The 230426-nt window shown below is 45.4% G+C and carries 189 protein-coding genes and 2 tRNA genes (1 of these 191 running past the window's edge); 104 read left to right on the top strand and 87 right to left on the bottom strand.

What is annotated here, in order from left to right:
• The first annotated feature begins 210 nt into the window (after positions 1–210).
• A complete protein-coding gene (locus ACZIX4_RS08425; protein ID WP_463335179.1) occupies positions 211–1407 on the top strand; it encodes a tRNA wybutosine-synthesizing protein 4 beta-propeller domain-containing protein in 1197 nt (398 codons plus the stop codon).
• A 16-nt stretch (positions 1408–1423) separates the two neighbouring features.
• On the opposite strand, the gene ACZIX4_RS08420 is transcribed toward ACZIX4_RS08425, so the two are convergent.
• Positions 1424–2659, bottom strand: a complete 1236-nt coding sequence (locus ACZIX4_RS08420; protein WP_463335178.1) for an ABC transporter permease — start codon at positions 2657–2659, stop codon at positions 1424–1426.
• Positions 2660–2668: 9 nt separating this feature from the next.
• On the opposite strand from ACZIX4_RS08420, the gene ACZIX4_RS08415 reads away from it, so the two are divergent.
• Positions 2669–3970, top strand: a complete 1302-nt coding sequence (locus ACZIX4_RS08415; protein WP_463335177.1) for an exo-beta-N-acetylmuramidase NamZ family protein — start codon at positions 2669–2671, stop codon at positions 3968–3970.
• Between the two features lie 77 nt (positions 3971–4047).
• Complete coding sequence (locus tag ACZIX4_RS08410) at positions 4048–4263, top strand: hypothetical protein (protein ID WP_463335176.1); 216 nt, start codon at positions 4048–4050, stop codon at positions 4261–4263.
• Between the two features lie 18 nt (positions 4264–4281).
• Here the strand turns inward: ACZIX4_RS08410 and ACZIX4_RS08405 are convergent, their stop codons facing one another.
• The 4 genes from ACZIX4_RS08405 to ACZIX4_RS08390 form a co-directional block, all read right to left on the bottom strand.
• Complete coding sequence (locus ACZIX4_RS08405) at positions 4282–4500, bottom strand: hypothetical protein (RefSeq protein WP_463335175.1); 219 nt, start codon at positions 4498–4500, stop codon at positions 4282–4284.
• A gap of 2 nt (positions 4501–4502) precedes the next feature.
• Positions 4503–4865, bottom strand: a complete 363-nt coding sequence (locus ACZIX4_RS08400; RefSeq protein WP_463335174.1) for a VOC family protein — start codon at positions 4863–4865, stop codon at positions 4503–4505.
• 71 nt (positions 4866–4936) lie between these two features.
• Positions 4937–5401, bottom strand: a complete 465-nt coding sequence (locus ACZIX4_RS08395; protein WP_463335189.1) for a YkgJ family cysteine cluster protein — start codon at positions 5399–5401, stop codon at positions 4937–4939.
• A gap of 34 nt (positions 5402–5435) precedes the next feature.
• Complete coding sequence (locus ACZIX4_RS08390) at positions 5436–6782, bottom strand: FAD-dependent oxidoreductase (RefSeq protein ID WP_463335173.1); 1347 nt, start codon at positions 6780–6782, stop codon at positions 5436–5438.
• A gap of 178 nt (positions 6783–6960) precedes the next feature.
• On the opposite strand from ACZIX4_RS08390, the gene ACZIX4_RS08385 reads away from it, so the two are divergent.
• On the top strand, positions 6961–7119 hold the full coding sequence (locus tag ACZIX4_RS08385; RefSeq protein WP_463335172.1) for a lmo0937 family membrane protein: 159 nt from the start codon (positions 6961–6963) through the stop codon (positions 7117–7119).
• A gap of 103 nt (positions 7120–7222) precedes the next feature.
• Here the strand turns inward: ACZIX4_RS08385 and ACZIX4_RS08380 are convergent, their stop codons facing one another.
• A complete protein-coding gene (locus tag ACZIX4_RS08380; protein ID WP_463335171.1) occupies positions 7223–7897 on the bottom strand; it encodes a Crp/Fnr family transcriptional regulator in 675 nt (224 codons plus the stop codon).
• A 102-nt stretch (positions 7898–7999) separates the two neighbouring features.
• Here ACZIX4_RS08380 and ACZIX4_RS08375 point away from each other — a divergent pair, with 102 nt between their 5' ends.
• The 8 genes from ACZIX4_RS08375 to ACZIX4_RS08340 all read left to right on the top strand — a co-directional run bounded on the left by ACZIX4_RS08375 (position 8000) and on the right by ACZIX4_RS08340 (position 16708).
• Positions 8000–10399, top strand: coding sequence for a heavy metal translocating P-type ATPase (locus tag ACZIX4_RS08375; RefSeq protein ID WP_463335170.1), 2400 nt, complete (start codon positions 8000–8002; stop codon positions 10397–10399).
• 125 nt (positions 10400–10524) lie between these two features.
• Positions 10525–10695 carry a cbb3-type cytochrome oxidase assembly protein CcoS gene (ccoS, locus tag ACZIX4_RS08370; protein ID WP_463335169.1) on the top strand — a complete coding sequence of 57 codons (171 nt, stop codon included), beginning with the start codon at positions 10525–10527 and terminating at the stop codon, positions 10693–10695.
• A 5-nt stretch (positions 10696–10700) separates the two neighbouring features.
• Positions 10701–12890, top strand: a complete 2190-nt coding sequence (gene ccoN / locus ACZIX4_RS08365) for a cytochrome-c oxidase, cbb3-type subunit I (protein ID WP_463335168.1) — start codon at positions 10701–10703, stop codon at positions 12888–12890.
• Between the two features lie 6 nt (positions 12891–12896).
• Complete coding sequence (locus tag ACZIX4_RS08360; RefSeq protein ID WP_463335167.1) at positions 12897–13091, top strand: CcoQ/FixQ family Cbb3-type cytochrome c oxidase assembly chaperone; 195 nt, start codon at positions 12897–12899, stop codon at positions 13089–13091.
• A gap of 18 nt (positions 13092–13109) precedes the next feature.
• The gene (locus ACZIX4_RS08355) at positions 13110–14006 is read left to right on the top strand and encodes a cbb3-type cytochrome c oxidase N-terminal domain-containing protein (RefSeq protein ID WP_463335166.1); all 897 of its coding nucleotides are present in this window, start codon (positions 13110–13112) and stop codon (positions 14004–14006) included.
• A 26-nt stretch (positions 14007–14032) separates the two neighbouring features.
• Positions 14033–15469 (top strand): cytochrome c oxidase accessory protein CcoG, encoded by a 1437-nt coding sequence (gene ccoG / locus ACZIX4_RS08350; RefSeq protein ID WP_463335165.1) that lies wholly within the window; start codon positions 14033–14035, stop codon positions 15467–15469.
• A gap of 12 nt (positions 15470–15481) precedes the next feature.
• Entirely contained in the window at positions 15482–15928 is a 447-nt protein-coding gene (locus ACZIX4_RS08345; RefSeq protein WP_463335164.1) for a FixH family protein, read from the top strand.
• Positions 15929–16006: 78 nt separating this feature from the next.
• Positions 16007–16708, top strand: coding sequence for a sulfite exporter TauE/SafE family protein (locus ACZIX4_RS08340; RefSeq protein WP_463335163.1), 702 nt, complete (start codon positions 16007–16009; stop codon positions 16706–16708).
• A 98-nt stretch (positions 16709–16806) separates the two neighbouring features.
• Here the strand turns inward: ACZIX4_RS08340 and hemN are convergent, their stop codons facing one another.
• The 21 genes from hemN to mraZ all read right to left on the bottom strand — a co-directional run bounded on the left by hemN (position 16807) and on the right by mraZ (position 42690).
• Positions 16807–18174, bottom strand: a complete 1368-nt coding sequence (gene hemN / locus ACZIX4_RS08335) for an oxygen-independent coproporphyrinogen III oxidase (protein ID WP_463335162.1) — start codon at positions 18172–18174, stop codon at positions 16807–16809.
• A 145-nt stretch (positions 18175–18319) separates the two neighbouring features.
• Positions 18320–21421 carry an efflux RND transporter permease subunit gene (locus tag ACZIX4_RS08330; protein WP_463335161.1) on the bottom strand — a complete coding sequence of 1034 codons (3102 nt, stop codon included), beginning with the start codon at positions 21419–21421 and terminating at the stop codon, positions 18320–18322.
• Between the two features lie 11 nt (positions 21422–21432).
• Positions 21433–22533, bottom strand: a complete 1101-nt coding sequence (locus ACZIX4_RS08325) for an efflux RND transporter periplasmic adaptor subunit (protein ID WP_463335160.1) — start codon at positions 22531–22533, stop codon at positions 21433–21435.
• 3 nt (positions 22534–22536) lie between these two features.
• Positions 22537–23799, bottom strand: a complete 1263-nt coding sequence (locus ACZIX4_RS08320) for a TolC family protein (RefSeq protein ID WP_463335159.1) — start codon at positions 23797–23799, stop codon at positions 22537–22539.
• Positions 23800–23934: 135 nt separating this feature from the next.
• The gene (locus ACZIX4_RS08315) at positions 23935–24324 is read right to left on the bottom strand and encodes a hypothetical protein (RefSeq protein ID WP_463335158.1); all 390 of its coding nucleotides are present in this window, start codon (positions 24322–24324) and stop codon (positions 23935–23937) included.
• A gap of 116 nt (positions 24325–24440) precedes the next feature.
• Positions 24441–25742, bottom strand: coding sequence for a flavin monoamine oxidase family protein (locus ACZIX4_RS08310; RefSeq protein WP_463335157.1), 1302 nt, complete (start codon positions 25740–25742; stop codon positions 24441–24443).
• 91 nt (positions 25743–25833) lie between these two features.
• A tRNA-Arg gene (locus ACZIX4_RS08305) sits at positions 25834–25905 on the bottom strand.
• Between the two features lie 83 nt (positions 25906–25988).
• The gene (locus ACZIX4_RS08300) at positions 25989–26438 is read right to left on the bottom strand and encodes a GatB/YqeY domain-containing protein (RefSeq protein ID WP_463335156.1); all 450 of its coding nucleotides are present in this window, start codon (positions 26436–26438) and stop codon (positions 25989–25991) included.
• Positions 26439–26527: 89 nt separating this feature from the next.
• Positions 26528–28651, bottom strand: coding sequence for a cell division protein FtsZ (gene ftsZ / locus ACZIX4_RS08295; protein ID WP_463335155.1), 2124 nt, complete (start codon positions 28649–28651; stop codon positions 26528–26530).
• A 12-nt stretch (positions 28652–28663) separates the two neighbouring features.
• Positions 28664–30103 carry a cell division protein FtsA gene (ftsA, locus tag ACZIX4_RS08290; RefSeq protein ID WP_463335154.1) on the bottom strand — a complete coding sequence of 480 codons (1440 nt, stop codon included), beginning with the start codon at positions 30101–30103 and terminating at the stop codon, positions 28664–28666.
• A gap of 4 nt (positions 30104–30107) precedes the next feature.
• Entirely contained in the window at positions 30108–30830 is a 723-nt protein-coding gene (locus tag ACZIX4_RS08285) for a cell division protein FtsQ/DivIB (protein ID WP_463335153.1), read from the bottom strand.
• Complete coding sequence (gene murC, locus ACZIX4_RS08280) at positions 30817–32166, bottom strand: UDP-N-acetylmuramate--L-alanine ligase (protein ID WP_463335152.1); 1350 nt, start codon at positions 32164–32166, stop codon at positions 30817–30819. Before murC ends, ACZIX4_RS08285 begins: the two co-directional genes overlap by 14 nt.
• 164 nt (positions 32167–32330) lie before the next feature.
• Positions 32331–33425: an undecaprenyldiphospho-muramoylpentapeptide beta-N-acetylglucosaminyltransferase gene (gene murG, locus ACZIX4_RS08275; protein ID WP_463335151.1), complete on the bottom strand. Its 1095-nt coding sequence runs from the start codon at positions 33423–33425 to the stop codon at positions 32331–32333.
• An 87-nt stretch (positions 33426–33512) separates the two neighbouring features.
• Positions 33513–34817, bottom strand: coding sequence for an FtsW/RodA/SpoVE family cell cycle protein (locus tag ACZIX4_RS08270; protein ID WP_463335150.1), 1305 nt, complete (start codon positions 34815–34817; stop codon positions 33513–33515).
• Positions 34818–34954: 137 nt separating this feature from the next.
• Positions 34955–36286 (bottom strand): UDP-N-acetylmuramoyl-L-alanine--D-glutamate ligase, encoded by a 1332-nt coding sequence (murD, locus tag ACZIX4_RS08265; protein WP_463335149.1) that lies wholly within the window; start codon positions 36284–36286, stop codon positions 34955–34957.
• A 1-nt stretch (position 36287) separates the two neighbouring features.
• Complete coding sequence (mraY, locus tag ACZIX4_RS08260) at positions 36288–37514, bottom strand: phospho-N-acetylmuramoyl-pentapeptide-transferase (RefSeq protein ID WP_463335148.1); 1227 nt, start codon at positions 37512–37514, stop codon at positions 36288–36290.
• A gap of 9 nt (positions 37515–37523) precedes the next feature.
• Entirely contained in the window at positions 37524–38984 is a 1461-nt protein-coding gene (locus ACZIX4_RS08255; RefSeq protein ID WP_463335188.1) for a UDP-N-acetylmuramoyl-L-alanyl-D-glutamate--2,6-diaminopimelate ligase, read from the bottom strand.
• Complete coding sequence (locus ACZIX4_RS08250) at positions 38984–40987, bottom strand: penicillin-binding protein (protein ID WP_463335147.1); 2004 nt, start codon at positions 40985–40987, stop codon at positions 38984–38986. The genes ACZIX4_RS08255 and ACZIX4_RS08250 overlap by 1 nt, the downstream gene beginning before the upstream one ends.
• Positions 40978–41325 carry an FtsL-like putative cell division protein gene (locus ACZIX4_RS08245; RefSeq protein WP_463335146.1) on the bottom strand — a complete coding sequence of 116 codons (348 nt, stop codon included), beginning with the start codon at positions 41323–41325 and terminating at the stop codon, positions 40978–40980. Before ACZIX4_RS08245 ends, ACZIX4_RS08250 begins: the two co-directional genes overlap by 10 nt.
• A gap of 8 nt (positions 41326–41333) precedes the next feature.
• On the bottom strand, positions 41334–42230 hold the full coding sequence (rsmH, locus tag ACZIX4_RS08240; RefSeq protein ID WP_463335145.1) for a 16S rRNA (cytosine(1402)-N(4))-methyltransferase RsmH: 897 nt from the start codon (positions 42228–42230) through the stop codon (positions 41334–41336).
• Positions 42217–42690 carry a division/cell wall cluster transcriptional repressor MraZ gene (gene mraZ, locus ACZIX4_RS08235; RefSeq protein WP_463335144.1) on the bottom strand — a complete coding sequence of 158 codons (474 nt, stop codon included), beginning with the start codon at positions 42688–42690 and terminating at the stop codon, positions 42217–42219. The genes rsmH and mraZ overlap by 14 nt, the downstream gene beginning before the upstream one ends.
• A 410-nt stretch (positions 42691–43100) precedes the next feature.
• On the opposite strand from mraZ, the gene ACZIX4_RS08230 reads away from it, so the two are divergent.
• From ACZIX4_RS08230 to yihA, 4 genes are all read left to right on the top strand, one after another.
• Positions 43101–43868: an alpha/beta fold hydrolase gene (locus ACZIX4_RS08230; RefSeq protein WP_463335143.1), complete on the top strand. Its 768-nt coding sequence runs from the start codon at positions 43101–43103 to the stop codon at positions 43866–43868.
• A gap of 144 nt (positions 43869–44012) precedes the next feature.
• On the top strand, positions 44013–44351 hold the full coding sequence (locus tag ACZIX4_RS08225) for a nucleotidyltransferase family protein (RefSeq protein WP_463335142.1): 339 nt from the start codon (positions 44013–44015) through the stop codon (positions 44349–44351).
• Positions 44348–44683, top strand: a complete 336-nt coding sequence (locus ACZIX4_RS08220; protein WP_463335141.1) for a HepT-like ribonuclease domain-containing protein — start codon at positions 44348–44350, stop codon at positions 44681–44683. The genes ACZIX4_RS08225 and ACZIX4_RS08220 overlap by 4 nt, the downstream gene beginning before the upstream one ends.
• Before the next feature lie 4 nt (positions 44684–44687).
• On the top strand, positions 44688–45305 hold the full coding sequence (gene yihA, locus ACZIX4_RS08215; RefSeq protein ID WP_463335140.1) for a ribosome biogenesis GTP-binding protein YihA/YsxC: 618 nt from the start codon (positions 44688–44690) through the stop codon (positions 45303–45305).
• 164 nt (positions 45306–45469) lie between these two features.
• Here yihA and gldC read toward each other — a convergent pair whose 3' ends face one another.
• Positions 45470–45814 (bottom strand): gliding motility protein GldC, encoded by a 345-nt coding sequence (gldC, locus tag ACZIX4_RS08210; RefSeq protein WP_463335139.1) that lies wholly within the window; start codon positions 45812–45814, stop codon positions 45470–45472.
• Positions 45814–46779 (bottom strand): gliding motility lipoprotein GldB, encoded by a 966-nt coding sequence (gldB, locus tag ACZIX4_RS08205; RefSeq protein WP_463335138.1) that lies wholly within the window; start codon positions 46777–46779, stop codon positions 45814–45816. The genes gldC and gldB overlap by 1 nt, the downstream gene beginning before the upstream one ends.
• Positions 46780–46862: 83 nt before the next feature.
• On the opposite strand from gldB, the gene nadE reads away from it, so the two are divergent.
• Positions 46863–47669: an NAD(+) synthase gene (gene nadE / locus ACZIX4_RS08200; protein ID WP_463335137.1), complete on the top strand. Its 807-nt coding sequence runs from the start codon at positions 46863–46865 to the stop codon at positions 47667–47669.
• Between the two features lie 73 nt (positions 47670–47742).
• Complete coding sequence (locus ACZIX4_RS08195) at positions 47743–48372, top strand: LuxR C-terminal-related transcriptional regulator (protein ID WP_463335136.1); 630 nt, start codon at positions 47743–47745, stop codon at positions 48370–48372.
• Between the two features lie 119 nt (positions 48373–48491).
• On the opposite strand, the gene dnaG is transcribed toward ACZIX4_RS08195, so the two are convergent.
• A complete protein-coding gene (gene dnaG / locus ACZIX4_RS08190) occupies positions 48492–50474 on the bottom strand; it encodes a DNA primase (protein ID WP_463335135.1) in 1983 nt (660 codons plus the stop codon).
• 84 nt (positions 50475–50558) lie between these two features.
• On the opposite strand from dnaG, the gene ACZIX4_RS08185 reads away from it, so the two are divergent.
• Positions 50559–51560, top strand: a complete 1002-nt coding sequence (locus tag ACZIX4_RS08185; RefSeq protein ID WP_463335134.1) for a S1 family peptidase — start codon at positions 50559–50561, stop codon at positions 51558–51560.
• A gap of 35 nt (positions 51561–51595) precedes the next feature.
• Here the strand turns inward: ACZIX4_RS08185 and ACZIX4_RS08180 are convergent.
• A tRNA-Gln gene (locus ACZIX4_RS08180) sits at positions 51596–51666 on the bottom strand.
• Between the two features lie 223 nt (positions 51667–51889).
• Between ACZIX4_RS08180 and ACZIX4_RS08175 the strand changes: the two genes are divergently transcribed.
• The 3 genes from ACZIX4_RS08175 (at position 51890) to ACZIX4_RS08165 (ending at position 59350) form a co-directional block, all read left to right on the top strand.
• Positions 51890–55174, top strand: coding sequence for a protein O-mannosyl-transferase family (locus ACZIX4_RS08175; protein ID WP_463335133.1), 3285 nt, complete (start codon positions 51890–51892; stop codon positions 55172–55174).
• Between the two features lie 123 nt (positions 55175–55297).
• Positions 55298–58663, top strand: a complete 3366-nt coding sequence (locus tag ACZIX4_RS08170) for a glycosyltransferase family 117 protein (RefSeq protein WP_463335132.1) — start codon at positions 55298–55300, stop codon at positions 58661–58663.
• 45 nt (positions 58664–58708) lie between these two features.
• Positions 58709–59350: a polysaccharide deacetylase family protein gene (locus tag ACZIX4_RS08165; protein WP_463335131.1), complete on the top strand. Its 642-nt coding sequence runs from the start codon at positions 58709–58711 to the stop codon at positions 59348–59350.
• On the opposite strand, the gene ACZIX4_RS08160 is transcribed toward ACZIX4_RS08165, so the two are convergent.
• Together ACZIX4_RS08160 and ACZIX4_RS08155 are read right to left on the bottom strand one after the other, a co-directional pair.
• A complete protein-coding gene (locus ACZIX4_RS08160) occupies positions 59347–59643 on the bottom strand; it encodes a thioredoxin family protein (protein ID WP_463335130.1) in 297 nt (98 codons plus the stop codon). The two genes, ACZIX4_RS08165 and ACZIX4_RS08160, sit on opposite strands and share 4 nt — an antisense overlap.
• Positions 59644–59731: 88 nt before the next feature.
• Complete coding sequence (locus ACZIX4_RS08155; protein WP_463335129.1) at positions 59732–60955, bottom strand: metallophosphoesterase; 1224 nt, start codon at positions 60953–60955, stop codon at positions 59732–59734.
• Positions 60956–61228: 273 nt separating this feature from the next.
• Between ACZIX4_RS08155 and polA the strand changes: the two genes are divergently transcribed.
• Both polA and ACZIX4_RS08145 read left to right on the top strand, forming a co-directional pair.
• Positions 61229–64072, top strand: a complete 2844-nt coding sequence (gene polA / locus ACZIX4_RS08150) for a DNA polymerase I (protein WP_463335128.1) — start codon at positions 61229–61231, stop codon at positions 64070–64072.
• A 101-nt stretch (positions 64073–64173) separates the two neighbouring features.
• Entirely contained in the window at positions 64174–65490 is a 1317-nt protein-coding gene (locus tag ACZIX4_RS08145) for a serine hydrolase domain-containing protein (protein WP_463335127.1), read from the top strand.
• 85 nt (positions 65491–65575) lie between these two features.
• Here ACZIX4_RS08145 and ACZIX4_RS08140 read toward each other — a convergent pair whose 3' ends face one another.
• Positions 65576–66607, bottom strand: a complete 1032-nt coding sequence (locus ACZIX4_RS08140; protein WP_463335126.1) for a LacI family DNA-binding transcriptional regulator — start codon at positions 66605–66607, stop codon at positions 65576–65578.
• Between the two features lie 450 nt (positions 66608–67057).
• On the opposite strand from ACZIX4_RS08140, the gene ACZIX4_RS08135 reads away from it, so the two are divergent.
• Both ACZIX4_RS08135 and ACZIX4_RS08130 read left to right on the top strand, forming a co-directional pair.
• Positions 67058–67819 (top strand): ferritin-like domain-containing protein, encoded by a 762-nt coding sequence (locus ACZIX4_RS08135; protein WP_463335125.1) that lies wholly within the window; start codon positions 67058–67060, stop codon positions 67817–67819.
• A gap of 25 nt (positions 67820–67844) precedes the next feature.
• Complete coding sequence (locus ACZIX4_RS08130) at positions 67845–68678, top strand: ferritin-like domain-containing protein (RefSeq protein WP_463335124.1); 834 nt, start codon at positions 67845–67847, stop codon at positions 68676–68678.
• Between the two features lie 79 nt (positions 68679–68757).
• Here ACZIX4_RS08130 and ACZIX4_RS08125 read toward each other — a convergent pair whose 3' ends face one another.
• Together ACZIX4_RS08125 and ACZIX4_RS08120 are read right to left on the bottom strand one after the other, a co-directional pair.
• The gene (locus ACZIX4_RS08125; protein WP_463335123.1) at positions 68758–69801 is read right to left on the bottom strand and encodes an L-dopachrome tautomerase-related protein; all 1044 of its coding nucleotides are present in this window, start codon (positions 69799–69801) and stop codon (positions 68758–68760) included.
• Between the two features lie 11 nt (positions 69802–69812).
• Complete coding sequence (locus ACZIX4_RS08120) at positions 69813–70754, bottom strand: NADP-dependent oxidoreductase (protein WP_463335122.1); 942 nt, start codon at positions 70752–70754, stop codon at positions 69813–69815.
• 87 nt (positions 70755–70841) lie between these two features.
• On the opposite strand from ACZIX4_RS08120, the gene ACZIX4_RS08115 reads away from it, so the two are divergent.
• Positions 70842–71693 carry an AraC family transcriptional regulator gene (locus ACZIX4_RS08115; protein WP_463335121.1) on the top strand — a complete coding sequence of 284 codons (852 nt, stop codon included), beginning with the start codon at positions 70842–70844 and terminating at the stop codon, positions 71691–71693.
• A 57-nt stretch (positions 71694–71750) separates the two neighbouring features.
• On the opposite strand, the gene ACZIX4_RS08110 is transcribed toward ACZIX4_RS08115, so the two are convergent.
• Positions 71751–71972 carry a hypothetical protein gene (locus ACZIX4_RS08110; RefSeq protein WP_463335120.1) on the bottom strand — a complete coding sequence of 74 codons (222 nt, stop codon included), beginning with the start codon at positions 71970–71972 and terminating at the stop codon, positions 71751–71753.
• A gap of 223 nt (positions 71973–72195) precedes the next feature.
• A complete protein-coding gene (locus ACZIX4_RS08105; RefSeq protein ID WP_463335119.1) occupies positions 72196–74325 on the bottom strand; it encodes a S46 family peptidase in 2130 nt (709 codons plus the stop codon).
• Positions 74326–74429: 104 nt separating this feature from the next.
• Here ACZIX4_RS08105 and ACZIX4_RS08100 point away from each other — a divergent pair, with 104 nt between their 5' ends.
• Together ACZIX4_RS08100 and ACZIX4_RS08095 are read left to right on the top strand one after the other, a co-directional pair.
• The gene (locus tag ACZIX4_RS08100; protein WP_463335118.1) at positions 74430–75191 is read left to right on the top strand and encodes a DUF6882 domain-containing protein; all 762 of its coding nucleotides are present in this window, start codon (positions 74430–74432) and stop codon (positions 75189–75191) included.
• A gap of 263 nt (positions 75192–75454) precedes the next feature.
• A complete protein-coding gene (locus ACZIX4_RS08095) occupies positions 75455–76633 on the top strand; it encodes a T9SS type A sorting domain-containing protein (RefSeq protein WP_463335117.1) in 1179 nt (392 codons plus the stop codon).
• Between the two features lie 26 nt (positions 76634–76659).
• On the opposite strand, the gene folK is transcribed toward ACZIX4_RS08095, so the two are convergent.
• Positions 76660–77787, bottom strand: coding sequence for a 2-amino-4-hydroxy-6-hydroxymethyldihydropteridine diphosphokinase (gene folK / locus ACZIX4_RS08090; RefSeq protein ID WP_463335116.1), 1128 nt, complete (start codon positions 77785–77787; stop codon positions 76660–76662).
• A gap of 175 nt (positions 77788–77962) precedes the next feature.
• On the opposite strand from folK, the gene sppA reads away from it, so the two are divergent.
• Positions 77963–79738, top strand: a complete 1776-nt coding sequence (gene sppA, locus ACZIX4_RS08085) for a signal peptide peptidase SppA (protein ID WP_463335115.1) — start codon at positions 77963–77965, stop codon at positions 79736–79738.
• A gap of 47 nt (positions 79739–79785) precedes the next feature.
• Positions 79786–82482, top strand: a complete 2697-nt coding sequence (locus ACZIX4_RS08080) for an AsmA family protein (RefSeq protein ID WP_463335114.1) — start codon at positions 79786–79788, stop codon at positions 82480–82482.
• Between the two features lie 285 nt (positions 82483–82767).
• On the opposite strand, the gene ACZIX4_RS08075 is transcribed toward ACZIX4_RS08080, so the two are convergent.
• The gene (locus ACZIX4_RS08075; RefSeq protein ID WP_463335113.1) at positions 82768–84876 is read right to left on the bottom strand and encodes a glycoside hydrolase family 97 protein; all 2109 of its coding nucleotides are present in this window, start codon (positions 84874–84876) and stop codon (positions 82768–82770) included.
• Positions 84877–85164: 288 nt separating this feature from the next.
• A complete protein-coding gene (locus ACZIX4_RS08070; RefSeq protein ID WP_463335112.1) occupies positions 85165–86718 on the bottom strand; it encodes an AsmA family protein in 1554 nt (517 codons plus the stop codon).
• 332 nt (positions 86719–87050) lie between these two features.
• Here ACZIX4_RS08070 and ACZIX4_RS08065 point away from each other — a divergent pair, with 332 nt between their 5' ends.
• Both ACZIX4_RS08065 and ACZIX4_RS08060 read left to right on the top strand, forming a co-directional pair.
• The gene (locus ACZIX4_RS08065; RefSeq protein WP_463335111.1) at positions 87051–88271 is read left to right on the top strand and encodes an OmpP1/FadL family transporter; all 1221 of its coding nucleotides are present in this window, start codon (positions 87051–87053) and stop codon (positions 88269–88271) included.
• A 10-nt stretch (positions 88272–88281) separates the two neighbouring features.
• Complete coding sequence (locus ACZIX4_RS08060; protein ID WP_463335110.1) at positions 88282–89850, top strand: G-D-S-L family lipolytic protein; 1569 nt, start codon at positions 88282–88284, stop codon at positions 89848–89850.
• Between the two features lie 138 nt (positions 89851–89988).
• Here ACZIX4_RS08060 and ACZIX4_RS08055 read toward each other — a convergent pair whose 3' ends face one another.
• Positions 89989–91218, bottom strand: coding sequence for a BaiN/RdsA family NAD(P)/FAD-dependent oxidoreductase (locus ACZIX4_RS08055; protein ID WP_463335109.1), 1230 nt, complete (start codon positions 91216–91218; stop codon positions 89989–89991).
• Positions 91219–91382: 164 nt separating this feature from the next.
• Here ACZIX4_RS08055 and ACZIX4_RS08050 point away from each other — a divergent pair, with 164 nt between their 5' ends.
• Entirely contained in the window at positions 91383–91889 is a 507-nt protein-coding gene (locus ACZIX4_RS08050; RefSeq protein WP_463335108.1) for a hypothetical protein, read from the top strand.
• A gap of 1 nt (position 91890) precedes the next feature.
• Here the strand turns inward: ACZIX4_RS08050 and ACZIX4_RS08045 are convergent, their stop codons facing one another.
• From ACZIX4_RS08045 to ACZIX4_RS08005, 9 genes are all read right to left on the bottom strand, one after another.
• Positions 91891–92586, bottom strand: coding sequence for a glycerophosphodiester phosphodiesterase (locus ACZIX4_RS08045; protein ID WP_463335107.1), 696 nt, complete (start codon positions 92584–92586; stop codon positions 91891–91893).
• A 188-nt stretch (positions 92587–92774) separates the two neighbouring features.
• Positions 92775–94448, bottom strand: a complete 1674-nt coding sequence (locus ACZIX4_RS08040) for a T9SS type A sorting domain-containing protein (protein ID WP_463335106.1) — start codon at positions 94446–94448, stop codon at positions 92775–92777.
• A gap of 103 nt (positions 94449–94551) precedes the next feature.
• Positions 94552–96003, bottom strand: coding sequence for an alpha-amylase family glycosyl hydrolase (locus tag ACZIX4_RS08035; RefSeq protein WP_463335105.1), 1452 nt, complete (start codon positions 96001–96003; stop codon positions 94552–94554).
• A 3-nt stretch (positions 96004–96006) separates the two neighbouring features.
• Positions 96007–96321: a hypothetical protein gene (locus ACZIX4_RS08030; protein WP_463335104.1), complete on the bottom strand. Its 315-nt coding sequence runs from the start codon at positions 96319–96321 to the stop codon at positions 96007–96009.
• A 33-nt stretch (positions 96322–96354) separates the two neighbouring features.
• Positions 96355–98193 (bottom strand): glycoside hydrolase family 13 protein, encoded by a 1839-nt coding sequence (locus tag ACZIX4_RS08025; protein ID WP_463335103.1) that lies wholly within the window; start codon positions 98191–98193, stop codon positions 96355–96357.
• Between the two features lie 121 nt (positions 98194–98314).
• Complete coding sequence (locus ACZIX4_RS08020) at positions 98315–100624, bottom strand: glycoside hydrolase family 65 protein (protein WP_463335102.1); 2310 nt, start codon at positions 100622–100624, stop codon at positions 98315–98317.
• An 11-nt stretch (positions 100625–100635) separates the two neighbouring features.
• A complete protein-coding gene (gene pgmB / locus ACZIX4_RS08015; RefSeq protein WP_463335101.1) occupies positions 100636–101292 on the bottom strand; it encodes a beta-phosphoglucomutase in 657 nt (218 codons plus the stop codon).
• 46 nt (positions 101293–101338) lie between these two features.
• On the bottom strand, positions 101339–102709 hold the full coding sequence (locus ACZIX4_RS08010; RefSeq protein WP_463335100.1) for an MFS transporter: 1371 nt from the start codon (positions 102707–102709) through the stop codon (positions 101339–101341).
• 488 nt (positions 102710–103197) lie between these two features.
• Positions 103198–104232, bottom strand: a complete 1035-nt coding sequence (locus ACZIX4_RS08005) for a LacI family DNA-binding transcriptional regulator (RefSeq protein WP_463335099.1) — start codon at positions 104230–104232, stop codon at positions 103198–103200.
• Between the two features lie 251 nt (positions 104233–104483).
• Between ACZIX4_RS08005 and ACZIX4_RS08000 the strand changes: the two genes are divergently transcribed.
• The 6 genes from ACZIX4_RS08000 to ACZIX4_RS07975 all read left to right on the top strand — a co-directional run bounded on the left by ACZIX4_RS08000 (position 104484) and on the right by ACZIX4_RS07975 (position 116415).
• Positions 104484–107450: a SusC/RagA family TonB-linked outer membrane protein gene (locus ACZIX4_RS08000; protein WP_463335098.1), complete on the top strand. Its 2967-nt coding sequence runs from the start codon at positions 104484–104486 to the stop codon at positions 107448–107450.
• 17 nt (positions 107451–107467) lie between these two features.
• Complete coding sequence (locus ACZIX4_RS07995) at positions 107468–109054, top strand: RagB/SusD family nutrient uptake outer membrane protein (RefSeq protein ID WP_463335097.1); 1587 nt, start codon at positions 107468–107470, stop codon at positions 109052–109054.
• A 30-nt stretch (positions 109055–109084) separates the two neighbouring features.
• Entirely contained in the window at positions 109085–110194 is a 1110-nt protein-coding gene (locus tag ACZIX4_RS07990; protein WP_463335096.1) for a SusE domain-containing protein, read from the top strand.
• Positions 110195–110253: 59 nt separating this feature from the next.
• Positions 110254–113067: an alpha-amylase family glycosyl hydrolase gene (locus ACZIX4_RS07985; protein ID WP_463335095.1), complete on the top strand. Its 2814-nt coding sequence runs from the start codon at positions 110254–110256 to the stop codon at positions 113065–113067.
• Between the two features lie 86 nt (positions 113068–113153).
• Positions 113154–115583, top strand: coding sequence for an alpha-amylase family glycosyl hydrolase (locus ACZIX4_RS07980; RefSeq protein ID WP_463335094.1), 2430 nt, complete (start codon positions 113154–113156; stop codon positions 115581–115583).
• A 370-nt stretch (positions 115584–115953) separates the two neighbouring features.
• Positions 115954–116415, top strand: coding sequence for a hypothetical protein (locus tag ACZIX4_RS07975; RefSeq protein WP_463335093.1), 462 nt, complete (start codon positions 115954–115956; stop codon positions 116413–116415).
• Positions 116416–116426: 11 nt separating this feature from the next.
• Here the strand turns inward: ACZIX4_RS07975 and ACZIX4_RS07970 are convergent, their stop codons facing one another.
• Positions 116427–116849, bottom strand: a complete 423-nt coding sequence (locus tag ACZIX4_RS07970) for a hypothetical protein (protein WP_463335092.1) — start codon at positions 116847–116849, stop codon at positions 116427–116429.
• A 175-nt stretch (positions 116850–117024) separates the two neighbouring features.
• Between ACZIX4_RS07970 and rplM the strand changes: the two genes are divergently transcribed.
• From rplM to tsf, 4 genes are all read left to right on the top strand, one after another.
• On the top strand, positions 117025–117480 hold the full coding sequence (gene rplM / locus ACZIX4_RS07965; RefSeq protein WP_463335091.1) for a 50S ribosomal protein L13: 456 nt from the start codon (positions 117025–117027) through the stop codon (positions 117478–117480).
• A 1-nt stretch (position 117481) separates the two neighbouring features.
• Positions 117482–117868, top strand: a complete 387-nt coding sequence (gene rpsI, locus ACZIX4_RS07960; RefSeq protein ID WP_463335090.1) for a 30S ribosomal protein S9 — start codon at positions 117482–117484, stop codon at positions 117866–117868.
• A 246-nt stretch (positions 117869–118114) separates the two neighbouring features.
• Entirely contained in the window at positions 118115–118900 is a 786-nt protein-coding gene (gene rpsB / locus ACZIX4_RS07955) for a 30S ribosomal protein S2 (RefSeq protein ID WP_411408348.1), read from the top strand.
• A gap of 114 nt (positions 118901–119014) precedes the next feature.
• On the top strand, positions 119015–119839 hold the full coding sequence (tsf, locus tag ACZIX4_RS07950) for a translation elongation factor Ts (protein WP_463335089.1): 825 nt from the start codon (positions 119015–119017) through the stop codon (positions 119837–119839).
• Positions 119840–119918: 79 nt separating this feature from the next.
• Here tsf and ACZIX4_RS07945 read toward each other — a convergent pair whose 3' ends face one another.
• Positions 119919–120479 carry a hypothetical protein gene (locus ACZIX4_RS07945; RefSeq protein ID WP_463335088.1) on the bottom strand — a complete coding sequence of 187 codons (561 nt, stop codon included), beginning with the start codon at positions 120477–120479 and terminating at the stop codon, positions 119919–119921.
• An 11-nt stretch (positions 120480–120490) separates the two neighbouring features.
• On the bottom strand, positions 120491–121072 hold the full coding sequence (locus tag ACZIX4_RS07940) for a hypothetical protein (RefSeq protein WP_463335087.1): 582 nt from the start codon (positions 121070–121072) through the stop codon (positions 120491–120493).
• Between the two features lie 307 nt (positions 121073–121379).
• On the opposite strand from ACZIX4_RS07940, the gene ACZIX4_RS07935 reads away from it, so the two are divergent.
• Together ACZIX4_RS07935 and ACZIX4_RS07930 are read left to right on the top strand one after the other, a co-directional pair.
• On the top strand, positions 121380–122165 hold the full coding sequence (locus ACZIX4_RS07935; RefSeq protein ID WP_463335086.1) for a DUF3050 domain-containing protein: 786 nt from the start codon (positions 121380–121382) through the stop codon (positions 122163–122165).
• Between the two features lie 155 nt (positions 122166–122320).
• Complete coding sequence (locus ACZIX4_RS07930; RefSeq protein WP_463335085.1) at positions 122321–124345, top strand: M43 family zinc metalloprotease; 2025 nt, start codon at positions 122321–122323, stop codon at positions 124343–124345.
• 296 nt (positions 124346–124641) lie between these two features.
• Here ACZIX4_RS07930 and ACZIX4_RS07925 read toward each other — a convergent pair whose 3' ends face one another.
• Positions 124642–127986: a T9SS type B sorting domain-containing protein gene (locus tag ACZIX4_RS07925; RefSeq protein WP_463335084.1), complete on the bottom strand. Its 3345-nt coding sequence runs from the start codon at positions 127984–127986 to the stop codon at positions 124642–124644.
• A 154-nt stretch (positions 127987–128140) separates the two neighbouring features.
• Between ACZIX4_RS07925 and ACZIX4_RS07920 the strand changes: the two genes are divergently transcribed.
• Positions 128141–129235, top strand: coding sequence for a sensor histidine kinase (locus ACZIX4_RS07920; RefSeq protein WP_463335083.1), 1095 nt, complete (start codon positions 128141–128143; stop codon positions 129233–129235).
• Entirely contained in the window at positions 129232–129915 is a 684-nt protein-coding gene (locus tag ACZIX4_RS07915) for a LytR/AlgR family response regulator transcription factor (RefSeq protein ID WP_463335082.1), read from the top strand. The genes ACZIX4_RS07920 and ACZIX4_RS07915 overlap by 4 nt, the downstream gene beginning before the upstream one ends.
• A gap of 330 nt (positions 129916–130245) precedes the next feature.
• On the opposite strand, the gene ACZIX4_RS07910 is transcribed toward ACZIX4_RS07915, so the two are convergent.
• Positions 130246–131040, bottom strand: a complete 795-nt coding sequence (locus ACZIX4_RS07910; protein WP_463335081.1) for a DUF2797 domain-containing protein — start codon at positions 131038–131040, stop codon at positions 130246–130248.
• Positions 131041–131081: 41 nt separating this feature from the next.
• Between ACZIX4_RS07910 and ACZIX4_RS07905 the strand changes: the two genes are divergently transcribed.
• The 3 genes from ACZIX4_RS07905 (at position 131082) to ACZIX4_RS07895 (ending at position 133513) form a co-directional block, all read left to right on the top strand.
• Complete coding sequence (locus tag ACZIX4_RS07905) at positions 131082–132614, top strand: GH3 auxin-responsive promoter family protein (RefSeq protein WP_463335080.1); 1533 nt, start codon at positions 131082–131084, stop codon at positions 132612–132614.
• Positions 132615–132689: 75 nt separating this feature from the next.
• A complete protein-coding gene (locus ACZIX4_RS07900; protein WP_463335079.1) occupies positions 132690–132857 on the top strand; it encodes a hypothetical protein in 168 nt (55 codons plus the stop codon).
• A gap of 50 nt (positions 132858–132907) precedes the next feature.
• Entirely contained in the window at positions 132908–133513 is a 606-nt protein-coding gene (locus ACZIX4_RS07895; RefSeq protein WP_463335078.1) for a GAF domain-containing protein, read from the top strand.
• Between the two features lie 607 nt (positions 133514–134120).
• Here ACZIX4_RS07895 and ACZIX4_RS07890 read toward each other — a convergent pair.
• Positions 134121–134948, bottom strand: a complete 828-nt coding sequence (locus ACZIX4_RS07890) for a universal stress protein (RefSeq protein ID WP_463335077.1) — start codon at positions 134946–134948, stop codon at positions 134121–134123.
• Positions 134949–135123: 175 nt separating this feature from the next.
• Here ACZIX4_RS07890 and rimP point away from each other — a divergent pair, with 175 nt between their 5' ends.
• From rimP to infB, 3 genes are all read left to right on the top strand, one after another.
• Positions 135124–135588: a ribosome assembly cofactor RimP gene (gene rimP / locus ACZIX4_RS07885; protein WP_463335076.1), complete on the top strand. Its 465-nt coding sequence runs from the start codon at positions 135124–135126 to the stop codon at positions 135586–135588.
• A 15-nt stretch (positions 135589–135603) separates the two neighbouring features.
• The gene (gene nusA / locus ACZIX4_RS07880) at positions 135604–136845 is read left to right on the top strand and encodes a transcription termination factor NusA (RefSeq protein ID WP_463335075.1); all 1242 of its coding nucleotides are present in this window, start codon (positions 135604–135606) and stop codon (positions 136843–136845) included.
• 61 nt (positions 136846–136906) lie between these two features.
• The gene (gene infB, locus ACZIX4_RS07875) at positions 136907–139924 is read left to right on the top strand and encodes a translation initiation factor IF-2 (protein ID WP_463335074.1); all 3018 of its coding nucleotides are present in this window, start codon (positions 136907–136909) and stop codon (positions 139922–139924) included.
• A gap of 261 nt (positions 139925–140185) precedes the next feature.
• Here infB and ACZIX4_RS07870 read toward each other — a convergent pair whose 3' ends face one another.
• The 7 genes from ACZIX4_RS07870 to trmB form a co-directional block, all read right to left on the bottom strand.
• A complete protein-coding gene (locus tag ACZIX4_RS07870; protein WP_463335073.1) occupies positions 140186–140515 on the bottom strand; it encodes a 2Fe-2S iron-sulfur cluster-binding family protein in 330 nt (109 codons plus the stop codon).
• Positions 140516–140618: 103 nt separating this feature from the next.
• Positions 140619–141671 (bottom strand): NAD(P)/FAD-dependent oxidoreductase, encoded by a 1053-nt coding sequence (locus tag ACZIX4_RS07865; protein WP_463335072.1) that lies wholly within the window; start codon positions 141669–141671, stop codon positions 140619–140621.
• An 87-nt stretch (positions 141672–141758) separates the two neighbouring features.
• Complete coding sequence (locus ACZIX4_RS07860; RefSeq protein WP_463335071.1) at positions 141759–141998, bottom strand: NifU family protein; 240 nt, start codon at positions 141996–141998, stop codon at positions 141759–141761.
• Position 141999: 1 nt separating this feature from the next.
• Positions 142000–143130: an Mrp/NBP35 family ATP-binding protein gene (locus tag ACZIX4_RS07855; RefSeq protein WP_463335070.1), complete on the bottom strand. Its 1131-nt coding sequence runs from the start codon at positions 143128–143130 to the stop codon at positions 142000–142002.
• Between the two features lie 389 nt (positions 143131–143519).
• The gene (locus ACZIX4_RS07850; protein WP_463335069.1) at positions 143520–143855 is read right to left on the bottom strand and encodes an MGMT family protein; all 336 of its coding nucleotides are present in this window, start codon (positions 143853–143855) and stop codon (positions 143520–143522) included.
• A 12-nt stretch (positions 143856–143867) separates the two neighbouring features.
• Positions 143868–144503 (bottom strand): LysE family transporter, encoded by a 636-nt coding sequence (locus ACZIX4_RS07845; protein ID WP_463335068.1) that lies wholly within the window; start codon positions 144501–144503, stop codon positions 143868–143870.
• Between the two features lie 4 nt (positions 144504–144507).
• Positions 144508–145182, bottom strand: a complete 675-nt coding sequence (gene trmB / locus ACZIX4_RS07840; protein ID WP_463335067.1) for a tRNA (guanosine(46)-N7)-methyltransferase TrmB — start codon at positions 145180–145182, stop codon at positions 144508–144510.
• 96 nt (positions 145183–145278) lie between these two features.
• Between trmB and ACZIX4_RS07835 the strand changes: the two genes are divergently transcribed.
• Positions 145279–146349: a glycosyltransferase gene (locus tag ACZIX4_RS07835; protein WP_463335066.1), complete on the top strand. Its 1071-nt coding sequence runs from the start codon at positions 145279–145281 to the stop codon at positions 146347–146349.
• Here ACZIX4_RS07835 and ACZIX4_RS07830 read toward each other — a convergent pair.
• Together ACZIX4_RS07830 and ACZIX4_RS07825 are read right to left on the bottom strand one after the other, a co-directional pair.
• The gene (locus ACZIX4_RS07830) at positions 146314–147357 is read right to left on the bottom strand and encodes a sensor histidine kinase (protein ID WP_463335065.1); all 1044 of its coding nucleotides are present in this window, start codon (positions 147355–147357) and stop codon (positions 146314–146316) included. The genes ACZIX4_RS07835 and ACZIX4_RS07830 overlap by 36 nt on opposite strands.
• Positions 147357–148040 (bottom strand): response regulator transcription factor, encoded by a 684-nt coding sequence (locus ACZIX4_RS07825; protein WP_463335064.1) that lies wholly within the window; start codon positions 148038–148040, stop codon positions 147357–147359. Before ACZIX4_RS07825 ends, ACZIX4_RS07830 begins: the two co-directional genes overlap by 1 nt.
• A gap of 183 nt (positions 148041–148223) precedes the next feature.
• Here ACZIX4_RS07825 and ACZIX4_RS07820 point away from each other — a divergent pair, with 183 nt between their 5' ends.
• From ACZIX4_RS07820 to ACZIX4_RS07780, 9 genes are all read left to right on the top strand, one after another.
• The gene (locus ACZIX4_RS07820; protein ID WP_463335063.1) at positions 148224–150956 is read left to right on the top strand and encodes a TonB-dependent receptor; all 2733 of its coding nucleotides are present in this window, start codon (positions 148224–148226) and stop codon (positions 150954–150956) included.
• Positions 150957–151047: 91 nt separating this feature from the next.
• The gene (locus tag ACZIX4_RS07815; RefSeq protein ID WP_463335062.1) at positions 151048–152223 is read left to right on the top strand and encodes a hypothetical protein; all 1176 of its coding nucleotides are present in this window, start codon (positions 151048–151050) and stop codon (positions 152221–152223) included.
• A 201-nt stretch (positions 152224–152424) separates the two neighbouring features.
• On the top strand, positions 152425–152760 hold the full coding sequence (locus ACZIX4_RS07810; RefSeq protein ID WP_463335061.1) for a T9SS type A sorting domain-containing protein: 336 nt from the start codon (positions 152425–152427) through the stop codon (positions 152758–152760).
• Between the two features lie 108 nt (positions 152761–152868).
• Entirely contained in the window at positions 152869–154611 is a 1743-nt protein-coding gene (locus ACZIX4_RS07805; protein WP_463335060.1) for a T9SS type A sorting domain-containing protein, read from the top strand.
• Between the two features lie 117 nt (positions 154612–154728).
• Positions 154729–155586, top strand: a complete 858-nt coding sequence (locus tag ACZIX4_RS07800) for a T9SS type A sorting domain-containing protein (RefSeq protein WP_463335059.1) — start codon at positions 154729–154731, stop codon at positions 155584–155586.
• Positions 155587–155666: 80 nt separating this feature from the next.
• Complete coding sequence (locus ACZIX4_RS07795) at positions 155667–156647, top strand: LuxE/PaaK family acyltransferase (RefSeq protein ID WP_463335058.1); 981 nt, start codon at positions 155667–155669, stop codon at positions 156645–156647.
• Between the two features lie 217 nt (positions 156648–156864).
• Positions 156865–157557: a hypothetical protein gene (locus ACZIX4_RS07790; protein ID WP_463335057.1), complete on the top strand. Its 693-nt coding sequence runs from the start codon at positions 156865–156867 to the stop codon at positions 157555–157557.
• 91 nt (positions 157558–157648) lie between these two features.
• Positions 157649–158353, top strand: a complete 705-nt coding sequence (locus tag ACZIX4_RS07785) for a zinc metallopeptidase (protein ID WP_463335056.1) — start codon at positions 157649–157651, stop codon at positions 158351–158353.
• 779 nt (positions 158354–159132) lie between these two features.
• Positions 159133–163572 carry an Ig-like domain-containing protein gene (locus ACZIX4_RS07780; protein ID WP_463335055.1) on the top strand — a complete coding sequence of 1480 codons (4440 nt, stop codon included), beginning with the start codon at positions 159133–159135 and terminating at the stop codon, positions 163570–163572.
• 664 nt (positions 163573–164236) lie between these two features.
• On the opposite strand, the gene ACZIX4_RS07775 is transcribed toward ACZIX4_RS07780, so the two are convergent.
• Both ACZIX4_RS07775 and ACZIX4_RS07770 read right to left on the bottom strand, forming a co-directional pair.
• Positions 164237–164965 carry a hypothetical protein gene (locus ACZIX4_RS07775; RefSeq protein ID WP_463335054.1) on the bottom strand — a complete coding sequence of 243 codons (729 nt, stop codon included), beginning with the start codon at positions 164963–164965 and terminating at the stop codon, positions 164237–164239.
• A 70-nt stretch (positions 164966–165035) separates the two neighbouring features.
• Positions 165036–165515, bottom strand: coding sequence for a hypothetical protein (locus tag ACZIX4_RS07770; protein ID WP_463335053.1), 480 nt, complete (start codon positions 165513–165515; stop codon positions 165036–165038).
• 260 nt (positions 165516–165775) lie between these two features.
• Here ACZIX4_RS07770 and ACZIX4_RS07765 point away from each other — a divergent pair, with 260 nt between their 5' ends.
• On the top strand, positions 165776–169198 hold the full coding sequence (locus ACZIX4_RS07765) for a hypothetical protein (RefSeq protein ID WP_463335052.1): 3423 nt from the start codon (positions 165776–165778) through the stop codon (positions 169196–169198).
• 203 nt (positions 169199–169401) lie between these two features.
• Here ACZIX4_RS07765 and pckA read toward each other — a convergent pair whose 3' ends face one another.
• Both pckA and ACZIX4_RS07755 read right to left on the bottom strand, forming a co-directional pair.
• Positions 169402–171003 (bottom strand): phosphoenolpyruvate carboxykinase (ATP), encoded by a 1602-nt coding sequence (pckA, locus tag ACZIX4_RS07760; RefSeq protein ID WP_463335051.1) that lies wholly within the window; start codon positions 171001–171003, stop codon positions 169402–169404.
• Between the two features lie 79 nt (positions 171004–171082).
• Entirely contained in the window at positions 171083–171469 is a 387-nt protein-coding gene (locus ACZIX4_RS07755; protein WP_463335050.1) for a DUF423 domain-containing protein, read from the bottom strand.
• A gap of 115 nt (positions 171470–171584) precedes the next feature.
• Between ACZIX4_RS07755 and ACZIX4_RS07750 the strand changes: the two genes are divergently transcribed.
• From ACZIX4_RS07750 to ACZIX4_RS07740, 3 genes are all read left to right on the top strand, one after another.
• Positions 171585–172955, top strand: a complete 1371-nt coding sequence (locus tag ACZIX4_RS07750) for a saccharopine dehydrogenase family protein (RefSeq protein ID WP_463335049.1) — start codon at positions 171585–171587, stop codon at positions 172953–172955.
• A gap of 282 nt (positions 172956–173237) precedes the next feature.
• Positions 173238–173519, top strand: coding sequence for a hypothetical protein (locus ACZIX4_RS07745; protein WP_463335048.1), 282 nt, complete (start codon positions 173238–173240; stop codon positions 173517–173519).
• Between the two features lie 135 nt (positions 173520–173654).
• Positions 173655–174125 (top strand): Lrp/AsnC family transcriptional regulator, encoded by a 471-nt coding sequence (locus ACZIX4_RS07740; RefSeq protein ID WP_463335047.1) that lies wholly within the window; start codon positions 173655–173657, stop codon positions 174123–174125.
• A gap of 375 nt (positions 174126–174500) precedes the next feature.
• On the opposite strand, the gene ACZIX4_RS07735 is transcribed toward ACZIX4_RS07740, so the two are convergent.
• The 3 genes from ACZIX4_RS07735 to ACZIX4_RS07725 form a co-directional block, all read right to left on the bottom strand.
• The gene (locus tag ACZIX4_RS07735) at positions 174501–175553 is read right to left on the bottom strand and encodes an Omp28-related outer membrane protein (protein ID WP_463335046.1); all 1053 of its coding nucleotides are present in this window, start codon (positions 175551–175553) and stop codon (positions 174501–174503) included.
• A gap of 34 nt (positions 175554–175587) precedes the next feature.
• On the bottom strand, positions 175588–176331 hold the full coding sequence (locus tag ACZIX4_RS07730; RefSeq protein WP_463335045.1) for a T9SS type A sorting domain-containing protein: 744 nt from the start codon (positions 176329–176331) through the stop codon (positions 175588–175590).
• Between the two features lie 120 nt (positions 176332–176451).
• The gene (locus tag ACZIX4_RS07725) at positions 176452–177951 is read right to left on the bottom strand and encodes a TlpA family protein disulfide reductase (protein WP_463335044.1); all 1500 of its coding nucleotides are present in this window, start codon (positions 177949–177951) and stop codon (positions 176452–176454) included.
• Between the two features lie 281 nt (positions 177952–178232).
• Here ACZIX4_RS07725 and ACZIX4_RS07720 point away from each other — a divergent pair, with 281 nt between their 5' ends.
• From ACZIX4_RS07720 to ACZIX4_RS07705, 4 genes are all read left to right on the top strand, one after another.
• Positions 178233–178709: a TlpA family protein disulfide reductase gene (locus tag ACZIX4_RS07720; protein WP_463335043.1), complete on the top strand. Its 477-nt coding sequence runs from the start codon at positions 178233–178235 to the stop codon at positions 178707–178709.
• A gap of 4 nt (positions 178710–178713) precedes the next feature.
• Positions 178714–180423 (top strand): DUF6029 family protein, encoded by a 1710-nt coding sequence (locus tag ACZIX4_RS07715; RefSeq protein WP_463335042.1) that lies wholly within the window; start codon positions 178714–178716, stop codon positions 180421–180423.
• A 130-nt stretch (positions 180424–180553) separates the two neighbouring features.
• Positions 180554–182545: a choice-of-anchor L domain-containing protein gene (locus ACZIX4_RS07710; protein ID WP_463335041.1), complete on the top strand. Its 1992-nt coding sequence runs from the start codon at positions 180554–180556 to the stop codon at positions 182543–182545.
• Between the two features lie 117 nt (positions 182546–182662).
• Positions 182663–183169: a hypothetical protein gene (locus ACZIX4_RS07705; RefSeq protein ID WP_463335040.1), complete on the top strand. Its 507-nt coding sequence runs from the start codon at positions 182663–182665 to the stop codon at positions 183167–183169.
• Positions 183170–183251: 82 nt separating this feature from the next.
• Here ACZIX4_RS07705 and ACZIX4_RS07700 read toward each other — a convergent pair whose 3' ends face one another.
• Positions 183252–184109 (bottom strand): sugar phosphate isomerase/epimerase family protein, encoded by an 858-nt coding sequence (locus ACZIX4_RS07700; RefSeq protein WP_463335039.1) that lies wholly within the window; start codon positions 184107–184109, stop codon positions 183252–183254.
• A gap of 126 nt (positions 184110–184235) precedes the next feature.
• Here ACZIX4_RS07700 and ACZIX4_RS07695 point away from each other — a divergent pair, with 126 nt between their 5' ends.
• From ACZIX4_RS07695 to ACZIX4_RS07685, 3 genes are all read left to right on the top strand, one after another.
• Entirely contained in the window at positions 184236–184961 is a 726-nt protein-coding gene (locus tag ACZIX4_RS07695; RefSeq protein WP_463335038.1) for a hypothetical protein, read from the top strand.
• A gap of 161 nt (positions 184962–185122) precedes the next feature.
• Complete coding sequence (locus tag ACZIX4_RS07690; RefSeq protein ID WP_463335037.1) at positions 185123–185632, top strand: hypothetical protein; 510 nt, start codon at positions 185123–185125, stop codon at positions 185630–185632.
• Positions 185633–185953: 321 nt separating this feature from the next.
• Entirely contained in the window at positions 185954–186937 is a 984-nt protein-coding gene (locus ACZIX4_RS07685; protein WP_463335036.1) for a Gfo/Idh/MocA family protein, read from the top strand.
• 62 nt (positions 186938–186999) lie between these two features.
• On the opposite strand, the gene ACZIX4_RS07680 is transcribed toward ACZIX4_RS07685, so the two are convergent.
• Positions 187000–187584: a hypothetical protein gene (locus ACZIX4_RS07680; protein WP_463335035.1), complete on the bottom strand. Its 585-nt coding sequence runs from the start codon at positions 187582–187584 to the stop codon at positions 187000–187002.
• 198 nt (positions 187585–187782) lie between these two features.
• Between ACZIX4_RS07680 and ACZIX4_RS07675 the strand changes: the two genes are divergently transcribed.
• Positions 187783–188655: an AraC family transcriptional regulator gene (locus tag ACZIX4_RS07675; RefSeq protein ID WP_463335034.1), complete on the top strand. Its 873-nt coding sequence runs from the start codon at positions 187783–187785 to the stop codon at positions 188653–188655.
• 181 nt (positions 188656–188836) lie between these two features.
• Here the strand turns inward: ACZIX4_RS07675 and ACZIX4_RS07670 are convergent, their stop codons facing one another.
• Positions 188837–189439, bottom strand: a complete 603-nt coding sequence (locus ACZIX4_RS07670; RefSeq protein WP_463335033.1) for a thioredoxin family protein — start codon at positions 189437–189439, stop codon at positions 188837–188839.
• 98 nt (positions 189440–189537) lie between these two features.
• Here ACZIX4_RS07670 and ACZIX4_RS07665 point away from each other — a divergent pair, with 98 nt between their 5' ends.
• From ACZIX4_RS07665 to ACZIX4_RS07630, 8 genes are all read left to right on the top strand, one after another.
• Entirely contained in the window at positions 189538–190320 is a 783-nt protein-coding gene (locus ACZIX4_RS07665; RefSeq protein ID WP_463335032.1) for a patatin-like phospholipase family protein, read from the top strand.
• 71 nt (positions 190321–190391) lie between these two features.
• Positions 190392–191099 carry a UMP kinase gene (gene pyrH / locus ACZIX4_RS07660; protein ID WP_463335031.1) on the top strand — a complete coding sequence of 236 codons (708 nt, stop codon included), beginning with the start codon at positions 190392–190394 and terminating at the stop codon, positions 191097–191099.
• A 36-nt stretch (positions 191100–191135) separates the two neighbouring features.
• The gene (gene frr / locus ACZIX4_RS07655) at positions 191136–191696 is read left to right on the top strand and encodes a ribosome recycling factor (protein WP_463335030.1); all 561 of its coding nucleotides are present in this window, start codon (positions 191136–191138) and stop codon (positions 191694–191696) included.
• A 108-nt stretch (positions 191697–191804) separates the two neighbouring features.
• Positions 191805–192053: a hypothetical protein gene (locus ACZIX4_RS07650; RefSeq protein ID WP_463335029.1), complete on the top strand. Its 249-nt coding sequence runs from the start codon at positions 191805–191807 to the stop codon at positions 192051–192053.
• 1 nt (position 192054) lies between these two features.
• Positions 192055–192336: a type II toxin-antitoxin system RelE/ParE family toxin gene (locus ACZIX4_RS07645; protein ID WP_463335028.1), complete on the top strand. Its 282-nt coding sequence runs from the start codon at positions 192055–192057 to the stop codon at positions 192334–192336.
• Between the two features lie 57 nt (positions 192337–192393).
• Positions 192394–194835, top strand: coding sequence for a DUF5686 family protein (locus ACZIX4_RS07640; protein WP_463335027.1), 2442 nt, complete (start codon positions 192394–192396; stop codon positions 194833–194835).
• Positions 194836–194910: 75 nt separating this feature from the next.
• Positions 194911–195735: a hypothetical protein gene (locus tag ACZIX4_RS07635; protein ID WP_463335026.1), complete on the top strand. Its 825-nt coding sequence runs from the start codon at positions 194911–194913 to the stop codon at positions 195733–195735.
• 90 nt (positions 195736–195825) lie between these two features.
• Positions 195826–196254, top strand: a complete 429-nt coding sequence (locus tag ACZIX4_RS07630) for a hypothetical protein (protein WP_463335025.1) — start codon at positions 195826–195828, stop codon at positions 196252–196254.
• A gap of 17 nt (positions 196255–196271) precedes the next feature.
• On the opposite strand, the gene ACZIX4_RS07625 is transcribed toward ACZIX4_RS07630, so the two are convergent.
• Positions 196272–196598 carry a DMT family transporter gene (locus tag ACZIX4_RS07625; protein ID WP_463335024.1) on the bottom strand — a complete coding sequence of 109 codons (327 nt, stop codon included), beginning with the start codon at positions 196596–196598 and terminating at the stop codon, positions 196272–196274.
• Between the two features lie 158 nt (positions 196599–196756).
• Between ACZIX4_RS07625 and asnS the strand changes: the two genes are divergently transcribed.
• From asnS to ACZIX4_RS07600, 5 genes are all read left to right on the top strand, one after another.
• Entirely contained in the window at positions 196757–198202 is a 1446-nt protein-coding gene (gene asnS / locus ACZIX4_RS07620; RefSeq protein ID WP_463335023.1) for an asparagine--tRNA ligase, read from the top strand.
• Between the two features lie 81 nt (positions 198203–198283).
• Positions 198284–198505, top strand: a complete 222-nt coding sequence (locus tag ACZIX4_RS07615; protein ID WP_463335022.1) for a hypothetical protein — start codon at positions 198284–198286, stop codon at positions 198503–198505.
• Positions 198506–198508: 3 nt separating this feature from the next.
• Positions 198509–198823: a type II toxin-antitoxin system RelE/ParE family toxin gene (locus ACZIX4_RS07610; protein WP_463335021.1), complete on the top strand. Its 315-nt coding sequence runs from the start codon at positions 198509–198511 to the stop codon at positions 198821–198823.
• A gap of 166 nt (positions 198824–198989) precedes the next feature.
• Complete coding sequence (gene rpoN / locus ACZIX4_RS07605; protein WP_463335020.1) at positions 198990–200462, top strand: RNA polymerase factor sigma-54; 1473 nt, start codon at positions 198990–198992, stop codon at positions 200460–200462.
• 3 nt (positions 200463–200465) lie between these two features.
• A complete protein-coding gene (locus tag ACZIX4_RS07600; protein WP_463335019.1) occupies positions 200466–201077 on the top strand; it encodes a hypothetical protein in 612 nt (203 codons plus the stop codon).
• 10 nt (positions 201078–201087) lie between these two features.
• On the opposite strand, the gene ACZIX4_RS07595 is transcribed toward ACZIX4_RS07600, so the two are convergent.
• Positions 201088–201726, bottom strand: a complete 639-nt coding sequence (locus ACZIX4_RS07595) for a YceI family protein (RefSeq protein WP_463335018.1) — start codon at positions 201724–201726, stop codon at positions 201088–201090.
• 174 nt (positions 201727–201900) lie between these two features.
• On the opposite strand from ACZIX4_RS07595, the gene ACZIX4_RS07590 reads away from it, so the two are divergent.
• Positions 201901–202791, top strand: coding sequence for a winged helix-turn-helix domain-containing protein (locus tag ACZIX4_RS07590; protein WP_463335017.1), 891 nt, complete (start codon positions 201901–201903; stop codon positions 202789–202791).
• A gap of 67 nt (positions 202792–202858) precedes the next feature.
• Here ACZIX4_RS07590 and ACZIX4_RS07585 read toward each other — a convergent pair whose 3' ends face one another.
• The 5 genes from ACZIX4_RS07585 to ACZIX4_RS07565 form a co-directional block, all read right to left on the bottom strand.
• A complete protein-coding gene (locus tag ACZIX4_RS07585; protein ID WP_463335016.1) occupies positions 202859–203527 on the bottom strand; it encodes a type 1 glutamine amidotransferase domain-containing protein in 669 nt (222 codons plus the stop codon).
• Between the two features lie 530 nt (positions 203528–204057).
• Complete coding sequence (locus tag ACZIX4_RS07580) at positions 204058–204762, bottom strand: porin family protein (protein ID WP_463335015.1); 705 nt, start codon at positions 204760–204762, stop codon at positions 204058–204060.
• A gap of 196 nt (positions 204763–204958) precedes the next feature.
• A complete protein-coding gene (gene fabF, locus ACZIX4_RS07575; protein ID WP_463335014.1) occupies positions 204959–206221 on the bottom strand; it encodes a beta-ketoacyl-ACP synthase II in 1263 nt (420 codons plus the stop codon).
• Entirely contained in the window at positions 206218–206652 is a 435-nt protein-coding gene (locus tag ACZIX4_RS07570; protein WP_463335013.1) for a PaaI family thioesterase, read from the bottom strand. Before ACZIX4_RS07570 ends, fabF begins: the two co-directional genes overlap by 4 nt.
• Before the next feature lie 71 nt (positions 206653–206723).
• Positions 206724–207317 carry a TetR/AcrR family transcriptional regulator gene (locus tag ACZIX4_RS07565; RefSeq protein WP_463335012.1) on the bottom strand — a complete coding sequence of 198 codons (594 nt, stop codon included), beginning with the start codon at positions 207315–207317 and terminating at the stop codon, positions 206724–206726.
• Between the two features lie 160 nt (positions 207318–207477).
• Here ACZIX4_RS07565 and ACZIX4_RS07560 point away from each other — a divergent pair, with 160 nt between their 5' ends.
• The gene (locus ACZIX4_RS07560) at positions 207478–207795 is read left to right on the top strand and encodes an HPF/RaiA family ribosome-associated protein (RefSeq protein WP_463335011.1); all 318 of its coding nucleotides are present in this window, start codon (positions 207478–207480) and stop codon (positions 207793–207795) included.
• A gap of 66 nt (positions 207796–207861) precedes the next feature.
• Here the strand turns inward: ACZIX4_RS07560 and ACZIX4_RS07555 are convergent, their stop codons facing one another.
• Both ACZIX4_RS07555 and ACZIX4_RS07550 read right to left on the bottom strand, forming a co-directional pair.
• Complete coding sequence (locus ACZIX4_RS07555) at positions 207862–208425, bottom strand: hypothetical protein (protein ID WP_463335010.1); 564 nt, start codon at positions 208423–208425, stop codon at positions 207862–207864.
• Between the two features lie 316 nt (positions 208426–208741).
• Positions 208742–209095, bottom strand: a complete 354-nt coding sequence (locus ACZIX4_RS07550; RefSeq protein ID WP_463335009.1) for a hypothetical protein — start codon at positions 209093–209095, stop codon at positions 208742–208744.
• 118 nt (positions 209096–209213) lie between these two features.
• Between ACZIX4_RS07550 and ACZIX4_RS07545 the strand changes: the two genes are divergently transcribed.
• The 6 genes from ACZIX4_RS07545 (at position 209214) to ACZIX4_RS07520 (ending at position 219154) form a co-directional block, all read left to right on the top strand.
• Positions 209214–210629, top strand: coding sequence for a T9SS type A sorting domain-containing protein (locus ACZIX4_RS07545; protein ID WP_463335008.1), 1416 nt, complete (start codon positions 209214–209216; stop codon positions 210627–210629).
• A gap of 5 nt (positions 210630–210634) precedes the next feature.
• Positions 210635–211075, top strand: coding sequence for a nucleoside deaminase (locus ACZIX4_RS07540; protein ID WP_463335007.1), 441 nt, complete (start codon positions 210635–210637; stop codon positions 211073–211075).
• Positions 211076–211650: 575 nt separating this feature from the next.
• A complete protein-coding gene (locus tag ACZIX4_RS07535) occupies positions 211651–217164 on the top strand; it encodes an alpha-2-macroglobulin family protein (protein ID WP_463335006.1) in 5514 nt (1837 codons plus the stop codon).
• Positions 217165–217418: 254 nt separating this feature from the next.
• Positions 217419–217664 carry a hypothetical protein gene (locus ACZIX4_RS07530; RefSeq protein WP_463335005.1) on the top strand — a complete coding sequence of 82 codons (246 nt, stop codon included), beginning with the start codon at positions 217419–217421 and terminating at the stop codon, positions 217662–217664.
• Complete coding sequence (locus ACZIX4_RS07525; RefSeq protein ID WP_463335004.1) at positions 217649–217951, top strand: type II toxin-antitoxin system RelE/ParE family toxin; 303 nt, start codon at positions 217649–217651, stop codon at positions 217949–217951. Before ACZIX4_RS07530 ends, ACZIX4_RS07525 begins: the two co-directional genes overlap by 16 nt.
• A gap of 6 nt (positions 217952–217957) precedes the next feature.
• Complete coding sequence (locus ACZIX4_RS07520; RefSeq protein ID WP_463335003.1) at positions 217958–219154, top strand: glycoside hydrolase family 88 protein; 1197 nt, start codon at positions 217958–217960, stop codon at positions 219152–219154.
• Positions 219155–219162: 8 nt separating this feature from the next.
• Here the strand turns inward: ACZIX4_RS07520 and ACZIX4_RS07515 are convergent, their stop codons facing one another.
• Positions 219163–220488, bottom strand: coding sequence for a hypothetical protein (locus ACZIX4_RS07515; protein ID WP_463335002.1), 1326 nt, complete (start codon positions 220486–220488; stop codon positions 219163–219165).
• 159 nt (positions 220489–220647) lie between these two features.
• Here ACZIX4_RS07515 and pbpC point away from each other — a divergent pair, with 159 nt between their 5' ends.
• On the top strand, positions 220648–223044 hold the full coding sequence (gene pbpC / locus ACZIX4_RS07510; protein ID WP_463335187.1) for a penicillin-binding protein 1C: 2397 nt from the start codon (positions 220648–220650) through the stop codon (positions 223042–223044).
• A gap of 209 nt (positions 223045–223253) precedes the next feature.
• Positions 223254–223661: a tetratricopeptide repeat protein gene (locus ACZIX4_RS07505; protein ID WP_463335001.1), complete on the top strand. Its 408-nt coding sequence runs from the start codon at positions 223254–223256 to the stop codon at positions 223659–223661.
• On the opposite strand, the gene ACZIX4_RS07500 is transcribed toward ACZIX4_RS07505, so the two are convergent.
• A complete protein-coding gene (locus tag ACZIX4_RS07500) occupies positions 223662–224660 on the bottom strand; it encodes a substrate-binding domain-containing protein (protein WP_463335000.1) in 999 nt (332 codons plus the stop codon). It abuts the gene before it with no gap.
• A 105-nt stretch (positions 224661–224765) separates the two neighbouring features.
• On the opposite strand from ACZIX4_RS07500, the gene ACZIX4_RS07495 reads away from it, so the two are divergent.
• The 5 genes from ACZIX4_RS07495 to ACZIX4_RS07475 all read left to right on the top strand — a co-directional run.
• Positions 224766–225821, top strand: coding sequence for an aldose epimerase family protein (locus tag ACZIX4_RS07495; RefSeq protein ID WP_463334999.1), 1056 nt, complete (start codon positions 224766–224768; stop codon positions 225819–225821).
• A gap of 1 nt (position 225822) precedes the next feature.
• Positions 225823–226911, top strand: a complete 1089-nt coding sequence (locus tag ACZIX4_RS07490; protein WP_463334998.1) for a glycoside hydrolase family 53 protein — start codon at positions 225823–225825, stop codon at positions 226909–226911.
• Between the two features lie 460 nt (positions 226912–227371).
• Positions 227372–228556, top strand: a complete 1185-nt coding sequence (gene galK, locus ACZIX4_RS07485; RefSeq protein WP_463334997.1) for a galactokinase — start codon at positions 227372–227374, stop codon at positions 228554–228556.
• On the top strand, positions 228543–229586 hold the full coding sequence (locus ACZIX4_RS07480; RefSeq protein WP_463334996.1) for a UDP-glucose--hexose-1-phosphate uridylyltransferase: 1044 nt from the start codon (positions 228543–228545) through the stop codon (positions 229584–229586). The genes galK and ACZIX4_RS07480 overlap by 14 nt, the downstream gene beginning before the upstream one ends.
• 57 nt (positions 229587–229643) lie before the next feature.
• Positions 229644–230426, top strand: the 5' end (the start) of a protein-coding gene (locus tag ACZIX4_RS07475) for a sodium/sugar symporter (RefSeq protein ID WP_463334995.1). 891 nt of this gene lie beyond the right edge of the window; the window shows 783 of its 1674 coding nt (coding positions 1–783); it begins with the start codon at positions 229644–229646; its stop codon lies off the right edge, out of view.

Genomic DNA, 230426 nt, shown 5'->3' with positions numbered 1-230426 from the left:
GTGACTGATATGACAAGCATTGGGAATGAAAGTTTTTTTGATGGCAGCATATATCGTATTAAGAGGGTAAAATCCGGGTAATTCTACTTCAAAAAACCCATAAAACCATCGTAATTCCAAAAACCATCAACATTAACGTAGGGTTTTAACAAATGAAACTGTTTATTCTTATTAAATTGTATCAAATCACTTCAGCTAAACTAATCATACATGAAAAAACTACTACTTTTAGCCCTGTTTACAGCCTCCTTTACTTCTTTCGCACAGGACACCTGGACACAAAAAGCAAATTATCCCGAAAATATAAGTAATGTTGCTGCTTTTGCAGTGGGCGATTACGGTTATATAGGTATGGGATCTAATCCTTATCAGTCTTTTGCATTCAGGAAATACGATCCTTCTACTAATACCTGGACATCAATAGCCAGTTTCCCCGGAACATTTATGGAACATAGTGTAAGTTTCACCATCGACGGTAATGGCTACATAGGCACCGGGCTTGGTGGTTGGGGACCTAATTTATTTAACACCGAATTTTGGCAATACGAGCCGGAAACCAACTTTTGGAAACAAATGGCAGATTTTGCAGGGGCAGCACGTAGTGAGGCCACCGGTTTTTCTGTAGACGGAAAAGGCTATATAGGTTTAGGCTGGAACCAAACCAACAGCTATATGGCCGATTTATGGAAATTTACTCCCGAAACAAATTCCTGGATACAGTTAACCAACTTTCCGGGTGGTGCGCGGGCAGGTGCTTTGGCATTTTCATTGAATGGAAAAGGATATATAGGACTGGGGTATGATGCTAACGGACCAAAGAGTGACATTTGGGAATACGACCCGGTGACAGATGAATGGACACAGAAAAATGATTTCCCTACGGCAAGGTTCCGTGCTACATCATTTATTATTAATAACGAGTGCTATGCCGGCACCGGAAACTCCGGAGCGGGTATGTTAAATGACTTTTATAAATATGATGTTGTTACCGACACTTGGACAGCTATAGCAGATGCAGGCACTAACGTAAGGCAAGGCGGCATAGGACTGGCCATAAACGGAAAAGGTTACATAGGAACAGGAGCAAATCTCGGTGCTCCTTATTATAATGATTTTTGGGAATACACCCCGCTAAGTACCGCCGGTATAAAATCAGGAACAAATAATATAGTAACATTATATCCTAATCCATTTGCAGAGCAGTTAACGATACAAACAAATCGTGATTTAACCAATGCCACACTATTATTATATAATGTAACCGGACAACAAGTGAAACAGGTAGAAAATATTTCGGGGAAAAAATTCACTTTGCAGCGCGATAATCTTTCCACAGGATTATACCTGCTAACCATTAATGAAGGCGGGACCACAGTAACAAACCAAAAAGTTATAATTACAGATTAACCTCCTTTAACAACAACTATTCAAAACGGATGGCCTTGACCGGTGAAATGCGGGTTATAATATAAGAAGGTATAAGCAGCAACGCCAGGCATACTATTATTGTACCAAGGTTAACCAGTAATATAGCAGTAATATCAAGCGAAACCGGGGCTACATTTACATAGTAGTTTTCCGGGCGCAGTTTTACTATGCCAAAGTATTTCTGTATAAGCAGTACACCTATCCCAATGCCATTGCCCCAAAGCAAGCCGCGGATAATAAGATGGGCAGCATTATACAGAAATATTTTTCGCACACTCCAGTTGTTAGCACCAAGCGCTTTCAGCATGCCTACCATTTGCGTACGTTCCAGTATAAGTACCAGCAGTGCCACCACCATATTTATAGTAGCCACAATTACCATAATAATTATAATGACTAATATGTTTACATCAAACAGCTGAAGCCACTCGAATATATTAGCATACTTCTCCTTTATAGTAACACTGTTTAGTGTGCTGGGTATAGCATCGTACACTTCTTTACCTTTTTCGTCAAGCTTATCGAAATCATCAAGGAATACTTCAAACGAACCCACCTGGTCTGCACGCCATTTATTAATACGCTGCACATGGCGGATATCTCCTATTATATAGGTAGCATCAAATTCCTGGAAACCGCTGTTGTAAATCCCTACCAGTACAAACCGGCGCAGGTTTGGCAGACCGTTACCACCTTCCTTCATAAAATAAGTGGTAAACTTATCCCCTACTTTTAGCTCCAGCCTGTCCGCAAGGTATTTTGATAGTATAACTTCTTCATTAAGGCCTCCTTTAAGATTCGGAACCCTCCCGCTTACAAGATACTCGCTAAGGGAACCCCATTGATAATCTTTGCCTACTCCTTTAAATATAACCCCTTCAAATGCTTTTTCGGTACGGATGATACCCGCCTTACTGGCCACTGCCTGTATGTGGCTGATACCATCTACCTCTTTAAACACAGGATAGAACGATTGTTTGATAGAGAGCGGCTCTACACTTACCTCGCTTTGGTTACCGTCAAAATTTGAAATGATGATATTGCCGTTAAATGCAGAAATTTTTTCGCGTATTTTATCCTGAAGGCCCACACCCGTGGCTATGGCACCTATCATCATGACAATACTTATTGCAATAGCTGTTACTGCAATTTTTATAATTGGCGCAGACACACTACTTTTGTGGTTTTTAGCAGAAACCAGCCTGCGGGCTATAAAATATTCTAAATTCAAAGTTTGTATATGGTATATTATCCGTCTGTTTTTCGCAAAGCATTGCTTACTGCAGTCAAAAATACAGTTTTATTCTCATTTATACTGATTACCGCCTGCGGAAATTCGGCCGCCGTTACCTCTGCAAACACTAAGCCTGTTGTGGTTGAAACCCCTGACCCCGGCAAAAAAGGTATTAACACAGGTGCCGACCGTTCCTGGCTGTACCTTCCGCTATTGCGCGATAAAAAAGTAGGCGTGGTAACCAACCAAACCGGTATTGTTACCCAGTACGACACCATACACATGCCGGACTCAGACGAAATAACCCTTGAGGCACGTTCTATACACCTTGTTGATTTTTTGGTAGACAAAAAAATCAACATTCAAAAGATATACGCCCCCGAACATGGTTTCCGTGGAACCGTTGAAGCAGGTGAACTGATAAAAGACGGTAAAGACACTAAAACCGGCGTGCCTATTATATCTATTTATGGGAACAACAAAAAACCATCGGCAGAACAACTGGCCGGTATAGACATATTGATATTTGACATACAGGACATCGGTGCGCGTTTTTACACCTATATATCGTCTCTCCATTATGTAATGGAAGCCTGTGCCGAACAGCACATCCCACTTATAGTACTCGACAGGCCAAACCCTAATGGCAGTATTGTGGACGGGCCAACACTGGAAAAGGAGAACAGCAGCTTTATAGGCATGCACACCATACCGGTACTACACGGCATGACTATAGGCGAGTATGCCCAGATGATTAATGGCGAAAAATGGTTAAAAGACGGCGTGCAGTGCGATCTTACTATAATATCGTGTTCGTATTATAAGCGCGACATGTTTTATTCACTACCGGTGAAGCCTTCGCCAAACATACCAAACGACCAGGCGGTAAACCTGTATGCCAGCCTGTGTTTTTTTGAAGGCACAAATGTAAGCCTTGGGCGTGGCACTGATAAGCAGTTCCAGATATACGGATCGCCCGACCTGCCGAATGACGGATTCAGTTTTACCCCTGTACCAAACGAGGGTTCTAAAGAGCCACCCCAAAACGGCAAGCTGTGTTACGGTAAAGACCTTACTGATGTACGCCGCGTGAAAAGACTGGAACTGAAATGGCTGATAAAAGCTTATGAGGAAACTGCCGATAAAAGCAAATTCTTTATCCCTTTCTTTACCAAACTGGCGGGTACCAAAAAACTACAGGAACAGATAGAGGCAGGAATGAGCGAATCGGAAATCAGGGAAAGCTGGCAGGAAGGCCTTAACGCTTTTAAAGAAATGAGGAAGCCATACCTTATTTACGGTAATTAAATTCTTAAGTTTTACACAAAGTGCTTTTATGTGCCATGGCAACACACTATCTTTAGGTAAACAAAATACCTGAAGCCATGAACATAAAAGAAACCGTAGACAGCGTAATACAGTTTATACTTAAACTTGTAGAAAAAGCCAAGGGCTATATTGACGGAATTATCGACTTTTTTACCGAACTGCGCGACCGCATAGAGTCGTTCCTTTCGTACATAGAAGAAAAGCTTGAAGCAATCAATGAATTTATTGAGCAACTGAAAGAGCACAGCTCAGAACATATAATGGCCGTGTAAAGAAAAAGCCTTCCCTGATTAAACGGAAGGCTTTTTCTTTTTCACTGCTTTGCCCAGCAGGCGTGCCACCATGTACAGGAACAGCAGCAGTATAAATACCGGAACGGCTATTACCCCAATTTCGCCCACCATATCTGCTGTAGATGATTTTATGGTTTCGGCATTAAAGGAATACACCCCATACCCTACCGCCAGCGAGAGGAGGAGCATTATAAAAATATCCCTGAGTTTTTTCATGGTTACTGATTTATAGGTTGGCCAAACTGTAATATGTAATTGTTATTATCGTAAATGGCAAACTCGCGCATGCCGTATTCAAAATCATCCAGATCATAGCAAATACTGCACTTGTCTTTCCATGCTTCCCAAAGTTCCTCTACTCCTGTTACATTAAAGTAGAATGAGCCTGTAAACATTGGCCCGTTATACGGTACATGGGCATTAGGGTATGCCAGCATTATCTCTATACCATCACGCTCCAGCACTGCCCAGCCTTCTTCGAACAACGTACATTCAAACCCGAGTACTTCCGAATAAAAATCTACGGTTTGGGGAATTTCTGCTGTCCAAAGCATTGGGGTAAGGTAATTGAATTTTGCCATGATTATCCGGTTTTAAAACGAAGATACAGCAAAAATATTTTCCCGAAAATACAGGGCATAAAAAAGGCGCCTTACAGCGCCAGTTTCTTTTTCATTTCTTCTACTATATTGTATGCAGCAGGGCAAATAGCTACATTCTTCAGGGTAATATTTGTTATCTGCTGGAATTTCTTTCTGTCGGTATGCGGGTATTCACGGCAGGCTTTTGGCCTTACATCGTAAATCATGCAGTAGTTTTCGGCATCAAGGAAAGTACAGGGTACGCTTTGAAGTACGTAATCCTTATCCTCATCTACACGCAGGTACTTATCTGTAAACTGCTGCGGTTTCATACGCAGATGCTTGGCTATACGCTCTATGTCGGCAATAGTGAATAACGGGCCGGTAGTTTTGCAACAGTTAGCACATTTAAGGCAGTCGGTACGCTCAAATTCCCGGTCGTGCAAATCCTGCATAATGTAGTCGAGGTTTTTTGGCGGCTTTTTCTTCAGCTTATCAAAAAACTTCTTATTCTCTGCATGCTTATCGCGGGCCATGCGCCCCAGGTTTTTCAGTACCTCTTCCACTGTATTATTCTGCTTTCAGCAATTCCTTTATCTTCTCCTCCACCTCAGGGCTATCCCATTTATCGGCTATCCCTTTAATATTCATCACCTCATCCATAATTGCCTTTTGCCTGTCGCCAAGGGCAAGCGCCTCGCTGTACGGGCGGTGGCTAAAAGTAACCATACTGTACAACGGCTGCCACAGCTCAGGATATTTGTCTGAGAAGTGCTTCTCAATCTTTTTCCTAAGCAAAAAGTTAGTGTCGGCCGTGCTGCTGCTCATCTCCATAAAGTTACGGTAGGATAGCTCGGCAATGGCATCTGCATCGGGCTTACGGCTTTTTTCATATTCACTGAAAATCGTAGCCCAGTCGTCGCCATACTGCTGCATTTTCTGGTTTAGCACGGTAATATCTTCAAAACCGGCATTCATACCATGTCCGTAGAATGGCACCAGTGCGTGGCAGGCATCGCCTATAAGCGCTACTTTATCGGAAAACGTCCACGGGAAACACTTCATAGTAACCAGTGAACTCGTAGGGTTTTTAAAGAAATCCTCTACCAGCTTCGGTATCACTTCCTGCGTAGACGGGAAATATTTTTCAAAAAATGCTTCAAGCGTTTCTTTATCTTTCAGGCTGTCGAAAGAATTTTCGCCTTCAAACGGCATGAACAATGTGCTGGTAAAACTGCCGTCAAGGTTTGGCAGGGCTGTAAGCATAAAATCATGCCTTGGCCATATATGCAGTGAGTTTTTGTCGAGTTTATGGGTAGCATCTGCATTTGCAGGGATGTTCAGCTCTTTGTAGCCTAATGGTAAAAACTCCTGGCTGTAGTTAAAGCGGTTTTGGCGTTGCATACGGTGGCGTATACGGCTAAAAGCACCATCTGACCCGAATACCATGTCGTATTTCAGTTCGGTCCAGGCACCACGTTCGGTTTCTCCGGTATATAATGTGGCGGTAGCCAGGTCTACATCCCAAATACGGGTTTCAAAGAAAAACTCAGCGCCTTCGTTTTCAGCAAGCGATACCATTTTTCGGTTGAGTTCGCCACGGCTTATAGAGTAGATACTTTCACCGTCTTTACCATAGTATTGGTAGATGAGTTCGTTGTTTTGCAGGTGGATGCCCCTTTTTTCCATAGGCACGGCCATTTTGCGGATTTCATCGCCCAGGCCCACCTCATCAAGCGCACGCCAGCCGCGGTGCGAAACTGCAAGGTTTATAGAACGCCCGGTAAACTGTATGGCCCTTATATCGGGGCTGCGGTCGTACACATGTACGGTATGCCCTGCCCTTTTTAAATATATTGCCAAAAGCGAACCAACCAACCCTGAGCCCACTACGGCAATCTTCAACGGAGTTTGCATGAAATGTATTTTCTGTAAAGTACAAAAGTACTAATTAATTATACGTACTACTTTTTTTGTTGAATTATTTGCAACCATTTAATTAAGAAAACTTTGGCTGCTAAAGGATTCTTAACGAATTAACAGTTTTCAACGGTTAGCAGTAATTTTAATATATCAAATTTTAAAATCCACTATTATGAGAGATTTAATCTGGCTAATCGTTGTTATCCTTCTTATAGGATGGGCAGTAGGGTATTTCGGCTTTGGCCAGGCCGTAGGCTCACTTATCCACATACTGCTTGTACTTGCTATTATAGGTATATTGTACAGACTTGCTACCGGCAGGAGGCCTTAGCCACCCTTCCCCTACCGGATAACCTACTTAACACTACAAAACAAAGAGGGCTGTCAGTTGCTTTTGCAAATCAGACAGCCCTTTTTTTATATTCAGGATCTAATTACAATTTCTTCAGGGCGTTACTGTTCAGTATCGTTATTTTTTTACCCGAAAGTGAAATATAACCTGCCTTGTTAAATTCAGACAGCAGCCTGATACAGCTTTCGGTAGCGGTACCCACCATACCGGCAAGCTCCTCACGGGATAGTTTCAGGTTAAGGCTGTTATCTTCACTTACTCCAAAGTTTTCCTGCAGGTAAATAAGGGTTTCTGCCAGGCGCTGTTTTACCGATTTTTGCGCCATGTTTACCAGGTGGTCGTCAGCCTCCTTAAGGTCGCCGCAAATGGTTTTCATCACCTGGAACGAGAATTTATTGTTTTCGTTAAAAAAGCCCATCACCTCCTGTTTGGGTATAAAGCACACCGTCATATCCTCAAGTGCCACAGCACTCAGGTTTACAGGCTCTTCGCTTATCATGCTGCGTTGCCCCAGCAGTTCGCCTTTAGATACCAGCTTCACAATCTGGTCGTTGCCGTTCGAGCTCAGCTTCGTAAGCTTGCACACGCCGTCCTTCACGCAAAAAATGCCGTTGACATTTTCGCCTTCGCTAAAAACAGTCTCCCCTTTTTTAATGGTGTAGGTAGACTTGCAGTCGGCTATCTTTAAAAGTTCCTCTTTATTAAGAGCCTTTAAAGAGCTAAGCTCCCGCACTATACATTGTTCACATTTACTCATACCTCTGCAAATGTAAAACAAAGCTTTATACAAAAGCATGATAAAAATCATGTTTTAAAGTTTCGGCTCCCCGCAACTTTGCTACAGGTAAAATGAGCATTTATGGAAACCCAAAATTGTTATCACTGCGGGTTAGGAATTGTAAAAAAAGACGAGATTGTTTATGACAGTAAATCGTTCTGTTGCGCAGGTTGTAAAACCGTGTACGAACTGTTTACCCAAAACGGCCTTGCCGATTATTACGATTTTGAGAAATCACCCGGCGCCACTCCCCAGGATATTGGCGGCAAATATGATTTCCTGGACAACGAAGCCATAACCGGCCGTCTGCTGGAATTTAACGAACAGCATACACACATTGTGTCCCTGTACATCCCCCACATACATTGCAGTTCGTGCATCTGGATACTGGAAAACCTGAACAGGCTGAACAAAGGCATCAGCAGTTCGCAGGTAAACTTCCACGAAAAGAAGGCCCGTATTGTCTTTAACCCTGAAGTTACCACGCTTAAAGAGATTGTGCTGATGCTTAACGCTATAGGTTACGAGCCGTATATAAGCCTGGAAAACTACGAGGAGAAAAAGAAAAAAGTAAATAGGGAGCTTATTTATAAGTTGGGTGTCGCCTTCTTTTGTTTTGGCAATGTAATGCTGTTATCGTTCCCGGAATATTTTGAGGTGGAAGAATACTGGCTGGATAACTACCGTGGTTTCTTCCGTTGGCTGATATTCGCGCTTGCCATGCCGTCGTTCCTGTATTCGGCAAGTGGTTATTATGTATCGGCATGGAAAAGCATTAAGGCAGGTATGCTGAACATAGAAATCCCTATAGCGCTTGGCCTGGTGGTAATGTTCATCCGGAGTAGTGTGGACATTATTTTTGACCTGGGTTCTGGGTTTTTCGATAGTCTTTGCGGGCTGGTGTTCTTTATGCTGCTGGGCAGGCTGTTTCAGCAAAAGACCTACAACTTCCTTTCGTTTGAGCGTGATTTTAAATCGTATTTCCCCATAGCGGTGACCAAACTTACCGGTAGCCGTGAGGAAGTATCGGTACCGGTATACGATGTAACGCTCGGCGACAGGCTCATTATCCGCAATAAAGAACTGATACCTGTAGATGGCATACTGATGAGTGCCCAAACCGAAATTGACTACAGCTTTGTTACCGGTGAGGCCGAACCGATTACCAAAAAATCAGGTGACAAGATTTTTGCCGGGGGACGCCAGGTTGGCCCGGTGATAGAAATGGAGGTGCTGAGTTCGGTATCGCAAAGCTACCTTACCCAACTGTGGAGCAATGAGGTTTTTGAAAAGAAAAGCACTGAGAATTATAAAACCCTTACCGATACCATAAGCCGCTACTTTACCCCGGCATTGCTGCTCATTGCTGTAGTATCGCTTACGGTATGGCTGTTAATGGGCGAATACAACACGGCGTTTAATGTATTTACAGCAGTGCTTATAGTGGCCTGCCCGTGTGCCCTGGCACTGAGTGCGCCGTTTACGGTGGGTAATGTACTGCGTATTATGGGCAACCGCAAGCTGTATCTTAAAAATGCCACGGTTATAGAGCAAATGGCAAAGGTAGATACCATTGTATTTGACAAAACAGGTACCATTACCACCAATAAAAAATCGGAAATACTATACGAGGGCGAAGAGATAGATGCTAAGGAACTGGCCTTCATTCGCAGTGTGTTGCGTGGCAGTAACCACCCTTTAAGCCGCAGGTTGTACGAACACCTGCCGGCAAGCCAGCTGCTGCCGGTAGATGATTTTGAAGAAGTAACCGGCAAAGGCATACACGGCTACGTGAACGGTTTCCATATAAAAATAGGTTCGGCGGCATTCACGGGCGCACCACAAATAGAATCACTGCAAACGCACGTGTACATTGCGCTGAACAATAATTATATGGGCAGGTTTACCTTCCAAAATCAATACCGCGGAGGCCTGGCAGAATTATTTGCAGCACTTTCGCCACACTACAAGCTGAAAATTTTAAGCGGTGATAATGAGGGCGAGCGCCATGCCCTGGAGAAATTGTTACCCGCAGGAACCGAACTGGTTTTTAACCAAAAGCCCGACCAGAAACTCGCCTTTATAGAAAACCTGCAAAAACATGGGCATAATGTAATGATGGTGGGCGATGGCCTTAACGATGCAGGGGCCTTGGCACAAAGCAACGTGGGTATTTCGGTATCAGAGAATGTGAATGTGTTTTCGCCTGCGTGCGATGGTATACTCGATGCTTCACAGTTTGGGCGCATAGCCTATTTTATGAAGCTTAGTAAAAACACGGTGAAAACCATAAAAATGAGCTTTACGCTATCGCTGTTGTACAATGTTGTAGGGCTCACTTTCGCGGTGATGGGCAGGATGCAGCCTCTGTTTGCAGCCATCATTATGCCGCTGAGTACGGTGACCATAGTATCGTTTGTTACGGTAATGAGTAATTACTATGCGGCCTCACCCCAGCCCTCTCCTAAGGAGAGGGAGTAGCTTCACTCGAAAAAAAACAATTAAAAAACATTAAGAAATATCCCGGAAAGAAGCCTGCCCATGACAAATATCATGTTTTAGCCCGGAGCCTGAAACTACCTTTGTTTAACACAAATTTAAGAAGTATGAGCGTAATCTATTTATTAATCAGCATTAGTGTAATTGTGGCGCTGCTGTTCCTTTATGCCTTTATAAAGGCGGTACGCAACGGCCAGTTTGACGACGACTATACCCCATCGGTGAGGATGCTTTTTGACGACGAAACAAAGAAAAGTGAAAACAAAACTAATATCTAATTATTATGGAAATGCAGCAATTTTATTACGATAATAAAATCGTCAAAAAGTTCCTCTACGCTACCATAGTATTTGGGGTTGTGGGCTTCCTGGCGGGTTTAATCATAGCATTCTTTTACCTGTTTCCGAATCTTACCGAAGGCATTTCATGGCTTAGCTACGGCAGGCTGAGGCCGCTGCATACAAATGCCGTTATCTTTGCGTTTGTGGGTAATGCCATGTTTGCAGGCACCTACTACGCCCTGCAAAGGCTGCTGAAAACCCGTATGTTTAGCGATACGCTGAGCAACATTAACTTCTGGGGCTGGCAGCTTATTATAGTAGCCGCAGCCATATCGCTCCCACTGGGTTATACCACCGCAAAAGAATACGCCGAACTGGAATGGCCTATCGACTTAGGTATTGCCGTTATTTGGGTGGTATTTGGTATCAATATGATAGGCACCATCCTTAAAAGAAGGGAACGCCACCTGTATGTAGCCGTATGGTTCTTCCTGGCTACGTTTGTTACAGTAGCACTACTGCATATATTCAATAGCCTTGAGCTGCCTGTAAACTGGCACAAAAGCTACTCGGTATACGCCGGTGTGCAGGACGCGCTGGTACAGTGGTGGTACGGGCACAATGCGGTAGCCTTCTTCCTTACCACACCGTTTTTGGGCCTTATGTACTACTATGTGCCAAAGGCTGCCAACAGGCCGGTATACTCATACAGGCTTTCAATAATCCACTTTTGGTCACTAATTTTCATCTATATATGGGCAGGCCCGCACCACTTGTTGTATTCTGCCCTGCCGGACTGGGCACAGAACCTGGGTGTGGTATTCTCTATAATGCTGATAGCCCCGTCTTGGGGTGGTATGATAAACGGCCTGCTTACACTACGTGGCGCATGGGATAAAGTCCGCGAAAGTGCCGTACTTAAATTCTTTGTGGTAGCCATTACCGGTTATGGTATGGCTACGTTTGAAGGGCCAATGCTGTCGCTTAAAAACTTTAATGCCGTAGCCCACTTTACCGACTGGATTATAGCCCACGTACACGTAGGTGCCCTGGCATGGAACGGTTTTATGAGCTTTGGCCTTCTGTACTGGCTGATACCGCGTATGACGAAAAGCAAGCTGTATTCTGAAAAACTGGCCAACGTCCATTTCTGGATTGGTACGCTGGGTATTGTAATGTATACGCTGCCTATGTACGTTGCCGGTTTTGTACAGGCGAGTATGTGGAAGGAATTCAACCCGGACGGTACCCTTAAGTACGGTAACTTCCTGGAAACCGTAAAACAGATTATGCCGATGTACTGGCTTAGGGCCATAGGCGGTACGCTGTACGTAATAGGTATGTTTATACTGGTATACAACATTGTACAAACCATCCGTAAAGGAAATAAAATTGAAGACGAGCTTGCCGAAGCCCCTGCCCTTGAAAAAATAAGCAAGAAAAGGCTTAAAGGCGAAAAATGGCACGGCTGGCTTGAGCGCAGACCGGTACAGCTTACCCTGCTGGCTACCGTAGCCGTAACCATAGGCGGCGCCATACAGATTGTGCCTACCATAATGGTAAAGAGCAACATCCCTACCATAAGCGCGGTAAAACCATATACACCACTGGAACTTGAAGGGCGCGACCTGTACATCCGCGAAGGCTGTGTAAACTGCCACTCGCAAATGATACGCCCGTTCCGTAGTGAGGTGGAGCGCTATGGCGAATACTCTAAATCGGGAGAATATGTGTACGACCACCCATTCTTGTGGGGTAGTAAACGTACCGGGCCCGACCTGAAACGCGTGGGCGGTAAGTACAGTGATAACTGGCACTTCAACCACATGTGGGATCCGCAGAGTGTATCTGAAGGCAGTATAATGCCATCATACAAATGGATGTTCGACAATAAAAAAGCCGACTACACCGAAATACAGAAAAAAATGGAAGTGATGGCTACATTGGGCGTACCGTACTCTAAAGAGGAGATAGCCAATGCACAGAAAGCCATTGCCGAACAGGCTGCCAAAATAGAAGGTAACCTGCACACCGACCCTGACTTTGTGAAAAGCTATGAGGCCAGTAAAAAGGCTGCTGCTGTAAAAGGTGAAACATTTGTGCCAATGCGCGAAAGGGAAATTGTAGCCCTGATAGCTTACCTGCAACGCCTGGGTACCGACCTGAAACCTGTAGCCACTAACTCTAAATAATATACCATGCTGAAGTTTGTAAAACACAACCTGGAAACGATAGCGGGAGTGGAAATTTTCCCGATACTTTCGCTGCTTATCTTCTTCATCTTCTTTGTGGTGCTGTATGCCTGGACGTATACGTACAAAAAAGATAAGATAACCGAAATGAGCAATATCCCTTTTTCGGGAGATGAAAGCGAAACCGAGCTTAACCATTAATATTAAACCGAACGCATCATGAAAAAATTCATCCCGGTATACGTAAGGGTTCCTGTAATATTTGCCTTGGTGTTTATGGCGCTGGAGTATTTTATAGACTCAGGAGACAGGCCCGCTTTTCTAAAATATCCGTTGGTGTCGCTGTTCCTTGCCGTATTCCTGTTCATACAGATAGCTATAGAAATAGTAATACTGGCTATAGACAGAGTTACCTACAACCTGCTTACCGATGAGCAAAAGGCTAAGCTGGATGCTGCCGATGCCATCGACTTTACCCAAAGCGCGTGGTACCTGAAGCTGAAGAAGTTCTTTAATAAATCCAAGCCGATAGAGCAGGAAGGTGAGATTACCCTGCACCATAATTACGACGGTATACAGGAGCTTGACAATGTACTGCCGCCGTGGTGGGTAAACCTATTCTATGCCACAATAATCTTCGGGCTTATATACCTGGTGCGTTACCATGTAATGGGCGATAAAAACCAGGCGCAGGAATTTGAACAGGAAATGGCCGATGCTAAGCTGGCTGTGGAAGAATATAAAAAGACGGCCAAAGACCTGATTGACGAAAACAGCGTAACCCTGCTTACTGACCCTGCAGAGCTGGCTAAAGGCAAGGAGGTATTTACAGCCAACTGCACACCATGCCACAGGGCCGATGCCGGTGGTGCCATAGGCCCTAACCTTACTGATGAGTACTGGCTGCTGGGCGGGGGTATTAAAAATGTATTCCACACCATTACAAACGGTGGACGCGACGGCAAGGGTATGGTGGCCTGGAAAGGCACCCTGAAACCATCGGAAATACAGGCAGTGGCCAGTTATGTGCTGTCGCTTCAGGGCAGCAAGCCGGCCGATCCGAAAGAACCGCAGGGCGACATCTGGAAAGAAGAAGCCGCGCCTGCCGCAAAATAGATTGTTTTTTTAAATAAAGGAGCATTATGTCAGCAGATAGGTATGAGCACGAACATAATGATGATGAATTCCGTAACCGGATTGCAACCATAAATGAGGAAGGCAAGCGGGCCTGGGTATATCCTAAAAAGCCTGCCGGCAAGTTGTACAACTACCGCAAGACTGTGAGTTGGCTCCTGCTTGCCTTCTTATTTGCAGCGCCGTTCATTACAATTAACGGCGAACAGTTCCTGATGTTTAATGTGGTAGAACGCCGCTTTAACATCTTTGGGTTCCCGTTCTGGCCGCAGGATTTTTACCTCGTAGTGGTTTGCATGATCATCGGGGTACTATTCGTGTCGTTGTTTACGGTAGCTTTTGGCCGTATTTTTTGCGGCTGGATTTGCCCGCAAACCATTTTTATGGAAATGGTATTCCGCCGCATAGAGTATGCCATAGAGGGCGACCGAAATGCACAGGTAAAACTGGATAAGCAGCCCTGGGATGCAGAAAAAATCCGTAAGAAGGGGCTTAAATGGGCAGCGTTCTTTGTAGTATCGTTTTTTATTGCCAATGTATTCCTGGCTTACATCAGCGGAAGCGACAAACTGATACAGATGGTGGTGCAGAGGCCCGCGCAAAACATGGGTACGCTTGTAGCGCTGCTGATTTTTACGGCGGTATTCTATTTCATTTACATCTGGTTCAGGGAGCAGGTATGTATTATTGCCTGCCCGTACGGAAGGCTACAGGGGGCGTTGCTGGACAACAAAAGCGTTATCGTGGCCTATGACCATGTACGCGGCGAAGGCGAAAAAGGCCGTGGCCGCATGGTGAAGAATGAAGACCGTAAAGTAATTGGCAAAGGCGATTGTATCGATTGTAAGCTATGCGTGGCTGTATGCCCTACGGGAATTGACATCCGGAATGGTACACAGTTGGAATGCATTAACTGCACCGCTTGTATAGACGAGTGCAATACAGTGATGGATAAAGTTGGCATGCCGAAGGGGCTTATCCGCTATGCGAGTGAAGACGAAATTACCAAAAAGGAGAAGTTCGTTTTTACTACACGTATGAAAGCGTATACTGCGGTGCTGGCAATACTCACAGCTGTGTTTGTAGGTATGTTGTTTTTGAGGAACGATGTAGAGGCTACGGTACTCCGTTTACCGGGCCAGCTCTACGAACACAAAGGCGACAACATAAGCAATGTGTATACCTTTAAAGTGATAAACAAGACTGCCAATGACTTTAACAATGTACACTTTAAGCTGGAAAATATAAACGGTACTGTAAAACTGGTAGGCAGGCAAGAGTTTAAAATTACCAAAGCCGGCCTAGCACAGGGTACGTTGTTTATAGAAATAAACCCCGCATTCCTGGAAAAGGATAAAACCAAAATAGTGCTGGGGGTATATGAAGGCGATAAGCGCATAGACACCGAAACGTCGAGTTTTCTTGCGCCAAGAAGTTTTAACTAAAAATAAAGAGCAATGAAAATTAACTGGGGAACCGGAATAGTAGCGGCCTTTGCACTGTTTATGAGTTTTATACTCTTTTTTATATTCCGTGTGCAAAGCGATAAAAAATACGATAACGAACTGGTCGTAAACGATTATTACAAGCAGGAGCGCAGCCTGGAGGCAACACTTGCCAAAGAAGACAACGCTGCCGCCCTGAACCAAAAAGTACTGATAGAAAACACGGCTGATGCCATTAAAATAACATTTCCGCAGGGATTTGACCCAACAAAAATAAAAGGAAAAGTGTCCCTTTACAGGCCGTCTGACCAGAAGCTGGATTTTGATACTCCTATTTCACTGTCCGCTCCATACATGCTCATACCTAAAAACGACCTGGCAGGCGGCCGCTGGGACATTACTGTAGACTGGCAGTACGAAGGTAAAGGGTATATGAATAAGGAAATGTTCAACCTTTAGGTTATTGGTTGGTGGTTGTTAGTTGTTGGCCTTTGCTAAAACTAACAACCATCAACTGACAACTAACAACCTTAAAAAATGCTTTACTCAGCAATCATATTAGGCATTGTGTCCAGTCTGCACTGCATAGGCATGTGCGGCCCTATAGCCATAATGCTGCCTGTAGACCATAAGAACCCCGCCCGGAAAACCATACAGGTATTGTTGTACCATCTTGGCAGGCTTACGGCTTACAGTGCGTTAGGGCTTGCCTTCGGGGTGCTGGGGCGTGGGTTTTACCTTGCAGGCCTGCAACAACAGCTTTCCATACTTGCCGGCATCATCATGATAACCATAGCGCTGGTACCGGAACGCATCTTCGCAAAGTATAATTTTTCAAAACCCATATACAAACTCATCTCGGGGTTAAAAACGGGCCTGGGCAACCAGTTCCGGAAAAAAGGCTATAAGGCACTTTTTATAACCGGATTATTTAACGGCTTCCTGCCGTGTGGGCTGGTATATGCGGCATTATTTGGGGCATTGGCTATGCAAAGCGCATTGTACAGTACAGCTTTTATGTTCTTGTACGGCGCAGGAACCATACCACTTATGACTATGGTAGTATTTACCGCTACATTCTTTAAAAACCCAATACGAAATACACTGGCCAAAGCCGTACCTTATTTAGCCGTTTGCATCGGTATGCTGTTCATAGTACGGGGGCTGGGGCTGAGCATCCCATACCTGTCTCCCGGCACTATGAACCTTTTTGTAGGTGCTATGGCTGATTGCAAATAAAAAAACTACCAACCGTTCTTACTACTCTTCTAAATACTGCAGAAAGGGCGCAACAGTAAAATGTTGCGCCCTTTCACTTATTAAGTAAACGACTGATATTACACAACCATACTAAACAACCTTGTTTCCGGTGCCTTACGGATAAGCCTCAGGTCAAACGCCATGCATACATTGCGTACGTAGGGCTTGCCTTTTTCGGTAACGGTGATGCTGTTATCACCAAAGGTAATCAGCCCATCATCTTCCATTTCAGTAAGGCTTTCCAGTACTTCGGGCAGTTCGGCAAAATACCCGTTGCCCATTGGCTCCCAGGTTGTTTTAAAGCGGCACATAAGGTTTAGTATGTGCCTGCGAATGATTAAATCCTCGGCAGTAAGCAAATGCCCCCTGAAAACAGGTAGCTCACCGGCATCTATCCGGGTATAATAGTCCTCCAGTGTTTTTTCGTTTTGGGCAAAGCTGTACCAGCTGTCACTTATAGACGATACGCCTAAGCCTATCATCAGTTGGGTTTTTCCCGCATTGTAGCCCATAAAATTGCGGTGCAGGCTGCCGTCTTTAAAAGCGGTGTACATACTGTCGCTCTCCAGGGCAAAGTGGTCCATGCCGATTTCATGGAAACCTTTTTCAGAAAGCAATTCCTTGCCCACTTCATACAGCTTTCGCTTTTCTTCGTCTTTAGGCAGGTTGCTTTCATCAAAACCGCGTTGGCCGCTGCCTTTAACCCATGGTACGTGCGCATAGCTGTAGTAGGCCAACCTGTCCGGGTTAAGCGATTTTGTTTTTTCTATGGTATCAATGCAGCTGTCCAGCGTTTGGAACGGCAGACCGAAAACCAAATCATGGCTTATGGAGGTATAACCTATTTCCCGTGCCCAGAAAGTAACCTTGGCCACATTATGGAACGGCTGTATACGGTGTATGGCCCTTTGTACGGTTTCATTGTAATCTTGCACCCCGAAGCTCACCCTTCTAAAATCCAAATCGTACAGTGTTTGCAGATGTGCACGGGTGGTATTGTTCGGGTGGCCTTCAAAACCAAACTCATGCCCCGGCATACGGTCGGCCTTTCGGAATATGCCTTTTATGAGTGTCTGCAAATTCTCCGGGCTGAAGAATGTAGGTGTACCACCACCCAGGTGCAGTTCTTTTATCTTAGGGCGTTTTGCAAACATAGTACAATACATATCCCATTCTTTCAGCAGGGCTTTTATGTAAGGTGTTTCTACATCGTGGCGTTTGGTAATACGTTTATTGCATCCGCAAAACGTACACATACTTTCGCAAAATGGCAGGTGTATATACAGGCTTATCCCTTCTTTGGCATTGCTTTCATTAAATGCCTTACTACAGGTTTGTTTCCACTGTGTTGTGGTAAAACCGGCTTCGTCCCAGTAGGGTACGGTAGGGTAGCTGGTGTAGCGTGGCCCCGGTACGTTGTACTTTTGCACTAATGAATTTTTCATGGCGACATTTTTTCCTAAAGCAAAGCTACTTAGCTATACCACGGTAAAAAATGATAATTGTCATCCTGCAAAATAAAAGCCGCCCCGCATAACGCTGCGCAGGACGGCCTACATAAAAAAGAAACTAAAGCTTTATTCGGTTATGTTACATCTCCATTTTCTGGTGCTTGTTTCGCATGGCCCAGTAGAAGAAGTTAGGGAATACAAGTAACGTGAACAGCGTAGCGGTAACCAATCCACCAATAATAGATATGGCCAGCGGCTTCTGACTTTCTGAACCGATACCTGTAGAAATTGCCGCAGGCATAAGCCCTATGGCTGCCATAAGTGCAGTCATCACCACCGGGCGTGTACGTGACTTAACGCCTTCTATGATGGAATCGGCGAGCGACATCTTCAGCTTGAGGTTCGAGTGGAATTCCGATACCAGGATTACCCCGTTTTGTATACAGATACCCAGCAGCGCTATAAAGCCCACACCTGCTGATATACCGAAGTTAACCCCCGTAATTTGCAGCGCCAGGATACCGCCTATTATGGCAAACGGCACGTTAACCAGTACCAGCAGCGAGTCTTTTATATTACCGAACATGATGAACAGCAACACAAATATCAGCACTAAGGAAATTGGCACTACCTGGGTAAGTTTGGCACTGGCACGTATCTGGTTTTCATACTCTCCGGTCCAGCCTATGGTATAGCCAGCAGGCAGTTTTATTTGTTTCACCTTAGCCTGTGCTTCGGCTATGGTACTGCCAAGGTCGCGGTCGCGTACAGAGAATTTCACCCCGATGAAACGTTTTGCGTTATCACGGTACACAAAGGACGGACCTGTTTCGGTAGTAAGGGTTGCAATTTCCTTAAGTGGCACTTTACCACCACGTAGGGTAGGCACCATAAGGTTCATTATATCTTCCTCATCTTTACGGTACTCTTTAAGGTAACGAATACGGATGTCAAACTTGCGTTCGCCCTCATATTTCTCGGTAGCGGTTTTACCGCCTACGGCCATTTCTATAATACTTTGCGCATCGCTTTTCTGCACGCCGTATAGCGCCATCTTCTGCTCATCAAACTTCACGCTCATTGCAGGCTGTCCCAGGTTGCGTAGTACGCCCACATCCTTAACGCCGCCTACAGGTTTTATTTTGTCCATCACCTCATTGGCAAGCCTGTCCAGTACCTGAAGGTCGTCACCGTAAATTTTCACGGCGTTGCTGGCCTTAAAGCCTGCTACAGCCTCGGCTACGTTGTCTATTACCGGCTGCGAATAGTTCCATGTAATACCCTGGTATACGCTAAGCTTTTTGTTCATCTGCTCTACCAGTTCGTCCATGGTTATCTTGTGCTTCCATTCCTCTTTAGGCTTCAGGTCTACCTGGAATTGCAGGAACCCGAAACCGTTAGGGTCGGTACCGTCGTTACTACGGCCGGTTTGCGACATCACGTCGTCTACTTCCTCAAAAGATTTCAGCTCTTTACGGATGATGGTCGCCATTTTCACACTTTCGCTGAGCGAGTTGCTTATCGGTAGCTCAGCGGTTACCCAAAGCGCACCCTCATTTAGTGGTGGCAGGAACTCGGTACCCAAAAAGCGGGTAGAGAACAATGTAAGGCCAAGGATAACAAGTGATACTATGATGGAAATCTTTTTGTGCCTGAAACTTACGGCAAAACCTTTGGCAACCGACTTGTTGAAAAATTCCACAAATGGGTTGTGTTTTTCGCGTACGTTTTTGTTCAGCAAAATAGAGCACAGTACCGGTACCAGGGTAAGGGTAAATATTAGCGCACCAAGCAGGGCAAAACCAAGTGTCCAGGCCAGTGGCGAGAACATTTTTCCTTCAACTTTTTCAAATGAGAATATAGGGAGCAGTGCGGAAATGATGATAAGTTTACTGAAGAAAATAGCCACACCCAGCTTAGAACCTGTCCTGCGGATAAGGCCCATTTTGGCCAGCTTGTTAAAACGTTCGTCGCCTTCCTTTGCCCGCAGGTGATCGAGTGCCACAAAGAGCCCTTCCACCATCACTACAGCGCCGTCTATGATGATACCGAAGTCTACCGCACCCAGCGAAAGCAAGTTGGCGCTCATGCCTTTCAGCCTTAAACAAAGGAATGCAAACAGCAGTGCCAGCGGAATAATTATCGAAACGATAACCGTAGTACGCCAATCTGCCATAAAAAGGAATACGATAACCGTAACGAGTATAATACCCTCTATAAGGTTGTGGGTAACTGTTTTGGTACAAAACTCCATAAGGTTGTCACGGTCGTAGAAGGTAACCATTTTTACATCTTTAGGCAGTACGTTATCCTGCACGTAGGCTATTTTCTCTTTTAGCGCCTTAAGCACTATCGACGGGTTTTCACCTTTACGCATAATTACTATGCCTTCTACCACGTCGTCTTTATCATTTAGGCCCACCTGGCCCACACGCGGAACGTTGCTTTCCTCTACTTTGGCAATGTCCTTAATCAGTATCGGGTTGCCGTTGTACTGGGCCACTATGGTGTTTTCTATATCGGCAATATTGTCTAAAAGACCCACACCACGTACCACGTACGCCTGTCCGTTTTTCTCTATAACGTCGCCGCCCACGTTTAGGTTGGCTTTGCTCACAGCCTCATACACCTGTGGTGATGTAAGCTCATATTTTTGTAGCAGCGTAGGATCTACCTCTACTTCATAAGTCTTTTCGCGTCCGCCAAAAACGGCAACGTCGGCTACGCCGGGTACAGCACGCAGCTGGCGGTCTATCACCCAGTTTTGAAGGGTAAGCAGCTCGCGGGTGTCTTTATTTGGGCTTTCCAGCGTATAACGGAAAATTTCGCCTGTAGGGCCGTATGGGGGCTGCACTTCGGGGTCTATGCCTTCGGGAAGTTCCACGTTACGCAGCAGGTTGTTTACCTGCTGGCGTGCAAAGAAATCATCTACATCATCATCAAAGATTATCTTGATAACCGATAAACCGAACATGGTAATACTGCGTACGTTCGTCTTTTTTTGGAGCGAGTTCATGGAAATTTCTATAGGCGAGGTTACAAAACGCTCTACCTCTTCGGCACTACGGCCGGGCCACTGGGTTACAATAACAATCTGGGTATTGGTAACGTCGGGGAATGCTTCTACAGGGATATTTTTATAACTGATAACACCGGCTATAACTACTAATCCTACCCAGAAAAATGTAAACAGCTTATTGCGTAGGGAAAACCCTATTATGTTTTTTATAAACTTTATCATGGCTGTAAGGATTAATCGTTAATAGCATCGTATATAAGCAGGTTGCTTTTCACAATCACCTTTTCGCCCGCTTTAAGCCCTGCCAAAATATAGGTCTTATCATCAAGCGCGCGGTATATGGTTATCTCCCTGGTTTCTATATTGTCCTTGTCTTTAAATACCATTACAAAGTTTTTGTTGTTGTCAAAAACCACAGATGCACTTGGTACAGCCACATACTTTTTGTCGTCGGCATAGTGTACTTTTACAGTAGCATTCATTTCCGGTTTCAGGGCTACATCGGTATTAGGTACCTTAATCAGTGCTTTGGCAGCACGAGTATCGGGGTCTATCACGTTAAAAATCTTATCGATTTTCCCTTTTATGTCCTTATCAGGATAGGCTATGGTATGGATGCTTGCTTCCTGGCCAACTTTAATCCTGCCAAGGTCGCTTTCGTTTACGTTTGCCAATACCCAAACATTGTCAAGCTTTGCCACGGTAAACACCGCCTCATCGCGGTTTGCGCTCAGCATTTCATTCGGGCTGATGTCCTTGCTTACAATATAGCCGCTTATAGGGGCATACATGTTATACACCGATCCGCTTTTCAGCTTGTAAATCTGGTTTACTTCGCGCATCCTAGATCGTTCAGCCTTGGCTTTATCAAGCTCTTTCTGGGCCATAACAAGCTCTTTTTCGCTGGCAAGTTTGCCTTCGTACATATCTTTAACGCTTTGAAGGTTACGCTCGGCTATGCTTACATCGGCATCGGCATCGCTGGTCTGGCTCTGGAAACCGGCGATCTCTGTACTGCGAATGCTGGCCAAAAGCTGGCCCTGCTTTACGTAGTCGCCCAGTTCAGCTTTGATTTCTATAACGCTACCGCCAACGGCAGGGAATACCTGGCTGATGTTGTTGTTTTCGGCACTTACCTTACCAAAAAGGCGTATTTCGTTTTGGGCAAATTCTTCGGTAGCAGTGGCAAATGTACTTTCCCTGTACATCTGGTCGCTCATTACAAATTGTGGCTTTTGCTCCTCTTTAGGTGCATCAGCTTCTTTTTTGCTGCAGGCAGTAAGCAGGGTTAGTACGCTTACTGATATATATGATATGTTTTTAAATGTTTTCATCGCTTAAAAGTTATTAGTGCCGGTTACGTAATTAATTTGGGTGGCTGCCAGTGCCAACTGTTGTTTTACCCTTTCCACTTCGGTTTGGGCTTCATTGTAAGCCTCAAAGAAGTCGGCAAACTCTATCATCGATACGTTGCCTTTCTGGAAGTTGGTATTGATACCGTTAAACACAGCATCAAAATCCTGGTTAATAAGCGAGTTGATACGTTTGTATTCCTCTACACTTCGGGTAAAATTCTGGTAAGCGGCCAGCACCTCGTTTTGCACTTCAAGCTGCTTGTAATCAATATTCTTTTCGCTTGCCATCTGCTGTACCTTGGCCGATTGTATATTGCCACGGTTACGGTCAAACACCGGTAACGGTATGCCCAGGCCTACGTTATACTGGTTGTTAAAGGCATCGCCACGCTGGTTGTAGCCGCCGCGTATGGTAACATCAGGTATAGCCAGTTTACGTTGCAGCGAAAGGTTCAGCTTGGCAGATTCTGTAGCCAACTTGGCCTCGTTAAGGTCGGGCCTGTTCTCTAACGACTTGTTTAAAATATCATCATACAGGAATGATTTGGCAGCATAACCGTTTGCATCGCCTGCCTCATATACTGTATTAATAGTTGCGGTAGTGCCCAGCAGTATGTTCAGCTTTTGCTGTTCTTCAATCAGCGTCTGGCTTTCTTCAGACTTATCATTGTTTATCTTTACATAAACCGACTTAAGGCGTACCAGGTCCTTTAGCGCAATGTTGTTTTTCGCTACCTGCAACTCATAACTGCTTATAAGGAACTGAAGTTTATCAAGCAGCTTATTATATTTCTCTATGATTTTCTGTTGGTTGTGCACCGTGTAAAACGATTGCCATATTTGCTGTTGCAGGTTGCGTGTAAGGTCGGCCAACTCAGCCTCTGCCATTTTTTTGTCGAGTTTTGCCAACTCAATCTGTGCTTTGCGTTTGCCCCCTATAAGTATTAACTGTTCGAGCCCGGCCTGGAAGTTACCTTTATTCCCGGTTGGGAAATACAGGTTATTTTGCCCCTGGTAGGCAATCATATCAGCTGTAATTTCAGGGTTGGGGTATACCTTGCTCTGAATCAGGGCGGCATCAGCCTTGTCAATATCATATTGGCTGGCCAATAAAAGAAAGTTGTTCTTAAAGAATAGTTCTTCTGCCTGTTTTATGGTAAGGGTAAGGCTTTGGGGTGCCTGTGCAACCATACCACCCCAGCACAGCAGCATGGCCATGCAGGGTAAGAAGTTTTTTGGTTTCATCTTATGTATGTTTAAAAGCGTACTTTTTTGTAAAAAACAAATCCATAGACGGAAACAGCTTATTAAAGTCAATTAATAAACAGAAGCATGTTGCTGAAAACCAGCAACAATCCGACGAATGGAATTAAAAGGCTTTTAAACCTCCGGTGGCGGAGAAAATAAGGTAAGCTTAGGGGAATTGTATAATGGATCTTTGTAGAAAGTATCGGGCTCTACAACTTTAAAATTAGTTTCTCCTTCAGAAGCTAATTTTAAACCCTGTATTGCCTGGAAAGTCCATACGGTTTTCTTTACATTTAGTTTAAGGTGCTGGGTACTTTTGGTATGGTGTTCGGGTATGGCGTTTTCTATCAATAGTACGTCTTCCAGTACAAGCTCGGCCATACTGTCTACCTCTTCAAAGTCTTCATCTACCTTACTGTGTTCAAAAAAGGTGTGCGGGTTATCGATACTAAAGTTGAGTATGTGTAGCGCCATAAGCACCCACAACACACGCTGACCGATATACCTGCTTTGCCTTTTCATGAAATAGTAATACTATTTGGTTTGCCAAAAGTAATAATCACATCCTAAACCAGCACAAACCTTGCCAAAGTATTTGACATTCTAAGAAAATTTTAAGAAATATAACCTGTAACAACTTAGCCTTTCAAAATCTTCTGTGCCGTATCCCTGCCACTCGTTAACGCAGCTTCTACCGTACCCATAGCGGAACCGTTATATAAATACTCTCCGGCAAAGTATACTCTATTGTCAACGGGTTGCTGCAATATGGCTCGTGCTTCAACACTTTCAACTTTATCATACGCATATGAGCCACGGGTAAAGGGTTCGGTAATCCAGTTGGCAACTTTCCATGCGGTTAGTTTTTCTTTTAATATTTCGATTTCTATATTAAAAACAGCACTAAGGGATGTCAATGCCAGACCCAATATATCATCATCAACCATATCTTTTTTGTCAAAAGCAGGCGGGCCTCCCAGCCAACCGGTAAATAAAGGCCTGTTTGATGGGGTTTGAGTCCAATACGTAGGCACTGCTTCATCGGTAAACAGGAACCCCATGGTTGAAAGGTCGGTCCCTCGCCCGCTTATAATATGGTTTTCCCAAAACAGTGCATCAAACTCAAGCAGCACTTTTATAACCGAACCAAACCCGATATTGTGTAATGCCTGCATTTGTCTTGGTAAAGGAGGATTGAACATAATTGTTCCTTCTTCACCTTCCGGAGCCTGTAACACACCCAAAGGCAATGCGATTATTGCTTTGTCTGCACTATATACAGCCCCGGTTGTTGTTATGACTTCTACACCTGTGTTACCGTGGTTAATAGTTTTAGCTATACTATTGGGCAAAATATTATTGCCTGTGTTGGTACACACCGATGCCAGATAATCTATCAACTTACCATATCCCCCAATAATACGGTGTTGGGCATCTTCATTTTCGTGGTTCCACTCATTTCGCAGCGCAAATGCACCGGCATCGTTTACATCGGCAGTATCATAACCTGTCACATAGTTTTCTATCTGCCCGCGCATTTTCGCATATTGCTCCGCAGAGAAATACTGCTGCATAAAGTGGGCAATAGGCATGTCCTGCTCCAATTTATCGAGGTTATCCAGGAAACCCTCAAAGCCTTCTATAAATTCATTGCTCTGCTCAAATGTACCATTATGGTATTGCCACATTTCAAAATCGACACCCGTAGTGCCTATACTCGCTTCCTCAAGTAATTGAAGTGTAACAGGCAGATTGCCATGCACAAACTCAGCCCCTAACTCAGTAGCCTCAGAAAAATTACCTTGAATGGTATGTATACGCCCGCCTAAACGGCTTCGTGCTTCCAGGACTGTTACGGTTTTACCTGCTTTAGATAATATATATGCAGCCATAAGCCCGGCTACCCCTGCGCCTATGATAATAACATCAGTCTTTTTCATTGAAAAAATGTGTATGGGAAAGGTAATGATTTATGGAAGAAATAGCCTTGTAAATAAAAAGCCATCGCTTTTAAAATACGATGGCTTTTAGTGACCTTATCGGGATTCGAACCCAAATCATCAGAACCGGAATCTGACATTCTATCCATTGAACTATAAGGCCAAAGTATTTTGTTTCAGGCTTAAAGTTTCAGGTTCTATACAGAACGGAAATTAACTTGAAACTTTAAACCTTAAACAAAACTCTTATGATAAAACCTTCTTTACCAGTGTAGAGATGGTTTTACCGTCAGCAGTACCGGCAAGCTCTTTATTGGCTATGCCCATCACTTTGCCCATATCGGCCATACCGCTAAAGCCGTTTTCAGCCACAATGCGGCGGATAACAACTTCCACTTCCTCCTCGCTTAACTGAGCCGGCAGGAATTTCTCTATAACGGCAGCCTGAGCCAGTTCAGGGTCGGCAAGGTCCTGGCGGCCTTGCTGTATGTATATAGCAGCGCTATCTTTGCGTTGTTTAACCAGTTTTTGCAGCAGCTTTATCTCTTCTTCGGCAGATACTTCCTCTTTGGCACCACTTTCGGTTTGTGCCAAAAGAAGGCCTGATTTTATTGCCCTAAGCGACTCTAATGCTACTGTATCTTTTTCTTTCATGGCCGCTTTCATAGCGTCCATAATCTGTGATTGCAAACTCATAAACCTTGATTTTAATGTGCCCGCGAAGATAAAAAAATAACCCGAAAATATTGTTATATTTCCGGGTTAAGGTTCACATTTGGGTTAGTTTAATCTACGTTGTCATGGAGGAACGAATTGTTCGACCTTAGTTGCAGGTCGTTGTTGCTGTCTAATCCCAGCGACAGGCGCGACCTGTTATTATCGTTACGCGTTTCGTTAAGGTCTACCCCCATACGCTTGTAAGCAGGCTCCTTTTCAAACTCGTCTATCCTCGAATTATGGAACTTATAGTTAAATTCCTTCATCTTTTTCCTGCGCTCCTCAGCCCTTAGCCTAAGGGTTTCTTCTATAGTCATTTCCACAGGTGAAACTTCTTCGGCCATAGTAGGTACAAACCTCGGTGCTACCGGCTCAACCGGTATTACAGGTTGCTGTGCCACAGGCTGGGCCTGTACAGGTTGTTGCTGTACCGGCTCTGCTTTAGGCTCTTCAGCGATAGGTTCAAATATATTCCTAAGCGTAAACTGCAATTCTTCTGCCACAGGTTCCTGTACGGCTTTAGCAGCAGGTTTAGAGTTTAGCAGTTCGCTTTCTTTTTCAAGGTAATCCTCCAGCGAATAACGGATAACACCGCCTTCATTCACTTCCGTTACCGGAACCACATTTACAGGCTCAGTTACCGCTATATTGCGTACTTCATCTGTAAGGCTGAACAGTAGTTTTTCCTCGCTTTTGGCATTGTTTGCAGAAAGGTCGAAAGAGAAGGTAAACTGGTCTTCTTTCTTTTCTACGATAACAAACTCAGGGTCTATTACTTCTATATCCCTTACATCCTTAATTATCGGCTGCGAAAAAGCCGTAAATACCGGGGCAGCAGGCTGAATCGGTTGCGCAGGCTGTACCGCTACAGGTTGTTCCTGTACCGGGGCTACCGCTACCGGAGCCGCAGTAATTTCGTGTGAAGGCGCCACTATTTCAAAGAAAACGTCAAGGTTATTGATGTGCTCTGAAGCGGGCTCTGCCATCACTTCAGAAACCGGCTTTTTTTCCTCAACTTCCTCCTCAAGCGTAAACACGATTTTTTCTTCAACAACCGGCTCAGGGGTTACTTCCGCTTTTGGGTGCTCTATGGCAGTAGAAAAGTCGAATGCCTGTACCGTTCTTTTGGTAAGGTCGTGCACCATTTTTTGCTCTTCTTCAAGGGCGTGCACTATCTTTTTAGGCTCAGTATTTACAATTTCGTTTTGCTGCTCCAGGTTAAAGCCGGTGGCAATTACCGTTACGGCAATAGCATCTCCCAGGCTCTCGTCTTCGCCCACACCCATAATAATGTTAGCATTAAACCCGGCCTCGCTTTGTATGTGGTCGTTTATTTCACCTATTTCGTCAATAGTAATCTCGGTAGTGCCCGAAACGATAAGCAGCAGCACGTTTTTGGCACCATTAATCTTGTTATCGTTAAGTAGCGGGCTGTCCAGTGCGGCGACAATAGCATCTTTGGCACGGCAATCTCCTGAAGACAGTGACGAACCCATTATAGCTGTACCACTGTTGCTAAGTACCGTTTTGGCATCTTTAAGGTCGATGTTTTGCGTGTAGTGGTGGGTAATTACCTCCGCTATACCGCGTGATGCCGTTGCCAACACCTCGTCTGCCTTAGAGAAACCGGCCTTAAAGCCCAGGTTACCGTATACTTCCCTCAGCTTGTTGTTGTTTATAACAATAAGCGAGTCTACCTGCTTGCGCAGGCGCTCTACACCCTTCATGGCCTGTTCGGTACGCACCCTTCCTTCAAACTGGAACGGTATGGTAACGATACCCACGGTAAGGATGTCGCGCTCCTTAGCCAGCTGGGCTATAACAGGGGCAGCACCGGTACCGGTACCACCACCCATACCTGCTGTTATAAAGAGCATCTTGGTATTGGTATCGAGCATTTGCTCTATTTCTTCTATACTTTCCAGAGCCGACTGCTGGCCTACCTCTGGGTTAGCGCCGGCACCAAGGCCTTCGGTAAGGTTAAGGCCCAACTGTATTTTATTGGGCACCGGGCTGTTTTGCAGCGCCTGGCTGTCTGTATTACAAACAACGAAATCCACGCCTTTAATGCCCTGCCTAAACATGTGGTTGATAGCGTTACTACCGCCTCCGCCAACTCCTATTACCTTGATTACGTTCGACTGGTTTTTAGGTAAGTCAAACGAAATACTTCCAAATTCTGTATTCATCATAATCAACGGGTTTTATTCTGCGTTATCTAAAAAATCTTTAATCTTGTCTATATACTTGTCAAAGAATGACCTCTTCACTTTCTTCTCAGTCGATTCATTAACAATATTCATGTCTTCTTTTACGGCTGCCACGGTTTCCAGTACCGGCTCCTGTACCTGGGCTACTGCCTGTGCAACCGGGGCAGGTGTTTCCACCACATTTACCACAGGGGCTGCTACCGGCTGGTGCCTTACTACAGGCTGCTGGTATACCGGTTTCTGCAGTTCTACAAGCGGCGTAGCGCTTTGTGTGTTGTTTCGCAGGCTGTTCATTACAAGGCCTACCGCTGTAGCATAAAGCGGGCTTGAAATTTCCTCTCCTGATTTTCCGGCCAAATGCTCGTTAGGGTAACCTATGCGAGTATCCATACCGGTTATGTATTCTACCAGCTGCTTTATATGTTTCAGTTCCGATCCGCCACCGGTAAGTACTATACCGGCAATAAGTTTTTTGCGGGGGTCTTCATGGCCATACGCTTTGATCTCAGCAAATACCTGCTCTATGATTTCCACCACGCGGGCATGTATAATCTTAGAAAGGTTTTTAAGCGAAATCTCCTTTGGCTCACGTCCGCGAAGGCCCGGGATAGATACAATTTCGTTATCCTTGTTTTCGCCCGGCCATGCAGAACCGAATTTTACTTTAAGCAATTCGGCCTGTTTTTCTATGATAGAGCAGCCTTCCTTAATATCCTCGGTTATTACATTACCGCCAAACGGTATTACTGCCGTATGGCGAATGATGCCATCTTTAAATATGGCAAGGTCGGTAGTACCGCCACCTATATCGATAAGCGCTACACCGGCTTCTTTTTCTTCTTGGCTAAGTACCGCGTCTGAAGATGCAAGCGGCTCAAGCGTCAGGCCCGAAAGGTCTAAGCCAGCACTCTTAATGCATCGGCCTACGTTACGGATGCTCGATGCCTGCCCCACTACTACGTGGAAGCTTGCCTCAAGCCTGCCGCCGTACATGCCTATAGGTTCTTTTATTTCGTTTTGCCCGTCGATTTTAAATTCCTGTGGCAATACATGTATTATTTCTTCGCCCGGCAACATGGCCAGTTTGTGCACCTGGTTAATAAGCAGGTCAATATCAGCATCGCCTATTACTTCTTCAGGATTGCTCCTGCTTATGTAATCGCTGTGCTGTATACTGCGTATGTGCTGGCCGGCTATGCCCACCACCACATCGTTTATACGGTAGCCGCTGTTTGCTTCGGCTTCCTGTACTGCCTGCTGGATAGATTGTATGGTCTGGGTAATGTTATTCACCACGCCGCGGGCTACCCCAAGGCTTTTCGATTTTCCGATGCCCAGGATTTCCAGCTTGCCATACTCATTCTTCTTGCCGATCATCGCTACAATCTTTGTAGTACCGATGTCTAAACCTACTGCAATGCTCTCTCTTTCCATATCTCTACTTTTTGGTGCACACCACCTGCTCTGTAAACTTCAGGTTGATGGTTTTGTAATTTTCTATCAATGTATCCTTTGTAGCGTCCTGCAAAAACGCTTTGTAATTTTTAAACTTCCTGTCTATGTTTACCGGGCCGCCAAACAAAATATCGTAGCTGTACCCCCGTGTATTCATAGTAATATAGCCTGTAGGCTTTACCGAAATACCCGTGATGTTTTTCTTTAAGAAATCATCATCATAGATATAGTCCAGTAATTCTTTAAGCTTCTTACGGTCAAGTCTGTTAAAATCCCCTGTTAACAATGGCACCCTCGCTGTTTCACTTTCGCTAAGCGGCATGGCCTTGCCACCATAGTCTATGTAATACGATTTATCCCCCTGAAATGCCCTGGCTACCGGCTTCTTTTGGGTTATCTCCGCTACCAGTTTCCCATCTACTGTAGCGTAAACCTTTGCCTGGCCTACCATCGGATTTGCATTGATAGTTTTTTCCACCTTATTCAAATCTAACTGAACTTTCTTTATGGTGTTAACAGGACCGAAATTTTGTATTAACAACTTATTAACCGCCTCTTTGGTTAAGAATTTATCACTTTCCGCAAAAAATATCTCCGCTTTTTCAAGATTCCTCTGTTCGTTGCGTTTCCCGGTAAATGCATACAGGAACACCACCACGCACAGTATCACTATCAGCCTTATATTTCCCCAATCAATATTTTTCATCTAACACTGCCTTAATATCGCCTACCATTTCTCCTATATCACCTGCCCCTATGGTAATGATTACCGGGGCATCCGTTTGCTTAAGCAGTGGTAGCAATTCTTCTTTGCTTACCAACCTCTTATTGGGGTTCTCTATTTTGTCCAGCAGCCACTGGCTGGTTATACCTTCTATGGGCAGTTCCCTGGCCGGGTAAATGTCCAGCAATACAATGTTTTCAAACTGCCCCAGGCTCTTTGCAAAACCGTCGGCAAAATCCCTCGTGCGGCTGAACAGGTGCGGCTGGAATACCGCAAGTACCTTTTTATCAGGGTACAGCTCGCTTACCGCCTGGTACACCGCATTTATTTCTGTTGGGTGGTGTGCATAATCGTCTATATACACCAGCCCTTTTTCTTTTATCTGGTAACTGAACCTGCGCCTTACACCTTTAAAGCTTGCCAACGCCGACTTTATATCCTCCCCCGAAACACCGTATGTCCTTGCCATGGCTAAAGCCAATGTAGCATTGGTAAGGTTGTGGTGGCCCGGCAAACCGAAACGTATATCAGTTATGGTTTCCTCAGGTGTTACTACATCAAATACATACCAACTTTCTTCTATCCGGATGTTCTGTGCCGAAAACTGCCCGTTATTTACACCTACGGTTACCCCGCCTAACGGAAGCCCCGCAACTACAAACATTTTGCTTTTGTCTTCTACCTTATCAGCAAACTCACAGAATGATGCTTCAATCGAAGCCGTATCGCCGTAAATATCCAGGTGGTCGGCATCCATGCTCGTCACACAGGCAATATCCGGATGCAGGTGCAAAAATGAACGGTCAAACTCATCGGCTTCTGCCACGGTAACCGTTTTGCCGCTGCCTATAAGGTTAGAGTTGTAGTTTTCTACCACCCCGCCTATAAAGGCTGTAACGTCTACCCCACTCTGGTACAGTATATGCCCCAGTATGCTGCTGGTAGTGGTTTTGCCATGCGTACCGGCCACCGCAAAAGAGTACGTACCCTTAGTGATGATGCCCAGTACTTCGGCTCGTTTTTTAACCACAAAACCGTTATCCAGGAAGTAGTTCCACTCGGTGTGGTGCTTAGGCACCGCCGGGGTTACTACTACCAGTGTATGTTCTTTATCAAGGAACGTTTCACTTATTAAACCGATGCTGTCTTCAAAGTGGATGCTTATCCCTTCGGCAACAAGCTCATCAGTAAGATGGGTTGGGGTCTTATCATAGCCCGCTACATTTTTGCCTATGAATTTAAAATAGCGTGCAAGGGCACTCATACCGATGCCGCCTATACCAATAAAATAGACATTTTTAATGTTTGCTAACTCCATCTTTTTTTAAAGCTGCTGAGCGACTGAGTTCCTTAGCTTCTTAGCCAATCCCCGAACATCAGCGTTCAGCATGTATTTATTCTTTAACCGGATACATTTTAGCGCTTTGGCCAATCCCCAGCATCCGGCTTTGTTTATGTTTTTCTGCTCAGTGGCTAAGTAGCTTAGCGGCTCAGCAGCTTGACAATCTCCTCAACAATATCGTTGGTAGCGTTTACTTTCGCCAGTGTCTTAATGTTTTCAGCCAATGACTTTTGCTTTTCAGTATTGCTTACCAAATCAGCAAAAACCGGCTGGAACTGCGTATCAAGCTGTGGTTCCTTCAGCAGCAGTGCACCGCCTTTATCTACAATGGCCTGTGCATTCTTGGTCTGGTGGTCTTCCGCTACGTTAGGCGACGGAATGAACAACACCGGCTTACCCACGATACAAAGCTCTGATACCGACGATGCCCCTGCACGCGATATCACAAAATCTGCCGCAGCGTAAACCAAATCCATCCTGTCTATGAACGAAAGCACCTGTACCCCGTCTTTATCGCCATGGTGGCGGTATTCTTCGTAGTACAGCTTCCCGCATTGCCATATCACCTGCACATCATGCGCCTGTATATAGGCCAGTTCCTTATCTATAAGCTGGTTGATGCGGCGTGCCCCAAGGCTGCCTCCCAACACCAACAGTGTTTTTTTATTTGGGTCGAGCCCAAAACGTGTTACCGCTTCTTCCTTCTTATCTGCTGTACCTATCAGGTCCTGCCTTACCGGATTTCCCGTAAAGACAATTTTACCCGCCGGGAAAAACCGTTCAAGGTTATCGTAGGCTACACATATTTTGCTTGCCCATTTAGACAGCCATTTGTTTGTAATACCCGGAAATGAATTTTGCTCCTGTATTACTACCGGTATACGCATACCTGCCGCAGCCCTTAACAGTGGCCCGCTGGCAAAGCCCCCGGTACCTATAACCACATCGGGTTTAAAATCCTTAATGATGCTGCGCGAGCGGATAAGGCTGCTGGCCAGTTTCAGCGGGAACATGGCGTTATCAAGCGTCAGCCTGCGCTGTATGCCTGCTATCCATAACCCTACAATCTTGTACCCGGCCTGTGGCACCTTTTGCATTTCCATTTTATCGCTCGCTCCTACAAACAGGATTTCGCTCTCCGGGAAACGCACCTTTAATTCATTAGCAATAGCCACCGCAGGGTAAATATGTCCCCCGGTACCACCACCACTTAATATGAATTTAGGCTCTTTCATGTTTATTGTTCATGGTTTGTGGTTCATTGTTCCACTCACCGTCTATTATCTATTATCTTACGTCTAAAAATCTTTTGGCTAAGCAGCTTACTTCATCACCGCCCTCATCGGGTTTGCAGCATCTTCAACTGAGTATGCTGCCGGTTCTATACCCTGTGCTTCGGCTTCTTCTCGCTGTTTTTCTTTCAGTATGTGTTCGTCTATCAGTTGCTGAATAATGGCTTCACGCTCCAGCTTATCGGCTTCTTCCTGTGCCACCTCTTCTTCTTTTTTGGTTACGCTAAGAATGATGCCTATAGAGATACACGTCATCCAGATGCTACTACCACCACTACTGATTAGCGGCAGCGGTTGCCCCGTTACCGGGAGCAATTCGGTTGCCACACCCATATTGATGAACGCCTGGAAGATGATGGGGAAACCCAACCCTACTATAAGCAATTTACCAAAGAGCGATTTCGACTTATGCGCCTGTACCAAAAATCGGAACATCAGCATCAGGTAGAGGAACATTACCAGCAATCCGCCCAGCATACCGTATTCTTCCACTATAATAGCGAAGATAAAATCGGAAGACGACTGCGGCAGGAAGTTCTTCTGTACACTCTTGCCCGGCCCTAATCCGTACACCTGCCCGGTAGCGATGGCTATCTTGGCATTTTCTATCTGGTAGCGGTCTTCGTTTTCATCATCGCTGGTAAAGCGTTCTATACGGCTCATCCAGGTGTCTACCCTGTTTGGCATGGCGTTAGGGAAGGCTTTGGCAAGGCCAATGAACAATGCCAACATTACAATCCCCATTCCGATGATAGTTCCTAAGAAACGTATCGGGTAACCACCTACGAATACCAGCATGGCCACCATACTGAATATGAGTGCTGCCGTACTGAAGTTGGCCGGTAATATAAGCGCCAGTATTACAAATACCGGAAGCCATAATTCAATGAGCGATGCCTTAAACGTATACGCTTTATCCTGTACTTTAGCCAGGTAGCGGGCAACATACACCATAAGCACTATCATTGCCAGCGACGACGTTTGGAACGTAACCCCCACAAAAGGGATTTTTATCCAGCGGCTGGCATTGGCACCGTCTATAACCGTACCCTGCAAAAAGGTGTATACCAACAGCACTGCTATTAGTGGCATAAACAGTATAGACAAGCCTTTATAGTAATGATACGGCACTTTGTGTACCATGTAAATAAGCCCGAAACCTATGAATATATGCACCAGGTGCTTAACCAGATAACCTATAACAGTGCCCTTGCCTATTACATACACAAGGTTGCTGCTTGCGCTGAAAACAGGCATGAACGATACAAGGGCAAGCAATATGGCGAACGACCAGATGCCCTTATCTCCTTTCAGGTTATTGATTAATTCTTTCATTTTCTATTTTGTTCTGTAGAGACGCATTGCATGCGTCTCCGGTATTTTTTTTGACCCCACATGAGGAGACGCATGCAATGCGTCTCTACGGGAAAATCTGTGTCAATCTGTCAAATCTGTGTTATCAGTGTTTCCTATTACAAATTCTGCACGGCTATTTTAAACTGCCTGCCGCGGTCTTCATAGCTTTCAAACAGGTCGAAACTCGCGCATGCCGGTGAAAGCAGTACTGTATCACCCTTTTCAGCCAGTTTAGATGCTGTTATTACAGCGTCGGCCATGCTGGTTGTTTCAACCATAATGTCCACTACATTACCAAAAGCGTTTACCAGCTTCTGGTTGTCTACACCCAGGCATACTATGGCTTTTACTTTTTCGCGCACTAATGCCATTAGTTCGTTATAATCGTTACCCTTATCTACACCACCCACAATCCATACGGCAGGAGTGCTCATGCTTTCCAGCGCATAGTAGGTAGAGTTGGTATTGGTAGCCTTACTGTCGTTAATGTACTCCACACCCTGTATTTTAAGCACCTTCTCAAGCCTGTGCTCCACACCCTGAAAATTAGAAAGGCTTTCCCTTATGGTTTTCTTCCTTATGTTTTTCAGTTGTGCAACAGCAGTAGCGGCCATGGCATTCTTTACATTGTGTTTTCCTTCAAGCGAGAGTTCGTTTATCGACATTGTAAATTCTTTATCAGTTATGTTGCTTATAATGGTGTCACCTTTTACATAGACCCCTTTCTTGTTTTTACCCGAAAGCGAAAAAGGGATCAGTTTCGCTTTGGTTTTGTTTTTCGCCAGCCAGTTGTTTATCGTTTCGTCATCGGCATCATACACCAGGTAATCATTCTTAGTCTGGTTCATGGTAATACGGAACTTGGCGGCTATGTACAGCTCGTAATTGTACTCGTAGCGGTCCAAGTGGTCCGGGCTTATATTGGTTATCACCGCTATATGCGGGCGGTATTCCTCTATCCCGTCGAGCTGGAAACTGCTAAGCTCAAGAACGTATCCTTCTACCTTGTCTTCGGCTACCTGCCAGGCAAAGCTTTTGCCTATGTTACCGGCCAGCCCCACATTAAGCCCACCCTGCTTCAGCAAATGGTGCGTAAGCATTGTGGTAGTGGTTTTTCCGTTACTGCCGGTAATGCCTATCGTTTCCTTTTTGTTGAACTGATTGGCAAATTCAATTTCCGATATCACCGGTATGCCTTTTTCCTTCAGCTTTTTTACGATGGGTGACTTATCGGGTATTCCCGGGCTTTTCATCACCACATCGGCATTCAGTATCAGTTCTTCAGTATGTTTTTCCTCTTCCCAGGCAAGCCTGTTCAGGGCAAGTACTTCTTTATAATTGTTCTTTATCTTCCCGAAGTCCGACAAAAAAACGTCGTAGCCTTTTTTCTTTCCGAGGATTGCGGTACCTACACCGCTTTCTCCTCCTCCCAGCACTACCAGCCTCATATTACCTCAGTTTTAGTGAAACCAGTGAGAATATTGCCAAAAGGATGCTTACAATCCAGAAGCGGGCTACGATTTTACTTTCGTGATAGCCTTTTTTCTGGTAATGGTGGTGCAGCGGCGACATCAGGAATATCCTTCGTCCTTCGCCATATTTTTTCTTGGTGTACTTAAAGTAGCTTACCTGTAGTACTACCGAAAAGTTCTCTGCCAGGAAAATACCGCACAGTACCGGTATCAGCAGCTCCTTACGCACAGCCAGCGCCAGTACGGCAATGATACCGCCTATGGTAAGGCTGCCCGTATCGCCCATAAACACTGTGGCCGGATAGGTGTTGTACCAGAGGAAGCCTATGAGCGCCCCGCTGAAGGCCGCTATATACACCGTCATTTCACCGGAGTTAGGGATATACATTATATTCAGGTAATTACTGAAGATGATGTTACCCGACACAAAGGCAAAGATGCCCAGCGTGAGGACGACTATGGCACTGGTACCCGCAGCGAGGCCGTCTATACCATCGGTAAGGTTAGCGCCGTTACTCACCGCCGTAATGATGAATATCACTATCGGTATAAAGATGAGCCATGCCCATTTGGCATAATCGCCACCCATAAACGACAGCGCCTCGGCATAGTCAAATTCATTATTTTTAAAGAACGGTATGGTAGTAGCCGTAGATTTCTCCTCTACCGGCGATTGTACTATTACATTGCGGCCCTGCTCGTATTGCACTATTGGGGCGTTATCGGTACGTACAGTAACCCCCGGATGGAAGTACAGCACGTAGCCCACGATTAACCCAAGGCCTACCTGCCCTACCACCTTAAATTTGCCTTTTAGGCCTTCCTTATCTTTTTTGTGTACCTTAAGGTAATCGTCCAGGAAACCTATGGTACCCATCCACAGCGTGGTAACGATAAGCAGTACAACATAAATATTGTCAAGCTTGGCAAGCAGCAACACCGGCACCAGCGTAGAGAATATAATAATAAGCCCGCCCATGGTAGGTGTACCCGCCTTTTGGGTTTGCCCTTCAAGGCCAAGGTCGCGCACGGTTTCGCCTATTTGCTGGCGGCGCAGGAAATTGATTATCCTTTTACCGAAAATGGTAGAAAGGAGCAGCGACAGTATTACTGCCAGTCCCGAACGAAACGTAATGTACTGGAACACCCCGGTACCCGGAACATCCCACTGTTTGTCTAAAAACTGAAATAGATAATAAAGCATACTATCGCGCTATTTATTTAATTGGCTTAATAATTCTTTTACCACCTGCATGTCATCAAAATCGTACTTCACTCCTTTTATTTCCTGGTACGTCTCATGGCCTTTACCGGCTATGAGTATAATGTCGTTTGGCTTAGCCAGCTGGCATGCCAGCTTTATGGCCTGCTTGCGGTCGATGATCGCAACTGTTTTTTTATAGTTTTGGGGCTCTACACCCTTCTCCATGTCTTCAATAATATCTTCGGGCACCTCGCTGCGCGGGTTATCGCTGGTAAAAATGGCCTGGTCACTCATACCGCTGGCTATCTTAGCCATTTCCGGGCGCTTTGTCTTATCCCTGTCGCCGCCGCAGCCTACTACGGTAATCAGCTTTTCATTGCGTGTACGGATGTTCTCAATAGTATTCAGTACATTTTCCAGCGCATCGGGCGTATGGGCATAATCCACAATTGCCGTAATATTTGTTGGCGTTACTATAAACTGGAACCTACCGCTTACGCTTTCCAGTTCGCTCATCAGCCTTAGCACCTCGCGCTCTTCCAGCCCAAGGTTTACCGCTGCAGCATAAATGGCAAGCAGGTTGTACGCGTTGAACGTACCGATGAGCTTTACCCAGACTTCCTGACCGTTTATTTTTATCAGCAGCCCCGAAAGCTGGTTTTCCAGTATTTGGGCTTTGTAATCAGCATAAGTTTTAAGGCCGTAGGTAAGCTTTTTTGCAAGTGTATTTTGCAGCATTACCAAGCCGTTTTTATCATCTACATTCGATACTGCGAACGCTGTTTTTGGCAAATTGTCGAAGAATGATTTCTTTACATCCCTGTACTCGGCAAACGTGGCGTGGTAGTCCAGGTGGTCGTGCGACAGGTTAGTGAATATACCTCCTGCAAACAGCAGCCCGCTGGTACGGTGCTGGTGTATGCCGTGGCTGCTCACTTCCATAAAGCAGTAATCGCAACCCGCATCTACCATTTCACGCAGGTATTTGTTGATGCTCAGCGAATCAGGCGTGGTATGCGTAGCAGGATATGCTGTTTCGTCTACCATTACCTTTACCGTACTCAGTAAACCGGTTTTAAAACCGGCATTTTTAAACAACTGGTACAGCAGCGTGGCTATGGTGGTTTTACCGTTAGTACCGGTTACCCCTACCAGCTTCAGGCTCTCTGACGGATTGCCGTAATAGTTGGCCGCCATAAAAGCCAGTGCGGCGTGGGTGTTGGCCACCACTACATACGTAATACCTTCTGCCACCACCTCCGGAAGTTCCTCGCAGATAACTGCGGTAGCCCCCAGGCTTATGGCTTTTTCTATAAAGCCGTGCCCGTCGCTTACAGTACCCCTTATGGCTACAAAAGCATCGCCTTCACCCAGCTTGCGGGAGTCGAACTCTATTTTAGCCACAGGTATATCGGTAGCACCTTTTACCTGCTCTAAGGATACTTTGTATAATATGTCGCGCAACAGCATCACGATAATTCCAGTATTACGGTTTGTTTCTTACGAATGGTTTGCCCCGGCGAAAGCGATTGCTTTTTTACCTTACCGGAACCTTTTATCTCAACTTTCAGCCCCATATTGCCCAGCATAGCTACGGCATCCATGCCTGCCATGCCCACCATATTTGGCATTATATCTTTCTTAAACTTATTCTCCTTATCATAGTAAGCAGCGTATAACTGTTCCTGTTTATTAATATGCTTATCCAGTTGCTGCACCTTGTTTGTTGAAGGCACATCGGTATAAATCTTTTGCGCTATGCGGCGGAACACCGGCCCGGCCACGTCGGCACCGTAATAGCCCTTTGCCACATGCGGCTTGTGTACCACTATAATGCACGAGTACTGCGGATCTTCGGCTGGGAAATACCCCACAAACGACGACGAATAATACATTTCACCATTGGTCTTACCTTTACCATAGTTTACCTGTGCAGTACCGGTTTTACCCGCCATACTGAAGTTGGGCGAATACAGTTTTGATGCCGTACCCTTCTTCACTACATTCTGCATAATGGCTTTAACCTGCTTAATGGTTTCCGGCGAACATATCTTAGGGTTTATCACCTCCTTATCAAACTTCTTGATGCTTTTGTCCCAACCCTTGATTTCTTCTACAAAAAGCGGGCGTACCATTTCACCATCATTTGCAATGCCGTTATAGAAAGCCAGCGTTTGCAGCGGTGTAAGCTTAAGCCCGTAACCAAAGCCCATCCACGGCAGTGTAACTCGTGACCATGCTTTATCATCAGGCCTTAAGAAGTAAGGGACACCTTCACCTTTAAGTGAGACACCCAACCTGTGGGTAATGCCGAAACCATCGATTCTCCTGTAAAAAGCCTTAGGGTCGTCTTTATAACTTTCGTTCAAAGCCTGTGTAAGCACCGTGTTGCTCGAAAGCTCAAAGCCCCTCGCCAGCGACACCTTACCATAACCACCATCATGCGAATCAGATACCGTCCTCCCATAGAACTTTACCTTACCGCCATGGGTATCATATACCTGCGCAGTGTCTACTTTGCCATCCTCAAGCATGGCAACAAGCGCAGCCAGCTTAAAGGTAGAACCCGGCTCCTGGCTTTCGCCCACCGCGTAGTTCACCGTTTCGTAGTACGAACCGTCAGTAGCACGGCCCAGGTTACTTATTGCCCTTACATAGCCGGTTTTGGTTTCCATAACCACCACACAGCCATGGTCGGCCTCATAATATTCCAGTTGTTTTAAAAGAGCGTGGTGTGCTATATCCTGTATGTATACATTAATAGAGCTTATAACATCATAACCGTCTATAGGGTCTACCTCATTAACATCGCTTATGGGTTTCCACTGGTTTTTGGCTATTTTCTGCATCATGTGTCGGCCGTCTTTGCCTTTCAGGTATTCAGCATACGCGCCTTCTATACCCACATACAACACCTCACCATCTTCATCTACACGCTCATAACCCACAGTTCGTTCGGCTATTTTACCGATAGGGTGTTCACGCACTATTTTCTGCTTCACAATAAGCCCGCCTTTGTATGGCCCCAGCCTGAACAGCGGAAAACTCTTCAGACGCATCAGCTCAGGATAGCTAAGCCCTTTTGCCAGCAGCAGGAAACGCTTGTTACCCCTGCGCGCGTTGCGCAGCTTATGCTCATAATCTTCAGAAGCGCCGCCAAGCATTATCTCAAGCGAATCGGCCAGCGGAGCTACAAACTGTTCAAAATCCTTAGCCTTAGGCGCTACGGCATCAAACCTCACAGTGTAGTTAGGCACCGAAGTTGCCAAAAGGCTGCCGTCGCTGCTGTACAGGTTACCTCTGTTAGCCGGGATTACAGAATCGTTTACCGTACGGGCTTTGGCCAGCTTACGGTAACTATCTCCCTCTACCCACTGTATATTAAAGAGCTTTACAGAAACAAGGATAGCCATTACCACAAGGGCAAAGGCTACTACATATATCCGTAATGACTTTTTATCTTCTACTGCCATAACCGTTCAAAAAAGCCTTTTTCTTCTTTCTTGGCTACTACTATTTTCTTAGGAGGCGTTGTGGCCGGGTATATTTGCCTCGGTTCCATTTTTGTCGCCACCGTACTTTCCATTTTCAGTTCCATCAGTTCGCTGCGGCGGGCTACAAACTCAGCACGCAGTTTCTGTATCTCATCTTTCAGTTCGCTTATGCGGTACACCTTCTTTTCATAGTTATGAGAGTTGGCCACCATAAGCATTGCCACAAAAACCAGGAACAGTATAAAGCGCCAGTTTTTCATGGAGCCCTGGTCTACCAGGTATTTTGCTTTCAGCAAACTGTACACACCGCCTTTCATATCCTGATTTATATTTTTTCAGCAACCCTCAGCTTAGCACTGCGAGCCCTGTTGTTTTCTGCAATCTCTTCCTCTGTAGGCACTATCAGTTTTTCAATGCTTTTAAACGGCACCTCAAACCTGCCAAACATATCACGCTCCGGCTCACCCTCAAACATGCCGTTTCGCATGTAGCGTTTTACCAGCCTGTCCTCAAGCGAATGGTAACTTATTACACTAAGCCTGCCGCCGGGTTTAAGCACTTCCAGCGATTGTAACAAAAACTCCTTCAGCACTTCCACCTCCTGGTTCACCTCTATACGGATGGCCTGGTATATCTGCGCCAGTATCTTATTGCTCTTGTGCGCCGGAAGGAATTTAGACAACACCTGCTTCAGTTCGTTGGTGTTTTTTATCGGCTTTTCTTTCCTTGCAACACCTATAGTATACGCAAGCGCACCTGCATTTTTTAATTCACCATAATCAAAGAACACCCTTTTAAGCTCCTTCTCATCGTATTCATTTACGACTTTATAAGCATCAAGGTCGTTTTTCTTGCTCATCCGCATATCCAGCTCCGCATCAAAACGGGTACTGAACCCGCGCTCTGCCACATCAAACTGGTGCGATGAAACACCCAAATCCCCCAGTATACCATCTACCTCCCTTACACCGTAAAACCTGAGGTATCTTTTTATAAACCTGAAGTTTTCAGGTATCAGGGTAAAGCGTTCGTCATCTATCACATTCGCCTGGGCATCTTCATCCTGGTCAAAAGCAAACAGCTTTCCGTTCGGTCCCAGCCTTTTCATTATCTCCCGCGAGTGCCCTCCACCACCAAAGGTTACATCCACATACACACCATCAGGCTTTATATTGAGTCCGTCTACCGTTTCTTTTAGCAATACGGGGTTATGATATTCCATCTTCGTCATCCATTATATTACCCATCACATCTTCCGCAAGGCTCGCAAAGTCTTCATCAGAAATTGCTATAGAAGCCTCGTAGCGGTTTTTATCCCAAACTTCCACTATGTTTACCGCCGAGCTAAGCACCACATCACCTTCTATCCCGGCAAACACCGCAAGGTCTTTCGGTATCAGCAACCTGCCGGCAGCATCCATTTCCAAAACCCTTACCCCTGCCGTGAACGCCCTGATGAAGTCGTTGTTCTTTTTTACAAAGCGGTTCAGCTTGTTCAGTTTTTTCATTTCCTTATCCCACTCCGCCATCGGGTAAAGCTCAAGGCATTTCTGGAAAACCGACCTTTTCAGCACGAATCCCTGGCCCAAACCTTCGTGCAATTGCTTCTTCAAAGGAGCAGGCAGCATTAGCCTTCCTTTGTTATCAGCTTTACATTCATATGTCCCGACTATGGTATTCAAGCAGTTAGATATTAGGTCTTCTCAAAGCAAAAATAGAAAAATATTACCACAAATTCCCACCAGCCTACACATTGTTGATAAGTTTTACCACCAAGGCTAAATTTCAGCACATTACAACAAAAAAGAATAATTCAATTTCAAATGAAAAATCTTCACCAAAAACCACCAATTAAAGACAATACACCATTAAAAACTAAATTGAAAATCATTAAATTAAACATCATTCAAAATTTAAAATAAAACTCCAAGCAGGTGCTTTGTGATATATTTAACAGAAATACGGTGGTAAAAAGTGGAGAGACTAAGCCAAAAATTAAGTTTCGGTGCATTCCCTATTATATTTGTGGGGTAAAGCCTTATTAATTTAGAAAGTCATATATTTGTGCAGTTTTTGAACTGATAAAAACCACATGCAAAGCAATAATAACGAAGGGAAATACCATTACTACGAAAACGGCGAAGGTACCCCTATCATAGTACTACACGGATTAATGGGTGCCCTGAGCAATTTTGACGGCGTGGCAAACTATTTTCCGCAACACGGCTTTAAGGTTGTAATACCCGAACTGCCACTATACACACAAAGCATTTTAAAGACCAATGTAAAGGCTTTCGCCAAATGGGTAAAGGACTTTATTACGTATAAGGGATTTGACCGCGTAATACTGCTGGGCAACTCTCTGGGTGGGCATATAGCACTGTACTTCTCTAAAATGTACCCGGAAAAAATGCTGGGCCTTATCATTACCGGAAGCAGCGGCCTTTATGAAAGCGCCATGGGCGACAGCTACCCACGCAGGGGCGACCGTGAATACATTAAGAAAAAAGCAGGCGAGGTATTCTACGACCCGTCTATAGCTACTGAAGAACTTGTAGATGATGTATACGCTGTAGCAAACGACCGTATAAAACTGATAAAAACCCTTACCATAGCCAAGAGTGCCATTCGCCATAATATGGCTAAGGATTTACCAAAAATGCACGTGCACACAGGTATCATCTGGGGCAGGCAGGATGGCGTAACCCCACCCGATGTAGCCGAGGAATTCCACAAGCTGCTACCAAACAGCACACTGTACTGGATAGACAAATGCGGACACGCAGCGATGATGGAGCACCCGGACGAGTTTAACCGGCTGATGCACGAGTGGCTGAAGACACAGGGATTGCCACAGTAATTATTTCAGATTGTAGATTTTAGATTTCAGAATGAGCTTCACTCATCATCTGAAGAAACAAATATAAAAAGGCGTAAAATCAATTGGTTTTGCGCCTTATTTTTTTCCGTTGTCCCGAAAAACCTGAAACCTGAATTCTAAAATTTGAAATCGCTATCTTTGCACAAATCATCTGTAAGCATGGTGCCTTTAATTAAAAACAACCTCCATTCAATAACCACCCTGTTCAGGAAGTATAATACCGAACGGGCATTTTTGTTTGGCAGTGCGGCTAAAGGTAATTTTAATGATGAAAGCGATGTTGATTTCCTCTTCAGCTTCCCACAATCAATGGATTATGAAGTATATGCCAATAATTATTTTGGCCTTTTGTATGAACTTCAGGATTTATTAAAAAGGGATGTAGAGCTTGTAGCCGAAAAAACCCTGAAAAACCCTTTCCTCATAGAAAGTATTGAAGAAAGCAAAATACAACTAATATGATAAGCCGGGAAGTAAAGAAACTGCTTTCGGATATAGCAGAATCAATTTCATCAATAGATGAGCATCTTGAAGGCAGAAGGGTATTTGACGAATACACAGCTAATAAAACAAAACGCAGGGCTGTAGAACGCGAACTCGAAATTATAGGCGAGGCCATGTCCAGGCTTTTAAAATTAGAACCTGAGATTTCAATATCTTATTCACGCATTATTGTTGATTTAAGAAATAAGGTCATCCACGCCTACGACACCGTAGATGATGTACTGATATGGAAAATTATTATGAAAGACCTTCCGGTATTAGAGCAGGAGGTAAAGAATCTTTTAGCATAAAACTATGAAAATAACTTCTGCCGAATTTGTAGTAAGCAACTCCGATGCTGCCAAATGCCCCAAGGAACCCATACCGGAATATGCATTTATAGGCCGCAGTAATGTAGGTAAGTCGTCGCTTATTAATATGCTGACTAACCGCACATCGCTTGCTAAAACATCGGGAAGGCCCGGAAAAACGCAGCTGATAAACCACTTTAAGATAAACAACAACTGGCACCTGGTAGATTTACCGGGTTACGGCTACGCTCGCGTATCTAAAAGCACCAAGGAAACCTTCCAAAAGTTCATAACCGATTATTTTGAGAAGCGAGAACAACTGGTATGCGGTTTTGTACTGGTAGACATCCGCCATGAGGCACAGAAGATAGACCTGGAGTTCATAAACTACCTGGGCGAGGCCGAAGTACCGTTTTGCATCATTTTTACCAAAGCCGATAAAATAAGCAAAGGCAAAGTACAACAGCACATAGCCGCCTACCGCAAAAAGGTCATAGAAAACGGCTGGGAAGAAATGCCACAGCATTTCGTTACCTCATCTGAAGATGCTACCGGCCGCGAAGAACTTTTAGCATATATAGATTCTGTGAATACCGAGATTTTCAAAAACGAAGGTTTTTAATTATCTTAGCCTAAACATTAAAACCACAACTATGAAAGAGATCATGAAAAACTGGAGCGAAAATACCTGGAATGGTTTTTTCTGCACAATTATAGCCATCGCGTTTTTTATATTCCTGGCAATAGCATAAAAACAAAAGCGACCCTATGAGGTCGCTTTTGTTTTTATTTACCGGTTTTCAGTTCCAGCTTCTCTGCAAAATAATCACAGAAATCACGCATGGTATCCGCCATTTTTTCATCGTCGGTAGCACGCTGAAAGGTATCGGCCATGCTCACCAGCGTCTGATGAAAGAACACTTTCATTTCGTCTACCGGCATATCCTTTGTCCATAGGTCAATACGCATGCTTTCCTGAGGCTTGCTATCCCATACGCTCAGCATAAATGCTTTGGTAGGCTCAGCAACAACACCGCCGTCGCGGGCAGTCCAGCTCAGTTTTTCCGGCACGCGGTTATCATCCAGTTCTATGGTAATCTTTATTTCAGATTTTACTAATTGTTTAGCCATTACTTCTCGGGTTTGTATTTAGAGTTGTCAAAAATCGTTTGGGCATCCATTGCCAGCATTGCTTCAGGCTTTACCCCTTTGTTGTGTTCCATGTATGAGCGCACTATCTGCCAGCCCAGCCACTGCCCCAGCCTTCCCGGGGTTTCATTGTCAAAGCCCAGGTAGAATTTACTGAACGGCGCCGGGTGAATAAAACGCGTAAGCAGCTTAGGGTCGTTATCATAAAACAGCTTATTTTCCACAAAATAGCGCCAAATTTCTATTTCGTTGGCCTTGGTCCATTTCATCTGTTGGGCTGAGTAGCCTATTTTATCATTGTCTTTCACCTCAGGAATCAGCATGTCTTTCAGGTACAATTCCTTTCCGTAATAAATAACATACGACAGGAAGTTGTTATCCTTAATAGGTGCTATTTTATTCCTGCTGAAGGCCGTAACAATATCCGGCAATATCTGCGATGGGTTGTGTTCCTGCAGGTGGTAGTTGTCCATACTGCCCACATACAGGTTGTTTTTTTCACCCAGGTACAGGCTCAGCGGTATCAGTATCAGGTTGTTTGTGTATACGCTTTTCATATCCAGGTCGTCATACACCAGCGTTACCACCCTTGGCTTTGCCGTAGTAGGGTAATAGTATTTCATGTGGCGGTACAGGTCGGCGATATTCTCCTGTAGCGTATCTACATCAGGATATTTCTTCTGCACCTCAGTATACAGTTGCCTCTGGAACGGGTCTTTCTGCTTTTCCAGCCATACATTATCGGGCACTTCCTTCGGGAAAAGGAAATCAAATTTCTTTTTCAGTTCCGGCAGCTGATCCGGCTTGCTTTCAAAGAAAAGCTTATCAAAACGCTCTATCTTAATATCTTCGGCAGGCAGTTCGGCTATCTTTTCCTCCACCTTGTTCTCGTCCTTACAAGAAAACAGCAGCAATGCCGCCAGCGGAAGTAACAGGTATTTTCTCATTTTACGTTTTATTGCTGCTTTGTTTAAACAGGATTCTCTAATTTTATGGCAAATATAGCACAACCATTATAATTTATACTGCCATGCAAGTACATTCAAAATTTGAATCACAGGCTATTAATGACCATATAGTAGGCTGGCTGCGCGATTATGCAGCTAACGCAAAAGCAAAAGGATTTGTTGTAGGGATATCAGGAGGAATTGATTCTGCCTTAACCTCAACGCTTTGCGCACAAACCGGCCTGCCTACCCTGTGTGTGGAAATGCCCATACACCAGGCCGAAAGCCACGTAACACGCGCCAAGGAGCACATAAGCTGGCTGAAGGAAAATTACAGCAATGCATCATCTGCCGAAGTAGACCTTACCAGCACCTTTACCCATTTTAAAGAACAGGTTCCCGCTGCCCCTACACAAGGGCTTACCGACCATACCGAGGCCAACACCCGTTCGCGCCTGCGTATGATAACGCTGTACTACTTTGCAGGGATTAACGGTTTTATAGTAGCCGGAACAGGCAATAAAGTGGAAGATTTTGGGGTGGGTTTTTATACCAAATACGGCGATGGCGGCGTAGACGTAAGCCCTATTGCTGACCTTACCAAAACTGAAGTACGCATACTGGCAAGGCATCTTGGTGTAACCAACAGCATACTGGTAGCCAAGCCTACCGACGGGCTTTTTGGCGACGACCGCAGCGATGAGGATCAGATAGGCGCCTCTTATGAGGAGCTGGAATGGGCTATGGAGCAGGATGGTTTTGGCAAGGAAAGCCATGAGTTTACAGGCCGTGAAAAAGAAGTATTCGATATATACAAACGCCTGAATACGATAAACCAGCACAAGATGAACCCAATACCGGTGTGCGAGATTCCTAAAAATTTGAAATAAAATTCTTGCATTCACAAATCTTTAAGAAACTAATGGTTAATTTTACTGTACGTTGAACCCAAAACATGCAGTTATGATTAAGTTATGCCTTGCGGATAATCACCCGGTGGTACACTATGGGATGAAATCGTACTTTAACGAAAATCCGCAGATTAGCTTTGTGGGTGTGGTAAATAACCTGGATGCACTTGTTGAGGTTTTGAGTAAAAAAACGGTTGATATAGCCGTAGTAGACCTGGAATTAGAGGGGCTTACAAGCATAAGCAATGTAAAGAACCTCGTAAGGGATTTTCCGGAAACTAAAATTGTTGTCTTTACAAACCTGGCCGAACAGATCTACGCGCCAAATGCGCTTAAGGCAGGCATATCGGCCTATGTGCATAAAAGTGCGCGCCTTGAAGACCTGGAAAACGCCATTAAAAAGGTAGACGAAGGCGATGTTGTATTTAGCGACACGGTAAAGAAAAACCTTGCACTGCTGAACAAAGGCAAGAAAAGCGAACGCCTGTACCGCAAGCTTTCGTCGAGGGAAATTGAAGTACTGCGCTACCTTAGCGAAGGAAAAAAGAACAAAGAGATTGCGCACCTGCTGGACCTGAATGAAAAAACAATCAGCACGTACAAACTCAGGCTGCTTACCAAACTACACGTTACAAACCTTGTAGACCTGGTAAACAAAGCCAAGACTCTGGATATAGTATAACAAAACCTTTCAGTCCCAGGAAACACCACTACTCACAAAAAACGCTTTTAGGACAAAAAAGTACCCCCTTAGGTATTAAAAAATTAAGCGCCCTTATCCCGGGGCGCTATTTTTTTGGCTTAATAAAAGCTACTCCTTAGCCTGCTTAGCTTTCTTGAAAGGTAATTCACAAGCGTGTTGTAGTCGTTTACTGCCATCAATATCTCCATATTATCGGCTTCGGGGCTTACCTGCATTTTCAAATCCTGAATCAGGCGGCCCAGCAGCAGCCAGCGCAGGTCGGTTATATGCTCTGTAGTATAAGCCGCTATAGACTGCTCCTTGTGTTTTACCGGAATCTGTTGGCGCTCTTCCCACTGGTGTACATGGTAACGCTCTTCCTGCATAAAAATATCGGCCGCCTCATATTGCAGTTCCGGCGGCAATGCATTCAGGAATTCCTCAGGCACCAAAGTTTGATGCGCCATATAATGGTCTGCTATAGCCTTGTACAAATCCCTGAATAATGGGTGCGTAAATTCTATTTCATCTTCCTGAAGGTTCAGGTACACACGTTCGTATACCTTATACACCTTACGCTCGGTATCTTCGTATTCTTTACCGAACTCGTCAAACTTTATAAACACATCGTCAAACTCCTCTTCATTCCCCCCGTAGAGCAATAATATTTCTATCATTTTCCGCTCTACTCTTTCAAGTATGTTTACGCGTTCACGCTGTTCAGGCATTTCATCTGCCACAGGTTTCATAGCCTGTGCCTTACGGTCTTCCTTCAGCTTTTTATCGGCTTCGGCTATATCCTTGGTGGTAATCTGCGCCAATGTACTTACCAGCACCTGCTCGCTGATGTCCATAATACGCGACGTCTCCTGCACATATACTTCGCGCTGTATACGGTCGGGTATTTTAGAGATACTGGTTACCATATCGCGGATAAGCCCGGCCTTTTTTACAGGATCCTGCCTGGCCTCATCCATAAGCAGGGAAGCTTTAAACTGTATAAAGTCCTTTGCGTTGTTTTCAAGGTAATTTACCAGCTCATCATGCGGGGTACGTTTGGCAAAGCTATCAGGGTCGTCCCCTTCAGGGAAGGTACAAACCTTTACATTCATACCCTCCTCCAGTATCAGGTCGATACCCCGAACCGAAGCCCGCAAGCCCGCAGCGTCACCGTCAAAAAGCACGGTAATGTTCTTGGTAAGGCGGCTCACCAACCGAATCTGGTCGGGTGTCAGTGCCGTTCCGCTTGATGCCACCACGTTTTCTATACCGGCCTGGTGCATCTGTATCACGTCGGTATAACCTTCAACAAGGTAGCAGTTATCTTTTTTGGCAATGGCCTGCTTGGCATGGAAAATACCGTATAGCACCTTGCTCTTGTGGTAAATATCACTCTCAGGCGAGTTAAGGTATTTGGCTACTTTTTTATCGTTACCCAAAATACGCCCACCAAAGCCCAGCACGCGCCCGCTCATACTAAGTATCGGGAACATTACCCTCCCCCTGAAACGGTCGGCCATACGGCCATCTTCGCGCACTATGGTAAAACCGGTTTTTTCAAGGTATTCTAACTTATAGCCTTTGCCCAATGCTTCTTTACTAAAGGCTTCGTAAGCTTCAGGCGAATAACCCAGGCCAAACTTTTTAATGGTTTCACCGGTAAAACCACGCTCCTTAAAGTACGAATAGCCTATGGCCTGCCCCTCATCGGTATTAAGCATTATATTCTGGAAATAGGTCTGGGCAAATTCCGACACCAGGAACATACTTTCCTTTTCGTTGGCCTGCTCCTTATCGGCATCGCTCTGCTCGGTTTCCTCTATTTCAATGTTGTATTTTTTGGCAAGGTAACGGATAGCTTCGGGGTAACTGAAATGCTCGTGCTCCATAAGGAATGCCACGGCATTACCGCCTTTGCCCGAACTGAAATCCTTCCATATCTGCTTTACCGGAGACACCATAAACGAAGGCGACTTTTCATTACTGAACGGGCTAAGTCCCTTAAGGTTGGTCCCTGCGCGTTTCAGCACTACAAAATCGCCGATTACCTCCTCTACACGGGCGGTTTCAAAAACGGTGTCTATGGTATTTTTAGATATCAAAACTTGTTGTAATTGTAAAGTGGCAAAGAGACAAAGTTACATATAAATCACAAAATAGATAACTTTACAAAAAGAACTGACCTAATGAAAAATTTACTTTTAAAAACAGAGCTGAACATCAATATAACAAAAGAAGCTTTTAGTTTTTTCACTTCAAGTGTTTTGAATCCCGCCTTACACACAGATATAGTAAAGTTCTGCAAATCAAACCCTTTATTGCGCGACAATAAAAATAGTATCCAAGCACTTGAAACAATGGGCTACTATTCTAAAAACCAATTTAGATCATTTATTGTCGAAAAAGGAATTATTGGTTTTACATTCGACATTCCAGAAATAATTTTGGAAATATTTGTTGATCTAATGATTTTACAAAAAATACCATCTTACACAATCAATAACAATGAAGCTTGGTATAAAGTCGCTAACATTGAAATTGCTCGCTTTTATCTTGACATTGAAATATTATTAAATAGAATTTTTGGTTTCAATTATATTATCGAACAATATATTCAATCTGTTGTGAAAATCGAAAATACATTAGATGGAAACCCTTCTATCGGAAACGGATTTATTGTAAAATCATACGATGAGCATATTATAATTACGAATAAACATGTTGTCGAAAAATATGAAAAATTAATAATCAAAGATTTTGAAGACAACAATATTTCCTTTAAAAACATTATTGCATCAGAGAGTTCAGACTTAGCAATCATCTACCCCTCAACTGATTTGTCAGAAAAAAAGAATTTCATCCTAAATCCATATTTTGAAATTTTAGACGAGATTATTACAATTGGTTACCCACCTATTCCAACTACTAAAGCCGCCTACCCATTGTGCCATAAGGGAGAAATTAATTCATCCATTCAAACATATTGGGGAGATGAGTTATTTATTTTTAGCGCAAAAACTAATCCTGGTAATAGCGGCAGCCCAATAATTGACAAAAATGGCACAATCGTAGGTATTGTGTCAGAATTATTGGAGGAACAAGAAGGATATAAATACAGCAAACTACCCTATTACGCTGGAATTCCTGCCAAACCAATAATAGATTTTATAAATGTACAAAACCCTTAAAAAGCAAAAAGCCTCCCGTTTGGGAGGCTTACCAGTTGGTCTACTAGGACTCGAACCTAGAATGACTGAACCAAAATCAGTAGTGTTACCATTACACCATAGACCATCATGGTTGCTTATTGCGAGTGCAAATGTACTACATATTTTGTTTTTTCCAAATGCAGCACATAAAAAAAATTAAAAATCCTGAACAAAACTCCTCAGCAACCTCCCAACAAAAACAGTATCAATTACTTGAAAAACCATAGAAATTTTGTACTTTCAGCATTGCTTCCCATACTTTGGCAGGCATTTTAACGTTTATTGTAACAACCACATAAAAGCTGTTTATGACAAACTTTACTTTTAAACAACAGAACAACATTGCAGGCTGGCTGCTATTTTTCACAGCATTAACGGTTTACTACACCACCGCTGAGCCTACCATGAGCTATTGGGACTGCGGCGAGTACATTTCAACTTCTGCAAAGTTACAGATAGGCCACCCGCCGGGGGCACCACTCTTCCAGATGTTGGGGGCCGTGTTTGCATCCTTTGCGCTAAGCCCTAAAAACATTGCCTTTGCCGTAAACATGGTTTCGGTACTGGCCAGCGCCTTTACCATACTGTTCATGTTCTGGTCGCTTACATTACTACTTAAAGACCTGCTACCAAAGCAAACCGAAGACTCAAAACGCCAAAACCGCATGATACTGGGTGCAGCTGCCGTAGGTGCATTGGCTTTTTTGTTTTCAGACAGCTTTTGGTTCAGCGCCGCGGAAGCCGAGGTATATGCACTCGCTTCCCTGTTCATAGCACTTATTTTGTGGTGCGGCCTGCGCTGGGGTAACGAAATGCACACCCCTAAAGGCAACCGATGGTTATTGCTTATAGCCATGCTTACCGGGCTTTCGTTTGGGGTGCACTTCATGGCGTTGCTTACATTGCCGTCTATCGGACTTATCTACTACTTCAAGAATTACGAAAAAATAACCCTGAAGAACTTCATCATTGCCAACATAGGCATCGTGGCATTGCTGTTCTTCGTATTTGCATTCCTTATGCCGTATACCATGGCATTCTTCGGCAAAACAGAAATATTCGTGGTAAACACTTTCGGGTTGCCGTTTAACTCAGGCACCATCCTTGCTTTCGGGTTGCTTATAGGCGGGTTTTATTTTGGCCTGCGTTACTCGGCACGAAAAGGTTGGGCCGCAGCAAACACAGGGTTGCTGTGCATACTGTTTATACTGATAGGCGCTTCGTGTTGGATAATGCTGCCCATACGTGCCAATGCCAATGTGGTCATTAACGAAAACAACCCGAATAATGCTGCTGAGCTATTGGCTTACTACAACCGCGAACAGTACCCGGAGCAGAAAACATTCTATGGCCCTATGTATACCGAAGCCTACGCAGGCCTGGATGCAGAGCAACCGTATGTAGATGAAAAACCCAACTACGAGCGCAACTACAAAACGGGCAAATACGAAATTGTAAACCAATACAAAAACGCCCGCCAGAATAGCGACAACGCCCAAAAAGGCTTTTTGCCCCGCATGAACAACCCTGAAATGGCGGTGAACTATATGGCGCTTTCAGGGCCGCCGGCATTCCACATTAACCCGCAGTATGATTTTACAGACGACCTGGCACATGCCGGTGTAGATGTAAACAACCTAAGCGAGGAGGAAGCCGCACAGGCCATAGACAGCGCACGTGCCCAGCTTGAAGGTGTTATAGCCCAATTCAGGGCGGCGTATGCTAAAGGTGATATGGGTAATGAAGAGTACGATTCTTTCCTTAAAAGTTACGGGCGTTACCTTGTAGTAGAAAAACCTACACTCCAGCAGAACCTGTCATATATGTTCAGCTACCAGTTTGGTTATATGTACATGCGTTACCTGATGTGGAATTTCTCAGGCCGTCAAAGCGATGAACAAGGCAAGCTGGATGCTGTAAACGGCAACTGGATGAGCGGCATTACTGCTATAGACGAAGCCCGCCTTGGCCCGCAAGACAGCCTTACCCCCGACATGCAAAACAACAAAGGGCGCAACCTGTACTACATGCTGCCGTTTGCACTGGGCATTATCGGGCTTGTGTACCACGCCAGGAAAGACATGAAGAGCTTTTACACCCTGCTGGTATTGTTCCTGTTTACAGGCATTGCCCTGAAAATATTCCTGAACGAAAAACCTTTTGAAGTCCGCGAGCGCGATTATGCACTGGTAGGTTCGTTCTATGTTTTTGCCATCTGGATAGCACTGGGCGCATTTGCCGTACAACAGTTCACCCAAAAATACCTGAAGGCTCCCGTGCTGGCACCCGTTGCCCTTGGACTTATACTTTTGGCAGTCCCTGCGCGTATGGCTACCCAAAACTGGGACGACCACGACCGCAGCGACCGCTATACCGCAGTAGCCATGGCCAAGGCGTTCCTGGACAGTTGCGATAAAAACGCCATATTATTTACCGTAGCCGATAACGACACCTTCCCACTGTGGTATGCGCAGGAAATAGAAGGCTACCGCACCGACGTGCGCGTGGTGTGTACCGAACTGTTGCATGCCGACTGGTACATCGATATGATGAAGCAAAAAGCGTATGATTCTGATGCATTGCCGATAACCTTTAGCCATGAGCAGTACCGCGCCGGTACCCGCGACTACCTGTTGTATGACCCGCGTACCGACAAGCGTGTAGACATGGCCGATTTCATGAAGTTTATCCATACCGATGATGAGCGTGCCACCGTGGCACTGGAAAGCGGACGCAAGGCATACACCTACCCTGCCAACAAGCTACGCTTACAGGTAGACCATGACAAGATTAAGAAAAACCATTTAGTCCCGGCGCGTAAATACGATTCCATAGTTCCTTATATAGATATTGACCTGCCGCAAAGCGCCATTTACAAAGGCAATATGGCCATGCTGGATATTATAATGAACAACAACTGGGACCGCCCTATCTGCTTTACAGGCCGAACCACTGATGCTGCCGATTATGGCTGGATGAGGAATTATTTACAGGCACAAGGACTGGTGCTAAAGCTTGTACCCGTACGTACAGAAGCACCCGAAGATGCCTCGCCGTTTGAGTTGGGCTACGTTGACAGCGAAAAATCGTATGACACCGTGAAACATTGGGACTGGGGCAACAGCGGCAACGCTAAAGTATACCACGACCCTGAAACCCGCCACAACGGCATTACCTTCAGGGCGAATATGGTGCGCCTTAGTGATACCCTAATCGCGGAAGGCCAATACGACAAAGCTCGCGAAGTGATAGACCTCGCCATGGAAAAAATGCCGGTAGAATTGTTTGGGTACTACACCATGGTGACGCCTTTTGCCGAAGGGTATTATAAAGTAGGCGAGAAAGAAAAGGCACAACAACTGTTGGCACAACTCACCCGCAAGTACCAGGACAGCCTGGGGTATTACCACTCATTATCAGCAGTGCAGCAAAACCATCTGGCAAATGATATTATAATGCAGATAGAGCGTTACCGCACCTTACTACAGGTAATGCAGGAAAACGGCGACACTGCACTGTACGAAAAACATAAGGGGACATTTAACACCTGCAACGGCTGGTTTATGCGCTTTGGCAGGAAAAACGAAATATAAAACAAAAGCTGGGGCCGCCCGTTGCGGCCTCTTTTTCATTCAAAAAAACACAATATCCTTTCTCATTGGCAAAAAAATAGTTTCTTTGCATTTAGAATTTATATCCAGGATAATTCACCATACATGACAACATTCAATTTCAGGAAATGGGACACCATAGTGGGGTGGTCCGTATTTGCGGTTGCCCTCATCACGTATTCATTAACTGTAGAACCTTCATTGAGCTTTTGGGATTGCGGGGAGTACATATCTACTTCAGCCAAACTTGAAATAGGCCACCCTCCGGGAGCGCCGCTTTTCCAGATGATGGGCGCTTTTATGTCCATGTTCGCCATAGACAAAGAGCATGTTGCACTAATGGTAAATATGGTTTCGGTACTTTCCAGCGCTTTTACCATACTCTTTATGTTCTGGTCGGGTACCATGGTACTGAAATCGGTAGTAAGCAAATATTCTGAATTAAGCGAAAGCAACCTTAAGGCCATACTGGCTTCTTGTGCTATAGGCGCACTTGCTTTCACCTTTACTGACAGTTTCTGGTTTAACGCTACTGAAGCCGAGGTTTACGCCATGGCATCGCTGTTTATAGCCCTGCTGCTTTGGCTGGGCCTTAAGTGGGAACAGGACATGCATACACCACGCGGCAGCAAATGGTTGCTAATCATATCGCTGATTATAGGCCTTTCGTTCGGGGTACACTTTATGGCGCTACTTGCCTTCCCGAGCATCGGTTTCATCTACTTCTTTAAAAATTACAAAACCGTAACTGTAAAGAATTTTATCATAGCAAACGTGGTTATCATAGCCATACTGCTGTTCATCTTTAAGTTACTGCTACCATACACCATGGCACTTTTCAGGATTACTGAAATCTTCATGGTAAATACCCTTGGCCTGCCGTTTAACTCAGGTACCATATTTATGTTCCTGGCTATTATAGCAGTGTTTTACTTTGGCCTTGGCTATACCAAAAAGAAAGGCCTGGCGCTATACAACAGTATACTGCTGAGCATACTATTTATACTTATCGGTTTCAGCACCTGGATGATGCTTCCGATACGTGCCAATGCCAATGTGGTTATCAACGAAAACAACCCAAGCGATGCCACCGAAGTACTGGCCTACTACAACCGTGAGCAGTATGGTGAGCAGAAATTGTTCTACGGCCCTATGTATACCGATACGTACAGCGGCCTGGACCAAGAGCATCCGTACGAAGACGAAAAACCTAACTACCAGCGCGATTACAACAGTGGTAAATATGTGGTGGTAAACGAATTTAAAAATGCCAAACAAAACACGGACAACAACCACAAAGGCTTTATGCCGCGTATGTGGAACCCGGAAAGTGCGGCAAACTATATGAACTTTACTGCACCGCCTGCCTTCAGGCTGGATCCTGCGTATGACTTTACCGAAGACCTGTACCGCATGGGCCTTCCGGTAGACCAACTAAGCGATGAAGAAATGGGCCAGGCTATTGCCGAAGCGCGTGGCAATATAGAGCAGGTTATTGCCGAGTTTAAGGCTTCGTACCACTCTGGCCAGCTTGATTTTGACGATTACCATAAGTTCCTGAACCACTACGGCTCTTACCTTATTGTAGAGAAACCGAGCTTTGCAGAGAACATGAAGTTTATGTTCGAATACCAGTTTGGCTATATGTACGGCCGTTACCTTATGTGGAACTTCGCCGGAAGGCAAAACGACATACAAGGGCGTTATGACGACCTTGATGGCAACTGGATTTCGGGCATTAAATTCCTTGACGAAATAAGGCTGGGCAGCCAGGCAAACCTGCCAAGCGACCAGGCCGATAACAAAGGCCGCAACGTGTACTACCTGCTGCCATTCCTGTTGGCGTGTATCGGCCTTGCCTACCATGCTACTAAAGACATGAAGAGTTTCTACGTGCTGCTTACCCTGTTCCTGTTTACAGGGCTTGCACTGAAAATATACCTTAACGAAAGGCCGTTTGAGCCACGCGAAAGGGATTATGCCCTTGTAGGTTCGTTCTACGTATTTGCCATGTGGCTGGGCTTCGGCGTATATGCTATTTACGAATGGATAAAGCAATATGTAACACCAAAAATAGCATTGCCTGCCGTTACTGCAGTCTGCTTACTGGCAGCCCCGGTACTTATGGCCAGCCAAAACTGGGACGACCACAACCGCGCTGATCGTTACACTGCACTGGCTATGGCCAAGGCTTACCTGTCGTCTTGTGATAAAAATGCGATACTGTTTACCATAGGTGATAACGACACCTTCCCGCTGTGGTATGCACAGGAGGTGGAAGGCTACCGTACCGACGTGCGTATCGTAAACACCAGCTTGTTTATGACGGACTGGTACATTGACCAGATGAAACGCAAGGCGTACGAAAGCGACCCTATGCCGGTAACCTTTACGCACGACCAGTACAAGCAGGGTACACGCGATTATATGCTGTACATTCCGGGTACTGAGGAGCGCATCGACCTGAGCTACTTCCTAAAGCTGATGGGCAGCGATGACAACAGGCTGAAACGCCAGCTGAACAACGGCCACTGGGTGAACTACTACCCTACGAACAAAATACGTTTCAACGTAGACAAGGCCTCAGTTCTTAAAAACAAAATTGTAAGCCCTGAGTTGGCTGACAGCATAGTGCCTTACATCGACTTTACTATAAAAGGTGATGCACTGTACAAGAACCGTCTTATGATGCTGGACATTGTATACAACAACAACTGGAAAAGGCCGATATACTTTACAGGTGGTAGCTTTGGCGACGACGATTACCTGTGGATGAAGGATTACCTGCAGCTTGACGGTATGGTGTATAAGCTTGTACCACTAAAAACAGCGATACCGGAAGACGGCAGCCCACTTGATATGGGTCGTATAGACACCAACAAAATGTATGACATAGTTATGCACTGGGAGTGGGGCAACAGCGAAAGCCCAAGCATTTACCATGACCCTGAAACACGTAAAAACAGCATTACCTACCGTACTAATATGGCTAGGCTGATGCAGGCGCTACTGGATGAAGGTGACAAGGTAAGGGCACGCAAGGTAATAGACCTGGCCATGACCAAGCTACCTGTAGAACAATATGGTTTCTACACCCTGCTGGAGCCGTTTATTACAGGTTACTATGAGTTGGGCGACAAACAAAGTGCACATAAAGTACTGGATATACTGATTAAGAAATACCAGGAAAGCCTGGTATTCTACGCAGGCGTAAGCCCAAGCGACCAGACATATATACGCAACGATATTGCTACCGATATAGAGCGTTACCGCAGCCTGCTGTGGCTTGCACAGGAGAATGGCGATGATGAATACTACCAAAAGGAATTCCCTAAATTCAACCAGCTGAACCAAAAAGTAGGTAAATACAAAAGGGAAAATGAAGGAGAAGCACAACCTGAGGATTCTTTAGATATTGAAACTTTAGACACTAACAAAGCAAAAGCTGCTGATACAGCAAAAGAAAAATAATAACACAAATACAGGATGCAGCTTCGGCTGCATCTTTTTTTAGCTATGGGATTTTACTGGGTAAAGACACGCTGGTTTATAAAGAAGTTCTTTGGGGGATTCATCTGGAATGTGGCCCGTAAGGAGAAAACCGTGTACCTTACCTTTGACGACGGCCCCATACCACAGGTAACACCCTGGGTACTGGACGTACTGAAACGCCACGATATTAAGGCTACGTTTTTTTGCATTGGCGATAATATTGAGAAAAACCCTGAAGTGTTTAAACAGGTAGTAGCGGCAGGGCATGCCATAGGCAACCACACCTTTAATCACCTTAACGGCTGGATAGAGGACGATGAAATCTATGTGAAAAATGCTGAACTGTGCCAGAAATCCATACTGAAACACAAACCTGAAGGCACGCGCTTATTCCGTCCTCCGTATGGCAAAATGAGCCGCAGGCAGGCATCGGCCATGAGGCACAGGGGATTTAAACTGATAATGTGGGATGTACTCAGTGCAGACTTCGACCAGGGCATTACTCCTGAGAAATGCCTGAAGAATGTAATGAAAAATGTGGAAAACGGCAGTATTATTATATTCCACGACAGCGAAAAGGCACGCCGCAACCTGCAGTATGCACTGCCCCGTGCAATAGAACAATTAAAGAGGGAACGGTACCGCTTCGGGTTATTGCCGTATTAGTACTGTTCTTTTACCAGGCCAATGATTGTATTGGCATCAAGTTCGCCGCTTTGCCTCCATACCATTTCGCCACCCCTATAAATCATAAGTGTAGGCAAACCTTTAATACGAAGCGCATCGGCCAGTTCCTGGTTTTTATCCACGTCAATTTTAATAACCTTAGCCTTATCGCCCAGTGCAGCGGCAACATCCCTTATTACAGGGTGCATGGCTACAGATGGCTCGTTCCATTCCGTATAAAAATCTATCAGCACAGGAACCGGCGAGTTAATAAGTTCTCCGAATTTTGACATAAATTGGCTGTGTTAAAATACTCTAAAAACCTTTGTTATTAGGAAATTTTCATACAAATATAGCATTTTTACAATACTAAGGCAGTAATTAACCTTTTTTTAGTGTCAGTACCGTAATTTCAGGCCAAATACCCACCCTGCCCGGGTATGCATGGAAGCCAAAACCACGGTTTACGTAGATATAGCGGCCCAGGTTCTCATAAAGGCCCGCCCACTGTTTGTACACGTATTGTACCGGGCTCCATTTGATAAAACCCGGGATTTCTATACCAAACTGAAAGCCGTGTGTATGACCGCTAAGGGTAAGCTGGTAGTGCCTGTCGTCATTCTGCACCTCAATATCCCAGTGGCTTGGATCATGGCTCATCAGTATCTTGAAATCATTTTTACCCAGGCCTTCCGATGCTTTGTTAAGGTCGCCCGCCTGCTTAAAGCCTTTACCCCAGTTCTCCACCCCAACAAGGACTATCTGCTGCCCGTCCTTTTGGAATTTTACATGCTCATTAAGCAACAGCTTAAAATCGATTTGCCTGTGCAGGTCTTTAATCTCCCTGAAGTTTTCATCTTTAGCCTGTTGCGAAGGCCAGGTAACATATTCACCATAATCGTGGTTCCCTAAAACCGAATACTTACCCAAAGGCGCATTATCTATACGCTTAAAGGTTTCTATCCACGGGTGCATTTCGGTGGCGTGGGTATTTACAATATCACCGGTAAAAAGGATAATATCACTTTTCTGCTCATTGATAAGGTCAATAGCGTATTCTATTTTTTCCTTATCATCAAAACTACCGCTGTGCACATCGGATATTTGTGTGATGGTCATTCCGTCAAATGCTTCGGGAAGGTCAGGAAAAGTAAGCGTTGTTTTACGCACCTTAAAGTTGTACTTGCCTTTGGTCATACCATACAGCAACGAGAGGAACGGCACCGCCGCTACCCCAAGCGCGGCAAGGCTTACAAAACGGCGGCGTTCGGCAAAGAACGGCTGCCCTGTTTGTCCCGCAAAAGCGCGGATACATCCGGCAAAGAGCCTGAAGATATCCTCGCCAAGCATTACTATGGCAATAAGCAGCTTTGGCACTACGGTTATAAGCATCAGCCCTATGGTAAACAGCGTTTGGCGGGTTTGGCCTTTGCTTCGGTCAAACTGTGTAAACGAATAGATAATGTAAGCTATGATAAGCACTGATATGGCAAGGTATACCCAGTGAACCCAACGGTTTTTCACCGCTTCCTTTACCGCTATAAAGGTGTAAATTTCGCTGACTACAATAAAAATCAACAAAAGCGGTAGTATTATTTGGCGCATGTGTGTAGTAAAAAATATATTGCAAAAGATGCATCATAAAATGTGCCATAACACGTTATGTCAGTATACGTGTCAGGTGTTTTTTTAGCAAAACTGTATCAGTCCGTTAGGTTTTTGTTCACTAAACACAGCATAACTTTGCTTTAGAAACGACACGGAAAAACTATCACTCTATATATACAGCGCCCCATTGGCTTTTTACAGCAACGGGGCGCTGCACTTTTTTATTAAGGCAGGTTTCAGTATTTTTACATCCAAACAAAAAACGGACACATGTCACAGCAAAAACGACTTTTCCTGCTTGATGCCTACGCACTTATATTCCGCGGCTATTATGCTTTTATAAAAAACCCGAGGATAAACAGCAAGGGCATGGACACCAGCGCCATACTGGGCTTTATGAATTCGCTGATTGATGTAATAAAGCGCGAACGCCCGGACCACCTTGCCGTAGCCTTTGATAAGGAAGGCAGTGCTGTACGTACAGAGATGTACACTGCATACAAGGCAAACCGCGATGAAACACCCGAAGCCATCCGCATAGCGGTGCCGTACATACAGGAAATCCTTCGTGCCATGCACATACCCGTAATAGAACTGGCAGGCTGCGAGGCCGACGACCTTATAGGTACCGTGGCACAACAGGCCGAAAAGCAGGGTTACCAGGTATATATGGTAACGCCCGATAAGGATTTTGCACAGCTGGTTACCGAAAACATTTTTATGTACCGCCCGTCTCGACTGGGAAATGACATAGAAATATGGGGCGTGCAGCAGGTACTGGACCGCTTTGAAATAGAACGTACCGAACAGGTTATAGACTACCTGGGCATGATGGGCGATGCTGTAGACAACATACCGGGATTACCGGGCGTAGGTGAAAAAACCGCAAAAAAACTACTGAAAGAATACGGCAGCATGGAAAACCTTTTGGCTAACACCCACGAGTTGAAAGGTAAAATGCGCGAAAACATAGAAAACAACAAGGAGCTGGGCATTATGTCTAAAAAGCTCGCGACGATAATTACTGATTGCGACGTAATGTTTGACGAGCACGACTACGAGCTGACAAAACCGGACACCGAAAAAGTAGAGGCGCTGTTTAACGAACTGGAATTCCGCCGCCTGGCCGACCAGTTCCATAAGCTGTTTGCCCACGGTGAAGAATACGACCAGATAAACCCTGACAGTGCCGATGCATCGGCAGCACCGGCCAAAAGAAGCAGCAAAAAAGACGAAAACCAAACCAACCTGTTTGGTTTTGATGATGCCGATGCTCCCGCTACAGGACACAGCTCATTCTACAATACGCTTGAAAGTACCGACCACCACTACCAGGTGGCAGAAGGTATGGGTGTCAACTTTTTAGTAAACAACCTGCTGAAGCAAGCCAGCGTATGTTTTGATACCGAGACTACCGGTGTAAATGCGCTTACCGCTGAACTGGTGGGTATGTCATTCTCATGGGAGAGAGGCAAGGGCTTTTACGTAGCGGTCCCTGCCGACAGAAATGAGGCACAAGCGCTTGTAGATAAATTCCGTCCGTTTTTTGAGGCTGAAGGCATTGAAAAAGTAGGCCAGAACCTAAAGTACGACCTTGAGATACTTTCAAACTATGGCATCACGGTAAAAGGTAAATTCTTCGACACCATGATAGCGCATTACCTGATTAACCCGGATATGCGCCACGGCATGGATGTTTTGGCAGAAACCTACCTGAAATACAGCCCGATGCCTATTGAAACGCTCATTGGCAAAAAAGGAAAAGGCCAGAAAAGCATGCGCGACGTAGCATTGGAACAGATCAAGGAGTACGCCGTAGAAGATGCTGATATTACCCTGCAACTAAAAGAGGTATTTGCCCCGATGCTGGATGAAACCGGCACACGCAAGCTTTTTGACGAGATAGAAATTCCGCTAATGCCGGTACTGGCCGCGATGGAAACCGAGGGCATCAACCTGAATGTACCTTACTTAAAGGAGCTTTCAGCAGAGTTGAGCGCTGACACCAAGGCACTGGAACAGAAAATATACGAAGCTGCCGGGGAAACGTTCAACCTGGGTTCGCCGAAGCAACTTGGTGAAATCCTGTTCGACAAAATGAAGATTGGCGGCAGCAAGCAAAAGAAAACCAAGACCGGGCAGTACGCCACCGGCGAAGAGGTGCTGTCGTACCTTACTAACGAGCACCATATTATTCAGGATATACTGGACTGGCGCCAGGTAGTAAAACTGCAAAACACCTATGTAGATGCGCTTCCGGGGCAGGTAGAAACCAAAACCGGCCGCGTACACACCGATTATATGCAAACGGTAGCTGCCACAGGCCGACTGAGCAGCAACAACCCGAACCTGCAAAACATTCCTATCCGCACCGAGCGCGGCAGGCAGATACGCAAGGCATTTGTGGCACGTGATGAAAACTACATATTGGTCAGTGCCGACTACTCGCAAATAGAATTGCGCATTATTGCTGCGCTTAGCGAAGACCCTGAGATGATACGTTCGTTCCAGAACAGGGAGGATATCCACGCCAGCACGGCCGCCAAGGTATTTAACACCTCACTGGCCGAGGTTACCCGCGAGCAGCGTAGCCATGCCAAAACGGTGAACTTCGGTATTATATACGGCGTGTCGGCATTCGGGCTTAGTAACCAGACTTCACTGAGCCGCAGCGAAAGCAAAGACCTGATTGAAGCTTACTACAAAACCTATCCGCGACTGAAGCAATACATGAGCGAGCAGATAGAATCGGCACGCGAAAACGGCTTTGTTACCACCGTACTGGGCCGCAGGCGTTACCTTAAGGATATAAACTCGGCTAATGCCGTGGTGCGTGGCGCAGCAGAACGAAATGCCGTAAACGCACCTATACAGGGTAGTGCCGCCGACATCATTAAAATTGCCATGATTAACATACAGAAACGACTGGTAGATGAAGGCTGGAAAAGCAAAATGTTGCTACAGGTACACGACGAACTTGTTTTTGACGTTTATAAAGAAGAGCTGGAACGCATAAAGCCGATGATAAAGCACGAAATGGAAAATGCTTTTACCCTTGCAGTACCATTAGATGTGGAAGTAGGCGAAGGCGTAAACTGGCTGGAAGCACATTAGGAGTTAATTTGGTTATAGGGTTATGCGGTTATTCGAAGAAGTGGCTAAAGCAGCAATGAACGAATAACCGGATAACCAGATAACCGCATAACCTTTGGCAAATGAAAAAAGCATTTTTATTATTCACCTTACTCCTCACCACTACCCTATTTGCCCAGGGCGGGGAAGGAAAGTTCAGGAAGATCGACAGCCTGATGACCTACCTGTACCAAAACGGCAAGTTTATGGGCAGTCTTACCCTGCGCGAAAAAGATAAGGTGGTATTCAGCAAGGCTTATGGTTTTGCCGATGTAGGTACCAAAGTAAAGGCAACCCCGCAAACCAAATACAAGATAGGAAGCATTACCAAGATGTTTACCGCCAGTGTGGTTTTCCAGCTTATTGAGGAAAAAAAGCTGAAGCTTGACACCAAGCTCAGTACGTTTTTCCCGAAGATAAAAAATGCTGATAAAATTACCATTGCAAACATGCTGAACCACAGCAGCGGTATTTACAACTATACGAACGACAGTACGTTTACACCAAAACTTACCACGCAACAGCTGCGCCGCGACATGCTGGAACGGCTGTATAAATACGATGCGGTTTTTGAACCCGGTACCAAAGCCGAATACAGTAACAGCAACTACCTGCTGTTGGGTTTCATAATTCAGGATATTACCCACAAGAGCTTTAAGGACAACGTTACCAGCCGTATTATAAACAAACACGGACTGAAAAACACCAAGTACTTCGGTAAGATAAATTCAAAGAAAAGCGAGGCGTATTCCTATAAAAATGAAGACGGCACCTGGGTAAAACAAAACGAGTGGCATGAAACCGTGGCCGGTGCTGCCGGTGCACTACAAAGTACCCCTGAAGACCTTACCAAATTCATTACCGCACTGTGGGCAGGAAAAATCATCAACCCTGAATCGCTGGCACACATGACCACCATGGATTTTGGATATGGCAAGGGTGTGTTCAACTTTCCGTTTGGGGAGCGTAAGTTTTACGGGCATAACGGCGGTATAGAGGCATTTGAATCGGCTGTGGGATATTACCCGAAAGAAGACCTTGCAGTAGCGTTGATTTCAAACGGGCTGGACATGAGTTTTAATGATGTAATGCTGGGTATACTGAGCTGCTACTACAGGCTGCCATACCGCTTCCCTACGTTTGACAGTGTTGTACTGGGAGACGATGCCCTGAAAAAATTTGAAGGCAACTATAGCAATGCGAGCCTGCCGTTTGTAATCAACGTGGCTTTGATAAAAGGACAGTTGCGCATACATGCCGATGAGCAGGGTACGTTTTATATTACCCCGCTAAGCGAAACTGAGTTTATACACGAAGGCTCAGGGGTAAAGATGATTTTCGACCCAAAAGGCTTTACACTGGAACAAAACGGTTCGTCTACCTACTTCAATAAAAAATAAGAAGCAATTGTTTCAAAAAATAAAACAAAGGGCTGTCCGGAAACGGAGCAGCCCTTTATGCATTTATGTAAGGATCATAACAAAATTACAATTTCCTGGTAGAGTCCCTTTGGCGTAGCTCGGTTTTAATCACCGTAGTTTCGTATTCAGGAGCTTCACCTTCTTTACTTTCCAGCCTGTTAATTAATATACTGGCAGCGGCCTCACCTATCTCAGGGCCGTGCTGGCTCACCGTACTAAGGCTTGGCGTAAGCCTGCGCGACCATACACCATCGGCAAAACCTATAAGCTGTACGTCTTCAGGTATTTTAAAACCACCCTTAAGCACTGCTTTGTGTGCTATTACCGAAGCCGATTCTTCAAGCGCAAATACGCCGTCAATTTCTTTACCTTTTACATCAAAAAAAGCAGGGAATTGCTCTTCAAATTCCTCAGTACTTTCACAACGCAGGATAAGTGTTTCATCTATAGCTATATTGTTTGCCTGCAGCGCCTCTAAATATCCCTCAGCCCTAAGTTTACCTACGCTGGTATTGTCTATGTTAGAAAGAAGCGCTATCCTTTTGCTGCCGGTAGCCACAAGATGGTTTACCGCATTTACAGCAGAATCGAAGTCATCTACAATAACTTTATCGCAGTTAACCTCCTCAGATATCCTGTCAAACATTACAATTGGGATATCATCGGCCATAGCTTCCTTAAAATGTTTAAACTCATGCTCTTTCTGGGTTTCATCGGCTACCGAAAGGATAAACCCGTCTATGGTGCCGTTACTCAGCATGTCCATGGTGGCGATTTCCTTTTTAAGCGATTCGTTACTTATACAGGTAATCACGTTATACCCACGCTCGTTAGCCTCTTTTTCTATACCGCTAAATACTTTGGCAAAGAACGGGTTAAGGATGTTAGGGATAATAACGCCGATGGTTTTAGAACGCTTGCTTTTCAGGTTTACAGCAATATTGTTCGGCTTATAGTTTTTAAGCTTGGCAAATTCCTGAACCTTGATTTTCGTTGGCTCGCTGATTTCCGGGCTGTTGCTCAGCGCTTTCGATACGGTAGATACCGATACGCCGAGTTCTTTTGCAATTTGTTTTAAGGTCGCTTTTGGTCTCATATTCCGGGATGTGTTTTACATTGGTAAAAATAACGAAAATTTTACGAAAATCTTGCAGCCTACTTTACGAAAACGTAATCATTTCTTCTTAACCCTATAATAAGAAATTTAATTAACCTTTCTTTTACAGGAATATTCCGTAAAGATAAAACGTTTTCATATTTCAAAACGTTAAATATTTATAAAAAATACATCACTATTTATATAAAATTTACAATTTAGAAAACACCGCATAATTTTGCAAAATATTGCAACACAAGCCCACGAATATTGGGTATAAATCCATAATTGCGCTCAAAAAATTATAACAGAAAGTGATAATTTTTTGTTAAAACCACTATTTAAGCCCGAAACCTTAAAAACCATTAACATTTACTTGGCGTATATAAAAACAACCTTTGGCAAAATGCCATCAGTTGCATTTGATATTAACCACTTAAATTATTCATTATGAACAGTAAAAAAGTTACGGTAACCGAGGTAGTTACTTCCCCGTCGGCAACAATGGCCAGCCGCAGGAGTTTTTTAAAAATAAGCGGCCTGGCATTAGCAGGCACAGGCCTGTTGCTGGCAGGATGTAGTGATGACGACGATAATAACAACGACAGCAGCCAGCTTCCCGGTGTACGCAACGGCGTATTTGACCTGGGTGGTGGCGATGCAGGTATACTTACCTACGCCTATGCACTGGAACAGCTTGAAGCCGATTTCTACACCCGTGTGGTGAACAGCAACACGTTTGGCTCCACATTCAACAGTGAAGAACAGCAAGTGCTTGCCGACCTGTATGCACATGAGGTATTGCACAGGCAATTCTTTAAAACCGCCATTACCGCAGCACTGCAAGGCACATCGGGAGAATTGCTACCGGACCTTGAATTTGCATACAGCGGTGTTAACTTCAACAGCCGAAGCAGCGTACTGGCTACCGCCCAGGCGCTTGAGGATACCGGCGTGAAAGCTTACAATGGTGCAGGCCGATATATTACCAATGCAGATTACCTTGTTATTGCCGGAAAAATAGTATCGGTAGAGGCACGCCACGCCAGTGCCATACGCAGCCTTATAAGCCCGGGCACGGCAAGTTTTGCAGGCAATGATGTAGTAGACGAAAACGGCCTTGACCTTGCTGCAAACCCAAGCGCAGTAATACCGGTTGTTGCCTCACTAAACTTTATACAAACCGCTTTTTCTGCCAACTATTTACCATAATTACTAACCTCTAACTTGAAAAGACATGAACATTTTAAAATTCATAGAATCGTTTACAAACGAAGGGCTTATAAAAAGCCTTAGCGAAAAAAGCAACCGCCGCGACAGCTTTAACCAGTTTGGCAAATTAGGCGCTACCGCCGCTATGGCAGCAGTGCCGTTTGGTATGGCTACGTTGTTCAGCCAAAAGGCAAATGCCACAAACAGTGCTTATGCATCAATAGCAGCAGACAGCGCCACAAGTGCACTGCAACTGGCCCTGATACTGGAATACCTGGAAGACGAGTTTTATGCCACAGCCTTGGAGACTGACGGGCTTATACCAAGTGCTGACCAAGCCATTATAGCGCAGATAAGCCAGCACGAAGCTGCCCACGTAGATTTCCTGATGAGTGCACTGGGTAATAACGCACCTGCAAAACCTACGTTTGACTTTACCGTAGGCGGTGCTTTTGATACTTTCGATAATTACGAAACCTTCCTGGCATTAGCCCAGGCATTTGAAGATACCGGCGTACGCGCTTATAAAGGGCAGGCAGGCAACCTTATGGGCAATGGCGACCTGCTTACCGCCGCACTGCAAATACACAGTGTAGAAGCACGCCATGCATCGCAAATACGCAGGCTGCGCGGCCTTAAAGGCTGGATTACCGGCAATGTACGCGGCGCAGGTATGCCCGAGCAGACACAAGGCGTATATGACGGCGAGGAAAACACTACGCACGGCGGGGTAAACATCAGTTCGTTTACAGCCACCCCGGGTAACCCGGCATTTGGTTCCGGTTCTTACACCGAATCGTATGACGAACCGATGAGCGGTGAAACTGCTACAAGCATAGCAAGCTTATTTATTGTATAAGTTATAGGTTGGTTCTGGTTATGCAAAATCCTGCCTGCTGTACAGCAGGCAGGATTTGTTATGTATAAAGCAAGCTAAATTATTCAGCTAATTTAAAGCGGTAAATATAATACGGTGCCTGTCCGCTGTCTGCCACACCAGTAAAAGCAGGGGTAGTATTCAACTGGTTTACGCTTATGTATGCGTAACCGTTTCGCACTGCTACATTATCAGGCCACAGCAGGCGTGGGTCAGCAAAAATATCAGTAAGCTTACCGTTAGTAAGGCGGCTTATTGCATGGCCGGGCAGGTTGGTAAAATAGTGTACACCTTTGGCATCGGTAGCAGCGCCATCACTTATTGGTTTGGCACCCACAACTTTTATGCTCTTGCCTATCACGGCATCGGTAGCTTTGTTGCGAAACAGCCTCGCATCGGCACTATACCATTTGGTACCGTTCATGGCACCAAAGTAAATCGTATTACGGTCGGCCGAAATGGTAATTGGGTTAACTGCCACACGCGCAGGCTTGCCGCCAAAGTAGGTTACTTTACCATCTATCACCATATCAATATTTTCCGACTGCAATGTCGCATGATTACCAAACCTCCTGAAGGTATTTGTTTTAATGTTTACCGCTATAATACCCGGATTGGCAATATCTGCAAGGTATACCCAGCCATTCACCTCATCTACCGCAATATCCTGTATAAAGCTGCCTTTTGGCGCCACATCGGCAGGAAGGTCGATTTTCTGTACTACTTTATTTTGTTTGATGTCGAATTTCCAGATGCGGGTTGTACCGAGGTTTTGCCCCATGTCTATCACCCAAAGGAAGCCATTTTTATCGAACGCGATACCTAATGGGGTATCAAGAAATGCATCGGAAGCAGGACGGCCATTCTTCTGAAGGTTTTCAGAAGGGAAAGGCACATAATTTTCAGGGCTTTTTACCTCAATAAGCTGAAGCTCGCTACTGCCAAGCGGATGGATGGTAGCAAACACACGTCCGTCTTCAGACACCGCCACATTACCGGGGCGTACGGGCAGCTTGGCAACTATTTCAAGGGTTGGTTTCCCGGTTTGCGCCATTAACGGCAATGTGAGCAATAAAACTATTACAGATATAAAATATGTTTTCATAATGGGGATTATTAAAGGGTTACTACAATTTTACCTACGGTACGGCCACTTTCTATCTGCCTGTGGGCTTCGGCCATTTCATTAAAAATGAAGGTTTGCGAAACATGCGATTCCACCACACCGCTTTCAAGCAGGGCAGCTATTGCCGCCATATCACTACCATCTGCCCACACAAGGTAAGTGAAACCTTTTTTACCGGCAGCTTCGGCACGGGCTACGGTATCGGCGCCGTGGGCACCCGGATAGCTCAGTAGCCTGCCACCGGGTTTCAACACCTTAAGCGAACGTTCTATATAATCGCCCCCGAAGTTATCCAGCACCACATCTACACCTGAAATTTGTTCTTCAAATGGGGCAGCTTTATAGTCGATATGGGCATCGGCACCAAGGCCCAGTACAAAATCTTTATTGGCCACAGAAGACGTACCGATAACATAAGCACCAATATTCTTAAGGAATTGTACAGCATAATGCCCTACCCCGCTCGAAGCAGCATGCACCAATACCTTTTCGCCGGGTTGTACCTTAAGGGTATGCACAATCGATTGGTAAGCCGTAAGTGCAGCAAGGGTAGCTGCGGCAGCTTCTTCAAACGAAATATTGGCGGGTTTCAGGGCGAGGTGTTTGGCCTCAGCCACCACATATTCGGCATAGGCTTTAGCATGCGAAGGAAATTCCAGCATACCGAAAACAGCATCGCCCACGGCAAATTGGGTTACGCCCTCGCCTACCTGTGTTACCACACCGGCTATATCCCAACCGAGGATGAGTGGCATCTGGTCTTTCAGCCTGCCTGCCATACCGAAGCCTGCACGGGTCTTTGCATCTACCGGGTTAATACCTATGGCTTTTACATGTACCAATACCTGGCCTGATGCCGGGGTTGGGGTTGCTACATTTGTATATTCAAGGTTTTCAACGCCTCCGAACTGGTTTAAAACTATTGCTTTCATATCATTGTTTATTTTTGTACTACAAATTTATACCAGTAAAAAATAGTTTACTGGTACATTTTTTCTATTAATTTGTACATTTGTACCATGCAAAAACAACAATTATACAGCCCGTTTGAAATAAGCTATGGCAGGCATGACCAATGCCCGCACCTGGAGCACAAGCACCTGTTCTTTGAACTTGTATATATTATATCGGGTACGGGGCAGCAGTGCATCAACAAGAATGTATTTGACTACCATGCAGGTCACATGTTCCTGCTTACGCCCGAGGATTGCCACTCGTTTAACATAACAAGCACTACAGAGTTTTTCTTTTTACGCTTCAGTGATATTTATATTAAGTCGGGAGCGTTCGGGCGGGAAGATATACAGCGCCTGGAATACATACTGCGCAATGCCAACCATAAGCCGGGCTGCATACTGAAGAATTTTACAGATAAGCCGTTTGTAGGCCATATAGTGGACGCACTGCGCCGCGAAGAAACCGGGCACGACCTGTATAATAAAGAACTTATACAGCAGCTGGTAAATACGCTGATAGTGGTTGTGGCGCGAAATATAGCTAAGTACCTGCCCGAACAGGTAGACGAAAAAACCGAAGAGAAAGCGCTGGAACTCATTAGCTATGTACAACAGCACATTTACAGCCCCGAGCTGCTGCGTGCCGATGCCATAAGCAATACTTTTAATATAAGCGAGGCGTACTTAGGCCGTTATTTTAAGAAACATACCGGTGAAACGCTGCAAAGCTATATAAGCCAGCACCGCCTTACCCTTATAAAGGCACGGCTGAAGCACAGCGATATGCGCATTAATGAAATAGCAGATGAATTTGGCTTTACAGACGAAAGCCATTTTAATAAGTTTTTCAGGAAGCATGGCGGGGTTAGCCCGAGGGCATACCGCACAGAAGTGCTGCAAGCCGCAACAGTATAAAACAAGAAAAGCCACGCAATGCGTGGCTTTCTAATGCTTTCTGTTATCTGTCTCTTCTTAGTGAGCAGCAGGAGCTTCAGCAGCAGGAGCAGCAGCAGTAGTATCAGCAGCTGTAGTGTCAGCAGCTGTAGTATCAGCTGGAGCAACTTCTGGAGCAGCAGTAGTATCTACTGCAGTAGTATCAGCACCTTCTGTAGCTTCACCTTCTGATTTCTTGCATGAAGTGAAAGAAAGACCTAGTACAGCAACTAGGGCTAGGCTTAAAACAACTTTTTTCATCTTACTAAATTATAAAGGTTAATTATTAATTCGGAGCAAAGATATAAATTTTTTAATACTGCAAAATAATTCTTTCACAATTTTTTTTTAGGCTTTTCGCTCTTGAAATTCAATATATTATTGACTTCGAACTCAATTTTAACATTATCATTAAAGGATTGTCCGTAGCAGCCCGTATAATATTGTGCAAAACAGGCCTGTGCAGCATCTTGTTTTCTTACAATTACTTTACCAGCTTCATTTCTTTTACCAGGTGGCCTGCACCGGCATATTTATCTATGATAAAAAGCACATAGCGCATGTCTACCATGATGTTACGGCAAATTTCAGGGTCGTAGTGAATGTCGCTCATAGTGCCTTCCCACACACGGTCGAAGTTAAGCCCTATCAGGTTACCTTTGGCATCTATAGCCGGGCTGCCGCTGTTACCGCCGGTGGTGTGGTTTGTAGCGATAAAACAAACCGGCATTTTACCGTTTTCGCCATACTGACCGTAATCTTTTTTATTGTACAGGTCGATAAGCTTTTGCGGTACGTCAAACTCATAATCACCCGGAACGTATTTTTCAATCACGCCGTCAAGGTACGTGGCAGGCTCGTAGTACACCGCATCGCGGGGTTCGTAGCCTTTCACTTTGCCGTACGTAACACGCAGGGTACTGTTAGCATCCGGGAAAATGCGTGCATCTTTCGGGCTAAGCTCCAGTATGGCTTTCATATAGGTACGTTGCAGGGCAGTAATCTTCAGGTTGATTTCCTCGTACTTTGGCATTACCTTTTCGTAGTAGGCCAATGACATCGCCTTAATCACCTGATAGCCCTTATCGGCATTCAGTTTTTCTATAACAGCGGCTGGGTCGCCTTCAAGCAATTGCTTTACGCCATCGTAGCTTGTCAGTTTGCTTTTACCATACACCTCAGCGGTAAGTTGGGTTACATTGGCATTCGCCAAAGACTGTGGCAAAAACTGCTTGGGCGACTTGGTAAGGTATAGCGCCATAAGCTGCTCAAATACTTTTTCATCGACAAGCTTGCTGTAATCTTTAAACGTGGCTTCAAGCGCGGCAACGGTATTCGCCTTACGGTCGTTAAACGCCTGTGCGCCTTTGGCAGTATACGCCTGCTCCAGTTGGTACAGACGGTAGCCAATGGTAAGCAGTTCGGTGTTACGCAGGGCAACTTCCACAAAATAATCACGGGCCAGCGAATACTGTTCTATGTCTTTATAGTTCTTTTCAAATTCAGGAAGCAGGTTGCCATATTCGGCCTGTTTACCTGCGGCGTTTACCCACTGGGTAAATTTCTTCTCATAGTCGCGCTTAATACCTACAGCGTTGCTCTTTTTAAGCCCCTGCACCTCGCCTATCCATTTTTTCCAGTAGTTGGCAATACCGGCATATTTGGCGGCATACTGAATTTTTATCTGCGGGTCTTTTCGCATAAAGCTGTCCTCAACTTTAAGGGCAGCATCGCGCACTTCAATTTTTGCAGGGTCAAGCACGTTTACTATTTGCTCTACCGCTACAGAAGGCAGGTACTCGGTAGTACGGCCCGGGTAACCAAACACCATGGTGAAGTCGTTCTCCTTAACGCCCCCTATGTTAACCGGGAAGAAATGCTTCGGCTTGTATGGCACGTTGTCTTTGCTGTATTCGGCAGGGCGGTTGTTTTTATCGGCGTAGATACGAAACATACTAAAGTCGCCCGTATGACGCGGCCACACCCAGTTGTCTGTATCACTGCCAAATTTACCAATACTCGACGGCGGCGCACCCACCAGGCGGATGTCCTTAAACGTCTCCGTTACAAAACGGATGTACTGGTTGCCTTCATAAAACGTACGTATGCTGTTTTCCTGCCAACTTTCTTTAGGCAATGATTTAGTGAGGCTTGTTATGTTTTCCTGTATTTTTTGCTGGCGTGCTTTCTCGTCAAGGCCGTTAGTACCTTCCAGCACTTTTGTGGTAACGTCGTCTATGCTTACAATGAACATCACCGTAACGCCGGGGTTCGGCAACTCCTCGGCAAGGCTCATGGCCCAGAAACCGTTGGTCAGGTAATCGTGTTCCAGGGTGCTGTGGCTTTGTATGTTGTCAAAACCGCAGTGGTGGTTGGTAAGCAATAGTCCCTTATCGGAAATAACCTCGGCGGTACAGCCACCGTCAAACTGGGGTACGGCATCTTTAAGGCTGCTGTGGTTAACATCGTAAATATCCTTAACCGACATTTTCATGCCCAGGTGTTTCATTTCCTTTTCATTAAGGCCGCTAAGCAGTGAGGGTATCCACATACCGCCCTGCTGCGCCAGTGCAGGCACCGTAATAAACAGCACCAGTAAGCGTAGTAGTTTCATTGTTTTGTTTTTAACGGTTGCAAGATAGGGAATTTTGAGGAGGGTGGGAAATTGATCAAAACTTCAGGGGTTTTCATTACTTTTGAAAACAAACCAATACCATTATGTCACAAACATTTGAATCTTTTTCCAAAGAAGGCTATGAGATCCTTCGTAAAAATCAGGATTTCTTTTTAAACAATTACGAAATCAACAGTTACGCACGTTGGGATTTCGACCAGCCATCTGGGGTATTTATATTCTCTGACAAGAGTAATAGTAGCGAAAAGAAATATTTTGCATTTCAAAGCATTGGTACCTATTCACCGGCAGGAGGCACCTGGATGTGGAGCTGGGCAAATAAGACCACATACCAGAATGTAAAGACTGCATCCGAGCAAATGAAGAAATTTGGAATAGCATTGGGATACGAAAAGCTGATTACCGGAGCTTGGGAAGCTGACGAAGCCGATGGTTGGGAAATGCTTGCTTTTGCACAAAAAATACTAAACCCGATTGGTTCTTACAGGGTAAAATCAGGCGATTTATTACATTATTTAATATTTACCGAAGAACTTTCAGAAAAACAAGTTGCTCAGAAAAAAGAAAATGCCGTAGAGCTTATTGAATGCAAGGACCATGGCTTGGGAAGAATAGGTTTTATATGCCAACACTTAAACAAAACTAAAAAAGCAGGCTTTCATGAAGCCTTTGAAACGGAACCCGGAATGGAACTTGACGAAGACGATGATTTACAAGCCTGGTGTAATGACTGCGAAACTGTACGTATTGCAGATGACGGATGGAATGAGAAAGCCATGGAATTTGCAAAGATTAAACTCGTTTGTAAGGAGTGTTATTTTGAGATAAAAGATTTCAACACTTAATAAAGATTGCCGCGCTTCGTGCCTCCGCTCGCAAGGACAGAGCGTGAAAAACACACCCCATAAACAACCCACCGACCCTGAAGGGGTGGCGCATATTAGCCCCGGGCAACACCCGGGGAATCCGGGGATGTTAACCCCCACCGTAGAGACGTTGCACTGCAACGTCTCTACCTCATCCAACCGAACAAATCTCCCTATGAACGGCACAACATTATAACAGGTTTTGGTTATATTTACCACAAACCGTGGCTAAAACCTGTTTTATGAAGCGTATCATTACACTGCTTGCCCTTATGTGGCTGTTGCTTCCGGCAGCGGCACAAACCGAGCATATCATTGCCCCTAATACTGCCGACCCGCTTAGTGGCACGCCAAACAACTACCATTTTATCTATACCAACCCTGATGTGGCGCAGAAAGATAAACTGTTTTTGTTTTTCCCTGGTACCGGTGGGGTGCCTATCGGCTACAGGCAGCTACTAAAACGTGCGGCCAACCTGGGCTACCATGCCATTGGCCTTACCTACCCTAACGATATTGCCATTAACGACCTGTGCGCATCGAGCAGCGATACCACCTGCCACAGCCGTGCCCGCCTTGAGGTTTTTGACGGTACAGACCGCCACCCCGATATTGCGGTAGACCAAAACAACTGCATAAAACGCCGTACCCAAAAGCTGTTGCAATACCTCGCTGCAAATTACCCTGATGAAAGTTGGGAGCAGTACATGGACGGCGATAGTATACAATGGAATAAAATTATAGTCAGCGGACATTCACAGGGAGGCGGGCATGCAGGAATTATATCGAAACTGTATGAAGTGGACCGTGTGGTAATGTTTGCGGCAACCGACTGGATTATTCCGCTGGTGCGTAATGCCGACTGGATTACCTGGGATGGCCCTACTGCCGCCAACAAGTATTACGGCTTTATCCACGAGGAGGATGAAATGGTAAACTTCGCTGTAGAACAGGTTACCTGGAACAACTATGGTATGGATGCTTTTGGTTCACTTACCCTGGCGGATGATACGAGCCCACCTTATGGAAATACACATATGCTGTATACACAGGCCACTCCCGATAATGACCCTACGAAGTTTCACGGATGCATAGCCGTAGACCTGTATACACCCATGGACGGGGAAGTACCCATATTTACCAATGTGTGGACGTATCTTATAGATTCGGACAGTAGCCTGGGCGTAAATGAAAACATCCCGGAAAAACTAAGTGTGTACCCTAACCCTTTTTCGGGTAGTTTTAGCATTGCTAATGCGCCGGAAGGCTACACTATCGCGGTTTTTGACATGCTGGGATGCGAAGTGAACTATACCCGAAATGGCAACACCTTCACCATTAACAGTAAAACATCGGGTATGTATATTGTAAAAATAAACGCTAACGGAAACAGCGTTACGAGAAAACTGCTACAAAACTGATTGCTTTAGACTTACGACTCTTGACCTTATGACTTATTGATTTGCTCCAAAACCCACAGGTAATCTTCCTGTTTGTTTACAAAATCACGGTCGGTAACGTCGATAACCAACACGTTAAGCCCGGTAACCGATTTTATATAATCCAGGTAGCCCCGGTTGATGTTCTCTAAATATTCGGCACTTATGTCCTGCTCGTAGTCGCGCCCACGCTTGCGGATGTGTTCCAAAAGGCGTGGGGTATTCTGGTACAGGTATACGTACAGGCCGGGCTTGGGGAGTTCCTTATACATAATATCAAACAGGCGGCGGTACAGGCGGTATTCGTCCTCACTCAACGTGACTTTAGAGAATATGAGCGACTTAAAAATATGGTAGTCGGCCACCACAAAATCGCTGAACAGGTTGAACTGCGAAAGGTCGTCAGTTATCTGCTGGTAGCGGTCGGCCAGGAACGACATTTCAAGCGAAAATGCATAGCGTGCCTGGTCTTCGTAAAACTTGGGTAAAAACGGGTTATCTGCAAAGCGTTCCAGCACCGGCTTACCGTTAAAATCCTCCGACATTTTACAGGTCAGTGACGTTTTCCCGGCACCTATATTACCCTCTATGGCTATGTAATTAAACTTTTCAGGATTGTAACCTGCCAGCGGCGCAGGCAGCTTCATTATCCATTCGCAGTCGCTATTATCAGTAGACGATGCGATAAGTTTATTGATATCTTTCTTTAAAACCGGGTGTACCCAGTGTGGTGCCACATCACGCAGGGGAAACAGCACAAAGTTACGGTCCTGCAGGCGCGGGTGCGGTACATGCAGGTGGGGTTCGTTTATTACTTCATCATTAAAGGCAATGATGTCAACATCTATAGTACGCGAAATATACCCGCCTTCGGCAGCGCGTACACGGCCTCCCTCCTGCTCTGCGGCAAGCAGCCCTTCCAGTAGTTGGGTAGCGGTTTTGGTGGTATGCACCACAATGGCACAGTTGTAAAAAGCATCGCCCTCAAAGCCCATAGCAGGGGTTTCGTATATGCCGGAAACCTTTGCCACAGTGGCAATGTTAGTATGTATATAATCTATGGCCTGTTGCAGGTTTTGCAGGCGGTGGCCCATATTGCTGCCCAGGGATAGTATGGCGCTGTTTTGAAACTTCATCAGGATGTGTATTCCGTAAACCGCAAAGTAACTAAACATTTTACTGGCAACTACTGCCTGTTAATAAGTTTAAACGAAAAAGGGTTTTCTTCCACGAAAAAAATTTCGCATATAGCTGTAACACAAAAGGCATTACTGCTACTTATTTATAAAATTAAAAATCCAATTTTTAGCTATGCAGTTTTTAAAGAATGTATTGTCTACCGTAGTGGGTATCTTCATGTTTATCATGGTTTTCTTTTTCCTTATCATAATTATCGGTGTTATAGCCGGTAGCAGCAGTGAAGATGTTGTAGAAGTAAAGGACAATTCGGTAATAGAGCTCGACCTTTCCAAAGTATCGCTGGATTACGGCGGTAAGTTTGGCGGCGGTAAATTTGCCATGTTTAACGATGTGCCGAACAACGGCCTTATAGATGTACTGAAAGCCATAGATGCGGCCAAAGAAGACGACCGCATTAAGGGCATCACCATAACCAATAACACACACAGCCTGGGCATGGCGCAACTGAAAAGCCTACGCAGGAAACTGGACGAGTTTAAAAAGTCGGGCAAGTTTGTAGTGTCGTATGCCGACAGCTACTCACAGGGCGATTACTACCTGAACTCGGTAGCCGACACCCTGTACCTTAACCCTGTGGGCGACTTCGAGTTTAAGGGCCTTAGCAGCGAAATCATGTTCTTTAAGGATTTCCAGGAGAAAACCGGCATCACTATGGAGGTTATCCGCCACGGTAAGTACAAGAGCGCTGTAGAGCCGTTCCTTGCCAATGAAATGAGCCCTGAAAACCGTGAGCAGATGAGCACACTGCTTAACGCCATGTGGACATCGGTAGTTGATGATATTTCTAAAAGCAGGAAAATACCGGTAGACAGCCTTAACGGCATTGCTGAAAGGCTAAGCGCCCGTACACCTGAAATGGCTAAGTCACGTGGACTGATAGATAAAATAGGTTACGAAGACGAGTACCGCAACGGTATCAAAAAAGCACTTAAAGTGGAAAAAGGCGAAGACTACAACGAGGTGGATATTCTTGACTATGTACAGCAAAACTCGCTTAACGAGCTCATAAATACTGCCGATAGCCAGATAGCAGTTATCTACGCCCAAGGAGAAATTTCGGGTGGTAAAGGCGGTGTTACACAGGTAAGCGAACAGCCTATCCGCGAGGCGTTTAAGGATGCCCTTGAAAACGACGATGTAAAAGCGATAGTACTCCGTGTAGATTCACCGGGTGGAAGCGCCCTTACTTCAGAACTGATCTGGAGGGAAGTGGAACTTGCCAAAAAGAAAAAACCGGTAGTGGTAAGCATGGGTAACTATGCTGCTTCGGGTGGTTACTACATTTCATGTGGCGCCGACCGTATTTTTGCCGAGCCAAACACCATTACAGGATCTATAGGGGTATTTGGCGTACTGCCAAACCTTACCAAACTAAGCAACAATATGGGCATCCATACCGAATCGGTAAGCACGCACAACAACCATGCAGAATACAGTCTGTTCCAGCCACTGGAAGCTGATACGCGTGAGGTGATTCAGCAAGGCGTAGAGCAGGTATATGCTACCTTTGTAAGCCGCGTAGCCAAAGGCCGTAAAATGAGTGCCGAGGCTGTAGATGCTATAGGCCAGGGCCGTGTATGGAGCGGTACCGATGCCAAGCGCATAGGCCTTGTAGACGAACTGGGCGGGCTTGAAGATGCCGTAAAATACGCTGCAAAACTTGCCAAAGTTAAAGACTATTCCACAGTGGATTACCCTGAATATGAAGCCGACTTCAACACCTTTATTTCTAAGCTTGGCAATGGCGCATCGGTATTTACAAACCGCGAAACGCTTATAAAAGAAGAGGTGGGCGAAGAAAACTATCAGGTTATAGAGCGCCTGCGCAGGGTAAGCAAAACAAGGGGTGTACAGGCCATGATGCCTTTTGAAATAAACGTAAGGTAATTCCGTTATTAAGCCTTATATTTAAGGCAAATTATAACACATCATCTATGACTAAGAAAATTTTAAAGTGGACGGGTATTTCCCTGCTGGTTATCATTATTTTACTGATAGCGGCACCGTTCCTTTTTAAGGACAAAATTAAGAGCATGGTCGTTAAGGCCATTAACGACCAGGTAGATGCTACCGTGTCGTTTGAAGACGTAAGCCTGAGCTTTATCAGCAACTTTCCGCAGGCAAGCGTTACGGTAGACAAGCTGAGCGTAATAAACAAAGCGCCTTTTGCCGGCGATACGCTGGTATATGTAGGCGAGCTTAACCTGAAAATGAGCATCAACGAGCTTTTTAAAGGTGACGGCGAACCTATGGACCTGAAATCGTTCAGCATCAAGAACAGTGTGATAAACATATTGTTCAATAAGGACGGCATAGGCAACTTTGACATTGCACGCAAAAAAGCTGAGGAAGAGCAGCCTGCTACCCAGGAGCCAAGCAAGCCTTTTGCCCTTAACATAGATGAATATGCTGTAGAAAACCTAAGGTTCCGATACTTTGACGAACGCTCTAAAATGAGCGTGGTTATAGACAGTCTTAACCATAACGGTACGGGTAACTTTGCCGCTAACAAGCTGGATCTTGATACCCATACCGACCTTAACCTTACGGTGGATATGGACAAGACCAACTTTATGCGCAATACCAAGCTGAAGCTGGACGCCGTACTGGGAATGGATATGGATAAAAGTATCTATACCTTTAAGGAAAACAAGCTAATGGTTAACCAGATGGGCCTTGAGTTTGACGGTAGCGTAGCGCTGCTGGAAAATGGACAGGACATCAACCTAACCTTTAAAACCCCGGAATCGTCGTTTAAGAACTTCCTGGCGCTAATACCGGAAGCCTACAGCGGCAGCCTCGCCAATGTGAAAACCGATGGTAACTTTACCGTAAACGGCAAGGTAAACGGTGTGATGGACGACACCCATATACCGAAATTCAATGTGGCATTCCTTAGTAAGAACGCTTCGTTTAAATATCCTGACCTGCCTAAGAGCATCACCAACATAAACATTGATACCAAGGTTGTTAATGAAACGGGTACAATGAACGACACCTATGTAAACATAGATGAGTTCTCGTTCCGTATTGACCAGGATGTGTTTAGCGCCAAGGCAAACATCCGCAATATTGTGGAAAATGCACTGGTAGATGCCAAGCTGAAAGGTACTGTAAACCTGGGTAACGTTACCAAAGCCTACCCTGTAAAACTGGATACACCGCTATCAGGTATACTGAAAGCCGATGTGGAAACGAAGTTTGACATGGCTTCGGTAGAAAAAGGCGCTTACGAAAAGATAGACAACCGTGGCAACATCAGCCTGAGTGGGTTTAACTATACTATGGAAGGCTTTAAGAACCCGTTCATCATCAGCCTTGCCGATATGTCGTTTAACCCAAGCCGCGTAAGCCTGAACCGTTTTGATGCCAAAACCGGCAGCAGCGACCTTGCCGTAAGCGGTACGCTGGATAACTTCTACGGTTTTGCCTTTAAAAACCAGACACTAAAAGGTAATTTCGCCCTGAAGTCGAACAAGCTGGTTATTAACGATTTCATGAGCAGCAGTACGGCTGCCCCTGCCCCGGCAAAAACCGAAGGCGAGGGTGAAAAGAAAGAGCCTGCTAAAACTGCACCGGCCGGTGATGCGGTTAAGATACCTGCATTTTTGGACTGTACCATTACAGCTAATGCAAACAGTGTAGTGTACGACAACCTTACCCTGAAAGACTTCGGTGGTAAAATGGTTATTAAAGATGAAGCTGTTGCCATACAGAATGCCAAGACTTCGATATTTGGAGGTACTATTGGCTTTGCGGGAGATGTTTCTACCAAGCAGGCCACACCTACCTTTAACATGGACCTTGGCCTGAACAGCCTTGACATAACTGAGGCGTTTACCCAGCTTGATATGCTGAAAAAAATAGCCCCGATAGCCGAAGTTATTACCGGTAAACTTACCGCAGGCGTAAAAGTGGGCGGTAACCTGGACAGCAAGGAAATGACCCCTGATACCAAAACACTAACCGGTAACCTGGGCGGTAACCTTGCCAATGCAGTAATCCACACTGATAAGTCGAAAGTACTGCAGGCACTTACCAGCAATGTGAAGTTCCTTGACCCAAGCAAGCTGAACCTGAACCAGAAGATAAACCTGTCTTTCAGTAACGGTAAGGTTATACTCCAGCCGTTTGTAGTGAAGTACCAGAACATAGACATCAATGTAAGCGGCGAGCACGGCTTTGACCAGAACATGAGCTACAAGGCATCGTTTGACCTGCCTGCTAAATACCTGGGTGATGATGTAGTAAACAAAGCTGCTACGCTTAAAGTGGACATCAGTAAAATTACTGTGCCTGTAAACGTAAATATTACCGGTACATTCCAGAAGCCTAAGGTGGGCACCGACCTTGGTACGGCTACTAAATCGGTACTGACACAACTTGTTAACCAACAAAAAGACAAGTATGTAAACGAAGCCAAGGAAAAAGCTACTGAAAAAGGCAAGGAAATACTGGGCAACCTGATAAACGGTAATAAAGGCGGTACCACAACCACAAAAGATACTGCTAAAACTACTACCCCTACTAACCAGGACGTGAAACAGAAAGCCGAGGAAGCAGCAAAAACCAAAGGTAAAGACCTGATAAACGGCCTGTTTAAGAAGAAAGACAAGAAAGAAAGCAACTAATGGTTATTGGTTGTCAGTTGTTGGTTGTTAGGCCACTCTGAAAATTAATATCATAATTATAGAACAACCCCGGCAGCATAATGTTGCCGGGGTTGTTTTTTTATAGCGCTTTCGGACTGAACCTGCAAGGTCTTTGAGACCTTGTAAGTTTACATGAACCTCCTTTGTATTTCTCTTATATATTACATTCCAAATCCTACAAGGTCTCAAAGACCTTGAACGATAAAAAAACAAACCCCACTGAAAACTCAGCGGGGCTTATTGGGAAATAGGTTATATAAGTGGTTACTTCACTTCTTCTTTAACGCTTATGGCACAGCCACCACTGGTAGCCAGTTTCTGCTTCAGCTTGGTTTTGCTGGTCACTTTCACTTTTTTAATTACATAAGCCTGTGGGTTCTTGTCGTAGCTGGCATCGGGTGCATCAGCATATACAGTAGCCCAGTAAGTTTTGCCTTTTGGAAGGAACTCAAATGTAAAGGTAGCTTCGCGTGCATTCTCATCGGTAATGGCACCAAGGAACCATTCGTTTTTGCCTTTCGCCTTACGCGCCATAGTAATATAATCACCCGGCTCGGCTTCCAGTACCCAGCTTTGGTCCCAATCTACCGCTACATCTTTTATAAACTGGAAGGCATCCAGATGCTTGTTGTAGGTTTCAGGTAAATCGGCAGCCATTTGCAGCGGGCTATAGAAGGTTACATACAGCGCAAGCTGTTTCACCAGCGTAGTGTGTACAAACGAATTGTTATCCGGGTTATACGCGCTTATTTTGGTCTGGAAGATACCCGGCGTATAGTCCATAGGGCCACCTACAAGGCGTGTAAACGGTAGTATTGTAGTATGGTCAGGGTTATTACCGCCAAATGATTCATACTCCGTACCACGGGCGGCTTCGTTACCTATAAGGTTCGGGTAGGTACGGGCAAGGCCTGTAGGGCGAATCGCTTCGTGGGCATTCACCATAATCTTATATTCGGCAGCTTTTTCTATGGCAAACTGGTAGTGGTTTACCATCCATTGCCCGTAGTGGAACTCACCTCGCGGCAGTATGTTACCCACATAACCACTCTTAACAGCGTTGTAACCATTATCCACCATAAACTGGTAGGCTTTGTCCATCCAACGCTCGTAGTTACGCACCGAACCTGAGGTTTCGTGGTGCATGATGATTTTTACGTTTTTAGAAGCTGCATAGCGGTGCAGCTCTTTTACATCGAAATCAGGGTAAGGAGTTACAAAGTCGAAAACAAATTCTTTCGACTTACCAAACCAGTCTTCCCAGCCTTCGTTCCAGCCTTCAACCAGTACGGCATCAAAGCCGTGCTTTGCAGCAAAGTCGATATATTCTTTTACATGGGCAGTGTTAGCAGCATGCTTGCCGTTTGGCTTGGTTTTGCTGTAATCCAATTCGCCAAGGTGTACGTTGGTAAGGTCGTTATAGGCCCAGGTACTTTTTCCGGTAATCATTTCCCACCACACGCCAACGTATTTTACTGGCTTAATCCACGATACGTCCTTGTATTGCGTAGGCTCGTTAAGGTTATACACAAGGCGCGACATCAGGATATCACCCGCCTTATCGCTCACGATAACGGTACGCCATGGTGAAGTAGACGACGTTTGTATGTTGCCTTTGTTGCCAATAGCATCCGGCGTAAGCCATGATTCCAGCACCATGTTTTTGTCGTCAAGGTTAAGCGACATGCACGAATAGTCTTTCAGTGCAGCCTCGTGTATGTTGATGTACAGGCCATCTGCACTTTTCATCATCAGCGGGGTTTGAAGCCCGGTTGGTGAGAATGTAGTCTGCGATGCATTTGGTGTAACGGCAGCTTTCATTTTACCGCGCACTTCGCTTAGTTTGCTGGTTACGGTACTGTATTCCTGCGTATCATAATCGCCCGGAAGCCAGAATGCTTTGTGGTCTCCCGCAAGGGCAAACTGTGTGCGCTCTTCTTTAATAATAAAGTAGTTCAGCTCAGGTTGTTCCGGGAATTCATAGCGGAAGCCAAGCCCGTCGTTAAACACACGGAAACGTATGCGGATATAACGGCCTTTCTGGTCTTTTTGCGAAAGCGTAACCAACAGCTCGTTATAATTGTTGCGGATGTTTTTCTCCTCGCCCCATACCGGTGTCCAGGTTTCATTAAAGGTAGCGGTTTCGGTTTTGTCGATGGTAAAGCCGTCTAAAAGCGGGGCCACATCTTTAGTATCAATACCCAGCTTACTGGTTTTAATAACCGGTTTCTTTTTGTACGTAAGCGCGTAGGTAGGCTCCCCTTTGGCAGAAAGGGCGAAAGTAAGCTGCAGGTTGTTATCAGGCGAAGCGATCTGCTGGGCAGAAACACTCAGGCCAAACAACAGCATACAGGCCAGTAGCAGTTTGTTCATTGTATCAGGTTTGAGTATTAACGGATTAAAATTATCCAAATTCCTGATATAAATTTACCAATTCGTTATTTACAAGCAGCGAAAACCTTTGCGTGTTGAAAACTTTTTGATTTTGGTATGCCAAAATTAAGGGAAACGTAGATTAAAGGTGATACAAGACTGTGCAAGTTATTCCCAAAGTCTCTCAAAGGAAGCGCAAAGTTCCTCAAAGTTTTATTAATGTTATTTCGAGTGCACAAAGCATTCCTATGGAATGTTGGAGGACACAGAGCATAACCTTTTCCGAGTTTAATCACCCTGCACTATTTCGGGCAAAACCGTCTCTTTTAATCCCTGTTGTACAAACCTCCACAAAAAATTGAAAACCGATTTATCCTTTTTACGGGTAACCTTAGGGGTGGTTTCCTTCAGGTCGCCGTCGCTGTCGTTTTTCACCAGCATATTGCCTACAGTGCTTAAAAGCTTGTTTTTCTTTTTACCGTCTTTTTTGTAAAGGTCCACTTTCAGGTGGTCGTACTTTATAGCAAACTTCCCGCCGCCGGTTTCGCGGTTGCCGTTAAATGTAAACCGTATATCGCGCAGGTTGCCCTTGGTGGTAACATTCATCAGCGGTTTAGACACCGGGTTGATGTCCTCGCTTCGGATGTTTTGCAGGTGGCCTATAATGGTAAACGAATCTGAAGTGTCCAGTGTATTAAACGACCAGTTTACCGTCATGGGTGATTTCCGCATAAAAAGGCATTGCACATCTATGGTGGTATTAGGCAATTTGCCTTTCCGCACCGGGCTGTACAAGTGGCCTACCGTAGCATAAAATTTAGAGAACGATACCTTAGCAGGTGGCCTTTTGTAAGTCAGTTGTTCCTCATATTGCAGGTCGGCATTTTTTAGCAAAAGCTTTTCCACTTTCAGGTCGAAATCAAGGTTACGAAGCAACTCACTGTACAGCTTTTTGCGCGTAGGGTCGTCCTTAACTTCCTTGCTGCGGTAAATGTTCGCAGCCACCTTATCCAGCACCACTTCGGGCGTATGTACATAAAGCGTATCGTTTACAAAACCCCAGTCGATATTATGCACGCTGATGGCACCGGCCTTTATATTAAACTGGTCTTTTTCCACGGGTACCATACCGTTAAACTGCTGCCGGGTATACTTCGGCACCAAGCGGAACTGTTTTGCCGTTACAGAGGTATCGGTTGCAGAAATATTATCGGCAGTGATGTTATAGTGCAGGCCTGCATTATAGTACAGGCTATCGGCACTAAAGGTATAATCACGGTAACGCAGCGGTATGTTTTTTTCTACTGTGGCGCTGTCTACTTTTATATTGGTCAGGGTAAAATCAATATTGCTCAGGCGGAATTTAGGGTGTTCCAAAGAATCCAGCATACGGAAACGTCCTTGCTCTATATGAAGCTGGCCAGTTTGCACCACCTGCCTGAAAGGTTTCTCCACATCGTCCTTTACGTTGTATTTGCGCTTGGTATAGTACAGTGTGGCATCGGGGTGTACCACCTCTACCCTGTTGGCCTGTATACGGTTATGCTTCAGCAGTTGCCAGATGCTCAACCCGCGTACAGAAACCTCCTCTACATTAGCAACTAATGTATTCTTAAGGGTATCCTTTGCGGATGTCTTCGGCTTTAGCTGCAATCCCTGCACGGTGAAGTTACCCGCCCATACGTTTACATCCAGGCCTTTATATTCCACGATATACGGAAAGTCTTTTTGTTCCTTAAGCAATGCAGGCAGTTTCTTTTCGGCATAATAGGCAATCCCGAAATTGGCCGCTATTGCCAAAATAACCAGCACTATAACAACTATCATTATCTTTTTCAGCATGACAAAATGTATTTTCTTACTGAAAATTACTACTAAACCACGGTAAAGCCATAGCCATTATATTTTTATTAATATTTTGATATTTAAGCCCAAACCACCCCGTAAATCCCTTCATTTATATGCGCGCATACATTATCTTTAAAATTTTGCAATTCTTTGTGATTTTTTTATAAAATATGTAGCGTAATTTTGACGAAATAATTATTATGAATGCATAATAATTTACGCGGTTATCTTGCGTAATCGATAATTTATTATAAATTTGATATAGAAATTAATAATTTGATAACCTAACCTAATTTCAACCCATGAAAAAATTATTATCCTTAACTATGGCAGCTTTAACCGCTTCCACGGCTTTTGCGGGCGGGTACCGTATAAGCCTGCAGGGGCAAAAGCAACTTGCCATGGGACATACCGGGGTGGCTGTGGTAAACAGCGCCGAAACCCTGTTTTTTAACCCGGCCGGGGCAGCATTCCTTAAAGACCGCTTTAACTTCTCGGTGGGTGGTAACCTGCTGTTTGCACGTACCAAATTCCAGAACGACACCTACAACTGGAAAGCCTCTACCGACAACATGGGTACCCCGCTTGAATTCTACGCATCATACCGCGTTACCGACTGGCTTACTGCCGGTGTGGCCGTGTACACGCCTTACGGTAGTGCTGTAGAATGGGACAGGGACTGGCAGGGGGCTAACCTTGTAAACAATATCGACCTTCAGGCAGTGTATGTACAGCCAATAATTTCTGTTAAAGTAAACGATTATTTCAGTGTGGGCGGTGGCCCAATATATGTAAACGGCGGGGTAACCTTTGACCGTAACCTTTCGCGCAGCCTTACTGACGAGCAGGGCAACCCAAGCGACGTAAACCTTGAAGCTAAAGGTGTTACTGCATGGGGCTGGAGCGCAGGTTTTATGTTTAACCCGCACAAAAGCGTAAGGCTTGGGGTTAACTACCGTTCGCACATTACTATGGAAGCCCGTAACGGTAATGCTGATTTCAACCAGGTGCCTGTATTTGCACAGGGTACTTACTCTGATACTAAATTTAATGCCGACCTGCCACTACCTGCCGAACTTACCGCAGGTTTATCAGTACAGGCTACAGATAAATTACTGCTTGCCTTTGACTACAACCGTGCTTACTGGAATGTATACAAAGCACTTACCGTAGATTTTGCAAACGGCATACCTACATCGGTAAACCCGCGTAATTATAAAGACGCCAGCACTTTCCGCGTAGGAGCGCAATACAAAGCGATACAACAGCTTACCGTACGTGCCGGATGGTATTATGACGAAAGCCCTGTACAAAAAGGCTACTTTGCGCCTGAAACCCCAAGGAACGACTCTATGGGCTTTACCGGAGGTTTTACCTACATGGTAACTTCGCACCTTGGTATAGATGCTTCATTCCTGTACCTGCACTTTAAGGAAGTTAACGCTTCTTACGACCATGCTACTGAAGACAACGGTACGTACTCATTTGGCGGAACCTACAAAAACGTAGTATTCTCTCCGGGACTTGGTTTATCTTACAGCTTTTAATTGACGCAACATGAAAAATAAAAATATACTATTGTTAGGGCTGCTTGTCATGGGTATTACCGCTTGTGAGCCTGAATTTGAACATGAACTGAGCGATGCCGATTACAGTGCCGGTGATGCCGACTTCAGCAGCTACGTGGCTATAGGCAACTCACTTACCGCAGGTTACATGGACGGCAGTGTTTCGCGTGTGGGGCAAAGCTATTCTTACCCTAACCTACTGGCACAGCAGTTTGCCGTAGTGGGTGGCGGTGCCTTTACACAACCTTCTTATGAAGACGACGTAAACAACCTGGGCGGCCTTACACTTATGGGTACACAACTTACCAGCACCAGGCTGATACTTAATGCCTCCACCCAATCGCCGGAACCTATTGCAGGTACACCTACCATTGATATAAACAACCTTCAGCAGAAAGCATACCACAACATGGGGGTGCCGGGTGCCAAATCGTTCCACCTGCTTGCAGCGGGCTATGGAAACATTCAGGGTGTGATGCTGGGCACGGCTAACCCGTACTATGTACGTACGGCTACTTCGCCAACCGCTACCGTACTGGGCGATGCAATGTCCCTTAACCCTACCTTTTTTACCAACTGGATAGGCAGCAACGACGTACTGGCGTATGCGCTTTCGGGTGGCACAGGTGTAAACCAAAATGGTAACACCAATCCTGCCACGTACGGGCCAAATGACATTACCGACCCTAATGTATTTGCCAATGTATATAATACCATCATCACTACACTTACCAACGATGGCGCAAAAGGTGTGGTAATGACCATACCAAATGTAACGTCTATACCGTACTTCACTACTGTACCGTACAATCCGTTTACGGCAGCAGCATTAGGTAATGGTGATGAAGCAGCGGGACAGGCTACCATAACACAGCTAAATACTTTATATGGAGGCTTGAAACAGGCACTTACAGCTTTCGGGCAGGGTAACAGGATAAACCTGCTTAGCACTACAGAAGCTAACCCAATACTGATTAAAGACGAAACACTAACTAACCTGCAGGCACAGCTTACGGTAGCCTTTACACCGGTGTACGGGCCACAAACGGCTGCCTTTATAGGCGCTACTTACGGGCAGGCAAGGCAGGCCACTGATGCCGACCTTGTGGTGCTTACTGCAAGTTCGTTACTGGGTACTGAGGCCGCAGGTGTACCGGCTCCGTTTAATGTACATGGCGTTACTTATCCGCTAACCGACCAGTACGTACTGATTCCAAGCGAAATCACAGCAATAAACGACGCTACAGAAAGCTTTAATGCAACTATTACCACTATAGCAAACGACAGGGACCTTGCTATAGCCGATATGAATGCCATACTGGGCCAGCTTGTAGATGGTTTAAGGCTTGAAGACGGGCAGATTTACACGGCCAACTATTTTAGCCTGGACAGGGTAAATACCACACTGTTCTCGCTGGATGGTGTGCACCCTAACGCAAGGGGATATGCGCTTGTAGCCAATGAAATACTGAAGGTGATTAACCAGCATTATAATGCCAAATTGCCTTTACTGAACCCTGCATATTATCCTGGTTCCACAATACTGACATCAAACTAGTAACCTCAATTTATTTTTTAAAGGGGCTATCTCAAAGGTTCCATTTCGAGCGAAACGTAGTGTAGCCGAGAAATCTCAAAATTTGTAATCGAGATTTCTCCCTACCGGTCGAAATGGAACAAAATAGGGATAGCCCTTTTATTTTTCAGGGAGGGTTATAATAGATTCGGCGGCAATAAAGCCTCCTGTCCATGCATTCTGAAAATTGAACCCCCCGGTAATAGCATCGATGTTTAAGATTTCACCGGCAAAGTAAAGCCCTTCGTGCAGCTTGCTTTGCATCGTTTTAAAGTTCACTTCGCGCAGGTCGATGCCCCCGGCAGTAACGAATTCTTCTTTAAATGTACTTTTACCGTTAACCGTATATTCACCCTGTACCAGTTCCGTGGCGAGCTTTTGTAACTGCTGTTTGCTAAGGTCGGCCCAGCGGGTTTCAGCGTTTATACCGGCTGTCCTGGTAAGGCTTTCCCATAAACGGTTCGGGAAATCAAACGGGCTTTTTTTGGACACAGTCTTCTTGGCATGTTCCAGTTTCAGTTCGCGCAGGGTTTCCTCACATTCCTCAAAAGTTACAGTGTGTAGCCAGTTCACCGAAATGGTAAACTTATACCCCTTATCAGCCAGCTCCCTTGCCCCCCATGCCGAAAGCCTGAGTATACCCGGCCCGCTCATACCCCAATGGGTTATAAGTAATGGCCCTGAAGCTTCAAGCTTACTGCCTTTCACCTTAACCTCAGCCAGCGCCGAAACACCCATAAGGTCTTTTATACGGGCATCTTTTATGTTAAAGGTAAACAGCGACGGCACCGGTGGCACTATGCTGTGCCCCAGCTCTTGCAGCATCTCCCACATTTTAGGGTTGCTGCCCGTAGCCATAACCAGGTTTAGCGCTATGTAGGTTTCATCCTGGGTTTGTATTTTCCAGTGGCCTGCATCAGCATGGTACAGCGATTGTATGCTCTGTACCGTAAGGATGTGTATGTTGTATTTTTTGGCTGCGGCCAAAAAACAATCGATTATGGTTTGTGATGAATCGGTAACGGGGAACATCCTGCCGTCTTCCTCTATCTTCAGTTCCACCCCGTGCCTTTCGAACCACTCTATGGTATCACCGCTGCAAAAACGGTTAAACGGGCCTTTCAGCTCGCGCTCGCCACGTGGGTAAAACTTCACCAACTCGTTCGGGATGAAACATGCATGCGTAACATTACACCTGCCCCCACCCGATACGCGCACCTTGCTGAGCACCTCCTTGCCACGTTCTATAATGGCTATTTTAAGGCGCGGGTTGCGCTCGGCTATGTTTATGGCGGTAAAAAACCCGGCGGCACCGCCCCCGGCTATTACTACGTCGTATTGCTTGCTCATATTCGGTCAGGGAAATCGTTGTTTGTGGCAAAGATAGATATTAATCCAGTTATGGAAATTGCAACCTGAATTACACGCCCACAAAGACCTTAATTATTGAAAATACCCATTTATAGGTATCTAATCAAAACAAAATCTATTTACATTTACACAAACAACCTATTATGAAACATTTACACTTACTTTTCTTAATTTTAATAACCACAAATATATCCTTTGCTCAAAAAGGAAGTACTCAAACCACACAACCTTACAGTATATCAAATATTAAATTAGGCATGTCTACAGATGAATTCTTTTCATTATATCCAAATAATCGCACATCAGATGAAACTCATAACTCCACACAGACAATTACTTATGATTCCTTAACAATAAATAATATAGAAGTGTTCATGGTGCTAGCCAAGTTTTATAAAAAAAATTTGATCCAAATTTCATTTAAAACTTTAGACCTTAAAATGCATGCAGGTCTTTCTGCAAAATATGGATACGATTATAATGGAGAAACACAAACCTTTATAGAAAATGAGAGTGTAACTATTGGAAATTTTGGAAAAAAGAATAATCGTTATGAACTATTTGAAGCTAAGTATAGTGATTCCGGGATAATGCAATTTATTATGCAAGATTTAAAAAATATGAAGTTATCAGAATCGGAAGGTTTTTAACTCATACCCTTTCAGGGAAATCAGTTATAATACTGTCTACACCCAGCGCTTTCATGCGGGCTATATCGGCAGGTTCGTTAACGGTCCAGGTATATATTTTGTAACCGGCTTCGCGGGCTTTGGTTACATTGCTTTCGGTAAGCAGGGTAAAGTTCGGGTGGAGTGCCACAGCATTAAACTCCTCTGCCCATTCCCATGCCTGGTGTACGCTGGCTTCGGTGAGCACCCCCAGCGGGACATTCGGGTTTAGCCTGCTCATAGCCTGTAACTCTTCATACTGGAAACTCGACACTATAAAATCGGTATACTTCCAGCTCTTTTCAGCAATATATTTTTCTATAGTATCACTTACCGGTAGCGCCGTGTGGCGGCCTTTCATTTCAATATTAAGCAGGCATTTTTTATTGATAACACCCATAACCTCATCAAGCGTAGGGATGCTATACCCGCCTTTAAGCTCCAGAGCCTTGAGTTCGGTCAGGGTCAGTTTCGCAACTTCGCCGGTACCGTTAGTAAGGCGGTCTACGGTAAAATCGTGGAATACCACAAGCTCCCCCGAAGCACACAAATGCACATCGAGCTCTATGCCGTGTACACCAAGCTCCAGCGCTTTAGCAAACGAAGCAAGGGTATTTTCGGTAACGTGGCCTTTGGCACCGCGATGGCCTATATTCAGCATAGGGTTACTTTTTGGCAAAGATAGTCTTTTCAGGTTTAGCCGCGAATTACACAAATTTGACTAATTCTTTTGTCGAAATTTTCAATTCTGTTGATTGGCTATTTGTGAAAATTCGGGCAATTCGTGGCTAAGCTATATAGCAAAAAGCCCCGCCAATGGCGGGGCTCAGAAAAAAACTATCACTAAAAAAACGCTAATAAAGATTCTTAGTTTTTCACTACCCTGATTACGGTAGCGCCTGTAGCAGTGCTTACTTTGGCAAAGTATACACCTGTAGCCAGGCCGTTTGCATTTACAGCTGCCTGTGCTGCGTTAACCGTTTGGTTAGCCACAATTTTACCTGTAACATCAGTAATGGTTATGCTGTTTATAGCACCGTTAGCACCAGCAAAATTCCATGCAGTGTTACTTGGGTTAGGATATACCACTATGTTGTTTTTAACCACTGTGGTTACACCGGCTGTGGTAGTAAAGGTATACTGGCCTGCAATACGGTCGAACATTACATCGTAAGTACCGGCCATTGTATTAATGTTAGAGCCATCCTGTACAGCAGTATCCCCTGCAAACACAGTACCTCCCCAGCTTACACCCCAGGCGTGGTTCTGGCGGAATTTCACTTCATTGGCAGTCATCACCACACCGCTTTTGCTGTAGTAGTTACCATCTTCGGTATCAAGGTCGATATCCACAGTCCAGTCGGCAGCTACGGCAGTACCCACAAGGCTTACAATTGTTGGGCTAAAGGCATAATCGCCTGTATCGCCGTTCAGGGTAATATTGTAGTTTCCTGTAGGGATAGCTATAGTAGTACCCTCTGTAGCGGTACCTGAAGGGAAATCACCACCCCACTGGCCTACGCTGTTAATAGAAAGCGCATAAGAGCCTTCGTTTATGGCAACAGCTTCCGCCGTATAGGTAACCCCATCAGTGGTAGAGAAGGTTGCGTTAAACCCTTCACCTTCCAGGGTAAGTGCGGGGTAAGAACCGGCCGTAGTGAAACTGTATTCCCCTGTAAGGCGGTTAAACATAATATCGTATTCACCGGCTACTACCGGTATATTATCACCGTTTAATGTACCGTTACCCGTAGGAAAATCAGCACCGCCCCAGTTGATATCCCAGTTATGGTTCTGGCGGAATTTAGCCTCACCTGTAACCAGCGTAACTTCAAAAGCAAAGTAGTATATACCATCACCTGTAAACAGGTCGATGTCTATAGCCCAGTCCGGGTCTACTGCCGAACCTACGAGGCTTATCGTAGGGAAGCCAAAACTATATTCCCAGGTATCGTGTTCAAAAGACACATTATACACCCCGGCTGGAACTGTAATGGTTCCGGCTTCTACACCAACACCCGAAGGGAAATCAGTATTACCTACCCATACCGAATTGTTAACATTAAAGTAATAGGTGCCTTCAGCAAGCGTTAGGTTTTCAGCCGTGTATGATTCTCCATCACCGGTAGAAAGCGTATAAATGGCTCCCCCACCTACAAGAGTTATCGTATCATACGTTACACCCGCCGGAGTAAATGCATAAGCGCCCGTGGTACGGTTAAAGGTTACATCCCAGGTACCGTTTGTAGCAGGGATATTAGCCCCGTTTTGAGTCGCTGTACCTGTAGGGAAGCCGGCCGTACCCCAGTTTACTGTCCATGCATGGTCCTGGCGGAATTTTATACCCGGGTCAGCATCAGGAACTGTTACTTCAAGCCCGCTGTAGGTGTAGTTAACACCATCGGCTGTAGCCATATCATAATCACCGTTCCAGCCCAGTGCGGTAGAGCCGCCGGTGATACTTACAAGCGGATATTCATCCGCAAACATTGTGGCAGTAGCCATGAAAGCCACTACCAGCATTAGTAATTTTCTCATCATAAAATTCGTGTATTAAAAAGAGGTTAAATGGTTAAAGAAAACGTTATAGTAAATATAGTCAAAAAAAGCCCCATCCACTTCGGTTTGGGGCTAATTCTTTATGCTATTTGGTTAATATCCAGTACTCCCACGGCTTTGCAGACCATTTTTGGCCTTCGCCAAATTTTACCTGCTCACCGGTTAAATAGTTGGTATACACACCCACTACCGGAACTGTAAAATCCACCGGCTGGTTTGTAAGGTTTGCTATGTAATATACCACACCATCGTTGCTTTTACGGGCAAATGCAAGTACCTTAGTATCATCGCTTGTGGTAAGCCTTGCATAAGGCGCTGCCTCTTTAGCTCCGGCAAGCGCAGTATTGGTATTTTTCAGTTTGCCCAGCTTCTCATAAAAGGCAAACATCTTATCGTTATCATGCGAAATAAGGTCTTTCTCGAAGAATTTAAGGCGTGGCTTGCTGCCGTATTCCTGGCCTGTGTAGATAAGCGGCATACCCGGCATTACATACGTTAGCGCGGCAAAGGTTTGTGCGGCTTCGCTCATACGCTCGTACTCGCTGCCGTGCCATGCGTTTTCGTCATGGTTGCTGGTGAAGTTCATAAAGTAGTCGTCCCTATTATACTTTGCAGCAAACTCCTCTATAAACTTATCCCAGTCGGCTACGGTTTTCTTGCCCTGTGCAATGTCGTTCATCAGGTGGTGTGCCACCCAGCCGTACCCCATATCAAACGAGTTTTTCAGCAGGTAGTCCTTGTCGCTTTCCATCAGCATGAAAATCGGCTTTTCCTTACGGAGCTGCGGCACTGCCCAGTCCCAAAAGTCCTGTGGCACGTTATCGGCTACATCACAACGGAAACCGTCGATGTTTTGCTTTTTAATCCAGTACATCATTTCGTTCTTCATCGGCTCGTATACCTTTTTATTGGTATACTCCAGCTTGGCCACATCGGTCCAGCCCCAAGGCTTACCTGTAGTAGGATCTATAGGGTCGGTAACCTCGCCTTTGGCATTGTGCTGGTAATATTCCGGATGTTCTTTTATCCACTTGTGGTCCCAGCCCGTGTGGTTTGCCACCCAGTCCAGTATCACATACATGCCATTGGCATGCGCGGTATTCACCAGCTTTTTAAAATCGGCCTCGGTACCCAAATCCGGGTTGATGGCCGTATAATCTGTAATGGCGTACCAGCTGCCCAGGTATTTTTTCTTCTCTTTCGGGTCTTTAATATCCTCAATAGATAAATCGCCTGTAGCTTTACGGCGCTTCATGGAAATCGGGTATACCGGCATCAGCCAAAGCACCTTTACACCGAGCTGTTTCAGTTTCGGGATGTCTTTAGTAAAGGCATTAAACGTACCCTCAGGCGAGTAGTTCCTTATGTTGGCCTCGTAGATTACCGACTGTTCCAAAACAGCATCACTTATGGGTGCTATTTGTGGCGCTGTGGTTGTGGCAACCGGCTTTTTACCTTTCGCAGCCGCTTTTTTCACCTGGGCTGTACCAATGGTAAAGGCACTAAGTGCAAGGGCGGTTATGATTATTTTTTTCATCTTTTATTTTTTTTGAATCCACAAACAAAAGTCCTTATCCAGGTTGATTTTAAACCTCCCTGTTTTCAGCAAATCCTTTATCGTATCATCATTACTTAATATCCTGTCTAAATCTCTTGCTACGGCATAGCCTCCAAGGTTGTTAATGACACTGCCATTTTCATACTGAAGGTTAAAAGAATATTTCTTCCGGCTTCCGGCTGAATCAAAATCTACAGGATTTAACTGGATAAACGGCCTCGCATCAGGGTCAAGCAACTTATCCATTATCATTTTCTTTTTAGCATCCCATAAATCAAGATATCTTCCTGCTCTCATATACTACTATCTGAAATTTACGCCAAAAAACACCTACTTCAATTCCAGCACCAACACTGATTTCGGTTCTATAGTAATGTCTTTGGTCACATCAACCGACTTGCCTGTAATTACATCGGTACCGTTTTTAAAGTTCTTGATGCCTTCGGCAAAGCGTGCTGTCTTAAACGTACGGCTTTCGGCAGCGTTGTTTACCACTACCATAACCGTTTCCTTGTCGTTATAGCGGAAGTACACATACACATTGTTATCGGGCAGGTAGTGCATGGTTTTACCATTATGGATAACATCCTTGCCTTTCCTCCAGCTAAATAGTTTTGATGTAAAATCAAAATACTGCTGCTGCTCTGCCGTACGGCCTGCCTTGGTAAAGGCATTGTTGCTGTCGCCTTTCCAGCCACCCGGGAAATCATGGCGTATGTCGCCATCGCCTTTACCCTTGTCGCCTGCCATACCTATTTCAGACCCGTAGTACAACTGCGGAATACCCCTTACGGTAGCCACTATAGCCATAGCCATCTGGTACTTTTTAAAGTCGCCCTTATAGTTCTGGTTGATGCGGTTGGTATCGTGGTTTTCGGCAAATACCAATATACTGTTGATGTTAGGGTACAGGAAGTCGTTTGTAAAGTTGTTGTACACCTTCTGTACGCCGTTATCCCAACCCGAATTATCTTCGTTAAACGTCCATTGCAGCGCATCGTACAATGAAAAGTCCATTACACTTGGCAGGTACGAGTTGAAGCTCTCAATAGCCCCAATCTTACTGTCCTTTTGCCAATAGGCCATGTGGGCAGGGTTCTGCATCCATACCTCACCTACTATGTTAAAGTATGGGTACTCATCGGTAATGGCCTTCGTCCATTTAGAGATGCCTTCCTTATCATTATAACTATACGTATCCACACGGAAACCATCCAGGTCGGCATATTCTATCCACCAAATGGCATTTTGCGTAAGGTATTTCAACACCAACGGATTGCTCTGGTTCAGGTCGGGCATAGAAGGAACAAACCAACCATCCACACACTGCCTTTTATCCGTTTTAGAGGCGTTAACATCAAACTGCGTAGTCATACGATAGTTGCTCTGCGAGTACCCCGGGAACTGGTGCACCCATTCGTACGTAGGTAAATCCTTGTACATCCAGTGCTCTGCGCCCCAGTGATTGGTAACGTAGTCCAGTACCAGCTTCATCTTGCGTTTTTTCAGCTCCTTACCCAGGCGAAGGTAGTCCTCATTAGTACCATAGCGCGGGTCTATCTTGTACACATCGCTTTGTCCGTAGCCGTGGTAGCTGCCACGCGGGTCGTTATCTTCGCACAGTGGCGTTGCCCAAACTGCCGTAGCACCAAGTTCCTGAATGTAATCCAAGTGGTCTATAATACCCTGAATGTCGCCACCGTGACGCCCGTTCAGGTTTTCGCGGTTGGCTTTTTCGTTGGTATCCTTGGTTGAATCGTTATTCGCATTACCATTGGCAAAACGGTCGGGCATCAGCAGGTACATCATATCTGCCGAGGTATAACTCTCACGTGTAGCCGAGCCTTCCCTGCGTTGTTTCAGGTCGTACTTTTGGGTAAAAGCCACTTTATTTTTATCGTTTTTAAACGAAAAGGTAAGCTGCTTCGCCGGAACGTTCTTAGTGTCTATGGTTACAAACACATAGTTAGGGTTCTCGGTTTTTACCACATTGGTAACCACCACCCCGTCTGACACCTCGGGTTTGTACTGGGCAATGTTTTTGCCATAGAACATCACCTGTAGTTCCGGGTTGTGCATGCCGCTCCACCAAAACGGCGGTTCGGTTTTTTCTACCTGTGCGAAGGCTGCGCTTCCGCTTAAAAGTAATATGTACAGTAATTTTTTCATTGTTGTTGTTTGTTCTGCTGCAAGGTTTTAAAAACCTTGTAGCTATTACTTACTTTGAAGTTGAAACTTCAGGTATTATTAAAACCTACAAGGTTTTAGAAACCTTGCAGGTTATAGGAAACTATACAGTAACCAACTCATTAGGCTTCACGGCAACCGTAGTACCGTTTACCACCACGTTCAGTTCGTTGTTGCCCTCAAGGGTAAAGTGCGTAGCATCGGCCTGAACCGAAACCTTAAGCACCTGCCCGCGGAAGTTTATCTTAAACGAATAGCCGTTCCATTGCGCAGGGATCTTCGGTTCAAAGTGCAGGGTATCGTTTTTAACACGCATACCACCGAAGCCTTCTACAATACTCATCCACGTACCCGCCATACTGGTTATGTGCAGGCCTTCCTCTACCTCTTTGTTATAGTCGTCAAGATCCAGGCGCGACGTCCTTAAATAGAACGTATATGCCTGCTCCATCCTGCCCAGTACCGCAGCCTGTATGCTGTGTACACATGGTGAAAGGCTACTTTCGTGTACCGTTAGCGGCTCGTAAAAGTCGAAATGCCTTTCAAGGGCTTCCTTGCTAAAGTGGTCTTCAAAGAAATAGAAGCCCTGTAGCACATCGGCCTGCTTAATGTATGGCGAACGCAGTATCCTGTCCCAACTCCACTTCTGGTTGATAGGGCGTTGGCTGCGGTCCAGCTGGCTAACCGGTACAAGCTCCTTATCAAGGAAACCGTCCTGTTGCAGGTACACGCCGTGCTCTTCGCTGTAAGGGAAGTACATGCCGCCGGCAACCTCTTTCCAAGAGGCAAGTTCTTCGGCATCCAGTTTTACTATGTCCATAATACGGGCATAGTCTGCCGGGTAATCTGCCTTAACCACATTCAGTTGTTCCGCCGCGTAGCGTATACACCACTGGGCAATGTAGTTAGTATAGAAGTTATTGTTAATGTTGTTTTCGTATTCGTTCGGGCCGGTAACACCAAGTATCATGTACTTGTTTTTGTGCGACGAGAACGTAGCCCTCTGGTGCCAGAAACGCGCGATACCGATAAGCACTTCAAGTCCTTTTTCAGGGATGTAGCTGTAATCGCCGGTAAAGCGGTAGTAGTTGTAAATGGCAAAGGCTATGGCGCCATTACGGTGGATTTCCTCAAAGGTGATTTCCCACTCGTTGTGGCATTCTTCACCGTTCATGGTAACCATAGGGTACAGTGCCGCCCCGTTTTTAAAGCCAAGCTTTTCGGCGTTCTCTATAGCCTTGCCCAGCTGCACGTGCCTGTAGGTAAGCAGGTTTCGTGCTACCTGCTGGTCTTTGGTAGCCATATAGAACGGTATGCAGTACGCTTCGGTATCCCAATAAGTCGACCCTCCGTATTTTTCTCCGGTAAAGCCTTTCGGGCCAATGTTCAGACGGGCATCTTTACCAAGATACGTTTGGTTCAGCTGGAAGATGTTGAAACGGATACCCTGCTGCGCCTTAACGTCGCCATCTATGGTAATATCTGCCATTTCCCAAATGCCTGCCCAAGCCTGTTTCTGCTCTTCAAGAAGCGCGTCATACCCTTTGGCTTTCGCCGAAGTAATTACGGCTTTTGCAGCGTTTACAAGTTGGTCTTCGGCATGGTTAAGCGTTACGGTATACCCACCGAATTTCACGATACTTACGGTATCGTTTTGGTTGGCTTCCACAGTATAGGTAAACTGCACTTTGCTGTCGGTTGCTTCCGCAGATACAGGCAGTATTTGCAGGTCGTTACCATTCAGGAATATGCTGTTGTGCATATAGGTAGCCGCACCAAACTTGGTTTTGAACGTACGTGCAGTCACAAACGCCTCATTAGCCTCATGGTGCACACCGGTAGGTTCCCAGAAGGTTTCCTCCCAGTTGGCATCCATGTTTTTTACACCCGCATCTACGTACGGTTTGTAGGTGATTACCGCGGCGCGGTTTAGTGGGGTAACCTCATATTTTATAACGCCCAGTTCGTCTTCCGTTACCGAAAGGAAGCGTTTTACATTCACTTTTATCTCCGTGCCGTTTTGCAGCACTGCTTCAAACGAGCGGCTGTACCAACCCTCTTTCATGTTTAGCTCACGGCGGAAGTTGTTTACCACGCTGCATTTTGCCAAATCAAGAGCTTCGCCGTTAACTTCCACGTCTATACCTATCCAGTTTGGTGCGTTAAGCACTTTGGCAAAATACTCCGGGTAGCCGTTTTTCCACCAGCCCACCTTGGTTTTGTCTGGGTAGTATACGCCTGCTATGTAGCTTCCCTGAAAGGTATGCCCACTGTAATGTTCTTCAAAATTGGCACGCTGACCCATGGCGCCGTTACCGATGCTGAAAAGGCTCTCGGACGAACGTACCCTCTCTGCATCAAATCCTTCTTCAATTACCGACCAATTGTCCGGCAGTATATAATCCTGGTTCATTGTGTATTGTCTTAATCGTTTGTAAGGTTTTCTAAGAAATGTGTGTTGATTTCGGCAAAAGCGCCAAAGTTGTAATCTGCACCCTGTAATATGGCAGGGTCGCCTATGCTTACGCTGGTCATGCCGCCTATATTGGCCGCCTCTACCCCAGCCATGGAATCTTCAAAAACAATGCTGTCGGCAGGTGTTTTGCCCAGCAGTTCAGCCGCACGCAGGAATACCTCCGGGTCGGGCTTGGCATTGGTCACGTCGTTACCGTCTACAATCGCATCGAAATAATGCAGTATTCCTACCTTTTCCAGTATCGGGCGGGCATTTTTACTTGCCGAACCTAATGATATTAACTGGTTATTGGCTTTAAGCCAATCCAGTACAGGTAGTACACCGTCAAGGATTTCATCGGCCTGCATGGCGTTTATATAGTTCAGGTAATCGGTATTTTTTTCGGCAAGCCAACTTTCTTTATCGGCATCGGTAGCCTGGATGTCACCCAGGCCAAGGATGATTTCAAGCGAGCGTACACGGCTTACGCCTTTCAGTAGTTCGTTATGTTCGTGAGTAAAATCGATGCCCAGGCGGTTGGCAATTTTTTTCCACGCCAGGTAGTGGTACTTGGCTGTATCTACAATTACGCCGTCCAGGTCGAATATGAATGCTTTCTGTTTCATTTGGGTTTTAGAAATATTCAGGGGAAAATATCCCTTTAATGGTTGTTTAGATTTTTACAGGGGTTTCCTCGGTGTCTTTAACACGGGTTACGAAGAAAGCCGCAATGATGAATGAGATACCACTGGCTACAAGAGCATACACAGCATTGCCGCCGTACAGGTACTTAACCATAGGGCCGCCGATAATAGCATTTACAATTTGGGGGATTACTACAAAGAAGTTGAATATCCCCATGTAAACACCCATTTTTTTAGGAGGTATGGCACCCGAAAGAATGGCATACGGTGTTGCAAGTATACTGGCCCATGCCACACCTACACCTACCATGGAAAGAATAAGCCAGTCAGGATTTGGGACAAAGTATACCGAAACCAACCCAATGCCGCCAATGATAAGTGCATAGAAATGGGTTTTCTTACGGCCTATTTTATGCGCTATGGCCGGAATGAACAACGCGATAATAGCTGAAACAGCATTGTACACGCCAAAGATGATGCCTACCCAGTCGCCTGCCTTATTATACAGGGCAGTTTCCGCAGGGGTAAATTCGCTAAGTTCTTTTAGCGGTGTACCGTACAGGTGGTGTGCTATGGCCGGGGTGGTAAACACCCACATACCAAACAACCCAAACCATGAAAAGAACTGCACCCAGCTGAGCTGGCGCATGGTTTGTGGCATTTTGGCAAAATCAGTGAAGATATCTTTAATGGAATGACTTTCATCCATTGGCTCAACCCCTTCGCCGGTTGCCGCTTCAAAAGCTGCCATTTGTTCCGGTGAATATTCTTTAGTAGTAAGAATGGTAAGCAGTACGGCGCCTACAAGGCACACGGCACCAATGATAAACGAAAGGATAAGGTGGTACGGTACCCCGCCTTCGGTAGCCGCATCTGACACGCCAAACCAGTTAGTTAGCGCATACGGCAGCCACGAGCCTATAACGGCGCCAAAGCCTATAAGGGCGGTTTGTACGCTGAAGCCCAGTGTACGCTGGTCAGCAGGAAGTATATCGGCCACCAGTGCACGGAAGGGTTCCATGGCCACGTTAAACGAGGCATCCATGATCATAAGGAAACCTGCCCCTACCCACAGCGCGGGCATAATGGCAGTAAGCGCACCCGCCTGCGGCATACATACCAAACCAAGGGCAGCTAATAACGAACCTGCAAGGAAATACGGTTTCCTGCGCCCGAAACGTGTCCAGGTGCGGTCGCTGTAATGCCCTATAATAGGCTGTACTATAAGCCCCATTAATGGCGGGATAATCCAAAACCAGGAAAGGGTGTGCACATCTGCACCAAAAATCTGGAGGATACGGCTGGCATTTGCATTTTGTAATGCAAACCCCATTTGGATTCCCAGGTAACCGAAGCTTAAGCCCCAGATTTCCCAGAAACCTAATTTACGCTTTTCCATTATCGTAATTTAATGATTATTAATACGATAAGCGCGTAGCTTATCAAAACTTATTTTTGTGAAGTGATATTATAAGCTTTGATAATCAGTACAAATATAGAAGTTTTTTAATTGGTTGGTTCACAGGGGGTAAAAAAAAATCCGGCGCATGGGCCGGAATCGTATTTTTTAACCTGTTGTTTTAAAGCATTTTATACTAAACTACAAGGTTGTCGTAGTTTTTTTGGTTATGCGGTGATTTGTTTATTCGGTTATTCGAAAGAAGTGGATTTGTGGATGCGTTAATATGTTAATTTGAAAAACCCACTTCTGATAGCATTTACTTCGTCTCTGCGTGTTCTTCCATGTTGACCGGAGCGCAGCGGAGTGGAAACATCTCTTCTTATTCCGACATAAAGCATCTTAGTTAGAGATTCCTCAACTCCGCTGCGCTGCGTTCGGAATGGAAAACCGTACGGGTAAGCAGCTACAAACTATAAACCACAAACCTAATTCGTGCTTTCGCGGACTACAAGGTGGGTTTCTATGAGTTCGGTGCGGTAGTGTTCCGGTTCGGCTTCTTCCTCTTCTGTCTCCTCAGCTTCCAGCCTGTCAATGAGCAGCTTAGCGGCACGACCTCCCATAACTTCACCATTCTGGCTTACGGTAGTAATGCTCGGGCTGCTGAACTGTGATATAATACCATCGGTAAACCCTATTACCGATAAATCTTCGGGTATACGGATGCCCATTTTTGTAGCCAGTTTTATGGCAGTAACAGCAAAGAGTTCATTTACGGCAAATATGGCATCGGGGCGGTTATCGCGTAGCAGGGCCTCTATTTTGCTGGCACAACCTTCTATGTCTTCAATCTTTACAATCAGGTTTTCATCTATGGCTATATCGTGGTCACTCAGCGCATTAACATAACCATCGGTACGCAGGCGGCCAACACTTACATAATCTACCGTGGTGATGAGCCCTACCCTTTTAAACTCTTTATTGATAAAGAAATCTACTGCTTCGTAGGCAGCCAACTGGTCGTCTATGATTACCTTATCACACAGCACATCATTGGTTACACGGTCAAACATTACCACGGGCATCCCCTGGTTTATTACCTCCTGTATATGGTGGAAGTCGCGCTTTTGCTGGGTTTCCTTACTAAGTGCCATGATAAAGCCGTCGGTACTGCCGGTAGCCAGCATTTCCATGTTGATTACCTCCTTATCAAACGATTCGTTGCTAAGGCACACAATTACGTTATACCCGTTGTCATTTGCCACCTGTTCTATACCGCTGATTACCGTAGCGAAAAAGTGGTGCACAATTTCGGGAATGATGATACCTATGGTCTTGGTTTTCTTATTCTTAAGGCTCAGGGCAATGTTATTGGGCTTATAATTATAAAGTTTTGCAAAAGCCTGCACCTTTAAGCGGGTATCTTCACTAATTTCAGGGCTGTTTCTCAGCGATTTAGAAACAGTACTTATAGACACATCCAGCTCTTTGGCAATCTGTTTCAGGGTAACCTGTCTTTTCATCGGTTTTATGGTGTTGTTAATCGATTAGCAACTTATTTATTATTTTAAAAATAAAGATAGTCATTAATTTTAATAATGGCAAAATCAGGCTGTTTTACGCCCCCATTTATCGAAAGTTTTCAACACGACAACGTTGTAGTAGGGGGTATTCAGCGAAAACGTTTTTTTGATAACCACCTTTTAGATAATTTTAACCTTCGAAGTGATTTTATAAGCTATTTAAAAACGCAAATTTAACCTAAACAACTTGTATGAAAACTATGTATCAGAAGTTTTTATTATTATTGCTGATGGTGCCTTTCGGGCTTTTGGCGCAGACCAAAACCCTTACAGGAACCGTACGCGATAATGCCTCCGGACAGCCTTTACCCGGAGTAAATATTATAGTAGAGGGAACACAAAACGGCACTTCGACAGACATGGACGGTAAGTATACACTACCTAACGTGGCAAACGGCAGCAAAATTGTGTTCAGCTTTATAGGATATGCGTCGCAGACGGTAGCCTACACAGGCCAGGCTAATGTAGACATAACCCTTAGCGAAGATGCTACCCAGCTAAAAGAGGTAGTAGTTATAGGTTATGGTACTACAACTAAAAAGAACAACTCTGCAGCGGTAACTACCGTAAAAGCAGAACAATTCCAGAAAGGACCTATTGTAGGTGCAGAGCAGCTTATACAGGGCCGCGTATCGGGTGTGCAGGTAACCACCGGTGGTGGTGAGCCGGGCAGCGGATCTTTGGTACGTATAAGGAGTGGTGCATCACTTAACGCTAACAGCGACCCTCTATATGTGATAGACGGTGTTGCTGTAGAAATAGGTGGCGGTGGTGCTATAGGCGGCAGGAACCCTCTTGCAGCCATTAACCAAAATGACATAGAGAGCATTACCGTGCTTAAAGATGCTGCTGCAACGGCCATTTACGGTTCGCGTGCCAGTAACGGTGTGGTAATAGTTACTACCAAAAAAGGTAAGGCCGGCGATATGAAAATCAACTACACCGGTAACTTCCAAACCTACCAGGTAGGTAAAACTGTAGATGTGCTTAGCGCCAACCAGTACAGGGAATTTGTAACCCAAAACGGAACCAACTCCAGTGGTGTAAACCCTTATGTAGATTGGCTTGGCAACGCTAATACCGACTGGCAGAAAAAAATTTACCGCACGGCCTTCGGTACAGACCATAACGTATCGGCACAGGGCGGTAACGAAAATATTGTATACAGGGCTTCTATGGGCTATACCAATATGAACGGCCTCCTGAAAACCGATAACTTCCAGAGGACTACTGTAGGCGCTAACGTTACAGGTAACTTCTTTGACAGGCACCTTAAAGTGGAGCTGAACAACAAAACATCGGTAATGTATAACGTATATGCCGATAAAGGCGCTATAGGTAACGCAGTGTCGTTTGACCCTACACAGGCTGTACGTAATGCAGATGGCAGCTTCTATCAGTGGACACAGGCAAACGGCGAGTTTCAAACCAATGCTAGCCGCAACCCGGTAGCCATGCTGGAGCAAAAACACAACTACGGTAATTCATTCCGCAGCATCGGCAATGCACAGGTAGATTATAAAATTCACGGTTGGGAAGACATGAAGCTGATAGCTAACTTAGGTTATGACTACTCTTCGGGCCGTACCTATGGTAACAATGATACAAACTACGGTGTTACAACTGAAGCTGGCGATACCTACGAAAACGACCAGGACAACAACATACAGGTAATGGACCTTTACTTTAACTATGTTAAATATTTAGAGTCTATTAAAACCAACATAGATGTTACCGGCGGTTATAACTACCAGAACTTTAAATATGTAGGTGGCAGCAGCAGCTTCGACTACCAGAACCAGCTCGTTACCAACACAAACCCGTACACTGAAGTGCTTAACCTGCAATCGTTCTTCGGAAGGGCGCAGTTTACCATAGCAGACAAGTATATCCTTTACGGATCATTCAGGACAGACGGCTCATCACGCTTTACCAAAGAAAACCGTTGGGGTTATTTCCCTGCCGCTTCTGCTGCATGGAAAATTAAGGAAGAAAGCTTCCTGAAAGACAGCAAAATCGTGAGCGACCTTAAACTACGCGCCAGCTGGGGTATTACCGGCCAGCAAGATACCGGCGACCGATACCCATCGGTACCGCTATATACTGTTGCTACATTTACAGCAGGATACCAAATGGGCTATGATGTTGCCGGCAACCCTACCTACATAATCCCTACTTCTCCAAGAGCATACAACAGCAACCTGAAGTGGGAAGAAACTACTACAGTAAACTTTGGTGCTGATTTCGGTTTCTTTAACGATCGTGTAACCGGTAGCGTAGAATATTACCAGCGCGATACCAAAGACCTTATTGTAAATGCACCAAACCCACAGGGTGTAAACTTTTCTAACGAAGCCAAATACAACATTGGTAACATGAAAAACAAAGGTTTTGAGCTTATGGTAGATTTTTACCCTGTTAAAACCGACAATATTACCTGGAGGGTAGGCGGAAACTTTACATGGCAAAACTCTGAAATCACCCAGCTTACAAACCAAAGTGTACCTAATTTCCAAGGGTACAACTTAGGAGGTATAAGCGGTGGTGTAGGTACTAACATACAAAACAACCAAACAGGTTACTGGCCAAACTCTTTCTATGTATACGAGCAGGCTTATGATGCCGATGGCAATGCACTGGAAGGCGTTTATGTAGACCGTAACAACGACGGGCTTATAAACGACCAGGACAGGTACCGTTTCCACAAGCCGCAAGCTGACATTTTCTACGGCTTCAACACAGACTTTAGCATAGGCAACTGGTGGTTTTCCAGCAGCTTCCGTGGCACACTGGGTAACTACAACTACAACAACGTATTCTCTAATACCGGTAACTATGCCACAGGTTTACCTACAAACGGTAGCTACCTGAACAACATGCACAGCAATGCGCTTACTACAAACTTTGCAGGGCCACAATACCTTAGCGACTACTACGTACAAAACGCTTCGTTCCTGAGGTGGGATAACGTAACGCTGGGTTATACCTTTAAAAATGTGTTTAAAGAAGGCAGCACTATGCAGGTAACAGGCGCCGTACAAAACGTACTTGTTATTACAGGCTACAACGGTATAGACCCTGAAATTTCGGGAGGTATAGACAACAACTTTTACCCAAGGCCACGTGTATATACCCTGGGCCTTAACGTGAACTTCTAAAAAAATTGAAAAAGAATATGAAAAATTTAAACATAAAACTTTTAACAGGGCTTTTTATAGCGTCTTTATCGCTTACTTCCTGCTTAAATGACCTGGACCAGTCTAACCCGGCCAGTGTGGGCCTGCCTACGGTAGACGAGTTGTACAGCGACCCGGCTGCCTACAAGCAGTCACTGGCTAAGCTATACGCCGGTTTTGCTACCACAGGCCAGCAAGGCCCTGCGGGTTCGCCTGATATTTCGGGTATAGATGAGGGTTTCAGCCAGTACATAAGGGGACTTTGGTACATGCAGGAACTTACTACAGATGAGGCTGTAATAGGCTGGAACGACCAGACTATTAAGGATTTCCATTACCAGACATGGTCGTCTAACGACAACTTTATCAACGCTACCTGGAGCCGCCTTGACTTTGAGATTAAAAACTGTAACGAATTCCTTAGGCAGACTACCGATGCGAAGCTTGACTCTCGCGGTGTAGATGCTGCTACAAGGGCTGACATACAGGTATACCGTGCCGAGGCACGTTTCCTAAGAGCGCTGAGCTACTGGCATTTCCTCGACTTCTTCGGCGGACGTGTAGGTTTGGTTACTGAAGATGACCCTACTACGTACTTCCTTCCGGAGCAGGCTACAGCACAGGAACTGTATGACTTTATAGATGCAGAACTTACTGCAATAGATGCCGACCTTAAAGCTCCGCGTACTAACGAGTACCCAAGGGCAGACAAAGCAGCTGCATGGATGCTTAAAGCAAAATTGTACATGAACGCACAAGTGTATACCGGTACTGCCAAATACACTGAGGCTTTAACGGTGCTTGAAAGCATCATAGGTGCAGGCTACCAGCTTCATACTGATTATGATGAGCTGTTTTTAGCAGACAACGATACAAACGGTGCACAAAACGAAGTAATCTTCGCTGTGGCTTTTGACGGTATTAATACCCAAACCTATGGTGGTACCACGTTCTTAACCCATGCCCCTGTAGGCGGCAGCATGAACGTAGCCGAATTTGGCATCAGCGGTGGCTGGGGCGGTGTGCGCACTACGGCTGCATTTGTAGGCAAGTTTGAAACCGGAACACCAGATGACCGTTCTAACTTCCACACTGCGGGCCAGTCGCTTGCCATTTCAGACATCAGCAACTTTGCCGATGGTTATGCCATTAAAAAATGGAAAAACACCAATGCAGACGGCACCCCGGGTTCTGATGCTTCAGGAAGCTTTGCCGATACTGATTTTCCTATGTTCAGGCTTGCCGATGCGTACCTTATGTATGCTGAGTGTGCCGTAAGGACAGGCCAGCACATTACCGAAGGTGTAGGCTATGTAAACCAGGTAAGGACACGTTCATTTGCCGGTACAGTAACCGCTATAGACCTTAACTTCCTGCTGGATGAAAGGGCACGCGAACTATACTGGGAAGGCCACCGCAGGACCGACCTTATACGCTTCGGCAAATTTACAGGCGGCTCGTACCTATGGCCTTGGAAGGGTAATACACCTAACGGTAGCCCTACCCCAAGCTTCAGGAACGTTTTCCCGATACCTGCCAATGCTATGTCGGCAAACCCACTGCTAACCCAAAACCCTGGCTATTAATAACTCAAAAAAATTGTAACGTAAAAACACATGAAAACTCTAAGAAACTCTATAATAGCGATATGCGCAATATTTGCGGTATCTTGTGACCTTGACGATGTAGAAAACAGGCCGGTAGTTGCTGCTGACGGCGAAATTACACTTTCGGCACCGGAAGACGGTAACACCTATGTACTAAGCCCTGACCAGATGGACATGCTTGCCGAAAGGTTTGTATGGAGCGAAGGTAACTTTGGCGAAGGCATAATACCTCACTACGATATTGAGATAGACTATGCAGGCCAAAGCTTTGATACTCCTGTAGTAGTAGCCAGTACTAACGGTACTACCCAGGTAGCTATATCTCAAAACGTACTGAATACTGCGCTACTTGCACTTGGTGCAACACCATTTGAAAACGGCACTTTTGATGTAAGGATTAAAGGTTATGTAGACACTATAATGATGTATAGTAACACTGTAGAAATAAACGTAACCCCTTACACTACCGAAACCCCTCGCCTTTGGGTACCGGGTGGCTATCAGTCTACCAGCGGCTACGGCAACAACTGGACTCAGGCTACTGCACCGCAGCTTAAAGCTACAGGCTATGGCGACACACACTTTGAAGGCTATATGTACATAGCTAACGACCAGCTTGAAAGCAACACAGATACAGACAACGGCCTTAAATTTACCAGCCAGGCTAACTGGGACGGTACTAACTACGGCCTTGGCACTACAGCAGGTACTATAAGCACTGCTGGCGGAAACTTCTTCCCTATTGCGGGTTACTACCTTGTAAAAGTAAACACAGACCCAGAGGTACTTTCTTACGAAATGACCAGCACCCAGTGGGGTGTGGTAGGTAACGCTACACCGGGCGGATGGGATAACAGCACCCCGATGACCTATGACCCTGCAACTAAAAAATGGACTGTAACTGTAGCCCTTACTGCACAAACTGCTCCTGATAACGGATGGAAATTCCGCGCTAACAATGCATGGACACTAAACCTGGGCGATGTTGTTGCCAATGCAGGTGACGGTACACTTAAATATGATGGTTCTAACATTGGCGTAGCTACTGCCGGTACTTACAAGATTACTCTTGACCTAAGCAACCCAAGGGCGTACACCTACACTGTAGAGCTTCAGTAAATATAACCTAAGGAAAAGGGGCTGGCATTGCCGGCCCTTTTTTTCATAAAACTGTGATGATGAAAAAAATTACGCTTCTATTTCTTTTACTGTTAAGCACGGCGGGTTTTGCACAGGTATCTACCACTCCTAACCCGGGCATCCCTACAGAAGCCATGACGCTTAACTTTAATAAGGCAGGCACAGGCCTTGCCGGCTACAGCGGCACCATATATGCCCACATAGGCCTTACCGTAGATGGTACGCAATGGGAAAATGTTATAGGCTCGTGGGGTAACAACACTACCCAACCGGCACTTACATCTGCCGGGGGTACTAACTACACCCTGAACCTTGGCCCTGATTTGTATACATATTTTGGCGTGCCTGCTACAAGCACCATTACACAGATATGTGTAGTGTTCAGGGCAGCAACAGGCTCACCACAAACCGATGACTATTTTGTAAATGTAGGCGCATTCCAGGTAACGTTGAACAGCCCTGCGGCTAACTCGGTAACGATTATCAATTCAGGCTCAAGCCTTAGCATCGGCGCTACAAACAGTGGTGGCAATGCTAGCTACAACCTTTTGGCAAACGGCACCGGCATTAACACTAACGCATCTACATCAAGCTACAGCTATACGCATACTAACATTACGGCTAACACCCACTATGAGCTTGTGGCAACTTTGGGCAGTAATGTTATTACCAAAGAATTTGACGTCATGGTAAACCCGGGCGTTATCAGTGAGGCTATGCCTGCCGGTAACCGCGACGGTATTAACTACGACACTACAGATAATACCAAAGCCATACTGGTGCTTAACGCGCCGGGCAAAGACTTTGTATACGTAGCCGGTAGCTTTAATAGCTACAATCCCGGTACGGCCCACGCCATGAAGAAAGACCCTGTATCGGGCAAATTCTGGCTGCAGCTTACCGGCCTTACGGCAAACCAGGTGTACACCTACCAGTACTGGGTAGTAGACCAAACACCTATAGCAAATACACAATCACTTGTAAAAGTGGCCGACCCGTTCTCTACACTGGTGCTGTCGCCTAACGATGACCAGTACATTACAGCTGAAGTATACCCTAACCTTCCGGCATACCCGGACGGGCAGGCATATGATGTATCGGTACTGCAAACAGGGCAACAGCCTTACAACTGGCAGGTAACTGATTTCGTTCGCCCTGCAAAGGAAAACCTTATTGTATACGAAGCCCTGATCAGGGATTTTGGCAGCGATAAAACATGGAACGGCCTTGCCGAGCAGATCAACTACTTTAAAGGATTAGCCGTTAACGCCATAGAGCTTATGCCGGTTATGGAATTTGAAGGCAACATATCTTGGGGTTACAACACTGCATTCCACATGGCGCCCGATAAGGCCTACGGAACCCCCGAAAGCATGAAGGCATTTATAGACCTGTGTCACCAGAACGGCATAGCTGTAATACTGGATGTGGCGCTAAACCACGTGTATGGCCGTTCGCCTCTTGCACGCATGTGGTGTACCGATGCCGATGCCGATGGTTTTGGCGATGCTTCAACCGAAAACCCATACTGCAACGTTTCGGCTAAGCATGCCTACAGCGTGGGTACCGACCTTAACCACAGCAACCTGCTTACACAGTACTATGTGCAGCGCACCGTAGAACACTGGATGACCGAGTATAACATAGACGGTTTCCGCTGGGACCTTACCAAAGGCTTTACGCAAAACTGTACTTCGGGTGACGAAACCTGTACCAACAACTACCAGGCCGACCGCGTAGCCATACTGAAACAGTATGCCGACTACCAGTGGGATATAGACCCTGATTTTTATGTAATATTTGAACACCTGGGCGTAGGCGGAAGCGCTAACGAAGAGGTAGAATGGGCTAACTATAAGGTGAGCGAAGGCAAAGGCATAATGCCCTGGGCCAAGTTTACCGGGCAGTACAACCAGCTGAGCATGGGCTACGGCGAAGGCAGTAACTTTAACGCTATGGACTTTGAAGTACGCGGCTACACCGCACCAAGGGTTATGGGCTATGCCGAAAGCCATGATGAGGAAAGGCTTATGTACAAAAACCTGCTTTACGGTGCTTCATTAGGCAGTTACGACGTAAAAAACCTTGCCACGGCACTGGAAAGGCAAAAAGCCATAGGTGCAGTATTGTTTACCATACCGGGTCCTAAAATGCTATGGCAGTTTGGCGAGCTTGGCTACGACTACGGCATCAACTATTGCGAAAACGGCACCTACAGCGATGGCTGCCGTACTAATCCTAAGCCGATACCGTCTGAGATTAATTATACAACAAATGCTTCGCGCACGGCGATATACGATGTGTGGTCGCAGATTATAGACATGAGACTGCACAACGAGGTGTTTAACACCACTACGTTTACCATAGCATCGGGTACGCTTACACCAAGGATAGACATCTGGAACAACAACCTTACCGAAAACGACCTTAAAGCGGTGATAGTACTGGCTAACTTTACTACAGGGAACCAGACTGTAAACACATCGTTTTCTATAAGTGGCGACTGGTACAATCTGATGGACGACACCACCATAAGCAGCACGGTAGCTACCGTTACCCTGCAGCCGGGTGAGTTCAGGATATACGGCAACAAGCCTGCTAACCTGGGCACCGGAGTGGTAAAAACCCCATTGGCAGTACTGTACCCTAACCCGGCTACAAACAGCTTCTACCTAAGCACACCGGTAAACCATGCCGAAGTGTATGCCCTTACCGGCCAGCTGGTAAAAAGCTACGGCGCTAATACTAACGGCAGCGGCTTTGATATAAGCAGCCTTAGTAAAGGGATTTACCTTGTTAAGGTAACCGATACCACCAACCGCACCAGTACTATGAAACTCGTAAAAGAATAATAGTTTTTGTGTTAGTTAAATAAGTTTAAGTTAGGCAAAGGGCTTCCTTTTTTACAAGGGAGCCTTTTGTTATAAATCCACAATTAATGAAGAAGAAGGCATTTCCCCAAAACATTTTTATTGCCCTGATGCTGTTGCTTACCGGCTTTGGCTACAGCCAAACCACCAGTGTGCAGTTTCAGGTAAACATGAATTACCAGGTAACCCTGGGCAACTTTAACCCTGCCACACAAACCGTAGATATTGCAGGTACGTTTAACAGCTGGGGCAGCCCGGTAAGCGTACTTAGCGATACCGACGGCGACGGTATATACACCACAACCCTAACCCTTACCGTAGGTACCAACTACCAGTTTAAAACCCGCATAAACGCACAGTGGAACGGCACCGAGGAATTTTCAGGTGGCGGGCCAAACCGTAGCTATACCGCTGTGGCAAACGGCGTGGTAAGCTATTGGTACAACGACCAGCTTCCTCCGGATATGGTAGATGTAAACTTCAGTTCGTCGGTGCTTATAGCACAGCCTGGGCAAAGCGTACAGTTTACCGATGCTTCTGCCGGTGAGCCTGTATCATGGCAATGGTCGTTCCCCGGAGGAACACCTGCTACCTCTACCGAGCAAAACCCGCAGGTAGGCTATGCTGCTGAGGGCAACTACAGCGTAACCCTTACCATAACCAATGCAGATGGCGAATCGGCTACGGAAACTTTTGCCGATTTTATCCGCGTTGATGCCATGCAGACACACTGGTGGAACGATCGCGTGTTTTACGAAATATTTGTACGCAGCTTTAAAGACAGCAACAACGACGGTAAAGGTGACATACAGGGGCTCATCAGCAAGCTGGACTACCTGAACGACGGCGACCCGAATACGACTACCGACCTTGGTGTAACCGGTATATGGCTGATGCCGATAATGCCTTCTCCAAGCTACCACGGTTATGATATTACAAACTATCTTGGCATAGAAGAAGATTACGGCACCGCTGCCGATTTTACCGAACTGATTAATGCCTGCCACGCACGCGGCATTAAGGTAATTATAGATATGGTGATAAATCATACCAGCAGCCAGCACCCGTGGTTTGTGGCCTCGGCTTCGAGCACTACAAACGATAAGCGCGACTGGTACATTTGGAACGACACCAATCCCGGCACCGAAGGGCCGTTTGACGTTTACCCATGGAACCTGCTGAACGGCGATTACTACTACGGTGCGTTTTACAGCGGCATGCCCGACCTTAACTACTATAACCCAGAGGTGCATACCGAAATGGAAAACATAGCATCATACTGGCTTACCGATATGAATGTAGACGGTTTCAGGCTGGATGCCGTACGCTATCTGTACGAAAGCCCTGGTGTGGTAGAAGACGACCCGCAAACCATAACCTACTGGCAGCAATACCGCCAGTACTATAAATCAATAAAGCCCGATGCTTTTGCCGTAGGTGAGGCCTGGGATATTACAGCTACAGCAAAACAATACACAAACAACAACGGACTGGATTATTGTTTTGAATTTGAGTTGGCCGACAGCATCATCAATGGGCTTAACGGTACCAGCGCTGCCGACCTTTACAGCCAAATGAATGAGGTAATGACCAGCTATCCGTTCCAGCAATGGGGTACGTTCCTTACCAACCATGACGGAGACCGTACCATGAGCCGCCTGGGCAGCATCCCCGAAAAAGGAAGGGCTGCCGCTACCCTGCTGCTTACCCTGCCGGGTATACCTTATATATATTATGGAGAGGAAATAGGTATGACGGGTGCAAAACCCGACGAAAACATACGTACCCCTATGCAGTGGAGCAACACATCGGGTGCAGGCTTTACCGGCGCTAACCCTTGGTACGCCATTAACATAGACTACCCTTCAAGAAATGTGGCTACACAACAGTCCAACAGTACTTCGCTTTGGAACCACTACCGTAACCTTATAGCACTTCGTAACAGTGAGGTAGCGCTAAGGCAGGGTACTTACCTGCCGGTGACCAGCAACAACGAGGGTATTTATGCCTTTATCCGCCAGTACCAAAACCAGAACATACTGGTTGTAGTAAACCTGAACAGCAGCACCGTAACCGATGCCACGCTTACACTGGCTAACGGCAACATTACAGCAGGCAACTATACCATGACCGAATTGCTGGGTGGCAGCAGCCTTGATGTAACTGTTACTGCTAACGGTGGTTTTGCCGGACTGAACCCGGGCAGCCTTACTACAAAAGGCTTCAAGATTTACAAGTTGACCGGTACCCTGGGTACTGACACAGTAAACAAAAACAGTGTAGTGCTGTACCCTAACCCTGCCGTAACAAGCTTCAGGGTTAATGTGGCAGCCGCTACCATAGAAATATACAATACCGCAGGCCAGAAGGTGAAAACCAAAAACAATGTAGCCGAAGGTGAAGCTGTAGACATTGCTTCACTTGCCAAAGGCATGTACGTTGTAAAAGTAACCGGCACAAACGGCCGCAAACAGACGATAAAACTTCTGAAACAATAGTTTGGGTTAAATAATTGTTTCAACCACGAGGGGCTTCCGATAACGGGAGCCCCTTATTTTTTGTTCAGCATAAATTAGTAACACAGAGACACGCAGAGCGAGCGCAGAGATTCACTGAGATTAATGGTTAAGCTACATTGAGGCTGCGCTTTCAGCGCGAGAACTCAAAGTCGGGTGAAGGTTAACCTATATCTTCAGCGGCCTCACACCGAAGGTGCAATCTTTTTTCTTTGAGTATCTCTGCGCTCGCTCTGCGTGTCTCTGTGTTACAAAACCTCCACAACCACAAAACTTATTTTTGTTAGGGTAATGCTAAACCATTGGCACGAAAAATCCTACCACGCTATCTTTACAAAAATGACGGTTGAATATGAAAAAGCTACTGATACTACTCCCCTTGGCATTGTTGTTTGTAACGTGCAAAAGCAAAACTGCCGCTAAGGCCGACCCGAAGGACTACATTATATATAGTGACAACTTTAAAGGCGCTACCGATGCACAAAAGAACACCTTCCTGAAAGGGCTGGATGCTACGGATGAAAACTACTCGGTGCTGATGCTTACCAAAAACTTTATAGGTGCAGAGATTACGGTGACAACGGGCGGCAAACAGATGTATAAGGGTTACCCTATTTCAGATAAAAAAGGGGGACTGGCAGAAACCATACGCATCAGCAATACTGCCGACACTGAAGTGTACGACTCCTATACCAAACAAAAAATGGTACTGGAACAAAAGGACACCAAAAAGCACAAGTTTATATACATGGCGCGCAGTGGCGCTAAACAGGTACCTTTTAAGGTGATGTACAGCAATAAGCTGAGGAAGTAAATCGCTTACATTTAATCATTAGCATAGAGGCTATCAAGATATTTTTTCACTTCCTCAGCATATATAATAATTACAGTATCTTTTTTTATGATGTGAAAATCATTCCTGTTTTTTACTTTATAAATAGAATCCCCCACACTTATTTTATCCCACATAGGCTGAATTGGATAATATTTACGGCGGTAAACTCGAAAAAAAGGATCATTCCTGTTTGCAGAGTCCAATGCTTTTTCATTTACCACGCCAATTATTTCTTCTTTTTTAAAATTGTCAACGAATTGCTCAATCATTTTTGGCTCACTGCTCATGTACATCACATAAAAGAAGAATGGAACGATAAACACAACAAAACAGATGGCTTTCACTTCAGCACGCTCAAAAAACGGCTCCTTTTCTGTATTATCTAAAAAATTGATTGGCATCGGTTTTTTCACAAAGTTAGAAAACAAAACAATTCTAATTGCAGCAAATACATATCTCCTTACCTGTCATTCCGTTAAAAACATCTTGTCAGCAAATCTTTTTGCCACATATTTGTATTTCACATAAATAATTGTACTTTTGCACTCCCTTTATTGGGGATGGAATGTTTAATTAAAATAATTTACTGTGAACACATTAAGCTACAAAACAGTTTCTGCAAACAAAGCCACTGCACAAAAAGAGTGGATAGTTGTTGATGCTGAAGGGCATAATCTGGGACGTTTTGCTTCAAAAGTTGCGATGCTTTTAAGGGGCAAATACAAGACCAATTATACTCCGCACGTGGACTGTGGTGATAACGTAATTGTTATCAACGCAGACAAAATCAACCTTACAGGTAACAAACTGGAAGATAAGACGTACATCCGTCATACCGGTTACCCAGGAGGACAAAGGACGCTTACTGCAAAGAATGTAATGGCTAAGAACCCTGCTATCCTTGTAGAAAAAGCTGTTAAAGGAATGCTGCCTAAGAACAAACTTGGTGCCCAGCTTTTCCGCAACCTGAATGTATATGTAGGACCTGACCACAAACATGCGGCCCAGACTCCTAAAACCGTTAACTTAAACGACCTAAAGTAAGATGGCGACAATCCACAAAATTGGCAGGAGGAAAACTGCTGTTGCCCGTGTTTACCTAACCGCAGGTTCAGGAAAAATCACGGTTAACAAAAAAGAGCTTGAGGTATATTTCCCTACCGCTACACTACAGTACAAAGTGCGTCAGCCACTTTCTATGACTAACAACGTAGAAAACTTTGACGTAAAAGTAAACGTATACGGTGGTGGTGTTACAGGACAAGCTGAAGCTGTACGTATGGCTATTGCCCGCGCTATGTGCGAGGTAGATGCTGAAAACAGGCTTGTACTTAAACCGGAAGGACTACTTACAAGGGATCCTCGTATGGTAGAACGTAAGAAATTCGGCCAGAAGAAAGCCCGTAAGAGATTCCAGTTCTCTAAACGTTAATATTATCCGCATCCTGATTGCGTCAGTCATCCTGAGCTTATCGAAGGGACTGAAAGCACTGAAGGGAAAGATTATTGATTTTAAAAAAGAAACCATGTTGTTGTTGCCCCGCTGAGGCGAGGGGTTAGTTTAGCATCTAAATGGGTTGACGATATTGAGGAATGAATGTTTAAATCTTTAAATTTTCAATCTTTAAATCCAGAAAACACATTGCGCTTACTCAACAGAACGTAAACTATTACAAAAATGGCAAACAAAGTAGATGTAAAAGAATTACTGGAAGCAGGTGTTCACTTTGGGCACATGACCAGGAAATGGGACCCTAACATGGCCCCTTATATATACATGGAGCGTAATGGCATACACATTATCAACCTGTATAAAACTGCAGCTAAAATAGATGAGGCTAACGAAGCCCTTAAAAAAATCGCTGCATCTGGCCGAAAAATCCTTTTCGTAGCCACAAAAAAACAAGCTAAAGACATTGTAGCTGAAAAAGCTACAACGGCTAACATGCCATTCATCACCGAAAGGTGGCCAGGTGGTATGCTTACTAACTTCGTTACTATCCGTAAAGCTGTTAAGAAAATGGCTTCTATCGATAAAATGAAGAAAGACGGTACATTCAACACGCTTTCTAAGAAAGAGCGCCTACAAGTTGACCGTCTGCGTGCTAAGCTTGAGAAAAACCTTGGTTCTATTGCAGACATGACAAGGCTTCCTGCCGCCCTGTTTGTTGTAGATATTAAGGCTGAACACATCGCAGTAAAAGAAGCTCAAAAATTAAACATTCCGGTTTTCGCAATGGTTGATACCAACTCTGACCCACGTCAGGTTGATTATGTAATCCCTGCAAATGATGATGCTTCTAAATCAATAGAAAAAGTACTTTCTCTGGTAACTGGTGCTATCGTTGAAGGCCTTGCTGACCGCAAGTCTGACAAAGAAGACCTACAGGACCTTCCTGCAGCTGAAACTGCAAACGAAGAAACTGTAGTAGCTGAGGCTCCTGCAACTACTTCAGAAGAGTAAAAATTAACATTACAGTAAAGCCGTTGTGCGGGGTAGTGTTTACTTTTGTGGCATTATCTGTATAACGGCTTTAATTTTTTTTAACAAAACATCAAATAAAAAACAACATACAAAATGGCAAATATTACTGCTGCAGACGTAAATAAACTACGCCAGACTACCGGTGCCGGTATGATGGACTGCAAAAAAGCACTTGTAGAAGCTGAAGGCGATTTTGAAAAAGCAATTGAAATCCTTCGTAAAAAAGGACAAAAAGTTGCTGCTAACAGGGCTGACCGCGAATCTACAGAAGGTGCTGTTATAGCTGTTGTAAACGCTGACAAAACTGCCGGTGTGGTTGTTTCACTAAACTGTGAAACTGACTTCGTAGGTAAAAACGAATCTTTCCTTAAACTGGCTAACGATTTTGCTGCCCTTGCTCTTGAAAGCGCTTCTCTTGAGGAGCTTCTTGCCAAGCCTTATGAAGGCATCACTGTAGGTGAAAAACTTACTGAGCAAACAGGTGTTATCGGTGAAAAGATTGAAATCGGTTCATTCGAAAAACTTGAAGGTGCTTTTGTAGGTTCTTACATCCACGCCGGTAACCGTATCGCTACACTTGTAAGCCTTTCTGCTAACGTAGAAGGCGCTGAAGAAGCTGCACGTAACGTAGCTATGCAGGCTGCTGCTATGGCTCCGCTTGCACTTAACGAAGAAGGTGTAGACGCTGCTGTTGTAGAAAAAGAAATAGAAATCGCTAAAGACCAACTTCGTCAGGAAGGTAAGCCGGAAGCTATGCTTGAAAACATTGCTAAAGGTAAACTTGGCCGTTTCTTTAAAGATAACACTCTTGTAAACCAGGATTTCATTAAAGACAGCAAACTGAGCGTAAGCCAGTATGTTAAGTCTGTAGATGCTGCTCTTGTAGTTACAGGTTTCAAAAGGGTTGCGCTTGCTTAATTAGCACACTCTTTTTATAAAACAACAATCCCGCTCAGTGAGCGGGATTCGTTATTTATGGCATTAGGCAAAATGCTAACTATTTCGCCTGATTTATAGTTTTAACGCTTACAAGCCTGGTATAAATACGCATAGAATAGTTAAGGCTCAGCATTAAATCATGTTTACTTTTTTCATCAGTGCTGTTATCTATAACCGCTTTACTTTTGTTGTATACTGCATCTGCCATAGCATTAAGTTCGTCCGCAGCAACAAAATCTTTACAGGTAGACAACAGGTGGTAGTAGGCCCCAAACCCCGGCACCAATCCATCCCTATTAGCTTCCTGCTGTAAAAAGGCCAGCTTCCGTTTGTTGTTATACGTTTCGCCTATTCGGGCACAAATAACATCATACCACATACCAGTAAGCACAACGGAATATGCACTTTCAGCGGCAACCATATCCTGCTTGTACATCCTTTGCAACTGCGCCACATTATAACTCTTATAGTCACTATAAACGGTGCAAATGTGTTTATCCTGCGGAATTTTCAGGGCATCCCACTGTTCTGTTTCAGCAGAAGAAACAGCGGCCTGGTCAGCAGTGCAGCCTGTAATCGTTATGCAAAGCACTGCCAGCATTACAACAAAATTCTTCATAAGCGTATATTTTAAATTTTACTTTCGGCACTCATCAGCACGGTAAAATTACGCTTAGCCAACTCCAGGCTGCGGGTATAACGCTCGGCACGAGGTGCATCGGTAAGCTTCAGCGCGGCAATCTGCTTTTCATTTTTCCCGGCAATGCTGTCGGCTAATGCCGTAAGTTCGTCTTTAGCAGTAAAATCACTGCACTGGTAGAGCAGATGGTATACGCTGTCATAATCGGCTAACAGCGGCTGGGCATCATCGGCCTGGTGTTGCAGGAAAGCCAGCTTGTCGGCATCGGAACCACTAAAATACAACCGCCCGAAAATATGCTGTATCCACACATGGCGTAGCGGTTCATCATAAGCAGGCTCAGCAGTAGCTATATCCTCACGGTACATTTGCTCCATTTCGGCAAGCGAATAATCAGCCCTGCCTTTTTCGGTCATCTTATACACCAGTTTGCCCTTAGGTATGGGCTGGCCTACTACATGCCAGGAAACTTTTGCCTGTGTATCGCTTTGAGAAATGTTTTCCCGCTCGGGTGAGCAGGCTGTGGCGAGCAGCACTATGGGTAATGCTGCGCCGGTAAAATAATGTTTCATAATTGGCTATAAATTGGTAAGTCTGTAATACCCATAAACTTATAAAAACCAAATGAACAATAAAAGTTAAAATTTGTGTTAAGCAACTATTGCCGTTATCTTAAAATACTTATCAACAAAAACCTTATAGTTAACGATTTCGTAAATAGATTAGGATAATATGACAAATAATTTGTGAATTTTGGCGTTCATTTAATATAATGATACCATAATCAGGCATTATCTTTGTATTAATAAATACAATGGCAAAGCTAAACAGCATAAAATTGCCTGAAGTAAATTTGTTTGTATTTTAAAAACAGGTGCTATGAACATTACTACGATAAACAGCGCCCTGGCCCCCCAAAGGGAAAAGCTGTTAAACCATCCGCTGTACGAAAGGGTAAAAACGGTGGAAGACCTGCGTTATTTCCTTGAAGGGCATGTGTATGCCGTATGGGATTTTATGTCGCTGCTAAAGGCATTACAGGCCAAACTTACCTGCACTACCGTGCCGTGGCTGCCGGTGGGTAACCCCGAAATACGTTACCTGATTAACGAAATAGTACTTGCCGAAGAAACCGACATTAATATTGACGGTAAAAGGCAAAGCCACTTTGAAATGTACCGTGATGCCATGCTGGCCAGCGGTGCCGATGTTACTGCCATTGACAGTTTTTTGGCCGATGTGGAAGCAACACAAAACATATTTGTATCGATAAAGAAAAGCCCGCTGCACAGCAATATAAAGCAGTTCCTTGATTTTACCTTCAGGGTAATAGACGAGGGCAAACCGCACGAAATTGCCGCCGCATTTACCTTTGGCCGCGAAGACCTTATACCGGGCATGTTTACCGAGATACTGCGTAACTTTGAGGCAAACTTCCCTGAGGCCGACCTCAGCAAGCTTATCTATTACTTCGAAAGGCATATAGAGCTTGACGGCGATGAGCATGGCCCAATGGCGATGCAAATGGTTACCGAACTGTGTGCTAACGACCCTGAAAAGTGGCGTGAAGTGGAGGAAATTTCGGTTAAGGCGCTGGAAAAACGCATAGCCCTTTGGGATGCCATAGAGGAAACTATGATGCAAAACCACCTTGCCTCTATTTAAAAAATAAATAATTACTACATAATATACTGAAGCTGCACATTTTAGTGGGGCTTTTTTTATTTTTTTTTCTTACAAAATTTGGCATTTACAAATAATGGCAGATATTTGCAGCGGGGACCTGATAAAACTTTTATAATCAATAATTACCAATCACCATGAAGAACATTACCTTACGTTCATGGATGGTTATGGCTTCCGGTTTTTTAACTCTGGGCGCTGCTGCGCAACAAAAAGAAACCAAGGTAAAGCACAGAACCATACCTAACTATGCTAACCATTGTGGTACTACGGTACACACTGACCGCATTAATGCCGAAACAAACGGAAAGCATAACGACCAGCAATTTGAAAACTGGATTGCCGGCAAAGTAGCCAATATTAAAGCACACAATGCTTCGGCTAAATCTGCACTGAACACTAACACTGTGGTTACTATCCCTGTCGTGGTACACGTTATACACGACGGCGACGCTGTAGGAACGGGCGAAAACCTAAGCGTAGAACAAATAGAATCGCAAATTACGGTACTTAACCAGGATTACAGCCGCCAGGAAGGCACTAACGGCTGGAACGACAACCCGGTTGGCGCTGATGCCGAAATTCAGTTTTGCCTTGCAAAGCGCGACCCGAACGGCCTTGCCACAAGCGGTATAGTACGCTACAACATGGGCGACACTAACGGCTTTGAAATGAACGAAATGGACACCCAGATAAAACCGGCTACCATTTGGGATCCTGAGCAATACCTGAACATATGGGTGGTAAAGGATGTTTACCTTGAGGTATTTGGTTTCCAATTGCCGCTTGCAGGGTATGCTACTTTCCCTACTATGTCGGGACTGGACGGGCTTGACGGCCTTGACCCTGACGAAGATGCCGACGGCGTAGTAATAGGCAGCATGTACTTTGGTTCGCACCAAATATACCCTGAAGGCACCTATGACCCTACCAAAGACCTGGGCCGTACTACCACACACGAAATAGGCCACTTCCTTGGCCTTAGGCATATTTGGGGCGATGGCGACTGTACCGTAGACGACTATTGTGCAGACACTCCGGAAGCTGCTGACGCCAATAGTGGCTGTGCAGCCGGTACCGACAGCTGCCCTGACAGCGATGGCCTGGACATGATAGAAAACTACATGGACTACACCGACGATATGTGCCAGAACATTTTTACCCAGGACCAAAAGCTGCGTATGCAGGCAGTACTTCAAAACTCGCCACGCAGGTCTTCACTGGGCACATCACTTGGCTGCCAACCGGGTATTACTTACGATAATGACGGTTCGTTAAACATTAACGGGGTAGATATTGCAGGGTGCAGTACTAACTATACCATACGCCTCGGCCTGGCTAACGCAGGTAACAACACGCTTACCGCTGCCGCTATAAATTATGTGGTAGACGGTACCCCGCTAACGTATAACTGGACAGGCACACTGGCACCGGGCGAAGAAACCCAGATAGAAATACCTATGGAGGGTGCAGCCGGAGACCACACGCTTAACGTAAACATTATTACCGTTAACGGTGGCGAAGACCAGACAGCACTAAACGATACAAGGTCAAGGTCATTCAGCATTGTGGAGCCACAAACTGTGACTACCGAAACAATTACCCTTACCATACAGGCGGATGACTGGGGCGATGAAATAACCTGGACATTTACCGGCAGCAACGGTTACTCGCTAACAGGCGGGCCTTATGAGGACAACTACCTTGACGTACACACCATTACCGTGGAGCCAAACGTATGCTACACCTTTACTATAGTTGACGAATACAGCGACGGTATTTGCTGCGAAGAAGGTGAAGGCTACTACCTGATAAAAACTGCCGAAGATGTGGAAATAGCCACCGGTGGTAACTACGGTGCAGGCGAAACTGTGAGCTTTGGTATACTGGAGCCTATAACCGGTATAGACGACCACAAGCTGAGCAGCATAAGGCTGTTCCCTAACCCGGCTAACACCAGCATTAACCTTGAGGTACCTGCTAATATGGCTAATATACCGGATAGCTATACCATATACAACAGCCTTGGCCAGGTAATGGGCAGCGGCGCGGTTACAGCAGGCAGGCAGGCAGTAAACATTGCAGCCTATGCAAACGGTGTTTACTTTGTGAAACTTAGCGGAAGCAACAACAGCCAAACACTACAGTTTATCAAGTACTAATCAGAGAAATATTTCAGATATATGAAGGGCGCCCTGACCGGGGCGCCCTTTTTTATTTGTCTCAATTGTTATAACATACCCCTAACCTTTTCAAGTATCATCTGGACACAAGTTACTTCACGTACTTTTCAGCTTTCCAAAGGAAAGCCTTTGTGTCCGTGTTGTGTATAATTTATGTGCTTTGTGTACTTTGTGAAGGCCTTTGTGAACCTTGTGGTAAAATCTCTCGCAAAGCCGCCAAGTCGCCAAGATGCGTCCATACGATGTATTGAGAGGGATGTTTAAACCGCAGAAAACTACCTCAGCAGGCTAAAATGCCCGCGTATGGTACGCCCGTCAGGAAGGTTCAGCAGGTACCAGTAATCGGAAGACAGCATTGGGGTACCGTTGTATGTACCGTCCCACTTATCCTTTGGTGTAAGCGAAACCAGCAATTTGCCATACCTGTCGAAAATATACACCATGCTTCCCGAATAATTTTCCCCAACAAGTCCCGGTATATACCATTCATCGTGGGTACCGTCTGCATTGGGAGTAAAGTAGTTGGGAATATTGAGCACCCCTACCCTTTTGTCGGTAATGCCGCAGCCCTGTGTATCGTAAACATACACCGTATGCACCCCGCCGGACACATGCTCAAAATAAGGGGTTTCCTGCCACGGGCCGTTCGGGTTATCCAGGCTATACAAATATGTGGTTTGTATACCTCCCAATGGCGAAGCAACAATGGTTACCGTGTTATTATCATTCAGGTCCTGCACCTCAACAGCATCTATTGCCGCCACATTGCTGGCGGTTACGGTAAACGTGCGCACCTTTTGGCATCCCGTGGCCACATCAGTCACCGCAACAGTGTAGGTCCCCGGCGTGTTCACCTGGATGAAATGCGTGGTTTGGCCTGTGCTCCACAAAAAACTGTAGGCAGTACCCACCAGACCGGCTTCGAGGGTAATAAGGTCTTTGGTATTAAGGCATACCAATCCATCACCTGTGGCTTCTATCGGCGGAAGCGGATGCAGCACCAGCTGAATCGGCGCTATGGCAAGGCAGGCATTGTTATTTTCAATACGTGCAAATATGGGCTGCCCACCCTGCACCGTATTGGTAAACGCAGAAGCTACGCGGTTTTGTTCCAACAGGGCATCGGCCTCGGTAAGGTAATACGACACCGTGTTTACACCGTCTTCATACCCTGCAGCGGCAAGGTTAAATTCGGCAAAACCATCTTCTGTACCATCATCATCACATTCGTTAAGGGTAACAAGCGGATATTGGGTAGTATTTACATTTAGCGTAAGCTGCGATATACGGTAGCAGTTTGTAAGCGTGTTTTCGGCACGCACAGCTACCTGCTGGGTATAAGCAGTAGTATTTGTATAGGTAACAGGCAATGCATTAACAGCACCGGCAGCATCAGTGGCGTTAGCGTAATAACTTACGGTTACATTATTGTTGTTCGGGTTCATAAACAACGCATCGGCCTGTGCAAGGTTAAACTGCGTAATGCCGTCAGGGTTAATCTGTGGGTCGCATTGCTCCAACGCGGCGTTAAACGCTATAGGTGGCAGCGGCTGCACCAACAGGGTTATTGGCTCCACATAAAAGCAGCTTGGGTTGGCTATGCTTTGCATACGCAGGTATACCACGGTATCGGCAGTATAATAGCTTGCAGGCAATGGGCTTAGCTGGGCATTGGCATTGGCAGCATTAGCATACCAGTTTACAGAAAAACCACTTCCTACCCCTAATCCTGTTGTTACTTCGGCCAAAGTAAAACTGTACATACCGTTTGTATTGCTGCCGTCGGCATCGGTATCGCATACGGCATAGGTGTCAGAGGTTAGGCTTGGCCCATCGGAAACCATTAATTCAAACGAACTCGTAGCAAAACAGCCCGTATTGTTATTATTCACCACACGCACATAAACAGTTTGCGGATTGGTGGTATTAGTATACGCGTTTGGATTAAGCGGGTTGTGGTTGTTATTGGCATCATCCTGAGATGCGTAATAATACACCGTGTAGTTGGCAGCACTCTGGCTCCCCCTTACAGCAGCGGTATTATTACTTAGGGTAAAACTCATCTGGCCGGAATCATCTATGCCACACAATACCATATCTGGCGCAGCATAGGCTACAGGCGGCGAGGTAACCGTAACGTTAGATAAAACTACGTCGGTTCCGTCTGTATGGGTTATGGTGGCCGTTACATTATACGTTCCGGTGGCGGCATACTGGTGCTCGGGCGCGTCTTCTATTGAGGAAGTGCCATCGCCAAAGTTCCACACCACCGAATTGAACACCTTGTTTACATACAGGCTAAATTCTGTAGGCTGCCCCAGGCAGGTAGCCGTAGAGACAATACGCGCCGAAAAAATAGATGCTATAAACGGCGGCAACCCAAACACCGCTGTAGAACCCGTTGTAAGGGTAACACCGGCATTAATATAATTACAGTCGGCACCGTCATTTTCAGGATTGTTTATTACATCCAGGCTATTTTGACCGTTTATGGCTTTATAAATTTTTCCGTTTGGCCCCAGTTGCAGTGTGGTGCCTGTATTGCCGCTTCCTACCATTATTGCAGAAGATGCTATATCTATACTTTCAAGGTTGTACTGCCAAACCTGTCCGTCACCCTGCACATCCTGTGATGATACATACAACTTCTTTTCCTGTGCAGAAAACTCTATACCATATGGGCGCGTATCCTGCAATATAAGGTTTGCATTAGACAACTGGCCTGTAGCATCATCAAAATCATACAGGTACACCGCACCGTTATTTTCAGCACCGCCGGTTACAAAACCACGTTGCTGGTGCGCTATGGCGATGTATTTGCCCGAAGGTGAAGCTTTTATACAGCCAATAGCATTGCGGCGGTACCCGGCAGTAGATACAGACGGTACTATGGTAGTAACCACCGGGGTGGTATTTACGCCATTTTCATCTACTGCAAAAGCATAAAACTGGCTCATAAAGTGGGTTATTACCCAGTAACCCGAATCAGTACTGTTTTTTACTGCGGTAACTTTTTCAGAGCATTTATACTTTATCTGTTCTGTGTCTGCAGGGTCGTAGGTAACCAATGGCACATTACGGCTGGTAATATCCCCCAGGCTGCCGTTTGCACCAACTATTGACAAGTCTACCACCGAATAATTAAATCCGTTGTTAAACCCGTCATCGGCAGCGGGTATGGATTGCTGCCCGTTTGGTTCGTCGTAAGTCCCGGTAAACTGGTCCGGGTATACCGCAGCATTCTGGTGGTGCGGTTCGTCTACGGTAAAAATATAGTAAATGTTCGGGTTGTTCTTTTTCGGGATGATGATAGCCGACTGCGTACTCGACGGGTCGCCAAACAGCCCTGTACCGCCAAAGTAGTTACCATTCGGCATTATTATGTGGTTACGGTCCCACACGGTGCGGCCATCGGTATAAAAGAGCAGGTTACCATCGGAATCGCTTATGGAGCTACATCCCTCGTTAGTAGTCATCTGCCCGCCGGCCAGCGCCGATACCGTTCCGTTGTCGTTAAAGTGTATACCTGCATTCCAGCCGAAATACCAGTTGTTTGCCTCCTTTTGTGCAAAAAGGGGCATTACAGACAACAGCACCGCTATACAGATAATTTTCTTCAACTATTGCAAAAAATTTAACCATCAAAAATAACATATTTATAGCTGAAATGCATTTAGTATCACAAAAATATTAACCTATAAAAACACGTACTTCACCGCATATCAGGTTATTTTTCATGGTTAAGTACTACCTTTACACAAGCAGAGGAATAAAATGGCTAAGAAATATCAAAATTACATACTGCACCTTTTGGGCTGCCTGCTCTTCCTGAGTATCCCGGTGCTGCTTTCACCCGACCTGCGCAACAATGGCGGGCTGATAAACATTGCCCCTTTTAGAAGGAGTTTCCTTACACAGTTTTTGCTGCTCGGCTTTTTTTATGCCAATTACGCCTACCTTATACCACGGCTGTATTTTACCCGCCGGTATGTATTATTCTTCGGCATACTCATCGCAGCGTTTGTAATTATCTCATGGCTGCCCGATGCCCTGGTACCCGAAGCCCGCGAGCAAATGCACAACATGTTCCGCCCGCGACCGGAAATGATGCCACGCACTATGCCACAGGACATGCCGCCTCCACCCGGCGGCAACGGTTTCTACAATCCCGGCCCAAACCGGATGTTCTTCAGGCCGTTTTTCTTTGGCGGGTCGTTGCAGTTCCTTTTGGCACTTTCACTATCATTCCTGCTACGTATAAACAAACGCCTGGCCGACATAGAAAGCGAAAAGCTGAAAACCGAGGTTAGCTACCTGCGTGCCCAGATAAACCCGCATTTCTTGTTCAATACGCTAAACAGCCTGTATGCGCTGGCCCTTGAAAAAAGTGACAGTGCAGCCGAAGCCATACTGAAACTGTCGGGCATGATGCGCTATGTGGTTACCGAAAGCAGCCGCGAGCATGTGGCGCTGCAAAGCGAAATCAACTACATAAAAAACTACATCAGCCTGCAACAGCTCCGCATGGACGAAAACACTGCCTTCAGCCTGAAGGTACGCGGTGATGCCACCGGCAAACAGATATCGCCATTGCTGCTGATACCGTTTATAGAAAACGCTTTTAAGTACGGGCTGAACCCTGAGAAAGAAGCGGTGATAGAAATTGCGGTGGATATAGACGAGAACCAACTGTCGCTCTACGTAAAGAACAATAAGGTTAACCTGAAAATACCTGAAGAGGAAAGCAGCGGGCACGGGCTGGAAAACACCCGAAAAAGGCTGCAGTTCCTGTACCCTGATAAGCACAGCCTTACAATACACGACAACCCCGATACATTTGAAGTAAAACTTATACTGTTACTGGTATGATAAAAGCCATAGCTATAGACGACGAGCCGCTGGCACTAAAGGTAGTAAGCCATTTTTGCAGCAATGTAGATTACATAGAGCTTTGCAAAACCTTTACCAAGACCGATGAGGCACTGGCCTACCTGGAAAAGAACCCGGTAGACCTGCTGTTCCTGGACATACAGATGCCGGGCAAAAACGGGCTGGAGTTTTACAAAATGCTGAAGCCCGAAACCATGGTTATCTTCACCACGGCGTATAGCGAATATGCGGTAGAGGGTTTTAATGTAAATGCCATCGACTACCTGCTGAAGCCTTTTTCGCAGGAGCGTTTTATAACCGCAGCCGATAAAGCCAGTAAGGAATACCGCAACCGCAGGGAAAGCAAAGGGGCCGACAACCACCTGCTGCTTCGTGCCGATTATAAGCTGCACCGCATAGGCTACGAAGACATACTGCTAATTGAAGGCCTGGACGATTACATCCGCGTACACATAAAGGGCAAAACGCCTATAACCGCCCGTATGTCTATGAAAGCGATTATGGAGAAGCTGCCGCAACCTGACTTTCTGAGGGTACACCGCTCGTATATTATACCGATGAATAAGGTAAAAAGCCTGTACAACAAAACCATACAAATTGAGGACTTTGTAATACCTGTGGGCGATACTTATAAAGAAACGGTATCTAAATATTTTTAGGCAACACAGCTTTAACGATACGGTTTTTGCCGGTTAACCCCGAAATGCAAAAGCCTGTAAACACTTTTGTTTTTTACAACTGAAGGTTTAAATTTTGAGTAACACGTAGGGCTGCTTTTAAGGCAGCCCTTTTTTTATTTCGACGTCTTTAACGCGATGGTTTTTTACCACAAGGGGCACAAAGTTTTTTCACCAAGTTAACAAGGCCTTACGTACCTGCTTTGTGAACTTCCGCCTACGGCGGCCAGGTTCACCTTCGTGTACCCCGTGAAAAAACTTTGTGCCCCTTGTGGTAAAAAACACGGAAGAAACACAGTGGTAAAACCCCTCCTAAACCGCAATACGCACGGTAAAACCTTCGTAGCTGCGTACATTCAGCACGGTGCCGTCTTCAAATATAAGGTACTGCCCTTTTATGCCTGTAAGCGTACCACTATAGTTTGGCGTGGTACTCAGGTTAAGGCTGCTAATTTTTTTAGGGTATTGCAATACCGGGTAATCCAGTGTATACAGTTGTTCGGGTGTGCTGTCGAAAAACTCCGCTGTTTCGGCAGGTAGCAGGCTTTTGGCACTGTTACGCATTGCTACCAGGTCAAACGGCGTTACCTCATTCGTCAGCATCTTCTTCCAGTTTATCTTATCGGAATAATGGCCTTTCAGGGCTACTTCCGTTACGCCAGCCAGGTAGCGGTTCGGCACCTCTACCAGTGGGATTGCAAAACTGGCTCCCTGGTCTATCCAGCGGGTAGGCACCTGTGTTTTGCGCGTCACGCCCACTTTCATATCACTGCTACAGGCCAGGTACACCACATGGGGTTGCAGCTGCACTCGGCTTTCGTACTCCAGGTCGCGGTCGGCTACGCCAAGGTGGGCGGTGCTCAGCTCAGGGCGCATAATCCAGTCGCCCACAGCCGGGCTGCTGTAAAAACAATCGTAGCAGAAACCCTGGCGCCATATTTTCTTCTTCTTGCCGCAATTAAGGCACTGATACCCTGTAAAATTGATTTCAAAAGACTGGCCCAGCAGCTGGTTAACATGTATAAAACCGTCGTCAAAAACCAGGTAATATTGTATGGGGCTGCCCGGCTCGGTTTGCATTTTTGTAAGAACGCCTTCGTATTGCATGGAAAAATTTACTATTTTTAATGCAATAAAGATATAAAAATATGGCATTGCCAATTGTAAACTCTATTGCTTCGTGGATACTTAAAAAGCGTATACACGACATGGAACTGTTCCTTAAGTACCCTAACGAAGTACAGGAAGAACTGCTCCACAACCTTTTAGACACCGCAAAAGATACCCTCCTCGGTATAAAATACGACTTTGCATCCATAAACAGTTACCGTGCTTTTGCCGAAAGAATTCCCGTAAGCACCTACGAAGACCTGGAGCCGCTTATAGAGCAAACCCGCCGTGGCGAACAAAATGTGTTTTGGCCCACCTATATAAAATGGTTTGCCAAAAGCAGCGGAACCACCAATGCCAAGAGCAAATTTATACCCGTAAGCCCCGAGGCGCTTGAGGACTGCCACTATAAGGCCGGGAAGGACATGCTGTGCCTGTACCTGAACAACAATGAGGAGTCGCAACTGTTTACCGGGAAAAGCCTGCGCCTGGGCGGCAGCAAGCAGCTGTATGAAGACAACAACAGTATTTTTGGAGACCTCTCGGCCATACTGATAGACAACATGCCATTTTGGGCGGAGTTTAGCAGTACACCGAGCAATAAAACTTCGCTTATGGGCGAATGGGAAACCAAGCTTACCGCGATAGTAAACGAAACGATAAATGAAAATGTGACCAGCTTTGCGGGCGTACCCAGCTGGATGATGGTGCTGCTGAACCGCATTATGGAAACCACAGGCAAGGAAAACCTGCTGGAAGTCTGGCCCAACCTTGAAGTATATTTCCACGGCGGGGTGAGCTTTGAGCCGTACCGTATGCAGTACCACAACATCATCCCGAAAGGTGATTTTAAATACTACGAAATATACAACGCGTCTGAAGGGTTCTTTGCCATACAGGACAGCAACTACAGCAACGACCTGCTGCTGATGCTGGACTATGGCATCTTCTATGAGTTTATCCCGATGGATACCTTTGGTACCGACAGGCAACGCGTTATCCCGCTGAGCGAGGTAGAATTGAATAAAAACTACGCCGTGGTAATAACCACCAATGCAGGACTATGGCGCTATATGGTGGGCGATACCGTACGCTTTACCAGCCTTAGCCCTTACCGCATACGCATTACGGGGCGTACCAAGCACCATATTAACGTATTTGGCGAGGAGCTTATGGTAGAAAACACCGATAAAGCGCTTGCCAAAGCCTGCGAACTAACCGGAGCCGAAGTACTGGACTATACCGTAGCCCCTATTTTTATGGAAGGCAAGGAAAAAGGCGCACACGAATGGATTATAGAATTTAAGGCGCAACCTCAGGATGCCGAACATTTCCGTGAGGCGCTGGATGTAGCATTACAGGGTGTAAACAGCGACTATGAGGCCAAGCGTTATAACAACATGACGCTGAACAAGCTGGTACTTAATGTGGCACGGCCTAAGTTATTTTACGACTGGCTAAAGGAACAGGACAAGCTGGGCGGCCAGCACAAGATACCCCGCCTGAGTAACGAACGCACCTATTTAGAACAGCTGAAATCACTTCAGGTGGAAGACAGCAGTATCGCATAGAAAAACTTTAACACAGTGTTAAACAATAATTTGGCATTCCGTTTGCATAATATTGTGCAATTATAAACATCTGATATGAAAAAGATACTGAAGAGGAACCGTGTTTTAGTTGTTGTTACCCTGCTTACTGTAATGGCTTCGTGCAGCCCCGTACACCGCTACGGATGCAACAGGCGATGCCGCATACCGCTTTCGCTGAATGAGGTGGTAAAGCCGCTTCAGCAAAAAGCGATGCATGCATAAAATTGACAAAAAATTTATTTTTTTCGCATATTTTTTACTACGTTTGAAATATGAGTACAAAATATCACGGGCTTTCGGGAGAATATGATGAAAAACGCATTAAAGAGTTGCGTAAGTATGGCATACTTGATACCCTCCCGGAGCAGGCCTATGATGATATTACCCGCCTTGCAGCAATAATATGCAATGTACCCATGGCACTTATAAGCCTTGTAGATAAAGACCGCCAATGGTTTAAATCGGCACAGGGCCTTGATGCTGAGGAAACGCACAGGCAGCACTCGTTCTGTTCGCATGCTATTGTAACCCCTGATAAGCCTTTTATTGTAGAAGATTCGCGCCTGGATGACCGTTTTAAGGACAATCCACTGGTTACCGGCGCACCTAATGTAATTTTCTATGCGGGAATACCGCTAAAAACCGAAAACGGTTATGGCCTGGGTTCGTTTTGCGTGATTGACGTAGTACCCCGCAAACTTACCGACGAGCAGCTGGAAGCACTGCAAATACTATCGCGCCAGGTAATGCAGCTGCTGGAAATGCGCCGCAGGTCTAACGAACTGGACATAAAAACCGAAATCCTGGAAATGAAAACCAAAAAACTCAACGAAACCGTAGCCCAGAAAGTAACGGAGGCGTTGAAGAAACATAAGTAGTTTTCAGTCGCAGTTTTCAGGGCTTACTCGTATGTTAAGTAACACAGAGTTTCACGGAGAAATCACAGAGCTACACAGAGAAAGCTATTTCGTAAAGTTTCCCAATTTTTACACAACACCCTTTTAAGTACACAGAGCATTCCTGCGGAATGTGGAGAAGAACGCAGAGAGATTCGGGTTCGAGTAAAGCTGTTCTACTCCCGGAGCTGTTGTGCGGACACGTCTTTGCGGCTTGGCGCCTTTGCGAGGAATTGTAACACAGAGATTCTCAGAGCAGGCACAGAGATACACAGAGAAGTTATTAACCAAAGTTGCCAAAGGAAGCGCAAAGTTTTTAATCAACATTCTTTGAAGAACACGGAGCATTCCTGCGGAATGTAAAGAAGAACGCAGAGAGATTCGGGTTCGAGTGAAGCTGTTCCCCCTCCCGGAGCTGTTGTGCGGACACGTCTTTGCGGCTTGGCGAGGATTTTTCTACCCAAAGATGTCTCCGCTGCGCTGCGGTCGTCCCGAGGGCATACCCGAACTGGCGAAGCACATGGAAGAAGAAAAAAACACAAAACCCCGCCAATGGCGGGGTTTTCAATATAAAATATAGCTATTAATATTATATCTTAAAGGTAACCACCGGGCGTACTGCGTGGTTTACAAGGTCTTCGCTTATGCTTCCGTTAAAGAAGTGGGCAAGCCCCTGGCGGCCGTGTGTACACATACCTACAAGGTCGGCATTAATACTGTTGCTAAAGTGCAGTATGCCTTTTTCTACATTAACATCATTGTAAATGTTTACGGTAAAGCCGTTTTCTATAGTAAAGCCGGCAGCAAAATCGTTGATGATTTTTTCGGCAGCGTGGGTCGATTTAAAATCACTCGGTGTATTTACATACAGCAGGTGCAGTTTCGCCTTAAAGCTGTTTGCAAAATCTACTACCTGTGCAAATGGTTTTTTAATTTCGGCAGAGAAGTTAGACGCAAACACAAAGTTTGTAGGGTTAAAGTCTGCCTCTTCTTTTTTAATAACCAGCACCGGAATATCTGAAGTCCTTACCACCTTTTCGGTGTTAGAACCTATAAACATTTCCTTAAAGCCGCTGGCACCGTGAGATCCCATAACTATAAGGTCTATATCGTGTTTTTTAGCAGTTTTTATAATACCTTCAAAAGCCTTATCAAACAATATAGCATCGGTTACTGTAAGGTCGTCAAGGTATTCGGCAGATTTTACATCGTCAAACCTTTCGTGGGCTTTTTTAAGGAAGAAAGCAATTTCTGGCACTTCAGCACCGGCCACCACGGCATCGTTTTCCTGGCTTGGCAAATCCAGCAGGTGTAACAGGAATATTTCGCCGTCATTTTCGCGGGCTACTTTAGCAGCTACTTTAAGCGCGTACTCGGCATGGTCAGAAAAATCTGTCGGTACTAAAATTTTTTTCATAATGAATGCAGTTAAAAAAATGTTTTGGTTGCTAATATAAACAGGTGAAAGGTAAGAATTAATTTTACATTAACCAATGATTTTCAAGATATAAAAATTATTCGTATATTTGCACCGTTATTTACTAAATCATAAGTAATGAGGGGACAATCAGTCCCCTCTTTTTATACAAGTTATGGCATTAAAAGACAAAGTGGCCGCCCTTGTGCAAACCGCGTTAGAGGAACGCCCCCACCTTTTTTTGATAGACCTTACAGTGGGTGCAGACAATAAGATAAACCTTACTATAGACGGCGATAACGGTGTTACCCTGCAAGACTGCATAGACATGAGCCGCGCTGTAGAGCACAACCTGAACAGGGAAGAAGAAGATTTTGCCCTTGAGGTGGCATCAGCCGGTGCTGCAAGCCCGCTAAAGCTGCCAAGGCAATACAAAAAGAATGTGGGCCGCACTATTAAAGTAACCACACAGGACGGCGAAATTGAAGCTGAATTAACAGACGCTACAGATGAAGCCGCCATACTGGAATGGACTGCCCGCGAACCTAAAAAAATAGGTAAAGGAAAAGAAAATGTAGCCAAAAAGGCAGAGATACCTTATGGCGATATAAAACAAGCTGTTGTTGTAATTAAATTTTAAAAAATAGATGTTGGCATGGAAAATCTGGCACTAATAGATTCGTTTTCAGAGTTTAAAGATGATAAGCTGATCGATCGCGTTACCCTAATGTCGATCCTTGAGGATGTATTCAGGAACGCCCTGAAAAAGAAATACGGATCTGACGATAACTTTGACATCATTATAAATCCCGACAAGGGAGATATGGAGATATGGAGGAACCGTGTGGTTGTAGCCGACGGTGAGGTAGAAGACCCGAACTCTGAAATTTCGCTGTCTGAAGCCCGTAAAATAGAGCCTGATTTTGAGGTGGGTGAAGAAGTGTCTGAAGAAGTAAAGCTGATACAACTGGGCCGCAGGGCTATCCTGGCACTACGCCAAAACCTTATCAGTAAGATACACGAACACGACAATACCAACCTTTATAAACAATTTAAAGATATAATTGGTGATATTTATACCGCAGAAGTGCACCACGTAAGGCCAAAAGCTGTAATTTTGGTGGATGATGAAGGTAACGAAATAGTACTGCCTAAAGAAAAACAGATTCCGTCTGACTTTTTCCGTAAAGGCGACAACGTACGCGGTATCATCGAAAACGTGGAATTGAAAGGAAATAAGCCGCAGATTATTATGTCGCGTACTTCTGAGAAATTCCTTGAAAAACTGTTCGAACAGGAAATCCCTGAAGTGTTTGACGGGCTTATCACTATAAAGAAAGTGGTACGCATACCGGGCGAAAAAGCGAAGGTAGCCGTAGACTCTTACGACGACAGGATAGACCCTGTAGGTGCATGTGTGGGTATGAAGGGAAGCCGCATACACGGCATAGTGCGCGAACTGGGTAATGAAAACATAGACGTTATAAACTACACTACAAATACACAGCTGTTTATATCAAGGGCACTGAGCCCGGCTAAAGTATCGTCTATAAAAATAGATGAGGCAAGCCACAGGGCCGATGTATTCCTTAAACTGGAAGAAGTATCTAAGGCTATAGGCCGCGGCGGGCATAACATAAAGCTTGCCGGCCAGCTTACCGGATACGAACTTGATGTAATACGCGAAGGAAACCTTGCTGAAGAGGAAGATGTGGAACTGACCGAATTCTCAGATGAAATCGATCAGTGGATCATAGACGAGTTTGCCAAAATAGGCCTCGACACTGCCCGAAGCATACTGAAACAGGACGTGCAGGACCTTGTAAGGAGGACTGACCTGGAAGAAGAAACCATCCTTGAAGTGGTAAGGATTATTAAAGAAGAATTTGAAGATTAATATCTGAGACTAAACCTATATTACGGCAACACAACACCGACGATAATAGTAAACATAATTTATGTCTGAAGAAAGAGCAATAAGATTAAACAAAGTTTTAAGGGAACTGAATATTTCACTGGACAGGGCTGTGGACTTTTTAAAGGACAAAGGCCACATCATTGAGGCGAGCCCTAATGCCAAGATATCCGGTACGGAATACAATGCCCTTTTCAGCCAATTTTCTGCCGACCAAAGTAAGAAAGCCGCTTCGCTTGAAGTAAGCGAGGAAAAACGCAAAGAGAAGGAGGCCCTGCGCCTGGAGCGTGAGCGTGAGCTTGATGAAAAGAAAAAGCAGGATGAGGAAAAGCAAAGGCAACAGCAGGAAGTGATTCGCGCACGCGCATCGCTTAGCGGACCTGTGGCCATAGGCAAAATAGACCTCAACCCTAAAAAACAGGAATCTGCGCCTGCCCCTTCAGACACTACAGCTGCGCCGAAACCTGAAGCTGCACCGCAGCAGCCGCAAGCCGAAAAACCGGTTGTAGCCGAACCTGTAAAAGCAGAGCAACCTGCCGAACCGGCACCAAAACCGCAAGCTGAACAACCTGCCGCACCAAAACCGGCAGAAACACAGGCTCCGGCACCTACACCTGCACCGGCTATACAGCCGAAAGCGCAACAGCCACAAGCCGAAAAGCCTGCCGCACCAAAACCGGCAGAGCAACCTGTGCAACAACAACAGCCTGAAGCCAAGCCTGCTGAAGAAGCGGCTCCGGTACAGGAAAAAATTGAAACACAGTACCAAAAACTTTCGGGCACTACCTTCACCGGGCAGAAAATAGACCTTTCGCAGTTTGATAAGCCTAAAAAGAAGAAGGAAGATTTCCGTAAGGATAACAACAACCAGCGTCCGGGTGGCGGACAGCAAGGCGGCGGCCAGGGTGGAAACAACCAGAATGCTGACAAGAAGAAGCGTAACCGCATTACCCCGAACACAAACAATAACAATAACGCCAACAACAATAATAACAACAGGCCTCAGGGCCAAGGTGGCGGACAGGGTGGAAACCAGCAAGGCGGAAACCGTAACCACCAGGGTGGCGTAAACAACAATAACAGGCCTCAGGGCCAGGGTGGCAACAACAATAAATTTGGCAACAAGCGTCCTGCTATTGTAGCTAAAGTAGAGCCTACCGAAGAAGAAGTTAAAAACCAAATCCGCGAAACGCTTGAAAAACTACAGGGTAAAGGCTCTAAATCTAAAGCCTCTAAATACCGTAGGGATAAGCGTGAAACGCACCGCCAGCGTAGTGACGAAGAACAAAGGTTAGCTGAAGAAGGAAGCAAAATACTTAATGTAACCGAGTTTGTTACCGTAGGTGAAATTGCTACCATGATGGATGTGCCTATTACTAAGGTTATAGGTACGTGTATGTCGCTGGGTATCATGGTTACCATGAACCAGAGGCTTGATGCGGAGACACTTACCATAGTAGCAGACGAGTTTGGCTACGAAGTGAAATTTGTTACCACTGATATTGAAGAAGCTATTGAGGAAGTACAGGACCGCGAGGAAGACCTTGTAACACGCGCCCCTATCGTTACGGTAATGGGTCACGTAGACCACGGTAAAACATCGCTACTTGACTACATCCGTAAGGCGAACGTTATTGCGGGCGAATCGGGTGGTATTACCCAGCACATTGGTGCATATGGTGTTACCCTTGAAAACGGCCAGAAGATAACCTTCCTGGATACACCGGGTCACGAGGCGTTTACCGCAATGCGTGCACGTGGTGCCCAGATAACGGATATCGCTATTATTGTTATTGCTGCAGACGACGACATCATGCCACAAACCAAGGAAGCCATTGCCCACGCTCAGGCTGCCGGTGTGCCTATGATATTCGCCATTAACAAAGTGGATAAGCCTACGGCTAACCCTGAAAAGATTAAAGAAAAACTTGCCGGCATGAACCTCCTTGTAGAAGACTGGGGTGGTAAATACCAATCGCATGATATATCGGCCAAACAAGGTATGGGCGTAAAAGAACTACTTGAAAAAGTATTGCTTGAAGCCGAACTCCTTGACCTGAAGGCTAACCCTGATAAGCCTGCTGTAGGTACGGTAGTAGAAGCCCAGCTTGATAAAGGCCGCGGTTATGTAGCTACTATACTGGTACAGGGCGGTACACTTCGCGTAGGCGACTATGTACTTGCCGGTAAAAACCACGGCAAGGTAAGGGCTATGCACGATGAGCGTGGCCACAACATTAAGGAAGCAGGCCCGTCTACCCCTATCTCTATATTAGGTCTTGACGGCGCACCAACTGCCGGTGATAAGTTTAACGTATTTGAAGACGAGCGCGAGGCTAAGCAGATTGCTGCCAAACGTACACAGCTTATACGTGAGCAATCGGCTCGTACCAAAAAGCACACTACGCTTGCCGAACTTGGAAGGCGTATTGCGCTGGGGCAGTTTAAGGAACTTAACATCATCATCAAAGGTGACGTGGACGGTTCGGTTGAAGCGCTTGCCGACTCATTCTCTAAACTTAGTACCGAGGAAATCGAAATCAAGATTATCCACAAAGGTGTAGGTGCTATTACCGAGAGTGACGTTATGCTTGCCTCTGCATCTGATGCTATTATCATAGGCTTTAACGTGCGCCCTGCGGGTGGTGCCAAGCAGCTGGCTGAGAAAGAGGAAATCGACATCCGCCACTACTCTATCATTTACGATGCCATTGACGACCTTAAAGACGCTATGGAAGGTATGCTTTCGCCTGAACTTAAGGAAGAAGTTACCGGTAGCGCCGAAATACGTGAGGTATTCAAGATATCTAAAGTAGGTAGTATTGCAGGATGTATGGTAACTGACGGTAAGATATTCCGTAACTCAAGGATAAGGCTTATCCGCGAGGGTGTGGTTATCTACAACGGCGAACTTGCTACGCTGAAACGCTTTAAAGACGACGTTAAAGAAGTTTCTAAAGGGTACGACTGCGGTATGCAGATTAAGAACTACAACGACATACAACAGTACGACGTTATAGAAGCTTACCACGAAGTAGAAGTGAAAAAGAAACTGAAGTAATTCAGTGTTATAAATGAAAGTCCCGCCATAGTGCGGGACTTTTTTTATTTGGTGAATTATGGTCGGGGGTTCCATGTCGACCGAAGCGCAGCGACACGAGGGCTTTGCCCGAACTGGCGAAGCAAGTGGAGACATCTCAAAACATACATGGTTAGGGATTAACTTCGTTGAACCTTCGGTGTCTCGGCTCCACTGCGTTTCGCTCGAAATGGAAGAAGTCCGGAAAAGCCACAAAAAATCCCGCTCAGTGGCGGGACTTTTCTATTCTTCCGGGGCAAGCTGTATGGCAAGCCCGTCTATATCTTCCGTTATGGGAATCTGGCACCCCAGGCGGCTGTTCGGCTTTACGTTAAACGCCTCAGACAGCATCGCATCTTCATCAGGACCCATTTCGGGTAGCGCCACATCATTCAGCACATAGCACTGGCATGATGCGCACATGGCCATACCGCCACAAATACCTATAGTACCTTCAGGAGCCAGCTCATACGCACGTACCACTTCCATGATGTTCATGGCCATATCGGTAGGTGCGTCAACTTCGTGGGTAATCCCTTCCCTGTCGGTTATAATTAGTTTTATTTCACTCATTTGTTTAGTTTGAAGTTTAAGGTTTAAAGTTTAAGGTTGCGTACTCAGCCGTTCAATAAGCAAGAGTGAGCAACCTTAAACTTTAAACCTTAAACAAATTAAACTATTCGATTGCTTTCACCACCTGCTTTTCGGCCTCTTTACGGGTACCGTCAAAGCCGTCTACACCGCTTACAGTAGTGTATTTAAGCACGTACTTTTTGCCTGGGTTTAACTTGTTGAATACACTCTGGCACATCAGTGTAGCTTCGTGGAAACCACACAATATCAGCTTCAGCTTACCAGGGTAGGTATTGATGTCGCCTATGGCGTAAATGCCTTCTATATTGGTCTGGTAATCCAGCGCGTTATTTACCTTAATGGCGTTCTTTTCTATTTCAAGCCCCCAGTCGGCTATAGGCCCCAGCTTTGGCGTAAGCCCGAACAATGGGATGAAATAGTCCGTTTCTATACGTTGGTGTGCCCCGTCTATTTCAAGGTCGAGTGCCTCCACCTTTTCGGCACCGTGTATACCAGTAACCTCAGCAGGGGTAATAAGGCGTACTTTGCCCTGGTGCTTTAGTTCCTGCACCTTCTCTACGCTATCAAGCGCCCCACGGAATTCGTTACGGCGGTGTACCAGTGTAACCTCAGCCGCTACATCGGCAAGGAAAATAGTCCAGTCCAGTGCAGAGTCGCCACCACCGGCAATTACAATTTTCTTATCACGGAAAAGCTCGGGGTCTTTTACAAAATATTCCACGCCTTTATCTTCATAAAAGGCAATGTCTTCTATAATCGGCTTGCGTGGCTCGAAGCTGCCAAGGCCACCTGCTATAGCTATGGCTTTGGCATGGTGTTCCGTCCCCTTGTTTGTGGTAACGATAAACGTACCGTCTTCAAGCTTGTCTATGGTTTCGGCACGTTCGTTAAGCGTAAAGCCCGGCTGGAACTGCTTAATCTGCTCCATAAGGTTGGTAACCAAATCGCCTGCCAACACTGACGGAAAGCCCGGAATATCAAAGATTGGTTTCTTAGGATAAAGCTCTGTAAGCTGGCCGCCCTGCTGCGGAAGTGCATCTATAATATGGCATTTCAGTTTCAGCAGGCCTGCCTCAAATACGGCAAAGAGCCCCGTGGGCCCTGCACCTATAATTAGTATATCTGTACTGATCATTTAGAATAAAAAAGATAAAACGATTCTGGGGCAAAATTGCCGAAAAACGCTTTAAGTAAACATGATATAAATCATTTCAGGAGTGGCTTAGGCCACATTCTCCACAGTTTCTATCTGCGGGGCATATTTTTTTATGGTGGTTTCCACGCCTGCCTTCAGGGTCATCTGGTTTACGCTGCAGCTTATGCAGGCACCCTCAAGGCGTACCTTTACGTGCTTATCGTCTTCAATATCAATAAGGCTGATATTGCCACCGTCTGACTCCAGGAACGGGCGTATTTCATCCAGCGCCTTTTCTACATTGTTTTTAATTTCTTCTGTAGTCATATTATTTCTTTTTTACAGCCGAACATCCGGCCATGGTAGTGATTTTAATAGCTTCGGTTGGCGGCAGGTTATCGTTCCTGTCCACGGTTTCCTGAACCACGTTGCGCGCAAGTTCCTCAAAAACAACCTCCAGCGGTGTAGCGGTTTGCAGCGCAGCAGGGCGGCCGTAGTCGCCTGCCTCACGGATACCCTGTACAATAGGTACCTCACCCAGGAACGGTACATCAAGGTCTTCGGCAAGGTTTTTAGCACCTTCTTTACCAAAGATATAGTATTTGTTTTCAGGAAGTTCTTCAGGGGTAAAATACGCCATGTTTTCTATAATGCCCAGTACCGGTACATTGATAGATTCCTGGCGGAACATAGCCACACCTTTCTTGGCATCGGCCAGGGCCACAGCCTGAGGCGTACTTACAATAACGGCGCCGGTTATAGGCAATGCCTGCATGATGCTCAGGTGGATGTCACCGGTTCCCGGAGGTAAGTCCAGAAGAAGGAAATCCAGTTCGCCCCAGTCAGCATCAAATATCATCTGGTTCAGCGCTTTACCGGCCATAGGGCCACGCCAAATCACAGCCTGCTCAGGCGATGTGAAAAAGCCTATTGAAAGGATTTCTACGCCGTAGCTGCTTATCGGTTTCATTTTGCTTTTGCCGTCTATGGTAACCGATATAGGGCGCGAACGCTCTACATCAAACATTATAGGCATAGAAGGCCCGTAGATGTCGGCATCAAGCACGCCTACCTTAAAGCCCATCTTGGCAAGGGTAACGGCAAGGTTAGCCGTGATGGTAGATTTACCCACACCGCCTTTGCCCGACGATACGGCAATGATATTGCTGATACCCGGTATCTGTTTGCCTTTAATTTCAGGCTTTTCAGGCGATTCCACCTTTACGTTTACCTTAACCTTGGCTTCAGGCGATACCAGCTCGTGTATGGTTTTTATGATGTCTGCTTCGGCGCGTTTGCGGATGTGCATGGCGGGGGTGGTCATTACCAACTCTACCACGGCTTCGTCGCCAAAGGTAAGTACATTACGTACAGCGCCGCTTTCCACCATATTCTGTCCTTCGCCGGCCAGGGTTATGGTTTCAAGGGCTTTCAGTATTTCTTTTCTATCGAGTTTCATAAATATATTAGCTAACCGTCTTATTAAGACTGATTTCAAATTGCAAAGATACTGTGAAAAGTTGATTTTTAGCAACTGACTTGCCGAGTTTATTAGCCGTTTGCCCATTTTTTTTACGGCAGGAAAATATTGAAAAAAATAAACCCCTAAATATTTTTCACCACAAAGCTCTCCACGATTTTTCACCAAGAAACACGGGGCTAAGCCTGTCCGCCGTAGGCGGAAGGTCACAAGACTGTACGCAAAACTTCGTGGACTTCAATCCCAATAATTGGGATTGCTAACTTGTTGTAAAAAAACAGGACCTGCTTTGTGTGCTTCGTGAAAAATCGTGGACTGCTTTGTGGTAAAAATGACAGAAGATTCTAAAAATCTAAACTTCCAATAATCTAATAATCCAGTTCCTTCGCCGGATCCCAAAAGTATTTTTCAAAATCTACAATCTTATTGTCTTTAACCACTACCCCTTCGCTTTCCAGAAGCTGCTGCATAAGGTTAGTCCCTTCAAAGTGGTGCTTGCCGGTAAGCAGGCCCACACGGTTCACCACGCGGTGTGCAGGTACATCACGCTCGCCCACGGCATTCATGGCCCAACCCACCATACGTGCCGAACGCGCCGCACCCAGGTATTTGGCTATGGCGCCATAGCTGGTAACGCGACCGTAAGGTATCAGCCGGGCAACATCGTATACTTTGTCGAAAAAATTCTCTTCCTGCTCTGCCATAAGGTATTGGGATTAATTACGGAGCATTTTTATAAGGGTGATGATGGCTACGATACCGGTTATGGAACCGATGAAGTAGTTTACATTCCGCATGAAGAAATCGGTTTTGTGCTGGAACTTTTTAAAGAAGGCAATGTACAGGTAAAAAACCGCGTAGGCACCCAGCACTATTCCGATTACAAACAATAATGTGTTTATTGCCGAAAAATCTATAACCTTGCCGCGTGAAAAGGAAACGGTTACAAATACGTAAAATGGTATCGGGAAAAAATTGAGCGCCGAAAGCATAGCCCCCATAAGGAAGCTGCCCGCCTTGCTGCGCACCTTGATTTCCATATCCTTCTTTTTCTTTTTTTCCTTGCGTTTGGCAAAAAAGAAAAAGTACAGGGTAAGCAGCGCAAAGATGCACACGCCTATTTGCTGCAGTTCCAGTATCAGCTCATGGTTGCGGCTTATAATACGCGCAAAGGTTACCGCTACATACGCCTGTATAAACACCACGGTAGCAGCGCCTATGGCAAATATACCCGCGCTCTTACGGCCTTCCTTAAGGCTTACCTTGGCGGCGGTCATGTTCAGCAGCCCCGGCAGTAGTGTCGCCAGAAACGATATAAGGAACCCCAGTACTACCGGAACTACGTGCTGCATATAGTTATTTTATTTTAAACCTTATGTAGGTTATAGGCTTGCCCTGCTCCAGGTACTGCTGCTCGTAGAAGGTTTGTATGCCGGTAACAATTTCCGGGGCACCCTCATTACGGTACACGTTATGGTTAGCATAAATAACCTCATGCCCCTGCCCGTGCAGCAGGCCCAGGGTATATCCGTGCATAAACTCGCTGTCGGTTTTAAGGTTAACCACCCCGTCGGCTTTCAGTATTTTTTTGTAGCGTTGCAAAAACTCGCTGTTGGTCAGCCTGTGCTTGGTGCGCTTGTATTTTATTTGTGGGTCGGGGAAGGTAATCCATATTTCGCTTACTTCGCCTTCGGCAAAAAAGTGCTCTATAAGCTCTATCTGTGTACGCAGGAAGGCAACGTTATTCAGCTCGCCCTCGGCAGCCGTTTTGGCACCACGCCAAAAACGTGCACCCTTAATGTCTACGCCTATATAGTTGGCCTCAGGGTAGCGGGTAGCCAGACCTACCGAGTATTCGCCTTTACCACAGCCAAGCTCCAGTACTATGGGTTTATCGTTTTTAAAGAACTCCTCATTCCATTTGCCCTTAAGCGGAAAATTACCGGCTACGGCCTCTTCCCTTGACGGTTGCAGCACATTGCCAAATGTTTCATTTTCCCTAAAGCGCTTCAGTTTATTCTTACTTCCCACTGTTTAAATTTAAATTTTTGGTAAAATTAGGGAAATATATGAGAATAGAAATAATTTTAGATTGCGCTGGTAACTACTTTTTTAAAACACAACATTTTGGAACCGCGCAAAAAAATTTTAGTAGCCCCACTGGGAAAGGGCTTCGGGTATGCCACACGCTGCATCCCCATAATTGAGGCGCTGGAAAACCATGGCTATGAACCTGTAATTGCTTCAAACGGAGGGGCGCTATTGCTGCTGCAAAAAGAATTCCCCCATCTTACCACGGCCGAGCTGCCTGCCTACCATTTGGAATACGCCAAAACGGACGGCCTTTTCAGCCTGAGGAAAATGACGCAGATAGTACAGATGTTCAGGGCCATACACAAAGAACAAAAAGCCGTGGCGCAACTGGTACGCGACATGGATATTAAGGGCATAATAGCCGACAACCGCCCCGGCGCTTTCAGCAAGAGGGTGCCATCGGTATTTGTAACCCACCAGGTAAATGTATTGCAGGGTAACCTTACCGGTATAGCCAGCCACATGCACCGCAGCTTTTTCAGGAAGTTTACCCAATGCTGGGTGCCCGATGTAAAGACAGGGCAAAACCTTTCGGGTAAGCTGGGGCATACCGAAGAGGATATACCTAACCTGCGTTACATAGGCACGCTGAGCCGCCTGCACAAAACAAATTCAGATAAGAAGTACGACCTTGCCGTGATAATCAGCGGTGCAGAACCCTACCGCAGCCAGCTGGAAGAAAAGCTGAAACCGGCACTAAACAACTTTGACGGTAATGTGGTGCTGATACGGGGTATTGTGGAAAGCGAGCAAACGGTATACTACACCGGGCATGTTACCGAATACAACTTTATGAACAGCGCCATGCTGGAAGATGTGCTGAACCGCAGCGAAATGGTGCTGTGCCGCCCCAGCTACAGTAATATTATGGACCTTGCCAAACTGTGCAAGCGCGCCTTTTTTATACCCGTGCCGGGCAATGAGGAACAGGAGTACCTTGCCAAGAAAATGAAAAAGGCCATGCTGGCACCGTATAGCAAACAGGACAGTTTCAGGGCGGAGAGCCTTGAAAAAGCCAAACTGTATAAGGGCCTTAGGGATATAAACGGATTGGGTAAATGGAAAGACCTATTTAGCCTTTTCGAGGGTGAAGGAAAACTCTGAGCCCTGCCCGAACGTACTTTCTACATACATTTTTTCGTCGTGGGCTTCTATAATGTGTTTTACTATAGCAAGCCCCAGGCCTGAGCCGCCTTCGCTGCGGGCACCGCTTTTATCTACACGGTAAAAACGCTCAAACAGGCGCGGTATGTGCTTTTGCTCTATACCCTCGCCATTGTCCTTAACGCGGATGATTACTTTATTATTCACCAGGTCTTCAATGCTTACCTCGGTGGTACCGTCTTCGCGGCCATACTTAATAGAGTTCATCACCAGGTTGGTTACCACCTGCTGCACCTTATCCTGGTCGGCATATACCATTATAGGCTTTATGTATTTCATGTCGAACATCAGGATGATGTTCTTGCTGTCAGCCTTCATTTCCAGCAGGTCAAATACATTCTGCACCAGCTCTATAATATTAAAGCGTGTGTATTGCAGGTTAAGGTCGCCCACCTCCATTTTGGTGATCATGTCCAGGTCCTGCACTATATATATAAGGCGTTCTACACCTTTTTCGGCGCGCTGCAGGTATTTTTTGCGGAGGGTTTTGTCGTTCATGGCGCCGTCCAGCAGCGTAAGCAGGTAGCCCTGCACGGTAAACAGCGGCGTCTTCAGTTCGTGCGATACGTTACCCAGGAACTCACGGCGGTATTCTTCCTTGATTTTCAGGGTTTCGATTTCCATTTTTTTATCGCGCGCAAACTTTTCCAGCTCGCGGGTAAGCGTAGCCATATCGGTCATTATGGGCTTACTGCGCAGCGGGCTGGATTCGAGCAGGGCAATATCGTCGTAGATTTTCTTTACCCTGCGGTAAATAAAATGCTCTACGCGGTATTGCAGCACAAAAAAGCAGAATATAAATAAGGAAAGGGTAAACATGAGGATAAAAAACCAGTTTACCGTATAAATAAAATACAGCAGCCCTGTAAGCATGGCTGCTGAAAATAATGAGATATATGATGCCGATTTTACGGCAAACCTGTATGACTTCTTAAACTTTATGTTCACTAAATTTCGAGCTTATAGCCCACGCCTTTGATGGTTTTAAAAATTTCGTCGCCTATTTTTTCGCGAAGCTTGCGTATGTGTACGTCTATGGTACGCCCGCCTACAACCACCTCATTGCCCCATACCTTGTCAAGGATTTCTTCCCTTTTAAATACCTTGCCCGGCTTGGAGGCCAGCAGGTAAAACAGTTCAAATTCCTTACGTGGCAGTACAATTTCGCGGTCGTCTATTACAATTTTGTACTCTTCGCGGTTAATTTCAATATTACCTACCCTTAAAACGTCTTCTTTGCTTTCGTCTTCTTTCAGCCTCCTTAATAGTGCCTTTACCTTGCTTACCAGCAATTTCGGCTTAATCGGTTTGGCTATGTAGTCGTCTGCACCGGCATCAAAGCCTGCCACCTGCGAATAATCTTCGCTTCGGGCTGTAAGGAAGGTAATGATAACATTAGAAAGCTCTGGTATCTTCCTTATGTTTTCCACGGCCTCCATACCGTCCATTTCGGGCATCATTACGTCTATTATAATAAGGTGTGGCAATTCTTTCTTTGCCTTGGCTACTGCCTCCTTACCATTAACTGCCGTAACGATCTGGTATCCTTCCTGAGAAAGGTTATACCCCACAATTTCAAGGATATCTGCCTCGTCGTCGACTAACAAAATCTTAATGTCTTTCTTCTTCATTTTTGACGCTATGTGATTGTTTAGCGGGGTAAAGGTAAAGATAATAAAAAACCGTCAAAGTGTGTTAACGGTAATTTAATCTGTTAACAATTTAATAATAAAATGCAAATCTAAACCTAACGATTCTCTAACATTAGGTTCATTACCCCAAAGCATCTTTGCAGCGAATTCAAACAACACGAAATGAAACTTAAATTTTTAGTTATTACGCTACTAACACTTGTAATGGGTTATGCCCAGGAGAAGGCCACCGTTACCGGTAAAATTACCGATAAAGACATGGCCGGAGAACCGCTTCCCTTTGCCAGCATATCGGTTAAAGGCACCTCAATTTCTACAAACACAGACGAAAACGGCGCGTACACACTACAGGTACCTGTCGGTACACAAACCATAGTATTTGCCTTTATAGGTTACGAAAACAAAGAAGAAACCGTAACCCTTGCCGCAGGCGAAACCAAAACCATAAGCCTGGAACTGAGCAGCACCAGCGTACAGCTGCAGGACGTGGTGATAGAGCAGCAGGTAAGCCGCGATAAGGAAAGCGCACTGCTACTGCAACAAAAAAATGCCGTGGAAATGAAGCAGAACATAGGCGCACAGGAACTTAGCCGTAAAGGTATAGGAGACGTGGCAGCCGCTGTGGCTAAAACTTCGGGTATTTCTAAGCAGGAAGGCAGCAATAACGTATATGTACGCGGCCTTGGCGACCGTTACAACTCTACTTCTATGAACGGCCTGCCGATACCGAGTAACGACCCTGAAAAGAAAAACATTTTCCTTGACATATTTACAACCGATATTGTAGACTTTATATCTATAGATAAGGTGTATTCTACAAAACTGTTTGGTGACTTTGCCGGTGGTAACGTAGACATCGTTTCTAAAGAGTACCGTGGCAACGGCATGTTTGAAGTATCTGTAGGCAGCAAAATAAACACTAACGCCATAAACAAAAGCGGCGAGTTTTACCTGCAGGACGGCCCGGGGAAATTTGGTTTTACCAACTACGGGTATTCAAACAACGCGCTAACACAATACACTTTTAAAAACAGCCTTACACCACAAAAGGAAAGCCCGTATGCAGGCACCCTTGGCTTTAAGGCCGGCCAAAACTATAACATAGGCAACGAAGGTAAACTTTCGCTTTTTGCCACGGCTAACTTCAGCAATGGCTATGAGTACCGTAAAGGGCTTAACGAACAAAGGAACGCACAAGGCATTGAAATAAATGCTTTTGACCAGGAGCGTTTCCAGTACAGCACAAACACTACAGGTATGTTTAATGCCGGTTACCGCATAAACAGCAACAACAAAATATCATACAACTTCCTGTTTGTTAATACATCTTCACAAACCCGTGATATTTTCAGCGGTTCTATCCGCGATATTGCTGAAGATGACAACGGCCGCATACAAAGGGGCACTTATACAAAGAATGCCCTGATGATTAACCAGCTTATAGGCAGCCACAAAATAGACAGCCTTACTACTTTTGACTGGGGCGCATCATACAACACTATTAAAGGTGATATGCCGGACAGGTCTCAGAACACCCTTAAATACGAAAACAACAACTGGCTTATAGCACAGGTAAACACTACAGATAACCACCGCTACTACCAGAAACTTACCGAAGATGAACTTGCAGCAAGAGCATCTATAACACGCAAGTTTGGTAAAGATGCAAACGGCGAAGCAAGGGGTAATGTTACCGTAGGCTACAATGGCCGTTTTAAAAAACGTGACTTCCAGGCCATACAGTTCAACTTCAGGCTAACCGGTGAGGCCATGACCATCCCTGTGGACCCTAACAACCTTGACGCATTTTTTAATGCCGAAAATTATGCAAACGGCACGTTTACCATAGGTGCTTATGCTAACATGATACCACAAACTTATAGTGGTGAGCAGAATATACATGCAGCATTTGCCAATGCAGATTATAAGATTACCGAAAAACTAACTGCAAGCGTAGGCCTTAGGTATGAAAGGGTAGAGCAAACTGTAACCTGGAGGACCCAGTTTGATACCGGCGGAAACTCAGACACCTTTAACAAGAACGAGTTTATGCCAAACCTTATATTTAAGTATGAGCTTAACGAAAAGCAGAACCTTCGTTTTGCTGCCAGCAAAACCTATACACTGCCACAGTTTAAAGAAAGGTCTCCATTTATCTACGAAGATGTTAACGAGATTAAATACGGTAACCCGGCGCTATACCCTTCTACCGACTACAATGCCGACTTTAAATGGGAATATTTCCCTGAAAAGGACGAGCTGCTATCGGCCACCGTATTTGGTAAGTTAATCATGGATCCTATTGCAGAAATTAACCTTGCATCGTCTACAAACGACATCTCCTGGCTAAACATCAGCGACCAGGGTACTGTATACGGTATAGAAGTAGAAGCCAGGAAAAACATCCTGAACTTTGACGGTGAATTTGCAAACAAGCTTTCATTTGGCTTCAACGCTGCTTATATGCAAACAAACCAGGATATTGATGCCGACAAAGTACGCAGGGAAACTAACGGTGTGCTTAACATTAACCCTACAAACACAAAATCGAGCTTTACCGGTGCATCTGACCTGTTAGCTAACGTAGACCTATCTTACACAAGGGACTGGAGCGCCGACAGCGGCCTTACTGCTACAGTAATGTATTCACACTATTCAGACAGGCTGTATGCACTGGGTATAGAAAACAAAGGTAACCTTGTAGACAAAGGAATGGGGTCGCTAGATTTTGTAGTAAAATCACGCCTTGGCAAACATTTCGGTGTAGACCTTGTAACGCGTAACCTGCTAAACCCTGAATTTGAAAGGATTCAGGAGAATGCTACAGGCCACATCCCGGTAGTAACTTTTAAAAGGGGTGCATATGTTGGCCTTGGCGTAACATACAAGCTGTAAAAACACCTTTAAAAACAACAATTTGCTCACATTGAGTTAACACACGATGGGCGCTATTTATAGAAATTTGCAATCAAAATAACATAACAAAATGAAAAAAACAGTCGTAAAAATTATTGCTTTTGCTTCCCTTACTTTTGCTCTTGTAACAGTTGCCTGTTCTGATGACGACAAAAAAGGACCAACTTCAACTTTCGTACTTAACCGCGATGCCCTACAAGGCAGCATCAACGATGGCGAAGTTGTTCTTGAGTCTGGTACTTATAAACTTACAGGTGAACTTTTTGTAAGGAATGGTGCTAAACTAACTATCAAGCCAGGTGTAATTGTTGAGGCTACTACAAACGACAACGGTGTTGTACGTTACATAGCTGTTGCACAAGGTGGTAAAATAGACGTTCAGGGTACATCTTCTAACCCGGTTGTAATGACTGCTACAACTCACACTCCGGGTGCATGGGGCGGTCTTGTAATTTGTGGTAAAGCTCCTATAAACAAAGGCGCTACTGCTACTGCAGAGGTAGGATACCAACTTACTTACGGTGGTACTGATGCTGCTGACAACTCTGGTTCTCTAAAATACCTAAGGATAGAATATCCTGGTTACCAATATAGCGCTGACAAAGAATTTAACGGTGTTTCTTTCTTTGGCGTAGGTAACGGAACTACAGTAGAAAACGTTCAGGTTGTAGAAAGCTCTGACGACGGTTTCGAATGGTTTGGTGGTACTGTAAACACTAAAAACCTTGTAGTACTTAACACAGCTACTGCAGTAGGTGACGATATGTTTGACTGGACTGAAGGCTGGTCTGGTACTAACGAAAACTGGTACGGTAAAAGGACTAACAACGGTAACAGGGGTATAGAGGCTGACAACAACTCTAACGACAACGATGCTAACCCAATATCTAACCCTACAATTAAAAACCTTACCCTAATAGGTGCAGGCGAAGCTGATTCAAGCACTGAATCTCAGGCTTTCAAACTAAGGGTAGGTACTAAAGGACAGTTTGACAACGTAGTAATCAGCGGCTGGAAAACAGGTTTTGACGTACAACACAATGACGGTAAAACTTATGTTGAAAACGGACAGCTTAAAGCTACTAAAGTTAAGTTCCAAAACGTAACTACTAAAGCTAAAGGTGCAGACAACGATGGTGTTGCTTTTGATGCAACTCCTATCTTTACTGAAGACAGCTCTGCTACAGGTGCCGGTAACGGTATCACTGCTCCAACTTGGGCTTCAGGATGGACTACAGGTCTATAATCCGGTAATAACATACCACAATATAAAAGGCTGCCATTGGCAGCCTTTTCTTATTACAAACAGCAATATATTATCTTAAAACAAATAATTATTTACATTATAATTGTTAAAACAACTACATAAAATTTAATAATTTTTCATAACAAAATTTGGTATGATATTTGGAAATATTTTTATACATTTGAAACGTAGATTAAGCATATGAAGAAATATTACTTTTATATCACCATTTTGTTGTTCACTTTGTTTTCGCTTGGCGCAGCAGCCCAGGAAAGCAAGGCAACACCTGCCGGAGGTAAAGAACCTATCGAGGGGCTGAACATCTACCCTAACCCTGCCAGTGGCGGCCGTCTTTACATTACTTCTAAAACGGGCCAAAACAAGGAAATAGAAATTTTTGACGTGCTGGGCAAGCGCGTACTTACCGCAAACCTTACAGGGAAAGAAGTAAACATTTCAGACCTTACACCGGGTGTATACATCATCAAGGTAAAAGAAGGCGAAGCTACCGAAACCAGAAAACTTATCGTTAAGTAAGTAATTTCACGCAGGCCACTAAAAATTAATCATAATTTCACACAGCATAGTGCTGAGTTATTTTTTATGTCCTTAAATTCGTTGTTGGATTAATAACAAATTTTTGACATGAAAAAACTTTATTCACTAACACTAATCCTGTTAGGATTTGTTGCCGCTACAGCACAAACATTTTATCAGGAAAACTTCGGAACACCACCAAGCGGTAACCCTACAGCATCTGCTTACACAGGCTACCAAAACACTTCAGTAACGTACACAGGTACTGCAACCGTAAGGACTACCTCTGCATCTTCGGGCTACACCGGGGCTTCAGGCAGCGGTAACATTTATTTCGGTGCAGACCACACTTTTATGGTAGAAGGCATAAACACTTCAGCCTATAGTTCTGCAAACCTTACCCTTACTTTTGGCGAATATTTCCAGGACCCAATCACTGAACCGTCAACCAACCTTAAAGTTGAAGTAAGTACTAACGGTACTGATTTTACCCAACTTAGCTACACACGTACAAACACAAGCGGATGGGAACTTATTACTATAGCTAACAGCGCTATACCTTCTACAACAAACCTTAGGGTTCGTTTTACAAGGGCAAGCACTATCCAGATAAGGATAGACGACCTTAAGCTAAGCAATGTATCTGCTAACTGTACTTTCCAGTTTGGCACTGATGTTACCACATCTTGCGACAATGCTACACTAAGCACTACAGATACTTACACCGCCACAATACCATTTAGCGGTGCTGGTAACGGCACTTATAACATTACTACTTCAGGCGGTACTATAGGTGGCGACAACCCTACAACTACTGCTGCAGGTAACATAGTAATCAGCGGCATTACAGAAAACACTAACATTACTGTAAGTGTTGTAGGTGCAGACTGTAACACTTCATTAGACGTTGTAGGTGTTTACTGCAAACCTATAAACGATATACCATACTACGAAGGCTTTAACTACACTGCAGGCACAGGCCTTTCTGTTCCTCAAAGGTGGGCCGGTGTAAACTCTGGCGACGATGTAACCGTAGTAGACGGTAACCTTACCTATACAGGCCTGCCTGCATCTACAGGTAAAATGGTTTCATTCTCTGGTTCAGGTAAAGAAGCTTACACTCCGTTTACAGCAGTAACAGGAGGTAAATTCTACGCTTCATTCCTTTTCAATGTAACAGATATGTCAAACGTTACTGTTGACGGTTCTGCTACTTACTTTGCAGGCCTGCTGTTTGGCACAAGTACTACAGGTTACAACGGAAGGCTGTTCATCAAAAAAGTAGGCGAACAATACCAGTTAGGCCTTGATGCTGCTTCAACCACAGACAACTACACTTCATCTTCATACGACGTAAACAACACTATGTTTGTTGTTGTGGGTTATGATTTTGATACTGATATGCTAAGCCTTTGGGTAAACCCTACTGTAGCTACTTTAACAGCTTCTACACCTGCTACCATAACAAGCCAGGTAACAAGCAACGTTTCTAGCATGGGTGGTTTCGTTATCCGTCAGGACGATGCACTATTAACTCCTACTTTTAACTTTGACGAACTAAGGATAGGTACTACCCTTGCCGATGTAACCACTACAACAGCAGGTGTTGGCCAACATGATATCGCCGGCCTAAAAGTATTCCCTAACCCACTTAGCGGAAACGAGCTTAACATTACTTCAAACACTAATGGTGTTAAAGAAGTAGCCATCTATGATATGATAGGCAAGCAGGTATTTGCAGGTAAAACAGTAAACAACACTGTAACTGTAAACAGCCTTACAGCCGGTATTTATATGGTAAATGTTACCGAAGAAGGTAAAACTGCCACAAGGAAACTTGTTGTAAAATAATACTTGGCAGGCATTGCTGGCAATGCCTGCCAAAATATTCTTAATTTTATCTTTACAGTAGCGTAAAGTTTTTTCAACATTTCTATATTTGTTGTTGGATTAATAACAAATTTGAACATGAAAAAACTTTACGCTTCTTTATTTATTACAGCTTTGGTTTCAACAGCTGTAAACGCACAGACAAATATTGCAAAGTGGGATTTCAACACTGAATCTACTGCTGCAACAACAGGCACTGGTACACTTACACTTATAGGTGGTGTAGTAGAAGGCTGGGCTACCGGTAACGACCCCGTAACAGGCACTACAGACAGGGCACTAAACGTTAATACTTTCCCGGCAGACGGTACAGCATCCGGCACAGCAGGTGTATCGGCTGCAGTTAGCACAAACGGCTACCAGGACATTATAGTTACTTACGACCGTAAAGGCTCTAACACAGCTTCACGTTGGGAGCAGTTCGAATATACAATTGACGGTTCTAACTGGATTTCACTTGGAAACAACAACGGAAGTACCACAAACGTAGCTGCTACAGAAACATGGCCTACAACCAGCTATACACTTCCTGCCACTGCAAACGACAACGAAAACTTTGCCGTAAGGATGGTTTCTATATTCCAGCCGTCTACATCTGCATACCAGCCTATAGGCACAGGTACTTACGGTACTGCGGGCACTTGGAGGTTTGACAACCTTACTGTAAAAGGCACTGAAATTAACGCAGGTGTTAACCAAAACGACATTGCAGGCCTTAAAGTATTCCCTAACCCACTTAGCGGAAACGTACTAAACATTACTTCTAACACTAACGGTGTTAAAGAAGTAGCTATTTATGACGTTATAGGCAAGCAGGTATTTGCAGGTAAAACAGTAAACAACACTGTAAATGTAAACAACCTTACTGCCGGTGTATATATTGTAAACGTTACAGAAGAAGGCAAAACTGCTACAAGGAAACTTGTTGTAAAATAATCCTTTCTTACACCATACTAAAAGCACCGCCCTACAGCGGTGCTTTTTTATTTCATACCTTTGCATAAATACTCATCACCTTGGTCACTGCAGCCGATATATTTACCATAGCCTCTAAAAAGGAATTTGAAAAAATAACGCTTAAAGTTTTCCGCCACCAGTATGATAATAATACGGTGTACCGCGATTTTTGTACCCTACTGAAACGCGACAAGCAAAACGTAAAACGCGTACACGATATACCGTTTTTGCCCATACAGTTTTTTAAGTCGCACGAGGTACTGAGCACAACCGACCCCGTTGTGGAAACCTTTACCAGCAGCGGCACCACCGGCGCCATAACCAGCCGTCACCTGGTTACCGACCTCAGTTACTACGAGCAGAGTTTCCGTATGGCGTTTTCGCAGTTTTATGGTAATATAGAGGACTATGCCGTGCTGGCGCTCCTTCCCTCCTACCTGGACCGCGAGGGTTCGTCACTCATATATATGGTGTGCGACCTGATTGAGGGTTCTAACAACCGGGACAGCGGCTTTTACCTGCGCAATTATGACGAGTTGGTTACCAAGCTTACCCAACTGGACAGCGAAGGCCAAAACATACTGCTTATAGGTGTTACCTATGCCCTGCTTGATTTGGTAGAGAAACAGCACTTCAGCCTGAAGAATACCATAATAATGGAAACCGGCGGCATGAAAGGCAAACGCCGCGAAATGATACGCGAGGAACTGCACGAAATTTTATGCAATGGTTTTGGCGTTACCAAAATCCATTCGGAGTACGGCATGACGGAGCTGCTGTCGCAGGCTTATTCGCTGGGCGATGGTATTTTTGAATGCCCGCCGTGGATGGACGTCTACATCCGCGATACCGAAGATGCACTTACCTATATAGATTACGGTAAAACCGGTGGTGTAAACGTGATAGACCTGGCCAACTACAATTCCTGCTCTTTTATAGCCACACAGGATTTGGGCAAAAAATACCCAAACCAAAGCTTTGAAATCCTGGGGCGTTTTGATAACAGCGACATTAGGGGATGTAACCTGATGGTTCTTTAGATTGTTGGATTTTTAAACCTGTTAGACAATTGGACTGTTTAGATTTTTAGAAGGTTAGATTTTTTAGAAAAGACATAAAGAGCTGTATTTCAGACACAAATACAGTGCTTTTGTTTTTAACAAATTTAATCAGAAAATTTTGGCACGGCGTTTGGTTAGCCAAAAGCAATCATCAAAAAAATCGAAATAGTTAAAAATCATTATTCAACAAATCATCATGAAAAAAGCTTTATTATTTGCTGCCTTATGTATTGCCGGTGCATCGTCGGTATTTGCACAACAAACCGATTCGCTAACCGTACACCCGGGTTTTAAAACCGGCTGGGGCCAGTTTTACATTGCAGCAGGTGTGGTATCTAACTCCGGGCTGAAACTAAATGACAAATTAGCAGCCTCTAACCTGCCCGAGGTAAACAATTCGGTATTTGAACTGAGCATCGGTACTACTAAAATTACCGGAAGCTGGCTCAGGGACCTGGAATGGAATGCCGACTACTATGCCGACCAAAAGACCACCGGCGAAAGGGTACGCACCGTAGCTACCGGTATTAAATACAGGCCGCAATATATTTTCTTAAAACGCGGGGGCATGTTTGCCGCTGCCGGTTTAGACATATCATACATGTACAATAAGGTAGATATTTATACCCGTGGAAACACTATAGACCTTGACGACCTGGACCCGGCCACGCACAGCGGGCACATAAGCCTGTACAACAACAGCTGGTACCTGGGGCCATCGGCATCGTTTGGGGTGTTGCAAAATAAGGAAAACGCACTGCGCCTGGCCACAGGTTATGAGTGGAATGTGGCACGCGCCAGTTGGCATTCAGAATTTGCCGAAGTAGCCAATACGGTAAAAGAAGGCGGCCAGGGCCGTTTTTACGCCAAGGTAATCTGGAACTTTTAAAGTTCTGCCAAAATAACAGTAAGAAAGCCAATTTGTAAAGATTGGCTTTCTTTTTGCAGTATGGTTACCAAACGATTAAAGAACAGATACAATGTTTATAGGATATTATGTACTACTTATAATTATAGGTATTGCAAGTTTTGCCGTAAGTGCAAAGCTAAAGAGCAAGTTTGAATATTATTCGCGTGTGCACCTGCGCAATGGCATGAGCGGTGCCGAAATAGCCACCAAAATGCTGCACGATAACGGCATTTATGATGTAAAGGTTATTTCTACATCGGGGCGCCTTACAGACCACTATAACCCGGCAGATAAAACTGTAAACCTTAGCGAAGCGGTATATAACGAACGTAATGCAGCAGCAGCAGCGGTAGCCGCACACGAGGTAGGCCACGCCGTGCAGCACGCACAGGCTTACAGCATGCTGCAACTGCGCAGTAAAATGGTACCGGTAACTAATATAGCATCGCAGTTGTCTATGCCGCTGTTGTTTATAGGTTTCCTTATGGGAGCCGCAGTAAAACTGGACATGGGCTGGTATATAGCAGTAGCAGGCCTTGTCCTTATGGCAATAGCCACACTGTTTAGCCTTATAACACTACCGGTAGAATACGATGCCAGTAACCGTGCCCTGGCCTGGCTGAAAAATAAAAACATGGTAAGCCCGCAGGAATATGCCGGTGCCGAAGACTCACTGAAGTGGGCGGCGCGTACTTACCTGGTTGCAGCCATAGGCGCAGTAGCCACACTGCTGTATTATGCCCTGATGCTTTTTGGAGGGCGATCAAGGGATTAATTCCCTTTCTATATATTTTTTGTTAGTAGTTTATGAGGTAAGCCCCGCCACTTGGCGGGGCTTACTTTTTGGCATAAGTCAAACCCGTTGGGTTGTCAATTACTATCGACGAATGGTAACGGTAAATTAATATGATATTTATCGGTTTTGGCACATTCAGGCAGGCATCGGATGTATAGACAATTTTAGTAATTTTTTAACAATTTGTTTGTCAGTGTTTTAACAAAACATATACAGCGTTTTGTCTATAGTTTATCTATTGGTAAAATGCCTTCTACCGTATTACATTTGCCTCGACGAAATGCAGATAAATACGCTCATCGGCACATTTTACCATTCATCGACACTTAAGGCGCTTTAATCGGGGAACAAGCCCTTATCGACGAAAACAGGAAAAATACGACGAAACGCAGCATACATTTGTACTGTAAATAATACGAAACGGGTTTCATCCTCCCGAAAGCATAAGCATCCAAAAAAGAACTAAAAAATAATTACTAAAATGAACACTTTTAAAATGAAAACTACAGCCTTAGTAACTTAATCACAGAGTAATTGGTTTAAAAAGGAGGATTATCACCTGCCTTACGCACTGAAAAAAGATGTTGTTCGTCGTAAAAAAAAGCACTTCATCTGAAACTTATTGATAATCAATGGCAAAAAATCAGAAAAAAGTTGGTTAAAAATTTTGAAAGCCAAAATTTCTTTTTACATTTGCCCCCGCATCCAAAAATTAGTTAAGCCCCCCTTAACTACCTAAATTTTAAATAATTACTAAAATGAAAAAAGCATTAATTTTACTATTGCTATTGCCTTTTATTGCCCTTTCGCAAACAACATTGGTAACATGGAATACCACCAGCCCTACAAACGCATCTGTAGTAACCGGAGGTACCATGGCAGGCGCAGGTGGCGTTTCAATAGAAAACAACGGTTGGTCTGGCTTCAGGATCAACGGATTCCAAACAGGTAACGGAAGCAACATGGACAACTCTAAGTATGTTGTATTCCCTATCACTGCGCCATCTGGCAGCAGCGTAGCCCTTTCGGCTTTTACACTAACGTATATGTCTCCAAGCGGAGATAACGGCCCGAAAAAAGCGGCACTATACTATTCTACAAGTACTTCAACTTTAGGCACACAGGTAGGTAACCACATCAACCTGAACCAGAACGATACAAACCAAACATACAGCTTTGACCTAAGCGGTGTTAGTGTAGCTGCCGGTACAACCCTGTACCTTAAACTTTATGTTTACAAGCAAAACAATACAGGGTACGGTGACTTTTACATCAGGAACACTACGTACAACAGCTCTATCAACGGCCCTATAGTTACCGGTTCGGTTATAGGTGTTGTAGCTAACAACGACAGCGTATCTACCATAAGCGGCTATGCTACTACAATAAACGCTACATCTAACGATACGGCTAACGGTACAACCATAAACGGTGTTACTAAACTTACAAACCCTACTAACGGTACTGTAACCGTATCTGGCAGCAACTTTATATATACTGCTAACGCCGGTTATTCAGGCCCTGATTCTTTTACTTACAAAGCTAACGGCGCTAACGGCGGATCTAGCAATACTGCTACTGTAAGCATTACTGTAGCTGCACAGGTAAACCCTACTGCTGCAACTGATACTGCTTCTACAGCTATAGGCACAGCTGTTACCATTCCGGTAACTGCAAACGATACTGCCGGTAACGGTACTATAGCTTCTATCGCAGTAGTATCTGCCCCTGCACACGGCGCCACTACTATAAGCGGTACATCAGTAATCTACACTCCTGTTTCAGGATATGCAGGTACAGACACTTTCTCTTACAAGCTTACTAACTCTTACGGTTATACTGCTACAGGAACTGTAAACATAGGCGTTAACCAGCCTACACCAAGCGGCCCACTAAACGGTACTTACGTAATCAGTGGCACTACACAATATGAGTACCAGCAGTTCAGCACTATTACTGCTGCTGTAAACTACCTTAACACGTACGGCATCTCTGGCGCAGTGAAGTTCTTACTAAAAGATACTTCTTATACTAATACTACAGAGACATTCCCTTTCACTATAAACCCTATAGCTAACAGTTCTGCTACAAAAACAGTAACCTTTAAGCCATACAGCGGAAAAACAGTAAACATTACTGCTACAAACGTAAACGACTACACAGGTATACCTGCAATCTTTATCCTTAAAGGTGCTGACTATGTTATCTTTGACGGTAGCAACACTGAAGGCGGTACTTCAAGGAACCTTAAGTTTGCTAACAACGATAATATAGACTACATACAGCGCTCTGTAATATGGGTAGCAAGTAATGGTACTGACGGTGCTACACACAACACCATTAAGTACTGCTACATGAGGATGGGTACTAAAAACGGCGGCTATAGCTACTGTGCCGGTATCTACTCAGGTAAATACCAGATAGGTGACAACAACACCATAACCCCGGGTGAAGCCGAAGCTGACAACAGCTACCTTACCATACTTAAAAACGACCTTGACAACGTAAAACACGGTGTATATATTAACGGTGGTAGTACCCCTACAAGCTTTACTGTAGTACAAGGTAATGACCTTGGTGCTACTGTAGACGAAACTATTATTTGCCCTGCAACATTCTATAATGCAAAAGATTTTACCTACACAGAAAACTATGTGTACAACCTATACAGGAATACTGCTGCGGGTAACCTTATCTCATCTGGTGTACTGGTAACAGGTAACAGCTACAACGGTACTATAACCCGTAACCAAATGAAAACCATGGTTAAAACGCTTGACAACGGTGATTACTTTGGTGGTGTAGTACTTAAATCTACAAACAATGCCTCTAACATCCTTGTGGCTAACAACTTTATAGCTGATGTTTCTGGATACTGCAGCGGTAACAACTACCACCCAGGCGGATACGGTATAGTAGTAGCTACAGGTGGTGGCTACAAAATATACCACAACAGCGTAAACCTTACACTGTCTCAAACAGGTTCTGGTACCGGCTTCTCTGCTGCACTGCTTGTAGAAACTGCTACAAACCTTGACGTAAGGAACAACATATTTGTAAACAACCAGCCTACAGCTGACTCTACACGTAGCTTTGGTGTAATCATAAACCTTGCTAACACATCTGGTTTTACTTACCTAAACTACAACAACATATATGGTGAATACCTTGGTTACCTTGGTACTAACATTACAGGCGAAAACTCTACCATATGGGATGGCAGCAACAACCCTAACTACGGCCTTACACTAAGCGGCTGGAAAGTAACAACAGGTAAAGAAGCTAACTCTGTAAGTGTAAGCCCTGCTTTTTCAAGCGCTACAGACCTGCACTTAGACATAAACAATGCTAACAACAGCAGCCTTAACGATGCAGCTACACCAATAGCTTCTGTAACAAAAGATATAGACAACCAAACCAGGAATACATCAACCCCTGATATAGGTGCAGATGAGTTTGGTGCCATAAGCTTCCCTACAGGTACAGGTACAGCAGGTATCTACTGCGACAGCTCTACAGTATGGAACGGTACTTCATGGAACAACGGTGTTCCTACAGCCGATAAGGATGCCATATTTACAGGTAACTTTACACAAACAGGCGGTACGTTCTATGCATGTTCACTGTATGTACTAAACGGTGCCAGCGTAAACTTTATAAGCAACAGTACTGCTGTAATAACACACAGCGTAAACGTACAGACTACAGGTGCCCTTACCTTTGAAAGCGGCAGCAACCTGATACAGATTGAAGCTGATACTAACGCCGGTACTGCTACTATAAAACGCAACGGTGGTTTCCTTAAAAGGCTTGATTACACTATGTGGTGTGCACCGGTATATGATGCAAGGACTACAGGTTTCCAAACCCTTAAAACCTTCTCTCCTGCTACTGCAACAGGCCGTTTTTACAGGTATGCTACTGCAACAGGCTACTATACCCCTGAAAGCGAAACTACAACAAGGTTTGCAAAAGGTGCAGGTTACCTTATCCGTATGCCAAACGTAGATGCTACAGCAGGTTACAACACAGGTGCTACAAGGATTACTTTTAACGGTGTATTTGAAGGAACCCCTAACAACGGTAACATACGCCTGCCACTTTCTTATACTGACAGCGCACACTCTTACAACGCCATAGGTAACCCTTACCCATCGCCAATAAGTGTAGTAGATTTCATCAACGCTAACATAAACAGCATTACAGGCACTATCTGGATCTGGAGGAAGACAAACGATGATACAAAAACCAGCTACAGCACAATAAACCTTTCGGGTTACGTAGCTAACGCTGCCCTGGGCGGAGACAGCACAGACGGTAACTATAACATAGCTAACCCATTTGTAATAGCCCCTAACAAAGGTTTCCTTAACACTGGCCAGGGCTTTATAGTAAAAGCTACAGGTGCTAACAAAGAAATCCTTTTCAGGAACGACATGCGCATCACTACACAGTCTACAAGCTTCTTTAAATCAGCTTCAGAAGTTGAAGAGCAGGAAGAAATAAACTTTGGCGACCGTGTATGGCTAAACGCTACCAGCGAAGCGGGCGACTTCAGCCAAACGCTTATAGCTTACAACACTGCTGCTACAACAGGTGTAGATGCCGGTTATGACTCTGAGGCACTTGCCCCTGGTAACATAAGCCTTTATACTGTACTTGCACAAGATGACGCTAGTACTACCCTGTCTATACAAACACGTGGTGGTTTTGAAAACACAGACTCAGTAGCATTAGGATTTAAAGCTACAGCTGCCGGTACTTACACCATAAACATAGACAGTATGGATGGCCTGTTTGCCGACGGACAAAAAGTATACCTTAAAGATGAGCAGGAAGGTGTAGTACGTGAGCTTACACAAAACAGCTACAGCTTTACTTCTGAAGCAGGTACTTTTGACAACAGGTTTACAGTGTTCTACACTACAGAAGCTGCCCTTGGTACAGATAACCCTGTACAAACTGCACCATCTGAAGTTATAGTGTACAACAGCAACAATGAAATAAAAGCTACTGCGCCACAGGCTATAAAATCAGTAGTAGTGTACGATATCCTTGGAAAGATGCTGTACCAAAACGCTAAAGTAAACAACACTGAGTTTGCTTCAGGTGCGGTAAACGCTTCTAAACAAGTTGTTATAGTTAACCTAACCCTTGAAAATGGCCAGGTTATTGCTAAGAAAATAATGATGAACTAATAAAAATACCACCCCGGGGTGTCCAGCTCCCGGGGATGGTTTTAAAATATATTGCGGGAAAAAATTTAAAACATATTGTGGAAATATTTTACTTCTACCCCCTCATTTCCACAATGTTTTAGTAATTTTTTAGTTGGATGCTGGCTCCGGGGGGACCCGGAGCCGTTTTTTAAAATCCGGCACTGCATAAAGATCTTGTTATAATGACCGCGAAATCATTATAGCATGTTTTAGTAATTTTTTAGTTGGATGCACGATAAAGGATACCTCACGGTATCCTTTATCTATTTATAGCCGTACCAAATATGTATGTGGAAGATGTAGATATCCTGTGGAAACCCGCAGTAGTCAACCGTTTCCGTGGATTTTCAAAATGCTAAAGTTTTGAGAAAATTTGGGTGATAGTTTTCTTAATCAATTTCTCGCAAAGCCGCCAAGGCGCTGCACCCCACACTGAAAACTGAGACTGAAAACTTTGAGAAACTTCGCGCCTCCTTTGAGGGACTTTGTGCAATAACAACCCACGAAAAATAAATAAAAAATCCCTACATATAGGTATTTTTTGGTATTGAAATGTAGCCTAATTTAGCCACTGTTAATCGACCAAGTATTCTAAGAACAGCTGGATAGCCAGGTTTAGTCAAATCCCCTTCAAGGGGATTTTCTATTTGTTATAATACGGGCTGTCCCAAATGTTTACGTTAAAGTTTTTTCCTTTCCAAAAGCAGTAATACAGCGCTATTCCGCAAAATGATTTAAACGCAAACAGGAAGGCTATCAGCACAAACTGCCCGGTTTGTGTGCCATAAAAGAAAAGGCGTGTAATACCCAATGTAAATACCAGGCTTACCATAAGCAAAAATACCAGCAGGCTGCCAAAATCGCGCATGGGGCGCACTATGGCCTTACGCAGCGGGTTCAGGTCGTTTCCCCATTTATGGATTAGGTAATAATAGCCGTTGCCAATAGGTGCAAACAGCAGCGGGTCGTCATAATTTTTCAGGTGGAATTGCCGCGAAGGCGCCATAATCTTAAAACCGCCGAGTACGGTGCCGTGTTCTTTTTCCAGGTGTTTTATTTTGGTAACGGCTTCTTCGGGTATGGTGCTTTTATACAATTCGCTACCCAAAAAGCGCAGGCGGTAGTCTATGCACACGGCACGTATTTGCCGTATATGGAAAATGCGGCCGCTTTCCAGTAAATCGAAAACAAAGTCGTTAGCATCCTGCCCGTTACCGCTTTCACCCAGGCGCTGTTTTATGGCCTGCCGTGCGGACTCGTCACGGTTCAGTATGGCGCGTACTTCGGTAAGCAAAGCCTGTTCGCTTACGGCAGTATTGCGTTTGCTCAGCAGTACATCGGTAAGGCTACGGTTATCCCACAACATATTCATACCCGTAAAATTTAATTCCGTTAAAATTAACGAATTAACAGGCAGGGTAGGAGCGTGGTGCTGTTAAAATTTATCCCCTTAGGCCTTCGCCATAGCCTGCAAAGCTCAGTACAGCCATTACTAATGCCGGTATTCCTACAATCGCCAGGCGAAGAAGTACACTCAGGTAAAACGGGCGTGCGGGGCCTTTTACCTTTGCAAGGCAAATGATGGCAATAATAACCAACGCCGGTATACCTGCAATAAGCATCGACATAGCGCCCGGCCAGTGCATTACTTTAAAGGTGATGCCTACAACCGTTACCGCCAGGTTAAAACCGGTGAGTATACTGCCCACAATACGGCCTCCGTTGGTATGGGCATAAGCGCCTTTGGAGAACATTTTGGCAAACGGCACCCCGTTTAAAAGCGCAAAAGAGAATACAAGGTAAAAATTTGCCAGCAGGGTAAAACCCAAAATCGATATACCGGCTGCTCCCGGCAGGTGGAAAAGTTTTGCAGATAAGCCGATAAGTATAATAATGCCCAGTATTTTTTCGGTAAGTTTCATAATGCGGTTAATTGATTTGAGGGTGCAAGATAATGAAGTTTGACGAATAGCTGTCAGTGGTCAGCAGTTAGCTTTCAGCGATTAGCCGCAGTAGAAAATTTCTCGTAAAGGCACTACGCCGCAAAGATATGCCTGTCGAGTGAAGCTGCTCCCCTCTCTTTTGGAGAGGGGCTGGGGGGTGAGGCAAACTAACAACCAACAACTAACAACCATTCCCTAAAACACACTATTTTTGTACTTTTTGGGTTTATAGGGTTAAGATGCTAAAAAACGCGGTTTTATGGTTACTGCTTCTCTGTGCTGCCGCTGTGCATGCCCAGCAGGTAAACGCGCCCTACAAAACCCGACGTGTGCTCCCCGTACGCGATACTATCCGTATCGACAGCGTGTCGGTGAACCCCGGGCAATTCTCGCTTAAGGATGCCGCCGGTAAAGAAATAGACAGTACCTTATACAGCGTGGATTTTGCCAAAGCTATCGTAGTCTTTAAAAACGGCTACACACCCGCCGACAGCCTGCAAATGGGCTACCTGGCCTATCCTGATTTCCTTACACGTAAATATTCCCTCTACGAACGCAGCCGTGTAGTGCCAAACGATGCCGTTACGGGCCAGCGCTTCAGCTTTGGGCAGGGAACAAACAACATACTGAAACCGCTGAGCGGGCTTAACACCTCGGGTAGTATTACACGCGGTATTACCGTGGGCAACAACCAGAATGCCGTGGTAAACTCGAATCTCGACCTGCAAATTACGGGCAAACTGTCAGACAAGGTGAGCCTGCGCGCCAGCATACAGGACACCAACATCCCCATACAGGATGGCGGCTATTCTCAAAAGCTTGATGAGTTTGACCAGATATTCATAGAGATGTTCAGCGACAAATGGGCCGTACGTGCAGGCGACCTCTTTTTGGAAAACCGGCAGTCGCGCTTCCTCAATTTCAGCAAAAAAGTACAGGGGCTTAATACCACCGTGGTACTCGGCACCCCCGAACACAAGACTACCATAAGCGCTGCTGCTGCATTGGTACGGGGTCAGTACGCACGCAGCACTTTTACCGGTACCGAGGGCAACCAGGGTCCGTACAAGCTTACCGGTAACAACGGCGAACTCTATGTGCTGGTAATATCGGGTTCGGAGCGTGTGTATGTAAACGGTGTGCTTTTGGAACGCGGCGAAAGCAACGACTATGTTATAGACTACAACGCAGGCGAAGTGACGTTTACCTCCCTGTTTCCCATTACCAGCGAAATGCGTATTAATGTGGAGTACCAGTACAGCAACCAGAATTTTTCGCGCTTTGTTACTTATGGCGGCGTTACCCACGATGAGGAAGACTGGAGCATTGGCACCTATGTGTACAGCGAAAGCGACATGAAAAACCAGCCCCTGCAACAAAGCCTTACTACCGAACAGGTTGCCGTACTACAAGGCGCAGGCGATAACAGTAACCTTATGGTAGCGCCATCGGGTTATGTGGATACCTATAGTGAAAATAAGGTGCTGTACCGCAAGGAAACCATAAACGGCACCGAAGTGTACGTATACAGCAACAACCCCGACGACGAACTGTACAGCGTTACCTTTACTAATGTAGGTGCGGGACTGGGCAACTACGTGCTCTCGGCTACGGCATCGGTGAGCAGGATATATGAATATGTGGCGCCTGTAGGCGGTGTGCCGCAGGGCAGCTTTGAGCCGGTAATAAAGCTCACTGCCCCGGCTAAAATACAGATTGCTACCGTAATGGGTAAGTACAGCCCCAGCGAGAAAACGCTTATCGATTTTGAAGCGGGCATCAGTAATAACGACCTTAACCTGTATTCGCCCGTAGACGATAACAACAACAAGGGTACTGCCCTTAGGCTGGATGCCAAGCAGCGTATTTTCACGCAGGAAAAATGGATGCTCGATGCCTTTGCCAATTACCAGTTTGTGCAAAAGGATTTCCGTACCATAGAGCGCTTGTTCAATATAGAATTTAGCCGCGACTGGAACCTTGCCAATGTAGTGACCACCAATTTTGACCAGAGTTACCTCGTGGCCGGTACCACGCTGCGTTTGCCCAAAAGCGGACAGGTTACCTACCAGGCCGAAAAGCTCGATTTTGGCAGTGGGTTCAGCGGTACACGCCATGTACTGAACGGGCAGGTAACCATCAATAAGCTGTATGTGCAAAACACGGGCAGCGTGTTGAAAAGCGATGGTAATTACAGTACGTCGTCGTTTGTGCGCAATGAGGCTTTGGCCAAATACCATTTCGGGAAGAACTGGGCGGGGAGTAGCTTCCGCACCGAAAATAACGAGGAAAAGCTGAAAGAGACCAATGCATACAGCACCCTTAGCCAGCGCTTTACCGAATACGGTGCCTTTGTGGGCCGTGGCGACAGTACTAAAGTATATGTGGAACTCGGCTACCTGCAACGTGCCAATGACAGCCTTGTGGGAGGCCTGCTGCAACGGGTGAATACCTCGCGGTCGTACTACCTGAAATCGCGACTGCTGAAAACCGATAAAAGCGACCTTACCGTGTTTGTAAACTACCGCAAGCTGAAGTTTACCGACCCGGCGTATGAAGACCAGCCGTCGCTTAACTCGCGCCTGTTGTATAATGACCGCTACTGGGGGCAGCTGCTGCAGGTTACCACGGCTTACGAAACGGCTTCGGGTACCATAGCCCAGCAGGAATTTACTTATGTGGAAGTGGCTGCCGGGCAGGGGGTATACATGTGGAACGACTATAACGGCGATGGCATACAGCAGCTCCAGGAGTTTGAAGTGGCCCCGTACCCCGACCTTGCCATATACGTGCGGGTGTACCTGCCCAGCCAGGTATATATAGGTACCCACCAGAACAAGTTTTCACAGTCAGTTACCTTTAACCCCGTGCAGTGGCAAAACGAAACGGGCTTTAAAAAGTTGCTGTCGTATTTTTACGACCAGGCGTCGTATATCATTGACCGTAAGATAGAACGCTCGGGCAACGGTTTCGACCTTAACCCGTTTTCGTCTTCCGATGAAAACCTGCTGGGGCTGAGCAGTTCGCTGCGCAACAGTATTTTTTATAACCGTGGCAAACAAAACCACTCGGTTACCTACACCTACCTGAACAGCCGCAGCCGCAGCCTGCTGTCGGTTGGCTCGCAGGACGGCAAGCTGCAAACCCACCAGCTGCAATATGCCCACCTGATACAGAAAACGTGGCTGGCATCGTTGTCGGCGCAGGGCAGCAACAATACCGCTACCGCCGAAAATTACGAAAGCAAAAATTACGACATTGACAGTTATCAGTTGGCCCCGAAGCTGTCGTACATCTTCTCTAAAAATGCCAGCCTTGATGTTTTTTACGAATACCAGAACCGTAAAAACACCATTACCGGTATGGAAAAGCTGGACCAGCAGCGTATAGGTACCTCATTCAGCTATGCAGCTACTACGGGGAGCTTTACCACCAGTGGCGAGTTTTCATTATACAAAAATGATTTTACGGGTGAGCAAACCACTGCCGCTGCCTACCAGATGTTACAGGGGCTTACAGCGGGACAAAACCTTACCTGGCGCCTGATGCTGCAAAAGAACCTTACCCGTTTCCTGGATATGAACATAAGCTACCAGGGACGTAAAAGCGAAACCAGCCAGGCCATACATACTGGTAGTGTGCAGCTGAGGGCGTATTTTTAGTGGTAAGTCCCACCCAGCCCTCCCCAAAAGGAAGGGGGCAGCTTCCCTCAGATTTGAAACACTGAAATGTTTATAGATAACTTAGGTAATAGTTAGAGTGAAGTTACTCCCTCCCCTTTGGGGAGGGTTGGGGAGGGGCTAAAAAAATAGCTGCCCGTCCCCGGGCAGCCCTTTCCAAAAACATCTATTCTAAAAATCCACAATTATGCCAGCGGACCGCCGGCTATAATCTCGTCATTTGAGAATTCCTCAAATTTAGCAAAATTTTTCCTGAAGTTGGCAGCAAGCTCGTGCGCTTTTTCATCGTACGCCTGCTTGTCCTGCCAGGTGTTGCGTGGGTTAAGCACTTCGGCAGGTACGCCTGTGCAGTTTTGCGGTACCGCCAGCCCGAAATAAGGCTCGGTAACAAAGTTCGCCTCGTCCAGCTCGCCATTCAGTGCGGCGGCTATCATGGCACGGGTGTAGCCAAGCTTCATGCGGTGGCCGGTGCCGTAAGGCCCGCCCGTCCAGCCGGTATTTATAAGCCAGACATTTACGCCGGTTTCCTGCATTTTGGTTATCAGCATTTCAGCATAGGTAGCAGGGTGCAGCGGCATAAACGGCGCACCGAAGCAGGCCGAAAAGTTAGGCTGTGGCTCCTTGACACCTTCCTCGGTACCGGCTACTTTGGCGGTATAGCCACTGATGAACCAGTACGCCGCCTGGCCCGGGGTAAGCTTGCTTACCGGAGGCAGTATACCAAATGAATCGGCGCTGAGGAAGAAAATATTTTTCGGGTTATGCCCTACAGATCCGGGCTGTATATGGTCAATAAAATCAATGGGGTAGCTTACGCGGGTGTTTGGGGTAATGCTTACATTTTCATAATCCACCTCATTAGTACCCGGTTTAAACACCACATTTTCCAGCAGTGCGCCGCGTTTTACAGCACGATAAATATCCGGTTCGTGCTCTTCGGTAAGGTTGATTACCTTGGCATAACAGCCGCCTTCAAAGTTAAACACGCTGTTTTCATGCGTCCAGCCGTGCTCGTCGTCGCCTATAAGCCTGCGCGAAGGATCGGCCGAAAGCGTGGTCTTGCCCGTGCCCGAAAGCCCGAAGAAGATAGCCGTATCACCGTTCTTGCCCACATTGGCACTGCAATGCATCGGGAAGGTGTCCTTAAATACGGGTAGTATAAAGTTCAGTGCCGAGAAAACACCCTTCTTCATTTCACCGGTATAGCCGGTACCACCTATAAGTACTATTTTTTTGGTGAAGTTCAGTATGGCAAAGTTGGCCGAACGCGTACCGTCTGTTTCAGGGTTCGCCTTAAAGCCCGGTGCAGAAATCACGTGCCACTGTGCATCAAAATCATCCAGCTCCTCGGCAGATGGCCTCAGGAACATGTTGTAGCAAAACAAATTACCCGAAGGCAGCTCGTTTACAGCCCTTACACTAAGCCTGTAGGCCGGATCGGCACATACATACGCATCGCGCACATACAGCTCCTTACTTGACAGATAATCCATCACCTTGTTGTACAATGCATCAAACTTATTGGCATCAAAAGGGATGTTCACCTTGCCCCACCACACTTTGTCTTCGGTAATGGCATCTTTTACAATAAAACGGTCTTCGGGAGAGCGCCCGGTAAAGGCACCCGTGTTAATGGCCAGCGCACCGGTATCGGTTTCTGCGCCAAGGCCATTTTGCAGCGTAAGGTCATGTAGTTCGTCCGGAGGCAACTGGTACTTTACTGTAGCCCCAGTGATTCCGAGGGATTCAAGCGAAATCGTTTTCGTAAATAGGCTGTAGTTATCCATACTTTGGGTCAGTGTTTGGGTTATTCACTGCGCCAAAGATACGGATTAATTCGTTCGAAAATAAAAAATTACAACCAAACTATGGTTTTCGTTTAATTATGTGTAAAAATAACACTCCCCAAGCGGCTATTAGTAACAATCCTCCAATAGGTGTGATGATGCCGAATTTCTTAATTTCGAACGGAATGTACTGTTTCAGGGACAAAAGATAGATGGAAACGGAAAAAAGTACTACCCCGGCTATAACTAACCTGAAGATGGTTTTTTTAGCTGTTTCAGTAAGCAAAGTGGTTGTTGCCACAAACAGTAAAAACAGGGCGTGGAATATATGGTAACGCACACCGGTTTCAAACGAGGCTACCGACTCCGGCGATACTATCTGTTTAAGGCCGTGCGCACCGAATGCACCCAGCAAAATACCTGTCATTCCTAAAAAAGCCGCAGTAGCAGCGATATTTCTTTCCATTTTGTTTAAATTTTGCAGCGTAAAGTTACCCACAAATTAAGATTTAACAATACTGAGGTATGTTTTAATATGTAACATTTTATTACTTTCGTGTTATAAAACATACAAACACAACATGCGCAATATATTTATAATCGGTGCCGGGCGCTCGGCCACATCGCTGATAGATTACCTGCTTGAAAAATCAGGCCCTGAAAACCTGCACATTACCATAGGCGACCTTTCTGCCGAGCTGGCCGAAAAGAAGACCAAGGGCCACCCAAACGCCACGGCCATAGCTTTTGATATATTTAATGAGGCACAGCGCCACGAACAAATACAAAAAGCCGATATCGTAATAAGCATGCTGCCTGCCCACCTGCACTATGAGGTGGCCAAGGATTGCATTGCCTACAAAAAGCATATGGTTACCGCCAGCTATATAAGCCCTGCAATGGCCGAGCTGGACGAACGTGTACGCGAAGCCAGGCTGGTGTTTATGAATGAATGTGGCTTAGACCCGGGTATAGACCACATGAGCGCCATGAAGGTGATTGACGAAATACGCGATAAAGGTGGCAAGATTATGCTGTTTGAATCGTTTTGCGGCGGCCTTGTAGCCCCCGAAAGCGACAACAACTTGTGGAACTACAAATTTACCTGGAACCCACGCAATGTTGTATTGGCAGGGCAGGGCGGTGCAGCCAAATTCATACAGGAGGGTACGTACAAGTACATCCCTTACAACAAGCTTTTCCGTCGAACGGAGTTTATGGATGTGGAAGGCTACGGACGCTTTGAGGGGTATGCCAACCGCGATTCTTTAAAATACCGCAGCGTATATGGCCTTGATGATGTACTTACATTATACCGTGGCACCCTGCGCCGTGTGGGCTTTTCGCGTGCGTGGAATATGTTTGTTACCCTGGGCATGACCGATGATACTTATATTATGGAAAACAGTGCTACCATGAGCTACCGCGAGTTTACCAACTCATTCCTGCCGTACCACCCTACCGATTCTGTGGAGCTGAAACTGCGCCATATACTGAAGATAGACCAGGACGATATCCTTTGGGAAAAGTTGATGGAGCTCGACCTGTTTAATGCCAATAAAAAGATAGGCCTGCACAACGCTACTCCTGCCCAGATACTGGAAAAGATACTATCGGATAAGTGGACACTTTCACCTGACGATAAGGACATGATAGTGATGTACCATAAATTCGGCTACGAAATCAACGGCAAGAAAGAGCAGATAGATAGTACTATGGTATGCATTGGCCAGGACCAGACGTATACCGCTATGGCAAAGACCGTTGGGCTACCTGTTGCCATAGCTGCACTTAAAATACTGAACGGCATCATCAGTACGCCGGGGGTACAATTACCCATTAGCCGCGAGGTGTACGGCCCCATACTTAAGGAGTTGGAGACCTACGGCATAGTGTTCCATGAGAGGGTAACACCGTATCAGGGGTACAACCCACTTAATGTAGCCAGTTAAACGCCGACTACTCATAATATAATTATATAAGAAATCCCTTGCTAATGCAGGGGATTCCTGTTTGTGCTAATTACATTGTAATTAACTGAATTTTAACTCACTACACGTAAATACGCACTGATTAAAATCAGGTGTTTACACGCTTACGCAAACGTTTCATTTACAGTAGCTTGCACCTGTCAATATTGATCAAAACCAGGTGGAGCCAGAAACCACTGTAATAAACGGGGCGGAATCTGAAAAGCCATACGAGTAGGAACTAAAATCCAACAAATTACTATTATGTCAACTCAAAACACTCTTACTGCAACCGTAGGCGGCTGGACTGCTTACCACACACCATCTTCGCAAGAGCTTGAAATTTTTAACGAAGCCATGAAAGGTATTATCGGGGTAAACTATAAGCCACAGGAAGTATCATCCCAGGTGGTAGCCGGCATGAACTACCGCTTTAAGTGCCATGCTTCACTGCCACAGGCGCCTATAGGCGGCTGGGAAGCACTTGTGGAAATATTTGTGCCACTGGATGGTGCGCCGTTTGTAACCGGCATTTTAAGGCTTTAATGCTTTAAGCATAATTTCCGGTTATAAGGCCGTCCATTTATGGGCGGCTTTTTTATTTTAAAATTTAACACTTTTGTGTTGCTTTAACTGTTAAATTGTAAGCACAAACCATTTATAAGTAATAAACCATAAGCTATGAAAATCAACCAGGCACAGATAGAGATAGACGGGATAGACAAGGAAATACTACGCTACCTTATGGAAGATGCCCGTAAACCCATACTGCAAATAGCGGGTAAGATAGGCATATCGGGTGCGGCGATACACCAGCGCCTGCGCAAGCTGGAACAATCGGGCGTAATATCGGGTTCCAAGTTTACCGTGAATACAAAGGTTTTGGGCTACAGCACTATGGCGTTTGTGGGCATTTACCTGGATAAGGCTTCAAGCAATCCTGAGGCGGTAAAGGAACTGAAAAAAATCCCCGAAGTTTTGGAGTGCCACTATACCACGGGTAACTGGAGTATACTTATCAAAATTATTTGCCGCGATAACGAACACCTTATGCAGCTGCTTAACCACCGTATACAGCCCATTCCGGGTGTAAGCCGTACAGAAACGTTTATATCGCTACAACAACAGATAGAACGGCAGATACAGCTTTAATAGTGCGCAGTCGCAGTCTCAGTTTTCAGTGTGCGGGGTGCACTTTGCGCCTTGGCGGCTTTGCGAGAGATTGTTACACAGAGTAACACGGAGGTTTCACAGAGATTCACAGAGTAGCTATTAAGCAAATTTTCTCAAAGTCTTAACCTGATTATTCACTATCATTTTTAAAATAGTTGAAGATATACAATCGGCTCCGACATGCTCAGCCCGATTGCACATTTTCAACTATTTATAGCTATCGAGCTTTTTATATTACATAAAAAAAACCGCCCTTTTTGAGGGCGGTTTTGCTATATATAGAATAATTAATTATTCTATATATAGCAAAACCGCCCTTTTTGAGGGCGGTTTTGCTATATATAGAATAATTAATTATTCCAGTATTTCAAAATCCTGCACGTCGCCTGCTTTAGCGCTGCGTACGTTAAGGGCATTACCATCGGCATCGGTTACAAAAGCCACAAACTCCATGTTAGCAGCGTTGCTTACATTGGCCGGTACCGGTACGCTAAAGGTACGGGTAAAGGTGTTGTAAGTTGTGGTCTGTGCGTTGTCTATAGCATCGCCTAAAATGTTTGTAAGCGTAGCACGCAGTACGTGGTTGTGTACCCAGTCTTCTATAACATCTACACCATCATAATAGTTGGTGTAATTGTGCTGCTCGTATACCAGGCCGTTTTCCACCACGTATACCACCAGCTTCAGGTTTGTAAAATCCTTACTGAACTTAACGTTAACATCAAGGCTTACAGTGCCGTTTTGTACTGTAGGTGTAAGTGCAAGGCCCAGGCGCGGGTTTTCGCCCTGCGTTAGTGCTATTACCTTGTTAATGTTGTTTGGCTCAGGGGCAGTCCAGCGTGTTTTACGGTTCAGGAAGCCTTTAGGATAGCCATTGGCATTAAGTGTACTTTCCAGGGCGGTACTGTCGTAGTTAAACGGGTCGTAGTCGGCACTGGTAGTTACACTGCTGGCACGGTGTATAGCCACCACGGTAACATCTTCGGTTTGTGCATGCGCCAGCTCTATGGCATAGGCCACGCGCGTACACCAGCCGCACCATGTACCGGTATAGTCTTCTATAAGTACCCTTTTGCGGAAATTCATATCGGTACCGTCGCCAAAGCTTACGGTAAGCTCCTGCGATGTAAGGCCGCCATAGCGTGCCGTAACAATATGGCTGCCTATAGCATCTGACGTAAACGTGTTACCGTTTATTTCATTACCGTCTATATAAAAAGCAGTTTCTGCAGTATGGTCTGTACCGTTATTGTCCTTAGCCGTAAAGGTAATGGTTTGGCCAACCAGCCTGTTAGAGTTGTCTGCCGTAAGTATTACCGAGTCATATGACTGCAGTATTTCGTAATCCGACCCGCATCCGGCAAGGGTAAGCAGGGTGGCACACAGCAGGGCAAAAATCTTTTTCATTTGTAATTATAGTTCAGTACCGGGTTACCGCTACTTAGTTTTTAACGATTTTGATGTCGGCTTTTTTAGCGCCTGCGGTAAACCTCGCAAAGTACATACCGTTTGTAAAACCGGCTACGTCTATGCTTTGGTGGCCTGTAGTAATGTTAGCCGATTTAAGCAGTTTTCCGTTTATATCAAACAACTGTACGGCACCTGTTACAGTAGCATCTAATTCAAGTGTGTTTTTAACCACGGTATTGCTTAGGTTAAGCCCCATGTTTTTAAGCCCTTTAATATCAGTCACAGACGCTGTAGGGCTGTAGATATAGGTAAAGGTTATAGGGGTAGATGTAATGGTATTGTTTTCATCTGTAAGTACAAAAGACAGGTTGTATACTACATCCTCTCCTACTACAGTACCCGGGTTGTAGTTATAGAAGTGGTTATCTCCTGTAGAAGCTTCTCCGGCCAAAAGCTCAAATCCGGCAGGAGTATCGGGTACAAGGATACCTTCAGATATTTCGGTAATGCATACGTTATAACACAGTTGCAGCAGGTCGCCTGAAGCGTTATTGGTTATAGAGTTTACACGCACCGCCGGGTAAAGTGTATCATCAGTATTGTTTACAATAACAAAGTTCAGTTTATTGCCTTCGTAAAGGCTTTCGTTGGCAATACTGCTTGTAGTATAGGTATCACCGTCATTAATATGTCCGCCGCCCTGCGTGTTTATGGTAATCTGGGCACTCATCATCGCCCCGTAAGAAAGGGCCGCCATCAGCATAATTTTTTTCATGGTAATTTTAATTTTCAGTAGTTTGTGGTATTCTTTATTTAAGTAAAAAGGCTACCGGATGCATTGCAACGCATCCGATAGCTTACTTGTAAGTTTTTATGTTGTAAAAAAGGACAAACCTTATTTTATTATAATTTTTTGTACCTGGCTGGTAGTAGCGCCTTTCACCTGTGCTACGTACATACCTGTTTGCAGGTTGCTAAGGTTAATGCTGCCTCCGTTTTGTATGCCCTGTGCAGTAAATACTGTTTTACCGGTAAGGTCTGTAACGGTTACGTTTACAGCTTCCTGTGTAAGGAAGTTAACTACACCTGTAGTAGGGTTAGGGTACATGGCAAACTTGTTCAGTTCGTTTTCAGATACTGCTGCAGTAGTGCCAACAGTTTTAAATGCCGCAGCTACGTTTTGGTTAGCAAAAGACAGTTTACCGTCTGCTGTTACCAGGATGTTGCCGTTAGCATCTATAATTTCCACACCTGCAAACTCTTCGCTGGTAAGCGACCATCCATCACCATACCCGTCAGACATTACAAGGCTGAAACAGTCTGTAACATCTTCTGTAAGGGTAAAGGTAGATGTAATCATGGTATTAGCATCTACACCGCCTGCACCTGCTGCGCCCGGGCCTACTGTGTAAGGGCCGCCTGAAGCCACTACATCTCCACCGCTGTTTTTTATCTGCCAAGATATTTCACCCGGATAGGTATCTGTATACGTGTTTACGGTAACTTGCCCAAGTGGTGCCTGTTGTGCCATGATAACATCAAAAGGTACAACTGCTGCCTCTGCATCTGCCGGAGAAGCACTGTTTACGTTTGCCACTACAACCTCGTACGTTTTTGAAGGGTCGAAGTTATACGATGCAAAAGTTTGTTGTGTGCTGCCAAACTGTGCCAGGTTACCGGTATAGTTTTTTGTAAGCACGGTATTGCCGTCCTCTTTAAGCTCCAGTGTAGCTGAAGTAATATTGTTTTTACCGTAGTTTTTTACCCTGGCCCTAACTGTAGATGCGCCTGCGCACATCCTTAGGTCAGCAACGGTAGTAATAGGGAAGTTCTCTATACCTGCAAGTGTGATACCACATCCGGTACCTGTGTTAGACTGTATTTCAGTTTTTAATACGGCTGCAGTAGGCTGTGTAAGCAAAGTAAGCTCGCCTGTGTAAGCACATATTTTATATACCGTAGGGAAATAAGTAATATTAAGTACATCACCTATAGATCCGTCTGTATCGTCTATAATAGGATAGTTAGTACCTTCTACCCAGTTACCCTGAGTAGTACCGTTGTCGCCGGCTATGTTAGTACCGTAAAGGCTTTCTACCGATGTACCGGTGTCACCTTCTATCCACAGTACTATAACTTCGTCTGAAGCACCAGGGCCAAAAGCGGTAGTAATGTCTTCCAGTGCATGGCCGTTGTGGTAACCCCAGCACGGGCTGCACCATGTAGCAGATACGTCTATGATAACCGTTTTACCTGCATTAATATACTCATACAGGTTATGTTCCACACCGTAAATATCGGTAGCGGTAAAGTCAGGGGCTGTAGTGCCCGATGCCAGCTGTGCGTTTGCACCAAATCCGGCAAGTAGTAATCCCAGGAGTAAAGTTTTTTTCATGTAGTACAGATAGTTTTATTGTTTTTCCATTTAAAGCGAGCCGAAAATTATGTAAAAAAATTGTTACGCAAAAAAAAATAATAAAAAATGTTAGCCCCCTAAGGTATTATTAAGAATTTAAAGCAAAAAGTGTTTTAAAATTAAGTTTTTTGTGTTAAATATGTGATTTCTATAATTCTATATAGCCGATAGGATTTAATTTTTCTGCAAACAATAGCGCGTTCTTTTAAATTTTTTTTAATATTGCCGCTCAACTTGGTTTACATTAATATTTTACCCTTATGAAAAAGTTCCTGATGCTGTTGCTGTTTGTATCGGCCGCTGCCTTTGCCCAAAAAGAAATGCCTAATGTTTCTTTGAAATCAGTTAATAACAAGACCTTTAACGTTAAAGACGGTTTTAACGAAAAAGATAAAATATATGTGTTTTCATTCTGGGCCACCTGGTGCGTGCCGTGCATTAACGAGCTTGATGCCATAAACGAGCACTATGCCGAATGGAGCAAGGAACTTAACATGGAAGTGGTAGCCATATCTATAGACGATGCCCGTACCCAAAAAAGGGTAAAACCCCTGCTCAATGGTAAAAAATGGCCTTATGAAGTACTGCTGGACAGTAACCAGGACCTTAAAAGGGCGCTGGGCATAGCTAACGTGCCGTATACTATAGTAGTGAAAAACAACAAAGTGGTGTATGTGCACAACGGCTACAGCCAGGGTGCCGAAAACGAACTTTACGAAAAACTGAAGACACTTTAATTTAATGAAAAAGATACTCTGGCTGTTGCCACTGTTTTCTATAGCGCCGCTTTTTGCCCAGGAAAACGATACCATTACCAAGAAAGACTACGGCCGTGTATACGGTGGTTTTGAAAGCAACTCACAATGGTACCTTAACGATAAAGGCACCGGCGTAAACCAAAATACCACGCCTATAGACGGCAAGCCCATACGCAGCAACAACTACCTGCTGCTAAACTACCAGTACAAAGGCTTTACCGCAGGCGTACAGGCCGAAGCATACGAACCGAATGCCCTGCTTAACTATAACCCCGGCTTTAAAGGCACTAACGTGGGCATATGGTATGCATCTTATAAAACCGATAAAATAGAGCTTACCGGCGGTTACTTCTACGAGCAGTTTGGCAGCGGCATGCTGTTTCGCGCGTGGGAAGACCGTGCACTGGGCATTAACACGGCCCTGCGTGGCGGCCGCATAGTATACCGCCCCAGCGATAACGTAAGGCTTACGGCTTTATACGGGCGCCAGCGTACCGGGTTTGACGTGGCTAAAGGCGATATCTACGGTTTTGATGCCGACATCAACCTTAGTTCGCTGTTTAAGTTTGAAGTATCAGACCTTTCTGTAGGCACCAGCTATATAGGCCGCTATGAGGAACTGCCCGTGGGCATTACCGGCTTTGATGCGCTTACCAATGCAGCAGGCGGGCGTTTTAACTTCATCCACAACTCATTTTACCTTAGTGGTGAGTACGACTACAAGCAGAAAGACGGCGTACTGAACCTGCAAAACGAACTGGATTCAAACTTTATAAAACCGGGCAATGCTGTGCTGGTTAACCTTGGCTATTCTAAAGAAGGCCTTGGTATAGATGCTACCCTGCGCCGTACCGAGAACTTTAAGTTCCTTAGTGAGCGCCAGCCTACCGTGTATGACATAAGCTCATCGACCCTTAACTACAACGACCGCGTGCTGAACTTTACCCCGGCACTTACCAAGCAGCACCACAGCAACCTGGCTAACATTTACGTGTTCCAGGCGCAAAGCAAGGTAGACTTTGCCAGTACCACCATAATGAAGGCTGGCGAAACCGGCGGGCAGCTGGATGTGTTTTATGATTTTGCCAAAGGCTCAGCCCTTGGTGGCAAATACGGCACCAAGCTGGCCGTAAACCTTAGCAGCTGGTACAACCTGCCAGGCAGCTACAGGCTAAGCCCCGCCGAGTACGATACCAAGTTTTTTGGCGTAGGCGAAAAATACTTCAGCGACTATAATATGGAAATACGCAAGCAGTTTAGCGAAAGCTGGCATACTGCCCTGTATTACATAAAACAATACTACAACAAGGAATGGCTGGAAGGCGGCGAATCGGTAAACACTAACATTGTTACCGGCGAGGCTACCTACAACTTTACGCCAAACCGTTCTATACGCCTGGAAGGCGAGCACATGTGGGCCGATGCCGATAAGAAGAACTGGGCAGGCGCCACACTGGAGCTTAACCTTGACGATAAATACTCGTTTTACGTATGGGATATTTACAACTACGGTAACGACGACCCCGATAAGCGCATACACTACTACAACGTAGGTGGTGCTTACCGTATAGGGGCTACGCGTATAGCTGCCAACTACGGCCGCCAGCGCGGGGGCCTTGTATGTGTGGGTGGTGTGTGCCGCTACGTACCCGAAAGTACCGGTATATCGTTACAGATAAGTACCGCTTTCTAAAAAACAGGAATTTACTAACCCAAATACTGCGAAAATCCCGTGGGCAATTTGCCTGCGGGATTTTTTTATGGATTCTTGTTAAAGTATTGAAAATAAATACTAAATTGGGTTAAAATTAATCAATCCTGCTATGAAAAAACTTTACTCTTTAGCCTTAGGGCTGCTGGGCTGTGGCCTTATTGCCGCACAACCTGCTAATGACGGATGCTCCGGTGCCATATCTATTCCTGTAAATACAGGTAATGATTGTGCATTAACGTACCAGGGCGTTTTTGACGGCTCTGAAACACCTAACCCGGGAAACAGCCTGTGTTCTAACACTTACAACGACATATGGTTTGAATTTACAGCCGTTAACGAGTCTTGTATAGTTAGCGTATCTCCTTATTTTAATGTAATAGGCATGGCCGTTTACAGCGGCGAATGCAGTGACCTTAACTTGCTGGTTTGCGGCAGTGGTAACATCCCCCTGTCGGGCCTTACAGCAGGCGAAACATATAAAATAATGCTGTATTATATTTCAGGAAGCGCCACTACAGATGTGCCCCTGCCGGTAGACTTTACCCTGTGTGTACGCGAAAACAGCAGTATTGTTGTAGACGACTCACCTTTTACCGATACCGAGCTTGTAAATACCTTGCTGATGAACTCAGAATGCATTGGTGTAAGTAATATTGTGATACAAGGCAATACCAATCAATCGCAAAGTGTAGGGGTATTTTACAACAACCTGGAAACCTTTCCGTTTGAAGCTGGGCTTGTTATGAGCACCGGGCTGCTGGAAAACATTCCGGGGCCAACCAACGGCTTGGTAAGTTCAGAATTATCTACAGGGGGTGATACCGACCTCGCGGCGCTTAATGCCTTGCAAGGCAACACCGGTACACTGTATGACACCAGTAGTATAGAATTTGACTTTGTGCCGCTTATACCGCAACTGTCCTTCGATTTCTTGTTTGCATCTAACGAATATGGCATTTTTCAATGCTACTATGCCGATATTTTTGCCTTCCTGCTTACCGATCTCGAAACCGGTGAGGTAACCAACCTTGCCGTGGTGCCGGGTACTACCACCCCCATATCGGTAACCACCATAAGGGATGATGCTTACAATACAGCATGTACATCTGCCAACGAAGAATATTTTGGTGAATTTTACCAAAACAACCTTACCGCACCTATAAACATGCGTGGTGGCACTGTACCCATTACGGCACTGGCTACCGTAATACCCGGGCATGCATACCATATTAAAATGGCTATTGCCGATTATAGTGACCAGCTTTATGATTCGGCTATATTTTTAGGTTCGGCCAGTTTTGATATTGGTACGTTGCAATCAGAATTTTACAATATCATATCCTCTGAAGGCAACCAATTGTGTAACGGCAGTACCACCACGCTTAGCATCCCTTATGTAGAAGGCTTTACCTATCAGTGGAACTACAACGGCCAGCCTGTAGATGGCGCTACCGGAAATACGCTGAGCGCAGACCAGGCCGGGAGCTATTCGGTAGACATATCGTCCCCGTACTCGCCATGCGTGGGTGCACAACTGTTCTCACTTGAATTTGCCATAACCGAAGATAACATACAGGCCATAACCCTGCCACCGCTTACGGCCCCGGTAACCACCGGACAGGCAGATTTTGACCTTGCTGCCTTACAGGCACAGGCGCTTGCGGCGCTGCCATTGGGTTTCAGCATATCGTTTTTTGCTACTGCCACCGATGCTGAGGCAGGTATGAACCCACTGCCTGCTACGTATACCGTACCCGGCCCTGCCGAGTACACCATATATACCCGCCTGCAAAATGATGCTACAGAGTGTTACGTAATTGGCCAAATTGCACTGCATGCAACCATAACCAGCGGGCTAAACAATAATGTGTTTGCTACATTTACCTGCTCCCCTAACCCTGCGACTGATGCGGTAACGCTTACTAACGGCAGCGCGATTACACAGGTAGAACTGCTTAACCTGCTTGGGCAGAAACAACTGGACCTACAAACCAATGCTACGAGGCTAACACTGCCGGTAACTGCCCTTGCCAAAGGTGTATACCTGCTTAAAGTATACAGCGGCAGCGATAGCCAGGTGGTGCGTTTTATAAAAGAATAACACTTGTTGTAATATTTTATTTACAATCCCGTACGTGTACACGTACGGGATTTTTTTATTAACTTGCTGTATAATGTAAGCGGCTGTTTGCCGTTAAAACATTAAACCACACACCTTATGAAAACGTTATACCTTATTATATTGCTGCTGGTACTGCCACTAAGCACCTTTGCTCAAAAAAGCGGCGAGGAGCTGGCACGCCAGGCATTTAAAGCCTGCCTTAAGAACGATGAAAAAGCCTTTAAGCGCCTGTACCCGTCTGATGCCATACTTACGGCCTACTTTAAGATAAGCGATAAAAAAAAGGCTTTCCCTAAAGACGTTATGAAAAAATGCTACCCTAAGGGGCTTGGTGGTGCCATGTTCGGGTTTAAGCTATTCCCGAGGGGGCTGAAGGAATTTGGTGTAAACCCGGCAGATATTACCATAACCGGCAGCGACATTAACGAGAATGACATAGAAATTATGGTCAATAAAAAGAAAGTGGGTGCCGTATACAACAATTTCATTTCGCTCTACTTCACCTCAGGCGGAAAAAAGTTTGCCTTTGTGGTACCCAAGGCCATAGAGTTTAAAGGCCGCTGGTTTATAGGCGACCAGGTGGTTAGTTTACATGAGTTATGAGGGTTATACGGTAATTTGGTTATTTAATTGTAGCTGATACGTAGATTTTGCATTCGAATACACAAATACACAAATTAACGCATTAACGAATTAACAACGCCCGGGTAGCCTTAATACCCTCCTCTTCGCTAAGCCTTTGCCCTTCATATTCTATCCCTATATAGCCATCGTACCCTAAGCGTTTTACAATCTCCAGCATGCGTGGGTAGTCTATAGTAGTTTCATTCCCGTTTTGGTCAAAATCATAACTCTTGGCGCTAACGCCCTTTGCCCAGGGCATCATCTCGGCAACGCCTTTATAGCGGTCATATTCTTCTGTGCAGGGGCTGGGCCATTTCATATCACCCCCGCGCCGAATGCAGAAGTTGCCAAAATCGGGCAGCGTACCGCAGTGTGGCAGGTTTACGCCCTGCACTACCTGTGCCAGCAGTGCACCGTTACTACTCAGCCCGCCGTGGTTTTCTACGATGATATTTATGCCGGTACTTTGGGCATAGGTACATAGCTTTTCCAATCCTTTTACCGAACACTCAACCCACGCGTGTGCATCATGCTCCGGGCCGCCAGTAAGGTTCACCCGCAGGCTGTGGCAACCCAGCAGCGCCGCAGCATCCACCCATTTTTTATGGTTATCTACCGCCTGGTTTTGTAACGCACCATCTGCCGATGCCAGTGCGCCTTCACCGTCCACCATTATCAGGAGGTTGGCTATACCCTCGCCCTCGCTACGGGTTTTGAGTTCGCCGAGCAACGTAGCGAATGCAGCCGGATTTTGGGCTTCTTCCGTATAAAAGCGCGACACATACTCTACCGAATCGAAACCCAGCTGGCGTGCCTTTTGGGCAAAATCGAGCTTGTGCAGCCGGCCTGCCTGTATGGTTTTGTGCAGCGACCATTGCGCTAAGGATAGTTTATATGGGTGCATGATGTTTTTTGCCACAAATTACGGTTTTTACTTTTGCCACGAATTTCACCAATTTTCACTAATTTAGGCTCTTTACATCAGGCAAATGCGTCATTTTGTTTTGTAAACATTAAAAGACAAATAGTGTTAAACCAAATTATAATGGATTTAAAATCAAAAAAAGAGTTTGTCGGTTTATTAGAAGAACGTTTAAGAGGCTATCAGTTTTTCAAAAATGATACAGACTTGTCCGGTAGGGTTAACTATGTGAATTTTCTTTTTAGTTCAAATGATATCAACTATAACTTATTTTGGCGGTTACTCCCAAAGCATTCCGAACTGGAGGTCTATTTAAAAGTGGAATACACTGCATTATCTGAAATAGTGAAACAAATAGACAGCCTGCCTCAGTTCCAATATACATTTACGGGAAATTTGGCAGATTTTTCAGAACCTGAAAATGCCGATTGGTTCAATAATACTACCAGCTTAGATGCCGAAAAAATGCATTTCAAAACAACGCAGGAAATGGTTGGTTTTGTGGATTATCTGGAAGCAAAATATATAAAAGTGGTGACGGAAAAAATTGTCCCCGCAATAAATTCTTTAGAAAAGTTAAACACCCTTTTAAATGATTATGAACTGGTTTATGACAAAGAAAATGATGAGCCAAAAATGTATGTCCTTTCGGGAGGTATGATTTTCCAGAGTATTTCGGCACTTTTGCTGAATACAATTTTTGAAAACCCTAAACGGGATGAGTTAATAGAAATGTATGCATGGCTTTTCCGCGCTATAAAAGACGAGGAAGACATTCATAAAACAATGATGGGAAAAGTTTTGAGGTATATGGGGTTAAACCTGACAAACAATAGGTTAAAAGCTTGATGGATAATGATTATCCTGAAAATTTTATCAAGTTACGATGCGTTTGCCCTGTACTTTACATGGAAGTTTACCACGAATTACACGAATTTTACTAATTTAGGCACTTTACAAATAAACAACAATCGAATAACCATATAACCGAATTACCGCATAACCATAATATGAAAAAGACACTACTACTCCTTATATGCTGCCTATCAGCATTTAGCGCCCTTGCCCAGGTAGAAGAAGCCGCTTTTGGCACGCAATTACTAAAAGCCTGCATGTCCGAAAAACGCGATGAGTTCCTGTCGTGCCGCCCTACCAAGGAACAGCTGGGCCGCTACATGGCAGAATCGGTGCCGGGAGAGAAGATTACCCCCGAAATGCTAAATAAGGCATACGAATACCAGTTTGACAAGGCGCTGCTGGGTTACAGCACCTTACAGGAGGCCATAGCGTTTTATGGCATCAACCCTAAGAAGTTTGAAGTAACCACAACCACTAACGAGATAGGCGATGCCGAACTGAAACAGGGCGATAAAGTGGTGGGGGTCGCCAAATCAAAACACATTGCCATTTACTTTACATCGGGTGGAAAAAATTATGCGTTCCTGGTAAGTGGTGCCATAAAAATTGACGGGAAATGGTACCTGGGTTCGCAACCGGTAGGACTGAGCAAAATGGACTGACAGCCATACTAAAAATAATCATACAGAGTACTGAAGCGGCGGCTTCAGTATTTTTTTGTGGAATATTCAGCCGTTTTTGATGGTACAATTGTGGAACAGCATGTGTTATATCTCTGGTTTACAACAACATAACCTTCCACACGATTTTATACTAATTGTGGAAAATTAAAATACTATACCATTGATTATCAATGATGTAAAAATATCACAAAATAACCGGTTTTCTGCTTTTTGGGTATTTTTTAATAAATGGTCAAAAATACCATAAGGTGGTTTTGGCAAAATCCATATCTTAGCCTTTTAACCAGACAAACTCTATTCATGGAAAACCCTACCCAAACCATCCGCTGGGGCATTATAGGCTGCGGCGATGTTACCGAACGCAAGAGCGGCCCGGCCTACCAGAAGACCGAAGGCTTTGAGCTTAAAGCCGTTATGCGCCGCGATGCCGAAAAGGCTGCCGACTATGCCCGCAGGCACAACGTGGAGAAGCATTATGCTGATGCTGATGCACTTATAAACGACCCGGACATTGATGCCGTATACATAGCTACCCCACCCGATACCCATAAATACTATGCCCTTAAGGTAGCCGAAGCAGGCAAGCCATGCTGCATAGAAAAGCCCATGGCGCCTACCTGGCAGGAGTGCGCTGACATTACCGAAGCCTTTGATAATAAAGGCATTCCGTTGTTTGTGGCGTATTACCGCAGGTCGCTGCCGCGCTTTTTAAAGGTAAAGGAATGGATAGAAGAAGGCAAAATAGGCGATGTGCGCCACATTCACTGGCACCTTACCAAGGTACCGTCTGAAGTGGACCTGTCAGGCGAGTACAACTGGCGCACTGATTCGGCTGTAGCTACGGGTGGTTATTTTGATGACCTGGCCAGTCACGGACTGGATTTGTTTATCTACTTCTTTGGTGATATACAGCAGGTTAACGGCATCAGCCTGAACCAGCAAGGGCTATACAGCGCTAAGGATGCGGCTGCGGCCAGCTGGCTGCACAGCAATGGTGTTACCGGTACGGGTTCGTGGAACTTCGGCACCTACAAGCGTGAAGACGAAGTGAGCATTTACGGCAGCAAGGGCACTATTAAGTTCGCTGTGTTTGAGGAAGTTCCGCTTACGCTAACTACCGAAGCAGGTACTGAAGAACTGGTTATCCCCCATCCGGAAAACATACAGCTGTATCATGTGCACAACATGCGCGACCATCTTTTGGGTAAAACCGTACACCCGTCTTCCGGGCATACCGGCGCCCATACTAACTGGGTGATGGATAAGATAATAGGTAATTTATAGTAACCTATATAAAATAAAAAAGCTCCGCAAGCGGAGCTTTTTTGCTATAACCAAACCTCATTTTATCGCGCTGCAACGGTTTCAACAAACGTTTTGTTGCTGTAACCAATAACCAACGTGAACTTTTTAGCTGCTGACTTAGTGATGTCAAAACGTTTTGCAACTTTCTCGCCTTCAAACTTTTCGCTGTAAAGTTCGTTGTTGCTTTCGTCATAAACTTTTATGTCAACAGGTGTAGTGTCATTTTTAGAAACCTGTACGGTAACAATACCGTCTTTATTAAAGACTACAGGCTTAGTGATTTCTGTAACTGCTTTTTCGTTTACAGTAGCTACTTTTCCACTGATTGTAATTTCGTGGCGGGCTACTTTTTCAGCAGTTTCAGTTTCAAGGAAATAAGTACCGTCCGGCAGTGCATTCAGGTCATACGTCCTGTTTATTTTGCCATCTTTGCTCTTCACGGTTTCGTCGAAAATCTCCGCTCCGTCCTGGGCATATAGTGCTACGTGTACGTTATTGGTTTCAGTAACGGTGAAGCTGATTGCTTTACCTGCGCCTTCTTTAGCCCTTACAAGGAAATCATTGTCGTTAGCATAAGTACCAACCGAGGCTAACATTGCAACAAGGGCGATTCCGAATTTCATCATAGTTTTCATAATCTACAGCATTAAGGGTTGTACATCTTCTTATTTGATACTGCTAAATTACAACCGTACTATTGAAAATGTTACAACAATATTCTCCTCTTTGTATACAATTTTAACCTTACGAAAACGTTTTTTAGTTAAATTGAGCCAATTTTGGCATATATTGATTACCTTCGTAATGAAAAATGCAACATTTTTATGAAAAACGTCCGCGCATCTTTTGAGGTAATTGAACCCTCTTTCGGGAGCAGTTTTACCTATATTAATTTCGAACAAAACAGCAACGTACGGTCACACGTTTGGCACTACCACCCCGAAGTGGAGTTGGTGTATGTAAACGGCGGTTCGGGCAAGCGGCAGATAGGCAGCCATATTTCGTATTATACTGAGGGCGACCTTATATTAATAGGAAGCAATCTGCCCCATTGCGGATTTACCGATGTTACTACCGGGAATAAGCGCGAAACCGTAATACAGATGAAAGCCGATTTTCTGGGTGATACTTTTATGGCATTGCCTGAAACAAAGAGTATTAAAGCCTTGTTTGAAAAGGCACGTGGTGGCATAGCCTTCGGGAGTGATGTGCGCTACCTGGTGGGCGAACGTATGGAGGAAATGGCAACCATGCATCCCTTTGAGCGGTTGATGACACTTATAAGCGTGCTGCACGACCTGGAACAGACCGAAGACTATAAGGTGCTGAATGCCGATACCTTTGCGCTGGAAACCCATGTACAGGATAACGACCGTATAAATATGGTATTCAACTTTGTAAAGGATAATTTCCGGGAAACCATAGCGCTTGATGAAGTGGCCGGGATAGCCAGCATGACGGTGCCGTCGTTTTGCCGTTACTTTAAAAAGATGACCCGTAAAACTTTTGTACAGTTTGTAAACGAGTACCGCGTGGTACACGCCTGTAAGCTACTGGCCGAAAACCCCATACCTATAAGTGAGGTGTGCTACGAAAGCGGGTTTAACAACTTCAGCCACTTTAATAAGTCGTTTAAGGAAGTTACAGGCAAGAGCGCTTCGCAATACCGTATGGAACTGAGGGCGCATTTGGTTTGACACCTTTCAAATGCGCATAAAAAAACCTCAAAACCAGTGATTATCCTTCATTTGCGGTAGCTTTATTTTTTTTTACGGCTGTAAACCACCCCGCCCTTCGGGCACCCCTCCGAAGGAGGGGAATGCTTACTCATATATATAACAGTGACAATCTATTAAATCAGTGTCACCTGTGTTCCAATTACTTCAGTAATGCCAGTACTTCTTTCATAGTACTGACACCCTTATCTTTAGTGTACCACTTTTGCAGGTCGGTTTTGGCTTCATCGGTCACTACACCAAATTTCTCTTTATTCTCCCTGATGATGGCTGCACCGTCTTCCGGCCTTGGCCCCCAGCTTGCTATAGGCTCCTGCGTATCGGTGCTTACCACAATAAGCTTGGGTATAGAACGGGCACCATTGGTAAGGTAGGCATCCATTAGCTCGGGATTATCGTCGCGAAGTACCAGCTTCAGGTCTATTTTGTCTGTGGCAAGTGCCATTTTGTTCAGCACCGGCACTATCTGGGCGGCATCGCCACACCAGCCTTCGCTTATTACTACAAACTGGTACTTATTTTCAAGGTTTTGAAGCCCGGTAGCAATGTCTTCAGGCAATGCCAGTGTTTTATCTAGGCGGTTCATGCGTGTGTCGTTCAGCGAGCTGTAATGCGTAAGGGCTTCGCTCTGGGTGTGGCCGGTACTCATGCCCTGTGCCAGGAGGTCAGCAGCATGTTTACGGTAATCAGTATAGGTAAATGCCTGTTTAAGGCTGTCCTGTATTAAATTTTGAGAAGTTGTCATTTCTAAAGGTATGCTTAAATTAACTCAATATTCTAATAGCAAAAAAAAGCCCATTTGCTAAAAAACTGTAATTTAGTCAGGCAAATCAAAAACCGTGTATGAAATTTGAAGGAAAGAACATTGGCCTTACCCTTTCCGGCGGGGGTACAAAAGGCATAGCCCACGCCGGGGTGCTTAAATTCCTTGACGAAACCGGCATAAAGCCGCACAGTATAGCAGGTACCAGCAGTGGTGCCATAGTGTCATCTTTATACGCCTGGGGCAAAAAACCCGAGGAGATACTGGAGTTTTTTAAGTCGATTTACTTTTTCCACTGGCGGCATTTTACTTTCCGTAAGCCCGGTTTTATAGATTCGGGTGCGTTCCGCGATTATTTCCACGATATTTTTGGCGAGGCTACACTGGGCGAACTGCCTTATGATATGCACCTTACCGCAACCGACCTGGTATCGGGCAAGCTGCGTATTTTTGGTGACGAAATAAAAATAGCCGATGCCGTACTGGCCTCTGCTGCTTTCCCGGGGATTATTTCGCCATACGAGATAGACGGGCGGCTGTACAGCGACGGCGGCATAGTAAACCACTTCCCTACCGATATACTGCAGGGGCGCTGCGACGTAAACATAGGCATCTACGTAAGTGCCATACAGAAAATAGAGAAAGACCACCTTACCAGTATAAAGGCGGTAACGGCACGGGCATACGAACTGCTTTCGGCAAACAGTAATATGCAGAAATTTATGCTGTGCGACTGGATCATCAACCCCGAAGACCTGGCGTTTTATAACACCTTTGAAACCAATAAGGCCAAGATGGACGAGATATTTAACATAGGGTATGAAGCTGCCAAAAAGTCGTATAAAGACGTTATTATTTTATAACCGGGCAACTTCAAAATTTGTTTCTTTGGAAACAATAATTGCTATATTTGCACCATCAAAAACAAATCCCTATGAAGTACAACCGAATCCTGTTAAAACTTAGCGGAGAAGCGCTAATGGGCGAAAAGCAGTATGGTATAGACCCTGTAAGGCTTGCCGAATATGCCGCTGAAATTAAACAAATCCACGACCAAGGCGTACAGATAGCCATAGTAATAGGCGGAGGAAACATCTTTAGGGGTGTATCGGGTGCGGCAAACGGTATGGACAGGGTTCAGGGAGATTATATGGGTATGCTGGCCACCGTAATAAACGGTATGGCACTGCAAGGCGCACTGGAAGATGCCGGTATGCAAACCCGCCTGCAAACAGCCCTGGAAATTAAAGCCATTGCCGAGCCTTATATAAAGCGCAGGGCAGTACGCCACCTTGAAAAAGGCCGTATAGTAATATTTGGCGCCGGTACCGGTAACCCGTACTTTACTACAGATACCGCAGCCGTACTAAGGGGCGTGGAAGTAGATGCCGACGTAATACTGAAAGGTACCCGCGTAGACGGTATATACACTGCCGACCCTGAAAAAGACCCTTCCGCCACAAAATACGACACACTTACATTTAACGAAGTGCTGGCAAAAGGCCTTAACGTAATGGATACTACTGCCTTTACACTAAGCCAGGAAAACGAACTGCCTATTATAGTATTTGACATGAACAAGCCGGGCAACCTGCAAAAGGTATGTGTGGGCGAACTTGTAGGTACTACGGTAAACGTTTAATACTTATCAGAATACAAAACACGAAACGTAAAAGCTATGGAAGAAATAGATTTTATACTGGACAGCACTAAAGAGAGCATGGAAAACACCCTTGCCCACCTTGACAAGGAATTCCTGAACATACGTGCCGGTAAGGCAAGCCCTGCCATGCTGGGTGGTGTACGCGTAGACTACTACGGCGCCTCTACACCGCTGAGCCAGGTGGCTAACATCAATACGCCCGATGCGCGTACACTAACCGTAACGCCATGGGAGCGCAACCTTATAAAGGACATTGAAAAAGCAATCCTTATAGCCAACATTGGTTTTAACCCGATGAACAACGGCGAAAGCATCATCATCAGCGTACCGCCGCTTACTGAGGAGCGCCGCCGCGACCTGGTAAAACAAGCCAAATCTGAAGCTGAAGATGCTAAAATTGGTATCCGTAACTCACGTAAAGATGCCAATACCGAAATCAAGAAGCTTGAAAAAGATGGTATGAGCGAAGATGTATGTAAAAGTGCCGAAGAAGACGTTCAGGACCTTACAAACAGCTTCATCAAAAAAATAGATGAGCTTCTTGTGCTTAAAGAAGCCGAGATTATGAAGGTGTAATGTACCCTGCACAGCAACATACAGAATCCGCCCCTGCCGGGGCGGATTTTTATTTATCATAAATGTGCCGAAATCTCGTTATCTTTACATATCAAAAAACGAATTGCCATGGATGCCGCCAAAAAACTCGAAGTACTGGACTGGGTGATGCACCTTACCGATGAAGCCGTGTTTAACAAACTGTTGGCCATAAAGGACGATGCCCCTAATGAAAATGAAATTGTAGCGTATACCGTACTGGGCGAGCCATTGACGCGCGACCAGTATTATGCTAAGATTGAACGCGGAGAGAAAGATATTGAAGAAGGGCGATTTACCACGCAGGAAGATTTACGTAAAGAAATGGAATCCTGGTAAGATGCCGCAGCTTCCCATCATAATTTGGTCAGATGCAGCCAAAGCAGATTTAAGGAGTGTCTACAACAGCCTTCTGTTTAAAAATTCTAAAGAAACTGCCCAAAAGATACGTGAAGAAATTATTTCGGCACCTGAAGCTATTGTGTTCCCTGAACAATATCAGTTTGATGAAATCCATTACAGATACAGGAGAATTATAGTCCGAAACTACAAACTTTTATATCGCGTAGAAGACAAAACCATAAGGATAACATCTGTAGTTGACTCACGTTACGATTATTAGCCCGTGCGATATATAATAAAATTCCTTTCGTTTTTGCTTTTCTTTATTACGCTCTCCATGGGGGCGCAAAACGCCATTACCATAACGGTAAAGGATGCCGCTACCCAGCAGCCGCTGCCCTTTGCCACCATAAACAGCATGGGTAAAAACAGCGTAGCCGATGTAGACGGCAGGATTGTGCTTACCGAGTTTGACAATGAGTTTACCACCAGCTATACCGGGTATTCGCCTAAAAAGACAAAACTGAAAGAAGGCATACTTTTTTATACGGTACTGCTTACTTCTAAAGCTACCACACTAAACGAAGTGGTAATAACCGCCCAAAACCCCGCACACGATATTATAGGCAAGGCCATAAGGCGCAAGCCCGTAAACGACCCGCAACGTAAACTGGACAGCTACCGCTACAAAACCTACGACCGACTTATAGTAACCGCCAACCCCGACTCCATACAAAGCCGTATAGATACGGTATTCCAGTACGAGAAGGCAGGCAGGCTGGTAGAAAAGATAGATTCGGCTACCTATAAATTTAAGAAGATTATAGACCGGCAGCACCTGTACCAAACCGAGAAGGTATCGGAGTTCAGCTATGGCAAAGGCCAGGGGCTCAAGGAAATCGTACTGGCTACCCGCATGGCCGGTTTTAAAAAGCCGTTATATGAGTTCATCGGCCTTACGCTGCAATCGTACTCCATTTATACCGATGATATCGAGATATTTGAAACCAAATACGCAGGGCCGCTCTCTGCCGATGCCTTTAACGAATACAACTACAAAATACTGGACACCGTAAGCGTTAACGGCCGCCCCACTTACATGATTTATTTTGACGCAAAACGCAGCGTAAAGAAGAAGCTGAAGGGTGTGCTGTATATAGACCGCCATACTTTTGGCGTTGCCAAAGCCATACTCCGCGTAAAGGACGTGCTGGACATTACCTCCATCCACTACTTTGAATTTGAAAAAGACCAGGAACTTTGGTTCCCTGAGCGTAAAACACTGAAGATAACCAAGGGTAACAACAAGCAGGATATAAAAATACTGGGCGAAACCATAAAGTTTGACGCCGTAGACACACAGGACCCTAACCGCAAGAAAGAACCTTCGGACTACGTATACCTGTATTCGGAAGCGCATAATTTTGACAAGGAGTTTAACATCCCCGTTACCATACGTCGTAAGGCCGTGCAGACCGAAATACGGGAAGAAGCCATAAGCCGCCCCGATGAATACTGGAACCGTTTCCGCAACGATACGCTCGACAGCCGCAGCCTTACTACCTATATGGCGCTGGACAGCCTTGTGGCCAAGGAAAACTGGGAACAACGCATTATTTTGGGCAAACGCATCATTAACGGCTACCTACCGCTGGGCGCTGTTGATGCCGACCTGAGGCAGATTATAAAATACAACAACTACGAGGGCTTCCGCGTGGGGCTGGGTGGTATTACCAATAACCGCTTTGCCGAAACCTTCCGCATTAGCGGGTACGGCGCCTATGGTACTAAAGACGGTAAGTTTAAATACAGCCTGGGCAGTGCACTGCGCCTGGGTAAATTCTCCAACTCGTGGATAGGCGCTTCGTTTACCGATGACATCCGTGAGATAGGCAGCACCTCCTTTGCTACAGACAAGCGCGTATTTAAAATATACGACCCGCGCCCCATAAACATTTCCACGTTTTACAACCACCAAACCTGGCAGGGCTATATAGAAACCAAGATAATACCGTATACCGAAAGCATGTGGCAGCTTACCCACAGCCGCATCGACCCGAAATTTGGCTATGTGTACATACCGGACAGACACCCCTACACACTGTTTAACCTTACCATGACATCGGTATCGCTGCAATGGAACCCGTTTAGCGATTTTATGCAAACCCCCGAGGGCCGCATAGAGACCGACAAGCGTTACCCGAAATTTGCCTTCCAGTACACCAAGGCGTTTGAGGGGATTTGGGACGGCGACCTCAGCTTTGATAAAATCGACCTGAGGATGGAGGTGCAGAAGAAATTCCTGAATGGGCAGATTACCAATGCGCTGATACAAACCGGTATGGCCAGTGGCAACACACCGCTTACACACCTGTACAGCACATCGCCAAACAGCCTGCTGAAAGACGGCATACTGGAACGTATAACCCTGGCCGGTAAAAACAGTTTTGAAACCATGTACTTTAACGAGTTCTTCAGCAACCGTTATGTTACGGTGCAGCTGAAGCACGGCTTTACGCGCTTTACCATATACCGCAGCCTGAAGCTTTCGCCCATGTTGGTTACACGTTTTGCGTGGGGTAACCTGGACAATAAAGAAGAGCACCTTGGCCTGCCTTTTAACACCCTGGAAAAAGGCTACTACGAAAGCGGCATGGAACTAAACGAAATTTTTAAAGGGCTTGGATTCACCGCCTTTTACCGCTATGGTCCCTACCAGCTACCACAGTTTGACAAGAATATTTCGATTAAGGTATCATATGTACTGAATTTGTTTTAGGGGTTTTCCTGATGTTTTTGTTGAGGATTTTTAATAATATTACTCTAATTAAATTAACCTTCCAAACTAAATAAAATGAACGAGAAGTACCTAACTGCATTTATTAATATCACTCTGTTAATTTTTGGAGCGATTCAAATTATTTTTTTAAAATCTCAAAAGAAACATACTCGTATTGCTTTAACGGAACAATATAGAAACTTATGGAGCACACTGAAAAAAGATTGGGGTATATTAGTTTTCATTGGTCGAGATAAAGATGAGTATTACCAAGTTCTTGATAAAAAATCAATTGAAAAACTTAAACTCAAATTAAATAAAAATGATTTCCCTACAATTTGGTCTTTAGAAAGTGCCCACAAAGTATTTGGCACATTGGGCGAAATATCAACCAGGATATTACAGGGACATCTGACTGTATCGGATATCTATCCAATCTTCGGAACCGAATTCTTACGCCAAAGCAGACCCCTGAGACAGATTTTAGACCCAAAGTATAGTCTTATTTTTTTTACCCATCCATGTGATTCTGATAAAAAACATTTTCAAAAAAGAAAAGAAATACAAAATTGGCTAATCTATCACGATGGGTTAAGAAGACGCTGTTTAATTTTGATTGATTTACTTTGGGCTGAAGCTGCACGGCTTGAAGACTTACCTCCCGAGGATATGAAAAGTGCAGCAGAATCGAAATTAAAAACTGGAAATATAAATAAAAAAAGAGTATTCCGAGAAACCATCAGTCTAAATAATCTCACATCGATTTTTCTCGCTTATCGCCTATCAACATCATTAAACCACTCGGAATTCTCCTCTTTACTAAACCCAACTGGAATAAAGAGGAGCAGGCTTGCCGAAATAAATGAAGAATGGTCCAAAAGATTATTGAGAGAGAATTAAATAATAATTTAATCTCAAGAGAAATACTCCTAATGCAACATAAACCTCAACCCGCTATTGTAGCAATAAAATTTTTAAAAAAACACACCCATGAAATACACATTCCTCCTACTATTCACCGCATTAATTAATGCCCCGAAAACAGAAATAGCTGAGGGAATTTGGGTAAGCAATTCCAATTCTTTTATGGCAAATTATTACCTGAAGATTACTAAAGATGAAGCAACGTTGCTGGGTTGGGACACCACAATGGCTAAAGACACTCTGTACTTTAAGTCGGCCTGCAAAAGGGATAAGGAAAATCGTTTAACCTTTAAGGATTTCAGTTTTTCGAAATCAAAAAACAGCAGGGAAAGTTTTAAGACATTCAGGAGCGACCCGAATGTAAAAATCGAAAACTTTTTATTAAACCGATATTTTTTTGATTTTAAAACAGAGGGTAATGTGATGACCGCTTCATCTGCAAAAGACATGTATGACAGCAGGGCAGACAGATTTGAATTTGTTAAGATTAAATAACAGCCCGGATTTTTTTCCTAATGGGACACAAACTTCAGCCCTACAATTGAAGCAATCAGCGTAGTAAGGAAAAACAGACGCCAGAAATCTGAAGGTTCTTTAAACACAAAGATGCCCACCAACACCGTACCAACTGCGCCAACGCCCGTCCATACCGCATAGGCTGTACCTATTGGTACGGTTTGCGTGGCTTTGTACAGCAGCACCATACTTATCGTCAGGCACAGGAAAAACCCGCCCATCCAGTATTTGGCTACCATGCCCGTGCTTTCGTTGGCCTTGCCCAGGCACGATGCAAAACCTACTTCAAACAAGCCTGCAATAACCAGTAATATCCAGTTCATATCATTTTGTTTACCGCACAAAGGTACCGTTTTTAGCCGCAGGGATATTCATTGGTGAAAATTCGTGAAATTCGTGGCAGCAAAAAAAACGCTTTTTACTACATTTGCAGGCATTTGCAACACATAATTCTAAACAAGAGGATTAATTTACAACAAAAATGAAACTGACAAAGATTAAAGACCTGCTGAACAGCGCCAAGCCGATTGATGATGTACTTGTAAAAGGATGGGTAAGAACCTTTAGGAATAACCAGTTCTTGGCCATAAACGACGGGTCTGTAATTCATAATATACAGGCGGTGGTTGATTTTGAAAACACCGCACCTGAAACCCTGAAACGCCTTACCACCGGTGCTGCCGTAGCGGTAAAAGGTGCGCTTGTACCCAGCCAGGGTGCCGGCCAGAAGTATGAAATCCAGGTAAAAGAACTTGAAATACTAGGCGACAGCGACGCGGAAAAATTCCCGATGCAGCCTAAAAAACACTCACTGGAGTTCCTTCGCGAAAATGCCCACCTTCGTGTGCGCACTAACGTGTTTGGCGCTATTATGAGGGTGCGTTCGGTACTGTCGTTTGCCATTCACCAGTACTTCCAGGAAAGGGGCTTTGTGTATGTAAACACACCAATCATTACCGGTAGTGATGCCGAGGGCGCAGGCGAAATGTTCCAGGTAACATCGCTTCCTGTGGGCAACCCGCCGCTAAACGAAGAAGGCAAGGTAGACTACAAGCAGGATTTCTTCGGCAAGGAGACCAACCTTACCGTAAGTGGCCAGCTTGAGGGTGAAACCTTTGCTATGGCATTGGGCCAGATATATACCTTCGGGCCTACATTCCGTGCAGAGAACAGTAACACCAGCCGCCACCTTGCCGAGTTCTGGATGGTAGAGCCTGAAGTTGCGTTTAACAACCTGGACGACAACATGGATCTTGCTGAAGATTTCATTCAGTACGTTATAAAATATGCACTTGACAAATGCGCCGATGACCTTGCATTCCTTAACCAGCGCCTTGCCGATGAGGAGAAAACCAAGCCTACTGCTGAGCGCAGCGAACTTGGCCTGCTTGAGAAACTGAACTTTGTGCTTGAAAATAAATTCAAGCGCGTGAGCTACACTGAGGCCATTGACATCCTGAAAGCGAGCAAGCCGAACAAGAACAAAAAATTCAGCTATATCATAGAAGAATGGGGCGCCGACCTGCAGAGCGAGCACGAGCGTTTCCTTGTGGAGAAGCACTTTAAGTGCCCTGTAATCCTGTACGATTACCCGGCTAAAATCAAGGCTTTCTACATGAGGCTGAACGACAACACTGCCGAAGACAGGCAAACCGTACGTGCTATGGACATCCTGTTCCCAGGTATTGGTGAAATTGTGGGTGGCTCTGAAAGGGAAGAGCGCCTTGAGGTGCTGCAACAAAAAATTGCCGACCTGGGCATCGACGAAAAAGAACTATGGTGGTACCTGGATACCCGCCGTTTCGGTACGGCTACGCACGCCGGTTTCGGGCTTGGCTTTGAGCGCCTGGTGCTGTTTGTAACCGGTATGGGTAACATCCGCGACGTGATTCCGTTCCCAAGGACGCCGCAGAACGCTGAGTTTTAAAAGACAACCGCAATATAGTGAAGGCATTACAGTTTACATTGTAATGCCTTTTTTATTATCTTTGATACAAATGAAAATGCTATGGACTTACAAGCAAGAAAATTAAATCTTATAGAATACCTCCTTCATGTTACCGATGAAAAGGTATTTGACAAAATTGAATCATTGATAAAAAGCAATGAACCACAAGACCCTTTTACACAAGAGGAGATGATTGCCCGTGCCCAAAAAGCTAATGAAGACTATGAAGCCGGACGAGTAATGAGTTTGGAAGAGCTTGAAGAAGAGGTAAAAAACTGGTAATGAATGAAGGTTACCTGGACTAAATTTGCAATAGATAATTTAAAGTCAATCTTCGATTATTACAATGAAGTTGCCAACAAGAAGATTGCATCAAAAATTCGTGATGGTTTAATTTTGGAAAGCCGCAGGCTTCTTAAAAATTATGAAGCCTATCAAAAAGAATTATTGTTGAGTCCAAAAAATGAAGACCACCGTTATCTTGTAAAAAACCACTACAAATTAGTTTACAAAATTGTTGACCAAGAAATCATTATCACAGATGTATTTGACACTAGACAAAGTCCTTCAAAAATAAACGACCCAAATCGCAATTTATAGTACTCCGCGTTCTGCAGAGTATTAAGATAAATGAATATCCGACCAATAAAGGCCCTCTCCTCAAAAATTATACCCAATTTTTATTCGTATTAATTTTTTCTAAAAAAACGCCGCTGGCAAAAACCGTTTTTTGTACCTTTATACTGTACAAAAGTCAACGTTTACCATGCTCAAGCAAAACCTACAGTTAAAATTATCGCAAAAACTTTCACCACAGCAAATTCAGCTCATGAAGCTGATTCAGCTGCCTACGCAGGCTTTTGAACAGCGCCTTAAGGAAGAAATGGTGGAAAACCCTGCGCTGGAAGGCGGTAAGGAAGACGAGTATGACTACGACCAGGACGAATACGGCAGCAACGACGAGTATGACGACTACGATGATTATGACAACGACCGTATTGATGCCGACGAAATAAACATTGACGAATACCTTAGCGACGACGAAATTCCCGGGTACAAGCTTCAGGCAAACAACTACAGCGACGACGATGACGACCGTTCGCTGCCGTTTGCCGCTACAGTAAGCTTCCACCAAAGCCTGCTGGACCAGCTGAACACCTTTATAATGGACGACGACGAGCGCGAAATCGCCGAGTTCCTCGTGGGCAGTATAGACGACACCGGCTACATTCGCCGCAGTATTGCCGATATTGTAGACGACATGGCGTTTACCCAGGGTATTTACACCGATGAGGCTACTGTAGAACATGTGCTACACTTTATCCACCAGATGGACCCGGCGGGTGTGGGCGCACGCGACCTGCAGGAATGCCTGCTACTGCAACTAAAAAGCAAAACCCCTACCCCATCCATAGAACTTGCCATAAAAATTATTGAAGACCAGTTTGAAGCCTTTACTAAAAAGCATTACGACAAACTGCTTCAAAAATTTGACATCAAGCAGGACGAGTTGCGCCGTGCCATAGATGAAATAGAACGCCTTAACCCGAAACCGGGCGGGGCTTACGAAAGCAATGCCAAACCCATAGAACACGTAGTACCTGATTTTGGCATCAAGATAGTAGACGGCGAACTGGAGCTTTCGCTAAACGGGCGTAATGCACCGGAGCTCCACGTAAGCAAGGACTACCAGGAAATGCTGCAAAGCTATAAGGACAGCCGCCAGAAAAGCAGCCAGCAGAAAGATGCCGTGCAGTTCATAAAGCAAAAGCTGGACAGCGCAAAATGGTTTATCGACGCGATACGCCAAAGGCAGGAAACACTTTTTGTGACCATGAATGCCATTATGGAATACCAAAAAGAGTATTTTTTGGATGGTGACGAGGCCCGACTGAAACCCATGATCCTTAAAGATATTGCCGATATGGTGGGACTGGACATCAGTACTGTGAGCCGTGTAGCAAACAGCAAGTATGTAGAAACACCTTATGGCACCAAGCTGATTAAGGAGTTTTTTAGCGAAGCCATGAAAAACGACCAGGGCGAGGACGTAAGTACCATTGAGATTAAAAAAATCCTGCAAACCGTTATAGGCGAAGAAGACAAACGCAAACCCCTGCCAGACGACAAGCTGGCTGACATACTGAAAGAACGCGGTTACCCCATAGCACGTCGTACCATAGCCAAATACCGCGAGCAACTGGACATCCCTGTTGCCCGCATGCGCAAGAAAATATAAGGCATGGAAAAATTCATCCGCCTCTTTTCTTATCTGTTTTACCCGTTGTTTATACCGGTATATGCCACGCTGTTTTACTTTTTACTGGCAGGCAAATACCTGTACAACCACGAACTGTACCTGATTTTTATACAGGTGCTTATACTTACCGTGTTGCTGCCGGTATCGGTATTTTACCTGTTGCGCTCTATGGGCTACATAAAAAGTAAGATGCTGGCCGATAAAAAAGAGCGCCGCCTGCCACTGGCCATAAACTGCCTGCTGCTGTTTATGCTTATAGAATACAACTTCAGCGAATTTAGCATACAGGAACTATACTACTACTTCATGGGGCTGCTCATCAGTTATATGGGGGCACTGGTATTAGTCCTCCGCCATGTAAAGGCAAGCCTGCACATGCTGGCCGTATCGTCACTTACGCTGTTTATCATCAGCCTTTCGGTATACTACCACATACGGCTGGTAGCAGTCATTGCCATTATGGTTATCTGCTGCGGGTATGTGGCTACATCGCGCCTACAGGAAAAAGCCCATACAGGCACCGAACTGCTTATCGGCACACTGCTGGGCATGGTTCCGCAGGTGGGGCTGTGGTTTATATGGCTTTATAATTAGCGCAAAGCGCTTATTTCTTCGCTACAACATTAATCTGAAATTCAATAGAATCAGACATCGTCTTTTCAGCCAAAAGATCATAAAACTTCCCCGACTGGTAAATAACACCCCACTTTGTCCGGTCTATAACCAGCGTTCCACTTGCCGTAATTACACCACCCTTTACTTCTACTTTAGCAGGAAAAGCAACCGGATGCGTAATCCCTTTAATGGTAAGGTTCCCTGTAATTTGCTTGCCGCCGCCATTTGTTGATACACCTTTAGTAAAAGCGAATGTAGCAATGGGGAATTTTTCAACATCAAAAAAGTCCTGTGATTTTAAGTGATCTACAAGTCCATTATCCCTGCTATGGGCTTCATCTTCCATCGTATTCATGTCCACTTCGGCTATGCCGCCTACAATTTGCCCGTTTTCAATCACGAGGTTCCCTCCTGATATATAAACATAGCCCGTGTGGGAGTTAGGGCCAATTGACATGGAGCCTTTCCACATAACACTGCTCGCCTTGGTATCTATATTATATTTTTGCCCCACAGATACAGAACTTGCCAATGCATTATTTTTATTCTCTTCTTTCGGCCCTCCACAACCAAAGATAAAAGGGGCAATAATTAAAACTAAGCGTGTAATTAATAACTTCTTGTTCATACTCTAAAAATTATATTGATTAATAATATGTGACAAACAGCTGCGGAAACAGGCAATACAAAATATGTATATGGATTTCCGGATTGGCTCAGCGAAGCTACTTTGATATTTTCCGGGCTTAAGTATCAGGATTGTAAATAAAAATGTAAACTTTGTAAATAAACAGTAAACAGCATGTTTAACCGCCGAAACCTATTTACCGCGAACCGCAGGTACCTGTCCGTACTGACAGCACTCACGCTTATTGTCATAATCTGCGCGGCTTTCGGTATGGGTGGCAATGACGATTTTGACATTGCCAAAAGGGAAGTTTTACTGCGTAAAGTGGGACATGAAATACTCTTGCAATCGGGCGACAGTACATCGCGGGTGCTACCTGTAGAAAAGATTGCAGAAAATGAATACCGTATACGGTTTGAGAATGAATTTACTTTTCAAACCGATTCACTGGTGAATACTACGAGGCGTTTGCTGGAAAACAATCCCATTGCCGGTGACTATATAGTTAACGTACTGAACTGCTCTGATTACAGTATAGCCTACGGATATAGCATATCGAAAAGCACAAAAGATGATATTATAGGCTGTACAGAAAGGGAGCAACCCAAGGGATGTTACATGATTAACATCACATTTAAACCCGCAACCGTAATTACTACACCTAACAAGTACCTGCTGGGCAGCCTGCCGATAGTAGCAATTGTTGGTTTTATTTTTTCGAGGGCTGTAAAACCACGCAAGACTACACCCGACAGTAAGGACACCAAAACATTTACGTTCGGGACGGTTGTATTTAATGCCGGTGAACGTCAACTTATAATAAACGAAAAAACCACAGACCTTACCGCAACCGAAACGCGCCTGTTGCTCATTTTCGCAGCATCCCCTAACCAGGTTATAGAGCGGAGCAGGCTGCAAAAAGAAATATGGGAAGATGAAGGCGTTATTGTAGGGCGCAGCCTGGATATGTTTATATCAAAACTCAGGAAAAAACTGGAACCCGACCCAAACATAAATATCGTTGTTGTGCGTGGCAAAGGATATAAACTCGAAGTCAGCTCTTGATAAAAAACTAAAATCCGGTTAGTGTGTTACTAACCGGATTTTAGTTTTTAAAGGACTCCCTGAAGAATTAAGCCTCCAGTATGGCAATCATTTTTTCGGCAACGCCTTTGGCTGAAGCCGGGTTTTGGCCGGTTACTATGTTACCGTCGGCTATGCTGTTAGCACTCCACGGTTCAGCAGCATGGAATATAGCTCCCTGTTCTACAAGGGCGGTTTCCAGCCTGAACGGCACATCGTCAGCGGCGTAGTGATCTTCTTCTTCATTAGTAAACGAAGCTATGTTTTTGCCGTTTACAATATAGCTGCCATCACTAAGTTTCACATTAAGCAACGATACCGGGCCGTGACACACAGCACCCACTACAGCCTGGCGTTCGTAAGTTTCGGCAATTACCTGTTTAAGCAGCGGTGCTTCGGGCATATCTACCATCGGGGCAAGGCCGCCGGGTACAAATATGGCATCATAACCTTTTACATCTACATCGCCCAGCTTACGGGCTCTTTGCATATCGGCCCAACCTTGTCCTGTAAGGAAGCTAAGGTTGTCAGGGTCGGCAGCAAGGTTCAGCGCATCAAGGTAAGGGGTATCGCCGCTAAGGCTTGCAAAATCAATCTGGTAATGGGCACGGTCAAATTCGGCATAAGGGTGTGCCACTTCAGGTAAAAAGGTACCTGTCCTCCTGTTGTTTGGGCCAATAACATTGGCATTCGAAACAATAATCAAAACTTTTTTCATGACTCTAATTTTTTAAATGAATTGGTGACTTATTTTTTATTTAATACAATTGCTTTATGGTTATTAATCAGACCCTTTAGTCTCTGAGATTCTTAGAATCTAAGCATCTTAGTAACTCAGCACCTTCTCAATCACAAGACAAATTTCCGTCGCCTACTGTTCTTAAAAATTGATGTGTGGTAAGAAAAGCTTCTGAGCCGCTGAGTTACTTAGCCTTAATCACAGGACAAAGTTCCGGCTATACAGATTGCTAAAAATTGATGTAGGGTAAGAAAGGAATTTAGATTTTTGGATGGTTGGATTTTTGGAATCTTAGATAGTTAGGTACTTTAAAAACCGAGTGAAGCTGCTCCCTCCCCATTGGGGAGGGCTGGGGAGGGGAAAAAGTGAAGTTCTCCAAAAAAATCTAAGAACCTAAAAATCCAATAATCTGAAGATTAAAAGCAAGTGAAGCCCACCCTTCCCGTTAGAAAAGGTTTTAAAGAGAACAAGTGAAGTTTTCTAAAAATCCAATAATCTAAGCGATAGCATCAGAGTATGTAAAACATCAGCCCCAGCTTTATGGGGTGCATGTTTATTTTGGCACCGCTGTCCATAAAGGCATTTTCGTACAGGGGCGTAAAACCGTAATAGGCATAAAAATTCCAAGTGTTGTAGCCCGCTGCCACGTACACACCGCCCATTACCTTATTAAGGTTCGGGTCGCCGGTAACCTCCAGGCTTTTGTTGGCCGCAGGTTCGTACTGTGCCTTGCCGTAAATCAGGTAGCTCAGCTTTACCCCGGTATATATGCGCCAAAACTGGTGGCTTACAGAATCGCTTGTCCTCCAGCGGAGTTCCAACGGCACTTCAAGGTAGTGCAGCACCAGCTTGTTTTTGTCGAATTCGCTTTTAGAGATAATACTGTAATTGGTTTTACCGTCGGCTTCCTGCACCACAAAATTATGCTTCATATTAGAATACGAATAACCAACACCTATGGCAATAGCCTTGTTACGGGCCTTATTTACAGGAAAATCGCGCAGGAAACCAAAGGCAAGCCCCACCGGTACTGAGTATTGCGAATATCCTTTAGGCTTCTGGTTGATAAGGTCGTATGATATGGAGGCATAGAACTGGTCTTCGCGGTAATGCGGGTCGGGCACAATGGAGTCAAGCTTTTTTACGGCATCAGTGTCCTGGGCCAGTGCCGTTACCGAAAAAAACAGTAGTATGTAAAAGAGTAAGCCGCGCATAAAAATTGATATTACTACAAAGATGCAAAACTTTTGGCAAATTGTAGCAGGCAAAATCGTTTTGCCACGAATTGCACGAATTGGCAAAAATACAACCAAGGGAACATTTTTGGCAAAAAAATACCCCGGCTAAATTGACCGGGGCACTATATCTTCAAGACTAAGTATCTAAGGGACTCAGCGTCTCAGCAGCTTCTTACAACACCTTCTTAAACAGGCTGCTGGCAGTATGCCCACCGAAGCCAAAGGTGTTGTTCAGTACGTATTTTAAGTCAGCCTTTTGGCTTGCGCCGATAACCAGTTTGGCATTGGCCGGTATGCGGTCGTCAAGGTTATCCACTTCCGTATTGATTGTGCCGGGGATAATACCATCGCGCAGCGACAGTATACTGATGATGCTCTCCACAGCACCGGCAGCACCCAGCAGGTGGCCCGTCATGCTTTTGGTAGCCGTAACCGTAATATCATTTCCTTCAAAAACGGTAGCAATACCGGTAAGTTCACCAATGTCTCCCAGCGGTGTAGAGGTAGCATGCGCGTTTACATAGCCCGCTCCAGCCACTTCAGCCGGTGAAATACCCGCTTCTTTAAGGGCGCGTTTCATGCCCAGTATGGCGCCAAGGCCATCAGCCGGGGTACCGGTAAGGTGGTACGCATCGGCAGCCATACCGCCGCCTATAAGCTCAGCATAAATTTTAGCGCCGCGCGCCACAGCATGATCCCATTCTTCCAGAATCAGCGAACCCGCGCCTTCACCTGCTACAAAACCGTCGCGGCTTTTATCAAACGGGCGCGAGGCTCCTTCAGGGTTGTCGTTGTTTTTGCTCAATGCCTGTGCCGCACCAAACCCGCCTATAGACGATGGTGTAAGCGCAGCCTCACTACCGCCGGTAATCATTATGGTAGCCTTGCCCATACGGATGGTATCGGCAGCGGAAATGATGGCCGAGTTACTCGACGCGCAGGCCGAAACCGTAGCGTAGTTAGGCCCATGCAGCCCGTAACGTATAGAAAGTACACCAGCAGCAATATCTACAATCATCTTCGGGATGAAGTACGGGTTAAAGCGCGGTGTACCGTCACCGGAGTGGAACTCTTTCAGTTGTTCTTCAAATGTACCGATACCACCGTTCCCGGTAGCCCATATTACACCCACATCATAACGCTCTTCTGCACTCATGGCCGCAAAGTCGATGCCCGCATCACGCAGGGCTTCTTCTGTGGCTGCTATGGCATACTGGGTGTACAGGTCGTATTTCTTCAGTTCTTTCTTTTCAATGTAATCTTCGCCGTTAAAGCCCTTAACCTCGCAGGCAAAACGCGTTTTGAATTTAGAGGCGTCAAACTTGGTAAGGGGGCCTGCGCCGCTTTTACCGCCCACAATGCCTTCCCAAAACTCGGCAACAGAATTACCAAGCGGGGTTATGGCGCCAAGGCCGGTTACTGCAACTCTTTTCATTTTATGTCAGTTTTTATAAGATTCGAATATCCTTTGGCCAACAGTTTTGTTCTGTCGGCATTCCATACATCGGCATGGATGTTTACTATCTGGCGGCCTTTTTTCACCACCTGTGTCTCGGCAATGACTATATCGCCCACACGTGCTGCGGCAAAATAATCAACGGACAAATTTACGGTAACATGGAAAACTTTTTCGCCATAAGCTATTAAAGTTGCGCCCATGGCATCGTCTATAATCGCTGCGGTAATCCCGCCGTGCAGCGTACCGAACGGATTTGCCATTTCCGGGCGTATGGTGTATTGGAACGCAATACTGCCTTCCTCTACTTTAAGCAGTACCGGCTTCAGCCAGTTCATGAACCGTGAGGGCGAACCTTCCACCTCTTTTCCTATAAACTGCCGTAAAAAGGCCGCTTCTTTTGTATCCATAAACACTTTATATTAAAAATACCGAATGTTATATTTAATAATACCAATCGGTATAATATTATTCAAAAAAATTATTTAGCCACATCGTTCACCATACGTTTGGCTACTTTAAGAGCTGCATTCATCACATCATTGTTACCGGTAAGCTTCCACAGCATTACACCGCCCTCTATAACGGCAATAAAGCCATAGGCAAATTCGGCAGCATCTACACTCTTGCGTATTTCCTTTTGCTCCTGCCCTTCCTTAATAATGTTCTCCACATTTCGTTTCCAGAGTTGTACTGCAACCTGGGCTCTTTTGCGCAACTCGGGGTGGGTGTCATCGGCTTCGGTAGCGGTATTCAGTACCGGGCAACCGTATTGCAGTATAGCATCTTTAGGCATTTCGGCATATACCGATATATAGGCTTTCAGCTTATCCATTGCAGATGCATGCTTGCCACCCAACTTTTCGCTGATGCGGCTTACTACCCTGCGGTGGTTGTAGTCAAAAGCTGCAAGGGCCACCTCATCCTTGTTTTCGAAGTTGCCATAGATACTGCCTTTGGTAAGGCCGGTGGCTTCGGTAAGGTCTGATATAGACGTACCCGCATACCCCTTGCGGTTAAACACTGGGGCGGTTTTCTCTATAATAAACTGTTTTGTTTTTTCAGCCTTAGTCATAACACAAAGGTAATCAATAAATATACCAAACGGTACAAAATTAAAAAATATTTTGTGATGATAAAAATCATGCCCCAAGTGCTAAGTTGATGCTAATTTTAGGTACAGAAAAAGTAAAAAGCCGTAACTTTAAAATTCGAACTTTAAAAATGTAAAAGCTATGCAAGTACATTTAAATACAGACAACCACATAGACGGCGGAGGCCGTAAAGACGGCTACTGGAGTGAAGTAGCCCTTGAAAAACTAAAACGTTTTGAAGACCAGATTACTACGCTGGAAATACATGTAAAATGCCACAACAGTGGTGCAAAGCAGGGTTCGCCCGATAAGGAATGTACCGTAGAGGCGCGCCTGAACGGCCGACCGAACCAAACTACAGCCTGCAAAGCAGAATCTGTAGAAAAAGCCATAGCCGGTGCACTGGACAAAATGAAACACCTGCTGGAACATTCGTACGACAAGCTGCGTACCCATTAAAGCCGCATAATATTGCATATAAAAGCCTCCAATATGGAGGCTTTCTCTTTAAGTATCAGACTTTTATTAACGGACATTTAACGTATCTACAGGTGGGGATACAACATCTCCCATAATCATACCTTCGTCCATTTTAGGAGGTTCTACTATAGTAGTCACCGTGTCTTTAGGTTTTGCAGCAGGTATTTTTGGTTCTTCAATGTTTAATACCGTATTTTCATCTTCACCTCCACCGTGAAACACTGCAGTACCTGTTGTAGGTTGTTCCTGCTCTACAGACGCCGGTTCTCCTGTAGTTTTATTGCAGCTAAACAGGGTGGTACCCATACACACCAATAGTGCCAGGGCAAACATCTGTATACTGCTCAGCGGCCTGCGGGCTATACGGTTTACCAATGCCGGTGGCAGCAACGGCTTTTCGGGTTGGGTAAGCTGCTCGTTACGGAAACGCCCACACACTTTTTGCCCTTTATGCTCCTCAAAGAAATTGGCCACCCCTACATTATCCATTGTGGTAAAGTCGACAACAGTCTTTTGGCACAAGCCGCAAAAACGTCCTTTGTCTTCGGGAGTCATGGCATCCCAGTTTTCATGGCAGGGCTTTGGTATAGAAATGTTTAAGGGTTTCATGTACGGTTGGCTTTTATTTTTTAAAACGGAAATTATCAGGGTTTATTTTACCTCTTTCTATTCTATGACAACAGAAGAATGATGTCTCGCAAAGACGCAGAGGCGCAAAGTTGGGATTACCTTCTCTCTACTATATTAAGTGATTGATAAGTCGCAAAGGTTAGCGGCTTATAAAACATTTCAGGAGAATACTAATTCCGGTTACAAACTTTGCGACCCTGCGTCTTTGCGAGGAAAAAAAAATAAAAAAATACCCGGCTGCAATGCACAGCGCGGGTAATAGTATATTTCGTGTATGGCCTGGCATACAGTGTGTTTATTTCCTTCCTTTTATCCTCCAGCCCACAGCCGTAGAATCAGACGGAAAATTTACCGAATCTGTTGGGGTGCCGCCGGGGTTCTCTTCACCGGGGTACGGTTCGGTCCAGCCCGGTTCACCCACAACTACACTGTCGCCCGGGAAATTTATGGTATCGGAAACACCAACATCGAGCGTATCGCCTATTACAGCAATGGAGTCATAATATACGCTGTCATAAACGCCGGTGGTATCGGCCAGCGTATCGCCGGCCATTAGCGATTCGTTAAGGGCGGTAGGGTCATCGGCTTCGCAATGTATGGAAACCGCAGCCACTGCAAGTGCAAATGCTGGGATAAAAATTCTTTTCATAGCAAGATTGATTTTTTGATTAAACGGATATTCAGCAATTTTATTTGTTAAATATAATGATTTCGTGACATCTACACCACAGGAAACACTATTTTTGCCCTAATACAAACCAATTGCTATGAAAATAAAAACACTTTTCACCCTGATGTTATCGGGGTTTTCTGCAACGCTTTTTGCCCAGGCACTTGTAGCCGACACAACCTTTAACCCCGGTACCGGTGCGGAAGGCACAACCGAGGGCGGTAACGTAAAGTATGTTTATGTAAACCGCCAGCTTTCTGATGGTAAAATAATCGTAGGCGGGCAGTTTACCCAGTTTAACGGACAACCAGCCAACCAGCTTGTACGCCTTAATGCCGATGGCAGTACCGATACTTCTTTTACCGCCGAACCTGCTCCTTGGCTCGTAGGCAGCGTAGCCGAAGATGAGGACGGCAAAATAGTATTTGGCGCCATGAACAGCGTGGTAAAACGCCTTAATACCGACGGTAGCACAGACACCACTTTTAACATGCCGCAAATGGCCAACTACTATGGAGACATCGCTTTTGTGGCAAGGCAGGGCGATAAATATATAGTATCGGGCATATTTTCTACCTTCGGATGGGAAGCCGTGCAGTACCACCACCTTATCCGCCTGAACCACGATGGCTCTTTAGACACTACGTTTGCAGGCTCCTTGTTTGACAATGATGCCACGTTTGCACACGCTTATGTACTGGCCGACGGAAAAATTATGGTTACGGGGCAGTTCAGCACGTTTAACGGACAGGTGGCAAGCGGCATTGTAAGGCTGAATGCCGACGGTACCGTAGACACTACTTTTAATACCGGTACCGGTGCCCAGGGTATTGTACGTGGATTTACTGTACAGCCCGACGGCAAATACATTATTACCGGCAACTTTAATTCGTTTAACGGCATTACAAGGAACAAGTTGGCACGCCTTAACAGCGACGGCTCTGTAGACGACAGCTTTGTGCCTCCTACAGGCGATACGGTTATAGGTTTTACAGTAGGTATAGCAGCCGACGGTAAAATTATAGTAGGCGGAACCTTCCACGATTCGTACATTGATTTTGAAAATGACGACAGTGTAACGCGCTACCTGCAACGTTTTAACACTGACGGGAGCCTTTACGAATACCAAACCGGTGTAAATATCGGCAACCAGATTATAGACCTCCAGGTACAGGCCGATGGCAAAATACTGATAGGCGGCTGGTTCGAATCGTATAGCGATGCCCCTGTAGGCTGCGTAATGAGGCTTACAGAAGGTACAGCAGGTATAATAGAAAACCAGAAAACACCGCTTACCGCCTACCCTAACCCATTTGACAGTACGTTGCATATAGCATCTGCAGGTTTTTCTGCAAATGCACAGGTTTCAGTGGCCGATACTACAGGGAAAATATTGTACCGCACTAACGGTATCCCCGAAAAAATAGACTTGTCATCTTTTGCTTCAGGCGTATATTTGCTGCACGTATCAGACGGTGACAAAACTGCCGTACAAAAAATAATACGCAAGTAACCACTATGGAAAACCCCTTTACCCACGAGTATTTTATGAAGAAAGCCTACCAGGAAGCGCAAGCTGCTTTTGACAAAGGCGAAATACCTGTGGGTGCAGTGGTGGTGGTAGACAACCGCGTTATTGCCAAAACACACAACCTTACCGAATTGCTTACCGATGTTACCGCCCATGCCGAAATGCAGGCCATTACCGCCGCCGCAGGCTACCTGGGGGGTAAATACCTTACTAACTGTACCATCTACATCACTTTAGAACCCTGCCAAATGTGCGCCGGTGCCCTGTACTGGAGCCAGATAAGCCGCATAGTATATGGCGCCCACGATACCCACCGGGGCTACACTGCCATGGGAGGAAAACTCCACCCGAAAACCGAGGTGATTACCGGTATTATGGAAGAAGAATGCAGCGCCCTGATGAAGGATTTTTTTAAACGGAGGAGGTAATTCGCTCGTTTTAAAATTTCACCACAAAGCCCACCACGTCTTTTCACAACGTACACAAAGCAAGTCGTATAATTTCATTTTACACTACGTTTTTAATCCCGATTATCGGGATTGGGGACACAAGGTTGGCACGTCATGCCTTGTGTACTTAGCAGCTTGGAACAAGCTTTATACATAAAGCTTTGTGCCGTTGGTGAAAACCTTTGTGCCCCTCGTGGTAAAAAATACTTCGCTAAATAATCACCTTTTAAGCAATGATTATTCTTACAAATATCTTAATGAAAACCAAAGTTTTACGCCCTCTTGTTTTTGTGAAAAAAAAATTATTAACTTCACACAATATTTATCGGCTATACGTAGTTATAGCAAAAATTGAGGGTTGAAAAACCACAAGGTTCACAAAGGTTTTTAATAAGTTCACAAGGTTGTTCTGTATTGCTTTTGCGGGCCGCACCCTCATTTGCCGTACCTCCTTGTTCCCTTCCGTAAAACGCCCCCGTGCCCCGCGTGCCACACAATCTTCTTGGGAACCAAAAATTTAAAAAAACGACCTTAACCTTTCACAGACCAGCGCCATGAAAACACTAAAACTGGTGTGCTGCCTTGCGGCCATCACATGGTTTTTTAATGCCTGCCAAAACGATGCAGGCCCTGAGTTCGACTCAGATTTCTCCCTCTACCGCGATTACATCACAAATTTTTCCTCCGGGGTCATTTCCACTAAGGCCGACATCCTCGTGGGGCTCGCCTTCACCAAAAGCGAATGGGTACAGGACCAGGAGCTCAGCAGCGATTACTTCAGCATTTCGCCTGCCGTAAAAGGGAAAGTAACCCTTTTACCCGACAACACCCTTGCCTTCCGTCCCGATAAACGGCTGGAGCACGACAAGGAGTATTATGTAACCCTGCACCTCTCTAAATTCATTAAGGTGCCGGACAACCTGCGTGATTTTAAATTCCGTGTGAAAACGCTGAAACAGGATTTTATGGTAACGCCAAACGACCTGCAAAGCTATGACCGCGACACCCAGTACCTGAATGTTACCCTGAAAAGTGCCGACAACCTGGACACTAAAATTGCCGAAAAGCTGATTACCGCCACACAAAACGACCGTAAGCTTGAAGTGAAGCTTGTAAGCACCATGCAGGGCAATGCCGAATTTAACTTTGTTATAGACGGCATTAAGCGTGAGGCGAAGGACAGCAACATTACCATAAGCTGGAACGGCAAGCCTTATAACATAGAGCAGGAAGGCAGCACTGAGTACACCATACCCGGCAAGGACAACTTTAAGGTAATGAGCGTACAGGCCGCCGAGGGCGATAACCAGACGCTGCTCATCAATTTCTCTGACCCTGTGCGGAAGGATCAGGATTTTAGCGGGCTTGTAGCGGTAGAAACCGTTAAGGGCATCACATTTTCTACCGAGGGCAACCTGCTTAAGGCATACTTTGCCGAGCCGCTGAACGGGAACTTTTTGGTCGAAGTTTTCCAGGGAATAGAAAGCACCGAAGGCTATAAGACCAAAACCACCTTTTCTGAAAAGGTATTGTTTGAACAGCTGGCGCCACAGGTCCGCTTTGCCAAAAACGGCACCATACTACCTGCCAGCAGCAACCTGAAACTGAACTTTGAGGCCGTAAACCTCAGCGCCGTAGACGTGCGGGTCTACAGAATATTTGAAAGCAATGTAATGCAGTTTTTGCAGGACAACGATATAAGCGAAAGCGGCTACAGCCTGCGTGATGTGGCATTGCCCGTAGCCAAGACCAAACTGGTACTGAACAGTAACAAAATGCTGAACTACGGCAAATGGAACGCTTTTGCACTCGACTTATCGAAACTGGTAAAACCCGAACCGGGCGCTATTTACCACATAAAACTATCCATGCGCAGGTCGTACTCGCTGTACCAATGCGATGGCGAGGAACCTGCCACTGACAGTGCGGATAGTGAAGAGGAATCGGGTGACGATGAAGCCGAGGAAGAGGATTTTACCGAATACGATGACTACGATTATTATCACGAAGATTATGACTGGGACCAGCGCGAAAACCCGTGCAGCAACTCCTACTATTACGACCGCGAGGTAGAAACCAATGTATTGGCCAGCGACCTGGGTGTTATTGTAAAAAAAGGCAAGAACAACAGCTTCTTCTTTGCCGTGACCAGCATTACCTCTACCAAACCCATAGCGGGTGCCAGCGTGACGCTGTACAACTACCAGCAGCAAAAAGTGGCTTCGGGCCAAACGAACAATGAGGGTACCGTTACCCTTAACAGCGACCGCAAGCCGTATTTTGCCATTATAAAACAAGGCAGTAATACTACTTACATAAAGTTACAGGAAGGCTACACGCTTTCGCTGAGTAACTTTGATATAGACGGCACTGAGTTGCAAAAAGGTCTTAAAGGCTTCATTTATGGCGAACGCGGCGTATGGAGGCCGGGCGACACGCTGTACCTCAGCTTTATCCTGAACGACAAGGAGAGCAAGTTGCCCTCTACCCACCCTGTAAAACTGCGCCTGAGCGACCCGAACGGTAAAATGATGCATCAGGCTGTACAGCCGCGCAACAGCCTGAACCATTATACCTTTATAGTACCCACCCAAACCGGCGCGCCTACGGGCAGTTGGGAAGCCATGGTATCAGTCGGCGGGGCGCATTTCTATAAGGCGGTTAAGATAGAAACCATAAAACCGAACAGGCTCAAGATAAAGAACGGCTTTGACGGGCACATGCTTTTTGCCAATAAAAAGAACAACGCCACTGTAAGCGTAGCATGGCTGCACGGTGCAGTAGCCAAAGGATTGAAAGTAGAAATGCAGGCCAAATTCATGCAGCAGTCCACAACGTTTAAGGGCTATACTAACTATGTGTTCGACGACCCTGCACAGGATTTCGGTACAGAGGAGGTGAATATCTTCTCAGGCAACGTAGACGAAACCGGAAGCGCCCAGGTGAGTGTGGAGCCTAAGCTGCAAACCCGCGCACCGGGCATGCTGAAGGCGGCCATCATTACCAAAGCGTATGAAAAAGGCGGCGATTTTAGTACCGATGTGGTTTCGGCGAGCTATTCGCCTTACGATACCTATGTGGGTGTGCGTATGCCGCAGCCGAACAAATACGGCATGCTGGAAACCGGCAAAAGCAACCGCTTTGAAGCCGCAACTGTAGATGCTAACGGCGTACCACGCGCAGGCCGCAAGCTGGAAGCCAAAGTATACAAAGTAGAGTGGCGCTGGTGGTGGGATACCGGTAACAACGGCGTATCTACCTACAGCAATGCCGTGAGCAATACACCTGTATATACTACCCTGCTTATGACCGGTGCCGACGGTAAGGCTGCCTTTAACTTTAGTACAGATAAAGAAGAATGGGGTAACTACCTGGTACGCGTTACCGATGTTCAGGGAGGCCACTCGGCGGGGGGTACCGTGCTTATCGACTATCCGTACTGGAGCGGGCGCAGCCGTGCCACAACCGGCGAGGAAGCCGCCATGCTCATGTTTACTACCGACAAGCAGAAATATGCCGTAGGCGAAAAGGCCACCATATCCATCCCTTCGAGTGAGGGAGGCCGTGCGTTGGTTTCACTGGAAAACGGTACTAAAGTGGTAAAAACCTATTGGGCACAAACCAAGAAAGGCGAAACCCAGTTGCAAATACCAATAACAGGCGATTTGGCACCAAACGTATATGTGCACGTAACGCTGCTTCAGCCACATGCATCCACCAAAAATGATGCACCGATACGCCTGTACGGCATAGTGCCGATAGAGGTGGTGGATAAATCGACAGTACTGGAACCGCAAATAAGCATGCCCGATGTACTGCGCCCTGAACAGAAAACCACTGTAAAAGTAAGCGAGAAACGCGGCCATGCCATGACCTATACCATAGCCGTGGTAGACGACGGCCTGCTGGACCTTACCCGCTTTAAAACCCCGGATGCCTGGACGGCTTTCTATGCCAAAGAAGCGCTGGGCGTAAAAACATGGGACGTATACGACCAGGTAATAGGTGCGTATGGCGGTAAAGTAAACCAGGTATTCAGCATCGGTGGTGATGCCGATATGGGCGGCGGCAAGGCGAAGAAAGCCAACCGCTTTAAGCCGGTAGTAATGTACTACGGCCCATTCAAACTGGAAAAAGGCCAAAGCCGTACACATACCCTGCAATTGCCTAAGTATGTTGGCTCAGTGCGTACCATGGTGGTAGCCGCTGATGACCAAACCAGCGCATACGGCAGTACCGAAAAGACCACACCGGTACGCAGCCCGCTGATGCTATTGGCTTCGCTGCCGCGCAAGGTAACACCGGGCGAAAAAGTATCGCTTCCGGTAACGGTATTTGCCATGGAAAAACAGATAAAAGATGTAACCGTACAACTGAAAACCAACAATGGCCTGAAAATTATCGGAACGGCTTCGCAAAAAGTGAGCTTTGCCCAGCCCGATGAAAAAGTGGTGTATTTTGACCTTGAAGTGCCGAATACACTGGGCATAGGTAAAGTCACCGTTTCGGCGATAAGCGGTAAGGAACGCGCCAGCTACGATGTGGAGCTGGATGTAATGAACCCGAACCCTGTTACCACTTCGTTTAAGGAAATTGTACTGAAACCGGGCGGTTCGGCTACTATTGACTGGCAACCGTTTGGCGTGGCAGGCAGCAACAAGGCAAGGCTTGAGGTATCGTCGTTCCCGAGTATCGACTTTAACCGCAGGCTCGATTACCTGATACAGTACCCGCACGGCTGCGTGGAGCAGACTACCTCATCGGTATTCCCGCAGTTGTACCTGGGCGACATTGCCGACATTGACCAAAACCGTAAAAACAAAATACAGAAGTATGTAACGGCGGCCATTAAAAAGCTGCAAAACTTCCAGACCGGCAGCGGTGGCTTTGCCTACTGGCCGGGCAATCCTGAACCCGATGAGTGGGGCAGCAGTTACGCGGGGCATTTTATTGTAGAAGCCGAGAAAAAAGGTTATGCCCTGCCGCTTAACATGAAAAAACAGTGGCTGAATTACCAGAAAAACATCGCACGCGAATGGCGCTATACTTCAGGCAACCATAATGATATGGAGCAGGCTTACAGGCTGTATACACTTGCGTTGGCCGGTTCGGCTGACCTTTCATCGATGAACAGGCTGCGCGAAACACCGGGCATCGGCAATGAGGCCAAACTGCGCCTTGCTGCGGCTTATGCACTGGCCGGGCAAAAAGGCGTTGGCCAGCAGCTTTTAGCACAAAGTGTACTCGATGAGGCTAATGAATACAGCTACTATTATTACGGTTCGCCGGAGCGTAACAGGGCCATGGCACTGGAAACGCTGATTGTACTTGGCGAGAAAGAACGCGCCTTTAACCTGGCTACAAAACTTGCCAAGCAGATGAGCAGCAACCAGTGGATGAGTACGCAAACCACGGCCTACTGCCTGTACAGCATGAGTAAGTTTGCGCAAAGCAACGGCCAGAAAGGTATTGACATAGCGTATACGTCTAACGGTAAGAGCGGTTCGGTAAAAACTGCCAAGACCTTTGCCGACCGCGTGCTGGATGTGACTGCCAATAATAAGGTGACGCTGCGCAACAACAAGCAGGGCAACCTGTATGTAAAGGTGGTGTACAGCGGCATCCTGCCTGTAGGCCAGGAGCAAACCGAACAGCGCGGCCTGAGTTCGTCTATAGTGTTTAAGGACCGTGCCGGTAAAGTGATTAACCCTTCTACGCTTTCGCAGGGTACCGAGTTTGTAGCCGAAGTTACCGTAGGCAACCGTAAAGGTGAACGTGTGGAGAACATTGCGCTGACGCAGATTATACCAAGCGGATGGGAGATAGTAAACACAAGGTTTACCGACTTTGGCAGCTTTGCCGAAAACCAGGTGGACTATACCGATATACGCGACGACCGCACGAATTTCTACTTCAGCATGAAGCCGAACGAGAGCCGTACCTTCAGGATACTGCTCAATGCCAGCTATGCGGGTACGTATTACCTGCCGGGTGTGCAGGCAGAGGCCATGTATGATAACAATTATGTGGCAAGGACCAAAGGCCAGTGGGTTAAGGTGGTGCGGTAATGCACCACCCCTCCCTTTGGCTATCGTGTGGACACAAATCGCTTTGTGGACTTTTTTGCTTTCCAAAGGAAAGCCTTCGTGTTCGTATTAAGCATAATTTATGTCTTTTGTGCCCTTTGTGAAAAAACTTTGTGCACCTTGTGGTAGAAAATTCCTCGCAAAGCCGCGAAGTCGCGAAGATGTGTCCACACGATAGCTCCCTTTCGGGGGAATAATGTAAAAATGTGCTATATTTGGTATAAAAAGCAGCAATAATGGAAGCTATAAAACTAAGGGAAAAGCTGATACAGGAAATCAGCATGGCCGACGAAAGCCTGCTGAAAGCAGTAGATGACGTTGTGGAGCAATACCACAGCCACCATCCGTCTGTTGTTTCTGAACCCCTGTCTGTTGAGCAATATAACCTTGAACTGAAACGTGCTGAAGACGATATCAGCAACGGAGATTCCTTTAGCCATGAAGAAGTAGCCGAAATTATAAAGCGATGGGGAAAAAGGTAACCTGGTCGCGCTTTGCGTTGGAACACCTTAGTGATATCCATGAATATATTTCGAACACTTCAAGCTCTGTAGCCATTGCAGATAAAGTTGTTTACACTATTTATAGCCATGTTTCAGCGCTTTCCATTAACAGCCTGATGTATCCTTTAGACATTTACAAGCTTCATAACGACGGCAGCTATCATGCTTTCGAAGTTTATAAGTATCGTATTTCATACAAAATACTTGCCGACGAAATCCATATCCTGGCCGTAAGGCATACGGCCCGTAATCCCAAACAATATTAACCATCAATGAAAAACCTCACCTTTAGCATAACTTTTTTAATCACAGCAATCGGTTGCTTTGCCCAGAAAAATACAGACAAGCCCAAACTTGATGCATACAAGGCATTGACAGAGGCCGCAGCACAATACACTTACCTCAGCACAACCGTAGCGCCGGGCCAGTACCCAAAGACCTGGCATGAGGACAAGCAGAAGGCTGAAAACAGCGATTCGGGGTGGTGGTGCAGCGGGTTTTATCCCGGTACATTGCTGTACCTTTATGAAGCCGAGGGGGCACCGGCACTGAAACAGGAAGCACTTGCCTTCCTGGAAGACCTGAAAAAAGAACAGTACAATACCACCACGCACGACCTGGGCTTTATGATGTATTGCAGCTTTGGCAATGCTGAAAGACTCAACCCTAAAAAGGAGTATGAAGACGTGCTGATGCAAAGCGCCAAAAGCCTCATCACGCGTTATAACCCGGTGGCAAAGTGCATAAAATCGTGGGACAGTTCACCGTGGAACCATGCGTCTGCCGAAGAGATGCCGGTGATTATTGACAACATGATGAACCTGGAACTGCTGTTCTGGGCCAGTAAGCACAGTGGCGACCCGGTATACCGCGACATTGCCATTAACCATGCCAATACCACCATGAAAAACCATTTCAGGGCCGATTACAGTTCGTACCACGAGGTGGTGTACAACATCCATACCGGTAAGGTCACCAAACAGATAACCAACCAGGGCGCTGCCGATAAGTCATCATGGGCACGTGGGCAGGCCTGGGGGTTATACGGCTATGTGGTAATGTACCGTGAAACCAAAGATGTAAAGTACCTGGAGCAAGCCAAGCACATTGCACAATACATACTGCATTACCCTACGATGCCGAAAGACCTTATCCCGTACTGGGATTACCAGGCACCGGGCATACCTAATGCACTGCGCGATTCTTCGGCGGCAGCCATAACGGCTTCGGCACTCATAGAGTTGGCTGGTTATGTGGACACAAGGCTCACGAATGAATATTGGTCGGCAGCGGAAACCATACTTACAACGCTTACAAGTCCGGAGTATTTTGCCAAAAAAGGCACTAACGGCGGCTTTTTGCTGAAACACGGTGTGGGTAACATGCCAAACAAAACCGAAGTAGACACCCCGCTGAGCTATGGCGACTACTACCTTGTAGAAGCGCTAATACGGTACAGCTCTTTATAAATAGGCCACTACCACATGCAGGGGTTGGTACCTTCTTTAGGGATGGGGCGGTAAAACAGGAAACGGTGCCACCACAGGGGTTTACTGAATTCAGATTCTTTCAGGTTGGGTATATCTAACAGTTTGCCTTTGTAGCATATGGTGCAGGAAGCTGTTGAATCCCTGCGTACCCAGTTGCGAGCCATACGCTTAAACTCTATTAACGGGATATCGCACTCTTGCGGTGTAAGCGGGCCGTACCATTCCGCACCTTTGGGCATGCGGACTATAGACACGTAGTCTTCTTCAAAATCCCAGATTTTTGTCTGTTTGGTATCAATGATAAGGTGGTTGCTCCTGCTCTTTTCGGTTATAATATTGCTGTACATGTTAAGTGTCCGCGCAGTAGAAAGGCCTACGTAGCTTTGCAGCCCCCACAACGATATGGCTGTAACGGCCAATGCAGGCAAATAAGGGCTTAGGCACACCTGCCGTACTGCCTTGGTTTTATAAAACAGCGCCCTGAACAGGAATATGTAGCCTATGCTGTACACAAAGCCTTTTTGCAACACCATAAAGTTGTGCTTGCCCAAAACATAGCCGGTAACCTGCATAGGCAATGCAGCAATGATGCACACCGCCATGTATATATTTAAATCTTTCGTCAGGGAGCTGTAGTCATCCTCATCAAGGTTAAGGTAGCTGCCCACGAGCAGGAATACTGCAAAGGACGAGAAGTTGACAAACGAGCAAAACGACAGGTAAAAATGGAACAGTACAAATAAGAAAACCGTAGGCTTACGTGTCCTGTAATGCAGCAGCCCGAAAGGCAGCACCAGCTCAAACAGGAGGGTAAAAAACTGGGTAATGCGCACCAATGGCAAAGGCAGGGTACCTGTAGTTTCAAACATTGTAAAGCTGATGTGCGATACACAGCTGCCGTCGGCATTAAAAAAGCCGGTGTTCAACTTGTGGAAACCGGTAATAAAATACAGTACTATAAGCGTGCACCGTATGGTATAAGTAATGGTAACAGGGCTGATGCGATGCCTTAATCCAAGGCTTTTGCAGGCCAACAGGGCTAAAATAATAACCCCAATTACGATTTCTACATTAAAATGGTTGGCCAGCCGGGGCACACGGGGCAAAAACATAACCGTACAGGCTGCTACAGATACCGCTGCGGGCCACCACCTCCTGTAATTAAGGAACTGGATGCACACCATACAGAATACGAGTAACGTAGTGTAACGGCTGAACCACCGCGTACTGGCCAAATGAATGAGCAATGCACAATGGAACAGGCACAGCAGGATGGATATGCCCGGGCGCAGTTTATAATTCAGGGAAAGCATGTACCGTTTTGCATTATGTTACAGATGTACACAAATATATTTAAACGAGCCGAAAAGCACAGATAACCCGAACCAAAAGTTTATTTTTAATACCGATTAACCCACTATCATTGCACACAATGCCGTATGAGCAACATCATAAAAAATACAGTAAACCGCATGGGCCAATTTATAAAGGCAACCGGCCCGCGCATATTGCTTTGGGTAAAAACCCATAAAATAAAATCGGGTATTGCCGTAGCGTTGCTCGTGGGGTATTATTTCTGCCTGCCGCGTACGCTGTTCAGCGAGCCGTATAGCACCGTTATAGAAAGCGCTGAAGGCAACCTGCTGGGCGCACGCATAGCGGCCGACGGGCAGTGGCGTTTCCCGGCGCAGGACAGCGTGCCTTATAAATTTCGCCAGTGCATTGTGTATTTTGAGGACCAGCATTTTTACAGGCATCCGGGTTTTAACCCTGTGGCTATTGCCAAGGCCATGAAACAAAACCACGATGCAGGGCGTGTGGTACGTGGCGGCAGTACGCTTACCCAGCAGGTTATCCGCCTGAGCAGGGAACACCAAAAGCGTAGCTATTTCGAGAAGTTTATTGAAATTATCCTGGCTACACGTTTGGAATTTCGTCACAGTAAAGACGAGATACTCGGGCTGTATGCCGCTCATGCACCGTATGGCGGAAACGTAGTGGGGCTGCAAATGGCTTCGTGGCGGTACTTTGGCGTACAGCCGCACCAGCTTTCGTGGGCAGAGACGGCTACACTGGCGGTATTACCCAATGCACCAAGCCTTATTTTCCCCGGGAAGAACCAGAAACTGCTGCGTGCCAAACGCGACCGCCTGCTGAAAAAACTATACGATGAAACGGTAATCGATGAGACTACGTACGAACTTTCATTACAGGAAGATTTACCACAAAAACCGTTCGACCTGCCACAGGCGGCTCCGCATTTATTGCAACGTGTAGCCAAAAAACAGGAAGGGCAGCGCATACGTACCACCGTGAAATCGGCATTACAAAACAGGGTTAACCAAATCGCAGCACGCTACTACCAGGAGTACCGCCAAACCGAGGTACACAACCTTGCTATTTTAGTAGTGGATGTAAAAACCCGCAACGTGATGGCTTACGTGGGCAATTCCCCTACCGATAAAGCCCACCAAAAAGATGTGGATATTATCCCTGCACCACGCAGTACGGGGAGCATCTTAAAACCTTTGCTGTTCGGGTCGATGCTGGATGCAGGCGAACTATTACCAAACACACTCGTTGCCGATGTTCCCACCCAAATAGCAGGCTACAGCCCTAAAAACTACGAGCTGACCTACGACGGTGCTGTACCCGCCCAGAAAGCCCTTTCGCGCTCGCTAAACATACCGGCGGTTCTGATGCTGAAGGATTATGGCATCTACCGGTTTTATGACAAGCTGCAGGATTTTAAACTGAGCAATATTAACAAGTCGCCAAACCATTACGGGTTGTCGCTGATACTTGGTGGCGCCGAAAGCAACCTGTGGGATTTGTGCCGCACGTATTCGGGGCTTACGGCTACGTTGAATTATTTTACCGCCTCGCAGGCCAAATACCGCAGCGATGAGTTTACCGACCTGAACTACGACAGCACTGTACAACGGACATTTGGCAATGAAACATGGCAGAAACCTGTAATAGGTGCAGGTGCCATATGGTGCACCTATAACGCCATGAAGGAAGTAAACCGTCCCGAAGGCGACGAAGCATGGAAGTTTTACGACTCGTCACTGGAAATTGCCTGGAAAACCGGCACCAGCTTTGGCAGCCGCGATGCTTGGGCTATTGGCACTAACAGCCGCTATGTGGTTGGGGTTTGGGTGGGCAATGCCACCGGCGAAGGCCGTCCGTCACTTACGGGGGTGGGCAGCGCTGCACCCGTATTGTTTGATGTGTTTAACCTGTTGCCAAGGCAAAAATGGTTTGCCCCGCCGTATAATGATTTGCAGGAAGCTGAAGTTTGTGCCACAAGCGGGCATTTGGCAGGGGAGCATTGCCCCGTGTCTAAACAGTGGATACCGGTAAGCGGCAGTAAAACCAAGCCCTGCCCTTACCATAAAACCGTGCAGCTGGACCCGACAGGGCAATACCGCGTAAACAGTAGTTGCGAAGCCATAGACAATATGGTGACCCAAACCTGGTTTGTACTGCCGCCCGTTATGGAATGGTACTACAAGAACCTGCATATGGATTACCGCCCACTGCCGCCGTACAAGCCCGGCTGCGAGGGTACGGCAGGTACTTATATGGATTTTATTTACCCGAAGGAAAACGGCAAGGTATACCTCACCCGGAATTTTGCCGGCGAGGTGCAACCTGTTATCTTTAAGGCCGCGCACACCAACCCGAAAGCAAAGATGTTTTGGTACCTGGGAGAGAAATATTTGGGCGAAACCCAAACCTTCCATGAAATGCAGGTGCGCGCCACTACCGGCAGCTATTACCTTACCATAACCGATGAAAGCGGTAATGAAGCAAAGCGGTTTATAAAAATTGAAGCACCGGAGGAATCGCGCAATAATCTATAAAAAAATCAATATTTTAACTTTTACAAAGTTTATATGCGCCATTTAAATATCAAATAAGAATAATATTATTACAACTTTAGATAACTAACCAATAATTGATTTTAACGTGTTTTTAACCATTTCGATTTTGCTTTAGTAATTTTTTTAGTAGTTATTTGTAATACAACAACTGACAATTTATCCTATTTAATATTGAAAATTTACATGTTATGAAGTTTATCCTCAGCTTTATAATGTTTTGGTTTATCAACTCTGTATGTGCGCAAGACACTATTAGTAAAGCACATATACAATTATTAAAAACTGCTGATTCACTTTTCGAAAAAAAAGAATATAAACTGGCAATAGGCGAGTATACTAAAATTTTAAAGTCTGACCAAAACAGCGAAATCATCTTTAAACGGGCAATGGCTGCGTATTGCCTTAAAGAATATCAGGCTGCAATTGATGATTTTACAGTTTTGATAAACAAAGGTTCATTTAGCGTAAAAGATTCATATTTTTTAAGAGGCATGTGTAAGGTCTCAGTCCATCAGGATAGTTGTTCCGACTTTTTTAAAGCTAAAGAATTAGGCTTTAATGCAGATTGGGACATGTTGTTTTCTATATGTAATTAACTACAACGACCCCCGTTCTATCAGCCTGCTGGCGTTTTCCACGCTGTCCCGTTTTTGAAGTACAATCATTTCGGCGAGGATTTTCCCCATGGCGGTAAAGTCGGTAGAAATGGTGGTAATGCCGTTGCCCACCACCTTTTTCAGCGGTATATCGTTATACGAAATAATGCCCACATCCTTGCCTATACGCAATTGCTGCACACGCGCCTGTTCTATAACGCTTACCAGGTGGCGGTCATTCAGTATCACATAGGCTTCACCGGGTTCTATGCCGTGGTTTTCAAAATCGGGGATCACCTCATAGGTAAAACCGTTGTCGTGGCAAAACTGCAAAAAACCCTGGCGCATACCCGGCGGCTGCTTAAAGTCGGGGAAAATCAGTATCAGTTTGCGGTATTTACGGAGCCTGACCACCCCTTTGGTAAGCCCGTTGTACATATCGTTTACAAAATTCTGGTGGATGGATGGGTATTCGGCCAGTTCGGCAGTGGTCTGGTCCAGTATGTACACATCGTTCTTGGGGAGTTCCTTAATTATGTCTGCGACACCCTGCAGCGTGGTGGGCATAATCACGTATTTGCTGTAGTCACCGTTGTTTTCGTTTACCAGTTTTTTAAACACATCGATATTAAAATAATGGAAGAAAATATCAATCTGTGCGCTGCTGCCCATCGTTTCCTTAAAAGAATTGTACAGGTCTTCCTTAAAGGAGTTGAACTCATCAAACAGCAGGAACACGCGCTGCTCCAATGTAAACTCCTCACTCTTTACGTAATACCCTTTACCCAGGCGTGCATAGATAATACCCCGCTTCTTCAGGTCTTCATAGGCAAGCAAAACCGTATCGCGCGACAGCGAAAACTCCAGTGCCACCTTGTTTACGCTGGGCAGTTTATCGCCCCGGCGCAGGCGCTTTTCGCTAATGGCGGTTTCTACCGAAAGCACTATCTGCCTGTACTTTGGCAGGCTGCGGAAGCTGTCTATGTGTATCAGTTTCATAGCTACAACGTTTTAAACTGGTGGCTAATATACAAAAACTGGTAGGTACTGGTATGGTTAGGTAAAATTAATTTCTACTTTTGATGCTGAATTAATAATTATAATATGGAAAATTCCCAGATTTCATATTTTACACCAAAATGTGTTACGAATTTATTCGGCATACTTCCGGACGGTAAGGAAGTATACAGCTATACCCTTGGCAACGGCCGTGGGCTTGAAGCTACCTTTATCAACTACGGCGCTACCATTACTTCTCTAAAGGCTGCTGCCGGAGATGAAGTTGTAGACACCGTACTGGGATTTGACAACATACAAAACTACATTCAGTCGTTCGGGCTTCCGTCAGGTCCCTACTTTGGCTCGGTAATTGGTCGCTATGCAGGCCGTATCAGCCAGGCGGAAGTTACCCTGAACGGCGGTACCTATAAGCTTAATGCCAATAACAACGGCAACACCCTTCACGGTGGCCTTAGCGGCTTTGGCCGTGCCTACTGGCAAATGAAACGCATACAGGGCGGCGAAAGGCCAAGTATTGTGTTTACCTACACCAGCCCGGATGGTGAAGAGAACTTCCCGGGTAACCTTACCATAGAGGTAGAATACGTACTTACCCCTGAAAACGAATTGCTGGTAAACTACACTGCGGTGACCGATAAAACCACCGTGCTGAACCTTACCCAACACAGCTACTTTAATTTGGGTGGCCACACGCAAACGTTAGAGGGGCAACTGGTACAGGTTGCTGCCGAAGAAATACTGGAAGTAACCCCTGAAGGAATCCCTACGGGTAGCTTTACCAAAGTAGCCGGTACAGCATTGGATTTTAATCAGTCTGCCGAATGCCCAAGGTCAATAGACAATTCTTTTGTATTGCCACAGGATTACAGCATTGCTTCAGCGAAACTGTACAACCCGGCTAACGGCCTTGAAATGACGGTATATACCGACCAGCCGAGCGTACACATTTATGTGGGCGGCAACTGCTTCGGGCAACTGAAAGGCAAGGAAGGTGCTGATTACCATACCTACAGCGGTATTTGCTTTGAGGCACAAAACTACCCCGATGCGCCTAACCAGCCGCATTTCCCTACTGCGGTGCTATACCCGGGTGAAACGTACACCCAGCGTACTAAATTCCATTTTAAGCACGTATTGTAACATGAAAGCATTTCGTTATATACTATCAATGTTGTTTTTGTCGGTTGCCCTTGTACAATGCGGCAGCGATGATAACAACAACACACCCGGCCCTACGCCTGCCACCCCTTTTGTGCGTGCGGTAGACATGTCGTTCCTGCCTGAGGCAGAAGCAGACGGGGCTGTGTACCAAAAAGACGGGGTAGCACAAGACCCTATCATTACACTAAAAAACAGGGGCGTAAACTATATACGCATCCGCCTGTGGAAAAACCCGACTACCGGGCACAGTACCTTTAACGAGGTAAAAGCATTTTCGCAGCGCGTGCACAATGCCGGGCTTAAGGTATGGCTTACGGTGCATTATTCAGATACCTGGGCCGACCCGTCTGCACAGGCAGTACCGGCAGAGTGGGCAAGCCTTAGCTTTGCCGACCTGAAAACGGCTGCCGTAAACTATACCGGGCAGATACTTACCGACATACAGCCTGACATCATCCAGATAGGTAACGAAACCAATGACGGTTTTATGTACCCGTACGGTAACCTTACCAGCAACGAAAGCCAGTTTGTGCAACTGGTAACTGCCATAAGCGCCAAAATTCGCCAGCAGGCTCCTGATACCAAAATAATGCTGCACCACGCGGGCACCGACGGGGCCAACTGGTTCTACAGCAAAGTAAGCAGTGTAGATTATGATTATATCGGGCTGTCGTATTACCCTATATGGCACGGCAAAGACCTGGCAACGCTAAACAGCAACATAACGTCACTGGGCAATACATATAATAAAAAAGTGCTTATAGCCGAAACGGCATATCCGTTTACACTGAACTGGAACGACTGGACAAACAACGTAGTGGGCCAGAGCGACCAGCTGATACCGGCCTATGCCGCGACCCCTGAGGGCCAACTTAATTTCCTTTTAGCACTGCGCAACCTGGTAGAAACCAATGCCGTGGGTGCAGGTTTTGCCTACTGGGGTGGCGAATGGACGGCCTGGAAAGGCACAGAGGCTACCGATGGCTCTACCTGGGAAAACCAGGCGCTGTGGGGCTTTGACAATAACGCACAGCCTGCACTGGAAGCTTTTACAGCCACAGCAGAATAATAAAGTTAGCATTAATAGTAATACCATTTTTAATTGCTGCCTGCCGTAAGCCAGGGTTAAGTGTGAGGAAAACTGACTTTGGCGGCAGCTGCAATTTTAAAGGGCAGCTTTTATAAGGCTGTTTCAATTAGAAGAATAAACAAATCGCGGGCATTGCCCGGGTTTAAAGATATCAACGTGTTGTTACGCAATGAGGGCGTAATGTACGAAGTTGAAATTTGGGTGAATGGTAAAGCAGTAGCCCGGTACGAAAGAGGTTATTACCTGTTTACAACACATCAGCCAGTGGGTTAGGTTTGGGTTAGAAATTCAATGGCATTAAAAGTAAACAACCAGGATAATCATATTCCGCCGGGCAGGCCGCTTGCCGATACAGCATTTCCCCCACAGCAAACACATGTAACTTAATAAATCAGGGCTTAACAGCCCGGTTACCAATAGCTATTTTAGAAATAAAGCGATGAAGAAAAAGTTAGTACAGCAGGTTTCGGCCAGCTTTAAAGACAAATTTGGCGCAGAGCCCGGCCACATATTCCTTTCGCCGGGGCGCATCAATATCATAGGCGAGCACGTAGACTACAACGACGGTTTTGTGCTTCCGGCAGCCATAAACAAGTACGTGTGCTTTGCCGTATCTGAAAACGGTACAAGCACTGTAAACCTGTATGCCAAAGACCTTGACCAGAGCTACAGCTTTAACCTTAACGATGCCCTGCAACCGGGCGATACCATGTGGGCCAACTTCTTCCTGGGTGTAGCACACCTTATTAAAGAACGTGGCCTTACGCTTAGCGGCGTAGATGTGGTATTCAGCAGCACCATCCCTATGGGTGCAGGCCTTTCTTCATCGGCGGCAGTAGAGTGCGGTTTTGCATTTGCACTTAATAACATCTATAACCTTGGCCTTAGCAAAGAAGAAATAGCGCTTATCGGCCAGAAGTCGGAGCATACTTTCGTAGGGGTGAACTGCGGTATTATGGACCAGTTTGCCAGCGTATTCGGTAAAAAGAACAAGGTTATAAAACTGGATTGCAACAACCTGGACCACGAGTACCACAGCGCTGATTTTAAAGAATATTCACTACTGTTACTTGACAGTAAAGTAAAACACACCCTGCTTGAGTCGGGCTACAACGACCGCCGTAACGAGGTAGAGCTTGGCCTTGCCAAACTGAAAGGACAATATCCTGAAGTAAATACTTTCCGCGACCTTAGCGAGGCTCAGGTAGAAGCCTGTAAAGACCTGCTGGGCGATGTGGTGTACCGCCGCTGCCTGTTTGTAGTACGCGAAATACAGCGTGTGCTTGATGCAGTAACAGCACTTGAAAACCAGGATTTCAAAAAGCTGGGCCAACTGATGTTTGCCACGCACAATGGCCTTAGCAAAAACTATGAGGTAAGCTGCGAGGAGCTTGATTTCCTTGCCGATGCCGTGCGTAACGACGAAAACGTACTGGGCGCCCGTATGATGGGTGGCGGTTTTGGCGGCTGTACCATTAACCTTGTAAAAAAGGATGCGGTAAACGGCATTATAGAGCGCGTAGCCGCAGCATACAAAGAGAAGTTTAACATAAAGATGGAAGCCTACAAGATAAAAATATCTAAAGGTACCAGCGTATATAAGAACGAACATGCAGGCATTTGATAATAACGAGCATCCGCACAGAAGGTACAACCCGCTTATAGGCGAATGGGTACTGGTATCGCCGCACAGGGCCAAAAGGCCTTGGCAGGGGCAAAAGGAAAGCGCCGGTGGCGAAGACCGTCCGCACTACGACCCTACCTGCTACCTGTGTGCCGGTAACGAGCGCAGCAATGGTGTATTTAACGATAAGTATACCGATGTTTTTGTGTTTGATAACGACTTCCCGTCGCTACTACAGGAAGAAGTAGAAAAACCTGTCAGCACCGACCTTTTCCGTATAGAACCGGAAAGGGGTATCAACCGCGTAATCTGCTTTTCGCCAAGGCACGACCTTACCCTGCCTGAAATGGAATTGGAAGCCATTAAAAAAGTGGTAGACGTATGGAAGGCACAGTACATAGACTTGGGCAGCCACGACTTCATTAACCACGTACAGATTTTTGAAAACAAAGGTGCCGTAATGGGATGCAGCAACCCGCACCCGCACGGCCAGATATGGAGCCAGAGCTCACTGCCTACAAACGTAGCCAAGACACAGGAAAACCTGAAAAAATATTACGCTGCTAACGGCCGCAGCCTTCTTGCCGATTACCTGAAAGAAGAGCTGGAGCGTAATGAGCGCATCGTTTTTGAAAACGAACACTTTGTTGTACTGGTGCCTTTCTGGGCGATATGGCCGTTTGAAACGCTTATTGTAAGCAAAAGGCATTTTGGCAACATTACCGAAATGACTGAGGAAGAATCGCTTGCTTTCGCAGAAGCGATAAAAATCCTTACCGTAAAATACGACAACCTGTTCGAAACCTCGTTCCCGTATTCGTCGGGTATACACCAGTCGCCTACAGACGGCGAAGACCATCCGGAATGGCACTTCCACATGCACTTCTACCCGCCATTGCTGCGTTCGGCTACGGTGAAGAAGTTTATGGTAGGCTACGAACTGATGGCTGAAGCCCAACGTGATATTTCCCCGGAAAAAAGCGCTGCCACGCTAAGGGAACTCTCAACGGTGCACTACAAGCAACAGTAAATTAGTAAACAAACCCAATAATTTTTTTGTAACCCAAATCTCAACAAACACACATTTATGCATTCTTCATTAGCCAATGCGGATTATATCGTGTTCCTGGTCTACTTTGTACTTATTGTAGGCTACGGATTGTGGATATACAACCGTAAGAAAAAAGAGAGCGCCTCCAGCAGCGATTACTTCTTAGCCGAAGGTTCGCTTACCTGGTGGGCCATAGGTACATCGCTTATTGCCAGTAACATCAGCGCCGAGCAGTTTATAGGCATGAGCGGCAGTGGCTTTAAGATGGGCCTTGCCATAGCCACTTATGAGTGGATGGCTGCCATAACCCTTATTATCGTAGCGGTATTTTTTATACCGGTGTACCTAAAGAACAAGATTTTTACCATGCCGCAGTTCCTCCACCAGAGGTATAATGGCACCGTAGCCATGATTATGGCTGTGTTCTGGCTGTTGCTGTACGTAGTGGTAAACCTTACCTCTATATTGTACCTTGGTGCACTGGCAGTAAGCAGCATATCGGGCATTGATTTTAATATCTGTATTGCGTTCCTTGCCATATTCAGCATCATGATTACCCTTGGTGGTATGAAGGTTATCGGCTTTACCGATGTTATCCAGGTGTTCTTCCTGATACTGGGCGGCCTTATCACAACCTACCTTGCACTAAACCTGGTGTCAGACCAGTTTGGCGGCGAGGGCATACTGGACGGTTTCACCCTGCTGAGCGACAAGGCCAGCGACCACTTCCAGATGATACTGAGCAAGGAAAGCCCTAATTACAGTGCGCTTCCGGGACTATCGGTACTTGTGGGTGGTATGATAATTGTGAACCTTAAT

The sequence above is a fragment of the Flavobacterium niveum genome (assembly GCF_055231775.1).
The sequence above is the reverse complement of the archived record's forward strand: the minus strand, read 5'-3'. Positions and strand labels throughout refer to the sequence as shown.

Coding starts and splice junctions, on each gene's coding strand:
- ACZIX4_RS07680 (WP_463335035.1), bottom strand. CDS start 187,584: ATGATGAAATTCGGAATCGCCCTTGTTGCAATGTTAGCCTCGGTTGGT.
- ACZIX4_RS07845 (WP_463335068.1), bottom strand. CDS start 144,503: ATGCAGCACGTAGTTCCGGTAGTACTGGGGTTCCTTATATCGTTTCTG.
- ACZIX4_RS08055 (WP_463335109.1), bottom strand. CDS start 91,218: ATGAGCAAGCAATACGACGTAGTAATAGCCGGGGGCGGTGCCGCCGGG.
- ACZIX4_RS07505 (WP_463335001.1), top strand. CDS start 223,254: ATGAAGTTTATCCTCAGCTTTATAATGTTTTGGTTTATCAACTCTGTA.
- ACZIX4_RS07585 (WP_463335016.1), bottom strand. CDS start 203,527: ATGAAAAAAGTTTTGATTATTGTTTCGAATGCCAATGTTATTGGCCCA.
- ACZIX4_RS07530 (WP_463335005.1), top strand. CDS start 217,419: ATGGAAGCTATAAAACTAAGGGAAAAGCTGATACAGGAAATCAGCATG.
- ACZIX4_RS08255 (WP_463335188.1), bottom strand. CDS start 38,984: ATGCTGTTGCGCGACATATTATACAAAGTATCCTTAGAGCAGGTAAAA.
- ftsZ (WP_463335155.1), bottom strand. CDS start 28,651: ATGATGAATACAGAATTTGGAAGTATTTCGTTTGACTTACCTAAAAAC.
- galK (WP_463334997.1), top strand. CDS start 227,372: ATGAAGAAAAAGTTAGTACAGCAGGTTTCGGCCAGCTTTAAAGACAAA.
- ACZIX4_RS08065 (WP_463335111.1), top strand. CDS start 87,051: ATGGCAGCTTTAACCGCTTCCACGGCTTTTGCGGGCGGGTACCGTATA.
- murC (WP_463335152.1), bottom strand. CDS start 32,166: ATGGAGTTAGCAAACATTAAAAATGTCTATTTTATTGGTATAGGCGGC.
- ACZIX4_RS07765 (WP_463335052.1), top strand. CDS start 165,776: ATGCTAAAAAACGCGGTTTTATGGTTACTGCTTCTCTGTGCTGCCGCT.
- ACZIX4_RS07920 (WP_463335083.1), top strand. CDS start 128,141: ATGGCTAAGAAATATCAAAATTACATACTGCACCTTTTGGGCTGCCTG.
- ACZIX4_RS07560 (WP_463335011.1), top strand. CDS start 207,478: ATGCAAGTACATTTAAATACAGACAACCACATAGACGGCGGAGGCCGT.
- ACZIX4_RS07525 (WP_463335004.1), top strand. CDS start 217,649: ATGGGGAAAAAGGTAACCTGGTCGCGCTTTGCGTTGGAACACCTTAGT.
- ACZIX4_RS07825 (WP_463335064.1), bottom strand. CDS start 148,040: ATGAAGAAGAAAGACATTAAGATTTTGTTAGTCGACGACGAGGCAGAT.
- polA (WP_463335128.1), top strand. CDS start 61,229: ATGTCACAGCAAAAACGACTTTTCCTGCTTGATGCCTACGCACTTATA.
- ACZIX4_RS07535 (WP_463335006.1), top strand. CDS start 211,651: ATGAAAACACTAAAACTGGTGTGCTGCCTTGCGGCCATCACATGGTTT.
- ACZIX4_RS07755 (WP_463335050.1), bottom strand. CDS start 171,469: ATGGAAAGAAATATCGCTGCTACTGCGGCTTTTTTAGGAATGACAGGT.
- ACZIX4_RS08345 (WP_463335164.1), top strand. CDS start 15,482: ATGAAAATTAACTGGGGAACCGGAATAGTAGCGGCCTTTGCACTGTTT.
- ACZIX4_RS08035 (WP_463335105.1), bottom strand. CDS start 96,003: ATGAAAAAAATAATCATAACCGCCCTTGCACTTAGTGCCTTTACCATT.
- ACZIX4_RS08030 (WP_463335104.1), bottom strand. CDS start 96,321: ATGAGAGCAGGAAGATATCTTGATTTATGGGATGCTAAAAAGAAAATG.
- ACZIX4_RS08050 (WP_463335108.1), top strand. CDS start 91,383: ATGAAACATTTACACTTACTTTTCTTAATTTTAATAACCACAAATATA.
- rpoN (WP_463335020.1), top strand. CDS start 198,990: ATGCTCAAGCAAAACCTACAGTTAAAATTATCGCAAAAACTTTCACCA.
- ACZIX4_RS07910 (WP_463335081.1), bottom strand. CDS start 131,040: ATGCAATACGAAGGCGTTCTTACAAAAATGCAAACCGAGCCGGGCAGC.
- ACZIX4_RS08250 (WP_463335147.1), bottom strand. CDS start 40,987: ATGGCAGTAGAAGATAAAAAGTCATTACGGATATATGTAGTAGCCTTT.
- ACZIX4_RS07495 (WP_463334999.1), top strand. CDS start 224,766: ATGGAAAATTCCCAGATTTCATATTTTACACCAAAATGTGTTACGAAT.
- ACZIX4_RS07565 (WP_463335012.1), bottom strand. CDS start 207,317: ATGACTAAGGCTGAAAAAACAAAACAGTTTATTATAGAGAAAACCGCC.
- ACZIX4_RS08385 (WP_463335172.1), top strand. CDS start 6,961: ATGAGAGATTTAATCTGGCTAATCGTTGTTATCCTTCTTATAGGATGG.
- ACZIX4_RS08070 (WP_463335112.1), bottom strand. CDS start 86,718: ATGCTGAAAAAGATAATGATAGTTGTTATAGTGCTGGTTATTTTGGCA.
- ACZIX4_RS07615 (WP_463335022.1), top strand. CDS start 198,284: ATGGACTTACAAGCAAGAAAATTAAATCTTATAGAATACCTCCTTCAT.
- ACZIX4_RS08110 (WP_463335120.1), bottom strand. CDS start 71,972: ATGAAAAAAGTTGTTTTAAGCCTAGCCCTAGTTGCTGTACTAGGTCTT.
- ACZIX4_RS07860 (WP_463335071.1), bottom strand. CDS start 141,998: ATGACTACAGAAGAAATTAAAAACAATGTAGAAAAGGCGCTGGATGAA.
- ACZIX4_RS08300 (WP_463335156.1), bottom strand. CDS start 26,438: ATGAGTTTGCAATCACAGATTATGGACGCTATGAAAGCGGCCATGAAA.
- ACZIX4_RS07865 (WP_463335072.1), bottom strand. CDS start 141,671: ATGATCAGTACAGATATACTAATTATAGGTGCAGGGCCCACGGGGCTC.
- ACZIX4_RS07900 (WP_463335079.1), top strand. CDS start 132,690: ATGAAAAAGATACTGAAGAGGAACCGTGTTTTAGTTGTTGTTACCCTG.
- ACZIX4_RS08100 (WP_463335118.1), top strand. CDS start 74,430: ATGTCACAAACATTTGAATCTTTTTCCAAAGAAGGCTATGAGATCCTT.
- tsf (WP_463335089.1), top strand. CDS start 119,015: ATGGCAAATATTACTGCTGCAGACGTAAATAAACTACGCCAGACTACC.
- ACZIX4_RS07640 (WP_463335027.1), top strand. CDS start 192,394: ATGGGGGCGCAAAACGCCATTACCATAACGGTAAAGGATGCCGCTACC.
- ACZIX4_RS07800 (WP_463335059.1), top strand. CDS start 154,729: ATGAAAAAACTTTACGCTTCTTTATTTATTACAGCTTTGGTTTCAACA.
- ACZIX4_RS08185 (WP_463335134.1), top strand. CDS start 50,559: ATGAAAAATTTACTTTTAAAAACAGAGCTGAACATCAATATAACAAAA.
- ACZIX4_RS07905 (WP_463335080.1), top strand. CDS start 131,082: ATGGCATTGCCAATTGTAAACTCTATTGCTTCGTGGATACTTAAAAAG.
- ACZIX4_RS08380 (WP_463335171.1), bottom strand. CDS start 7,897: ATGAGTAAATGTGAACAATGTATAGTGCGGGAGCTTAGCTCTTTAAAG.
- ACZIX4_RS07770 (WP_463335053.1), bottom strand. CDS start 165,515: ATGAAACTTACCGAAAAAATACTGGGCATTATTATACTTATCGGCTTA.
- ftsA (WP_463335154.1), bottom strand. CDS start 30,103: ATGGAAAGAGAGAGCATTGCAGTAGGTTTAGACATCGGTACTACAAAG.
- infB (WP_463335074.1), top strand. CDS start 136,907: ATGTCTGAAGAAAGAGCAATAAGATTAAACAAAGTTTTAAGGGAACTG.
- ACZIX4_RS08285 (WP_463335153.1), bottom strand. CDS start 30,830: ATGAAAAATATTGATTGGGGAAATATAAGGCTGATAGTGATACTGTGC.
- ACZIX4_RS07915 (WP_463335082.1), top strand. CDS start 129,232: ATGATAAAAGCCATAGCTATAGACGACGAGCCGCTGGCACTAAAGGTA.
- ACZIX4_RS07890 (WP_463335077.1), bottom strand. CDS start 134,948: ATGAAAAAAATTTTAGTACCGACAGATTTTTCTGACCATGCCGAGTAC.
- ACZIX4_RS08120 (WP_463335122.1), bottom strand. CDS start 70,754: ATGAAAGCAATAGTTTTAAACCAGTTCGGAGGCGTTGAAAACCTTGAA.
- ACZIX4_RS07995 (WP_463335097.1), top strand. CDS start 107,468: ATGAAAAATTTAAACATAAAACTTTTAACAGGGCTTTTTATAGCGTCT.
- ccoS (WP_463335169.1), top strand. CDS start 10,525: ATGAGCGTAATCTATTTATTAATCAGCATTAGTGTAATTGTGGCGCTG.
- ACZIX4_RS08195 (WP_463335136.1), top strand. CDS start 47,743: ATGATTAAGTTATGCCTTGCGGATAATCACCCGGTGGTACACTATGGG.
- ACZIX4_RS08105 (WP_463335119.1), bottom strand. CDS start 74,325: ATGAAACTACTACGCTTACTGGTGCTGTTTATTACGGTGCCTGCACTG.
- ACZIX4_RS07740 (WP_463335047.1), top strand. CDS start 173,655: ATGAAAATCAACCAGGCACAGATAGAGATAGACGGGATAGACAAGGAA.
- ACZIX4_RS07935 (WP_463335086.1), top strand. CDS start 121,380: ATGAACATTACTACGATAAACAGCGCCCTGGCCCCCCAAAGGGAAAAG.
- ACZIX4_RS07650 (WP_463335029.1), top strand. CDS start 191,805: ATGGATGCCGCCAAAAAACTCGAAGTACTGGACTGGGTGATGCACCTT.
- ACZIX4_RS08025 (WP_463335103.1), bottom strand. CDS start 98,193: ATGAAAAAATTACTGTACATATTACTTTTAAGCGGAAGCGCAGCCTTC.
- ACZIX4_RS08115 (WP_463335121.1), top strand. CDS start 70,842: ATGCAAAAACAACAATTATACAGCCCGTTTGAAATAAGCTATGGCAGG.
- rimP (WP_463335076.1), top strand. CDS start 135,124: ATGGCATTAAAAGACAAAGTGGCCGCCCTTGTGCAAACCGCGTTAGAG.
- ACZIX4_RS07590 (WP_463335017.1), top strand. CDS start 201,901: ATGTTTAACCGCCGAAACCTATTTACCGCGAACCGCAGGTACCTGTCC.
- ACZIX4_RS08170 (WP_463335132.1), top strand. CDS start 55,298: ATGACAACATTCAATTTCAGGAAATGGGACACCATAGTGGGGTGGTCC.
- ACZIX4_RS08375 (WP_463335170.1), top strand. CDS start 8,000: ATGGAAACCCAAAATTGTTATCACTGCGGGTTAGGAATTGTAAAAAAA.
- ACZIX4_RS07980 (WP_463335094.1), top strand. CDS start 113,154: ATGAAGAAGAAGGCATTTCCCCAAAACATTTTTATTGCCCTGATGCTG.
- ACZIX4_RS07855 (WP_463335070.1), bottom strand. CDS start 143,130: ATGAAACTCGATAGAAAAGAAATACTGAAAGCCCTTGAAACCATAACC.
- ACZIX4_RS07945 (WP_463335088.1), bottom strand. CDS start 120,479: ATGAAGAATTTTGTTGTAATGCTGGCAGTGCTTTGCATAACGATTACA.
- mraY (WP_463335148.1), bottom strand. CDS start 37,514: ATGCTTTATTATCTATTTCAGTTTTTAGACAAACAGTGGGATGTTCCG.
- ACZIX4_RS07545 (WP_463335008.1), top strand. CDS start 209,214: ATGAAAATAAAAACACTTTTCACCCTGATGTTATCGGGGTTTTCTGCA.
- ACZIX4_RS08010 (WP_463335100.1), bottom strand. CDS start 102,709: ATGGAAAAGCGTAAATTAGGTTTCTGGGAAATCTGGGGCTTAAGCTTC.
- ACZIX4_RS08330 (WP_463335161.1), bottom strand. CDS start 21,421: ATGATAAAGTTTATAAAAAACATAATAGGGTTTTCCCTACGCAATAAG.
- ACZIX4_RS08175 (WP_463335133.1), top strand. CDS start 51,890: ATGACAAACTTTACTTTTAAACAACAGAACAACATTGCAGGCTGGCTG.
- ACZIX4_RS07940 (WP_463335087.1), bottom strand. CDS start 121,072: ATGAAACATTATTTTACCGGCGCAGCATTACCCATAGTGCTGCTCGCC.
- ACZIX4_RS07555 (WP_463335010.1), bottom strand. CDS start 208,425: ATGAAACCCTTAAACATTTCTATACCAAAGCCCTGCCATGAAAACTGG.
- ACZIX4_RS07780 (WP_463335055.1), top strand. CDS start 159,133: ATGAAAAAAGCATTAATTTTACTATTGCTATTGCCTTTTATTGCCCTT.
- ACZIX4_RS08405 (WP_463335175.1), bottom strand. CDS start 4,500: ATGAAAAAACTCAGGGATATTTTTATAATGCTCCTCCTCTCGCTGGCG.
- ACZIX4_RS07685 (WP_463335036.1), top strand. CDS start 185,954: ATGGAAAACCCTACCCAAACCATCCGCTGGGGCATTATAGGCTGCGGC.
- ACZIX4_RS07930 (WP_463335085.1), top strand. CDS start 122,321: ATGAAGAACATTACCTTACGTTCATGGATGGTTATGGCTTCCGGTTTT.
- ACZIX4_RS07480 (WP_463334996.1), top strand. CDS start 228,543: ATGCAGGCATTTGATAATAACGAGCATCCGCACAGAAGGTACAACCCG.
- ACZIX4_RS07705 (WP_463335040.1), top strand. CDS start 182,663: ATGAAAACGTTATACCTTATTATATTGCTGCTGGTACTGCCACTAAGC.
- ACZIX4_RS08410 (WP_463335176.1), top strand. CDS start 4,048: ATGAACATAAAAGAAACCGTAGACAGCGTAATACAGTTTATACTTAAA.
- ACZIX4_RS07735 (WP_463335046.1), bottom strand. CDS start 175,553: ATGAAAAAGATTTTTGCCCTGCTGTGTGCCACCCTGCTTACCCTTGCC.
- ACZIX4_RS08390 (WP_463335173.1), bottom strand. CDS start 6,782: ATGCAAACTCCGTTGAAGATTGCCGTAGTGGGCTCAGGGTTGGTTGGT.
- ACZIX4_RS07580 (WP_463335015.1), bottom strand. CDS start 204,762: ATGCGCGGCTTACTCTTTTACATACTACTGTTTTTTTCGGTAACGGCA.
- ACZIX4_RS07540 (WP_463335007.1), top strand. CDS start 210,635: ATGGAAAACCCCTTTACCCACGAGTATTTTATGAAGAAAGCCTACCAG.
- ACZIX4_RS08000 (WP_463335098.1), top strand. CDS start 104,484: ATGAAAACTATGTATCAGAAGTTTTTATTATTATTGCTGATGGTGCCT.
- ACZIX4_RS07720 (WP_463335043.1), top strand. CDS start 178,233: ATGAAAAAGTTCCTGATGCTGTTGCTGTTTGTATCGGCCGCTGCCTTT.
- ACZIX4_RS08095 (WP_463335117.1), top strand. CDS start 75,455: ATGAAGCGTATCATTACACTGCTTGCCCTTATGTGGCTGTTGCTTCCG.
- ACZIX4_RS08020 (WP_463335102.1), bottom strand. CDS start 100,624: ATGAACCAGGATTATATACTGCCGGACAATTGGTCGGTAATTGAAGAA.
- ACZIX4_RS08220 (WP_463335141.1), top strand. CDS start 44,348: ATGATAAGCCGGGAAGTAAAGAAACTGCTTTCGGATATAGCAGAATCA.
- folK (WP_463335116.1), bottom strand. CDS start 77,787: ATGAAGTTTCAAAACAGCGCCATACTATCCCTGGGCAGCAATATGGGC.
- ACZIX4_RS08245 (WP_463335146.1), bottom strand. CDS start 41,325: ATGAAAGGCGGTGTGTACAGTTTGCTGAAAGCAAAATACCTGGTAGAC.
- yihA (WP_463335140.1), top strand. CDS start 44,688: ATGAAAATAACTTCTGCCGAATTTGTAGTAAGCAACTCCGATGCTGCC.
- fabF (WP_463335014.1), bottom strand. CDS start 206,221: ATGAAAAGAGTTGCAGTAACCGGCCTTGGCGCCATAACCCCGCTTGGT.
- ACZIX4_RS07670 (WP_463335033.1), bottom strand. CDS start 189,439: ATGACAACTTCTCAAAATTTAATACAGGACAGCCTTAAACAGGCATTT.
- ACZIX4_RS08425 (WP_463335179.1), top strand. CDS start 211: ATGAAAAAACTACTACTTTTAGCCCTGTTTACAGCCTCCTTTACTTCT.
- hemN (WP_463335162.1), bottom strand. CDS start 18,174: ATGAAAAATTCATTAGTGCAAAAGTACAACGTACCGGGGCCACGCTAC.
- ACZIX4_RS07790 (WP_463335057.1), top strand. CDS start 156,865: ATGAAAAAAGCTTTATTATTTGCTGCCTTATGTATTGCCGGTGCATCG.
- ACZIX4_RS08140 (WP_463335126.1), bottom strand. CDS start 66,607: ATGAGACCAAAAGCGACCTTAAAACAAATTGCAAAAGAACTCGGCGTA.
- rpsI (WP_463335090.1), top strand. CDS start 117,482: ATGGCGACAATCCACAAAATTGGCAGGAGGAAAACTGCTGTTGCCCGT.
- ACZIX4_RS08130 (WP_463335124.1), top strand. CDS start 67,845: ATGAACATTTTAAAATTCATAGAATCGTTTACAAACGAAGGGCTTATA.
- ACZIX4_RS08155 (WP_463335129.1), bottom strand. CDS start 60,955: ATGCGCCAAATAATACTACCGCTTTTGTTGATTTTTATTGTAGTCAGC.
- ACZIX4_RS07665 (WP_463335032.1), top strand. CDS start 189,538: ATGAAATTTGAAGGAAAGAACATTGGCCTTACCCTTTCCGGCGGGGGT.
- sppA (WP_463335115.1), top strand. CDS start 77,963: ATGCAGTTTTTAAAGAATGTATTGTCTACCGTAGTGGGTATCTTCATG.
- ACZIX4_RS07870 (WP_463335073.1), bottom strand. CDS start 140,515: ATGAGTGAAATAAAACTAATTATAACCGACAGGGAAGGGATTACCCAC.
- pyrH (WP_463335031.1), top strand. CDS start 190,392: ATGAAGTACAACCGAATCCTGTTAAAACTTAGCGGAGAAGCGCTAATG.
- ACZIX4_RS08125 (WP_463335123.1), bottom strand. CDS start 69,801: ATGAAAACATATTTTATATCTGTAATAGTTTTATTGCTCACATTGCCG.
- ACZIX4_RS08315 (WP_463335158.1), bottom strand. CDS start 24,324: ATGAAAAGGCAAAGCAGGTATATCGGTCAGCGTGTGTTGTGGGTGCTT.
- ACZIX4_RS07635 (WP_463335026.1), top strand. CDS start 194,911: ATGAACGAGAAGTACCTAACTGCATTTATTAATATCACTCTGTTAATT.
- ACZIX4_RS08400 (WP_463335174.1), bottom strand. CDS start 4,865: ATGGCAAAATTCAATTACCTTACCCCAATGCTTTGGACAGCAGAAATT.
- ACZIX4_RS08075 (WP_463335113.1), bottom strand. CDS start 84,876: ATGAACAAACTGCTACTGGCCTGTATGCTGTTGTTTGGCCTGAGTGTT.
- ACZIX4_RS07730 (WP_463335045.1), bottom strand. CDS start 176,331: ATGAAAAAAATTATGCTGATGGCGGCCCTTTCTTACGGGGCGATGATG.
- rpsB (WP_411408348.1), top strand. CDS start 118,115: ATGGCAAACAAAGTAGATGTAAAAGAATTACTGGAAGCAGGTGTTCAC.
- ACZIX4_RS07990 (WP_463335096.1), top strand. CDS start 109,085: ATGAAAACTCTAAGAAACTCTATAATAGCGATATGCGCAATATTTGCG.
- ACZIX4_RS07520 (WP_463335003.1), top strand. CDS start 217,958: ATGAAAAACCTCACCTTTAGCATAACTTTTTTAATCACAGCAATCGGT.
- ACZIX4_RS08355 (WP_463335166.1), top strand. CDS start 13,110: ATGAAAAAATTCATCCCGGTATACGTAAGGGTTCCTGTAATATTTGCC.
- ACZIX4_RS07675 (WP_463335034.1), top strand. CDS start 187,783: ATGAAAAACGTCCGCGCATCTTTTGAGGTAATTGAACCCTCTTTCGGG.
- ACZIX4_RS07630 (WP_463335025.1), top strand. CDS start 195,826: ATGAAATACACATTCCTCCTACTATTCACCGCATTAATTAATGCCCCG.
- gldC (WP_463335139.1), bottom strand. CDS start 45,814: ATGGCTAAACAATTAGTAAAATCTGAAATAAAGATTACCATAGAACTG.
- ACZIX4_RS07785 (WP_463335056.1), top strand. CDS start 157,649: ATGTTTATAGGATATTATGTACTACTTATAATTATAGGTATTGCAAGT.
- ACZIX4_RS07810 (WP_463335061.1), top strand. CDS start 152,425: ATGAAGAAATATTACTTTTATATCACCATTTTGTTGTTCACTTTGTTT.
- ACZIX4_RS07815 (WP_463335062.1), top strand. CDS start 151,048: ATGAAAAAAACAGTCGTAAAAATTATTGCTTTTGCTTCCCTTACTTTT.
- ACZIX4_RS08415 (WP_463335177.1), top strand. CDS start 2,669: ATGGTATATTATCCGTCTGTTTTTCGCAAAGCATTGCTTACTGCAGTC.
- pbpC (WP_463335187.1), top strand. CDS start 220,648: ATGGGCCAATTTATAAAGGCAACCGGCCCGCGCATATTGCTTTGGGTA.
- ACZIX4_RS07600 (WP_463335019.1), top strand. CDS start 200,466: ATGGAAAAATTCATCCGCCTCTTTTCTTATCTGTTTTACCCGTTGTTT.
- ACZIX4_RS07750 (WP_463335049.1), top strand. CDS start 171,585: ATGCGCAATATATTTATAATCGGTGCCGGGCGCTCGGCCACATCGCTG.
- ACZIX4_RS07625 (WP_463335024.1), bottom strand. CDS start 196,598: ATGAACTGGATATTACTGGTTATTGCAGGCTTGTTTGAAGTAGGTTTT.
- ACZIX4_RS07570 (WP_463335013.1), bottom strand. CDS start 206,652: ATGGATACAAAAGAAGCGGCCTTTTTACGGCAGTTTATAGGAAAAGAG.
- ACZIX4_RS08320 (WP_463335159.1), bottom strand. CDS start 23,799: ATGAAACCAAAAAACTTCTTACCCTGCATGGCCATGCTGCTGTGCTGG.
- ACZIX4_RS07500 (WP_463335000.1), bottom strand. CDS start 224,660: ATGAAACTGATACACATAGACAGCTTCCGCAGCCTGCCAAAGTACAGG.
- ACZIX4_RS07975 (WP_463335093.1), top strand. CDS start 115,954: ATGAAAAAGCTACTGATACTACTCCCCTTGGCATTGTTGTTTGTAACG.
- ACZIX4_RS07595 (WP_463335018.1), bottom strand. CDS start 201,726: ATGAACAAGAAGTTATTAATTACACGCTTAGTTTTAATTATTGCCCCT.
- ACZIX4_RS08325 (WP_463335160.1), bottom strand. CDS start 22,533: ATGAAAACATTTAAAAACATATCATATATATCAGTAAGCGTACTAACC.
- pgmB (WP_463335101.1), bottom strand. CDS start 101,292: ATGAAACAGAAAGCATTCATATTCGACCTGGACGGCGTAATTGTAGAT.
- ACZIX4_RS07515 (WP_463335002.1), bottom strand. CDS start 220,488: ATGCTTTCCCTGAATTATAAACTGCGCCCGGGCATATCCATCCTGCTG.
- ACZIX4_RS08040 (WP_463335106.1), bottom strand. CDS start 94,448: ATGATGAGAAAATTACTAATGCTGGTAGTGGCTTTCATGGCTACTGCC.
- ACZIX4_RS07895 (WP_463335078.1), top strand. CDS start 132,908: ATGAGTACAAAATATCACGGGCTTTCGGGAGAATATGATGAAAAACGC.
- ACZIX4_RS08230 (WP_463335143.1), top strand. CDS start 43,101: ATGCAAAGCAATAATAACGAAGGGAAATACCATTACTACGAAAACGGC.
- gldB (WP_463335138.1), bottom strand. CDS start 46,779: ATGAGAAAATACCTGTTACTTCCGCTGGCGGCATTGCTGCTGTTTTCT.
- ACZIX4_RS08145 (WP_463335127.1), top strand. CDS start 64,174: ATGAAAAAAGCATTTTTATTATTCACCTTACTCCTCACCACTACCCTA.
- ccoG (WP_463335165.1), top strand. CDS start 14,033: ATGTCAGCAGATAGGTATGAGCACGAACATAATGATGATGAATTCCGT.
- ACZIX4_RS07710 (WP_463335041.1), top strand. CDS start 180,554: ATGAAAAAACTTTACTCTTTAGCCTTAGGGCTGCTGGGCTGTGGCCTT.
- ACZIX4_RS08360 (WP_463335167.1), top strand. CDS start 12,897: ATGCTGAAGTTTGTAAAACACAACCTGGAAACGATAGCGGGAGTGGAA.
- ACZIX4_RS08005 (WP_463335099.1), bottom strand. CDS start 104,232: ATGAAAAGACAGGTTACCCTGAAACAGATTGCCAAAGAGCTGGATGTG.
- asnS (WP_463335023.1), top strand. CDS start 196,757: ATGAAACTGACAAAGATTAAAGACCTGCTGAACAGCGCCAAGCCGATT.
- murD (WP_463335149.1), bottom strand. CDS start 36,286: ATGAGGCTGGTAGTGCTGGGAGGAGGAGAAAGCGGTGTAGGTACCGCA.
- ACZIX4_RS07985 (WP_463335095.1), top strand. CDS start 110,254: ATGAAAAAAATTACGCTTCTATTTCTTTTACTGTTAAGCACGGCGGGT.
- ACZIX4_RS07725 (WP_463335044.1), bottom strand. CDS start 177,951: ATGAAAAAAACTTTACTCCTGGGATTACTACTTGCCGGATTTGGTGCA.
- frr (WP_463335030.1), top strand. CDS start 191,136: ATGGAAGAAATAGATTTTATACTGGACAGCACTAAAGAGAGCATGGAA.
- ACZIX4_RS08060 (WP_463335110.1), top strand. CDS start 88,282: ATGAAAAATAAAAATATACTATTGTTAGGGCTGCTTGTCATGGGTATT.
- ACZIX4_RS07820 (WP_463335063.1), top strand. CDS start 148,224: ATGAAACTTAAATTTTTAGTTATTACGCTACTAACACTTGTAATGGGT.
- ACZIX4_RS08270 (WP_463335150.1), bottom strand. CDS start 34,817: ATGAAAGAATTAATCAATAACCTGAAAGGAGATAAGGGCATCTGGTCG.
- nadE (WP_463335137.1), top strand. CDS start 46,863: ATGCAAGTACATTCAAAATTTGAATCACAGGCTATTAATGACCATATA.
- ACZIX4_RS07490 (WP_463334998.1), top strand. CDS start 225,823: ATGAAAGCATTTCGTTATATACTATCAATGTTGTTTTTGTCGGTTGCC.
- ACZIX4_RS08340 (WP_463335163.1), top strand. CDS start 16,007: ATGCTTTACTCAGCAATCATATTAGGCATTGTGTCCAGTCTGCACTGC.
- rsmH (WP_463335145.1), bottom strand. CDS start 42,230: ATGGAATATCATAACCCCGTATTGCTAAAAGAAACGGTAGACGGACTC.
- nusA (WP_463335075.1), top strand. CDS start 135,604: ATGGAAAATCTGGCACTAATAGATTCGTTTTCAGAGTTTAAAGATGAT.
- ACZIX4_RS07610 (WP_463335021.1), top strand. CDS start 198,509: ATGAAGGTTACCTGGACTAAATTTGCAATAGATAATTTAAAGTCAATC.
- ACZIX4_RS08080 (WP_463335114.1), top strand. CDS start 79,786: ATGACTAAGAAAATTTTAAAGTGGACGGGTATTTCCCTGCTGGTTATC.
- ACZIX4_RS08160 (WP_463335130.1), bottom strand. CDS start 59,643: ATGTCAAAATTCGGAGAACTTATTAACTCGCCGGTTCCTGTGCTGATA.
- murG (WP_463335151.1), bottom strand. CDS start 33,425: ATGAAAGAGCCTAAATTCATATTAAGTGGTGGTGGTACCGGGGGACAT.
- ACZIX4_RS07775 (WP_463335054.1), bottom strand. CDS start 164,965: ATGAATATGTTGTGGGATAACCGTAGCCTTACCGATGTACTGCTGAGC.
- ccoN (WP_463335168.1), top strand. CDS start 10,701: ATGGAAATGCAGCAATTTTATTACGATAATAAAATCGTCAAAAAGTTC.
- ACZIX4_RS07550 (WP_463335009.1), bottom strand. CDS start 209,095: ATGAAAAGAATTTTTATCCCAGCATTTGCACTTGCAGTGGCTGCGGTT.
- ACZIX4_RS07695 (WP_463335038.1), top strand. CDS start 184,236: ATGGATTTAAAATCAAAAAAAGAGTTTGTCGGTTTATTAGAAGAACGT.
- ACZIX4_RS07690 (WP_463335037.1), top strand. CDS start 185,123: ATGAAAAAGACACTACTACTCCTTATATGCTGCCTATCAGCATTTAGC.
- ACZIX4_RS08165 (WP_463335131.1), top strand. CDS start 58,709: ATGGGATTTTACTGGGTAAAGACACGCTGGTTTATAAAGAAGTTCTTT.
- ACZIX4_RS07645 (WP_463335028.1), top strand. CDS start 192,055: ATGCCGCAGCTTCCCATCATAATTTGGTCAGATGCAGCCAAAGCAGAT.
- ACZIX4_RS07745 (WP_463335048.1), top strand. CDS start 173,238: ATGTCAACTCAAAACACTCTTACTGCAACCGTAGGCGGCTGGACTGCT.
- ACZIX4_RS08310 (WP_463335157.1), bottom strand. CDS start 25,742: ATGAAAAAGACTGATGTTATTATCATAGGCGCAGGGGTAGCCGGGCTT.
- ACZIX4_RS08395 (WP_463335189.1), bottom strand. CDS start 5,401: ATGGCCCGCGATAAGCATGCAGAGAATAAGAAGTTTTTTGATAAGCTG.
- ACZIX4_RS08135 (WP_463335125.1), top strand. CDS start 67,058: ATGAACAGTAAAAAAGTTACGGTAACCGAGGTAGTTACTTCCCCGTCG.
- pckA (WP_463335051.1), bottom strand. CDS start 171,003: ATGGATAACTACAGCCTATTTACGAAAACGATTTCGCTTGAATCCCTC.
- ACZIX4_RS07715 (WP_463335042.1), top strand. CDS start 178,714: ATGAAAAAGATACTCTGGCTGTTGCCACTGTTTTCTATAGCGCCGCTT.
- ACZIX4_RS07805 (WP_463335060.1), top strand. CDS start 152,869: ATGAAAAAACTTTATTCACTAACACTAATCCTGTTAGGATTTGTTGCC.
- ACZIX4_RS07850 (WP_463335069.1), bottom strand. CDS start 143,855: ATGGCAGAGCAGGAAGAGAATTTTTTCGACAAAGTATACGATGTTGCC.